The organism is Streptomyces sp. NPDC048734, assembly GCF_043198675.1.
Classification (GTDB): Bacteria; Actinomycetota; Actinomycetes; order Streptomycetales; family Streptomycetaceae; genus Streptomyces.
Map to the genome: position 1 here is coordinate 1 of NZ_JBICUZ010000001.1, position 227932 is coordinate 227932.

Annotated in this window: 197 protein-coding genes, 6 tRNA genes, 1 other RNA gene, 4 pseudogenes and 1 riboswitch (1 of these 209 cut by a window edge); of the genes and pseudogenes, 99 read left to right on the forward strand and 109 right to left on the reverse strand. The window is 72.0% G+C overall.

Annotated features, from left to right (window positions below):
• Positions 1-186: 186 nt before the first annotated feature.
• On the reverse strand, positions 187-1053 hold the full coding sequence (locus tag ACGFQC_RS00005) for an ABC transporter ATP-binding protein (RefSeq protein ID WP_393287367.1): 867 nt from the start codon (positions 1051-1053) through the stop codon (positions 187-189).
• Complete coding sequence (locus ACGFQC_RS00010; protein ID WP_363088591.1) at positions 1046-1963, reverse strand: ABC transporter permease; 918 nt, start codon at positions 1961-1963, stop codon at positions 1046-1048. The genes ACGFQC_RS00005 and ACGFQC_RS00010 overlap by 8 nt, the downstream gene beginning before the upstream one ends.
• 493 nt (positions 1964-2456) lie before the next feature.
• Here ACGFQC_RS00010 and ACGFQC_RS00015 point away from each other — a divergent pair, with 493 nt between their 5' ends.
• Positions 2457-3083, forward strand: a complete 627-nt coding sequence (locus tag ACGFQC_RS00015) for a TetR/AcrR family transcriptional regulator (RefSeq protein WP_363088590.1) — start codon at positions 2457-2459, stop codon at positions 3081-3083.
• Positions 3084-3136: 53 nt separating this feature from the next.
• On the opposite strand, the gene galE is transcribed toward ACGFQC_RS00015, so the two are convergent.
• Positions 3137-4117: a UDP-glucose 4-epimerase GalE gene (galE, locus tag ACGFQC_RS00020; protein ID WP_363088589.1), complete on the reverse strand. Its 981-nt coding sequence runs from the start codon at positions 4115-4117 to the stop codon at positions 3137-3139.
• A gap of 347 nt (positions 4118-4464) precedes the next feature.
• A pseudogene (locus ACGFQC_RS00025) lies at positions 4465-4974 on the reverse strand (MarR family winged helix-turn-helix transcriptional regulator); the annotation flags it as partial.
• Between the two features lie 141 nt (positions 4975-5115).
• Here ACGFQC_RS00025 and ACGFQC_RS00030 point away from each other — a divergent pair.
• Positions 5116-5529 carry an organic hydroperoxide resistance protein gene (locus ACGFQC_RS00030; RefSeq protein WP_363088587.1) on the forward strand — a complete coding sequence of 138 codons (414 nt, stop codon included), beginning with the start codon at positions 5116-5118 and terminating at the stop codon, positions 5527-5529.
• 6 nt (positions 5530-5535) lie between these two features.
• Here ACGFQC_RS00030 and ACGFQC_RS00035 read toward each other — a convergent pair whose 3' ends face one another.
• The 9 genes from ACGFQC_RS00035 to ACGFQC_RS00075 form a co-directional block, all read right to left on the reverse strand.
• Positions 5536-7095 (reverse strand): hypothetical protein, encoded by a 1560-nt coding sequence (locus ACGFQC_RS00035; RefSeq protein WP_363088586.1) that lies wholly within the window; start codon positions 7093-7095, stop codon positions 5536-5538.
• Between the two features lie 63 nt (positions 7096-7158).
• Entirely contained in the window at positions 7159-8436 is a 1278-nt protein-coding gene (locus tag ACGFQC_RS00040; RefSeq protein ID WP_363088627.1) for a hypothetical protein, read from the reverse strand.
• A 2-nt stretch (positions 8437-8438) separates the two neighbouring features.
• Positions 8439-10655 (reverse strand): bifunctional glycosyltransferase family 2 protein/CDP-glycerol:glycerophosphate glycerophosphotransferase, encoded by a 2217-nt coding sequence (locus ACGFQC_RS00045; protein WP_363088585.1) that lies wholly within the window; start codon positions 10653-10655, stop codon positions 8439-8441.
• 16 nt (positions 10656-10671) lie between these two features.
• The gene (locus tag ACGFQC_RS00050) at positions 10672-12864 is read right to left on the reverse strand and encodes a bifunctional glycosyltransferase family 2 protein/CDP-glycerol:glycerophosphate glycerophosphotransferase (RefSeq protein ID WP_363088584.1); all 2193 of its coding nucleotides are present in this window, start codon (positions 12862-12864) and stop codon (positions 10672-10674) included.
• Between the two features lie 73 nt (positions 12865-12937).
• The gene (locus ACGFQC_RS00055; protein ID WP_363088583.1) at positions 12938-15190 is read right to left on the reverse strand and encodes a bifunctional glycosyltransferase family 2 protein/CDP-glycerol:glycerophosphate glycerophosphotransferase; all 2253 of its coding nucleotides are present in this window, start codon (positions 15188-15190) and stop codon (positions 12938-12940) included.
• A gap of 149 nt (positions 15191-15339) precedes the next feature.
• On the reverse strand, positions 15340-16242 hold the full coding sequence (locus tag ACGFQC_RS00060; protein WP_363088582.1) for a carbohydrate ABC transporter permease: 903 nt from the start codon (positions 16240-16242) through the stop codon (positions 15340-15342).
• A gap of 88 nt (positions 16243-16330) precedes the next feature.
• Entirely contained in the window at positions 16331-17614 is a 1284-nt protein-coding gene (locus tag ACGFQC_RS00065; protein WP_363088581.1) for a sugar ABC transporter permease, read from the reverse strand.
• A gap of 70 nt (positions 17615-17684) precedes the next feature.
• On the reverse strand, positions 17685-19064 hold the full coding sequence (locus ACGFQC_RS00070) for an ABC transporter substrate-binding protein (RefSeq protein WP_363088580.1): 1380 nt from the start codon (positions 19062-19064) through the stop codon (positions 17685-17687).
• Between the two features lie 334 nt (positions 19065-19398).
• Entirely contained in the window at positions 19399-22734 is a 3336-nt protein-coding gene (locus ACGFQC_RS00075; RefSeq protein ID WP_363088626.1) for an FHA domain-containing protein, read from the reverse strand.
• Positions 22735-23130: 396 nt separating this feature from the next.
• Between ACGFQC_RS00075 and ACGFQC_RS00080 the strand changes: the two genes are divergently transcribed.
• From ACGFQC_RS00080 to ACGFQC_RS00095, 4 genes are all read left to right on the forward strand, one after another.
• Positions 23131-24822 carry a serine/threonine-protein kinase gene (locus tag ACGFQC_RS00080; RefSeq protein ID WP_363088579.1) on the forward strand — a complete coding sequence of 564 codons (1692 nt, stop codon included), beginning with the start codon at positions 23131-23133 and terminating at the stop codon, positions 24820-24822.
• A gap of 201 nt (positions 24823-25023) precedes the next feature.
• Complete coding sequence (locus ACGFQC_RS00085; protein ID WP_363088578.1) at positions 25024-26292, forward strand: serine/threonine-protein kinase; 1269 nt, start codon at positions 25024-25026, stop codon at positions 26290-26292.
• 181 nt (positions 26293-26473) lie between these two features.
• Positions 26474-27580, forward strand: a complete 1107-nt coding sequence (gene prfB / locus ACGFQC_RS00090; RefSeq protein WP_363088577.1) for a peptide chain release factor 2 — start codon at positions 26474-26476, stop codon at positions 27578-27580.
• A gap of 303 nt (positions 27581-27883) precedes the next feature.
• Positions 27884-28828 (forward strand): hypothetical protein, encoded by a 945-nt coding sequence (locus tag ACGFQC_RS00095; protein ID WP_363088576.1) that lies wholly within the window; start codon positions 27884-27886, stop codon positions 28826-28828.
• 82 nt (positions 28829-28910) lie between these two features.
• On the opposite strand, the gene ACGFQC_RS00100 is transcribed toward ACGFQC_RS00095, so the two are convergent.
• Entirely contained in the window at positions 28911-29102 is a 192-nt protein-coding gene (locus tag ACGFQC_RS00100) for a hypothetical protein (protein WP_363088575.1), read from the reverse strand.
• A 237-nt stretch (positions 29103-29339) separates the two neighbouring features.
• Here ACGFQC_RS00100 and ftsE point away from each other — a divergent pair, with 237 nt between their 5' ends.
• The 5 genes from ftsE to ssrA all read left to right on the forward strand — a co-directional run bounded on the left by ftsE (position 29340) and on the right by ssrA (position 33395).
• The gene (ftsE, locus tag ACGFQC_RS00105; RefSeq protein WP_067235911.1) at positions 29340-30029 is read left to right on the forward strand and encodes a cell division ATP-binding protein FtsE; all 690 of its coding nucleotides are present in this window, start codon (positions 29340-29342) and stop codon (positions 30027-30029) included.
• 36 nt (positions 30030-30065) lie between these two features.
• On the forward strand, positions 30066-30983 hold the full coding sequence (ftsX, locus tag ACGFQC_RS00110; protein WP_363088574.1) for a permease-like cell division protein FtsX: 918 nt from the start codon (positions 30066-30068) through the stop codon (positions 30981-30983).
• A gap of 68 nt (positions 30984-31051) precedes the next feature.
• Positions 31052-32230, forward strand: coding sequence for a S41 family peptidase (locus tag ACGFQC_RS00115; protein ID WP_363088573.1), 1179 nt, complete (start codon positions 31052-31054; stop codon positions 32228-32230).
• 80 nt (positions 32231-32310) lie between these two features.
• A complete protein-coding gene (gene smpB / locus ACGFQC_RS00120; protein ID WP_363088572.1) occupies positions 32311-32841 on the forward strand; it encodes an SsrA-binding protein SmpB in 531 nt (176 codons plus the stop codon).
• Between the two features lie 165 nt (positions 32842-33006).
• Positions 33007-33395, forward strand: a transfer-messenger RNA (tmRNA) gene (gene ssrA / locus ACGFQC_RS00125).
• A gap of 116 nt (positions 33396-33511) precedes the next feature.
• On the opposite strand, the pseudogene ACGFQC_RS00130 reads toward ssrA, so the two are convergent.
• The 6 genes and pseudogenes from ACGFQC_RS00130 to ACGFQC_RS00155 all read right to left on the reverse strand — a co-directional run.
• Positions 33512-33710 (reverse strand): annotated as a pseudogene (locus ACGFQC_RS00130) (LacI family DNA-binding transcriptional regulator); the annotation flags it as partial.
• Between the two features lie 2 nt (positions 33711-33712).
• Positions 33713-35971: an alpha-xylosidase gene (yicI, locus tag ACGFQC_RS00135; RefSeq protein ID WP_363088571.1), complete on the reverse strand. Its 2259-nt coding sequence runs from the start codon at positions 35969-35971 to the stop codon at positions 33713-33715.
• A gap of 12 nt (positions 35972-35983) precedes the next feature.
• Positions 35984-36808 (reverse strand): carbohydrate ABC transporter permease, encoded by an 825-nt coding sequence (locus tag ACGFQC_RS00140; RefSeq protein ID WP_363088570.1) that lies wholly within the window; start codon positions 36806-36808, stop codon positions 35984-35986.
• Positions 36805-37773, reverse strand: coding sequence for a sugar ABC transporter permease (locus ACGFQC_RS00145; protein WP_363088569.1), 969 nt, complete (start codon positions 37771-37773; stop codon positions 36805-36807). The genes ACGFQC_RS00140 and ACGFQC_RS00145 overlap by 4 nt, the downstream gene beginning before the upstream one ends.
• Positions 37770-39062 (reverse strand): extracellular solute-binding protein, encoded by a 1293-nt coding sequence (locus ACGFQC_RS00150; protein ID WP_363088568.1) that lies wholly within the window; start codon positions 39060-39062, stop codon positions 37770-37772. Before ACGFQC_RS00150 ends, ACGFQC_RS00145 begins: the two co-directional genes overlap by 4 nt.
• 119 nt (positions 39063-39181) lie before the next feature.
• The gene (locus tag ACGFQC_RS00155; protein ID WP_363088567.1) at positions 39182-40408 is read right to left on the reverse strand and encodes an MFS transporter; all 1227 of its coding nucleotides are present in this window, start codon (positions 40406-40408) and stop codon (positions 39182-39184) included.
• Between the two features lie 83 nt (positions 40409-40491).
• On the opposite strand from ACGFQC_RS00155, the gene ACGFQC_RS00160 reads away from it, so the two are divergent.
• The 9 genes from ACGFQC_RS00160 to ACGFQC_RS00200 all read left to right on the forward strand — a co-directional run bounded on the left by ACGFQC_RS00160 (position 40492) and on the right by ACGFQC_RS00200 (position 52269).
• Positions 40492-41505: a LysR family transcriptional regulator gene (locus ACGFQC_RS00160; protein WP_363088566.1), complete on the forward strand. Its 1014-nt coding sequence runs from the start codon at positions 40492-40494 to the stop codon at positions 41503-41505.
• 561 nt (positions 41506-42066) lie between these two features.
• Positions 42067-43482 (forward strand): nitrate/nitrite transporter, encoded by a 1416-nt coding sequence (locus tag ACGFQC_RS00165; RefSeq protein ID WP_363088565.1) that lies wholly within the window; start codon positions 42067-42069, stop codon positions 43480-43482.
• A gap of 100 nt (positions 43483-43582) precedes the next feature.
• On the forward strand, positions 43583-44767 hold the full coding sequence (locus tag ACGFQC_RS00170; protein WP_363088564.1) for a uroporphyrinogen-III synthase: 1185 nt from the start codon (positions 43583-43585) through the stop codon (positions 44765-44767).
• A gap of 414 nt (positions 44768-45181) precedes the next feature.
• The gene (locus tag ACGFQC_RS00175; protein ID WP_363088563.1) at positions 45182-45778 is read left to right on the forward strand and encodes a CGNR zinc finger domain-containing protein; all 597 of its coding nucleotides are present in this window, start codon (positions 45182-45184) and stop codon (positions 45776-45778) included.
• 353 nt (positions 45779-46131) lie between these two features.
• Entirely contained in the window at positions 46132-46653 is a 522-nt protein-coding gene (locus ACGFQC_RS00180) for a sigma-70 family RNA polymerase sigma factor (RefSeq protein WP_010039908.1), read from the forward strand.
• A 50-nt stretch (positions 46654-46703) separates the two neighbouring features.
• Positions 46704-47483 (forward strand): zf-HC2 domain-containing protein, encoded by a 780-nt coding sequence (locus ACGFQC_RS00185; RefSeq protein WP_363088562.1) that lies wholly within the window; start codon positions 46704-46706, stop codon positions 47481-47483.
• A 60-nt stretch (positions 47484-47543) separates the two neighbouring features.
• A complete protein-coding gene (locus ACGFQC_RS00190) occupies positions 47544-49934 on the forward strand; it encodes a UvrD-helicase domain-containing protein (RefSeq protein ID WP_363088561.1) in 2391 nt (796 codons plus the stop codon).
• A gap of 300 nt (positions 49935-50234) precedes the next feature.
• Positions 50235-51650, forward strand: a complete 1416-nt coding sequence (locus tag ACGFQC_RS00195; RefSeq protein WP_363088560.1) for an NAD-dependent malic enzyme — start codon at positions 50235-50237, stop codon at positions 51648-51650.
• 337 nt (positions 51651-51987) lie between these two features.
• A complete protein-coding gene (locus ACGFQC_RS00200; protein WP_363088559.1) occupies positions 51988-52269 on the forward strand; it encodes an HU family DNA-binding protein in 282 nt (93 codons plus the stop codon).
• Between the two features lie 146 nt (positions 52270-52415).
• Here ACGFQC_RS00200 and murA read toward each other — a convergent pair whose 3' ends face one another.
• Positions 52416-53762: a UDP-N-acetylglucosamine 1-carboxyvinyltransferase gene (gene murA, locus ACGFQC_RS00205; RefSeq protein ID WP_363088558.1), complete on the reverse strand. Its 1347-nt coding sequence runs from the start codon at positions 53760-53762 to the stop codon at positions 52416-52418.
• 261 nt (positions 53763-54023) lie between these two features.
• Here murA and ACGFQC_RS00210 point away from each other — a divergent pair, with 261 nt between their 5' ends.
• The 7 genes from ACGFQC_RS00210 (at position 54024) to ACGFQC_RS00240 (ending at position 64205) form a co-directional block, all read left to right on the forward strand.
• On the forward strand, positions 54024-54596 hold the full coding sequence (locus ACGFQC_RS00210; RefSeq protein WP_363088557.1) for a YqgE/AlgH family protein: 573 nt from the start codon (positions 54024-54026) through the stop codon (positions 54594-54596).
• 29 nt (positions 54597-54625) lie between these two features.
• Positions 54626-54910, forward strand: coding sequence for a DUF3039 domain-containing protein (locus ACGFQC_RS00215; protein ID WP_073492201.1), 285 nt, complete (start codon positions 54626-54628; stop codon positions 54908-54910).
• A 783-nt stretch (positions 54911-55693) separates the two neighbouring features.
• Entirely contained in the window at positions 55694-57325 is a 1632-nt protein-coding gene (locus ACGFQC_RS00220) for a beta-N-acetylhexosaminidase (protein ID WP_363088556.1), read from the forward strand.
• 274 nt (positions 57326-57599) lie between these two features.
• Positions 57600-58493, forward strand: coding sequence for an FAD binding domain-containing protein (locus tag ACGFQC_RS00225; protein WP_363088555.1), 894 nt, complete (start codon positions 57600-57602; stop codon positions 58491-58493).
• Complete coding sequence (locus ACGFQC_RS00230; RefSeq protein ID WP_363088554.1) at positions 58490-60223, forward strand: 2Fe-2S iron-sulfur cluster-binding protein; 1734 nt, start codon at positions 58490-58492, stop codon at positions 60221-60223. Before ACGFQC_RS00225 ends, ACGFQC_RS00230 begins: the two co-directional genes overlap by 4 nt.
• Positions 60220-62529, forward strand: coding sequence for a molybdopterin cofactor-binding domain-containing protein (locus ACGFQC_RS00235; protein WP_363088553.1), 2310 nt, complete (start codon positions 60220-60222; stop codon positions 62527-62529). The genes ACGFQC_RS00230 and ACGFQC_RS00235 overlap by 4 nt, the downstream gene beginning before the upstream one ends.
• A 494-nt stretch (positions 62530-63023) precedes the next feature.
• Entirely contained in the window at positions 63024-64205 is a 1182-nt protein-coding gene (locus ACGFQC_RS00240; protein ID WP_363088552.1) for an SUKH-4 family immunity protein, read from the forward strand.
• A gap of 545 nt (positions 64206-64750) precedes the next feature.
• Here ACGFQC_RS00240 and ACGFQC_RS00245 read toward each other — a convergent pair.
• Positions 64751-64851: transfer RNA gene (locus ACGFQC_RS00245), tRNA-OTHER, on the reverse strand.
• A gap of 244 nt (positions 64852-65095) precedes the next feature.
• On the opposite strand from ACGFQC_RS00245, the gene ACGFQC_RS00250 reads away from it, so the two are divergent.
• The 7 genes from ACGFQC_RS00250 (at position 65096) to ACGFQC_RS00280 (ending at position 72810) form a co-directional block, all read left to right on the forward strand.
• Positions 65096-66559 (forward strand): MFS transporter, encoded by a 1464-nt coding sequence (locus ACGFQC_RS00250; protein WP_363088551.1) that lies wholly within the window; start codon positions 65096-65098, stop codon positions 66557-66559.
• A gap of 32 nt (positions 66560-66591) precedes the next feature.
• Positions 66592-66789: a hypothetical protein gene (locus ACGFQC_RS00255; RefSeq protein ID WP_363088550.1), complete on the forward strand. Its 198-nt coding sequence runs from the start codon at positions 66592-66594 to the stop codon at positions 66787-66789.
• A complete protein-coding gene (locus tag ACGFQC_RS00260) occupies positions 66786-67157 on the forward strand; it encodes a Fic family protein (RefSeq protein ID WP_363088549.1) in 372 nt (123 codons plus the stop codon). Before ACGFQC_RS00255 ends, ACGFQC_RS00260 begins: the two co-directional genes overlap by 4 nt.
• A 150-nt stretch (positions 67158-67307) precedes the next feature.
• Complete coding sequence (locus tag ACGFQC_RS00265) at positions 67308-69104, forward strand: DEAD/DEAH box helicase (RefSeq protein WP_363088548.1); 1797 nt, start codon at positions 67308-67310, stop codon at positions 69102-69104.
• A 399-nt stretch (positions 69105-69503) separates the two neighbouring features.
• On the forward strand, positions 69504-70148 hold the full coding sequence (locus ACGFQC_RS00270; protein WP_363088547.1) for a helix-turn-helix domain-containing protein: 645 nt from the start codon (positions 69504-69506) through the stop codon (positions 70146-70148).
• A 283-nt stretch (positions 70149-70431) separates the two neighbouring features.
• A complete protein-coding gene (locus tag ACGFQC_RS00275; protein ID WP_363088546.1) occupies positions 70432-71223 on the forward strand; it encodes a S16 family serine protease in 792 nt (263 codons plus the stop codon).
• A gap of 360 nt (positions 71224-71583) precedes the next feature.
• Positions 71584-72810: a cytochrome P450 gene (locus ACGFQC_RS00280; RefSeq protein ID WP_363088545.1), complete on the forward strand. Its 1227-nt coding sequence runs from the start codon at positions 71584-71586 to the stop codon at positions 72808-72810.
• A 251-nt stretch (positions 72811-73061) separates the two neighbouring features.
• Here the strand turns inward: ACGFQC_RS00280 and ACGFQC_RS00285 are convergent, their stop codons facing one another.
• The 10 genes from ACGFQC_RS00285 to ACGFQC_RS00330 all read right to left on the reverse strand — a co-directional run bounded on the left by ACGFQC_RS00285 (position 73062) and on the right by ACGFQC_RS00330 (position 82373).
• Positions 73062-74324, reverse strand: a complete 1263-nt coding sequence (locus ACGFQC_RS00285) for a cytochrome P450 (RefSeq protein WP_363088544.1) — start codon at positions 74322-74324, stop codon at positions 73062-73064.
• The gene (locus ACGFQC_RS00290; RefSeq protein WP_363088543.1) at positions 74321-74938 is read right to left on the reverse strand and encodes an ATP/GTP-binding protein; all 618 of its coding nucleotides are present in this window, start codon (positions 74936-74938) and stop codon (positions 74321-74323) included. Before ACGFQC_RS00290 ends, ACGFQC_RS00285 begins: the two co-directional genes overlap by 4 nt.
• On the reverse strand, positions 74919-75275 hold the full coding sequence (locus ACGFQC_RS00295; protein WP_363088542.1) for a DUF742 domain-containing protein: 357 nt from the start codon (positions 75273-75275) through the stop codon (positions 74919-74921). The genes ACGFQC_RS00290 and ACGFQC_RS00295 overlap by 20 nt, the downstream gene beginning before the upstream one ends.
• On the reverse strand, positions 75272-75691 hold the full coding sequence (locus ACGFQC_RS00300; protein WP_363088541.1) for a roadblock/LC7 domain-containing protein: 420 nt from the start codon (positions 75689-75691) through the stop codon (positions 75272-75274). Before ACGFQC_RS00300 ends, ACGFQC_RS00295 begins: the two co-directional genes overlap by 4 nt.
• 120 nt (positions 75692-75811) lie before the next feature.
• Positions 75812-77764 carry an ATP-binding protein gene (locus tag ACGFQC_RS00305; protein WP_363088540.1) on the reverse strand — a complete coding sequence of 651 codons (1953 nt, stop codon included), beginning with the start codon at positions 77762-77764 and terminating at the stop codon, positions 75812-75814.
• Between the two features lie 422 nt (positions 77765-78186).
• The gene (locus ACGFQC_RS00310) at positions 78187-79068 is read right to left on the reverse strand and encodes a glycine betaine ABC transporter substrate-binding protein (RefSeq protein ID WP_363088625.1); all 882 of its coding nucleotides are present in this window, start codon (positions 79066-79068) and stop codon (positions 78187-78189) included.
• 71 nt (positions 79069-79139) lie between these two features.
• Positions 79140-79976 (reverse strand): ABC transporter permease, encoded by an 837-nt coding sequence (locus ACGFQC_RS00315; protein ID WP_363088624.1) that lies wholly within the window; start codon positions 79974-79976, stop codon positions 79140-79142.
• 23 nt (positions 79977-79999) lie between these two features.
• The gene (locus ACGFQC_RS00320; RefSeq protein WP_363088539.1) at positions 80000-81232 is read right to left on the reverse strand and encodes a betaine/proline/choline family ABC transporter ATP-binding protein; all 1233 of its coding nucleotides are present in this window, start codon (positions 81230-81232) and stop codon (positions 80000-80002) included.
• On the reverse strand, positions 81225-81872 hold the full coding sequence (locus ACGFQC_RS00325) for an ABC transporter permease (RefSeq protein WP_363088538.1): 648 nt from the start codon (positions 81870-81872) through the stop codon (positions 81225-81227). Before ACGFQC_RS00325 ends, ACGFQC_RS00320 begins: the two co-directional genes overlap by 8 nt.
• Before the next feature lie 6 nt (positions 81873-81878).
• Complete coding sequence (locus ACGFQC_RS00330) at positions 81879-82373, reverse strand: Lrp/AsnC family transcriptional regulator (RefSeq protein ID WP_363088623.1); 495 nt, start codon at positions 82371-82373, stop codon at positions 81879-81881.
• A gap of 122 nt (positions 82374-82495) precedes the next feature.
• Between ACGFQC_RS00330 and hppD the strand changes: the two genes are divergently transcribed.
• The gene (gene hppD, locus ACGFQC_RS00335) at positions 82496-83641 is read left to right on the forward strand and encodes a 4-hydroxyphenylpyruvate dioxygenase (RefSeq protein WP_363088537.1); all 1146 of its coding nucleotides are present in this window, start codon (positions 82496-82498) and stop codon (positions 83639-83641) included.
• Positions 83642-83682: 41 nt separating this feature from the next.
• Here the strand turns inward: hppD and ACGFQC_RS00340 are convergent, their stop codons facing one another.
• A complete protein-coding gene (locus tag ACGFQC_RS00340; protein ID WP_363088536.1) occupies positions 83683-85158 on the reverse strand; it encodes a tetratricopeptide repeat protein in 1476 nt (491 codons plus the stop codon).
• A gap of 92 nt (positions 85159-85250) precedes the next feature.
• Here ACGFQC_RS00340 and ACGFQC_RS00345 point away from each other — a divergent pair, with 92 nt between their 5' ends.
• Positions 85251-86657: an FAD-linked oxidase C-terminal domain-containing protein gene (locus tag ACGFQC_RS00345; RefSeq protein WP_363088535.1), complete on the forward strand. Its 1407-nt coding sequence runs from the start codon at positions 85251-85253 to the stop codon at positions 86655-86657.
• 11 nt (positions 86658-86668) lie between these two features.
• On the opposite strand, the gene ACGFQC_RS00350 is transcribed toward ACGFQC_RS00345, so the two are convergent.
• Positions 86669-87157, reverse strand: a complete 489-nt coding sequence (locus ACGFQC_RS00350; RefSeq protein WP_363088534.1) for an SsgA family sporulation/cell division regulator — start codon at positions 87155-87157, stop codon at positions 86669-86671.
• 226 nt (positions 87158-87383) lie between these two features.
• Between ACGFQC_RS00350 and ACGFQC_RS00355 the strand changes: the two genes are divergently transcribed.
• On the forward strand, positions 87384-89024 hold the full coding sequence (locus ACGFQC_RS00355) for an RDD family protein (RefSeq protein WP_363088533.1): 1641 nt from the start codon (positions 87384-87386) through the stop codon (positions 89022-89024).
• A 67-nt stretch (positions 89025-89091) separates the two neighbouring features.
• Positions 89092-89799, forward strand: coding sequence for an RDD family protein (locus ACGFQC_RS00360; RefSeq protein WP_363088532.1), 708 nt, complete (start codon positions 89092-89094; stop codon positions 89797-89799).
• Positions 89800-89865: 66 nt separating this feature from the next.
• Here ACGFQC_RS00360 and ACGFQC_RS00365 read toward each other — a convergent pair whose 3' ends face one another.
• Complete coding sequence (locus ACGFQC_RS00365) at positions 89866-90138, reverse strand: hypothetical protein (RefSeq protein ID WP_363088531.1); 273 nt, start codon at positions 90136-90138, stop codon at positions 89866-89868.
• A 352-nt stretch (positions 90139-90490) separates the two neighbouring features.
• On the opposite strand from ACGFQC_RS00365, the gene ACGFQC_RS00370 reads away from it, so the two are divergent.
• Entirely contained in the window at positions 90491-92836 is a 2346-nt protein-coding gene (locus ACGFQC_RS00370; RefSeq protein ID WP_363088530.1) for an immune inhibitor A domain-containing protein, read from the forward strand.
• A gap of 144 nt (positions 92837-92980) precedes the next feature.
• Positions 92981-93325, forward strand: coding sequence for a hypothetical protein (locus ACGFQC_RS00375; protein ID WP_363088529.1), 345 nt, complete (start codon positions 92981-92983; stop codon positions 93323-93325).
• Positions 93326-93530: 205 nt separating this feature from the next.
• Here the strand turns inward: ACGFQC_RS00375 and ACGFQC_RS00380 are convergent, their stop codons facing one another.
• Together ACGFQC_RS00380 and ACGFQC_RS00385 are read right to left on the reverse strand one after the other, a co-directional pair.
• Entirely contained in the window at positions 93531-94118 is a 588-nt protein-coding gene (locus tag ACGFQC_RS00380) for a nicotinamidase (protein WP_363088528.1), read from the reverse strand.
• A 335-nt stretch (positions 94119-94453) separates the two neighbouring features.
• Positions 94454-95800: a nicotinate phosphoribosyltransferase gene (locus tag ACGFQC_RS00385; protein ID WP_363088527.1), complete on the reverse strand. Its 1347-nt coding sequence runs from the start codon at positions 95798-95800 to the stop codon at positions 94454-94456.
• Between the two features lie 137 nt (positions 95801-95937).
• Between ACGFQC_RS00385 and clpS the strand changes: the two genes are divergently transcribed.
• The 7 genes from clpS (at position 95938) to ACGFQC_RS00420 (ending at position 100845) form a co-directional block, all read left to right on the forward strand.
• Positions 95938-96255 (forward strand): ATP-dependent Clp protease adapter ClpS, encoded by a 318-nt coding sequence (clpS, locus tag ACGFQC_RS00390; protein ID WP_055623360.1) that lies wholly within the window; start codon positions 95938-95940, stop codon positions 96253-96255.
• 11 nt (positions 96256-96266) lie between these two features.
• On the forward strand, positions 96267-96869 hold the full coding sequence (locus ACGFQC_RS00395; protein ID WP_363088526.1) for a DUF2017 domain-containing protein: 603 nt from the start codon (positions 96267-96269) through the stop codon (positions 96867-96869).
• Positions 96870-97325: 456 nt separating this feature from the next.
• Positions 97326-98777, forward strand: coding sequence for an amino acid permease (locus tag ACGFQC_RS00400; protein WP_363088525.1), 1452 nt, complete (start codon positions 97326-97328; stop codon positions 98775-98777).
• 130 nt (positions 98778-98907) lie between these two features.
• Positions 98908-99330 carry a M67 family metallopeptidase gene (locus tag ACGFQC_RS00405; RefSeq protein ID WP_363088524.1) on the forward strand — a complete coding sequence of 141 codons (423 nt, stop codon included), beginning with the start codon at positions 98908-98910 and terminating at the stop codon, positions 99328-99330.
• A 79-nt stretch (positions 99331-99409) separates the two neighbouring features.
• Complete coding sequence (locus ACGFQC_RS00410; protein WP_363088523.1) at positions 99410-99505, forward strand: putative leader peptide; 96 nt, start codon at positions 99410-99412, stop codon at positions 99503-99505.
• A gap of 100 nt (positions 99506-99605) precedes the next feature.
• Positions 99606-99884, forward strand: a complete 279-nt coding sequence (locus tag ACGFQC_RS00415; protein ID WP_363088522.1) for a MoaD/ThiS family protein — start codon at positions 99606-99608, stop codon at positions 99882-99884.
• 10 nt (positions 99885-99894) lie between these two features.
• A complete protein-coding gene (locus ACGFQC_RS00420) occupies positions 99895-100845 on the forward strand; it encodes a cysteine synthase (protein WP_363088521.1) in 951 nt (316 codons plus the stop codon).
• Between the two features lie 40 nt (positions 100846-100885).
• Here ACGFQC_RS00420 and ACGFQC_RS00425 read toward each other — a convergent pair whose 3' ends face one another.
• Positions 100886-101353 carry a type II toxin-antitoxin system PemK/MazF family toxin gene (locus tag ACGFQC_RS00425; RefSeq protein ID WP_363088520.1) on the reverse strand — a complete coding sequence of 156 codons (468 nt, stop codon included), beginning with the start codon at positions 101351-101353 and terminating at the stop codon, positions 100886-100888.
• A 249-nt stretch (positions 101354-101602) separates the two neighbouring features.
• On the opposite strand from ACGFQC_RS00425, the gene ACGFQC_RS00430 reads away from it, so the two are divergent.
• Positions 101603-102355, forward strand: a complete 753-nt coding sequence (locus ACGFQC_RS00430) for an MBL fold metallo-hydrolase (RefSeq protein WP_363088519.1) — start codon at positions 101603-101605, stop codon at positions 102353-102355.
• Between the two features lie 84 nt (positions 102356-102439).
• On the opposite strand, the gene ACGFQC_RS00435 is transcribed toward ACGFQC_RS00430, so the two are convergent.
• Both ACGFQC_RS00435 and ACGFQC_RS00440 read right to left on the reverse strand, forming a co-directional pair.
• Positions 102440-103693, reverse strand: coding sequence for a PTS transporter subunit EIIC (locus tag ACGFQC_RS00435; protein ID WP_363088518.1), 1254 nt, complete (start codon positions 103691-103693; stop codon positions 102440-102442).
• A gap of 203 nt (positions 103694-103896) precedes the next feature.
• On the reverse strand, positions 103897-105198 hold the full coding sequence (locus ACGFQC_RS00440; protein ID WP_363088517.1) for a PTS transporter subunit EIIC: 1302 nt from the start codon (positions 105196-105198) through the stop codon (positions 103897-103899).
• A gap of 98 nt (positions 105199-105296) precedes the next feature.
• Between ACGFQC_RS00440 and ACGFQC_RS00445 the strand changes: the two genes are divergently transcribed.
• The 4 genes from ACGFQC_RS00445 (at position 105297) to rdgB (ending at position 107728) form a co-directional block, all read left to right on the forward strand.
• The gene (locus tag ACGFQC_RS00445) at positions 105297-105647 is read left to right on the forward strand and encodes a PTS glucose/sucrose transporter subunit IIB (protein ID WP_363088516.1); all 351 of its coding nucleotides are present in this window, start codon (positions 105297-105299) and stop codon (positions 105645-105647) included.
• A 90-nt stretch (positions 105648-105737) separates the two neighbouring features.
• Positions 105738-106475, forward strand: a complete 738-nt coding sequence (rph, locus tag ACGFQC_RS00450) for a ribonuclease PH (RefSeq protein ID WP_363088515.1) — start codon at positions 105738-105740, stop codon at positions 106473-106475.
• Positions 106476-106683: 208 nt separating this feature from the next.
• Positions 106684-107094, forward strand: coding sequence for a hypothetical protein (locus ACGFQC_RS00455; RefSeq protein ID WP_363088514.1), 411 nt, complete (start codon positions 106684-106686; stop codon positions 107092-107094).
• 31 nt (positions 107095-107125) lie between these two features.
• Entirely contained in the window at positions 107126-107728 is a 603-nt protein-coding gene (rdgB, locus tag ACGFQC_RS00460) for an RdgB/HAM1 family non-canonical purine NTP pyrophosphatase (RefSeq protein ID WP_363088513.1), read from the forward strand.
• A gap of 44 nt (positions 107729-107772) precedes the next feature.
• Here rdgB and ACGFQC_RS00465 read toward each other — a convergent pair.
• The 5 genes from ACGFQC_RS00465 to bcp form a co-directional block, all read right to left on the reverse strand.
• Positions 107773-107857: transfer RNA gene (locus ACGFQC_RS00465), tRNA-Leu, on the reverse strand.
• 54 nt (positions 107858-107911) lie between these two features.
• Entirely contained in the window at positions 107912-108178 is a 267-nt protein-coding gene (locus ACGFQC_RS00470) for an HNH endonuclease (protein ID WP_393287405.1), read from the reverse strand.
• A gap of 48 nt (positions 108179-108226) precedes the next feature.
• Positions 108227-109429, reverse strand: a complete 1203-nt coding sequence (locus ACGFQC_RS00475) for an IS110 family transposase (RefSeq protein WP_363088512.1) — start codon at positions 109427-109429, stop codon at positions 108227-108229.
• A gap of 131 nt (positions 109430-109560) precedes the next feature.
• On the reverse strand, positions 109561-110283 hold the full coding sequence (locus ACGFQC_RS00480) for a hypothetical protein (RefSeq protein WP_363088511.1): 723 nt from the start codon (positions 110281-110283) through the stop codon (positions 109561-109563).
• Between the two features lie 247 nt (positions 110284-110530).
• A complete protein-coding gene (bcp, locus tag ACGFQC_RS00485; RefSeq protein WP_363088510.1) occupies positions 110531-110998 on the reverse strand; it encodes a thioredoxin-dependent thiol peroxidase in 468 nt (155 codons plus the stop codon).
• 100 nt (positions 110999-111098) lie between these two features.
• Here bcp and ACGFQC_RS00490 point away from each other — a divergent pair, with 100 nt between their 5' ends.
• From ACGFQC_RS00490 to sugE, 3 genes are all read left to right on the forward strand, one after another.
• Positions 111099-111428 (forward strand): DUF3618 domain-containing protein, encoded by a 330-nt coding sequence (locus ACGFQC_RS00490; RefSeq protein ID WP_363088509.1) that lies wholly within the window; start codon positions 111099-111101, stop codon positions 111426-111428.
• Positions 111429-111526: 98 nt separating this feature from the next.
• Positions 111527-111829 carry a co-chaperone GroES gene (locus ACGFQC_RS00495; protein ID WP_363088621.1) on the forward strand — a complete coding sequence of 101 codons (303 nt, stop codon included), beginning with the start codon at positions 111527-111529 and terminating at the stop codon, positions 111827-111829.
• 100 nt (positions 111830-111929) lie between these two features.
• A riboswitch (guanidine-III (ykkC-III) riboswitch) is annotated at positions 111930-112003 on the forward strand.
• A 35-nt stretch (positions 112004-112038) separates the two neighbouring features.
• On the forward strand, positions 112039-112359 hold the full coding sequence (gene sugE, locus ACGFQC_RS00500) for a quaternary ammonium compound efflux SMR transporter SugE (RefSeq protein ID WP_363088508.1): 321 nt from the start codon (positions 112039-112041) through the stop codon (positions 112357-112359).
• Between the two features lie 6 nt (positions 112360-112365).
• Here sugE and ACGFQC_RS00505 read toward each other — a convergent pair whose 3' ends face one another.
• The gene (locus ACGFQC_RS00505) at positions 112366-115173 is read right to left on the reverse strand and encodes a transglycosylase domain-containing protein (RefSeq protein WP_363088507.1); all 2808 of its coding nucleotides are present in this window, start codon (positions 115171-115173) and stop codon (positions 112366-112368) included.
• 513 nt (positions 115174-115686) lie between these two features.
• Between ACGFQC_RS00505 and ACGFQC_RS00510 the strand changes: the two genes are divergently transcribed.
• From ACGFQC_RS00510 to ACGFQC_RS00525, 4 genes are all read left to right on the forward strand, one after another.
• Positions 115687-116487, forward strand: a complete 801-nt coding sequence (locus tag ACGFQC_RS00510; protein WP_363088506.1) for an ABC-2 family transporter protein — start codon at positions 115687-115689, stop codon at positions 116485-116487.
• Between the two features lie 121 nt (positions 116488-116608).
• A complete protein-coding gene (locus ACGFQC_RS00515) occupies positions 116609-117373 on the forward strand; it encodes an ABC transporter permease (RefSeq protein WP_363088620.1) in 765 nt (254 codons plus the stop codon).
• Complete coding sequence (locus ACGFQC_RS00520; RefSeq protein ID WP_393287804.1) at positions 117331-118371, forward strand: ATP-binding cassette domain-containing protein; 1041 nt, start codon at positions 117331-117333, stop codon at positions 118369-118371. The genes ACGFQC_RS00515 and ACGFQC_RS00520 overlap by 43 nt, the downstream gene beginning before the upstream one ends.
• A gap of 10 nt (positions 118372-118381) precedes the next feature.
• Positions 118382-119068: a DUF1707 domain-containing protein gene (locus ACGFQC_RS00525; RefSeq protein WP_363088504.1), complete on the forward strand. Its 687-nt coding sequence runs from the start codon at positions 118382-118384 to the stop codon at positions 119066-119068.
• Between the two features lie 143 nt (positions 119069-119211).
• Here ACGFQC_RS00525 and ACGFQC_RS00530 read toward each other — a convergent pair whose 3' ends face one another.
• Positions 119212-120591, reverse strand: coding sequence for an SGNH/GDSL hydrolase family protein (locus tag ACGFQC_RS00530; RefSeq protein ID WP_363088503.1), 1380 nt, complete (start codon positions 120589-120591; stop codon positions 119212-119214).
• A 177-nt stretch (positions 120592-120768) separates the two neighbouring features.
• Here ACGFQC_RS00530 and ACGFQC_RS00535 point away from each other — a divergent pair, with 177 nt between their 5' ends.
• Positions 120769-122082, forward strand: coding sequence for a DUF445 domain-containing protein (locus ACGFQC_RS00535; protein WP_363088502.1), 1314 nt, complete (start codon positions 120769-120771; stop codon positions 122080-122082).
• Between the two features lie 95 nt (positions 122083-122177).
• Positions 122178-123743: an MFS transporter gene (locus ACGFQC_RS00540; protein WP_363088501.1), complete on the forward strand. Its 1566-nt coding sequence runs from the start codon at positions 122178-122180 to the stop codon at positions 123741-123743.
• A gap of 93 nt (positions 123744-123836) precedes the next feature.
• On the opposite strand, the gene ACGFQC_RS00545 is transcribed toward ACGFQC_RS00540, so the two are convergent.
• Positions 123837-124352, reverse strand: coding sequence for a hypothetical protein (locus tag ACGFQC_RS00545; RefSeq protein WP_363088500.1), 516 nt, complete (start codon positions 124350-124352; stop codon positions 123837-123839).
• A gap of 173 nt (positions 124353-124525) precedes the next feature.
• On the opposite strand from ACGFQC_RS00545, the gene ACGFQC_RS00550 reads away from it, so the two are divergent.
• Complete coding sequence (locus ACGFQC_RS00550) at positions 124526-125512, forward strand: helix-turn-helix domain-containing protein (protein WP_363088499.1); 987 nt, start codon at positions 124526-124528, stop codon at positions 125510-125512.
• Positions 125513-125600: 88 nt separating this feature from the next.
• Here the strand turns inward: ACGFQC_RS00550 and ACGFQC_RS00555 are convergent, their stop codons facing one another.
• Complete coding sequence (locus tag ACGFQC_RS00555; RefSeq protein WP_363088498.1) at positions 125601-125903, reverse strand: hypothetical protein; 303 nt, start codon at positions 125901-125903, stop codon at positions 125601-125603.
• Between the two features lie 173 nt (positions 125904-126076).
• Here ACGFQC_RS00555 and ACGFQC_RS00560 point away from each other — a divergent pair, with 173 nt between their 5' ends.
• The 4 genes and pseudogenes from ACGFQC_RS00560 to ACGFQC_RS00575 form a co-directional block, all read left to right on the forward strand.
• Positions 126077-126559 (forward strand): Hsp20/alpha crystallin family protein, encoded by a 483-nt coding sequence (locus tag ACGFQC_RS00560; RefSeq protein ID WP_393287414.1) that lies wholly within the window; start codon positions 126077-126079, stop codon positions 126557-126559.
• A gap of 106 nt (positions 126560-126665) precedes the next feature.
• Positions 126666-127175 carry a DUF2267 domain-containing protein gene (locus tag ACGFQC_RS00565; protein WP_363088496.1) on the forward strand — a complete coding sequence of 170 codons (510 nt, stop codon included), beginning with the start codon at positions 126666-126668 and terminating at the stop codon, positions 127173-127175.
• 718 nt (positions 127176-127893) lie between these two features.
• Positions 127894-128235, forward strand: coding sequence for a beta/gamma crystallin domain-containing protein (locus ACGFQC_RS00570; protein WP_266079233.1), 342 nt, complete (start codon positions 127894-127896; stop codon positions 128233-128235).
• A 270-nt stretch (positions 128236-128505) separates the two neighbouring features.
• Positions 128506-128700 (forward strand): annotated as a pseudogene (locus ACGFQC_RS00575) (IS5/IS1182 family transposase); the annotation flags it as partial.
• 103 nt (positions 128701-128803) lie between these two features.
• Here the strand turns inward: ACGFQC_RS00575 and ACGFQC_RS00580 are convergent.
• Positions 128804-129304: pseudogene (locus ACGFQC_RS00580) on the reverse strand (Scr1 family TA system antitoxin-like transcriptional regulator); the annotation flags it as partial.
• Here ACGFQC_RS00580 and ACGFQC_RS00585 point away from each other — a divergent pair.
• Positions 129303-130160, forward strand: a complete 858-nt coding sequence (locus ACGFQC_RS00585) for a hypothetical protein (protein ID WP_363088495.1) — start codon at positions 129303-129305, stop codon at positions 130158-130160. The pseudogene ACGFQC_RS00580 and the gene ACGFQC_RS00585 sit on opposite strands and share 2 nt — an antisense overlap.
• A 16-nt stretch (positions 130161-130176) precedes the next feature.
• On the opposite strand, the gene ACGFQC_RS00590 is transcribed toward ACGFQC_RS00585, so the two are convergent.
• Together ACGFQC_RS00590 and ACGFQC_RS00595 are read right to left on the reverse strand one after the other, a co-directional pair.
• Positions 130177-130557: a hypothetical protein gene (locus ACGFQC_RS00590; protein WP_363088494.1), complete on the reverse strand. Its 381-nt coding sequence runs from the start codon at positions 130555-130557 to the stop codon at positions 130177-130179.
• Positions 130558-130636: 79 nt separating this feature from the next.
• The gene (locus tag ACGFQC_RS00595) at positions 130637-131077 is read right to left on the reverse strand and encodes a hypothetical protein (RefSeq protein ID WP_363088493.1); all 441 of its coding nucleotides are present in this window, start codon (positions 131075-131077) and stop codon (positions 130637-130639) included.
• Positions 131078-131307: 230 nt separating this feature from the next.
• Here ACGFQC_RS00595 and ACGFQC_RS00600 point away from each other — a divergent pair, with 230 nt between their 5' ends.
• The 3 genes from ACGFQC_RS00600 to ACGFQC_RS00610 are packed head-to-tail and all read left to right on the forward strand — an operon-like array spanning position 131308 to position 132948.
• Entirely contained in the window at positions 131308-131565 is a 258-nt protein-coding gene (locus ACGFQC_RS00600; protein ID WP_363088492.1) for a hypothetical protein, read from the forward strand.
• Entirely contained in the window at positions 131540-132073 is a 534-nt protein-coding gene (locus ACGFQC_RS00605) for a DUF6879 family protein (protein WP_363088491.1), read from the forward strand. Before ACGFQC_RS00600 ends, ACGFQC_RS00605 begins: the two co-directional genes overlap by 26 nt.
• Positions 132074-132096: 23 nt before the next feature.
• Positions 132097-132948: a helix-turn-helix transcriptional regulator gene (locus tag ACGFQC_RS00610; RefSeq protein ID WP_363088490.1), complete on the forward strand. Its 852-nt coding sequence runs from the start codon at positions 132097-132099 to the stop codon at positions 132946-132948.
• A 17-nt stretch (positions 132949-132965) separates the two neighbouring features.
• Here ACGFQC_RS00610 and ACGFQC_RS00615 read toward each other — a convergent pair whose 3' ends face one another.
• The 3 genes from ACGFQC_RS00615 to ACGFQC_RS00625 all read right to left on the reverse strand — a co-directional run bounded on the left by ACGFQC_RS00615 (position 132966) and on the right by ACGFQC_RS00625 (position 134935).
• On the reverse strand, positions 132966-133706 hold the full coding sequence (locus tag ACGFQC_RS00615; protein WP_363088489.1) for a DUF6879 family protein: 741 nt from the start codon (positions 133704-133706) through the stop codon (positions 132966-132968).
• A gap of 171 nt (positions 133707-133877) precedes the next feature.
• Positions 133878-134090: a DUF397 domain-containing protein gene (locus ACGFQC_RS00620; RefSeq protein WP_363088488.1), complete on the reverse strand. Its 213-nt coding sequence runs from the start codon at positions 134088-134090 to the stop codon at positions 133878-133880.
• A complete protein-coding gene (locus ACGFQC_RS00625; protein ID WP_363088487.1) occupies positions 134087-134935 on the reverse strand; it encodes a helix-turn-helix transcriptional regulator in 849 nt (282 codons plus the stop codon). Before ACGFQC_RS00625 ends, ACGFQC_RS00620 begins: the two co-directional genes overlap by 4 nt.
• A 216-nt stretch (positions 134936-135151) precedes the next feature.
• Between ACGFQC_RS00625 and ACGFQC_RS00630 the strand changes: the two genes are divergently transcribed.
• Entirely contained in the window at positions 135152-135814 is a 663-nt protein-coding gene (locus ACGFQC_RS00630) for an ATP-binding protein (protein ID WP_393287421.1), read from the forward strand.
• 384 nt (positions 135815-136198) lie between these two features.
• On the opposite strand, the gene ACGFQC_RS00635 is transcribed toward ACGFQC_RS00630, so the two are convergent.
• The 9 genes from ACGFQC_RS00635 to ACGFQC_RS00675 all read right to left on the reverse strand — a co-directional run bounded on the left by ACGFQC_RS00635 (position 136199) and on the right by ACGFQC_RS00675 (position 149464).
• Positions 136199-137551 (reverse strand): DNA cytosine methyltransferase, encoded by a 1353-nt coding sequence (locus ACGFQC_RS00635; protein ID WP_363088485.1) that lies wholly within the window; start codon positions 137549-137551, stop codon positions 136199-136201.
• Between the two features lie 9 nt (positions 137552-137560).
• Positions 137561-139405: a DUF6339 family protein gene (locus ACGFQC_RS00640; RefSeq protein WP_363088484.1), complete on the reverse strand. Its 1845-nt coding sequence runs from the start codon at positions 139403-139405 to the stop codon at positions 137561-137563.
• Entirely contained in the window at positions 139402-140301 is a 900-nt protein-coding gene (locus ACGFQC_RS00645; RefSeq protein WP_363088483.1) for a hypothetical protein, read from the reverse strand. Before ACGFQC_RS00645 ends, ACGFQC_RS00640 begins: the two co-directional genes overlap by 4 nt.
• Positions 140298-142256: a hypothetical protein gene (locus ACGFQC_RS00650; protein ID WP_363088482.1), complete on the reverse strand. Its 1959-nt coding sequence runs from the start codon at positions 142254-142256 to the stop codon at positions 140298-140300. The genes ACGFQC_RS00645 and ACGFQC_RS00650 overlap by 4 nt, the downstream gene beginning before the upstream one ends.
• Positions 142253-143278, reverse strand: coding sequence for a PD-(D/E)XK motif protein (locus ACGFQC_RS00655; protein ID WP_363088481.1), 1026 nt, complete (start codon positions 143276-143278; stop codon positions 142253-142255). The genes ACGFQC_RS00650 and ACGFQC_RS00655 overlap by 4 nt, the downstream gene beginning before the upstream one ends.
• Entirely contained in the window at positions 143275-145824 is a 2550-nt protein-coding gene (locus tag ACGFQC_RS00660; protein WP_363088480.1) for a Z1 domain-containing protein, read from the reverse strand. The genes ACGFQC_RS00655 and ACGFQC_RS00660 overlap by 4 nt, the downstream gene beginning before the upstream one ends.
• A 266-nt stretch (positions 145825-146090) precedes the next feature.
• Positions 146091-146525: a very short patch repair endonuclease gene (locus tag ACGFQC_RS00665; RefSeq protein WP_393287426.1), complete on the reverse strand. Its 435-nt coding sequence runs from the start codon at positions 146523-146525 to the stop codon at positions 146091-146093.
• Between the two features lie 320 nt (positions 146526-146845).
• A complete protein-coding gene (locus ACGFQC_RS00670; protein ID WP_363088479.1) occupies positions 146846-147862 on the reverse strand; it encodes an SEC-C domain-containing protein in 1017 nt (338 codons plus the stop codon).
• A 126-nt stretch (positions 147863-147988) separates the two neighbouring features.
• Positions 147989-149464 (reverse strand): beta-1,6-galactanase, encoded by a 1476-nt coding sequence (locus ACGFQC_RS00675; protein WP_363088478.1) that lies wholly within the window; start codon positions 149462-149464, stop codon positions 147989-147991.
• Positions 149465-149848: 384 nt separating this feature from the next.
• Here ACGFQC_RS00675 and ACGFQC_RS00680 point away from each other — a divergent pair, with 384 nt between their 5' ends.
• The 3 genes from ACGFQC_RS00680 (at position 149849) to ACGFQC_RS00690 (ending at position 152074) form a co-directional block, all read left to right on the forward strand.
• On the forward strand, positions 149849-150163 hold the full coding sequence (locus ACGFQC_RS00680; protein ID WP_363088618.1) for a DUF6412 domain-containing protein: 315 nt from the start codon (positions 149849-149851) through the stop codon (positions 150161-150163).
• 141 nt (positions 150164-150304) lie between these two features.
• Positions 150305-151072: a membrane protein insertase YidC gene (locus ACGFQC_RS00685; protein ID WP_363088477.1), complete on the forward strand. Its 768-nt coding sequence runs from the start codon at positions 150305-150307 to the stop codon at positions 151070-151072.
• A gap of 144 nt (positions 151073-151216) precedes the next feature.
• Complete coding sequence (locus tag ACGFQC_RS00690; protein WP_363088476.1) at positions 151217-152074, forward strand: fumarylacetoacetate hydrolase family protein; 858 nt, start codon at positions 151217-151219, stop codon at positions 152072-152074.
• A 200-nt stretch (positions 152075-152274) separates the two neighbouring features.
• Here ACGFQC_RS00690 and ACGFQC_RS00695 read toward each other — a convergent pair whose 3' ends face one another.
• Positions 152275-152781, reverse strand: coding sequence for a heme-degrading domain-containing protein (locus tag ACGFQC_RS00695; protein WP_363088475.1), 507 nt, complete (start codon positions 152779-152781; stop codon positions 152275-152277).
• The gene (locus ACGFQC_RS00700; protein WP_363088474.1) at positions 152778-153845 is read right to left on the reverse strand and encodes a Gfo/Idh/MocA family oxidoreductase; all 1068 of its coding nucleotides are present in this window, start codon (positions 153843-153845) and stop codon (positions 152778-152780) included. Before ACGFQC_RS00700 ends, ACGFQC_RS00695 begins: the two co-directional genes overlap by 4 nt.
• Before the next feature lie 56 nt (positions 153846-153901).
• Between ACGFQC_RS00700 and ACGFQC_RS00705 the strand changes: the two genes are divergently transcribed.
• The 5 genes from ACGFQC_RS00705 to ACGFQC_RS00725 all read left to right on the forward strand — a co-directional run bounded on the left by ACGFQC_RS00705 (position 153902) and on the right by ACGFQC_RS00725 (position 158549).
• The gene (locus ACGFQC_RS00705) at positions 153902-155248 is read left to right on the forward strand and encodes an ROK family protein (RefSeq protein ID WP_393287431.1); all 1347 of its coding nucleotides are present in this window, start codon (positions 153902-153904) and stop codon (positions 155246-155248) included.
• A gap of 107 nt (positions 155249-155355) precedes the next feature.
• Positions 155356-156258: a hypothetical protein gene (locus ACGFQC_RS00710; RefSeq protein ID WP_363088473.1), complete on the forward strand. Its 903-nt coding sequence runs from the start codon at positions 155356-155358 to the stop codon at positions 156256-156258.
• A gap of 197 nt (positions 156259-156455) precedes the next feature.
• Positions 156456-157235: an HAD-IIA family hydrolase gene (locus tag ACGFQC_RS00715; protein WP_363088472.1), complete on the forward strand. Its 780-nt coding sequence runs from the start codon at positions 156456-156458 to the stop codon at positions 157233-157235.
• Between the two features lie 103 nt (positions 157236-157338).
• Positions 157339-157890: a hypothetical protein gene (locus ACGFQC_RS00720; RefSeq protein WP_363088471.1), complete on the forward strand. Its 552-nt coding sequence runs from the start codon at positions 157339-157341 to the stop codon at positions 157888-157890.
• Positions 157891-157892: 2 nt separating this feature from the next.
• Entirely contained in the window at positions 157893-158549 is a 657-nt protein-coding gene (locus ACGFQC_RS00725; RefSeq protein ID WP_363088470.1) for a class F sortase, read from the forward strand.
• Between the two features lie 81 nt (positions 158550-158630).
• Here the strand turns inward: ACGFQC_RS00725 and ACGFQC_RS00730 are convergent.
• A tRNA-Lys gene (locus ACGFQC_RS00730) sits at positions 158631-158704 on the reverse strand.
• Between the two features lie 199 nt (positions 158705-158903).
• Here ACGFQC_RS00730 and ACGFQC_RS00735 point away from each other — a divergent pair.
• The 3 genes from ACGFQC_RS00735 (at position 158904) to ACGFQC_RS00745 (ending at position 162449) form a co-directional block, all read left to right on the forward strand.
• Positions 158904-160250: a peptidoglycan-binding protein gene (locus ACGFQC_RS00735; protein WP_363088469.1), complete on the forward strand. Its 1347-nt coding sequence runs from the start codon at positions 158904-158906 to the stop codon at positions 160248-160250.
• A gap of 363 nt (positions 160251-160613) precedes the next feature.
• Positions 160614-161723 carry an SPFH domain-containing protein gene (locus ACGFQC_RS00740; RefSeq protein ID WP_363088468.1) on the forward strand — a complete coding sequence of 370 codons (1110 nt, stop codon included), beginning with the start codon at positions 160614-160616 and terminating at the stop codon, positions 161721-161723.
• Positions 161724-161843: 120 nt separating this feature from the next.
• On the forward strand, positions 161844-162449 hold the full coding sequence (locus ACGFQC_RS00745; protein WP_363088467.1) for a lytic polysaccharide monooxygenase: 606 nt from the start codon (positions 161844-161846) through the stop codon (positions 162447-162449).
• 89 nt (positions 162450-162538) lie between these two features.
• Here ACGFQC_RS00745 and ACGFQC_RS00750 read toward each other — a convergent pair.
• From ACGFQC_RS00750 to ehuB, 6 genes are all read right to left on the reverse strand, one after another.
• A tRNA-Lys gene (locus ACGFQC_RS00750) sits at positions 162539-162612 on the reverse strand.
• A gap of 126 nt (positions 162613-162738) precedes the next feature.
• Entirely contained in the window at positions 162739-163497 is a 759-nt protein-coding gene (locus tag ACGFQC_RS00755; protein WP_363088466.1) for an IclR family transcriptional regulator C-terminal domain-containing protein, read from the reverse strand.
• 186 nt (positions 163498-163683) lie between these two features.
• Positions 163684-164454, reverse strand: coding sequence for an ectoine/hydroxyectoine ABC transporter ATP-binding protein EhuA (gene ehuA, locus ACGFQC_RS00760; RefSeq protein ID WP_363088616.1), 771 nt, complete (start codon positions 164452-164454; stop codon positions 163684-163686).
• A gap of 73 nt (positions 164455-164527) precedes the next feature.
• Complete coding sequence (gene ehuD, locus ACGFQC_RS00765) at positions 164528-165175, reverse strand: ectoine/hydroxyectoine ABC transporter permease subunit EhuD (protein ID WP_363088465.1); 648 nt, start codon at positions 165173-165175, stop codon at positions 164528-164530.
• Positions 165172-165912, reverse strand: a complete 741-nt coding sequence (gene ehuC, locus ACGFQC_RS00770; protein ID WP_363088464.1) for an ectoine/hydroxyectoine ABC transporter permease subunit EhuC — start codon at positions 165910-165912, stop codon at positions 165172-165174. The genes ehuD and ehuC overlap by 4 nt, the downstream gene beginning before the upstream one ends.
• Positions 165912-166838 (reverse strand): ectoine/hydroxyectoine ABC transporter substrate-binding protein EhuB, encoded by a 927-nt coding sequence (ehuB, locus tag ACGFQC_RS00775; RefSeq protein WP_363088463.1) that lies wholly within the window; start codon positions 166836-166838, stop codon positions 165912-165914. The genes ehuC and ehuB overlap by 1 nt, the downstream gene beginning before the upstream one ends.
• Before the next feature lie 392 nt (positions 166839-167230).
• Between ehuB and ACGFQC_RS00780 the strand changes: the two genes are divergently transcribed.
• Together ACGFQC_RS00780 and ACGFQC_RS00785 are read left to right on the forward strand one after the other, a co-directional pair.
• Positions 167231-167962 (forward strand): decarboxylase, encoded by a 732-nt coding sequence (locus ACGFQC_RS00780; RefSeq protein WP_363088462.1) that lies wholly within the window; start codon positions 167231-167233, stop codon positions 167960-167962.
• Between the two features lie 575 nt (positions 167963-168537).
• A complete protein-coding gene (locus ACGFQC_RS00785) occupies positions 168538-169626 on the forward strand; it encodes an LLM class flavin-dependent oxidoreductase (protein WP_363088615.1) in 1089 nt (362 codons plus the stop codon).
• Here ACGFQC_RS00785 and ACGFQC_RS00790 read toward each other — a convergent pair.
• Complete coding sequence (locus ACGFQC_RS00790) at positions 169605-171452, reverse strand: EAL domain-containing protein (RefSeq protein ID WP_363088461.1); 1848 nt, start codon at positions 171450-171452, stop codon at positions 169605-169607. The two genes, ACGFQC_RS00785 and ACGFQC_RS00790, sit on opposite strands and share 22 nt — an antisense overlap.
• 360 nt (positions 171453-171812) lie before the next feature.
• Between ACGFQC_RS00790 and ACGFQC_RS00795 the strand changes: the two genes are divergently transcribed.
• Positions 171813-173024 (forward strand): M6 family metalloprotease domain-containing protein, encoded by a 1212-nt coding sequence (locus ACGFQC_RS00795; RefSeq protein WP_363088460.1) that lies wholly within the window; start codon positions 171813-171815, stop codon positions 173022-173024.
• Between the two features lie 86 nt (positions 173025-173110).
• Here ACGFQC_RS00795 and ACGFQC_RS00800 read toward each other — a convergent pair.
• The 7 genes from ACGFQC_RS00800 to ACGFQC_RS00830 all read right to left on the reverse strand — a co-directional run bounded on the left by ACGFQC_RS00800 (position 173111) and on the right by ACGFQC_RS00830 (position 179513).
• A tRNA-Lys gene (locus tag ACGFQC_RS00800) sits at positions 173111-173184 on the reverse strand.
• Complete coding sequence (locus tag ACGFQC_RS00805) at positions 173175-173786, reverse strand: bifunctional DNA primase/polymerase (RefSeq protein WP_363088459.1); 612 nt, start codon at positions 173784-173786, stop codon at positions 173175-173177. Before ACGFQC_RS00805 ends, ACGFQC_RS00800 begins: the two co-directional genes overlap by 10 nt.
• Before the next feature lie 150 nt (positions 173787-173936).
• Positions 173937-174305 carry a hypothetical protein gene (locus ACGFQC_RS00810; protein WP_363088458.1) on the reverse strand — a complete coding sequence of 123 codons (369 nt, stop codon included), beginning with the start codon at positions 174303-174305 and terminating at the stop codon, positions 173937-173939.
• A 220-nt stretch (positions 174306-174525) separates the two neighbouring features.
• Complete coding sequence (locus ACGFQC_RS00815) at positions 174526-175866, reverse strand: AAA domain-containing protein (RefSeq protein ID WP_363088457.1); 1341 nt, start codon at positions 175864-175866, stop codon at positions 174526-174528.
• Positions 175863-177497 carry a hypothetical protein gene (locus ACGFQC_RS00820; protein ID WP_363088456.1) on the reverse strand — a complete coding sequence of 545 codons (1635 nt, stop codon included), beginning with the start codon at positions 177495-177497 and terminating at the stop codon, positions 175863-175865. The genes ACGFQC_RS00815 and ACGFQC_RS00820 overlap by 4 nt, the downstream gene beginning before the upstream one ends.
• Complete coding sequence (locus ACGFQC_RS00825; protein ID WP_363088455.1) at positions 177488-178609, reverse strand: hypothetical protein; 1122 nt, start codon at positions 178607-178609, stop codon at positions 177488-177490. Before ACGFQC_RS00825 ends, ACGFQC_RS00820 begins: the two co-directional genes overlap by 10 nt.
• A complete protein-coding gene (locus ACGFQC_RS00830) occupies positions 178560-179513 on the reverse strand; it encodes a phosphatase PAP2 family protein (protein ID WP_363088454.1) in 954 nt (317 codons plus the stop codon). Before ACGFQC_RS00830 ends, ACGFQC_RS00825 begins: the two co-directional genes overlap by 50 nt.
• A gap of 189 nt (positions 179514-179702) precedes the next feature.
• On the opposite strand from ACGFQC_RS00830, the gene ACGFQC_RS00835 reads away from it, so the two are divergent.
• Complete coding sequence (locus ACGFQC_RS00835) at positions 179703-180299, forward strand: histidine phosphatase family protein (RefSeq protein WP_363088453.1); 597 nt, start codon at positions 179703-179705, stop codon at positions 180297-180299.
• A 275-nt stretch (positions 180300-180574) separates the two neighbouring features.
• On the opposite strand, the gene ACGFQC_RS00840 is transcribed toward ACGFQC_RS00835, so the two are convergent.
• Complete coding sequence (locus tag ACGFQC_RS00840; RefSeq protein WP_363088452.1) at positions 180575-181990, reverse strand: hypothetical protein; 1416 nt, start codon at positions 181988-181990, stop codon at positions 180575-180577.
• Between the two features lie 230 nt (positions 181991-182220).
• On the opposite strand from ACGFQC_RS00840, the gene ACGFQC_RS00845 reads away from it, so the two are divergent.
• Positions 182221-182643: a hypothetical protein gene (locus tag ACGFQC_RS00845; RefSeq protein WP_363088451.1), complete on the forward strand. Its 423-nt coding sequence runs from the start codon at positions 182221-182223 to the stop codon at positions 182641-182643.
• Between the two features lie 133 nt (positions 182644-182776).
• Positions 182777-183646, forward strand: a complete 870-nt coding sequence (locus ACGFQC_RS00850; RefSeq protein WP_363088450.1) for a fused MFS/spermidine synthase — start codon at positions 182777-182779, stop codon at positions 183644-183646.
• Between the two features lie 14 nt (positions 183647-183660).
• Here the strand turns inward: ACGFQC_RS00850 and ACGFQC_RS00855 are convergent, their stop codons facing one another.
• Positions 183661-184191 carry a hypothetical protein gene (locus tag ACGFQC_RS00855; RefSeq protein ID WP_363088449.1) on the reverse strand — a complete coding sequence of 177 codons (531 nt, stop codon included), beginning with the start codon at positions 184189-184191 and terminating at the stop codon, positions 183661-183663.
• A 163-nt stretch (positions 184192-184354) separates the two neighbouring features.
• On the opposite strand from ACGFQC_RS00855, the gene ACGFQC_RS00860 reads away from it, so the two are divergent.
• From ACGFQC_RS00860 to ACGFQC_RS00870, 3 genes are all read left to right on the forward strand, one after another.
• Positions 184355-185068 carry a response regulator transcription factor gene (locus ACGFQC_RS00860; RefSeq protein ID WP_363088448.1) on the forward strand — a complete coding sequence of 238 codons (714 nt, stop codon included), beginning with the start codon at positions 184355-184357 and terminating at the stop codon, positions 185066-185068.
• Positions 185065-186465 carry a HAMP domain-containing sensor histidine kinase gene (locus ACGFQC_RS00865; RefSeq protein ID WP_363088447.1) on the forward strand — a complete coding sequence of 467 codons (1401 nt, stop codon included), beginning with the start codon at positions 185065-185067 and terminating at the stop codon, positions 186463-186465. Before ACGFQC_RS00860 ends, ACGFQC_RS00865 begins: the two co-directional genes overlap by 4 nt.
• 171 nt (positions 186466-186636) lie before the next feature.
• Positions 186637-187056 (forward strand): PIN domain nuclease, encoded by a 420-nt coding sequence (locus ACGFQC_RS00870; protein WP_363088446.1) that lies wholly within the window; start codon positions 186637-186639, stop codon positions 187054-187056.
• A gap of 143 nt (positions 187057-187199) precedes the next feature.
• On the opposite strand, the gene ACGFQC_RS00875 is transcribed toward ACGFQC_RS00870, so the two are convergent.
• The 4 genes from ACGFQC_RS00875 to ACGFQC_RS00890 form a co-directional block, all read right to left on the reverse strand.
• On the reverse strand, positions 187200-188636 hold the full coding sequence (locus ACGFQC_RS00875) for a GH1 family beta-glucosidase (RefSeq protein WP_363088445.1): 1437 nt from the start codon (positions 188634-188636) through the stop codon (positions 187200-187202).
• Between the two features lie 749 nt (positions 188637-189385).
• Positions 189386-190306 carry a carbohydrate ABC transporter permease gene (locus tag ACGFQC_RS00880; RefSeq protein ID WP_393287445.1) on the reverse strand — a complete coding sequence of 307 codons (921 nt, stop codon included), beginning with the start codon at positions 190304-190306 and terminating at the stop codon, positions 189386-189388.
• Positions 190307-190316: 10 nt separating this feature from the next.
• Positions 190317-191324: a sugar ABC transporter permease gene (locus tag ACGFQC_RS00885; RefSeq protein WP_363088613.1), complete on the reverse strand. Its 1008-nt coding sequence runs from the start codon at positions 191322-191324 to the stop codon at positions 190317-190319.
• Between the two features lie 5 nt (positions 191325-191329).
• Positions 191330-192655 carry an extracellular solute-binding protein gene (locus ACGFQC_RS00890; protein ID WP_363088444.1) on the reverse strand — a complete coding sequence of 442 codons (1326 nt, stop codon included), beginning with the start codon at positions 192653-192655 and terminating at the stop codon, positions 191330-191332.
• Positions 192656-192994: 339 nt separating this feature from the next.
• Here ACGFQC_RS00890 and ACGFQC_RS00895 point away from each other — a divergent pair, with 339 nt between their 5' ends.
• Positions 192995-194050 carry a LacI family DNA-binding transcriptional regulator gene (locus tag ACGFQC_RS00895; RefSeq protein ID WP_363088443.1) on the forward strand — a complete coding sequence of 352 codons (1056 nt, stop codon included), beginning with the start codon at positions 192995-192997 and terminating at the stop codon, positions 194048-194050.
• A 395-nt stretch (positions 194051-194445) separates the two neighbouring features.
• Here the strand turns inward: ACGFQC_RS00895 and ACGFQC_RS00900 are convergent.
• The 4 genes from ACGFQC_RS00900 to ACGFQC_RS00915 all read right to left on the reverse strand — a co-directional run bounded on the left by ACGFQC_RS00900 (position 194446) and on the right by ACGFQC_RS00915 (position 197294).
• Positions 194446-194518 (reverse strand) — tRNA-His (locus ACGFQC_RS00900).
• A gap of 82 nt (positions 194519-194600) precedes the next feature.
• On the reverse strand, positions 194601-195203 hold the full coding sequence (orn, locus tag ACGFQC_RS00905) for an oligoribonuclease (protein WP_363088442.1): 603 nt from the start codon (positions 195201-195203) through the stop codon (positions 194601-194603).
• 135 nt (positions 195204-195338) lie between these two features.
• Positions 195339-196586: a helix-turn-helix domain-containing protein gene (locus tag ACGFQC_RS00910; protein ID WP_363088441.1), complete on the reverse strand. Its 1248-nt coding sequence runs from the start codon at positions 196584-196586 to the stop codon at positions 195339-195341.
• 378 nt (positions 196587-196964) lie between these two features.
• Entirely contained in the window at positions 196965-197294 is a 330-nt protein-coding gene (locus ACGFQC_RS00915) for a hypothetical protein (RefSeq protein ID WP_363088440.1), read from the reverse strand.
• 305 nt (positions 197295-197599) lie between these two features.
• Between ACGFQC_RS00915 and ACGFQC_RS00920 the strand changes: the two genes are divergently transcribed.
• Entirely contained in the window at positions 197600-198127 is a 528-nt protein-coding gene (locus ACGFQC_RS00920; RefSeq protein WP_363088439.1) for a universal stress protein, read from the forward strand.
• 378 nt (positions 198128-198505) lie between these two features.
• Here ACGFQC_RS00920 and glmS read toward each other — a convergent pair whose 3' ends face one another.
• From glmS to ACGFQC_RS00985, 13 genes are all read right to left on the reverse strand, one after another.
• Positions 198506-200323, reverse strand: a complete 1818-nt coding sequence (glmS, locus tag ACGFQC_RS00925) for a glutamine--fructose-6-phosphate transaminase (isomerizing) (RefSeq protein ID WP_363088438.1) — start codon at positions 200321-200323, stop codon at positions 198506-198508.
• A 47-nt stretch (positions 200324-200370) separates the two neighbouring features.
• Entirely contained in the window at positions 200371-200628 is a 258-nt protein-coding gene (locus tag ACGFQC_RS00930; RefSeq protein WP_363088612.1) for a hypothetical protein, read from the reverse strand.
• 469 nt (positions 200629-201097) lie between these two features.
• A complete protein-coding gene (locus tag ACGFQC_RS00935) occupies positions 201098-201973 on the reverse strand; it encodes a DUF4429 domain-containing protein (RefSeq protein WP_363088437.1) in 876 nt (291 codons plus the stop codon).
• Between the two features lie 201 nt (positions 201974-202174).
• Positions 202175-203986: an IucA/IucC family siderophore biosynthesis protein gene (locus ACGFQC_RS00940; RefSeq protein WP_363088436.1), complete on the reverse strand. Its 1812-nt coding sequence runs from the start codon at positions 203984-203986 to the stop codon at positions 202175-202177.
• Positions 203983-204534, reverse strand: a complete 552-nt coding sequence (locus tag ACGFQC_RS00945; RefSeq protein WP_363088435.1) for a GNAT family N-acetyltransferase — start codon at positions 204532-204534, stop codon at positions 203983-203985. Before ACGFQC_RS00945 ends, ACGFQC_RS00940 begins: the two co-directional genes overlap by 4 nt.
• Positions 204531-205823: a lysine N(6)-hydroxylase/L-ornithine N(5)-oxygenase family protein gene (locus ACGFQC_RS00950; protein WP_363088434.1), complete on the reverse strand. Its 1293-nt coding sequence runs from the start codon at positions 205821-205823 to the stop codon at positions 204531-204533. Before ACGFQC_RS00950 ends, ACGFQC_RS00945 begins: the two co-directional genes overlap by 4 nt.
• Entirely contained in the window at positions 205807-207249 is a 1443-nt protein-coding gene (gene desA / locus ACGFQC_RS00955; RefSeq protein ID WP_363088433.1) for a lysine decarboxylase DesA, read from the reverse strand. The genes ACGFQC_RS00950 and desA overlap by 17 nt, the downstream gene beginning before the upstream one ends.
• A gap of 167 nt (positions 207250-207416) precedes the next feature.
• Positions 207417-208226: a siderophore-interacting protein gene (locus ACGFQC_RS00960; protein WP_363088432.1), complete on the reverse strand. Its 810-nt coding sequence runs from the start codon at positions 208224-208226 to the stop codon at positions 207417-207419.
• Between the two features lie 99 nt (positions 208227-208325).
• Positions 208326-209372, reverse strand: coding sequence for an ABC transporter substrate-binding protein (locus tag ACGFQC_RS00965; protein ID WP_363088431.1), 1047 nt, complete (start codon positions 209370-209372; stop codon positions 208326-208328).
• Between the two features lie 192 nt (positions 209373-209564).
• On the reverse strand, positions 209565-210725 hold the full coding sequence (locus ACGFQC_RS00970) for an acyl-CoA dehydrogenase family protein (protein ID WP_363088430.1): 1161 nt from the start codon (positions 210723-210725) through the stop codon (positions 209565-209567).
• Positions 210726-210730: 5 nt separating this feature from the next.
• Positions 210731-211708: a hydroxymethylglutaryl-CoA lyase gene (locus ACGFQC_RS00975; protein ID WP_363088429.1), complete on the reverse strand. Its 978-nt coding sequence runs from the start codon at positions 211706-211708 to the stop codon at positions 210731-210733.
• Positions 211705-213648 carry a biotin carboxylase N-terminal domain-containing protein gene (locus tag ACGFQC_RS00980; RefSeq protein ID WP_363088428.1) on the reverse strand — a complete coding sequence of 648 codons (1944 nt, stop codon included), beginning with the start codon at positions 213646-213648 and terminating at the stop codon, positions 211705-211707. Before ACGFQC_RS00980 ends, ACGFQC_RS00975 begins: the two co-directional genes overlap by 4 nt.
• A 14-nt stretch (positions 213649-213662) precedes the next feature.
• A complete protein-coding gene (locus tag ACGFQC_RS00985) occupies positions 213663-215279 on the reverse strand; it encodes a carboxyl transferase domain-containing protein (protein WP_363088427.1) in 1617 nt (538 codons plus the stop codon).
• A gap of 98 nt (positions 215280-215377) precedes the next feature.
• Here ACGFQC_RS00985 and ACGFQC_RS00990 point away from each other — a divergent pair, with 98 nt between their 5' ends.
• Positions 215378-215977: a TetR/AcrR family transcriptional regulator gene (locus ACGFQC_RS00990; RefSeq protein WP_363088426.1), complete on the forward strand. Its 600-nt coding sequence runs from the start codon at positions 215378-215380 to the stop codon at positions 215975-215977.
• Between the two features lie 158 nt (positions 215978-216135).
• Here ACGFQC_RS00990 and ACGFQC_RS00995 read toward each other — a convergent pair whose 3' ends face one another.
• Complete coding sequence (locus ACGFQC_RS00995) at positions 216136-216774, reverse strand: TetR/AcrR family transcriptional regulator (protein WP_363088425.1); 639 nt, start codon at positions 216772-216774, stop codon at positions 216136-216138.
• 186 nt (positions 216775-216960) lie between these two features.
• Here ACGFQC_RS00995 and ACGFQC_RS01000 point away from each other — a divergent pair, with 186 nt between their 5' ends.
• Positions 216961-218118, forward strand: a complete 1158-nt coding sequence (locus tag ACGFQC_RS01000; RefSeq protein WP_363088424.1) for an acyl-CoA dehydrogenase family protein — start codon at positions 216961-216963, stop codon at positions 218116-218118.
• A gap of 35 nt (positions 218119-218153) precedes the next feature.
• Complete coding sequence (locus ACGFQC_RS01005) at positions 218154-219026, forward strand: acyl-CoA thioesterase II (protein WP_363088423.1); 873 nt, start codon at positions 218154-218156, stop codon at positions 219024-219026.
• Positions 219027-219111: 85 nt separating this feature from the next.
• On the opposite strand, the gene ACGFQC_RS01010 is transcribed toward ACGFQC_RS01005, so the two are convergent.
• Both ACGFQC_RS01010 and ACGFQC_RS01015 read right to left on the reverse strand, forming a co-directional pair.
• On the reverse strand, positions 219112-219900 hold the full coding sequence (locus ACGFQC_RS01010) for a phosphatase (RefSeq protein WP_363088422.1): 789 nt from the start codon (positions 219898-219900) through the stop codon (positions 219112-219114).
• A gap of 101 nt (positions 219901-220001) precedes the next feature.
• On the reverse strand, positions 220002-221543 hold the full coding sequence (locus tag ACGFQC_RS01015) for a helix-turn-helix domain-containing protein (RefSeq protein ID WP_363088421.1): 1542 nt from the start codon (positions 221541-221543) through the stop codon (positions 220002-220004).
• A 229-nt stretch (positions 221544-221772) separates the two neighbouring features.
• Between ACGFQC_RS01015 and speB the strand changes: the two genes are divergently transcribed.
• The 3 genes from speB (at position 221773) to ACGFQC_RS01030 (ending at position 226056) form a co-directional block, all read left to right on the forward strand.
• Positions 221773-222741, forward strand: coding sequence for an agmatinase (gene speB, locus ACGFQC_RS01020; RefSeq protein WP_363088420.1), 969 nt, complete (start codon positions 221773-221775; stop codon positions 222739-222741).
• Positions 222738-224438 carry a thiamine pyrophosphate-binding protein gene (locus tag ACGFQC_RS01025; protein WP_363088419.1) on the forward strand — a complete coding sequence of 567 codons (1701 nt, stop codon included), beginning with the start codon at positions 222738-222740 and terminating at the stop codon, positions 224436-224438. The genes speB and ACGFQC_RS01025 overlap by 4 nt, the downstream gene beginning before the upstream one ends.
• A 175-nt stretch (positions 224439-224613) precedes the next feature.
• Complete coding sequence (locus ACGFQC_RS01030) at positions 224614-226056, forward strand: hydrolase (RefSeq protein ID WP_363088418.1); 1443 nt, start codon at positions 224614-224616, stop codon at positions 226054-226056.
• Between the two features lie 216 nt (positions 226057-226272).
• Here ACGFQC_RS01030 and ACGFQC_RS01035 read toward each other — a convergent pair whose 3' ends face one another.
• Positions 226273-227076: an endonuclease gene (locus ACGFQC_RS01035; RefSeq protein ID WP_363088417.1), complete on the reverse strand. Its 804-nt coding sequence runs from the start codon at positions 227074-227076 to the stop codon at positions 226273-226275.
• A 215-nt stretch (positions 227077-227291) separates the two neighbouring features.
• Positions 227292-227932 carry the final stretch of a glycosyltransferase family 39 protein gene (locus ACGFQC_RS01040; RefSeq protein ID WP_363088416.1) on the reverse strand. It continues 1624 nt past the right edge of the window, so 641 of the gene's 2265 nt are visible here — the last part of the coding sequence; its start codon lies off the right edge, out of view — the gene reads right to left on this strand; the stop codon is at positions 227292-227294.

Consider the following 227932-nt stretch of genomic DNA (forward strand, 5'->3'; position numbering starts at 1 on the left):
CGCGCCGACACCTCCCCCCCCCCCACCGGGGGGGGGGGTGGGCGCCCCCGGGGGCCGGGGCGCCGCCCCCCCCCCCCGCCCCGGCCCCCCCGGGGGGGGCCCCCCGCCCCCCCCGCGGGGGGGGGCCACCCCCCTTTTTTTCCGGAGCGGTGTGGGCGGGCTTTGCGGACCGGTGCGGTCGGCGCGTCAGGACTTCGCCGCGGCCGGGCGCTTCTTCTTCGGCTCGGTGAAGGCCTCGTACTCCTTGAGGACCTCCTCGGTCGGGCCGTCCATGCGCAGCTCGCCGCGCTCCAGCCACAGCACCCGCTCGCAGGTCTCGCGGATCGAGCTGTTGCTGTGGCTGACCAGGAAGACCGTGCCGGCGTGCTCACGCATCGCGCGGATGCGGTCCGCCGACCGCCGCCGGAACTTCGCGTCACCGGTGGCCAGCGCCTCGTCGATGAGGAGGACGTCGTGGTCCTTGGCGGCGGCGATGGAGAACCGCAGCCGGGAGCCCATGCCGGAGGAGTACGTGCGCATCGGCAGGGAGATGAAGTCGCCCTTCTCGTTGATGCCCGAGAAGTCGACGATCTCCTGGTAGCGCTCCTTGATCTGCTCCCGGGTCATGCCCATGGCCAGGCCGCCCAGGTGGACGTTGCGCTCGCCGGTCAGATCGCTCATCAGGGCCGCGTTGACGCCGAGGAGGGACGGCTGCCCGTCGGTGTAGATCCTGCCGTTCTCCACCGGCAGCAGGCCCGCGACCGCTTTGAGCAGCGTCGACTTGCCCGAGCCGTTGGTGCCGATCAGGCCGATCGCCTCGCCCTTGTACGCCACGAAGGAGACGTTCCTGACGGCGTGCACCGTGCGGACGCCCGCCGCCTTCTCGGCCTTCTTGCGGCGCACGATGCGGTTCAGGGCGGCGGTGGCGGAACCGCGGCCCCCGGCGGTGCCGTTGACGCGGTAGACGATGTCGACACCGTCGGCGATGACGGTGGGGACGCGTTCGCCGGCGGTGCCGGTACCGGTGTTGCCGGCGTCGTTCGCGTCGTCGGTGAGTGTGGTGTTGTCAGCCACGGCCGTACGTCTCCTCAGCCTTCCAGAAGTAGATGAAGCCGCCGACGCCCGCCAGCAGGGCCCAGCCGACCGCGGTCGCCCACACGTGCGGCGGGAGGCTGTCGGCGTGGAAACTGTCGATCAGCGCGAACCGCATCAGGTCGATGTAGACGGCCGTCGGGTTGGCCCGCAGCACGTCGGCGACCCAGGACGGCAGGTCGCTGTGCCGGCTGAGCAGGATGTCGATGCTCCACATCACGCCCGAGACGTACATCCAGGTGCGCAGCACGAACGGCATCAGCTGGGCGATGTCCGGGGTCTTCGCGCCCAGGCGCGCCAGGACCAGCGAGACGCCCGCGTTGAAGGTGAACTGGAGCGCGAGGGCGGGGATCGCGAGAAGCCAGGAGAGGGCCGGCGGCACTCCCACGACGAGCAGGATCAGCACCAGGGCGGCCATCGAGAACATCAGCTGCTGCAACTGCTGGAGGCAGAACGAGATCGGCAGCGCGGCCCGGGGGAAGTGCAGCGCCCGCACCAGGCCGATGTTGCCCGAGATCGCCTTGGTGCCCGCCATGATCGAAGTCTGCGTGAACGTCCAGATGAACACCCCCGTGACCAGGAAGGGGATGTAGTCCGGGACGTCCTCCTTGGTCTGGAGCAGGACGCCGAATATGAAGTAGTACACGGCCGCGTTCAGCAGCGGGGTCATCACCTGCCAGACCTGGCCCAGTTTCGCCTGGCTGTACTGCGAGGTGAGCTTGGCCGTGGCGAACGCGGTGATGAAGTGCCGGCGCGCCCACAGCTGGCGGATGTACCCGGGCAGGGAGGGGCGGGCGCCGCTGACCGAGAGGCCGTGCCGGGCCGCGAGGGCCGCGAGGTCTTCACGGGCCTCGGCCCGCGCCTGGGGCGGTGTGTGGAGGACCTGACTCACATCCGCTGCTTTCACTCGGGGGTGGGGGTGCGTGCGTCCGGCTGTCCCGCCGTCGGCCGGCGTTTTCTCACGCTTCTCATCACGTTTTCTTACGTCGGGACGGCACCGTATCGTCGCAACGCGAGCGTAGGCCGAGTGGGCGTCGGAACGCAACCGTTTCGTCGTCACGAGGCGGCGGGTTCGTTGCGGCGGTGAGACCGTTCCGACGCGACAACGAGACCGGGGTGACGCCAGGACGAGACGGATCCGTCGCCGGGACGAGACCGTCGCGCGGCGACGATGGGGCCAGTGCGCAGCGACGATGGTGCGGGTGCGGGTGCGGGTGCGGGTGCGGGTGCGGGTGCGGGTGCGGGTGCGCGGCGACGATGGCGCCGGTGCGTCACGACCGGAGTGCGGCGGGGCCTCTCGCGGCGACGGCACCGTTCCGTCGTGACGCCACGACACTTTGCGTAGGGACGGACCCGTATCGTCGTAACGCCCTATGCTGGTTCGCATGACGACGAACGCCGACGGGCCCCAGACGCGTCCTCGCCGCCGGGCCCCCGCGGGGGCGGCCGTGCTCCGCGAGGACGTGACGGAGGCCATCCGGGCGGCCGTGTTCGAGGAGCTCGCGACCGTCGGCTACGCGCGGATGTCCATCGAGGGCATCGCCCGCCGCGCCGGGGTGGGCAAGACGGCCGTTTACCGGCGCTGGCGCTCCAAGCTGCACCTCGTCCTGGACATCGTCTCGGCGATCGCCGTGCAGGGTCTGCCGGCACCGGAGACGGGCAGCCTCGAGGGCGATCTGCGGGTGCTGTACGAGGTGACGTCACGGGCGCTGCGGCACCCCGTGGCCTCGCAGATCATCCCGGACCTCCAGGCCGAGGCGGCCCGCAACCCGGAGATCGCCGAGGCCATGCAGAAGGCTCTGCGAGACGGGCAGGAGGGCGTCGCCCTGAAGATCGTGGCGGCGGCGACCCGACGCGGTGAGGTGCGCGGGGACCTGGACGACGAGCTGGCGCTCGACCTCATCTCCGGCCCGCTCTACTGGCGCTCCGTGGTGATCCGCAGCCCGAAGCTCCCCAAGGGTTATCTGGGCGCCCTGGCGCGGGCCACCGCGGCGGCGATCAAGGCGCTCTGAGCCGACCCCCGCCGTACCCGGACGAGCCGTGGACGCGCCCCCCGGCGGAGCCGCTACGCCCGCGCCGCCCCGGGGTGCAGCCGTACCCAGCCCTCCCAGGCCGAGACGATCATGTCCTGGACGTCGAGCTTGGCCTTCCAGCCCAGTTCCGCGGCGACGCGCTCGGCCGAGGCGACCACGCGGGCCGGGTCGCCGGGGCGGCGCGGAGTGACCGTCGGGGGCCGGTCGTAGCCGGTGACGGCGTTGACGCGGTCGATCATCTCGCGGACGGAGACGCCTTCCCCACGGCCGATGTTGAAGGTGAGGTCCTGGCCGGAGGAGGCCTGGAGGGCGCGTGCGGCGGCGACGTGCGCCTCCGCCAGGTCGACCACGTGGATGTAGTCCCGCACGCAGGTGCCGTCCGGCGTGGGGTAGTCGTCGCCGAAGATGCGGGGCGCCGCGTCCCGGGTGAGGCGCTCGAAGACCATGGGGACCAGGTTGGACACGCCGGTGTCGGCCAGCTCGGGGCGCGCCGCGCCGGCCACGTTGAAGTAGCGCAGCGACGCCGTCGACAGGCCTGCGGCCCGGCCGGCGGCGCGGACCAGCCACTCCCCGGCCAGCTTCGTCTCGCCGTAGGGGGAGATCGGCGCGCACGGGGTCTCCTCCGTGACCAGGTCGACGTCCGGCATGCCGTAGACGGCCGCCGAGGAGGAGAACACGAACGACGGGACCCCGGCCGCGGTGACCGCCTCCAGGAGGACGCGCAGCCCCTCCACGTTCTCCCGGTAGTAGTGCAGGGGCCGGTGCACCGACTCGCCGACCTGCTTCTTCCCCGCCAGGTGCACGACGCCCGTGACGGCGTGCCCGGCGAGGGTGCGGGAGACCAGCGGACCGTCCAGCGTGGAGCCCACCACGAGCGGCACCCCGGCCGGCACGCGCCCGGCGATACCGGTGGACAGGTCGTCGTACACCACCGCACGCTCGCCCGCCTCGGTCATCGCCCGTACGACGTGCGCCCCGATGTAGCCGGCGCCGCCCGTGATCAGCCAGGTCATGTCCTGGTCTCCCCCTCGTCGGTGAGTGGTGCGCCCCGGCTCGTGAGCGGTGGGGCGCACGGGAAGGCACCCGCGGTGGACCCGCAGGGCGGCCGTCTCACAGTGAAGCAGGCGCCGGGCGCTCCCGCAGGGCCTGTGGACGGCCCCCGGACACCGGCGGCCCCTCGCGTCCCACGGGTGCCCCGGTCGCCACCGGTCACCAGTCGTTACCTTTCGTCACCGGCGTCACCGGCGTCACCGGCGTCACCGGCGTCACCGGCGTCACCGGCGTCACCGGCGTCACCGGCGTCACCGGCGTCACCGGCGTCCCCGGTCGGCTCCGCCCGCCGCGCGTCGGCGAGTTCCTCCTGCCGGGCGGCCCCGTCCAGGGCGGTGGTGAGCTGGTCGAGGCGTTCGCGCAGCTCGGCGATCTCCCGCAGTTCCAGGCCCGTCGCGGCGGCGATCCGGGCCGGCACCCGCACCGCCCGTGCGCGCAGGGCGGTGCCCTCCTCGGTCAGCCGGACCTCCACCGAGCGCTCGTCGCGGGCGCTGCGCTCGCGACGCACCAGGCCGGCCGCCTCCAGCCGCTTCAGCAGCGGCGAGAGCGTGCCGGAGTCCAGGCGCAGGTGCTCGCCCAGCCTCTTGACGGGTAGTTCGCCGTGCTCCCAGAGCACGAGCAGGACCAGGTACTGCGGGTAGGTCAGCCCGAGGTCCTTCAGGATCACGCGGTAGACGCCGTTGAAGGCGCGCGAGGCGGCCTGGAGGGAGAAGCAGATCTGGCTGTCCAGGCGGAGCCAGTTCTCCGGCGAGCCGGCGGCGTCGGCGTCGGTAGCGGCAGCGGCAGTGGCGGCGGCGTCGGGAGTCGACATCGGGGTCATGCCCCCAGAGTAGCTCTTGCGGGCTATTTAGTTGTGTCCAATTGAATTGTGTGCTCTACTTGTCGTCGTGAGGCCGCCCGGACGCGAACGGCGCGAGGGCGGGCACCTCCGACCACGACTTCCGAGAGGGATGGTTCATCCATGGACGCGCTCTACACCGCAGTCGCCACCGCCACCCACGGCCGCGAGGGCCGCACCGTCTCCTCCGACGGCAGGATCGACCTCGGCCTGGCCATGCCGGTGGAGCTGGGCGGCGACGGTCAGGGCACCAACCCCGAGCAGCTCTTCGCCGCCGGTTACGCGGCCTGCTTCGGCAGCGCCCTCGGTCTGGTCGGCCGGCAGGCCAAGGTCGACCTGGCCGACGCCGCCGTGACCGCCGAGGTCGGCATAGGCAAGCAGGGCGAGGGCTTCGGCCTCAAGGTCGCCCTCCGCGTCGAGCTGCCGGACAGCGTGGACGAGGCGACCGGCCGCAAGCTGGTCGAGCAGGCCCACCAGGTCTGCCCGTACTCCAACGCCACCCGCGGCAACATCGAGGTCGACCTCGTCATCGAGTAAGCGCCGTCACGGAGCGACCCGCGCCAGCACCTCGCCCGTCTCCCGGCTCCACGCCACCACCACGGCCTCCTCGGGCACCCGGTGCCAGCGCGTGAGCAGCAGCCAGCGGACGCGGTGGCGGCGGACGATCGCCGACCGTTCGGCGCGGGTCGTCTCCGGGGCGAGGTAGGCGCGCACGTCCGCGAGCCGCCGCTGCCGCTCCCGCTCGTCCAGGGCCGCGTCCGGCCAGGCGGGGGCGGCGAGGTTCGGCCCGTACCCGGCGATCATGTGGACGGCGTAGTAGCCGTCCGCGATGACCACCTCGCCGGGCGCCATGTGCCGGGCGGCCCAGTCGTACGACGGCCAGCGCGGCGGCTGGGCGAAGCCGACCGGGTCCACCGCGCGCGGGATCACCGCCCCGGCCTGCACGGTGAGGAAACCGACGCAGGCCGCGGCCGCCGCGACCGCCCCCAGCACCCGCCGCCCCGCGCCCCACGGCCGGGGCGCCGCCAGTTCCACCGCGAGCGCGAACTGCAACGGCACGAGCGTGAGCCCGAGGACCCGCCCGTAGGTGTAGTGGCCGCTGACCCAGCCGTACGCCACCACCGCGGCGTCCAGCGCGAACATCAGCACCAGCGGATCGCGGACGCCGTTCCTGCGGCCCCGCAGCCACAGCGCCGGCACGCCCGCCAGCGCCAGCCAGAAATGCCCGGCGAGCCCCTCGTACAGCCGCCGGTGCATCGCGTCGACGCTGGAGTCGCCGGCCAGCGCGAACACGTCGAAGTACGGCCACGCGGCGGCGGTCAGCAGCGCCGTCGCGCCCGTGAGGACCCAGCGCAGCACCACCGCCGGGCGCCGGCCGTGCTGCCGGCCCGCCACGAAGGCCACGCCCCCGGTCACCGCCGCCACCGCCGTGATCGGGTGCACCAGCAGGATCACCCCGTACAGGCCGCCCAGCGCCGCGTACCCGGCGAAGCCGCGCAGCCCGCTCGGGCCCACGAACCGCACGGCCCGCGCGTCACGCGCGCGCGTGGCGGTCCACGCCCAGGCCCAGAACGCCAGCCCGATGGCGAAGGCCGACGGATAGCCGAGGTTGCCGGTCATCGACATCAGGCCGAGATAACCGCTCCACCAGGCCCGTTCGGTGCCCCACAGCAGGGTCATCGCCGCCACCGCCAGCACCGGCGCCCACGGCCGCGGCGTGAGCGCGCGCGTGAAGCGGCCGACGCCGGTCAGCAGCACCGCCAGGTTGACCGGCCCGGCCACCCGCAGCACGTCCCGGCCCGACAGCCCGGTCAGCCGCGCGAACACCCCCTGCGCCACCGCGTACGGCGAGTAGTACGGGCTGCCCGCGCCCGGCAGGTCGCCCGTCGGATGGCGCGGGGCGAACAGGTCGGCCCGCAGCCGTTCGACCACCGCCGCGTGCTGCCCGGCGTCGCAGCACAGCGGCACCCGCCAGTACGCCAGCGACATCACCAGCCAGAACAGGAACCCGAAGACCTGGTACGGCGTCGGACGAGGGCGGCGCCCGCCGCACAGCGCCGTCGCGCCGCGCACGGGACGCCGGGCCAGGACGCCGACGCTCATCGGACCGGAACAAAGAGGGGCATTGGCGGTATCTTCCCGCCCACGTCAATGGCCTCGCGTTCGTCACCTCATCGAGTGAGTCCGGTCGGGCCGTTCCTGCGCCGGCAGCGCCACCCGGCCCCGCACCAGCGGCTCCAGCAGCAGCGGCAGCCCCAGCACCGGCAGCAGCCAGGCCAGCACGATCAGCCGCCCGCCCCAGATGGCGATGTCGGGGTGCCCGGCCTGGGTGAGGAACCCGGTGGCCGCGGCCGCGACCACGAGCACCCCGAACGCCCGCCGCTGCCCGCGCAGCGCCCCCCACGCCCCGCCCGCCAGCGCCGCCGCGAACAGCGGCTCCCACAGCTGCCGGCGCAGCCACTCCGGCCAGAACCGCTGCTGCAACTGCCAGAACTCCGGCCAGGGCCGCTCCCGGTCCGGCCGCGCGAAGTGCCCGGTCAGCAGGTCCTGGAGGCTCTCCGACTCCGACGGATACCCCAGCAGCGCGGCGAGCAGCAGCGTCACCGCCGCCCCGCCCGCGCCCGCCGCGGCCACCGCCACGGCCCCGCGCCCCGCCGGCCGCCCCCGCCGCCGGCGCCGTACGGCGATCAGCGTGCCCGCGGCCGCCAGGGCCAGCCCGAGGAACAGGGCCTGCGAGTGCTTGACCGCGAACAGGGCCGCCAGCGCGCCGGCCGTCGTCCACACCCCCGCCCGCACCCGCCCGTCCAGGGCCAGCGCGCCGCCCCACACCGCCACCAGGGTCAGCGCCAGCATCAGGCCCTCGGCCATCGGGCGCATCGCGGTCGTGCCGACCGGCAGGACGTAGTACAGGACCTGCCCGGTCAGACAGACCCCGGCCGGAGCCCGCAGGGTGCGCAGGACCAGGAAGACCAGCACCCCGCCCGCCACCGCCGCCGTGACCCCCGCCGCCCACATCCCCCAGGTCACGCCGAACAGGGTGAGGAACGGCACGAGGAACAGCGGGTAGCCCGGCCGCGCCTCGAAGATCCGCATGAAGCGGTCCGGCATGAACGGCACCGTGTGTCCACCGGTCCGCCCCGCCGCCAGCCGCGCCCCGACGGCGCGCCACTCCCGCTCCCGGCACGCGGCGAGCACCTCGGCCCCCGGGTCGGCCCGGTGGAACCGCACCACGTCCACGCTCTGCCGCCGGGCCGCGATCGAGGCCTCGCCCTCGCACGCCCAGTCGATCGTCGCCGCGGCCGCCTCGTGCTTGCTCTCCCCGCGCAGACTCAGCGCGTACGACAGGTAGTTCTTGCTGTCCGGGGTGTCCCGGCCGGTGACGTTCGCGAGCTGCAGCAGCGCGTACCCCACGGCCAGGACGAGCACCCAGGAGCGCGGGCGCAGCCTCACCTGGACGCCAGCACGTCACCCGCGACGGCCGGGGCGGGCACCCGGGCCGTGGCGGGGCCGGTCATCTCCTCGCCCAGCAGCAGCGTCCGCACGACCCGCTCGGCGGCCAGCCCGTCGTCGTACACGCAGAACCGCTCCCGGAAACCGGCCCGCAGCCGCGCCGACTCCTCGTCGCGCCAGCTCCCCGAGGCCATCAGGGAGGCCAGCTCCCGGTAGCCGCGCGAGACGTGGCCCGGCGCCTCGGCGGTGATGTCGAAGTAGGTGCCCCGGCTCGCCGCGTACGCGGCCCAGTCGTCGGCGTGCACCACGATCGGCCGGTCCAGGTGGGCGTAGTCGAACATCAGGGCCGAGTAGTCGGTGACCAGGACGTCGGAGGCGAGCATCACCTCCTCGACGTCGGGCACGTCCGTCGCGTCGACGACGACGCCGCGCCGGTGCAGGTCGGACAGGCCCGCCCCGCGCGCGTGCCCGGCCGCCAGGGACGGGTGCAGCCGCACCACCAGGGTGTGGCCCTCGCCGAGGTCGGCGGCGAACCGGGCCAGGTCGATCCGGTCCACGTGGCCGCCGCGGACGTACTCCCGGCGGGTCGGCGCGTACAGCACCACCGTGTGGTCCGCGGGGATGCCGAGCCGGGCGCGGGCCCGCGGCCCGGCCTGCGCGCCGGCGCCCACCAGCACGTCGTTGCGCGGGCTGCCGGTGCGCGCGGAGGCGAAGTGGCAGGGGTAGGCCCGCTCCCACACCAGCTCCGAGTGCGGGTTGGCGACCAGGCTGTGGTCCCAGCGGTCGGCGCGGCGCAGCATCTGCGGCACGTCCACGCCGAACCGGGCGCCGGGCCGGTCCAGCAGGTCGGCCCCCATGTACTTCAGCGGGGTGCCCTGGTGGGTGTGGATGTGGACGCTGCCGGGGCGCTTGACGAGGCCGCCGGGCCAGTTCACGTTGTTGACGAAGAAGCCGGCCCGCGCGGTCACCCGGCGGTAGGCGGGGGAGTCCAGCAGCACGTGCTCGACCCCCTCCGGGAGCCGGGCAGCCGTCTCCTCGTCCCGCACCACCCACACCCCGCGCAGCTGCGGGGCGATCTCGCGCGCCTTGCGGTACACGGCACCCGGGTCGCCGAGGACGCCCCGGTGCGAGAACGCCGAGTACACCACCAGCCGCGGATCGAGCGGGCGCCGGGCCTGCACGGCGTCCACGCCCCGGCGGCCGCGCCGTGCGGCCGCCCCGCGCGCCCGCGCTGCCTGCCGGGCGAGTTCGCGCCCGGCGCGCTCGCCCTGCCGCCGGGCCGCGTAGGCGGCGTACGGCCCCCGCAGCACGCGCAGCCCGGCGGGCACCGGCTCGCCGGCCGGGCGGTGCCGGGCGAACAGCTCGGCCGTCCGGCGGAAGAACTCGCGCCGGTCGGAGGGGGGCAGCCGGTCCGGCTTGGCGAGGATGTCCAGACAGTGCTCGCCCATCTTGCGGTGCAGGTAGGGCCGCCAGCCCGCCAGCTCGGGGCGGGAGTCCACGAAGGCGAAGACCCGCTCGTACTGGTCGTGGACGTCGAAGTGCTTGCGGCTGGTGGTGGACAGGATGTTGCCCTGGCGGCGCTGGCGGTAGTTCAGGCAGATCCGGTCGAGCGTGGCGATCCGCCGCGCGCTGAGCATGACCGGGAAGGTCCAGGGGGTGTCCTCGTAGTAGCCGGGCGGGAAGCGGAACCCGCCCGCCTCGACGAAGTCCCGCCGGTACACCTTGTTCCACACGACCATCAGCAGGTCGAGGATCTCCGGGTGCTCGGCGGCGGTGAACGGGGCGTCCCCGCACGCGGCGAGGACGTGCGCGAGGGCGTTGCGGCGGGTGCCGCCCCACCAGTAGGTGCGGGCGTAGTCGAAGACCAGCACCTCCGGTCCTCCGGCCTCCTCGATGCGGTCGGCCATGGCGCGCAGGGCACCCGGGGTGAGGGTGTCGTCGCTGTCCAGGAAGAACAGGTAGTCGCCGCTCGCGTGCGGCAGGCCCGCGTTGCGGGCGCGACCGAGGCCCACGTTCTCCGGCAGGTGCAGGACCCGCACCCGGTCGTCGCGGGCCGCGTACTCGTCGAGGATCGCGCCGCAGCCGTCGGGGGAGCGGTCGTCGACGGCGATCACCTCGAGATCCCGGTACGACTGCTCCAGGACCGAGTCGAGGCACTCGCGCAGGAAGCCCTGCACCTTGAAGCAGGGGACGATGATGCTGAAGCGGGGCACTGCGGGAGTCAGCTCCTTACGAGATCACGAGGGGGGAGGCGGCGGGGGCCGGGACGCGCTCGGCGAGCGGCCGCACGGGTGGGAGTGCCTCCGCCGGCTCGCCGAGCAGCACCCGGCGCACCACGCGCTCGGCGGCCCGGCCGTCGTCGAACTGGCAGAAGCGGGCCCGGAAGGCGTTCCTGAGCGACCGGGACGCCTCCGAGGCGTAGGAGCCGTCGGCGAAGACGCGGGCCAGCTCCCCGGGCGTGCGGGCGACCGGGCCCGGCGGCGCCGCGAGCAGGTCGAAGTACACGCCCCGGGTCTCGGTGTAGACGTCCCAGTCGTCGGCGTACACCACGATCGGGCGGTCCAGGTTGGCGTAGTCGAACATGATCGACGAGTAGTCGGTGACCAGCGCGTCGGCGGCCAGGCACACGTCCTCGGAGGAGCGGTGCGCGGTCACGTCGATGATCCGGCCGGAGCCCCGGCGCGTCCCCCGGTCGTAGAAGTAGTGCGCCCGCAGCAGGACGACGACGTCGTCGCCGGCCGCCTCGCAGAACTCCTCCAGGTCCAGGCCGGGGTCGAAGCCGGTCCGGTGGTCGCGGTGGGTGGGCGCGTACAGCACGGCCGTCTTCCCCTCCGGCACGCCCAGCTCGCGCCGGACGCGGGCGACGTCCTCGGCGGTCGCCGTGCAGAAGACGTCGTTGCGCGGATAGCCGTACTCCAGCTGCTCGTACGAGCCGGGGAAGGCGCGTTCCCACATCTGGGTGGAGTGGGTGTTGGAGGACAGGTTGTAGTCCCAGCGGTCGACGCGGCCCAGCAGCTTGGTGAAGCTGCCGGTCGTCGCCGCCACCACCGGGTACGTCGACTGGTCGACGCCCATCTTCTTCAGCGGGGTGCCGTGCTGCGTCTGCAGGTGCACGCTGCCCTCGCGCTTGACCACGCCCTCCGCGAAGTTGGCGTTGTTGACGAGGTACGTGGCGCGCGCCAGGAGCCGCCAGGCGCGACGGCTGCCGAGCACGGCGTGGTCGACGCCCGGCGGCACGGTGTGCTCCTGGCCGGGCTCGACGAGGAACACCGAGCGGATGTGCGGCGCGAGTTCGGCGGCCTTGGCGTGGATCGCGGCGGGGCTGCACGCGTAACCCCGGCCCCAGTACGCGCAGTACACCGCCAGGTGGGGATCGAGGGGGCGGCGCAGCTGGAGCCGGTAGTACAGCCGGGTGCGCAGTCCGCGGGGGCGCGGGACGCGCTGAACGGCCGCCGACACCTGCCGGTTGGCGCCCCTCAGCGCGCGGAACGCCGTGTACGCTCCCGCCGCCAGCAGCCGGTGCTGCACGCCGAGGCTCCCGCCCGGCACGCGGAACCCGGCCGGCCGGTGCCGCCGGTGGAGCGCGCTCGCCCGGCGGAAGAACGCCCGGCGACCGGAGGCGGGCAGCCGGGCCGGGTGGGCGGCCGTCTTCAGGACGGCGGCGAAGAGCTGGCCGAACAGGGCGCCGTGAGAACCGCGTCCGGCGGCCCTGGTGAGCACCAGGTCCGTCTGTTCCAGCAGGTCGGCGTGGTGCCCGCCCGGCAGGTCGAGCCGGCTGCCCTGCCGCCGCAGCAGATGTCGTACGACGACGCGGCGCAGCACCGCGACCCGCTCGGCGTGCACGGTGACCAGGCCGCCGAAGCCGAGGTCCGTGAAGGGCCCTTCGGGGAAGACGAGCCGGTGCGCGGTGAGGAAGCCGCGCCGGTGGACGGCGCTGCACACGGGCAGCCGCACACCGGTCACCTCGGGGGCCTCGCCGGGACCGAAGGCGCCCCGGGGCGCCCCGGCGAACAGCGGGGCCGCCGGGTTGGCCGGCTCGCCCTCCCACCACGGGACGCGTTCGTGCTCGGCGTACAGGACGTCGACCTCGCCCGTCTCGGTCAGCCGGGCGTCCAGCACGTCCAGCGCGCCCGGCGCGAGCGTGTCGTCACCGTCCAGGAACAGCAGGTACGCGCCGCCGGCCGCCCGCAGACCGGTGTTGCGCGCCCCCGCGAGCCCCGCCTCCGGCGGCGAGAACACCGGTGTCACCCGGCCGTCCTGCCCGGCGTACCCGGCGGCGACGGCCGCGGCCGGGGCGTCGGGCGCGTCGCAGACCGGGACCAGCTCGAAGTCGCCGAACGACTGGCCGAGGACGGAGTCCAGCGCCAGGGACAGCCGGCCGGCCGTCCCGTGGGACGCGACGATGATGCTGAAGCGGGGCATGCTGCTCTTCCTGTGTCTGGCTCGTCCGTGTCGGGTGACCGCCGGTGGGGGTTCCCGCACGGTCGCGCGGCTGCTAGTGGCTGGTGACGCGGGGGCTCGACGGCTGCGGCACTGTGGCCAGGGCGGGGCGCGTGCGCGTCGACGCCGCCGACGGCACGGGACGGCGCTCGGCGAGCGGCACGACGGGCGGCAGGTCCGTCTCGCCCAGCACGATCCGCCGTACGACGCGCTCGGCGGCGCGTCCGTCGCCGTACGGGCAGAACCGCTCGCGGAACGCGGCGCGCGACCGGGCCGCGCGGGAGCCGCGCCACTGGCCGGTCGTGAAGACGTCGGCCAGTTCGTCCTCGGTGCGGGCGACCGCGCCCGGCGGGAAGGCGCGCACGTCGAAGTAGGTGCCGCGGGCCGCCTCGTAGGCCTCCCAGTCGCCCGCGTGGATGACGATCGGGCGGTCCAGGTCGGCGTAGTCGAACATGATCGACGAGTAGTCGGTGAGCAGGACGTCCGAGGCCAGGCAGAGGGACTCCACGCTCGGGTGGCCGCTGACGTCGATGACCCGGCCGTCCGCGGGCAGGGCGACGGGCTGCCCGTAGTGGGGGCGGGCCAGGATCACGAAGCGCGGGTCCAGCCGGTCCAGGAGCCGTTCCAGGTCGAGTCCGGCCCGCTGGGTGCGGCGGTAGTCGCGGTGGGTGGGGGCGTACAGGATCGCCACCGTGTCGCGGGGGACACCGAGCTCCTCGCGCAGCCGGGCCACGTCCGCGGCGGTGGCCCGCTGGAAGACGTCGTTGCGGGGGTAGCCGTACTCCAGCGTGGTGTAGCCACCTGGGTAGACGCGCTCCCAGGTGAGGGTGGTGTGGCGGTTGGCGGACAGGACGTAGTCCCACTTGTCGACGCCCCTCAGCAACTCCGCGAAGTCCGTGTCGCGGGCCGCCGCGGGCCGTTCCTGCAGGTCGAGGCCCATGTGCTTGAGCGGGGTGCCGTGCTGGGTCTGCACGAAGACCTGGCCGGGGCGCTTGACCAGCCGGCGGTCGAAGTTGACGTTGTTCACCAGGTACGTGGAGCGCGCCAGCGCCGTCCAGTAGGCGGCCGTGCCGGGACGCAGCGCTCGCGTGCCCGGCGGGACGGTGTGCCGGTGCTCGGGGCGGGCGATCCACGCCGTGCGCACCTGCGGGGCGAAGGCCCGGAACGCGCTCTCCAGGGCGCCCGGGTTGCAGCCGTGACCGCGGCCCCAGTAGGCGGCGAAGACGGCCCGGTCGGCGCGCAGCGGCAGGCGCAGCTGGATCCGGTAGTGCGCCTGGAGGCAGGCCGCCCGCAGCACGCGGGCCAGTCGCGCGGCGAGGGCGCGGGTACGGCGGCGCAGGACCATGGCCGCCTGGAGGGTGCGGTAGGTGCGGTGCAGGCCCAGGTGGACCAGGCCGTGGCGCAGCCGGGAGCGCAGCGGGACGGGCGCGCCGGGGGTGCGGTAGCGGCGGTAGTGGGCGCGGGCCCGGCGCAGGAACTCGCCGCGGGAACCGCGCGGCAGCCGGTCCGGCCTGGTGAACACGGTCGTCAGGTGGTCGACCATGCGGCGGAACAGCACCGGCCGCCAGTGCGCGAGTTCGGGCCGCGGATCGATGAACGCGAACACCCGGTCGTACTGGTCGAAGACGTCGAAGTGCCGGCGGCTGGTGGTGGAGAGGATGTTGCCGCCGCGGCGCCGCCGGTAGTGGACGCACACCCGGTCCAGCGTCGCGATCGACCCCGCCGTCATCAGCGCCGGGTACGTCCAGGGGGTGTCCTCGTAGTAGCCGGGCGGGAAGGTCAGGCCGGTCCGCTCGACGAACTCCCGCCGGTAGGCCTTGTTCCAGGCGACCATCAGCACCCGGAGCAGCCCCGGCCGGTCCTCCAGCCGGAAGGGCGCCGGGCCCCGCTCGGTGAGGTGCTCGGCGAACCTGTTGCGCTCGGTCTCACCCGTCCAGAACGCGGTGGCGTAGTCGTACACCAGCACGTCCGGCTCGCCGGTGTCCTTCAGCCGGTCGGCGATCGCGCGCAGCGCGCCCGGGGCGAGCGTGTCGTCGGAGTCGAGGAACAGCAGGTAGTCGCCGCCGGCCCGGGCGATGCCCGCGTTGCGCGCGCCGCCCAGGCCGGCGTTCTCCGGCAGGTGCAGGGCACGCACGCGCGGGTCGCGGGCCGCGAACTCGTCGATGATCTCGCCGCACGCGTCCGGCGAACGGTCGTCGACGGCGATCAGTTCGAGATCGGTGTACGACTGGGACAGTACGGATTCGAGGCACTCGTGCAGGTACGCCTGAACCTCGTACGCGGGGACGATGACACTGAACCTGGGCAAGGGACATCCATGGGTCGGCGCGGACGAGGGGGCCTGGTCCGGGCAACGGCCGATGGAGTGACTTGGTTACGTATCCCTACGGCATCCGGGGGACGCCGGGTGAACGGGGAGGGGCGGGCCGGTGACGCCCACCCCCCTTGCCGCAGTGCCTATTTGACCGCGCCGGCCATCACGCCGGACACGAACTGCCGCTGGAAGGCGAAGAACACGGCCAGCGGGATCACCATCGAGATGAACGCGCCGGGTGCCAGCACGTCGATGTTGTTGCCGAACTGCCGCACCTGGGTCTGGAGGGCGACCGTGACCGGCTGGCTGTCGGCGTCGGTGAACACCAGTGCCACCAGCATGTCGTTCCACACCCACAGGAACTGGAAGATGCCGAGGCTCGCGATCGCCGGTCCGCCCAGCGGCATCACGACCCGTGTGAACAGGCGCAGTTCACCGGCACCGTCCAGGCGGGCCGCCTCCAGCAGCTCACGGGGGATCTCCGCGAAGAAGTTCCGCAGCAGGAACACCGCGAACGGCAGACCGAAACCCACGTGGAAGAGGACCACTCCGAGGACGGAGCCGAACAGGCCCACCTTGCCGAACAGTTCGGCGATCGGGATCAGCGCCACCTGCACGGGCACCACCAGCAGACCGACCACCGCCAGGAACCACCAGTCCCGGCCCGGGAACTCCATCCACGCGAACGCGTATCCGGCGAGCGAGCCGATGACCACGACCAGGACCGTCGCCGGAACGGTGATCAGCACCGTGTTGAGGAGGGAGTTGGTGATGTCGCCGTTCTCCAGCAGCTTTCGGTAGCTGTCCACGGTGAGCTGGGACGGCTCGGCGAACACCTTCCACCAGCCGCTCGCGCTCATGTCCTCGGGGGCGCGCAGCGAGGAGATCAGCAGACCGATCGTCGGCACCAGCCAGAACAGGCCGACCAGGATCAGGCAGACCCGGACGACACCGCCGCCCAGCTTCTCCACGATCCGCGCGGCCGGCGAACGCTTCGCCTTCACGGTCTCCACGGGCGCCTCGACCGTCTTGACGGGGGCCTTCATCGCCGCACCTTTCGCCGCAGCCGACGCACGTTACTGCGTTCTCCCGGGGGGCGACCCCCGGACCCCCGGCAGAACGACGGGTACACGCTCATCGCCGCACCTCCCGCCGCAGCCTGCGCACGTTGAACCACATCACCGGGATCACCAGCAGCAGCAGGAACACCGCGATGGCGCTGGCGATGCCCGGCTGGTCCTCGGAGAAGCCCTTGCGGTACAGCTCCAGGGCGAGCACGTTCGCGTCGTCCTGGGAGGATCCGGGGGCGATGATGAAGACCAGGTCGAACACCTTCAGGACGTTGATCATCAGGGTCACCGTGACCACCGCGAGGACCGGCGCGAGCAGCGGCACGGTGACCCTGCGGAACACCTGCCACTCGTTCGCCCCGTCCACCCGCGCCGCCTCCATCAGCTCCCGCGGCACGCTCGCCAGCCCGGCCGCGATCAGCACCATCGCGAAGCCCGCCCACATCCAGATGTACGAGCCGATGATGGCCGGGGTGACCAGGGACGGGCCGAGCCAGTCCAGGCCGTTGTAGGCCTCCGCGAAGTTGCTCGCGGGCAGCCGCAGCCGTGCCCCGTCGGCCGCCGCGGGCAGGGTGAAGGTGCCGTCGTCGGCCGCGGTGGCCGACGCCACGACCTTGCCGTCCTTGACGGCCTCGATCCGCATCCCGGCGTAGCCCAGTTCGGAGGGATCGGGGGCGCCGAGCGTGCCGACGCCCTTGCCGCGGGTGAAGTCCTGCCAGGTCGTGCCGGTGACCTTGCCCGGTTCGGGCTCGGCCGGCGCGGCCTTCTCCGCGCTGCCGGGCATCTGGTCCGGGGCCACGCCGACCAGCGGCAGGAAGACCGGCTCGCCCGCCCGGACCGGTTCCGCGGTGAGGAACGCGCCCCCCTTCGCGGGCTCCAGCGGCGACCGGCGGCCCGGGTGGGCCTTGGGGAACGCCGACGACTGCGCGAACGTGTCGTGCACGCCGACCCACACCGCGTTCGCCACGCCCTTGTCCGGGTCCTGGTCGTACACCAGCCGGAAGATGATGCCGGCGGCGAGCATCGAGATCGCCATCGGCATGAAGACGACGAGCTTGAACGCCGTTCCCCAGCGGATGCGTTCGGTCAGCACCGCGAAGACCAGCCCGAGGGCGGTCGCCACGGTCGGCGCGAACACCACCCACAGGACGTTGTTCTTCAGCGCCGTGCGGATGCCGTCGTCGGTGAAGAGGGCCCGGTAGTTGTCGATGCCGGCGAATCCGTCGCCGGACTGGTCGTAGAAACTGCGCACGACCGAGTACCCGATCGGGTAGACCACGAGCGCGCCCAGCAGCACCAGGGCGGGCAGCAGGAACAGGGCTGCCACCGTCCTGCGGGTGCCGGTCACGCTTTTGCGCGAGCGGGGAGGGGCGGGGGCTCCGGGAGCCCCCGCCGCACCGACCGATGCCATGACCGGCTCAGTTCCCGTACGCCGCTGCCGCGTCCGACTCCAGCTTCGCCTGGATGCCGGCCACGTCCGTCGGGTTCTTCAGGAAGTCCTGGAGGTCCTTCCACTCGCCCTTGCCGGGCGTACCGCCGAACGCCTGCGGGGCCTGGTCGGACATGTCGAACCGGAAGTCGTCGCCCGCCGCGACCAGCGCCTCGGCGATCTTGCGCTGCACGTCGTTCGGGTACGCCGCCGGGTCGACGTTCTTGTTCGGCGAGAGGTAGCCGCCCAGCTTCGCCTGGATCTCCGCCGCGTCCGGCGATGCCAGGAAGGTCGCCAGCGCCTGCGCACCCTTGGAGTCCTTCAGGATGACCGCCGCGTCACCACCGGAGACCACCGGCACGGTGTCGCCGACCTTCGGGAACGGGAACACCTTCGCGTCCGTGCCGATCTTCGCGTCCGTCTGCGCGATGTTGACCTGCACGAAGTCGCCCTCGTAGACCATCGCGGCCTTGGGCTGGTCACCGCCGGTGAAGGTCTGGGTGACGGAGTTCGGGAACTGCGTCTGGAGGGCACCGTCGGCACCGCCCGCCACGTAGTCCTTCTTGCCCCAGATCTGCGCGAGCGTGGTCAGCGCCTCCTTCACGGAGGGGTCCGTCCACTTGATCTCGTGCTTGGCCAGCTGGTCGTACTTCTCCGGGCCCGCCTGGGAGAGGTACACGTTCTCGAACCAGTCGGTCAGCGGCCAGCCGTCCGCGCCGGGGATCGAGAACGGGGTGACGCCGGAGTCGTAGACGGTCTGAGCGGTCGTCAGCAACTCGTCCCAGGTCTTGGGTTCGCTCGCGCCCGCGTTCTCGAAGACCTTGGCGTTGTACCAGACCAGGGACTTGTTGGCGGCCTTGTAGTAGACGCCGTACTGCTCCGTGCCGACCTTGCCGATGTCCTGCCAGCCCTGCGAGTAGTTCTTCCGGAGTTCCTCGAGGGCCTCGGCGCCCAGCGGCTTGGCCCACTTCTTCTCCACGGCCTGCTTGATGGCGCCCGGCTGCGGCAGCATCGCCACGTCCGGGGGCTGACCGCCCGCGATCTTCGACCCGAGGAAGTTGATGATCGGGTCCTGCGCCGGTACGAAGGTGACCTTCGCGCCGGTGCGCTTCTCGAACTCGGCCAGCACCTTCTTGAAGTTGGCCTGCTCCGGGCCCGTCCAGACGGCCGCGACCTCCAGTGTCGTGCCGTCCAGCTTCGGGAGGGTGAGGGTGCTGCCGGACGCCTTGGTGCCGGTGCCCTCGCCGCCGTCGCTCTTGTCGTCGTCGCTGCCGCACGCGGTGAGCGAGAGCGCGAGTGCTCCCGCGAGGACGCCGGCGGCCGCCTTCATGGTCCTGCGTGTGCGGATGGTGTTGCTCGTGCTGCGCATCACTGCCCCGTTCTTCGTTCCTCGTCGAACGTTGAGCGCTGTCCCGGTGCACTGGTCTACGCCGGGCGCCCGTGGGTCGGCAAGTACGCATGCCGTGTCAAGTGGGCGATCGTGACCGCCTCGTGACTACGTCCCGCTCCGGGGGGACGCGGGGACGCGGCGGGCGTGGGCGGTGCCGCCTGGCGGGTTCCGCCCCCGCCGCCCCTTCCCGTCCCGAGCCCGAGGGCCGCGCCCCCGGACTCCCCCTTCGGCCCTGCACGGGCCTTGTCCTCGAGCGCCGGACGGGCCGAGTCCGCGGGGACGGTGCTCCAAGGTGCCCCCGTTCGACGCAGCCTCACAGCAGCGAGGGCACCTCCGCCGCCGAGACCTCGCGGGCCGCCCGCTCCAGGGCGCTGGCCAGGAGGGCGAGGTCGGTGGGACCGTTGCCCAGTTCACGGACGGGTCTGCGGGCCGGCGGATCGCCCATGCGCTGCCACTCCAGGGGGACGACCGTGGGGCGCAGCGTCGCGGTGCGCGGGATGCGGCCGGTGACCCGGCCGCCCTGGAAGGGCGTCAGCCGGCCGTCCGCGCCCCTGAGCCGGCCGCGGCCGGGGGCCGGTTCGTCGGGGCCCGATCCCGGTGCGTCGAGGACGATCCGCACGGTGGCCTGCCGGGCGGGCTCGGACTCCGCCGTACGGCCGCCCGGACCGGTGGCGGCCACCAGGTGCACGCCGAGCCGCTCGCCCTCGCGGGCCACCGCCTCCAGCGCGCGCATCACCGACCCGGCGGCGGGACGGCCCGGGGAGCCGAGCGCGGGCGAGACCAGGGCGTCCAGGTCGTCCACCACGACGACCAGGCGGGGCAGCGGCGGGGCCGCCTCCGCCCGCCGACGGGCCGCCGCGCCGGGGCGCAGCCGCAGGGTGGAGCTGGGCGGGGTGTCGAGGTCCGCGGCGCCGGTCCCCCCGCCGGCCGGCTGGCGTTGCGGGACGATCCGGCCGGACACCGCGCGGTGCGTGTGCCACTCGGCGAAGTCGGACCGCCCGAGCAGCTCCGCCCGCCGCTTCAGCTCGGCGGCCAGCGACTGCGCGAACTCCCGCATGCGGACCGGGTCGTTGGCGGTGAGATGCGTGGTGACGTGCGGTACGTCCGTGCAGACCCGCAGGCCCTCGCCGTGGCCGGCGCCCGCCTTGCCGACGGTGTCCCGGCCGTCCAGCAGGACGATGCCCAGCCGGTCGGGGCGCTCGGCGGCGGCCAGCGAGGCGACGACCGCCCGCAGCAGCTCCGTACGGCCGCTGCCGGGCGGGCCTTCTATCAGCAGGTGCGGGCCCTCGGCGGACAGGTCCACGCAGACCGGGCCGCGCGGGCCCGCGCCCAGCACGACCGAGGTCCGGCCGCCGAGCGCCTCGGTGTCGTCGGCCGCGTCGGCCCAGCGGGCCATCAGGGAGGCCGGGGTCGCCCGGGCCAGGCCCAGCTCGTCGAGGAGGCGGGCCGACGGGGGCAGCGGTGCGGACACGCGCGCGGGGCGGCCACCGCCGGCGGCGGCGGTCTCCGGGCGCAGGGGCGCCAGGGCCCGCGCGAACCGCTCCGCCCAGGCGGCGGAGACCGCGTCGACGGCACCGACCGTGCCGTGGCCCATGGGGCCCGGCCGCTCGGACTCCGACCCGGCGGGGGCGACCCGCAGCAGCCGCAGCGCGGTCGCCACATCGCCGCTGAGCAGCGCCACCGCCCCGCACGCGCGGAAGGCGGAAGCCGCCGCGCAGGCCGCCTCGTACACGTCGGTGACCGGCGCGGCGGGGGAGGCGGCGGCCGTCTCGGCCAGGCACAGGACGTGGATCCCGACCCGTGGGCCGGCCGTCGCCAGCCGGGCCGTCGCCTCGCGCAGCGCGGCGGTGCCGGGGTCGCCGTCCACGACGAGGACCGTGTACGGGCCGGGGAAGCCGTCCCCGGCGTGGTCGGTCACCGCCCACGAGGGACGGCGGGTCGTGCCGGGCGGGGCGGGCACGGGCGCGGGCGCCGTGACGCCGTCCGTCAGGCGGTCGTCCAGGCGGCGCAGCAGTTCGTCGACGCGGGCGGCGGCCTGGTCGACGTCGTGGGCGAGGAGGAGACGGCAGTCCTGGCCGTGCCCCGGGCGCAGGTGCGGCAGCCAGCCCAGCCAGGACCACTCGGCGACCCGCTCCTCCTCGGAGCGCGCGCGGTCGGTGCTGACCAGGACGATCTCCAGCAGGTCCGGGGAGTGCAGCGCGGCGAGCTGCGCCAGCACCGCGCGGGCCAGCCCGGCCAGCCTCGGGCGCGGCCCGGCCAGCCCCAGGGCGCCGGCCTCGCGCAGGCCCGCCGTCACCGGTACGGCGGGCAGCAGCGACCCGTCGGGCGCCACCCGGTCGGCCGTGCCCAGCCGGACGGCGAGCGTCTCGGAGTGACCCGGCCCGCGCTCCCACAGGCGCGGGCCAGGGCCGAGCGCGGTCAGCAGCAGGGCGGCCGGGTCCGGCCAGGTGTCCGGGGCGGACGGCGGCCCGGCGGGCGGTTCCGGCTCCGTCACGGCCGGCCGGCCGTCGTACGCCTGCGGACCGTCCGTCTCCTGCGGTCCGCCCCGGCCGCCGGCCAGCCGGCGGGCCCAGGCGGACAGGCCGCCGCGCCTGCGCAGCCCCTGCGGCACCTCGGTGCCGCGCAGAGGAGTGCCCTTGCGGGAGGTGCTGTCGCCGTCCTCGTCCGGCGAGGGCCGGTACGGGCCGTCCGCCCCGGAGGGGCCGGAGAAGGAGCCGAGGCCCGAGCGGCCGCCGTGGGTGGCGTCGTGGTTCTCGACGGGCGGTGCGCCGCCCTGGCCCGGCACGAGGGACCTCGGCGCCCGCTCGCCGTGGGCGGGCGCGGAGCCGTGCCAGTCGACCGTGCCGTAGGCATGGCCGGTGGGCGCGGCGGGGGTGCCGGGGCCGGTGGGGGGGCCGTCGTCGCTCCCGCGCGCGTGACGGGGCTCCGCGGCGCCGGGACCCCCGCGCGCGGGGGCGGCCGCGGGCTGCGGGCTCGCGCACGGCACCCGGACGTGGCCCTCCCCGTCGGGGGTCGTGGCGACCCGGGCGCCCGGACCGCCGGGCGGCGCCAGCCGCAGGGCCGACTCGCCGACGCGCAGCAGGGCGCCCGGGGCGAACCGGAGCGGACGGCCCTGCACGCGCGTGCCGTCCAGGGTGGTGCCGTTGGTGGAGCCGAGGTCGGCGACGGTGACCCGGCCGTCGGCCGAGAGCGTCACCGTGCAGTGCAGGCGGGAGACGTCGGGGTCGTCGAGCGGCACGTCGGCCTCGGCGGAGCGGCCGACGCGGATCCGGCCGCCGTGCAGCAGGTGGACCCCGCCCGCGTCCGGGCCCGCCACCACGTGCAGCCGGGCCGGGGCGTCGTCGACCTCCGGATGCGGCTCGGGATCGGCCGGGGCGCCGAGACAGAGCACGGCGCCGTCGATCAGGGGCGGTTCGCCGAGGGTGCAGCGCTGGGCGTCGAGCCGCTGCGCTCCCGCGTAGAGCACGGGCTGCGCTCCCCCGGACGGAACGGTGCCCCCCTCCCCGGAGACCGCCGCGGCCAGGGCGGACGCCACCGCGGCCAGAGCCGTGCCGGCGGGCGCCGTGACCAGCACGTCGCAGTTCGCGGCACGGCCCCGTGTCTCCCCGGGCGGGCCCTGCGGGTCTACGACGGTCAGCCGGATCTGCATCGCCGTCAGCGGTCCCTTCTGCCCGGGCGCGGACTTTCCCCCACCCCACACGAGCACGTCGGCCAGTACTCCAGGCATCCTCGCACCTGTCACCGACAATGCGCCCGCCACCGAGGGACAAGTGATCTTGATTGGTCGGCTCTGCCCGCAAAAGTGCCTGACCGATGACCCGCGGATGACCGCTTGGGACCGGTCGTCTCCGCCTCCGGCAACCAACGGACCGGGGCGAGCGTCTTTCCGTCGAACACGTACGGGACGCGTGACCGTGCGCGAGGGAGTGGGCAAGGGTGCGAGGAACGCAGGAGGGGGAGCACAGGAAGACGACAGCCCTCTGCCGGGAGCGCGGCACTACAGTGGGTCGGAACACAGGCAAGCAAGCAGCAGGGAGCGCGTGACGTGCGGCCAGTCGGCAGCAAGTACCTGCTCGAGGAGCCGCTCGGACGCGGCGCCACGGGCACCGTCTGGCGAGCCCGCCAGCGCGAGACCGCGGGCGCCGAGGCGGCCGTGGCCGGCCAGCCCGGCGAGACCGTGGCCATCAAGGTCCTCAAGGAAGAACTCGCGAGCGACCCCGACATCGTGATGCGTTTCCTGCGGGAGCGCTCCGTGCTGCTCAGGCTGACCCACCCCAACATCGTCCGGGTCCGCGACCTGGTCGTCGAGGGCGATCTGCTGGCCCTGGTCATGGACCTCGTCGAAGGCCCCGACCTGCACCGCCACCTGCGCGAGAACGGCCCCTTCACGCCCGTCGCCGCCGCTCTGCTCACCGCGCAGATCGCCGACGCCCTCGCCGCGAGCCACGCCGACGGCGTGGTCCACCGCGACCTGAAGCCGGCCAACGTCCTGCTCCTGCAGAACGACGGGCAGATGCACCCGCTGCTCACCGACTTCGGCATCGCGCGCCTCGCCGACTCCCCGGGCCTCACCCGCACCAGCGAGTTCGTCGGCACGCCCGCGTACGTCGCGCCGGAGTCCGCCGAGGGCCGCCCGCAGACCTCCGCCGTCGACATCTACGGCGCCGGCATCCTGCTGTACGAGCTGGTCACCGGCCGCCCGCCGTTCTCCGGCAGCTCGGCCCTGGAGGTCCTCCACCAGCACCTGAGCGCCGAACCGCGCCGTCCCTCCACGGTGCCCGAACCACTGTGGACGGTCATAGAGCGCTGCCTGCGCAAGAACCCCCACGAACGCCCCAGCGCCGAGAACCTCGCGCGCGGACTGCGCGTCGTCGCCGAGGGCGTCGGCGTGCACGCCAACTCGATGCAGATCGCCGCCGCCGAGGGCGTGGGCCACCTCCTCGCACCCGACCCGGCGCCCGCGCCCGTGCCCGGCGCGCCCGCCGGCGGGTACGACCCGAACGCCGCGACCAGCGTGCTGCCGCACACCGCCGGGCCCGGCAACCCGCCCGGCGCCGCGGACGCCACCGCCGTCCTGCCGCACACCGGCGGCCCGGCGGGCGCCGCCGACCCGACGGCCGTCCTGCCGCCGGTACCGCCGCACCAGAGCGGCGGACCCGGTCCGCAGGGACAGCGGCCGGAGGAGCCGCACCCCTGGCAGAACCAGCTGCGCGCCGCCCGCGACCGCAACGAACAGACCCAGGTCCAGTACCTCGACCCGGACGAGGACCCGCTGCGCCGCCGCCCCCAGCGGCAGGTCGCCCGCCCGCAGCAGCAGCCCCGCCCGCAGCAGCAGCCCCAGCAGGGCTACGGCCGGCCCCAGCAGCAGCCGCAGCACCAGCAGCCGCAGCACCAGCAGCAGTACGCCCCGCAGCAGCAGCCCCAGCCGCGGCGGTACACCCAGCAGCCCCAGCAGCCGCCGCAGCGGCCCGCGCCGGAGCCACGCCCGCCGCGGGAGCCGCGCGCACCGAGGCAGCGCAGCGCCAACCCGATGAAGATCCCCGGACTCGGCTGCCTGAAGGGCTGCCTGTTCACGATCGTCATCCTCTTCGTGGCCGGCTGGCTGATCTGGGAACTGACCCCGCTCCAGGACTGGATCGGCACCGGCAAGGGCTACTGGGCGCAGCTCGCCGACTGGTTCGGCACCGTGAGCGACTGGATCGGCGACCTCGGCGCGAAGACCGGCGGCGGAGCCTGACGGACGGACCCGCCCGGGGAAACCGAGGGCGGGTCTGGTGATTTGTCGAATCCTGGCGGGTGATTTCCGTCTCCGAGGTGAGGATCGCCCCGCGGGGCGCGTAGGTTGGTCGGCCGGAGGGCCGGGGGCCCGCGGCCCGGCCGCCGGCGTCAGCGCCCCCGGACGGCGCAGCGTCGGCACCACGCGTCTGTAGGAGCAGCCTTGGCACGGAAGATCGGCAGCCGGTACACCGCCCACCAGATCCTGGGGCGGGGCAGTGCCGGCACGGTGTGGCTGGGCGAGGGGCCGGACGGTCCCGTCGCCGTCAAGCTGCTGCGCGAGGACCTCGCCTCCGACGAGGAGCTGGTGGGCCGCTTCGTGCAGGAGCGCACCGCCCTGCTCGGTCTGGAACACCCCCACGTCGTCTCCGTACGGGACCTGGTGGTCGACGGCAACGACCTGGCGCTCGTCATGGACCTGGTCCGCGGCACGGATCTGCGGACCCGCCTCGACCGGGACCGCCGGCTCGCGCCCGAGGCCGCGGTGGCGATCGTCGCGGACGTCGCCGAAGGACTCGCCGCCGCGCACGCGGCCGGGATCGTCCACCGGGACGTCAAACCGGAGAACATCCTCCTCGACATGCAGGGCCCGCTCGGCCCCGGAGGATCGCACCGTGCCCTGCTCACCGACTTCGGCGTCGCGAAACTGATCGACACCCCCAAGCGCACCCGCGCCACGAAGATCATCGGCACGCCGGACTACCTCGCCCCCGAGATCGTCGAGGGCCTCCCGCCGCGGGCCTCGGTGGACATCTACGCGCTGGCCACCGTGCTCTACGAGCTGCTCGCGGGCTTCACGCCGTTCGGCGGCGGGCATCCGGGCGCGGTGCTGCGCCGACACGTCACCGAGTCCGTCGCCCCGCTGCCCGGCATCCCCGACGAGCTGTGGCAGCTGATCGTGCAGTGCCTGGCCAAGGCACCGGCCTCCCGGCTGCGGGCCTCCGAGCTGGCCGCCCGGCTGCGCGAGCAGCTGCCGTCGCTGGCGGGGATGCCGCCGCTGGACGTGGACGAGCCGGACGCCGAGGCGGCGGAGGACGGCGCGCCGGGCGCGCCGGGGGCGGGGCGGGGCGAGGCCGCGGAGGCGGTGGTCGCCTCCGACGCTGACCGGCGGGGGCGGCGGGGATCCGTGTCGCTGGTGCCCGGGGCCCAGCCGGACTCCAACCGGGACACGCACACCTCGATGCGGGTGCCGGCGCCGGACGAGCTGGCGGGCGGGGCGCACGGGACGGCACGCGTGCCCCGCGCGGCGGGGACGCCGCGGCCGGGGTCGGCGCGCAACCGCGCGGCCACCCGGCGGCGGCGGATCGTCGTGGGGGTGGCCGCGGCGGTGCTGGTCGCCGCGGCGGGCGTGGGGACGTGGGCCGCCACGTCCGGGGACGGCGACGCGGGCGGGCCCGGGGAGCCGGGGAACTCGGCGCCCGCGTCGCCCTGAGCGGGGAGTTTCGCCCCGTCGCTCCTTCCTCCCCCCACCTGGGGCCGCGCCCCCGGACCCCCTGTCGGCCCGGACCGCCTCGTCCTCGGACGCCGGACGGGCCGGACACGCCGGCCGGTGTTCACCGGGGTCTCCGCGGCCGTCGGCGCTCGCCGCTTGGCGGAGCCGTTACGCTGGAGGGGTGGCAGTCGTCGATGTATCCGAAGAGCTCAAGTCCCTCTCCTCGACCATGGAGTCGATCGAGGCCGTTCTGGACCTCGACAAGCTGAGGGCAGACATCGCCGTGCTCGAGGAGCAGGCGGCCGCGCCGTCCCTGTGGGACAACCCGGACGAGGCGCAGAAGATCACCAGCAAGCTGTCCCACCTCCAGGCCGAGGTCAGGAAGGCCGACGCGCTGCGCGGCCGGATCGACGATCTCTCCGTCATGTTCGAGATGGCCGAGGAGGAGGACGACCCGGACGCCCGTGCCGAGGCCGAGTCCGAGCTGGTCGCCGTCAAGAAGGCGCTGGACGAGTTGGAGGTCCGGACGTTGCTCAGCGGGGAGTACGACTCCCGTGAGGCGCTGGTCAACATCCGTGCCGAGGCCGGTGGCGTCGACGCCGCCGACTTCGCCGAGAAGCTCCAGCGGATGTACCTGCGGTGGGCGGAGCAGAAGGGCTACAAGACCGAGGTCTACGAGACGTCGTACGCCGAGGAGGCCGGCATCAAGTCGACCACCTTCGCCGTGCAGATCCCGTACGCCTACGGCACCCTCTCCGTCGAGCAGGGCACGCACCGGCTGGTGCGCATCTCGCCCTTCGACAACCAGGGGCGCCGCCAGACCTCCTTCGCGGGCGTCGAGGTCCTCCCCGTGGTCGAGAAGACCGACCACATCGAGATCGACGAGTCCGAGCTGCGCGTGGACGTCTACCGCTCCTCCGGCCCCGGCGGCCAGGGCGTGAACACCACCGACTCCGCGGTGCGCCTCACCCACCTGCCCACCGGCATCGTCGTCTCCTGCCAGAACGAGCGGTCGCAGATCCAGAACAAGGCGACCGCGATGAACGTCCTCCAGGCCAAGCTGCTCGAGCGGCGCCGCCAGGAGGAGCAGGAGAAGATGAACGCCCTCAAGGGCGACGGCGGCAACTCCTGGGGCAACCAGATGCGTTCGTACGTCCTGCACCCGTACCAGATGGTCAAGGACCTGCGCACCGACTTCGAGGTCGGCAACCCCGAGGCCGTTTTCAACGGTGAGATCGACGGGTTCCTGGAGGCCGGCATTCGCTGGCGCAAGCAGCAGGAGAAGTAACTTTGTCGACAAGGCAACTGCCCTCGCGATGGGGGTAGTTGCCTTTTCTCTTGCTTGCGTTTCCCGGGATGTCTGGGTTTTACGTCACACTCACACCTTCAACGTCCGGCAAAGCGTGCCGAGTTGGACATTGCGTGCGCAACGGCCTTGACGATGCTGTCGAAAATCGTAAGGGTGAACGGTGGCATGCGTATCTCTGGGGCGCATGTGAACCGGGGGGCCTCGCCAGTTCCGGCTACCCCCGTCGATCACCGCCCCGGCGCGGCCTCATCGACGATTTCGGCTACTGGGGGTAGCAACCTTATGACCAAGAAGACGCGCGTCCGCATCGCGCGCATCGCCGCGGGCGCAGTGATCGCCGCGGGCGCCTCGCTGACGGTGGCGGGTGTGGCTTCGGCCACCGGCAACGAGGACGGCCTCAGCGGCCTGGTCTCGACGGAGGACAACACCGAGGTCACCACGCAGGACGGCGAAGAGCCCTGCCCGATCGGGATCTGCCCCGGTACGACGGGTGAGACCTCCACCACGGGTGAGACGTCCACGACCGGCGAGACCTCGACCACGGGTGAGACCTCGACGACCGGCGAGACGTCCACCACGGGTGAGACGTCCACGACCGGCGAGACCTCGACCACGGGCGAGACCTCGACGACCGGTGAGACCTCGACGACCGGCGAGACGTCCACCACGGGTGAGACGTCCACGACCGGCGAGACCTCGACCACGGGCGAGACGTCCACCACCGGCGAGACCTCGAACTCCGGCGGCAGCTCCAGCAACGGGACCTCCGGCAACGGCGGTTCCAACGGCAACTCCAGCAACGGGACCTCCGGCAACGGCGGTTCCAACGGCAACTCCAGCAACGGGACCTCCGGCAACGGCGGTTCCAACGGCAACTCCGGCGGCAACGGCGGCTCGAGCGGCACCGGCGGCGGCTCCGCCACCGGCGGCTCCACCGACGGCGGTTCCACCACGGGCGGCGGCTCGACGGCCGGCGGTTCCACCACCGGCGGTAACGGCACCACCCCCGACGGCACCGCCGCTCAGGCGGTCGGCAGCTCCGCGCTGACCGACACCTCGGACGTCACCTCCGACAACGTCGCCCAGGGCGGTGGCAAGGAGCTGGCCGAGACCGGTGCCGGGCAGACCACCTTCCTGATCATCGGTGCCGCCACGATGATCGTCGGTGGCGTCGGCTTCCGGGTGCTCCCGCGCCTCGTGGAGGGCCGCGGCGCAGCCGCTGCCTGACGCCGGGTAGCCGTACCCGCACGTGACGTACGCGCGAAGGGCCCGGAGCCGACCGGCTCCGGGCCCTTCGGTGTCGTACGGGCTAAGCGGTCTGGTGGGCGAGCAGCGCGAGCGCGGCCACCAGCACGGCCAGCAGCGCGATCAGCGCCATCGGGTTCAGTCCCGCGAAGAAGTTCTCCTGCTGCAGCCGCTCGCGGTTCGCGCGGCACACCGAGCACCGGCCCTCGCTCACGGGCGCGGCGCAGTTGGCGCACACCAGCCGGTCGTACGTCATGCGCTCGCCCTCCTTGCACCGGTTCCACGTGGACAACGCCCGACGTGACGCGAACGTTCCCCTCCACTCTGCCAGGTTCCGCGGAATTCAGCGCGGGGTCCCGGCAGGAGCTGCCTCACACCGCGGTGGGCGTACAAAAACGCACAAGCCGCACGCAACCGTGACCGCTGCCTGCGCACGCGTCCCCGGTTCGCGTATGGTCACGCTCATCTACCCCCGGCGACGCGTGGTGCATCCGTGATCCGATTCGACAATGTCTCCAAGGTCTACCCCAAGCAGACCCGCCCCGCACTCAGGGATGTGTCCCTGGAAGTGGAGAAGGGCGAGTTCGTGTTCCTCGTGGGGTCCTCCGGCTCCGGAAAGTCGACCTTCCTGCGGCTGGTCCTCCGCGAGGAGCGGTGCAGCCACGGTCAGGTGCACGTCCTGGGCAAGGACCTCGCGCGCCTGTCCAACTGGAAGGTGCCGCAGATGCGCCGCCAGCTGGGCACCGTCTTCCAGGACTTCCGGCTGCTCCCCAACAAGACGGTCGCCGAGAACGTCGCCTTCGCGCAGGAGGTGATCGGCAAGTCCCGCGGTGAGATCCGCAAGTCCGTGCCGCAGGTGCTCGACCTCGTCGGGCTCGGCGGCAAGGAGGACCGGATGCCCGGTGAGCTGTCCGGCGGTGAGCAGCAGCGCGTCGCCATCGCCCGGGCCTTCGTGAACCGTCCCAAGCTGCTGATCGCCGACGAGCCCACCGGCAACCTCGACCCGCAGACCTCCGTCGGCATCATGAAGCTGCTCGACCGGATCAACCGGACGGGCACGACCGTGGTGATGGCGACGCACGACCAGAACATCGTGGACCAGATGCGCAAGCGCGTCATCGAGCTGGAGAAGGGCCGCCTCGTCCGCGACCAGGCCCGCGGCGTCTACGGCTACCAGCACTGACCGCGACCGTCCACGGAAAGGCTTGAACAACCCGCCATGCGCGCCCAGTTCGTACTGTCCGAGATCGGTGTCGGTCTCCGCCGCAATCTGACGATGACCTTCGCCGTCATCGTCTCCGTCGCCCTGTCGCTCGCCCTGTTCGGCGGATCGCTCCTGATGAGCGACCAAGTCGGCGCCATGAAGGGCTACTGGTACGACAAGGTCAACGTCTCGATCTTCCTCTGCAACAAGAGCGACGCCGAGTCGGACCCCAACTGCGCCAAGGGCGCGGTGACCGACGACCAGAAGAAGCAGATCAAGTCCGACCTCGGCAAGATGTCGGTCGTCGACTCGGTGACCTACGAGTCGCAGGACGAGGCCTACAAGCACTACAAGGAGCAGTTCGGGGACTCCCCGCTGGCCAGCTCCCTCACGCCGGACCAGATGCAGGAGTCGTACCGCATCAAGTTGAAGGACCCGGAGAAGTACCAGGTCATCGCGACCGCCTTCAACGGGCGGGAGGGCGTGCAGTCCGTACAGGACCAGAAGGGCATCCTGGACAACCTCTTCGGTCTGCTGAACCTGATGAACAGGGCGGCGCTCGGAGTGATGGCGCTCATGCTGGTCGTCGCCCTGCTGCTGATCGTCAACACCGTGCGCGTCTCGGCGTTCAGCCGGCGGCGGGAGACCGGGATCATGCGCCTGGTCGGCGCCTCGGGCTTCTACATCCAGGCGCCGTTCATCGCGGAGGCCGCCGTCGCGGGCCTCATCGGCGGCAGCCTCGCGTGCGTCTTCCTGGTCGTCGGCCGCTACTTCACCATCGACCACGGCATGGCCCTGTCCTCGAAGCTCAACCTCATCAACTTCGTCGGCTGGGACGCCGTACTGACCAAGCTTCCGCTCATCCTCGCCACCAGCCTGCTGATGCCCGCGCTGGCGGCGTTCTTCGCGCTGCGCAAGTACCTGAAGGTGTGACGCATGCCAAGGGGGGCGTACGGCCAAGGGGCCGTACGCCCCCTTCGCATTCCCCTAGACTCACCGCCATGTCAGGCCGCGACCCGCTCTGTTCGCCCCGCCGCTTCGTCCGTGGGGCCGCCCTGACCTTCGTGTTCGCCGGCGTGCTCGTGGCGGGCGCGGCGACCGGCTCGCTGCCGGGGAACGACGGCCGGGCCGCCGCCGACGCGGTCCGCGCCACCGGCCCCACCGGCCCCGTCACCCCTCCCGAGGCCGTGACCAGGGCCGCCGAGGAGGCGATGGCCGACGGAAAATCGCCCCTGGAGGCCGCCGAGCGTGCCGTCAGCCGCAGCGGGGACCGCTGGGCTGCGGTGTACTCCGAGAGCGAGTACGAGGAGTTCGCGGAGTCCCTCGAGGGCCAGTACACCGGTGTCGGCCTGGAGGCGCGGCGAGAGCGGGACGGCCGGATCGAGGTCACGAAGGTGCAGGCCGGGTCGCCGGCGGCCGCCGCAGGGATCCGGGCGGGCGACCGGCTGCGGGCCGTCGACGGCCGTGTCGTCGACGGCCGTCCGGTCACCGACGTCGTCTCCTTACTGCGCGGTGACACCACGGACGCGCCCGCCGGCACCACCGTCCGACTCGGACTGGAGCGCGGCACGCGCGTGTGGACCGAGACGCTGCGCCGGGCCCGCCTGTCCACCGAATCGGTCACCGTGCGCACCCTCGCCGGGGGCGTCACCGTCATCAGGGTCACCGCGTTCACCAAGGGGTCCGGCGACGCCGTCCGCACCGCCGTCGACGCGGCCCCGGCCGGCTCCGGCATCGTCCTGGACCTGCGCGGCAACTCCGGCGGGCTGGTCACCGAGGCCGTCTCCACCGCCTCGGCCTTCCTCGACGGCGGCCTCGTCGCCACCTACGACGTCGACGGCGAGCAGCGCGCCCTGCACGCCGACTCCGGCGGCGACACCACGCGCCCCCTGGTGGCGCTCGTCGACGGCGGCACCATGAGCGCGGCCGAGCTGCTCACCGGCGCCCTGCGGGACCGCGGCCGGGCGGTCGTCGTCGGCTCGCGCACCTTCGGCAAGGGCTCGGTCCAGATGCCGAGCCGGCTGCCCGACGGCTCGGTCGCCGAACTGACCGTCGGCCACTACCGCACCCCGTCCGGCCGTACCGTCGACGGCACCGGCGTCACTCCGGACCTGGAGGCGGACGACGGGGCGCTGGAGCGGGCGGAGACCGTGCTGGGCGGGCTGGGGGACGCTTCGTGAGCCTCCGCCCGCGCTCTTGGTAATCGGCTTTCCCCCACGGCCCCCTCAGGTGCGAAAATGGCCGCACTATGAACAAGGCAATGTACGTACCCAAGGAGTCCCAGCCGAAGCAGGGCAAGCCGGCCGCGGACAAGACCAAGGGCCAGCGCAAGATCGTCGCCCAGAACAAGAAGGCCCGGCACGACTACGCGATCGTCGACGTCTACGAGGCCGGTCTGGTGCTCACCGGCACCGAGGTGAAGTCGCTGCGCCAGGGCAGGGCCTCGCTGACCGACGGCTTCGTGCAGATCGACGGCAACGAGGCGTGGCTGCACAACGCGCACATCCCGGAGTACAGCCAGGGCAGCTGGACCAACCACTCCGCGCGCCGCAAGCGCAAGCTGCTGCTGCACCGCGAGGAGATCGACAAGCTGGCGTCGAAGTCGGAGGAGACGGGGCACACGATCGTGCCGCTCGTCCTGTACTTCAAGGACGGCCGGGCGAAGGCCGAGATCGCGCTGGCGCGGGGCAAGAAGGAGTACGACAAGCGGCAGACCCTGCGGGAGAAGCAGGACCGCCGGGAGTCGGACCGCGCGATCGCGGCGGCCAAGCGGAGGCAGCGGGCCCAGTAGCGGCCCGGCGGCGACCGGTGACGACCCGCGGCGACCGGTGGCGGACCCGGTGACCGGCCGGCCGGCGGGAATGGGCTGGCATCGCGGCGCGTTGGTCACGTACGATGGCGACAGTCCCTCACAGCGGGACGAGCCGCCCCCTCGGGGGCATTGAAAAATCAACATGGGGATGATCGGTTTCGACAGCGGCTGTTGAAGCAGGGGAAGCGTGTCGAGGAAGCGGCAATGATCTCGTTAACCATATGTCGCAAAAAATAATCGCCAATTCTAAGCGCGATTCCCAGTCCTTCGCCCTCGCTGCCTGATAAGCAGTGAGTGAAGGACCCTTAATGGGTGTCAGCCCGGGAGTGTTCCCGGCCCGGATCCTGGCATAATCTAGGGGACTAAACCATCGAGCCCGGTCACGGGGTTCGGTGGGAAATCAAACAGTGACTGGGCCCGTCGGCGACTTGTTCGCGTGATCGCCGGGGCCGAGAAAATCGCAGCGAACTGCACACGGAGAAGCCCTGATTTAGCACCGTTGGACGCGGGTTCGATTCCCGCCATCTCCACCACCCCATGTGAACAGAGAACCCCGCCTCCTCAGGGAGGCGGGGTTCTCTGCTGTCCTCCTCGCCCGTCGGGGTCAGGACGGAGCGCGCGGTCCCGTGCTCGCCCGCGTCGTCAGGCGGGGCGGCACCAGCGCCAGTACGTCGGAGCGGCTGCCGGCCAGGGCGCGGGAGCCCGCGCCCTGGCCGGCAGCCCGGCTCGGCGACGGCCCGCCCCGACCCGCCGCCGGGTCTCCTCGGAGATCGGACGCCTGCCGCTCAGGGCGTACGAGACGGTGCTCGGGAGACCCCGGCGTGCCGGGCCACATCGGTGATCCTCACCGTCACCCGGCCGCCGGCTCCAGCGTGAGGAACCCGGTTCCGGCCGCCGCCCGCGCCACCCGCTCCCCGGCCGCCAGCGCCCACGGCGTCGAAGGATCACTGGACGAGGCCCGCAGCGTGTCGCCCTCCCGTACGACGGTGAAGGTCACGTCCCCGGCCCGCACCGTCACCCGAGCGCCCCGCTCGAGCCGGTACGCCCGCAGGGTCACCCCGTCCGCGTGGGCGTAGTCCGGCCGGTCGTCCACCGCCCCCACCGGGATCACCGCTCCCGGCCTGACCAGCAGCGGCACGCTCGAGAACCCGTGGCGTTCGCGCACCCAGCGCGGCCCGGTGACCGTCCGGCCGCTCAGGAACTGCGTCCAGGTGCCCTCCGGCACGTAGTACGTCACGTCCCCCTCGTCGCTGAACACCGGCGCCACCAGCAGGTCCGGACCGAGCATGTACTGCCGCTCCAGGTGCGCGCACCCGGGGTCGTCCGGGAACTCCAGCACCATCGCCCGCATCATCGGCAGGCCCTCGGCATGGGCGGTGCGGGCCGCCTCGTACAGGTAGGGCATCAGGGCGAGCTTCAGCCGGGTGAACAGCCGCAGCACGTCGACCGACTCCTCGTCGAACAGCCACGGCACGCGGTACGTCGAGGACCCGTGCAGCCGGCTGTGCGAGGACAGCAGCCCGAAGGCCAGCCACCGCTTGAACAGCGCGGGCGTCGGCGTGCCCTCGAAGCCGCCGATGTCGTGGCTCCAGTACCCGAACCCGGACAGGCCGAGCGACAGTCCGCCGCGCAGCGACTCGGCCATCGACTCGTACGTCGCCTCGCAGTCACCGCCCCAGTGCACGGGGAACTGCTGGCCGCCGGCCGTGGCCGAGCGGGCGAAGAGCACCGCCTCGCCCTCGCCCCGGTGCTTGCGGAGCACCTCGAAGACGGTGCGGTTGTAGAGGTGGGTGTAGTAGTTGTGCATCCGTTCCGGATCGGAGCCGTCCGCCCAGGCCACGTCGACCGGGACGCGCTCGCCGAAGTCGGTCTTGAAGCAGTCGACGCCCTGCGCGAGCAGGGCTTCCAGCTTCGCCGCGTACCAGTCGCGGGCGGCCGGGCTGGTGAAGTCGACCAGGGCCATGCCCGGCTGCCACAGGTCCCACTGCCACACGCCGCCGTCGGGGCGTCTGAGCAGGTGCCCGAGCGCCTTGCCCTCGGCGAACAGCGGGGAGCGCTGGGCGATGTAGGGGTTGATCCACACGCAGATGCGCAGCCCCTTCTCCTTCAGCCGAGCCAGCATCCCCTCCGGGTCGGGGAACACCCGGGGGTCCCACCGGAAGTCGCACCAGTGGAACTCGCGCATCCAGAAGCAGTCGAAGTGGAAGACGGAGAGCGGGAGTTCGCGCTCCCGCATGCCGTCGATGAACGAGGTCACCGTCTCCTCGTCGTAGGAGGTGGTGAACGACGTCGACAGCCACAGCCCGAAGGACCAGGCGGGCGGGAGGGCCGGACGCCCGGTGAGGGCGGTGTACTTGCGCAGGATCTCCTTCGGGGACGGCCCGTGGACGACGTAGTACGTCAGCTGCTGCGACTCGACGCTGAACTGGACCCTGGACACCGTCTCCGAGCCGACCTCGAAGGACACCTTGCCCGGATGGTCGACGAAGACGCCGTAACCGGCGTCGGTGAGGTAGAAGGGCACGTTCTTGTAGGCCTGCTCGGTCGCCGTGCCTCCGTCGGCGTTCCAGATGTCGACGACCTGCCCGTTCTTCACCAGTGGCCCGAACCGCTCGCCGAGCCCGTACACGCTGGTGCCCACGCCGAGGCCCAGCTGCTCACGCAGGTAGTGGGCGCCGGTCCCGTCCCGCATGATGCCCATGCCCTTGGTGCCGCTGGAGGTCAGGACCCGGCCGTCGGCCAGGAAGTCGACGTGCCACGGCCCGGTCCGGGCCACCCTGACCGACAGCGACCCGGAGGTGAGGGTCGCGTGCTCGTCGTCGTACTCGGTGCGGGCGGCGGTCTCCCGCCCGGTGAGCTCGAACTCCGGCCCGAGCGGCTGCCCGCCCTCGAAGTGGGTGAGGGTCACCCCGATGACGTCCGGCATCGGGGTGTGCGCGGTGATCGTCACGACCGGCCCTTTCAGCAGGTCGCCGCGGTGGCGGATGGGCCGGGTCGGCGCGTGGATCTCCAGCGTGCCTCCCCCGGGCGTGTCGACGTCGAGGACCTCCACCGGGTGCGCCGAGGTGACGCCTTCGCGCAGCAACCAGTAGCCGTCGGTGAACTTCACGCGCGCACCCCTTTACTTGACCGCGCCCACGGCGATGCCGCGGGTCAGCGTCCGCTGGAAGACGAGGAAGAAGACGATCGCGGGCAGCACGCCCAGCAGGGCGGCCGCGTTGGTCATCGTGGCGTCCATGAGGCGCTGGCCCTGCAGGACGCCGAGCGCCACCGACACGGTCTGGTTGTCGTTGGAGATCAGCATGACCAGTGGGAGCAGGAACTCGTTCCAGGTCCAGACGAAGAAGAACACCAGGAGGACCCCGAGGGTGGGGCGGCTGACCGGGACCACGATCCGCCACAGCACCTGCCACTTGTCCGCGCCGTCGATGCGCGCGGCCTCGATGATCTCGCGGGGGAACTGCCCGAGCACCGAGGACAGGAGATAGGTGCCGAAGGCCGCCTGGACCACCGTGAACACGATGATCACGCTCAGCCGGGTGTCGTAGAGGCCCACCTGCTTGCTCAAGTAGTAGACCGGGTAGACCAGCGCCTCCTGCGGCAGCATGTTGGCCAGCACGAAGAAGGCGAGCACCCAGGTGCGGCCCCTGATCCGGCCGATGCCGATCGCGTACGCGTTGAGCACCGACAGGGCCGCGGCGAGCACCGCCACCGAGCCGCTGATCAGCACCGAGTTGAACAGCTTCTGTCCGTAGTCGACCCGCTGCCAGAAGTCCTTCAGGCCGTCCAGGTAGAGGCCGTCGGGCAGGCTGAGCGGGCCGTGCGCGGAGTACTCGGCCGGTGACTTGACCGCGTTCACGGCCACGATCGCGAACGGCACCACCATGAACAGGGCGGCCAGGCACAGGGCTGCCAGGACCGGGTAGCGGCGCAGGGCGGCGGTCATCCGCGGATCCCCTCCTCGGCGTCCTCGGCGCGGGTCTGGAGTCTCAGGCCGATCAGGGAGACGGCCAGGATGATCACCGTCAGGACGGTGGAGATCGCGGCGCCGTAGCCGACCTGCGTCTTCTCGAAGAAGGTGGCGAAGGAGAAGTACGACGGCACGTTCGTCGCGCCGCCCGGCCCGCCCTTGGTCAGCACGTACACCGCGCCGAACACCTTGAGCGCGGCGATCGTGCACCAGGTCAGCACGACGTAGGTCTCCGGGCGGATCTGCGGCAGCGTGATGTGCCAAAAGCGCCGCCACCAGCCGGCGCCGTCCAGCTCGGCCGCCTCGTACAGCTGCGGGTCGACGCGCTGCAGGCCCGCCATGAAGACGACCAGCGGGAAGCCGATCTGCACCCACACCATCACGCCCATCACGCTGTACAGCGCGATGTCCGGGTCGCCGAGCCAGTCCTGCTGCCAGGAGCCCAGCCCCACCGCCCTCAGCAGTTCGTTGAGGGAGCCGTTGTCGGGGGCGAGGATCCAGCTCCAGACGATGCCGGCCACCGCGATCGGGAGCACCTGCGGGAGGTAGAAGCAGGCACGCAGCACCGCGGCCCATCGCGGCCCGAAGTGCTTGCCGACGAAGTCGAACAGCGCGGCGGCCAGCACGAGACCGATCAGCGTCGGTACGGCCGCCATGGCGACGACCATGAACAGGCTGTGCCGGAAGGACGCCCAGAACTCCGAGTCGTCCGTCAGCTCCCGGTAGTTGGCGAGCCCCGACCACGTGGGAGCGCCGACGCCCTGCCAGCCGGTGAAGCTCACGCCCGTGTTCATCAGGAACGGCACCCCGATGACCGCCAGGAAGGCCAGGATCCCGGGGAGCAGGAAGAGCGCGTAGGACTCGCGGGTACGGGGGCGGCGCGGGCCGGCCGGCAGGTGCTTGCCGACGGCCCGCGTGCCCCGCTCGACGGTGGCCGTCATCGCTTCGGCGCGCCCTTGTCGTAGGCCCGCTGCAGGGCGCTGAGATAGTCGTCCGGCTCCTGTGCGCCCGTCATCAGTTTCTGCGTCTCGGAGACCAGGACGTCGTAGAAGCCGTTCACCGGCCAGTCAGGGTAGAAGGCCAGGCCGTCCCGCCCGCTCAGCGTGTTGAAGTCGGAGATGAGCTTCTTGGCCTTCGGGTCCGTGATGGCGCTCGCGTCGGCCGCGACCGGGACGCCGCCCTTGTTGCCGAGCAGGTTCTGGATCTTCTTCGACATGGTGATGTCGATGAAGTCGTAGGCGAGCTCCTTGTTCCCGGCGTTCTTCGGGACCACCCAGAGGTTGCCGCCGGAGCCGAGGGTCAGGTCGGAGCCGGGCCACAGGGTGGTGTCCCAGTCGAAGGTGGCCTCCGCCTGGAAGCGGCCGTACCACCAGCTGCCGGAGAACAGGATCGGCGCCTTGCCCCGGATGAAGGAGACGCCCGCGTCCTCGGCCTTGGCGCTGGTCGACTTCTTGCCGATGTAGCCCTTCTCCACCCAGTCCGCGAAGGTCTCCGCCGCGTACGTCCAGGCCGCGTCGTGGAAGTCGGTCTTCCCCTTGTACAGCTCGTAGGAGTCGACCCAGGAGCGGTCGGCCTTGGAGAGGGCGAGCTGGTAGAGGTACTGCTGGGCGACGTACTCGGCGCCGCCGTTGGCCAGCGGGGTGACGCCCTTCTCGGCGAAGGCGTCCATGGCCGCCGTGAGCTGGTCGAACGTCTTCGGCTCGGCGATCTCGTACTTCGCGAAGAGGTCCTTGTTGTAGTAGACCATCGTGTACTCGGCGTAGTTCGGCACGCCGTACCACTTGCCGGAGCCCATGACGCCGTCGGTGTCGTACCTGCTGGTCGTGCTCACGCCGGCGCTGAGCTTCCTGTCCCAGCCGCGCTTCGCCGTCTCGGTCGTCAGATCGGTCAGCAGTCCCTGTCTCGACAGCAGGCCCGCGGTCGCGTTGCCCTTGTTGTACTCCATGAGGTCCGGAGCGTCCGAGGAGTTGAGGACCATGGACGCCGTCTTCTGGATCTGCTCGAAGCCCTTCTCCTCGACCTTCACCGTCACGCCCGGGTGCGTGGCCTCGAACTCCTCGACGGCCTCCTTCCAGGCCTGGCCCATCGCGCTGTCGGGTCCCTCGTAGTGCCAGAGCCGGAGCGTCCTGCCGTCGGACGCACCGCTGTCCGAGTCGCCGCAGGAGGTCAGGAGGAGCGATCCGGAAAGGATCACCGCCGCGGCCGCCACACGCCTTCGTGTCGTCAACATCGAGTGCCTCCAGGGGACTCGGACGGTTCGGGGAGATGCCACGCAGCGCTCCTGGGATCGACGCGACGCGTGGTGTCGAAGCGCTTCGACGTGGAAGGTATGCGGGAGCCACCGGAGCGTCAATGGGTGCGGTCGGAGTTGGTGCAAGCGTTTCGACGACGCGAGCGGACACCCTGGGTCAGGGTGTGGATCAGCAGCGCGGTGCCGGCCGCCGCGACCGGCACCGCGAAGGCGGCCGCGGCCGAGCCGTTCTCCACCGCCCAGCCGCCGGACACCGAGCCGCAGGCCAGGCCGGCGAGCAGGGCGGTGACGACCAGGCTCATGCCCTCGTTGAGGCGGTCCCCCGGGGTACGGTCCTGGACCAGGGCCATCGCGGTCACCATCGTCGGCGCGGTCGCCATGCCCGCCACCAGCAGGGCCGCCGCCAGCACGGGAAGCGTTCCGGCGGCACGGGCGGCGAGCAGCGGCAGGGACATCAGCGCCGCCATCGCCAGCAGGCACCACGCCAGCCGGCGGTCCGCCGGGCCGTTCGGCCTGCGCGCCCCGTACACCAGGCCCGCCGCGCACGACCCCGCCGCCTGGAGCGCCAGCACCACCCCGGCCGCCGAGCGGTGGCCCGCCGCGTCCGCGTAGGCGATCGTGACGACCTCCATCGAGCCGAACACCGCACCGGTGGCGACGAAGCACGCGAGCAGCGGCGGTATCCCGGGGGTGCGCAGCGGTGACGCGGAGGCCGTGCGTGCCACGGGTGGCGGCTCGGTCGCCCGCTGGGAGGTGAACAGCAGCACCCCGGTCACCAGCAGCGCCACGCCGGCCAGCGTGCCCGCCTCCGGGAAGAACGTGCCGCACAGGAAGGCCGCGAGCACCGGGCCCAGCATGAAGCACAGTTCGTCGGCGGCCTGTTCGAAGGAGTTCGCCGTGTGCAGGCCTGCCGGGTCGTCCCGGAGCAGATGGCTCCAGCGGGCGCGGGACATGCCGCCGGTGTTGGGCGTGGTCGCGGTGGCGGCGTACGCGGCGAACAGCGTCCAGTCGGGGGCGCCCCCGCGCACGCACAGCACCAGCGCGAGACTGCCGAGCGCCGCGAACAGCGTGGCCGGTACGGCGATCCGGGCCTGCCCGTGCCGGTCGACGAGCCGCGCCGTCCAGGGCGCGACCAGCGCGGTCGCGGCCAGTCCGGTCGCGGTGACGGCCCCGGCGAGGGCGTACGAGCCACGGGTGCCGGCGATCATCACGACCGCGCTCACACTGAACATGCCCATGGGCAGGCGGGCCATGAGGTTCCCGGCGGTGAAGGCGCGGGCGCCGGGAACGGCGAAGAGACGGCGGTAGGGATTGGGCTGCGGCATGCGCCCACCGTCACCCGCGGCCGGCCACGGGGTCCAACACCTGTTCGGAGCGGATTCACGCACCTCCGTTGTAAATTCGCCGGATGCCCGCTCATGTCGACCCCCGCCTGCTGCGCGCCTTCCTGGCCGTCGCCGAGGAACTCCACTTCACGCGCGCCGCGGCCCGCCTCCACGTCGCCCAGCAGGCCCTCAGCCGGGACGTGCGGCGGCTGGAGCGCGAGCTGGGCGCCGAACTCCTCCTGCGGACCACCCGGCAGGTGACGCTCACCGCCGAGGGCGAGCGGCTGGTGCCCCACGCGCGCGCGGTCCTGCGCGCGCTGGAGGACCTGCGAGCCGCGTTCGGCCCGGCCCGGCCGCTGCTGGTCGACCTGAACTCCCCGGGGCTGGCCACCGGCCGCCGGGTGCTGCACCGGGCCCGTGAACTGGCCCCCGAGCACGAGCTGATGGCCCGCTTCGAGAGCGGCCTGACCGGTGCGGCCGTGGAGATCGCCGCGGGCCGGCTGGACGCGTCGTTCGGCCGGTACGCGGGCCTGAGCCCGGTGCTGCGCGCCCAGTTGGACCACCAGCTCGTGCGCTACGAGCCGATGGCGGTCCTGCTGCCCGAGGGGCACCCGTTGGCGTCGGCGGCCCGGGTGCCGCTGTCCGCGCTGGCGGGGGAGCGGGTGTACGCGGGCGCGGGGAACCCGCGGACCCCGGAGTGGACCGACCTCGCCCGACTCCTGTTCGAGGGGCGCGGCATCGAGATCGCGCCGCCCCTCCCGCTCGCCGTGGGGGAGGAGGAGTTCCGCCGGATCATGGCCAAGGAGCCGTCGCCGATCCTCGTGGTAGTGGGTTTTCCGGCCATGCCCGGAGCGGTGCTGCGGCCCCTCGTCGACCCGGTCCCGCTGTCCCCCGTGTCGCTGGTGTGGCGAAAGGGGCTGGTCCATCCGGCGCTCGAGGCACTGCGCCGGGCGGCGGTCGAACTCGGGTTCGCGCAGGGGTGGTTGGAGCGTCCCGCCGGTGGATGGATTCCAGCCATGGACATGAACATGGCGTGTGCCCATAAAAGAGACATCGCACACATCGACCCCGCGCCCGCGCTGGATTCGTCGCCCTGAGCACGCTGGGGTCACAGGGGTGCGCCGACCGGGTGGGGGCCCGGTTTCATCGGCATGTGCTCGCCGTCTCAGGCGCATCCAGGAACTGGCCCGTGGTGTCCCGTGGGGGGAGACGCACACGTGAAGAATTGGCGGGAAGACGCCCGACCGGAGTGGCCGGGAGCGGCGTCGCCGACCGGAGAAGTACCGGCCGCGAAGGGAGACGCCCAGGAGTTCCCGGGCGGTGTCTGTAAGCACTTCTTTGGGCTCCACCGCACGGAACTGAAGTGGTCCCAGCTGCCGGCCGTCTGGCTGCCCACCGTGAGCTGCGTCGTCTGTTTCGGCTGGATGGAGGACCTGGCGGCAGGGAGGCGCCCGAGGACCTGGCCGGACGGACGCCCGGGGGCCCACCGGGCCTGACCCGTCGTGCCGCACCTCTCATGACGCCTTCGCGCAAGGTGAGAGCAACGTTCCCTTCCGGTCACCCACAGCCACAGACCGGAAACGCGCCCTCCCTACCTTCGGGACTCATCACCGCTCATCCCCGCGAACCACCCGAGCCCCGGAGCACGTGGAGGCGTCATGACAGCCCCTGGTACAGCCCCCGCACCCCCGACCGACCCGAGCGCCGCCTCGGCCTCCGCCAAGAAGGGGAGCCGCTGGATCGAGGAGTGGGACCCGGAGAACGAGGCCTTCTGGAACGCCAAGGGCGAGAGGATCGCCCGGCGCAACCTCGTCTTCTCCGTCCTCTCCGAGCACATCGGGTTCTCGATCTGGACCCTGTGGTCGGTGCTGGTGCTCTTCATGGGCCCGGAGTACGGCCTCACCCCCGCCGACAAGTTCCTGCTCACCTCGATGGTGACCCTCGTCGGCGCCGTCGTCCGCGTGCCGTACACCTTCGCCGTCGCGGTGTTCGGCGGGCGGAACTGGACGATCATCTCCGCCGCCATGCTGCTCGTCCCCGCCACCGCGGCGTTCGCGGTGATGGAGCCGGGCACCTCGTTCAACACCTTCCTCCTCGTGGGCCTGCTGGCCGGCGTCGGCGGCGGCAACTTCGCCTCCTCGATGACCAACATCAACGCCTTCTTCCCGCTCCGCAAGAAGGGCTGGGCGCTCGGCCTCAACGCGGGCGGCGGCAACATCGGCGTGCCGGTGATCCAGCTGGTCGCCCTCGCCGTCATCGGCGCGAGCGGCGGACCCCGCGTGCTGCTCGGGATCTACATCCCGCTGATCCTCGTCGCCGCGACCCTCGCCGCCCTGTACATGGACAACCTGGCGTCCGTGAAGAACGACACCGGCGCCGCGATCGACGCCGCGAAGGACCGCCACACCTGGATCATGTCCTTCCTCTACATCGGGACGTTCGGGTCGTTCATCGGGTACTCCTTCGCCTTCGGGCAGGTGCTCACCAACCAGTTCGGCCGCACGCCCCTCCAGGCCGCCTACCTCACCTTCATCGGCCCGCTCCTCGGCTCACTGATCCGACCCGTCGGCGGCTGGCTCGCCGACCGCTACGGCGGGGCCCGCATCACCCTCTACAACTACGTCGGCATGGCCGCCGCCACCGCCGTCCTGGTCTTCGCCAGCATGCAGAAGTCGCTGCCGCTGTTCGTCTGCGTCTTCGTCGTCCTGTTCGTCCTCACCGGCCTCGGCAACGGGTCGACGTACAAGATGATCCCCGGCATCTTCCAGGCGAAGGCCGTCGCGAAGGGGCTCGTGGGCGAGGAGGCGGCCGCCCACGGACGCCGGCTCTCCGGCGCCTCCATGGGGCTCATCGGAGCCGTCGGCGCGCTGGGCGGCGTCGCCATCAACCTCGCCTTCCGGCAGTCCTTCCTCTCCTACGGCACCGGAACCGGCGCCTTCGTCGCCTTCCTCGCCTTCTACGGCGTGTGCTTCGTGGTCACCTGGGCCGTATACCTTCGCCGTCCGGCAGGCCGGATCACCGCCACCGGGACCGCATCTGAGGCGAAGCCGCAGCTCAGCTACGCCGAGGTGTGACGTAACACCGGCGACACGAAGCCGAACCGAGCCTGTCACGCACCATTGGCAGGCTCGCTCGGCATGTAGGTCCATACGACTCCACCGCGGGACGAGAGTGATGTACGAGCACCAACAGCAGCGACCGGACCACGACCCGGGCGGCCAGGACGCCGAGCAGCACGGGCCCCTCGCCGGCTTCACGGTGGGGGTGACCGCCGCGCGCCGCGCCGACGAGCTCGGGGCGCTGCTCCGGCGGCGCGGGGCGGCGGTGCTGCACGCGCCCGCCCTGCGGATCGTGCCGCTCTCCGACGACGGCGAACTCCTCGCCGCCACCAAGGACCTCCTCGACCAGGCACCCGACGTCGTGGTCGCCACCACCGCCATCGGCTTCCGGGGCTGGGTGGAGGCCGCCGACGGCTGGGGACTCGGCGAACAGCTGGTCGCCCGCCTCGGCGGCGTCGAACTCCTCGCCCGCGGACCCAAGGTCAAGGGCGCGATCCGCGCCGCCGGGCTCACCGAGGAGTGGTCGCCGTCCAGCGAGTCGATGGCCGAGGTCCTCGACCGGCTGCTGGAGGAGGGCGTCGAAGGCCGCCGCGTCGCCGTCCAGCTGCACGGCGAACCGCTGCCCGGCTTCGTGGAGGCGCTGCGGGCCGGGGGAGCGGAGGTCGTGGGCGTGCCCGTGTACCGGTGGATGCCGCCGGAGGACATCTCGCCCCTCGACCGGTTGCTGGACGCCACCGTCTCGCGCGGCCTGGACGCGGTGACCTTCACCAGCGCGCCCGCCGCCGCCTCCCTGCTGTCCCGCGCCGAGGAACGCGGGCTGCTCCCCGAACTGCTGGCCGCCCTGCACCACGACGTCCTGCCGGCCTGCGTCGGCCCGGTCACCGCGCTGCCCCTGCAGGCGCACGGGGTGGACACCGTCTCACCCGAGCGGTTCCGGCTCGGCCCCCTCGTGCAGCTGCTGTGCACCGAACTGCCGGGCCGGGCCCGCACGCTGCCCGTCGCCGGCCACCGGATGGAGATCCGGGGGCACGCCGTGCTGGTCGACGGCCGCCTGCGGCCCGTACCGCCCGCCGGGATGTCCCTGCTGCGGGCACTGGCCCGGCGTCCGGGCTGGGTCGTCCCGCGCGCCGACCTGCTGCGGGCGCTGCCCGGGACGGGGAAGGACGAGCACGCCGTGGAGACGGCGATGGCCCGGCTCCGGACCGCCCTCGGGACGCCGAAGCTGATCCAGACGGTGGTCAAGCGGGGGTACCGGCTGGCGCTGGACCCCGCTGCCGATGCGAAGTATGCGGACGGGTGAGAAGCATGCGGACGGGTGAGAGGTGAACCGGGGTTCGGGTGGCCCTCGCGGGGGCTGCGCCCCCGGGCCCCCGTCGCGGGGGCTGCCGCCCCCGGGCCCCCGCTTCGGCCTGAACGGCCTCGTCCTCAATCGCCGGACGGGCTGACAGACCTGAGCGGTGTCGGCAGGGGGCCGTCGGACGGGCTGACAGGTCTGAGCGGTGTCGGCAGGGGGCCGTCGGACGGGCTGACAGGTCTGAGCGGTGTCGGCAGGGGGCCGTCGGGCGAGCTGAGGTGTCCGGGTCGGTATCGGCAAGGAGCCGTCGGGCCGAAAGACGTCCCTGTCCGGTCCGGGGTCTTCCGGGGACCCGTTCCCACCCCGCACTGTGAAAGGTGACGCTTCCTCCGGCAGCCTCTCCTCGGTGGTGACAGGCACATGGCACTGGGTACGGGCACGTCCCCCTACGACCTCCGCTTCGACGCCGGGCGGATCTGCCTGGACCTGCTCGCCACCACCCATCCCCTCGAACGGCTCGACTCCCTGCCGCCGTTGTGCGCCTGGATCGGCGCGTCCGGTCTCGTGCCGCCCGGCACGCCGCTGACCCACGCCGGTCCCTCCTGGCCGCCCGCCTTCCGGGAACTGCGCTCAGGCGTCGGCCACTTGGTGTCCGGGTGGCTCACCGGCGAGACGCGGTCGGCGTACGGCGCCGCCCTCGCGCACGTCAACGCCGTCGCCCGCGCCGCGCCCCCGGTCCCCCGTGCCGTACGCGCGCAGGACGGTGGGCTGGTGCGGGAGTTGGAGGGGGAGCCGGAGTGCGCGGCGCTGCTCGCGGTGGTCGCCCGCGACGCGGTGTCGCTGCTGACCGATCCCGCCGCGCGGGCGGCCCTGCGGCAGTGCGCGGGGGACAACTGCCCGATCGTGTACGTCGACACGTCCCGCGGGCGGCGCAGGCGCTGGTGTTCCAGTGAGGTCTGCGGGAACCGCGAGCGGGTCGCCCGGCACCGCCGGCGCGCGGCGCTCGCGCGCGCCTGACCGTCGTCGAGCGGCAAGTGAGCCGTCCGGTATGGGGTGTTCGTGACCTTACCGGCGAAGTGTCGTCGAAGTGATTTCGATTACACGCCGTTTACCTTCACGCGTCGCCGGGCAGTCCGCCGCCGCGTCGTTCGTGTGGGGGAAATGTAAAGAAAGAGGGGCGGGAATGTGCCTCCATGTTCCTCTTGTCATGTCACCTCGTAGAAATCTGTCACTCCGGTTTGAACACCCGCCGGACCGCGTCCGTACCGGTGGGGGAGCGACCGACTCGGGGGAACCCCCGGACACCGGAGGTGGGCGTGCGCAAGGATGCGGCCGTGGCCAATGAACGTGGATCGAGGGCCCGACATCGCATGTCCCAGCCCTCGGAACCTGATGAGGAGCTGATGCGTGCTCTGTATCGGGAGCATGCCGGACCCCTTCTCGCGTACGTCCTGCGACTGGTTGCCGGTGACCGGCAGCGCGCCGAGGACGTCGTGCAGGAGACACTCATCCGTGCCTGGAAGAACGCCGGTCAGCTCAACCGGGCGACCGGATCGGTACGCCCCTGGCTGGTGACGGTCGCACGTCGCATCGTCATCGACGGCCACCGCAGCCGGCAGGCCCGGCCGCAGGAGGTCGACCCGTCGCCGCTGGAGGTCATCCCCGCGGAGGACGAGATCGACAAGGCGCTGTGGCTGATGACGCTGTCGGACGCTCTCGACGACCTGACCCCGGCCCACCGGGAGGTGCTCGTCGAGACGTATTTCAAGGGGCGTACCGTCAATGAGGCGGCCGAGACGCTGGGCATACCCAGCGGCACCGTGCGCTCACGGGTCTTCTACGCCCTGCGGTCGATGAAGCTGGCTCTCGAGGAGCGGGGGGTGACGGCGTGATGAGTGTTTACGGGGGATTCGGAGCGGGTGGTTCGGGTATGTCTGGCCCCATGCAGGGATCTATGCAGGGATCTCCGAGCCCGAGCGAACACGAGACCGTGGGCGCCTACGCCCTCGGGATTCTCGACGACGCCGAGGCAACCGCTTTCGAGGCGCATCTCGCCGGGTGCGAGTGGTGCGGTCAGCAGCTCGACGAACTCGCCGGGATGGAACCGATGCTGGCCGCGCTCGCGGACCTGCCGGGCGCCGGGACCCCCGCGATCGGCGAGTCCCTGTCCGCGAAGCCGGACCCGCGACTGGCCGAGAAGCTCGTCGTCGAGGTCTCCGACCGTCGCGCCCGGAAGCGTCGGCGCAGCATGTACATGATCGCGGCCGGCGTCGCGCTGATCATCGGCGGCCCGCTCGTGGCGGTGGCGGCCGGCGGCGGCGACGACAGCGGCGGCACCGGCATCGAGGCGGGCGCGAGCCCCGCGAAGTCGGTCTTCGGGACGCTCTCCGACAAGGTCACGGGCACCGACCCGGGCACCAAGGTCACCGCGACCGTCGCCATGGGCGAGAAGGCGTGGGGCACCGAGGCCGTCGTCGAACTGAAGAACGTGGCGGGACCCGACAAGTGCTCGCTCATCGCCGTCGGCAAGAACGGCGAACGGGAGACCGTCGCGTCCTGGTCCGTCCCGGAATGGGGCTACGGCCTGCCCGACGCCAAGACCGAGCAGGCCAAGAACCCGCTCTACGTCCAGGGCGGTGCCGCGCTCACCCCGAACGAGATCGACCACTTCGAGGTCATGACCTTCGACGGGAAGAAGCTCGTCGAGGTCGACGCGCCGTAGCCCGCAGTGGCCCCCTTCGCGTACGGTTGACGGCTGCCCAGCACGTCAGAAGGGGGCCCGGTGGCCGTTCAGGCTCAGCAGGAAACCGCGGTCGACTCGGTTCAGGACTCAGTTCGTGACCGTGAGATCAGCGTCGAACAGGAACACCTGGACCGGGTGTACCGGCGCCTCGAGGAGAAGATCCACGAGGCCGAGTTCCTGATGCACGACGCGGCCCGCCGCGGCCAGGTCGGCACGCCCGGCGCCCTGGCCGAGCGGGACGCCCAGGTGTTCCGGGCGGGGGTCCACCTCAACCGCCTCAACAACGAGTTCGAGGACTTCCTCTTCGGCCGGATCGACCTGCTCCCCGGCAAGGACGGGAAGAAGGGCCCCGACGGCGCCTACACCGCCCTCGAACCCGCCGACGGCGCGATCCGCGACGACAACACCGCCGACATCGCCGAGACCCTGCACATCGGGCGCATCGGGGTCCTCGACGAGGACTACGCCCCGCTGGTCATCGACTGGCGAGCCCCGGCCGCCGCCCCGTTCTACCGGTCCACGCCGGTCGACCCCGGCCGGGTCGTACGCCGCCGGGTCATCCGGTCCAAGGGCCGCCGCGTCCTCGGCGTCGAGGACGACCTGATGCGCCCGCAGCTCACGGCCCGCCTCGACGGCCGGGAACTGCCCGTCATCGGCGACGGCGCCCTCATGGCCGCCCTCGGCCAGGCCCGCAGCCACACCATGCGCGACATCGTCGCCTCCATCCAGGCCGAGCAGGACATGGTCATCCGTGCCCCCGCCGCCTCCGTCACCTACGTCGAGGGCGGCCCCGGCACCGGGAAGACGGCCGTCGCCCTGCACCGGGCCGCCTACCTCCTCTACCAGGACCGGCGCCGCTACGCGGGCGGCATCCTGATCGTCTCCCCGACCCCGCTGCTCGTCGCGTACACCGAGGGCGTCCTGCCCTCCCTCGGCGAGGAGGGCCAGGTCGCGATCCGCGCCATCGGCTCCCTCGTCGACGGCCTGGAGGCCACCCTGTACGACTCCCCGGCGGTGGCCCGCGCCAAGGGGTCGTACCGAATGCTCAAGGTGCTGCGCAAGGCCGCGCGCGGGGCGCTCGAAGGGGGGCGCCCGGCCTGCGGACCGCCGGCCGGGCAGCTCGCGTTCGGGGAGTCCACCGGCGACACCGACACCGACGGTGCCCGTCCGCAGGGCCCCGCCGGCACGCCCGACCGGCTGCGCGTGGTCGCCTTCGGGCGGCGTCTGGAGCTGGAGGCCGGCGACCTCGACCGGATCCGGCAGAGCGCCCTCGGCGGCACCGCGCCGGTCAACCTGCTGCGCCCGCGCGCCCGCAAGCTCCTGCTGGACGCCCTGTGGGAGCGCTCCGGCGCGTCCGGCCGGCACAGCGATCCCGAACTGGCCGCCGAGCTGCGCTCCTCCTTCGACGAGGACGTCACCGGCGAGGACTCCTTCATCGCGTTCCTCGACGCCTGGTGGCCCGAGCTGACCCCGAAGTCCGTCCTCGCCGCCATGGCCGACGAACGCCGCCTCGGCCGTTGGGCCCGCCGCATCCTCAACCCCGGAGAGGTCCGCAAGGTCGCCCGCTCGCTGAAGCGCGAGGGCCACTCGGTGCACGACATCGCAATGCTCGACGAGCTCCAGGCGATCCTCGGCGCCCCGGCCCGCCCCCGCAGGAGACGCGAACTCGACCCGCTGGACCAGCTCACCGGCCTGGAGGAGCTGATGCCGGTGCGCGAGGAGTCGCAGCGCGAGCGGGCCGAGCGCCTCGCCCAGGAGCGCACCGAGTACGCGCACGTCATCGTCGACGAGGCCCAGGACCTCACGCCGATGCAGTGGCGCATGGTCGGCCGCCGTGGCCGGCACGCCACCTGGACGGTCGTCGGCGACCCGGCCCAGTCCTCCTGGTCCGACCCCGACGAGGCCGCCCAGGCCCGCGACGAGGCCCTCGGCAGCCGCCCGCGCCGCCGCTTCCGGCTCACCGTGAACTACCGCAACCCGGCGGAGATCGCCGAACTGGCCGCGAAGGTGCTGGCCCTGGCGATGCCCGGCGCCGAGTCCCCGGCGGCGGTGCGCTCGACCGGAGTGGTCCCGCGCTTCAGCGCGGTGACGGACACCCTGGGCACGACCGTCCGCGCCGAGGCCGAACGCCTCCTGGAACGGGTCGACGGCACCGTCGGCGTCGTCGTGGCGATGAACCGTCGCGAGGAGGCCCGCCGCTGGCTCGCCGGACTCGGCGACCGCGTGGTGGCCCTCGGCAGCCTGGAGGCCAAGGGCCTGGAGTACGACGCGACGGTGGTCGTCTCCCCGGCCGAGATCGCCGACGAGTCCCCGGCCGGCCTGCGGGTGCTGTACGTGGCGCTGACCAGGGCGACCCAGCAGCTGACGGTCGTCTCCGCCGACCGCGACGAACCCGACGGGGACGGGGTGCCCGATCTGCTGAGGGACTGATTCCTGTGAAGTCCCCGCACGGGAATGGCGTTCCGGGATCCGTTTGTTAGCCTGGACGTGACACCGGCCCGATCCAAGCCCCCGGGCCCAACCTTCGTCGCCACGAGCGACCACTTGCCGCGAGGCGAGCATGGCGGGCCGGTGTCACAGACAGACGAAAGAGGCCCACGTCCATGTGACGTGGGCCTCTTTCGCTGTGAACTCAACGTTCGCAACCCGGGGCGGCTAACGCCTACCCGACAGTAGGTGCGACGATCGAACGGCATCCAGCGTCACAGGTGAAAGCAGAGGAAGTCGGCCATGGCAACGGCGCCCAGCGTCTCCTACTCGATGACGGTCCGGCTGGAGGTGCCCGCGAGCGGAACCGCGGTCTCCCAGCTCACCGGGGCCGTCGAGTCCCACGGAGGCTCGGTGACCGGCCTCGACGTCACGGCTTCCGGCCATGAGAAGCTCCGCATCGACGTGACGATCGCGGCCACGTCCACGGCGCACGCCGACGAGATCGTCGAACAGCTCCGCGGCATCGAGGGCGTCACCCTGGGCAAGGTCTCGGACCGTACCTTCCTGATGCACCTCGGCGGCAAGATCGAGATGGCGTCGAAGCACCCGATCCGCAACCGCGACGACCTCTCCATGATCTACACGCCGGGCGTGGCCCGCGTCTGCATGGCGATCGCCGAGAATCCCGAGGACGCCCGCCGCCTGACCATCAAGCGCAACTCCGTTGCGGTCGTGACGGACGGCTCGGCCGTGCTGGGCCTGGGCAACATCGGCCCCATGGCCGCGCTGCCGGTGATGGAGGGCAAGGCGGCCCTGTTCAAGCGGTTCGCCGGCATCGACGCCTGGCCGATCTGCCTGGACACCCAGGACACCGACGCGATCGTCGAGATCGTCAAGGCCATCGCGCCGGGCTTCGCGGGCATCAACCTCGAGGACATCTCCGCCCCCCGCTGCTTCGAGATCGAGGCCCGGCTGCGCGAGGCCCTCGACATCCCCGTCTTCCACGACGACCAGCACGGCACCGCGATCGTGGTCCTGGCCGCCCTGACGAACGCCCTGCGTGTCGCGGGGAAGGCCGTCGAGAACATCCGCGTCGTCATGTCCGGCGCGGGCGCGGCCGGCACGGCCATCCTCAAGCTGCTGCTCGCGGCCGGCGTGAAGAACGCCGTCGTCGCCGACATCCACGGCGTGGTGCACGCCGGCCGCGCCGACCTCGTCGACGCGGCCCCCGGCTCGGCGCTGCGCTGGATCGCCGACAACACCAACCCCGAGGGCCTCACCGGCACGCTGAAGGAGGCCGTGCACGGCGCGGACGTCTTCATCGGCGTCTCGGCCCCCAACGTCATCGACGGCGACGACGTGGCCGCCATGGCCGACGACGCGATCGTGTTCGCGCTCGCGAATCCGGACCCCGAGGTCGACCCGGCGGTCGCCCGCCGCACGGCCGCCGTGGTGGCCACCGGCCGCTCCGACTTCCCGAACCAGATCAACAACGTGCTGGTCTTCCCGGGTGTGTTCCGCGGCCTGCTGGACGCCCAGTCCCGCACCGTCAACACCGAGATGATGCTCGCCGCCGCGAAGGCCCTCGCCGACGTCGTCACCGAGGACGAGCTGAACGCCAACTACATCATCCCGTCCGTCTTCAACGACAAGGTCGCCGGCGCGGTGGCCGGGGCCGTGCGGGAGGCCGCGAAGGCCGCCGGGGCCACCGCCTGAGACCCCGTGGCGTGCGGGGGCTGTGAGGATCGCCACGACGTGTCATGAAACCGGCGCGTCGTGGAACCCGGTCCACTTGACCGCCATCTAGGGTGGGCGGCCAGTCAGCGGGCCTTTCCGTGTGACTCCCAAGGGTGTTCTCACGACTCCTACGGGTGCCGGATTGGCTTTCCCGCCGCAGGTGGGGGCAGGATGCGTCTCTGGGCGCGAGGGTCCCACAGGGGACCCGGGTCCGGGGACTGTCCGAAGACCCTGGCAGCATCGGCTTCGCTGTGCCCAACATGCGGCTCCGCCGCGTGGCACGCCGCAACGGCAAGAAGAACACGGGAGTAAGAACATGAACCGCAGTGAGCTGGTGGCCGCGCTGGCCGACCGCGCCGAGGTGACCCGCAAGGACGCCGACGCCGTGCTGGCCGCGTTCGCCGAGGTCGTCGGCGAGATCGTCTCCAAGGGCGACGAGAAGGTCACCATCCCCGGCTTCCTGACCTTCGAGCGCACCCACCGTGCCGCTCGCACCGCGCGCAACCCGCAGACCGGCGACCCGATCCAGATCCCGGCCGGCTACAGCGTCAAGGTCTCCGCGGGCAGCAAGCTCAAGGAAGCGGCCAAGGGCAAGTGACGCTCCGCTGAGAGCGCCGTGGGGCGACCGCGTGCCGTCTGTTGCCGGTCACGCGGTGCCCCGCGCTCCTTCGGGCGCGTCGACACACGCCGATGGGGCGGCACCCGGTCCGGGTGCCGCCCCATCGGCGTGTGTGCGGGACTGGGCTATCCGAGTGCCTTGCCCGGCAGTTCCACCTTCGCGCCGAGCTCCATCAGCTTGTCCATGAAGTTCTCGTAGCCGCGGTTGATCAGGTCGATGCCGTGGACCCGGGACGTGCCCTGGGCCGCGAGGGCGGCGATCAGGTAGGAGAAGCCGCCGCGCAGGTCGGGGATGACCAGGTCCGCGCCCTGGAGCTTGGTCGGGCCGGACACGACCGCCGAGTGCAGGAAGTTGCGCTGGCCGAAGCGGCAGTCCGAACCGCCCAGGCACTCGCGGTACAGCTGGATGTGGGCGCCCATCTGGTTGAGCGCGGACGTGAAGCCCAGCCGCGACTCGTAGACCGTCTCGTGGACGATGGACAGGCCCGTGGCCTGGGTGAGGGCGACGACGAGCGGCTGCTGCCAGTCCGTCTGGAAGCCCGGGTGGACGTCCGTCTCCAGCGCGATCGACTTCAGCTGCCCGCCGGGGTGCCAGAAGCGGATGCCCTCGTCGTCGATCCGGAAGGCGCCGCCCACCTTGCGGTAGGTGTTCAGGAACGTCATCATCGAGCGCTGCTGGGCGCCGCGGACGTAGATGTCGCCCTCGGTCGCCAGCGCCGCGGACGCCCAGGAGGCGGCCTCCAGACGGTCCGACAGGGCGCGGTGGTCGTAGCCGCCGAGCTTGTCCACGCCGGTGATGCGGATCGTGCGGTCGGTGTCCATCGCGATGATGGCGCCCATTTTCTGCAGGACGCAGATCAGGTCCTCGATCTCCGGCTCGACGGCCGCGTTCGCGAGTTCCGTGACGCCCTCGGCGAGGACGGCCGTCAGCAGCACCTGCTCGGTCGCGCCGACGGACGGGTACGGCAGCACGATCTTCGTGCCGCGCAGCCGCTGCGGGGCCTCCAGGTACTGGCCGTCCGCCCGCTTCTCGATCTTCGCGCCGAACTGCCGCAGCACGTCGAAGTGGAAGTCGATGGGCCGGCCGCCGATGTCGCAGCCGCCCAGGCCCGGGATGAAGGCGTGGCCGAGGCGGTGCAGCAGCGGGCCGCAGAACAGGATCGGGATACGGCTGGAACCCGCGTGGGCGTCGATGTCGGCGACGTTGGCGCTCTCGACGTAGGTCGGGTCGAGCACCAGCTCGCCCGGCTCCTCGCCCGGACGGACCGTGACCCCGTGCAGTTGCAGCAGGCCGCGTACGACCCGCACGTCACGGATGTCCGGAACGTTGCGCAGGCGGCTCGGCTCACTGCCCAGCAGGGCGGCGACCATGGCCTTGGGTACGAGGTTCTTCGCACCGCGGACCCGGATCTCGCCCTGAAGCGGGGTTCCGCCGTGGACAAGCAGGACGTCGTCTGAGCCGTTGACGGTCATGTATCTCGCGTTCCGTGGAGTGGGGCAGGGCCGAGAGGACAGAGTAATCGCCGTGGGCCCCGGTCCCGTAAGCCCGAGGAGCACTCAGGGGGGTCATGGCTGTGTCACAACACGAACCGTTTCCCGTCGGGCACGCGGGGTCACCGCGGGCCGGGCCGCGGTGACCGTGCGCCCGGACCGCACGTGTGCGCCCGGCCCGCACCCCTCCTCGCGCCCCGGTTGCCTCCCCACGCGCGGGAAAGATGGGGGATCATGTCTGGCATGACCGAGGTGTCCTCGCTCACAGGGCGGCTGCTCGTGGCAACCCCCGCCCTGGCGGACCCGAACTTCGACCGCGCGGTGGTGCTCCTCCTCGACCACGACGAGGAGGGCTCGCTCGGCGTCGTCCTCAACCGCCCGACACCGGTGGGCGTCGGGGACATCCTCGAGGACTGGGCGGACCTCACCGGTGAACCGGGTGTCGTCTTCCAGGGCGGTCCGGTCTCCCTCGACTCGGCGCTCGGCGTCGCCGTGATCCCCGGCGGCGCCGCCGTCGACGGCGCGCCGCTGGGCTGGCGGCGGGTGCACGGCGCGATCGGCCTCGTCGACCTGGAGGCCCCGCCGGAGCTGCTCGCCTCGGCCCTCGGCTCCCTGCGGATCTTCGCCGGGTACGCCGGGTGGGGCCCCGGCCAGCTGGAGGACGAACTGGTGGAGGGCGCCTGGTACGTGGTGGAGTCCGAGCCCGGTGACGTGTCCTCGCCCTCTCCGGAGACCCTCTGGCGCGAGGTCCTGCGCCGGCAGCGCAACGAGCTGGCGATGGTGGCGACGTACCCGGACGACCCTTCGCTCAACTGACGCGTGTGACCTTCAGTACCCTTGGCCGTATGAGCACTCTTGAGCCCGAGCGCGGCACCGGAACGGGGACCCTCGTAGAGCCGACGCCGCAGGTGTCGCACGGCGACGGTGACCACGAGCGCTTCGCGCACTACGTCCAGAAGGACAAGATCATGGCGAGCGCGCTCGACGGGACTCCCGTCGTGGCGCTCTGCGGCAAGGTGTGGGTGCCCGGCCGCGACCCGAAGAAGTACCCCGTGTGCCCCATGTGCAAGGAGATCTACGAGTCCATGGGTTCCGGTGGCGACGACGGCAAGGGCAAGGGCGACAAGTGACGTGCTCCCCGGGCTGAGGCCCGGGGACTGCGGACCCCTCTGCCGGGCCGTGCAGCTGCGCGGCACGGCACCGGTCGGGGGCGGTGGCTTCCGGTTCCGCCGTGCCGTGCCGGAACCGGGGGAGTCGGTCCTCCCGCCGGTGGGGAGGACCGCGAAGCGGGCCGGGCCGAGGCCGATGCCGGTCCCCCGGCCGGTCCCGGGCATCGTGGCGGCGCCGGGCTCAGGGGTGGTGTCCGTGCGGGCCCTGGGCCCTGGCCCTTGTTCCCCGCCCCAGTCCCCGCCCCTGTGCCTGTCCCCGGATTCCTTCCGGCGCGTCTTCGGGTGGCGGGAATTCGGCCGTCACTTCCTCGACGGTGTGGCCGTCGCGGTCACCGCGGTGCTCGTCTCCGACGCCGTCGCGTCTCTCGCCGCGACCGCCGTCACGCGATTCCGGTTCCGCTTCCGGACCACCCTGCCGGTTGTGTTCCCGGTTCCCGGTGGCCTTCGCGACCCGGATGCCGAAGGGCCTCGTGAAAGGCGTTCCGGAGGCGCCGGAGGGGGGCGCGCACCTCGACGGGGTGAGCCGTGCGCGATCACCGCGGCAGGTCCTTCTCCCCTCGTGCTGCCCGGTTCCGTGGCCGCGCGCGTGTTTTCCCTCTCCCCGCCCGGACGGCCTCCTCCTCGCCAAGTCGTCCATCATCGAGGACACTTCGCAGCCGGCCCTGCCGACGGTGCTGCCGGTGTTCTCCGCACCCGTACAACGACGACTCGTCTCCGGGCCCGGTGGAGCGGTGAGGGACCGACGTGACTTCTGGCAACGAGATCATTCCGGCGCCGCGCGCCGTCGAGGGCCCCACGCGGGGCGGGGTACTGCTGGACGACCGCACCACCCTGTGGGCCGCGCCCGGCACGGAGACCACCGAACGCTGGCTGCGGGCCACCCTCGGTGCCGCGCTCGGTCTGCCCCTGCGGACCGGCCCCGAGCGGGCCCGCGACGGTGTACGGCTGCTGGTCGACGACACGATGGAGCCGGAGGCGTACCGGCTGGACGTCGGCGGCCGGCAGGGCGTCGAGATCCGCGGCGGCGACCCGGCCGGCGTCTTCTGGGGCGCTCAGACCCTGCGTCAGCTCCTCGGCCCGGAGGCTTTCCGACGTGCTCCGGTGCGGCCCGGAACGCGTCACGACATCCCGCACCAGATCATCGAGGACGGCCCCCGTTTCCGCTGGCGCGGTCTCCTCCTCGACGTGGCACGGCACTTCATGCCCAAGGAAGGCGTCCTGCGCCAGCTGGACCTGATGGCCGCGCACAAACTCAACGTCCTCCACTTCCACCTGACCGACGACCAGGGCTGGCGCGTCGAGATCGAACGCCACCCGCGGCTGACCGAGGTCGGCTCCTGGCGCTCCCGCACGAAATTCGGCCACCGCGCCTCACCACTGTGGGACGACAGGCCGCACGGCGGCTTCTACACCCGGGACGACATCCGGGAGATCGTGGCCTACGCCGCCGACCGGCATGTCACCGTCGTCCCCGAAATCGACGTACCCGGACACTCGCAGGCGGCCATCGCCGCCTATCCGGAACTCGGCAACACCGACGTCGTCGACACCGGGGCGCTCGCCGTCTGGGACACCTGGGGGATCAACCCGAACGTACTCGCCCCCACCGACGACACCCTGCGTTTCTACGAGGGGGTCTTCGAGGAGGTCCTCGAACTCTTCCCGTCGGAGTTCGTTCACGTCGGCGGCGACGAATGCCCCAAGGACCAGTGGCGCGCCTCGCCCACCGCGCAGGCCCGCATCGAGGAACTCGGCCTCGCCGGCGAGGACGGACTGCAGGCCTGGTTCATCGGCCACTTCGACACCTGGCTCGCCGCGCGCGGGCGGCGGCTCATCGGCTGGGACGAGATCCTCGAGGGCGGTCTCGCCGAGGGCGCCGCCGTGTCGTCCTGGCGGGGTCGCGCGGGCGGGATCGCCGCCGCGCGCGCGGGGCACGACGTCGTCATGTGCCCCGAGCAGCAGGTGTACCTGGACCACCGGCAGGACGGCGGCGCCGACGAGCCCGTGCCGATCGGCTACGTGCGCGGCCTGGAGGACGTCTACCGGTTCGAGCCGGTGCCGCCCGAGTTGACGCCCGACGAGGCGCGGCACGTGCTGGGCGCGCAGGCCAACGTGTGGACCGAGGCGATGGAGGACGCCGCGCGCGTGGACTACCAGGTCTTCCCCCGGCTCGCGGCCTTCGCCGAGGTCGCCTGGAGCCCGCTGCCCGCCCCGGAGCGGCGTGACTTCGCCGACTTCGAGCGGCGGATGGCGGCCCACTACGAGCGCCTGGACGCCCTGGGTGTCGCCTACCGGCCACCGGGCGGCCCGAAGCCCTGGCAGAAGCGGCCCGGCGTGCTCGGCCGCCCGATCGAGGGGCCGCCCCCGGACCGCTGAGCCCGGACCGCCGGGCCCGGACCACGGCTCCGGACCACGGCTCCGGTCAGGGAAATACCCCGGCAGGGTCACCGAAGGACGGCAATTCGCGCACACCGGTGATGCCGTACGAAAAGGGGCCATCACCCTGATGAGGTGGGCGAATGCCTCCTGGCGGACCCCCGCGTCCGGGCCTTGCGAAGATGTGCCAGAGTTGCCACGTCCGCCCTGTCAGCACGTACCGTACGGCAGCACAGGTGGGACCAGGTGGGGCAGCGGGAAGGGGCAGCCGGTTTTGACCACGCACGCACCGCAGGCGGGGCAGGCCGTCACGCTGCCCGCGACACTGGACGAAGCCGTGGCGGCACTCGCCGTCACGCCGGCCGCCGTGCCCGTGGCGGGCGGCACCGACCTGATGGCCGCCGTCAACTCCGGCCAGCTCAGGCCCGCGGCCCTGGTCGGCCTCGGCCGCATCAGCGAGATCCGCGGCTGGCAGTACCAGGACGGGCACGCCCTGCTCGGCGCCGGACTCACCCACGCGCGCATGGGCCGCCCCGACTTCGCCGCCCTCATCCCGGCGCTCGCCGCCGCCGCGCGCGCCGCGGGCCCGCCGCACATCCGCAACGCGGGCACCCTGGGCGGCAACGTCGCCTCCGCCTCCCCCACCGGTGACGCGCTGCCCGTGCTGGCCGCGCTGGAGGCGACCCTGATCATCGCGGGCCCGGGCGGCGCCCGCCGCGAGATCCCGGTGTCGCACCTCCTGGCAGGCATGGACATGCTGCGCGGCGGCGAACTCATCGGGTACGTGCGCGTGCCGCTGCTGCACGCGCCCCAGGTCTTCCTGAAGGCCACCGGCCGCACCGGCCCCGGACGGGCCGTCGCCTCCGTCGCCCTCGTCCTGGACCCCGCCCGGCGCGGAGTCCGGTGCGCAGTCGGCGCCATAGCGCCGATGCCGCTGCGGCCCCTGGAGGCCGAGCAGTGGGTCGCCCGGCTCATCGACTGGGACAACAACCGCGCGCTCGTCCCGGAGGCGCTCAACGCCTTCGGCGAGTACGTCGCCGCCGCCTGCATCCCGGACCCGGTCCCCGCCGAGGACGGCTCCGTGCAACCGCTACCGCCCGCCGTACTGCACCTGCGGCGCACCGTCGCCGCACTGGCCCGACGAGCACTGGGGAGGGCACTGTCATGACCGACGACCAGCACGGACAGGGCACACCGCCGGGCGGCGGCCGCTGGGACCCGCTGCCCCAGGGCGACTACGACGACGGCGCCACCGCCTTCGTGAAGCTCCCCGAGGGCGGCATCGACGCGCTCCTGGCCGCCCGCGGCGACGGCAGCCCGCTCGCGGCGCCCGGCCACGGCTACGTGCCCCCGCAGATCGGGGCGACGCACGAGGGAACCGACCCCGCGACCGGCGACGGCACCTGGGCGGACCCCGCCGCCGGCGCCGACTGGCCCGCGCCGGCGGACGGGACGGCGGGCGGCGACCGGTTCACGTACCACCCCGGCGCCACCGGCCAGTGGACCTTCGACGACGCGGGCGGGCCCGCCGAGCCCGCCCCGGCGCCCGGCCACGACGTGACCGGCCAGTGGTCGATCCCCGTCGCGGGCGGCGATCTGCCCGACGAGTCGGGCGAGTTCACCACCTCGGCACTGGTCGAACAGTGGGGCGGCGGCACACCCCCGGCCACCCTGCCGGGCGGCGCCTCCGCGCCCTGGGCGCCGGAACCCGCGCCGGACGAGCGGTCCTGGGGCGACGGGACCGACGGGGCCGGCGTCCCGCTCGCCGAGGCCGTCGGAGCCCTGCCGGACGCCGCCGCCTTCGGACACCCCCCGCGGCACGACACCGACCCCGCGTCCCACGAGCACCCCGTGCCCGGACAGCCGTACGAGGCCGAGCCCGGCCCCGTGGCGGCCCGTCAGGCGCCCTCCGAGGCTCCCGGGGACCTCGGTGACCCGGAAGGCGCTCACGAGCCCGCAGAGGCCGCCGAGCCCGCCCGGCCGGATGCCGCACCGGACCCGGACGCCCGCCCGGACGGGCACGGCGAACACCGCGAGTACGGCAGCGAGTACGGCGAGGGCCGCGAACGCGGCGAGTACGGTGAGGACCGCGAAGGGTACGAGCACGGCGAAAGCGGCGAACAGGCCGGACCCGCCGGACAGGCCCAGGCCGCCGAACCCTTCGAACCCGCCGAACCTGCCGAACCCGCCGACCCCGGCGCCGCGTCCACGCGCGTGGACGACGGCACGGAGGCCGGGCCCGTGCCGGGGGCGGCCCACCACGACGACCACCCCCTCGCCTCCTACGCCCTGCGCGTCAACGGCTCGGACCGGCCCGTCACCGACGCCTGGATCGGCGAGTCGCTGCTCTACGTCCTGCGGGAGCGGCTCGGGCTCGCCGGCGCCAAGGACGGCTGCTCCCAGGGCGAGTGCGGCGCCTGCAACGTCCAGGTGGACGGACGCCTCGTCGCCTCCTGCCTGGTCCCCGCCGTCACCACCGCCGGCAGCGAGATCCGTACCGTCGAAGGCCTCGCCGTCGACGGGCAGCCCTCCGACGTGCAGCGGGCGCTCGCCCGGTGCGGGGCCGTGCAGTGCGGTTTCTGCGTGCCCGGCATGGCGATGACCGTGCACGACCTGCTGGAGGGCAACCCCGCGCCCACCGAGCTGGAGGCCCGCCAGGCGCTCTGCGGCAACCTGTGCCGCTGCTCCGGCTACCGGGGCGTCCTCCAGGCCGTCAAGGACGTCGTCGCCGAACGGGAGGCGCACTCCTCGGCGGACACCGAGCCGGACGGCGACGAGGCACGTATTCCGCACCAGGCGGGCCCCGGCGGCGGAGGCATCCACGCGTCGGCGTTCGAGAACCCCGCGCAGCCCCACCCGCACGACCCGGCGTACGGCCAGGACGGAGGCCAGGCGTGACCGACGAAGCAGCCACCGCGACAAGCCCCGCGGAGGCCGCCCCGGCCCCCGAGCCGATCCCGCACGGCCTCGGCGCCTCCCTGCCGGCAGCCGACGCCCGTGCCAAGACCGAGGGCACCTTCCCGTACGCGGCCGACCTGTGGGCCGAGGGCCTGCTCTGGGCGGCCGTGCTGCGCTCCCCGCACGCCCACGCGCGCATCGTCTCCATCGACACCACCCACGCGCGGGAGATGCCCGGGGTACGGGCCGTCGTCACGCACGAGGACGTGCCCGGCGGACCGCTGCACGGACGCGGCCGGGCCGACCGCCCGGTGTTCGCCTCCGACGTCGTGCGCCACCACGGCGAGCCCATCGCGGCCGTCGCCGCGGACCACCCCGACACCGCGCGGATGGCCGCCGCGGCCGTCATCGTCGAGTACGAGGTGCTCGACCCGGTCACCGACCCCGAACTCGCCTTCGAGGCCGAGCCGCTGCACCCCGACGGCAACCTGATCCGGCACATCCCGCTGCACCACGGCGACCCGGCCGCGGCCGGCGAGATCGTCGTCGAGGGCCAGTACCGCATCGGCCGCGCCGATCCCGCACCCATCGGCGCCGAGGCCGGCCTCGCCGTCCCCAGGCCGGACGGCGGCGTCGAGCTGTACCTGGCATCCACCGACCCGCACAGCGACCGGGACACCGCCGCGGCCTGCTTCGGCCTGTCATCCGATCAGGTGAAGATCGTCGTCACCGGTGTACCCGGTGCCACCGCCGACCGCGAGGACCAGGGCTTCCAGCTCCCGCTCGGCCTGCTCGCGCTGCGGACCGGCTGCCCGGTCAAGCTCACCGCCACCCGCGAGGAGTCGTTCCTCGGCCACGCCCACCGCCACCCCACCCTGCTGCGGTACCGCCACCACGCGGACGCCGAGGGCAGGCTGGTCAAGGTCGAGGCGCAGATCCTCCTCGACGCCGGCGCCTACGCCGACACCTCCGCCGAGGCCCTCGCCGCCGCCGTCTCCTTCGCCTGCGGCCCCTACGTCGTCCCCAACGCCTTCATCGAGGGCTGGGCCGTCCGCACCAACAACCCGCCCTCCGGCCACGTCCGCGGCGAGGGCGCGATGCAGGTCTGCGCCGCCTACGAGGCGCAGATGGACAAACTGGCCAAGAGGCTCGGCGTGGACCCGGCGGAACTGCGGCTGCGCAACGCCATGGCCACCGGCGACGTCCTGCCGACCGGCCAGACGGTGACCTGCCCGGCGCCCGTCGCCGAACTCCTCCAGGCCGTCCGGGACTTCCCGCTGCCCGCCCTGCCGAAGGACACCCCCGAGGAGGACTGGCTGCTGCCCGGCGGCCCCGAGGGCGCGGGAGAGCCGGGCGCGGTGCGCCGGGGCGTCGGCTACGGCCTCGGCATGGTCCACATGCTCGGCGCGGAGGGCACGGACGAGGTCTCCACGGCCACCGTCAAGGTCCAGGACGGCGTCGCGACCGTCCTGTGCGCGGCCGTCGAGAGCGGCCAGGGCTTCACCACCCTCGCCCGCCAGATCGTCCAGGAGACCCTCGGCGTCGACGAGGTGCACGTCGCGCCCGTCGACACCGACCAGCCCCCGGCCGGCCCCGGCTGCCGCGGCCGGCACACCTGGGTCTCCGGCGGCGCGGTGGAACGCGCCGCCAAGATGGTCCGCACCCAGCTCCTCCAGCCCCTGGCCCACAAGTTCGGCATGTCCCACGAACTCCTCCAGATCACCGACGGCAAGATCACCTCGTACGACGGCGTCCTGTCGACGACCGTCGCCGAGGAACTGCACGGCAAGGAGCTGTGGGCCACCGCGCAGTGCCGCCCGCACCCCACCGAGCCGCTGGACGGGGCCGGCCAGGGCGACGCGTTCGTCGGCCTCGCCTTCTGCGCGATCCGCGCGGTCGTCGACGTCGACGTAGAGCTGGGCTCGGTGCGGGTCGTCGAACTGGCGGTCGCCCAGGACGTCGGCCGGGTGCTCAACCCGGCACAGCTCGCCGCCCGGATCGAGGCCGGCGTCACCCAGGGCGTCGGCATCGCCCTCACCGAGAACCTGCGTACCCCGCGCGGCCTGGTCCGCCACCCCGACCTCACCGGCTACGCCCTGCCCACGGCCCTGGACGTGCCGGACATCCGGATCGTCAAACTGGTCGAGGAGCGGGACGTGGTCGCGCCGTTCGGCGCGAAGGCGGCCAGCGCGGTCCCGGTCGTGACCTCCCCGGCGGCGATCGCCTCCGCCGTGCGGGCCGCGACCGGCCGCCCGGTGAACCGGCTGCCGATAAGGCCGCAGGCGGCCGTCGTCACGAGCCAGTGAGCACCGCCCCCGCGGGACGGAGTGCGAACGGGGGCGCGAGGAGTACGCCCCCGGCGCCGACGGGGAGGCCCTGACTGTGGCTGCGGCACAGGCTTCGGGGGCGGCTGTGGCTCCGGGGCTGCACCGGTTGTCGGCGCGGGCCGCCGCGGACATGGACGCGTGCGGGGGGAGCGGCCGACCACGGGAGGGCCCTGAGCGGGGCTTTCGCGACATGGACGCGTGCGGGGGAGCGGCGGCCGACGGCCGTCGGGCGGGACGCGGCGCTCGGCACCCGTTCGGCGACGGCGTTCACCGGACCGGTCCGCACGCGCACGTCACGCACCGGACTCCGGCCGGACACCGCGGAGTTGTCCGCGGGGGAGACGGCCGGTGCGATCCTCGCGGGGAGGCAACGCGCGCGCGTCCCCCGACGTCCTTCCTGTCGAGGGCCGTTGTCAGTGGTGCCGCGTAGGGTGCGGAGCAGTGGGACGGCGAACTTCACGCACGGGGGACCGATGAGCACGACCAGCACCACCACCGGCACGCCGGTGATCACCCTCTCCGAGGCCGAGCTGGATCCGTACGTCACTCACGCGCCGAGCCGCCGCTGGCTGACCGGCCCCGGACTGCCCGACGTCGGCGCGCTGGTGACGTTCGAGGCACTGCGCGCGGACGGCCTGCGCCCGGTCGCCGACTCCACCGCCGACCCCGACCGCCGGCTCCCCGACGACCTGCGCGGCCAGTTGGTCATCGGCGGACTCCTCGGCCTGACGGGCCACGAGACCGAGTCCGTGCTCCTCGACGGCACGACCGGCGAGATCACCACGACGTACTTCCTCCACGACCGTCCCGACCTGATGGACCGCCGGCCGCTCGCGCCCTCCCTGGAGAAGCTCGTGCGGTTCGCCACGGCCGCCGACGAACTCGCGGCGCTCAGAGGCCAGTTCGCGGCCTACGCCGGGCGTTTCGGGCCCGACGCGGTGGCCGAGGCGTCCGGACAGCTGCTCGCGCTGTACGAGTCGGGGACGGACGGCGAGGTGCCCCCGTTCTGGCGGCTGGCCGCCGTGATCCGTCCCCTGGCGCTGGTCGCGGGCCCCGGCACCCGCTCCGGGCTCGCCCTGGACCTGCCGCCCCGGCTGCTGGACGAGGAGTTCGACACCGGCGCGATCGTCCGCTTCGAGGAGGTCGACTTCCCGGCCGCCCTCTCCCACGAGCCGACCCGCCGCTTCCTGCGGGAGACGGGACTGCCCGAGGAGTGCGTCTGGTTCTCCCTCGACCTGGACGTCCCGCTGCCCACCCTCGCCGAGCACTGGGCCGACGAGCCGTACACCGAACTCCCCGAGGGAGCCGACCGGCTGATCCGCCTCGGCCACCTCGTGGAGGACACCAGCCTCGTCCTCGACGGCGCCACCGGCGCGGTGCTGGCCTGGGGCGAGACGGATGCCAGACTCCGCCCGCTGAACGCCGACATCTCGACGCTGGCGTTCACCCTCTGGCTGGTCCACCGCGAGCACACCCTCGACGCGGAACACGAACTGACCGAGGCCTACGACCAGTTGGCCGCCACCATGACCCGCACCCTGGCCGCCCTCGACCCGGTCGCCTGCGACCCGACCCCGAGGACGCCCACCGACGACGGCTGGCGCTACTGGCCGGACATGTTCGAGGACGAGGCGGGCGGCGGACTCTACGCGTAGCCCCGGTCCGCGCCGTGAGGTTCCCGCATGGACTGGCCGGCTCCCGTGAACACCCTGACCGGCGCGGCGATCGGCATCGGATCGACCCTGCTCGCCGACCGTCTCCGCTGGCGCCGCGACCGCGAGTCCCTCGACCGGGACACCCGCCGACAGGCGTACGCGGCGTTCGTGGCGGCCTGTCCGACGCCTGCTCCCGCCTGCACGAGACCGCCCGCGAGCCCCTTCCCCCGATGGGGGCCCGTACCGCCGCGCACGAGGTGTTCACCTCCGGCAACCTGTACCCGCTGCGCTACGGAATCGCCCTGATCGCCCCGTGGGACGTCATGGCCCCGGTCAACGAGGCCTTCTGGAAGGTCCGCGCCCTGCGCGACCTGGTGGCGACGGGCACCGCCACGGACGCCCCGGAGTTCCGGACCCACGTGGCGCGACTACCGACGGCCACGGAAGCGGCCCAGACGGCGATGCGCAAGGACCTCGGCACGTCGTGGCCGCAGGGGGCGGGGCGAGAGGCGTCGACCGGCTACGCCCCTGGTGAGAAGCGGTGTTGGAGGCCGTGGCGGGAATCGAACCCGCGTAAGTCCCCGCGAGCGGAGCTCGCTGATGAGTGCAGCGCAGGCGACTCCCTGAACCACTCGGGCACACGGCCGTTCGGCGGGTTCTCCGGGGGGTGCCCCCCTTCGAACCGCTTGGTCATGACCGTAGGTCCCGGGAACCGCCGGGCTCAAGGGAGCCGTGGGGGCTGCAACGCGACTGCCATGTGCCGTTCATGAACCGGGGGTCCGGCGGCGGACGGGCCGGCGGTGGGTGGACCGGCGTAGGACCAATGGACGAGGGCCGGTCCCGCCTCCCGACAGGGGTCATTGTCGGTTGCGGGCCTTACTCTGGCCGTCATGGCCGTCCATGAACCTCGCGACACCGGTGTCGCGGACACAGCAGACATACCCGGGAAGTCCAGCCCACGCCGGTCGGAGGGGACCGTGCTCGGGCGGGACCACCGGGCCCTGAGCATCGGCATCGTGTCCGTCGTGCTGCTGATCGCCTTCGAGGCGACCGCCGTGGGGACGGCCATGCCGGTGGCCGCGCGGGAGCTGGACGGACTGTCCCTGTACGCCTTCGCCTTCTCGGGATACTTCACGACCAGCCTGTTCGGCATGGTGCTGGCCGGTCAGTGGTCCGACCGGCGGGGCCCGCTCGGTGCGCTGACCTGCGGGATAGCCGCCTTCGCCGCGGGCCTTCTGCTGTCGGGGACCGCCGGGTTCATGTGGCTGTTCATCCTCGGGCGGGCCGTGCAGGGGTTCGGCGGCGGGCTGGTGATCGTCGCGCTGTACGTCGTCGTGGGGCGGGCCTACCCGGAGCGGCTGCGGCCCGCGATCATGGCGGCGTTCGCGGCGAGCTGGGTCGTGCCGTCGGTCGTGGGTCCGCTGGCGTCCGGCGCGGTGACCGAGCACCTCGGCTGGCGGTGGGTGTTCCTCGGCATCCCCGCGCTGGTCCTCCTGCCGCTGGCCCTCGCGCTCCCGCAGATACGGCGCCGGGCCGCGGGCCCGGTCGACGGTGCCGCGGGCGCCTCCTCCGACCGGCGCCGCATCCGCCTCGCCCTCGGCATCTCCCTCGGCGCGGGCCTGCTCCAGTACGCCGCCCAAGACCTGCGCCCGCTCTCCCTCCTGCCCGCCGCCGCGGGCGTCGCCCTGCTGGTGCCGGCCGTCCTCGGACTGCTCCCGCACGGCACCTGGCGGGCGGCCCGCGGCCTGCCCTCGGTGGTGCTGCTGCGCGGGGTGGCCGCCGGGTCGTTCATCGCCGCCGAGTCCTTCGTGCCGCTGATGCTGGTCACGCAGCGCGGCCTCAGCCCGACCCTCGCGGGGTTCTCCCTCGCGGCCGGCGGGGCGACCTGGGCGCTGGGCTCCTGGGTGCAGTCCCGGCCGCGCGTGGAGCCGTACCGGGACCGGCTGACGACCGGCGGGATGGTGCTCGTGGCCGCCGCCATCGCCGCCGCGCCGAGCGTCCTGATCGACGCGGTGCCCGCCTGGACGGTGGCCGTCGCCTGGGGCTTCGGCTGCTTCGGGATGGGCCTGGTGATCTCCTCGACCAGCGTGCTCCTGCTCCAGCTGTCCGCCCCCGAGGAGGCCGGCACCAACTCGGCCGCCCTCCAGATCTCCGACGGCCTGTCCAACGTGCTGCTGCTGTCCGCGGGCGGTGCCGCCTTCGCGGCGCTCGGCGGCGGAACCGTGTCGCACACCGCCGCCGAGGCCTCCGGCGCCTCCCACCCGGCCGCCTTCGCCGCCGTCTTCCTGCCGATGGCGGCGGTGGCGCTGGTGGGGGCGTGGGTGACGACGAGGCTGCGGGACGTATCCAACTGATACCGCGTGGTGCCACGCGGTACCATCGCGGCATGGCCGCACTGAACCTGCGTTTCACGGACGAGGAACTCGACGCCCTGCGTGAGCGTGCGGCGGCGGAGGGCCGCAGCATGCAGGCCTTCGCGCACGACGCCGTGATCGCGGCCATAGACGAGCACGCGCGGCTGTTCGAGGAGGCGGCGGAGCACGTTCTGAACGCCAGTGCCGAGCTGAACCGGAGGCTCGCTTGACGCACTACCTCACGCTGCCCCAACTGCTGAGTCTGGCGAGCCGGCTCGGGGCGGACGAGGTCCGCGACTACGGACTCCTCGACTCGGCGCTGGCGCGTCCCCGGTCGAGCGTGTTCGGCCAGGACGCCTACCCGGACGTCTGGCAGAAAGCGGCGGCGCTGATGGAGTCCCTCGCCCGCAACCACGCGCTCGTCGACGGGAACAAGCGCATCGCCTGGTACGCCACCTGGGTCTTCCTGCACGTGAACGGGCATCCCCTCGATGCGCAGTTCGATGTCGACGAGGCCGAGGCGTTCGTCCTTGATGTCTGTCAGGGCGCTCTGGACGTTCCGAAGATCGCCGCCCGGCTGCCGGGCTTCGCGCGCTGAGCGGCGGACGCCATGTGAAGTGAGTCGCATCCGTCGGTGACATGGCGCCGTCCGCGGTGACGCCATCCGGCCGCCGGTAGGGTGGCCCGGTTGTCATACACAGCCGTGTGTCATACGTAGCCGTGCCGAACGACCCACGAACCGGAGACCGTGACTACTACCGCCGCCTCCACCTCGCACCACCTCTCCCCCGCCTTCCCCGGCCGGGCCCCCTGGGGTACCGCCAGCAAGCTGCGTGCCTGGCAGCAGGGGGCGATGGAGAAGTACCTCCAGGAGCAGCCGCGCGACTTCCTCGCCGTCGCCACCCCCGGCGCCGGCAAGACGACCTTCGCGCTGACCCTCGCCTCCTGGCTGCTGCACCACCACGTCGTGCAGCAGGTGACCGTGGTGGCACCCACCGAGCACCTGAAGAAGCAGTGGGCGGAGGCGGCCGCGCGGATCGGGATCCGGCTGGACCCCGAGTACAGCGCCGGGCCGCTCAGCAAGGACTACCACGGCGTCGCCGTGACCTACGCGGGCGTCGGCGTACGGCCGATGCTGCACCGCAACCGCGCCGAGCAGCGCAAGACCCTCGTCATCCTCGACGAGATCCACCACGCCGGTGACTCCAAGTCCTGGGGCGAGGCCTGCCTGGAGGCGTTCGAGCCGGCCACGCGGCGGCTCGCGCTCACCGGTACGCCGTTCCGCTCCGACACCAACCCGATCCCCTTCGTGACGTACGAGGAGGGCAACGACGGCATCCGGCGCTCGTCCGCCGACTACACGTACGGCTACGGCTCCGCCCTCGCGGACCACGTCGTGCGGCCCGTCATCTTCCTCTCCTACAGCGGCAACATGCGCTGGCGCACGAAGGCCGGCGACGAGATCGCCGCACGGCTCGGCGAGCCGATGACGAAGGACGCGATCAGCCAGGCCTGGCGCACGGCGCTCGACCCGCGCGGCGAGTGGATGCCGAGCGTGCTGCGCGCCGCCGACCAGCGGCTCACCGAGGTCCGCAAGGCCATACCGGACGCGGGCGCGCTGGTCATCGCCTCCGACCAGGAATCGGCCCGCGCCTACGCCAAGCTGATCCGGGAGATCACCGGGTCGAAGGCGACCCTCGTCCTGTCCGACGACGCCGGGGCGTCCGGCCGGATCGACGAGTTCAGCCACAGCACCGACCGGTGGATGGTCGCGGTGCGGATGGTGTCGGAAGGCGTCGACGTGCCGCGCCTCGCGGTCGGCGTGTACGCCACCACCATCTCCACGCCGCTGTTCTTCGCCCAGGCCGTCGGCCGTTTCGTACGGTCGCGGCGGCGCGGCGAGACCGCCTCCGTGTTCCTGCCGACCGTGCCCGACCTCCTCGGCTTCGCCAACGAGATGGAACGCGAGCGCGACCACGTCCTCGACAAGCCGAAGAAGGACGGGGACGAGGAGGACCCGTACGCCGAGTCCGAGAAGGAGATGGACGAGGCGAACCGGGAGCAGGACGAGGACACCGGCGAGCAGGACATGCTGCCCTTCGAGGCGCTGGAGTCCGACGCCGTCTTCGACCGGGTCATGTACAACGGCGCCGAGTTCGGCATGCAGGCCCACCCCGGGAGCGAGGAGGAGCAGGACTACCTCGGCATCCCCGGACTGCTGGAGCCCGAGCAGGTGCAACTGCTCCTCCAGAAGCGGCAGGCCAAGCAGATCGCGCACAGCCGCAGGAAGCCGGACACCGAGGCCGACCTGCTGGAGCTGCCGGCCGAACGGCGGCCGGTGGTCTCCCACAAGGAGCTGATGGAGCTGCGCAAGCAGCTCAACACGATGGTCGGCGCGTACGTCCACCAGAGCGGCAAGCCGCACGGGGTCATCCACACCGAGCTGCGGCGGGTGTGCGGCGGGCCGCCGAGCGCGGAGGCGACGGCGGGGCAGCTGCGGCAGCGCATCGCCAAGGTGCAGGAGTGGGCCACCCGCATGAAGTGACACCCGCGGGCGGAAGCGGTGCCGCCGGGCGTCCACCGTGCCCTCGGCGTCCACCGCGTACCCCCGGCGTCCACCGTGCCCCCGGCGTCCACCGTGTGCCCGGGGGGCGCTCGACGCCGGGCGCGCACCGTACGTATGGGGACAAACGCAGGTAGTCCCCGCCGGCCACTGCCCGGATTCTGGACGGAGCCTTCCGCTGAGCGAACCCGCTTCGCTACTGTCCCGCTACGCACACGCCCCGTGGCAGCGCCGCCGCGGAGCGCAGCCGTGAAGCGACCGGGTCCGGGCCCGCCGGACCCCTCTGCCGACCGGCGGCCTCTGACGCGCGTCGCTGACGGGACTCGGCGACGCATCCGCCGCTGTGGGGGCCGCCGACCTCACCACTAAGGAGTGGGCGTCGTGACCGCGGAGACCTCTCAGACGCTCGACAGGGGACTACGGGTCCTCAAGCTGCTGGCCGACACGGACCACGGGCTGACCGTCACCGAGCTTTCGCACAAACTGGGCGTGAACCGCACCGTCGTGTACCGGCTGCTCGCCACGCTGGAGCAGCACGCCCTCGTACGACGTGACCTGGGCGGCCGGGCCCGGGTCGGACTCGGGGTGCTGAGGCTGGGCCGGCAGGTGCACCCGCTGGTGCGGGAAGCCGCGCTGCCCGCGCTGCGGTCGCTGGCCGAGGACATCGGGGCCACCGCGCACCTGACGCTCGTCGACGGGGCCGAGGCGCTGGCCGTCGCCGTGGTCGAACCGACGTGGACCGACTACCACGTGGCCTACCGGGCCGGCTTCCGGCATCCCCTGGAGCGCGGCGCGGCGGGCAAGGCGATCCTGTCCGCCCGGCAGCGGACGGCTTCCGGGGACCCGGGGTACACCCTGACCCACGGCGAGCTGGAGGCCGGCGCGAGCGGGGCCGCGGCGCCGCTGCTGGGGGTGACGGGCGTGGAGGGCAGCGTAGGGGTCGTGATGCTGGCCGACGCGGTGCCGGAGCGGGTCGGCCAGCGGGTGATGGAAGCGGCCCGCGAGGTGGCGGAGGCGTTGCGCTGAACCTTCCCGGGGCGTTGCTCCCTCCGGGGCGTTGCCCCAGGGACCTGCCCCTCGGACCGCTGACCCACTGGTCGCTGACCTCCTTGTCGCCGTCCAACCGATCGGCGTCCGATTGATCGGCCGCCGCTGGGCCGGGCGCGAGGGCGTGCGGTGAGCGGGGCGCGAGGCGTGGGCCGGGCCGGGTGCCGGGGCGGGCGGAACGCGTGCCCGCGGGCGGTGGCGGGGGGCCGCGGGCCGGGCACCGGCGCGTGGCCGGGGTCGGGGCTCGCGTTAGATTGGGCGCGTGCTCTCACGCCTCACACGTCCCCAGGCCCTCGCCGTCTGCGCCCTTCCGCTCGTGGCGCTGTTCGCCACCGTGGGGTTCGCGCCGCTGCCGTTCTCGGTGGCGCAGCCGGGAATGACGGCGAACGTCCTCGGCGACAACAAGGGCACCCCCGTCATCACGATCTCCGGCGCGCCCACCCGTGACACGACCGGGCAGCTGCGGATGACGACCATCGAGGCGACCGGCCCCGACGCGCACGTCACCCTGGGCGAGGTGGTCGACGGCTGGTTCCGCACCGACCAGGCCGTCATGCCGCGCGACTCGGTCTACCCCGCGGGGGACAGCACGAAGGAGATCGAGCGGTACAACACCGAGCAGATGGAGAAGTCCCAGGACACCGCGACCGAGGCCGCGCTGAGGTACCTCGACCGCACCGACGACGGCATCGAGGTCACGCTGAGGCTCGCCGACGTCGGCGGCCCCAGCGCGGGCCTGCTGTTCTCCCTGGGGATCGTCGACCGGCTCGACGGCGACGGCAGCGGCGGCGACCTCACGGGCGGCCGCACGATCGCCGGCACCGGGACCATCGACGCGGACGGCAAGGTCGGCGCGGTCGGCGGAGTGGCGCTGAAGACGCAGGCCGCCCGCCGGGACGGCGCGACCGTGTTCCTGGTGCCCAGGGCGGAGTGCTCCGACGCCAAGTCCGAACTGCCCGCGGGGCTGCGCCTGATCCCGGTGACCACCCTCGAGGGCGCCGTCGACTCCCTCGTCAAGCTGGAGAAGGACCAGGGCTCGGTGCCGAGCTGCTAGTGCGGCGACGGGCGACGTTCGCCCCGTCGTGACGCCCGGCACGCTCCCCCGGAAGGGGGATCCCACTCGCCGCACCGGCCGAAGACCCGAGTACGTCCGGTACGAGGGCCTCCGGCCGGCACTCCCCCCAGCCTCCGGCCGGCACTCCCCCCAGCCTCCGGCGGGGGTACCCCCGGAGCACGCACCGGCCGCCGCTCCTTCACGGGCGAACGTCGCCCGCCACGGCACCGGCTTCCGGACGGGGGCGCTTTTCGGCCAAGGATCGTCCATCGTTGAACAGCTGGCCGGGACGGGCTGTCCCGGCCGTCGGATGATCAATAACCTTGTGCGGTAAGCCTGTTACCGGTCCCAGGGAGATCCATGTCCACCGCTCAGCAGGTCCCCGACATCCTCTCGCCCGAGTTCGCCGCGGATCCCTACCGGGCCTATCGCGTGATGCGTGAGAGTGCCCCCCTCTTCTGGCACGAACCCACGCAGAGCTACGTCATCTCCCGTTACGAGGACGTGGAGCGCGTCTTCAAGGACAAGAGCGGCGAGTTCACCACCGACAACTACACCTGGCAGATCGAACCCGTGCACGGCAAGACGATCCTCCAGCTCAGCGGGCGCGAGCACGCGGTGCGCCGGGCCCTGGTCGCCCCCGCCTTCCGCGGCAGCGACCTGCAGGAGAAGTTCCTGCCGGTGATCGAACGCAACTCCCGTGAGCTGATCGACGCCTTCCGGTCCACCGGCTCCGCCGACCTGGTGGCCGACTACGCGACCCGCTTCCCCGTCAACGTGATCGCGGACATGCTGGGCCTGGACAAGGCCGACCACGCCCGGTTCCACCGCTGGTACACGTCGGTCATCGCCTTCCTCGGCAACCTCTCGGGCGACCCCGAGGTGGCGGCGGCGGGGGAGCGCACCCGGGTGGAGTTCGCCGAGTACATGGTGCCGATCATCCGGGAGCGCCGCGACAACCTCGGCGACGACCTGCTGTCGACGCTGTGCGCCGCCGAGGTCGACGGCGTGCGGATGAGCGACGAGGACATCAAGGCCTTCTGCAGCCTGCTGCTCGCCGCGGGCGGCGAGACCACCGACAAGGCGATCGCGGGCATCTTCGCCAACCTGCTGCAGCACCCCGAGCAGTTGGCGGCCGTCCGGGAGGACCGCGGCCTCATCGCCCGCGCCTTCGCCGAGACGCTGCGCTACACGCCCCCGGTGCACATGATCATGCGGCAGTCGGCCGCCGAGGTCACGCTCAGCTGCGGCGTCGTACCGGCCGGCGCCACGGTCACCTGTCTGATCGGCGCCGCCAACCGGGACGAGAACCGCTACCGGGATCCGGACCGGTTCGACATCTTCCGCGACGACCTGACCACCACCACCGCCTTCTCGGCCGCCGCCGACCACCTCTCCTTCGCGCTCGGCCGCCACTTCTGCGTCGGCGCCCTGCTCGCGAAGGCCGAGGTCGAGATCGGTGTCGGCCAGCTCCTCGACGCCATGCCGGACCTCCGCCTCGCCGACGGCGCCGAACTCGTGGAACAGGGCGTCTTCACACGGGGACCGCAGAGGCTGCCCGTGCGCTTCACCCCCGTCGCCGGCTGACCCCGGACCCGAGCCGCGCGCGGGCGGCCGCCGCCCCGAACCGCGAGTGCCCGCGCCGCGTCGGCTGCGGCGGGCGGGGCGCGGACACGGGCGAGGCAAGGCGGCGGGCGGGGCGGCCGACCGCGGGCCGGGACGGCGGGGGACCTGCCGCCGCACGTCCTCGCGGTCGGCCGCCCCGCCCGCCGCCGCACGTCTCCGCCGTCGGCGGGCGCTTGCCGACCGCACACGCCTGCCGGTCCCGGCCCGCCCCGCTACCGCACCACCGGGGTGAACTCCACCGGCAACGCGTGCAGACCGCGCATCCAGATGGACGGGCGCCAGGTGAGCTGCTCCGGCTCCACCGTGAGGACCAGGTCGGGCAGCCGTTCCAGGAGGGTCTCCACCGCGGTGCGGGCGATGACGTCGGCCAGCAGCGGAGCCGGGTAGGGGCACCGGTGCTCCCCGCTGCTGAACGACAGGTGCGCGGAGCTCTCCGCCCCGACGTGCGACTCGGGCCAGATCTGCGGGTCGGTGTTGGCCGCGGCGAGTCCCAGCACCAGGCAGTCGCCCGCCCGGATCAGCCGTCCGCCGAGCTGGGTGTCGCGCACGGCCCAGCGGCCGATGAAGTTCTGCGTCGGGGTGTCGAGCCAGAGGACCTCGTTGAGCGCCTCGCCCACGCTGAGCCTGCCCCCCGACACGCTCACGGCGAACCGCTCGTCGGTGAGCAGCAGCCGCAGCGTGTTGCAGATCCAGTTGGCGGTCGGCTGCTGCGCCGCGGCGATGACGGAGATCAGGTCCTGCACGACCTCCTCGTCGGTCAGTCCGGCCGGATGCCGCAGCATGCGCGAGGTGACGTCCGGCCCCGGACGCTCCCGCTTCTCCTTGACCAGTTGCTGGATCCGCTCACCCACGCGCGTGTACGCGGCCACCGGGTCGTCGCCCTCCGCGGCGTCGAGGGAGATCCGCAGGTCCTCGACGAGCTGCTGGGTGGCCTCACCCGTGTGCGGCATCCCGCACATCTGGACCGCGGCACGCATCGGCAGCGCGTGCGCGTACATGCTCATCAGCTCGGCCTGGCCGCTGCCGGCGAACGACGCGATGAGCCGGTCGGCGAGCTGCCGGCAGTCGCGCGACAGCTGGAACTGGTCGACGCCCTCCAGCGCCTCGGTGATGACCCCGGCCCGCCGCCGGTGCTCCTCGCCCTCGGTGAACAGCACCGAGGGCTGGTACCCGACGAACGGCAGCAGCGGCCAGTCCGCGGGGATGTTCTCCCACTGGTTCCAGCGCCGCGAGTCGCGGGCGAACAGCTCGTCGTGACCGGTCACGTAGCTGACCTCGGCGTAACCGAGGACCAGCCAGGCGGGGATGTCCCCGTCGAGCAGCACGGGCGCCACCGCGCCGTGCTCCCGGCGCAGGGTCCGGTACAGCTGCGCCGGTGTCTGCTGGTACTCCAGACCGCCCAGCCGCACGGCGCCCGCGTGCGCGGGGCACCCCGGGCCGGGCGCGTGCGGGGGACGGGATCCGGTGTCGGTCACGGTGTCATCTCCTGGGCCATGGCCAGTTCGTAGAGGTGGTCCACGAGGGTGATCAGTACGTCTTTGCCCGACGACCGGACCCGCGCGTCGCAGTCGACGAGCGGCACGTGCGCGGGCAGGGCGAGCGCCTGGCGGATCTCGTCGAGGGAGTACCGGTTGGGTTCGTCGTCGAACCGGTTGACGGCCACCACGAACGGCGTCTTGTGGTGTTCCAGCCGGTCTATCGCGTACCAGGACTCGTCCATCCGGCGCGTGTCGACCAGGACGACCGCGCCGAGGGTGCCGGAGAAGAGCCGGTCCCACAGGAACCAGAACCGCTCCTGGCCCGGTGCGCCGAACAGGTACAGCACCATGCGCTTGTTGAGGCTGATCCGGCCGAAGTCGAAGGCGACCGTCGTGGTGGTCTTCGTGGCCACCTGCAGCGTCTCGTCGACACCGACCCCCGCCTGCGTCATCACCTCCTCGGTGTTGAGCGGACGGATCTCGCTGACCGAGCGGACCAGGGTGGTCTTGCCGACCCCGAAGCCGCCCACGACGACGATCTTCAGGCCCGTCTCGGCGGCATCGGACAGGGGCGTACGCAGGGAGGGCAGGTCAGAGGTTGCGGAGCCCATGCAGCACCTCCATGAGTAGGGCGGAGTCGGGGAGCGCGGCGAGCGACCGCGGCGCGGGTGGGTGACGGGCGGTGATACGGCCCATGGCGAGCAGGTCGCCGAGGAGGATGCGCACCACCGTGATCGGCAGCTTCATCTCCGCGGCGACCTCGACGAGGGCCGTCGGATGCCGGCACAGATCCAGGATCCGTGCGTGCTCCGACTGCATCCCGGCGGTGGGTGCGCTCTCACTGACGATCAGGGTGACCAGGTCGAATGCGTCGTCCGCACGGCTGCGCCCGCCCGTGATCGTGTAGAGGCGGTCGGGGTCGCCGGTGTCCACGGGCCGACGCGTCACGACGATGCGCTCCCCTGCGCGCTCCCGCGGGGCTCGGCCCGCAGGTGCTCGCCGATCTGCTCGACCAGCTCGGTCATCTGGTGACCCACCACTCCGGGGTCGGCGCTCTCCGCGCAGAGGAGCGCCAGGTGCGCGCCGTCACCCGCCTGCACGATGAAGAGCTGACCGCCGTGGAACTCGGTCATGGAGTGGCGGACACCACCGCTCCCGTCGCCGAACTCGACGGACGCGCCCTGGGCGAGGGCCTGCATGCCCGAACAGATGGCTGCCAGCTGGTCGGCCTGGTCGAGCGCCAGGTGTTCGGTCCAGCACAGCTTCAGGCCGTCCCGGGACAGGACCAGGGCGTGCCGGGCGCCGGGAACGCGCTCCAGAAGGCCCTGCAGAAGCCAGGTGAGGCTGTTGTCGGTGGTCTGCATGGTAGGTGTGGGGACGGTGGGGCCCGGGAGCCCCGTCACCGGCCCGTTCCTCCAATCTCACGAGCTGAAGCGGGGGAAGAGGGCGCCATGGCTCCGGCGCCGGAGGGGAAGGACGTGGGGTTACCGGGCCGCCGGCGGCTCGGGTGGGGTGCCGGTGCCGGACGGGCCGGTTTCGCCGGCGGAGGTGCGCCCGCTGTGGAAGGCCCCGAAGCGGGAGCCCGCGTCGCGTGCGACGGGAGCGGTCGGCCCCGGTGCGCCGCCCGGCGCGGAGGAGTCGGCCGCCGTCCTGCGCTGCTGCCGTTCCTGCTCGGCCTCGGCCATCGTGCGGCCGGGGGCGCGGACGGGCAGGCCGTTCGGCGTGGCCGCCGCCGGACGGCGGGACGCGTCACGACCGCGGACCTCCGACGAAGCCGAAGCCGGGGTCGAAGCCGGAGTCGAAGGCGAAACCGGGGTCGGAGCCGGAGCCGGAGCCGGGGTCGAAGTCGCGGCCGGGGCCGGAGCGGAAGCCGCGGGAGGGGCGGCGGCAGCCGGTCGCCCGGCGGGAGCGGGCAGGCCGCCGGTCCCCGAGACTCCGCCGGTCCCCGAGACTCCGCCCGGCACTGACTCTTCACCCGGCATGGACACTCCGCCCGTCGTCGACTGTGCGGTGCTCGTCGTGGCCCGCGCGGACCCCGGCGCGGGCGTCGCCGCGGCGGGCCGGTGTGCCGTCTCCTGCGGTGCGGCGTCCCGCCGCTGGGCGAGCAGCTGCCGGGGCAGCAGGACGACGACGCCGGTGCCGCCGCGGGACGAGGGCCGGTAGTTGACGCTGATGCCGTACTTGACGGCCAGCCCGCCGACCACGGCCAGGCCGAGCCGGGTGCCGGGCAGTGAGGCGAGGTCGGTCATGTGGCCCGCCACGGCCTCCTCGGCGTGCCGCATCGCCGCGTCCGCCATCTTCAGGCCGCTGTCCTCGATCGTGACGACGAGTCCGGCGCTGTGCTCGTCGACGTACACGTGGACCTCGTCGATGGGCGGCGAGAAGTTGGCCGCGTTGTCCATGAGTTCGGCGATCAGGTGCATCACGCCTTCCGCGGCGAAACCGGAGATCGCGGCGTTCGTGGAACAGTGCAGCCGCACGCGCTGGTACGCCGCGATCCGGCCGGCCGCGCCGCGCAGGATGCTCTCCATCACGATCGGCTTGTTCCAGGCGCGGCTGGACCGGCCGCCCATGAGGAGGGCCAGCCGGTCGGTCATCAGGCCCAGCTGGGAGGTGCTGTGATCCAGTTTCAGCAGGTCGCCGAAGATCTCCTCGCCGTGCCGCTCCTGCATCTCGCGCAGATCGGCGAGCATGCTCACGGTCTTGGCCTGGACCCGGCTCAGGGCCTTCGCGGAGGCGGCCTGTGCGGCGGCGGCCCGCCGCTCGCTGCGGGCGAGTTCCCGCACGAACGCCTCGACGGGTGCCCGCAGCAGGGAGGAGGGCGGCCACTCCCACCCGGCCAGCACGGTGTCGGCCGAGTTGCCCTCCCGCAGCTGCTCGACCATGTCGGGCAGGACCGACCGCGTCACCTGCGCGACCTCTTCGGTGACCTGCGCCAGTTCCTCGCGGGCGCGCAGCCGTTCGGTGTCCGTGGCCGCCGCGTACTGCACGACCTGCTCCACCGCGGAGCTGAAGGTCTCCACGGTGCGGCGCAGTTGTGCGTCGGCGGGCAGCGTCACCTGGTCCAGGGCGTCCTTCGCCCGCGCGCCGTCCCGGAGCCGGCTCACGAGGGCGGGCACGGTGACGTTCACCAGGTGCGCCGACTCGGCCGACTGCTGCGCCGACAGCGCTGTCAGCCGGGTGAGTTCGGCGTTTGCCGCGGCGGTGGCCCGGCGGGCCCGCCGCAGCAGCAGGCCGCAGAAGAGGACGGCGGCCGCCACGCAGCACCAAGCGGCCACAGCCGTGACCACCGTCCAGGTGCGGGCCGCGGCGGGGGCCGTCGCGACGGCCGTACCCGCGGCTGCGGCACCCAGCAGCAGCACGGTCACGGGTACGGCCGACGAGGTGGGGGGGAGTTCAGCTGACCGACGCTGACGGGGTGGTGCAGGCAGAGGCATTCCGCGGTTCCTCGGTCCTCGAGAGCAGGAAGAACGGATCGACCGACACGACGGCCGCAGGCCCGGAAGCGAGAAAGATGTGATTTTCCGATCCGGGTACCGGCTCATGCTAGTCATTGCGCGGGGAGTGGTGATCTCACCGCTTGCCCAGCCTGCCGGTGAGCGGATTTCGTCGCAAAGCCGCTGCTGGAAACGGGCACCGTGGTAGCCGCGAGATGGTGTTTTTCTCCCGATGTCCTTCCCGCGCAACAGGCGATCACGGGCGTCAACTGCTTTGAGATCACTGCCCGGAGGACGTGGCGGCCGGAGCGGAGCGTCGGTTTCCGGTCAATTCTGAAAGTTCCGCGCGCAGTGTGAGTCGAAAGTCGTGCAGGCCGATCACAGGTTCCCCACGAAATCCGCCACAGGAACGGAAGAGGCCCCTACTTCACGAATCCCTCCGCCTTCATCCAGTCCAGCGCGACCTGATGCGGGTCCTCCCCGTCCACGTCCACCTTCGCGTTCAGTTCCTGTGCCACCGCGTTGTCCAGCCTGGCGGTCACCGGGTCGACGACCTCGGCGATGGCCGGCCACTTCTCGAAGGTCTCGGTGTTGATCACGGGCGCCGCGTTGTAGTTGGGGAAGAACTTCTTGTCGTCGGCCATCACCACCAGGTCCATGGACCTGATGCGGCCGTCGGTGGTGAACACCTCCCCGTAGGTGCAACTCCCCTTCGCCGTCTGCGTGTAGATGATCCCGGTGTCCATCTGCGTGATCCGGTCCGTCGGCACGTCCATGCCGTACGCCCTCTGCATGCCCGGCAGCCCGTCCGCGCGGTTGGCGAACTCGCCCTCCACGCACAGCGTGACGGCCTTCGGGTCGGACCGGGACAGCGCGGCCACCTCCGACAGCGTCTTCGTGCCGTACTTCTCGTAGTTGGCCCGGTTCATCGCCAGCGCGTAGGTGTTGTTCAGCCGGGACTGCGGCAGCCAGGTCACCCCGTTGCGCACGTCGGCGTCCCGCACCGCCTCCCACTGCCGCCGCGGGTCGGTGATGGGCTCGCTGTTGCCCTGGTACGTGATCCAGGCGGTGCCTGTGTACTCGTACATGGCGTCGGCGTCGCCCTTGCGGATCGCCTCGCGGCCGCCGATGGACCCCTGGATGCCGGTGCGGTCCAGGACGTCCGCGCCCGCTGCCTCGAAGGCGATGCCCAGCATCGCGCCGAGGATGAGGCTCTCGGTGAACGACTTCGACGTCACGGTGAGATCGGCGCCCCTGAGCGGCTCCCCCTTGCCGATCGAGCCGGGGGAGACGTCGTCGACCATGGGAGAACCGCTGGTCAGCCCGCAGCCGGAGGCCAGCACCAGCAGCACAGCGAGAGCGCACGGCACCCTTCTCACCGCCCCACCTCCAGGCCGCGCGGCCGCAGCAGCACCTCGGCCAGGGAGGCCAGCCAGTCGACCAGCAGGGCCAGCGCCACGGTCAGGACGGAGCCCAGCACCAGCACCGGCATGCGCTGGTTGGTGATGCCGGCGGTGATCAGCACGCCCAGTCCGCCGCCCCCGCCGAAGGTCGCCAGGGTGGCCGTGCCGACGTTCAGGACGAGCGCCGTACGGACACCGGCGAGGATGAGCGGCACCGCCAGCGGCAGTTCCACGCGGGCGAGCGCCCCGAGCGGGGACATGCCGATGCCGCGGGCGGCCTCCAGCAGCGTCGGGTCGTTCGCCTTCAGACCGGCGATGGTGTTGGAGAGCACCGGCAGGACGGCGTAGGCGATGATCCCGATCAGGGCCGCCCGGCGGCCGATGCCCAGCCAGATCACCAGCAGGGCGAGCAGGCCGATCGCGGGGGTGGCCTGGCCCATGTTGGCGACCGCCATCGCGACCGGGGTGGCCCTGCGGAAGGCCGGCCGGGTCAGCACGATGCCCAGCGGGATCGCGATGATCAGGACGAAGAAGGTCGAGATCACCGTCAGCTCGATGTGCTGCCACAGCGCCTTGGACACCTGCCGGCCGGCCAGCGCGTTCTCGGAGACGGTGTCCAGGTCCGCCTGCGCGAACCACAGCCAGGTGGCGAGCAGCATCGCGACCACGAACGCGGGCACCAGGGTCAGCTTCGGCCAGCCGATGCGGCGGCGCGCGGGAGCGGGCGGCGCAGCCGGGGGCTCCTCCCGGTCCGGCCGGTCGTCCAGCCCGGAGGTGCTCGTGCCGTCGTCCAGCCCGGAGGTGTTCATGCCGTCGTCCAGCCCCGAGGTGCTCATGCCGTAGCCTTCCCGCCGGGGCCCTCCTGCTCCGCGTGCGTCTGCGCGGCCCGGGCCTCCTCCAGTTCGTGCTGGGCCTCCAGCGCCTCCAGCCGGTCGGCCTCCAGCAGTTCGTGCACCGAGTTCATCAGCGTCTCCATGTCGACGACCCCGGTGTACTCACCGCGCCGCCCGGTCACCGCGACCCGCCCGGTGTTGTCGGTGAGGACCGCCTCCAGGGCGTCCCGCAGTGTCGCGTCCCGGGTCACCGTGTCGGTCACCAGCGTGCCGGCGCGGGCCAGCGAGCCCTTGGCCCGCATCAGGTCGCCGCGCCGCAGCCACTTGTAGGGCCGGCCGCGCTTGTCCAGCAGCAGGATCTCGTTCGTCCCGCTGGAGCGGATCCGGTTGAAGACGGTCTGGAGCGGGTCGTCGACGGTCACCGTCGGACACCCGGTGATCTCCACGTCCCGCACGCGCGTGAGGTTGAGCCGCTTCAGCGCCGCGCCGGCACCCACGAACCCGGACACGAAGTCGTCCGCCGGGTTGGTGAGGATCGCCTCCGGGGTGTCGAACTGGGCGATGTGCGAGCGCTCGCGCAGCACCGCGATCCGGTCGCCCAGCTTGATCGCCTCGTCGAAGTCGTGGGTGACGAAAACGATCGTCTTGTGCAGCTCGTGCTGGAGCCGGATCAGCTCGTCCTGGAGGTGGTCGCGGGTGATGGGGTCCACGGCGCCGAACGGCTCGTCCATCAGCAGCACCGGCGGATCGGCCGCCAGCGCCCGTGCCACGCCGACCCGCTGCTGCTGACCGCCGGACAGCTGGCGCGGGTAGCGGTGGCGGAACTCCCCGGGGTCCAGCCCGACCAGGTCGAGCATCTCCTCCACCCGGTCCCTGATCCGCCCCTTCGGCCAGCCGATCATCCCCGGCACCAGCGCGACGTTCTGCGCGACCGTCATGTGCGGGAACAGCCCCGAAGCCTGGATGGCGTAACCGACCTTGCGGCGCAGCTTCACCGGGTCGATGTCGGTGACGTCCTCGCCGCCGATGCGGATCCGGCCGCCGCTCGGCTCGATCAACCGGTTGATCATCTTCAGGGTCGTCGACTTCCCGCAGCCGGACGGCCCGACGAAGATGACGATCTCGCCCGCCTTGATCTCCATGTTCACGTTGTCCACGGCGGGACCCGCACTGCCCGGGTAGCGCTTGGTGAGGTTCTCCAGCTCGATCGCGGCGCCGTGGGACTCAGACACGGATCCCCCTCGGAATCGTCAGCCGGCCGACGACGACGTAGGCGGCGTCGAACAGCAGGGCCAGCACGATGATGCCGAGCGTGCCCGCGAGAACCTGGTTGAGCGCGTTCTTGCTGCCCAGGGAGGCCAGGCCGCGGAAGATCTCGTTGCCGAGGCCGGGCCCGGAGGCGTAGGCGGCGATGGCGGCGATGCCCATCAGCATCTGGGTGGAGACCCGGATGCCGGTCAGGATCGGCGGCCAGGCCAGCGGCAGCTCGACCCGCGCCAGCCGCATCACGCCGGACATCCCGATGCCCCTGGCCGCGTCCACCAGGGAGGGGTCGACACCCCGCAGCCCCACGACGCAGTTCCGCACGATCGGCAGCAGCCCGTACAGCGTCAGCGCGATCACCGTCGGCGGCACGCCCAGGCCCACCACCGGGATCAGCAGACCGATCATGGCCAGGGACGGGACGGTGAGGATGGTGGAGGTGGCCGTGGTGGCGAGGGCGCCGGCCCAGTCGCTGCGGTACGTGGCGACCCCGATCAGCACGCCGATCAGGGTGGCCAGGACCATGCACTGGAAGACGACGCTGGCGTGCTGGTAGGCGTCGGTGAGCAGCTGCTGGTGCCGGTTGCCCAGGTACTCCCAGAAACTCACACGCCCTCACCCCGTCGTCCGGCCCGGCCCTTCCCGATCGTCCGCGGCCTGCTCCACCAGCGGGATGATCCGCAGGGGCACGGGGTTCTCCATCACGATCGCGGTGGAGGCCCGGACAATGCCATCAAAGCCGACAACCCGGTCGATGACCCGTTGGAGATCGGCGTTGGAGCGGGCCACCAGACGGCACAGCATGTCCCCGGTGCCGGTGGTGGTGTGCAGCTCCAGCACCTCCGGCACGGACGCCAAGTGGGCCCGCACGTCGGCGCCTTGACCCTGCCGGATCTGCAGCGTGGCGAACGCGGTGACCGGGTAGCCGAGCGCCGCCGGGTCCACCTCGGGGCCGAATCCGCGGATGACTCCGTTCGACTGAAGGCGGTCCAGCCGCGCCTGCGCCGTCCCCCGGGCGACACCCAGCCGCCGCGACATTTCCAGCACGCCGATCCGCGGCTCCCGCGCCAGCAGCACGATGATCCGCCCGTCCAGATGATCGATCGCCACGCCCGCCTCCGAGATGGTCACCCTGTACAGAAAAGCCGCCGGGACCGCCGTACCACTGAGCAGAACGACCAGTGGTGCGACGAACTATTGCGCACCTTGCGGGGTGGCGCGACGCTTCGGCCATGACGCAGACCACACACCACACCCCCGACACCGCCCGGCAGGCCGACCCCTTCCCGGTGAAGGGAATGGACGCGGTCGTCTTCGCCGTGGGCAACGCCAAACAGGCCGCGCACTACTACTCCACCGCCTTCGGCATGCAGCTGGTCGCCTACTCCGGACCGGAGAACGGCAGCCGCGAGACCGCCTCCTACGTCCTGGAGAACGGCTCCGCCCGCTTCGTCCTGACCTCGGTGATCAAGCCCGCCACCGACCGGGGCCACTTCCTCGCCCGGCACGTGGCCGAGCACGGCGACGGCGTCGTCGACCTCGCCATCGAGGTCCCGGACGCCCGCGCCGCCTACGCCTACGCCCTGGAGCACGGCGCCCGCTCGGTCGCCGAGCCGTACGAGCTGAAGGACGAGCACGGCACCGTGGTGCTGGCCGCGATCGCCACCTACGGCGAGACCCGCCACACCCTCGTCGAGCGCGGCGGCTACGACGGCCCCTACCTGCCCGGCTACGTGGCCGCGAGCCCGATCGTCGAGCCGCCCGCCCAGCGCACCTTCCAGGCGATCGACCACTGCGTCGGCAACGTCGAACTCGGCCGGATGAACGAGTGGGTGGAGTTCTACAACGACGTCATGGGCTTCACCAACATGAAGGAGTTCGTGGGCGACGACATCGCCACCGAGTACAGCGCCCTCATGTCGAAGGTCGTCGCCGACGGCACGCTCAAGGTCAAGTTCCCGATCAACGAGCCCGCGATCGCGAAGAAGAAGTCGCAGATCGACGAGTACCTGGAGTTCTACGGCGGCGCGGGCGTCCAGCACATCGCCCTCAACACCGGCGACATCGTCCAGACGGTCCGCACCATGCGCGCCGCCGGCGTCCAGTTCCTCGACACCCCCGACTCGTACTACGACACCCTCGGCGAGTGGGTCGGCGACACCCGCGTCCCCGTCGAGACCCTGCGCGAGCTGAAGATCCTCGCCGACCGCGACGAGGACGGCTACCTGCTCCAGATCTTCACCAAGCCGGTCCAGGACAAGCCGACCGTCTTCTTCGAGATCATCGAGCGCCACGGCTCGATGGGCTTCGGCAAGGGCAACTTCAAGGCCCTCTTCGAGGCGATCGAACGCGAGCAGGCCAAGCGCGGCAACCTCTAGAGGCCACCGGCCACCGGCCACCGGTCACCACCGGTAGCCGGTCACGAGAAGTCCGGCACCCGCGCCACCGACGGCTCGCCCAGCGCCACCAGCGCCGTGCGGGCCGTCCGCGCGTGCAGCGGGGAGAAGTACGGGTTGATCCGCAGCGCCTCCTCCAGATGCCGCCGCGCCGCCCCCTCCCGTCCCAACCGCCACTCGATCACGCCCCGGTGATAGAGGTACGGCGCGCTGCGCACCGTGCCCTGGTGCGCCCGGTCGGTGGCGATCACGGCGTACCGCAGGCCCTCCTCGGGCCGCCCGGCCCGGTGCAGGGCCCAGCCCAGCGCGTCGGCGACCTCGATCCCCGGCTGGCGCCGCCACTGGGCGCGCAGCCGCCGCACGGCCGCCGCCGGATCGCCGTGGTCGGCCTCGAACAGGCCCAGCACCGGCGCCCCGTCCACCCCGCCCGCCGCCTCCCGCCGGACCCGCTCGCGCAGCAGGTCGTACCGCACGCGCGCCGCCCGTGCCATCCCCAGCGACTCGTACAGCTCGCCCAGCTCCAGCGCGTACTGCGGCAGCGGCTGCCCGGCCAGGGCCTCCTGGTACGCGGCCAGCGCCTGCGAGGTCCGGCCCAGCGCCGCCAGCGCCCGCCCCCGCCCGGCCTGCGCGGCCCGCTGGTCGGGGTCGAGCCGCACCGCCTCCCGGAAGTACCGCAGCGCCGCCTCCCGGTCACCGCGCTCGAAGGCGAGCTGCCCGGCCCGCTCCAGCCAGGCCGCCCGCTCGGCGGGAACGGCCGCCCCGGCCGCCGCGTCCGACAGCGCGGCCGCCGCGTCCTCGCGCCGGCCCTCGTCCCGGTAGACGGCCGCCGCCCGCCCCAGCGCCGCCGGTCCCGAGCGCAGCTCCAGCAGCCGCTCCAGCGCGGCCTTCGCCTTCTTGTGGTCGCCGAGCCCGGTGTAGGCGTCGATCAGCTGCGGATACACCGTCCAGCGCTTCGGAGCCCGCTCGCGCGCGGCCTCGCCCCAGGACCGCGCGGCCGGGAAGTCCCGGCGGGCGTTGGCGAGGGCGGCCAGCCCCACCAGGGCCTCGGTGTTCCCCGCGGGACGCACCGACAGGGAGGTCCGCAGCGCCCGTTCGGCCTTGGGGTAGAGGGCGGCGTCGGCGGTGCGCCGACCGCGCTCGACGTAGGCCGCGCCCAGGACCGCCCAGGAACGGGCGTCCTCCGGACGGGCGCGCACCCGCGCCTCGCGCTCGCCGATCAGCGCCGCCAGATCGGGCAGCGAGGCCGCCGCCCCGGTCCGGACGGCCGCCTGCGCCCGCGCCCCCGGAGCGGGCCCCGGCGCCGGCCGGCCCGCCTCCTCGCCGGGCAGGCACAGCAGGACCCCGCCCAGCACGAGGCCGCCGGCCACCGCGCCGGCCAGCACCCGCCGGCGCGGCCGGGAGCGGGCCCTCCCCGCCCCGGACCGCCTCTCGGCGGCTGCGGCGTCGGCGTCGGCAGGGGCCTGGGCAGCGGCGTCGGCGGTCTCGGTAGCGCTCTCCATGGCGCCCACTGTGCGCCAGGGCGACGACCGCGTGCCGGTATCGGCCGGGTGCCGCAGACGGGGTTCACACCGATGGCGGCGGGTGCGACGCTGTGATCATGAGCCGCATCGAAGCCCCTCGCGACGAGGTGACCGGCAACCTCCTCGACCGACTGCTCGACGGCCTGCCCGCCGAGGCGGTCCTCACCGACCCCGACGTCACGGCCGCCTACGCCCACGACATGGCGAGCTTCTGCCCGGCCGGCACCCCGGCCGCCGTCGTGCTGCCGCGCACGGTCGAACAGGTCCAGCACGTCCTGCGCACCGCCACCGAGCTGCGCGTCCCGGTCGTCCCGCAGGGCGCCCGCACCGGCCTGTCGGGCGCCGCCAACGCCTCCGACGGCTGCCTGGTCCTCTCCCTGACGAAGATGGACCGCATCCTGGAGATCAGCCCCGTCGACCGCGTCGCCGTCGTCGAACCGGGAGTCGTCAACGCCGTGCTCTCCCGCGCGGTGGGCGAACACGGCCTCTACTACCCGCCGGACCCCTCCAGCTGGGAGACGTGCACGATCGGCGGCAACATCGGCACCGCCTCCGGCGGCCTGTGCTGCGTGAAGTACGGCGTCACCGCCGAGTACGTCCTCGGCCTGGACGTCGTCCTCGCCGACGGACGACTGATGTCCACCGGCCGCCGCACCGCGAAGGGCGTCGCCGGGTACGACCTCACCCGCCTGTTCGTCGGCTCCGAGGGCTCCCTCGGCGTCGTCGTCCGCGCCACCCTGGCGCTGAGGCCGCGGCCGCCGCGGCAGCTGGTCCTGGCCGCCGAGTTCGCCTCCGCCGGCGCCGCCTGCGACGCCGTCTGCCGCATCATGGCCGGCGGCCACGTCCCCTCCCTCCTCGAACTGATGGACCGTACGACGGTCGGGGCGGTCAACGAGCTGACCCGCATGGGCCTGCCGGAGACCACCGAGGCCCTCCTCCTCGCCGCCTTCGACACCCCGGACCCGGCCGCCGACCTCGCCGCCGTCGGCGCGCTGTGCGAGGCCGCCGGCGCCACCCGGGTCGTCCCCGCCGAGGACGCCGCCGAGTCCGAACTCCTCCTCCAGGCCCGGCGGTCCGCGCTGGTGGCCCTCGAGGCGGTCAAGGGCACGACGATGATCGACGACGTGTGCGTGCCCCGCTCCCGCCTCGGTGACATGCTCGAAGGCGTCGAGCGCATCGCCGGGAAGCACCGCCTCACCATCGGCGTCTGCGCCCACGCGGGCGACGGCAACACCCACCCCACCGTCTGCTTCGACGCGGCCGACCCCGACGAGGCACGGCGCGCCCGCGAGTCCTTCGACGAGATCATGGCGCTCGGCCTGGAACTGGGCGGCACCATCACCGGCGAGCACGGCGTGGGCGTGCTGAAGAAGGAGTGGCTGGCGCGCGAACTGGGCCCCGTCGGCGTGGAGATGCAGCAGCGGATCAAGCAGGTCTTCGACCCGCTGGGCATCCTCAACCCCGGCAAGCTGTTCTGAGCCGCGCGCCGTCATTCACCGTCCTTCGCCTTGTCCTTCGACCCGTCCGACGGCCACGGGTCGCACGGCCACAGGTCGTCCGCCGGAAGGGGAGCGAGCAGCTCGGCCAGCACCTCGTCGACGCCGAGCCGCCCGCCCTCGGTCCCCGGGGGCACCGCCTCCAGCGTCCGCTCCAGCCAGGCCGACACCTGGGCCGCGGGCGCCTCCAGCAGGGCGTCGCCGTCGGGTGAGCTGAGCGCCATCAGGACGACGCCGTGCCCGTCCGCCTTCGCCGGCCACACCTGCACGTCCCCGTACCCGCACGGCCGGAACACGCCCTCCACGAGGAGTTCGCGGGCGAACGTCCAGTGGACGGGGCACTCCGAGTCGATGTGGAAGCTGACGTGGACGGCGAAGGGGTCGTCGCTGCGGTAGCCGAGCCGCGCCGGGACCGCGACACTGCGCTCCGGCGACAGGACCAGCCGCAACTCCAGCTCTCGTTCCACCACGGTGTGGTGCATGTCCGTTCTCCTCTCGCTGCTGATGCGTACGTGCGGGAGAGCGACTTCGGATTCGACCGTTACGCGGGTACGGGGAACTTTTTCGCGGACGGTCCGAACATGTGCGGCGCGTGCACGACGTTGCCCGGAAAGGAGTGGGTCCGGCCGGACCGGCGATGGGAGTTGCGCCCGTCTGATAGATGTGGAGGCCCCCATCCCACCCCCGAGCAGATACGGGACGACGGACATGAGCGCCCCAACCCCGGCACCAGGTGACGACAGCCCCCGCGAGGGGTACTACCCGGACCCGTCCATCCCCGGCTACGTCCGGTACTGGAACGGCGCCTCCTGGGTGCCCGGCACCAGCCGGCCGGCGCCGTCCGGCGGCGAACCGCTCGCCGCCCCGGGAGCGTCCCCGGCCCCGGCATCGTCCCCCGCCCCGGCATCGGCCCCGCCCTCCGTCGAGGAGACCGGCCCGCACTTCTTCGACGAGGACCCGCGGCAGTACGGCAGCCGGCCCGAACCGGCCTCCGCGTGGGGCGCCGACCGCTCCCACCAGTCCGGCTTCGGCGGCGACCAGGACCGCCGCGTCTCCTGGGGCAACCCCCTGACCCCGGACCCCCGCACGGCACCACCGCCCGACGCCGCGCCGGACGCCACCTTCATGTCCCGCCGCCCGACCGTGGGCCCCGCGGCCACGGACGAGGGCACGATGACCTTCCGTACGCCGTCCCCGCGCCCCCCGGACCAGGCGGGCGCCGGCCCCCAGGGGCCCGTGGGCGTGGGCGGCGCGAGCGGCTCCGCCGGTGCCACCGGTGAGCCCGGGGCGGGGGCCGGTGCCGGGGTCTTCGGCCCGCCGGGTTCCGGGGGGCCGGGCGGTGCCGGTGCCGGTTTCGGCGCGGCGGGTCCGGCCGCGGGCGGCGCGGCCGGTGCGCCCGCCGCGGCCGGTGTGCCCGGCACGCCCGGATTCGGCGCGGGCAAGGCCGCAGCCGACCGTGCCGCGGCGGCCCAGGCCGTGCCCGCGCAGAGCGCCCCCGCCGCGCAGGCAGTCCCCGCCGCGCCCGTCCCGCAGGCCGCCCCCGCCCCGCAGGCCGCCCCCGCACAAGGCGCCCAGCCCCTCTCCGGCCCCCAGGGAGCCACCCCCGGTGTCTCCGCGCCGCCTGCCCCCGGTGCTCCGCACCCGGCCGGGGCCCCGGGTGCCCCCGGCCTCCCCCAGCAGGCCGACGGGGTCCGGACGCCCGGACCGGGCGGTGGCGCCGCGCCCATGGCCACGGGGCCCGGAGGCGGACAGCAGTCCTGGGCGCAGCAGGTGCACCAACTGGCGGGCTCCGGGGACGACCAGCCCGTGACGCCGTGGAAGCCGCCGGTGGACGACGTGTTCCAGGCCGCCGCCCGCCGGCAGGCGGCGGCACGTCCCGCCGGGCTCGGCAGGAGGCTGGGCGCGCGGCTCGTCGACACGCTCGTCCTCGCGGCCGTCACCGGCGCGGCGGCGGTCCCGCTCGGCCTGAAGGCGGTCGAGCACGTCAACGACAAGATCGAAGCGGCCGAACTCACCGGCGAGACCGTCACGGTCTGGCTGCTGGACGGCACCACGTCGGCGTACCTCGGCGTGGTCCTGGCCGTCCTGCTCTGCTTCGGCGTCCTGTACGAGGCGCTGCCGACCGCCAGGTGGGGCCGGACCCTGGGCAAGAAGCTGTTCGGTCTGGAGGTGCGGGACATCGAGGGCCACCAGCCCCCGTCGTTCGGCCTCGCCCTGCGCCGCTGGCTCGTCTACAGCGTCCCGGGTCTCCTCGCCGTCGGGATCGTCGGCATCGTGTGGGGCCTGTTCGACAGGCCGTGGCGCCAGTGCTGGCACGACAAGGCGGCGCACACGTTCGTGGCGGGCTAGGGCTGCCGTACCCCCGGACGGCCGCTCGCCGGATGCGGGGGCGGGCGGTTCGCGTTCGACTCGGGCCATGACGACCGAACCGCCCCCCGGTTCCGGCGGCGAGCCGCCGGAGGACGATCCGTTCAGGAAGCAGCCCCCGCAGCAGCCGCACGGGCCGGGGCAGGGCCCGCAGGGTTCGCCGTACGACAGTCCGTACGGCGGTGCGGGCGGGCAGCCACCGCCGTACGGGGGTGGGCAGCAGCCGCCGTACGGAGGCGGGCAGCAACCGCCTTTCGGCGGCGGGCCGTACGGCGGTGACCCCTACGGCGGTTACCCCGCGGACCCGCTCTCCGGGATGCCCCCGCTCGCCGACAGCGGCAGGCGCACGCTGGCGCGGATCATCGACATGATCCTGGTGGCGGTCGTCGTGTGGTTGCTGACGTGGGGCTTCGGGGTCAACGAGTACGACGCGGGCGACGTCCAGGTCGGCAAGTCCCTCGCCCAGTCCGTCGTGGCCGCCGTGCTGTACATCGCCTACGACACCTTCATGACCGCCAGGTCCGGCCGCACGCTGGGCAAGAAGTGGCTGGGCCTGCGCGTGGCCAACCTCGACGACGGCTCCACGCCCTCCACGCAGACCTCGCTGGTGCGCGCCCTCGTGCTGTGGGTGCCGTTCGCGTTCTGCTGCGCCTGTCTGTGGACGGCGATCTGCGGGGGCTGGAGCTTCTTCGACAAGCCCTACAAACAGGGTCTGCACGACAAGGCCGCCAAGACGGTGGTGGTCAGCACCGGCTGACGGTGTGTCGGTACGGCGGTAGGGGCCCCGCACCCATGAGGTGCGGGGCCCCTACCGCCGTACCGTTCAGCGTGTCGACGGCTCCCGGACCGGCTCGCGTGCCGCGGCGACCGAGGCGGGTACGGGCTCGTCCACGGTGGAGCGTGCCACGGTGACGGTGGCCCGGCGGTGCGGCGCCGGGAGCGTCATGGCGACGAGTACGCCGAGGGCGAGCGAGGTGACGGCGACGACCACGACGAGCGAGCCCGAACTCGCCTGTGACAGAAGCAGCATGGCGAGCGTCGAGAGGATGACGGTGCAGGAACCGTACGTGAGCTGTGCGACGGTCGGACGAGGCATGGCAATCGTGTCCTCGGAAGCGGGGGCGGTCTCGACTCTATTCGGCTGCATGCCCGACGGGAACGAGCGGTAAGCGTGAGCTGACACACGGTGCCGGTGCACAGGGGGCGCACGGAGTCATGGCGTCCATCTGCCGGACGGGACCACGCGCCTGTCACATGACCGTCACCTGTCCGCAATGCGAACGCGGGCTTCCAATAATGCGTTGACCTGTTCAAGTCAAGGTCTGTCTTTTCCGGTGAAGCAGTAGTCAAATGGCGTCACTTGACTACACGCGTATAACCGCGCGCGGACTTCCCTTGACATGGATCCCCCTTCCGCGCGTCCGGCACGCGTTAGGGGAGGCAATCAAGTGACCAGCAGATCCTGGACGTTCAGGACGGCCGCCACGGTCGTCGCCCTCGCGGCGGCCTCGGCGACGTTCTCGACGTTCGCCGTGGCACAGGCGGCCGACAACGCGCCGGCCGACACCCCGGCGGTGGACCGGCACGACCCGCAGCCGGCCAGCACCCGCGAACACGACTTCGACGGGCCGCTCAGCAAGACGCAGGAGGCCCAGCGCGAGGAAGCCCTCGAGCAGGTCATCTCCGGCGAAGCCACGGTCAAGAACCGGGACGGCTCCAAGGTCGTCCAGCTCGACAGCCGCAAGGGCGAGAGCAAGTACGTCGAACTCGGCCGCGAGAAGACCGACAAGATCTTCACGATCCTCGTCGAGTTCGGCGATCAGATAGACAGCCGCTACGGCGGCACCCCCGGCCCGCTGCACAACCAGATCGCGCAGCCGGACCGCACCAAGGACAACAGCACCGCCTGGCAGGCGGACTACGACCGGCAGCACTTCCAGGACCTGTACTTCGGCACCGCCGCGGGCACCGAGTCGCTGAAGAAGTACTACGAGAAGCAGTCCTCGGGCCGCTACTCGGTCGACGGCGAGGTCACCGACTGGGTCAAGGTCCCCTACAACGAGGCCCGTTACGGCTCCAACGACGCCTCCACCGGCGCCTGGTACGCCGTGCAGGACGGCGTCAACGCCTGGGTCGCCGAGCGCGAGGCCGCCGGTGACACCGCCGCCGAGATCAAGGCCGAACTGGCCGAGTACGACCAGTGGGACCGCTACGACTTCGACGGCGACGGCGACTTCAACGAGTCCGACGGCTACATCGACCACTTCCAGATCGTGCACGCCGGCGAGGACGAGTCCGCGGGCGGCGGCGCCCAGGGCGCGGACGCCATCTGGGCCCACCGCTGGTACGCCTTCGGCACCGACGCCGGCTCCACCGGCCCGGACACCAACAAGCTCGGCGGCACCCAGATCGGCGACACCGGCATCTGGGTCGGCGACTACACCATCCAGCCGGAGAACGGCGGCCTGGGCGTCTTCGCCCACGAGTACGGCCACGACCTCGGCCTGCCCGACGAGTACGACACGGCGGGCGGCGAGAACTCCACCGGCTTCTGGACGCTGATGTCCTCCGGTTCCTGGCTCGGCACCGGCAAGGACTCCATCGGCGACCTGCCCGGCGACATGAACTCCTGGGACAAGCTCCAGCTCGGCTGGCTGGACTACGAGGTCGCCAAGGCGGGCGTGAAGTCCAGGCACACGCTGGGCGTCGCGGAGTACAACACCAAGAACCCGCAGGCCCTCATCGTCTCCCTGCCGGAGAAGACGGTCACCACCGAGGTCGTCGCACCGGCCCAGGGCGCCACGCAGTGGTGGAGCGGCAGCGGTGACGACCTGCGCAACACCCTGACCCGCTCGGTCGACCTGACCGGCAAGTCGACGGCGGCGCTGTCGCTGGACGGCTGGTGGGACATCGAGGCCGACTACGACTACCTCTACACCGAGGTGTCCACGGACGGCTCCAACTGGACGCCGATCGACGGCAAGCTCGCCGACGGCTCGGCCATCCCGCGGGACGGCAGCGACAAGCCCGCCCTCACCGGCACGGTCGACGCCTACCAGAAGCTGACGTACTCCCTGGACGCCTACGCGGGCCAGAAGGTCGACGTCCGCTTCCGCTACGCCACCGACGGCGGCGTGGCCCAGAAGGGCTTCGCGGCCGACGGGATCACGGTGACCGCGGACGGCGCCACCCTGTTCTCCGACGACGCGGAGAGCGCGGACGCCGCGTGGACGGCCAACGGCTTCAGCCGCATCGGCGCGGCCATCACGGACGACTACGCGCAGTACTACATCGCCGAGAACCGTCAGTACGTCTCGTACGACAAGGTCCTCAAGGTCGGCCCGTACAACTACGGCTTCTCGACGACCCGTCCGGACTGGGTGGAGCACTACCCTTACCAGAACGGCCTGTTGATCTGGAAGTGGGACACCTCCCAGGCCGACGACAACACCAGCCAGCACCCGGGTGAGGGCCTGATCCTCCCGGTCGACTCGCACCCGACCCCGCTGAAGTGGTCCGACGGCACCCTGATGCGCAACCGCGTCCAGGCCTTCGACTCCACCTTCAGCTGGTACCCGACCGACGCGATCACGCTGCACAAGGCCGACGTCGCCACGAAGATCAAGGCCCGTCCGGGCGTCCCGGTCTTCGACGACGGCAGGTCGACCTACTACGACGCGTCGAACCCGCTGGCCGGCGTCAAGATCACTGACACCAACACCTCCATCAAGATCGTCAGTGAGCCCCTGAGTGGCTCGACGATCACCGTGAAGGTGGGTCCGTCGACCAAGTAGTCGACGTTTTAGCAGGTCAAAAGCGTATCGGCGGCAACCCCTGGCGGGTTGCCGCCGATCGTGTTTAGGTGCCTCCTGTGCCCTCCTTATTGACAGTCCCAGGGACGACCGCCTCGACACCGACACGCACGGGGGTGTGACCGCATGGCCGCAGGAGGTTTCTGCAAGCTGCCGAACGGCTCGGTGGTGGTGGCGCTCAACCTGCCCAGCCCCGCCACCGACGGTGCCGCCGTCGTCCGCGTCCTCGTCCTCGCCCGCAACCGCGCCCGAGCCCTGACCAGGCTCCGCAACCTGGGCCTGCGCGCCGTCTACCTGCGGGGCAACGCGGCCCCGCCCAGCCCGGACGAGATCACCGCGGTCCTGCACCATCCCGACGGCCTGATATGGCGCACGGCCCCTGACAACGCTGTCACCGCGCTGATCGGCGTCCCGGAACCGTGGCGCCCGATCCGCGCGCTGCTGCGCCGCCCGGCGGCCACCGGGACGTAGTGCCTCTCGTCCGGATCATGCCGGGCTCGCGTGGCCCGGCCTGATCCGGACGAGAGAGCCTGTCGTCTCCGCTCCGGACCGGCCCCCGCCGCTCCTCCGCCGCTCCTGCGCTCCCCGGCCGGGACCGGCCAGGCCGGAAGGCCGGGAAGGCCGGGAAGACCCGGAAGGCCGGGAAGACCCGGGAGCCGCCAGGAAGCGGCCGGGATCACTGCACGACCGGCTTGCCCGACAGCTCCACGCCCGCCCCGCGCAGCTCCTCGAGCGCCCGCTCGGTGGTCTCCGGGGCGACCCCGGCGGTCAGGTCGAGCAGGACCTGGGTGCGGAAGCCCTCCCGGGCCGCGTCCAGTGCCGTGGCCCGCACGCAGTGGTCGGTGGCGATGCCGACCACGTCCACCTCGTCGATCCCGCGGGCGCGCAGCCAGTCGCCCAGCGTGACGCCGTTCTCGTCGGCGCCCTCGAACCCGCTGTACGCGGCGGCGTAGGCGCCCTTGTCGAAGACCGCGTCGACGGCGCCGGAGGCGACCGCCGGGGCGAAGTTCGGGTGGAAGCCGACGCCCTCGGTGCCCGCGACGCAGTGCGCGGGCCAGGAGTGCACGTAGTCGGGGTTGTCGGCGAAGTGGCCGCCGGGGGCGATGTGGTGGTCGCGGGTGGCCACCACGTGGCGGTATCCGGCGGGGGCCTGCCCGATCAGCTCGGTGATGGCGGCGGCGACGTCGGCACCGCCGGACACCGCGAGGCTGCCCCCCTCGCAGAAGTCGTTCTGCACGTCTACGACGATCAAGGCGCGGCGCATGGTGGGTGTCCTTCGATGGGGGTCCCCGGTTCTCTCGAGACCGGGAGAGGGTGAAGTAATCGAGCCTAGGGACTTCGGCGGCGGTAGGGGAGGGGCGCGGTGCGCCCCGTCCCACGGACATGGGCCCAGGGCGTGTCTGACGATTCCCGTCGGGCGCGCGACGCCTGGCACGGCACTCCCCCGGCCTTCGGCCGGGGGCACCCCCACGCCGCGTTGTCGGATCACCCGAGTACATCCGGTACACGGGCGATCCTCCGCCACTGCCCGAACGGTGTGGGAGGTGCCCCCAGCACCAGGCGCCGCGCGCTGATCCGACGCGAATCGTCAGACACGCCCTAGCTACCCGAGCGGCCCTGGACGTACTCCGTCGCCAGGACGGGTTCCCCGCGCGAGAGCTGGGTGGCGGACAGCGGCAGACCGGCGCGGGCGGCCGCGTGCCGGTCGCGGACCACGTCCAGGGGCTCGCGGGCGACGACCTCGCCGCCCTTGACCAGCTCGACCTGCAGCTGGTGGTCGGCCAGCTCGGCGGGGACCTGGCCGGTGCCGACGACCTCGGCCTCGGCGACGCCGTCCGCGTCCGGGCGGCGCGCGGCCCACTTGCGGCCGCCGATCGACGTCTTGCCGCCGGACGACTTCTTCGCCACCGGCACCAGGGGGGCCCTCGGGTCGGCGGACTCGGCGCGGGCGACCAGCTTGTAGACCATCGAGCAGGTGGGGTGCCCGGACCCGGTCACCAGCTGCGTCCCGACGCCGTAGGCGTCCACGGGCGCCGCGGCCAGGGAGGCGATGGCGTACTCGTCGAGGTCCGAGGTCACGATGATCTTCGTGCCGGTCGCGCCCAGCTCGTCCAGCTGCTGGCGCACCCGGTGCGCGACGAGCAGCAGGTCGCCGGAGTCGATGCGCACCGCGCCCAGCTCGGGCCCGGCGACCTCCACGGCCGCCCGGACGGCCTCGGTGACGTCGTAGGTGTCCACCAGGAGGGTGGTGCCGCGGCCCAGCGACTCCACCTGGGCGCGGAAGGCGTCGCGCTCGGTGTCGTGCAGGAGGGTGAAGGCGTGCGCGCTGGTGCCCACCGTGGGGATGCCGTAGCGGAAACCTGCCGCCAGGTCGGAGGTGGTGGCGAAGCCGCCGACGTACGCGGCGCGGGACGCGGCCACCGCGGCCAGTTCGTGGGTGCGGCGGGCGCCCATCTCGATCAGCGGGCGCCGCCCGGCCGCCGAGGACATCCGGGAGGCGGCGGCCGCGATCGCGGAGTCGTGGTTGAGGACGGACAGGATCACGGTCTCCAGCAGCACGCACTCGGCGAAGGAGCCCTCGACCCGCATGACGGGCGAGCCGGGGAAGTACACCTCGCCCTCCGGGTAGCCCCAGACGTCACCCGAGAAGCGGTAGGAGGCCAGCCACTCCAGGGTGGCCTCGTCGACGATCTTCCGCTCGCGCAGGAAGCCGAGGACACCCGCGTCGAAGCGGAAGTTCTCGACGGCGTCCAGGACGCGTCCGGTGCCGGCCACCACGCCGTAGCGCCGGCCCTCGGGCAGCCGCCGGGTGAAGACCTCGAAGACGCTGCGCCGCTCGGCGGTGCCCGCCTCCAGCGCGGCCTGCAGCATCGTCAGCTCGTACTGGTCCGTGAAGAGCGCCGTCGAGGGAACATCCACCGGCAGCCCGAGATCCGCTACGTCCACTTGCCTCACCTAGTCCGTACTCTCCGGGTGCCCCGGCCGGGCCGGGGCTCCGGGGGTCCTCCCCCCGGAACGCTTCGCATGGCAGGGGATCGTACCCCCTTTTCGTCGGTGTGACGATTTCCGGGGCGCATGGCAGCATGGGCACTGTGACGTCACCCGCTCCCCTTGAGATCGAACGCACCGAGTCGGCGGAGGAGGTCTTCGCCGTACCGGAGCCGGACGTCCCCTGGGTCACGATCGTCCACAACGACCCGGTCAACCTCATGAGCTACGTGACGTACGTCTTCCAGACGTACTTCGGCTACTCCAAGGACAAGGCCACCAAGCTCATGCTCGACGTCCACCACAAGGGCCGGGCGGTCGTCTCCAGCGGAAGCCGCGAGGAGATGGAACGCGACGTGCAGGCGATGCACGGTTACGGACTGTGGGCCACCCTCCAGCAGGACCGGAAGTAGTCACCTCACCGATGCCAGGACACTTCGAACCGATCCCCGGCGGCGGCGCGGCCGTCGCCCTCGACGACGTCGAGATCTCCATCATCCGGTCGCTGGCCGTCCAGCTCCTGGAGCTGATCGGCCCCGGCCCCGCCGAGGACGCCTCCGCCGACCCGCTCGCGGAACTGTTCGCCGAGGGTCCGAGCGAACCGCCCTCCGACCCCGTCCTCCAGCGCCTCTTCCCCGACGCCTACGTCGACCCCGAGGCCGCTCCCGGGCCCCGGGAGGAGGAGGAACGGCGCTCCCGCTCCGCCGAGTTCCGCCGCTTCACCGAGAACGACCTCAGGGCCGGCAAGCGCGAGAACGCGCTCGCCGTCGTGCGCTCCCTGGACGCACTGGCCGCCGGGGACGACGGCGTGGCGGTCCTGGAGCTGTCGCCCGAGCAGTCCCGGCGGTGGCTCGGCGCGCTCAACGACCTCCGTCTGGCGATCGGCTCCCGGCTGGACATCACCGCCGAGGACGACACCGACCTCCTCTACCGGCTGCCGGACGAGGACCCGCGCAAGCCGATGGTGATGGCGTACCTGTGGCTGGGCGGCCTCCAGGAGACGCTCGTGACCACCCTCATGGGCTGAGACCCGCCGAGACCCGCCGAGGCCCGCCGGAGCTCCCCGGGACCGGAGCTCCCCGGAACCCGAGCTCCCCGGAGTGCGCGCCGAGGAGCGGGGGGACGCGCCCCGCGGGCTGCGGAACACACCGTTATGACGTGATGCGCGACGGTTGCGCGTTCGCTCAGAGGACGCTCAAATCCGGATAACGATCACATCACCGGTGCGGCCGACTGTGCCCCTTTTGTGTCCAGTTTGGCCGCTTCTCCTTGTGGGATGCGCCACACGCCGCCCGGACGATCAGGATGACGGGCGTGATAAATCTTCACGACCGCCCGACGGACACCATCCGTATGTCCGCCGGGTGCGCCACCGAGCCGGCGGATCGCCGGCCAGGCACAACGCTCCATCAGTCCGGGGGGATCGAGAACCGATCCGCGGCCGACGAAGGCCCGGTTCGGCATGGAGAAAGGCGCACCACACATGACCTCCGCTCAGGTCGACACGGAGAAGGCCCCAGAGGGCTCGGAGGGCTCGGAGGAGGGCTACGAGCGCGGACTCGGCAGCCGCCAGGTCCAGATGATCGCGATCGGCGGCGCCATCGGCGTCGGCCTCTTCCTGGGAGCCGGGGCGAACATCGCCAAGGCCGGTCCCAGCCTCATCCTCATGTACGCCCTCGCGGGCGTGATCATCTTCTTCATCATGCGGGCGCTCGGCGAGCTGCTCCTCTACCGCCCGGTCTCCGGGTCCTTCGCGGAGTACTCCCGCGAGTTCCTCGGCCCGTTCTTCGGCTACTTCACCGGCTGGACGTACTGGCTGATGTGGGTCGTGACCGGCATGGCCGAACTGACGGCCGCCGCGATCTACGTCAACTACTGGTTCCCGTCCATCCCCCAGTGGGTGACGGCCCTGGTCTTCCTGGTGGTCCTCTTCGGGGTCAACCTGATCTCCGTGAAGCTCTTCGGTGAGCTGGAGTTCTGGTTCTCGATGGTCAAGGTCACCGCGCTCATCGGCATGATCGTCATCGGCCTCGGCGTCCTCACCTTCGGCTTCAGCTCGGCCGGCGACACCGCCGCCGTCTCCAACCTGTGGGCCTTCGACGGCTTCTTCCCCAAGGGTGTCGGCTCCTCCCTCATGACCCTCCAGGGCGTCATGTTCGCCTACCTCGCCGTCGAGCTGGTCGGCGTCACCGCGGGCGAGTCCGAGGACCCGGAGAAGACCCTCCCCAAGGCCATCAACACGCTTCCGTGGCGCATCGCGCTCTTCTACGTCGGCGCCCTCACCGTCATCCTCTGCGTCGTCAAGTGGACCGAGTTCGCGCCCGGCGTGAGCCCCTTCGTCGCCGCCTTCGCCAAGATCGGCATCCCGGCCGGCGCCGCCATCGTCAACTTCGTCGTGCTCACCGCCGCCCTGTCCTCCTGCAACTCCGGCATGTACTCCACCGGCCGCATGCTGCGCAACCTCGCCGACAGCGGCGAGGCCCCCGCCGCCTTCCGCAAGCTGTCCGCGACCAGGACGCCCGCCCTCGGTATCGCCGTCTCCGTCGCCTTCATGGGCATCGGCGTCGTCCTCAACTACGTCGTCCCCGAGAAGGCCTTCGGCTACGTCACCTCCGTCGCCACCGCGGCCGGCATCTGGACCTGGCTGATGATCCTGATCAGCCACGTCCTCTACCGCCGCGCGGTCGACGCGGGCCGCCTGCCCGCCTCGTCCTTCCCGGCACCCGGCGGCGCGAAGTGCAGCTACGTCGCCATCGCCTTCCTCCTCTTCGTCACCGGCCTCATCGCCTACGACGCCGACTCCCGCGTCTGCCTCTACGTGATGGCCGGCTGGGCCGCCGCCCTCGGCGTCGGCTGGGCCGTGCTGAAGACCCGCAGCCCGCAGACCACCCGGGGCAGCCGGCCGGAATCCGAGGAATTCGACAAGGTGGGCTGACCTCCGAGGACGTCCGGCCGCAGGGAGCACTCGTGGCGCCCCCTGCGGCCGCCGCTCAGGACGTCCGGCATACGGGCCGCGCCGTACCGCCCTTCGGTACGGCGCGGCCCCTCTGCTTATCCTGGCGACCATGCTGACCCTCACCCAGGCCCTGTTCGACCAGATCGTCGCCCACGCGCGCGAGGACCACCCCGACGAGGCGTGCGGCGTGGTCGCGGGCCCCGCAGGCTCGGGCCGCCCCGAGCGGTTCATCCCCATGCTCAACGCGGCCCGCTCGCCCACCTTCTACGAGTTCGACTCGCAGGACCTGCTCAAGCTCTACCGCGAGATGGACGACCGCGACGAGGAGCCGGTGATCATCTACCACTCCCACACGGCCACCGAGGCCTACCCCTCCCGCACCGACCTCTCCTACGCCAACGAGCCCGGCGCCCACTACGTCCTCGTCTCCACCGCCGACACCGACGACGCCGGCCCCTTCCAGTTCCGCTCCTACCGGATCGTGGACGGCCAGGTCACGGAGGAGGAGGTCAAGGTCGTCGAGGCGTACTGATCCCGGCATCCGGTCGGGAACCATCCACCATGTGGGATCACACTCCAGGGCCCGGACCGGGAATCGATACGATGAGCCCATGGTTTTCCCTGACGTGAGCGAGAAGACGCCGGGCGCACTGCTCGTGGCGCGGCTGCACGTCGACCTGTGCAGGCTCGCCAGCGCCATCTGTTGACGCCGGCCCTGCCGCCGTACGGCCGTGCGCCGCGGCGCCCTCGCACGCATGTATCCGCTGAAACCGCGCTGCCCACACCTTCCGACAGGAGCCCTGAGCCATGGCCATCGAGGTCCGCATCCCCACCATCCTCCGCCAGTACACCGACGGTCAGAAGGCGGTGGAGGGCAGTGGTGAGACCCTCGCCGACCTGTTCGCCGACCTCGAGGCCCGGCACACGGGCATCCAGGCCCGCATCGTGGACAACGGCCAGCTGCGCCGCTTCGTCAACGTGTACCTGAACGACGAGGACGTCCGGTTCGTCGACGGCATCGACACCAAGCTGACCGACGGCGACACCGTGACGATCCTGCCGGCCGTGGCCGGCGGCATGGCCTGAGCCGATCCCGATGCGCTACGACTCCCCCCTCGCCGCGGTGGGCAACACCCCTCTGGTGCGCCTGCCGCGGCTCTCGCCGTCCGCTGACGTCCGCATCTGGGCCAAGCTGGAGGACCGCAACCCCACCGGCTCCGTCAAGGACCGCCCCGCCCTGCACATGATCGAGCAGGCGGAGAAGGACGGCCGGCTCACCCCCGGCTGCACCATCCTGGAGCCGACCTCCGGCAACACCGGCATCTCCCTCGCCATGGCCGCCAAGCTCAAGGGCTACCGCATGGTGTGCGTGATGCCCGAGAACACCTCGCAGGAGCGCCGCGACCTGCTGGGCATGTGGGGCGCCGAGATCATCCCGTCCCCGGCCGCGGGCGGCTCCAACACCGCCGTGCGCGTCGCCAAGGAGCTGTCCGCCGAGCACCCCGACTGGGTGATGCTCTACCAGTACGGCAACGCGGACAACGCCGGCGCCCACTACGCCACGACCGGCCCGGAGATCCTCGCCGACCTGCCCTCCGTCACCCACTTCGTCGCCGGACTCGGCACCACCGGCACCCTCATGGGCGTCGGCCGCTACCTGCGCGAACACAAGCCCGACGTCAAGATCGTCGCTGCCGAGCCGCGCTACGACGACCTGGTGTACGGCCTGCGCAACCTCGACGAGGGCTTCGTCCCCGAGCTGTACGACGCCTCCGTCCTCACCACCCGCTTCTCCGTCGGCTCCGCCGACGCCGTCACCCGCACCCGCGAGCTGCTCCAGCAGGAGGGCATCTTCGCGGGCGTCTCCACGGGCGCCGCCCTGCACGCCGCGATCGGCGTCGGCAGGAAGGCCCTCAACGCGGGCGAGAGTGCCGACATCGTGTTCGTCGTCGCCGACGGCGGCTGGAAGTACCTCTCCACCGGCGTCTACACGGCCGCCACCACCGAAGAGGCCATCGAGACGCTCCAGGGCCAGCTCTGGGCGTGAGCGCCCGGCTCCGGGCGTGAACGGCCTCGCCCGCCGATCGCTATGTCGTCAGGTGACGGACCTGGTCCCACAGGGCCGGGTCCACCACACCCACCCGGCGCCGGAAGTCGCCCAGCGGCACCTGGCGCAGCTCGTCCGTCTCCAGGAAACTCGCCCGGCCCCGCGCGTCCCCGACCGAGCCCGGCGGCAGCGGGATCACCCCGGCCCGCCCGTCGTGGCGCCTGCTGGTGATCTTCGCGACGGTCACCCGGTTCCCCCGCACCGTCAGCACCAGGCACGGCCGGTCCTTGGCGCCCGGCCCGTCCTCGAACGGCACGTTCGCCCACCAGATCTCCGCCGGCCGCGGCCGCCCGGCACCCCGCCCGCGCTCCCGGTCCCGCTCCGGCCGCCCCGGCGGCCGGGACCTGCGCCCCGCCGGACGCCGGCCGCGCCCCCAGCCGTCGACGAGCGTGGCGACCAGTGCGAGCAGCACCACCACCACGAGAGCCAGCCACCAGGACGTGTCCATACGCACGACCGTACCCGGGGCACGTTCCGTCACGCGCGCCCTTCCGCACGCCCCTGCGCTCCGGGTCCAGCCGAACCGGTGACAGCACAGGTGAGTTCCCCCACAACAGCCCCTGGCGGAGGAGCGACCGAAGGTTTCGCGCCTTACGCTCGACGGACCGCACGACCTCTGTCGCCCCCTTGTCACGACCGTCCGTCTTCCGACCTTTCCCGGTACTTCCCGGTCACCGCCACCGGAGGTTTCTGCTCTATGAAGCTCACCGTCGTCGGCTGCTCGGGGTCGTTCCCGTCCGCGGAATCGGCCTGCTCGAGCTACCTCGTCGAGGCCGACGGCTTCCGGCTGCTTCTCGACATGGGCAACGGCGCCCTGGGCGAGCTGCAGCGCCACTGCGGTCTCTACGACCTCGACGCGATCTTCCTGAGCCATCTGCACGCCGACCACTGCATCGACATGTGCGCGTACTTCGTGGCCCGCTACTACCGCCACGACGGCGGCCGCTGCGCCCCCCTCCCGGTCTATGGCCCCGAGGGCACCGAACACCGCCTCACCACGGCCTACGCCGACACCCCCTCGGCCTCCTCCATGAGCGAGGTCTTCGACTTCCACACCGTCAAGCCCTCCACCTTCGACATCGGCCCGTTCACGGTCCACACCGAACGCGTGGCCCACCCGGTGGAGGCGTACGGCATCCGCATCGAGCACGGCGGGCGGACGCTCACCTACTCCGGCGACACCGGAGTCAGCCCGGCCCTCGACGAACTCGCGCGCGACAGCGACCTGTTCCTGTGCGAGGCCGCGTTCACGTACGGCAAGGAAGACATCCCCGACCTGCACCTCAACGGCCGCGAGGCGGGACAGACGGCGGCCCGGGCGGGCGCCCGCCGCCTCGTCCTCACCCACATCCCCCCGTGGACCGACCCGCGGGTCAACCTCGCGGACGCCCGCGCGGTGTTCGACGGGCCGGTGGAAGTGGCGGCGCCGAGAGCGACGTACGAGATCTGACGTTCTCGCCGCGCGAGCAGGCACGGCGAAGGCCCCCGGAGCGGTTCAGGGCTCCGGGGGCCTTCGCCGTGTGTCGGGCGGGGCTCACGCCTTCGTGAGGTCCTCGACCTCCTCCTCGGGCTCGCGGCCGGGGGTGGTGAGGTTGAACTTGGTGATGGCGAAGCGGAAGACGACGTAGTAGATCACCGCGAAGACCAGGCCGATCGGGATGATCAGCCACGGCTTGGTCGCCAGGTTCCAGTTGAGGAAGTAGTCGATCGCACCGGCCGAGAAACTGAACCCGTGGTGGACGCCCAGGCCCCACGTGACGGCCATCGACACGGCCGTCAGCACCGCGTGGATGACGTACAGCAGCGGCGCGATGAACATGAAGGCGAACTCGATCGGTTCGGTGATGCCGGTGACGAACGAGGTCAGCGCCAGGGACACCATCATGCCGCCGACCGCCTTGCGGCGCTCCGGGCGCGCGGTGTGGGTGATGGCGAGAGCGGCGGCGGGCAGCGCGAACATCATGATCGGGAAGAAGCCGGTCATGAACTGGCCCGCGGTCGGGTCACCGTGGAAGAAGCGCGGCAGGTCACCGTGCCAGACGGCACCGGAGGCGTCCTTGAAGGAGCCGATCTCCTGCCAGGCCACCGTGTTGACGAACTGGTGCATGCCCACCGGGAGCAGCGCGCGGTTGATCGCGCCGAAGATGCCCGCGCCGACCGCGCCGAGACCGGTCATCCACTCGCCGAAGTCGGTGATGAGGCCACCGACCGGCTCCCACACCAGCCCGAAGAAGACGCCCACGGCGGTGCCGATGAAGGCCATCAGGATCGGGACCAGGCGGCGGCCGTTGAAGAAGCCCAGCCAGTCGGGGAGCTTGGTGCGGTGGAAGCGCTGCCAGGTGACCGCGGCTATCAGGCCCATGATGATGCCGCCGAAGACCTTGGGGTCGTTGTAGGTGGCGGCCACGTCCGCGCCCTTGGTCACCTTCGCGTCGGTGATCGGGAACGCGGTCAGGACGTTCTTGTAGACGAGGAAGCCCACGAGCGCCGCGAGGGCGGTCGAGCCGTCGGCCTTCTTGGCGAAGCCGATGGCGATACCGACGCAGAACAGCAGCGGCAGGTTCGCGAAGACGGCGTCACCGGCGGTGGCGAAGACGTCCGCGACCTTGCCCCAGCCCAGGCCGTCCTTGCCGAAGACGTCGGGCTGGCCGAGCCGCAGCAGGATGCCGGCCGCCGGCAGTACGGCGATGGGCAGCTGGAGGCTGCGGCCGACCTTCTGAAGGCCCTGGAACAGGCCTGATCCCCACTTCTTCGGGGGGGCCGCCGCTGGCGAGGTGGCGGTGCTCATAGACTTCCTCCATCGGTGGTGGTCTACACCACTCAGTGGTGTAGACCTGTTTCTAGCACGATGAAGGCGATATAAGGAACCCGTCAAAGCTGCAACCGGAGCGCTACGCACCGCACCCGCCGAAGCCACCTTCGCGCGGCACGGCGAAGGGCCCCCGGACCGGCGGTCCGAAGGCCCACACCCCTTGCCCCGCAGGGCCCTTGTCAGGCCTTGGTGATGTCCTCCCGCTCCTCCTCCGGCTCCCGCCCCGGCGTCTTCAGGTCGAACCGGGTGATCGCGAAGCGGAAGACCACGTAGTAGACGAGGGCGAAGCCCAGGCCGATCGGGATGATCGCCCACGGCCGTGTCGCCAGACCCCAGTTGATGACGTAGTCGATGAGACCCGCCGAGAAGCTGAAACCGTCGTGCACCCCCAGCCCCCACGTCACCGCCATCGACACACCCGTCAGCACCGCGTGGACCGCGTACAGCACCGGCGCCACGAACAGGAATGAGTACTCGATAGGCTCCGTGATGCCCGTCACGAACGACGTCAGCGCCACCGACAGCATCAGCCCCCCGACCTCCTTGCGGCGGTCCGGCCGCGCGCAGTGCGTGATCGCCAGGGCCGCCGCCGGCAGCGCGAACATCATGATCGGGAAGAAACCCGAGGTGAACTGCCCCGCGTCCGGGTCGCCCGCCAGGAACATGTTGATGTCACCGTGCACCGTCGTCCCGTCCGGCTTGGTGTACGAGCCGAACTGGAACCAGATGGGCACGTTCAGGAACTGGTGCAGACCGATCACCAGCAACGCCCGGTTCGCCACCCCGAAGATGCCCGCACCCCAGGCGTCCAGACCGTCCAGCCAGTCGCTGAAGCTCTCCAGCGCGTCACCGATCGGCGGCCAGACCCACAGGCACAACGCCGCGAAGGCGATCGCCACGAACGCCATGACGATCGGGACGAGACGGCGGCCGTTGAAGAAGCCCAGCCAGTCCACCAGCTTCGTACGGTGGAGACGCTGCCAGGAGTAGGCCGCCAGCAGACCGATCACGATGCCGCCGAAGACACCCGGATTCTGGTACGTGAACGCCACCACCGTGCCGTCCTCCGCCCCCTGGCAGCCGATGCCCGGCACGGCCTCGAACCCCTCGCCGCAGTCCTCCGGGAACTGCCGCAGCACGTTGTAGTAGACGAGGAAACCCGCCACCGCCGCCAACGCCGTCGAGCCGTCGGACTTCTTCGCCATCCCGATGGCCACGCCGACGCAGAACAGCAGCGGCAGACCCAGCTGACCGTCGAGCAGGGCACCACCCGCGCCCGTCATCACCTTCGAGACGTCCGTCCAGCCCAGCCCGTCGGCCCCGAACACATCGGGCTGGCCGAGCCTGTTGAGGATGCCCGCGGCCGGCAGCACCGCGATCGGCAGCTGAAGGCTGCGCCCCATCTTCTGCAGCGCCTGGAACAGGTTGTTCCAGCGGGCCCGCCCGGGACCGACCGTGGTGTCGGCGCTCTCGGCACTCATGGTTTGGCGACCGCCTGTCAGGTGGTGTAGACCAGCTACGGACGATTTCGTGGCTGTGGCGTCATCCTTCGGCACATCCAGTGCAATCGCTCGCAAAGATGGGCCAACTGTGGGTTACTGCGACAAGGCGCTCCCGACCGGATCGCACCACGTCGACCGGGCAACCCGGGCAACCCAGGCACTCCAACGGCTTCAGGGACTCCAGGGAGAAGGACATGGCCAGCAAGGCTGAGAAGATCGTCGCCGGGCTCGGCGGCATCGACAACATCGAAGAAGTCGAAGGCTGCATCACCCGCCTGCGCACCGAGGTCATCGACGCGAGCAAGGTCGACGAAGCCGCCCTGAAGGCCGCCGGCGCCCACGGCGTCGTCAAGATGGGCACCGCCATCCAGGTCGTCATCGGCACCGACGCCGACCCCATCGCCGGGGAGATCGAAGACATGATGTGAGTCGTGGTGTGAGCCCCACCGCTCACCCGAAGGGGCCCCTCCGCACCCGCGGCAGGGGCCCCTTCCGCGCCTGCCGCTAGGCTCGACGCCATGTCTCGCATCGACGGCCGCACCCCCGAACAGCTCCGCCCCGTCACCATCGAACGCGGCTGGAGCAAGCACGCCGAAGGCTCCGTCCTCGTCTCCTTCGGCGACACCAAGGTCTTCTGCACCGCCTCCGTCACCGAAGGCGTCCCCCGCTGGCGCAAGGGCAGCGGCGAAGGCTGGGTCACCGCGGAGTACTCCATGCTCCCCCGCGCCACCAACACCCGCGGCGACCGCGAATCCGTCCGCGGCAGGATCGGCGGCCGCACCCACGAGATCTCCCGCCTCATCGGCCGCTCCCTGCGCGCCGTCATCGACTACAAGGCGCTCGGCGAGAACACCATCGTCCTCGACTGCGACGTCCTCCAGGCCGACGGCGGCACCCGCACCGCGGCCATCACCGGCGCCTACGTCGCCCTCGCCGACGCCGTCAGCTGGGCCCAGGGCCGCAAGCTGATCAAGGCCGGCCGCCAGCCCCTCACCGGCACCGTCTCCGCCGTCTCCGTCGGCATCGTCGGCGGCGTCCCCCTCCTCGACCTCTGCTACGAGGAGGACGTCCGCGCCGAAACCGACATGAACGTCGTCTGCACCGGCGACGGCCGCTTCGTCGAGGTCCAGGGCACCGCCGAGGCCCAGCCGTTCGCCCGCGACGAACTCAACTCCCTTCTGGACCTGGCCGTTTCGGGTTGCGCAGAATTGACCACCGCGCAGCGCACGGCACTTGATACCGTCCTCCGAAAGTAAAGAGCGCACCAAACAGGGCCGGACGCGCGGGCAACCCCGCCGTCCGCCCCTGCGTCTTGCGCAGTACGACGGCCCGCGCACGGCCGTACCCGCGGCGGCCCGGACGACGGCCGCCCGTACGGCCCCCACCAGGGCCGTACAGGCGGCCCCCACCAGGGCCGTACACAACGGGGGCCCCCGGGGCCTGCACAAGGGGAGGAACACCGTCATGTCCCAGTCCGCCGGCCGTCACCGACACCGCCGCGTCACCATCGCCGCCGCCACCGCGGCCGTCGCGCTCACCCTCGGACTCACGACCACCGGCTGCGACGCCGTGAACAAGGCACTCGACTGCGTCCAGACCGCCGACTCCATCGCCGACAGCGTCACCGACCTCCAGCAGGCCGTGGAGAACGCCGCCAACGACCCGACGCAGACCCAGGAGTCCCTCACCTCCATCGAGAAAAACCTCGACAAAATAGGTGACAAGACCGACAACGCCGACGTCGACAAGGCGGTCGACGACCTCCGCGAGGCCGTCACCAACGTCCGCACCGCCATCGAGAACGGCGACAACACCCCCGACCTCGGCCCCGTCACCGACGCGGCGGGCGAACTGACCAAGGTCTGCACCCCGTAACACCCCGCGCGCGAGCCGGGATACTGGGCGCATGACCCGCCTGATCCTCGCCACCCGCAACGCCGGAAAGATCACCGAACTCAGGTCGATCCTCGCCGACGCAGGCCTGCCCCACGACCTCGTCGGCGCGGACGCCTACCCCGACGTCCCCGACGTCAGGGAAACCGGCGTCACCTTCGCGGAGAACGCCCTCCTCAAGGCCCACGCCCTCGCCCGGGCCACCGGCCACCCCGCGATCGCCGACGACTCCGGCCTCTGCGTCGACGTCCTGGGCGGCGCCCCCGGCATCTTCTCGGCCCGCTGGGCCGGCACCCACGGCGACGACAAGGCCAACCTCGACCTGCTCCTCGCCCAGCTCTCCGACATCGCCGACGCCCACCGGGGCGCCCACTTCGCCTGCGCGGCGGCCCTCGCCCTCCCCGACGGCACGGAACGCGTGGTCGAGGGCCGGCTCAGGGGCGTCCTCCGCCACACCCCGGCCGGCACGAACGGCTTCGGCTACGACCCGATCCTCCAGCCGGACGGCGAGACCCGCACCTGCGCGGAACTGACGGCGGAGGAGAAGAACGCGATCAGCCACCGGGGGGAGGCGTTCCGGGGCCTGGTGCCGGTGGTGCGGGAGCTGCTGGGCTGACTGAGGCAGAAGGGCCGCCCGACCGGGCGGCCCTTCTGCCAGTGTGCGGCCGGTGGGACTCGAACCCACACGGGTGTGAACCCACTGGGACCTAAACCCAGCATGACTGCCAAATTCCATCACGGCCGCTCAAAAACGGTCATCATCATTGACCGGCGGCACTCAGTGTACGGGGATGTCCGGTCACTCGACGAGTGCGCCTCTGCCTTTCCGGCGGCACCACGTCTCCGTCAGCGAATGGCAGTTGGGGCACAGGTATCGCAGGTTTTCCCGGCGCTTGTCCCGCCAGTTCCCGTTGACGTGGTCGATCTGCAAGGTGATCGGGCGCCCCCGCCACTCACCGGGGTTGCCGCACTCCGCACACACGTACGACACCCCGACTTCCGTCAGGGCCTGGTGAAGTCGGTCCCTGTTCGTCCGTCCGGCATGCTCTGGCAGGACGACCAGCACCCGTTGTGCGATCGGCGGGGCTGCGGGGGGGGGCCTCTATGTCTTTCGTCAAGCGGTGCGGGGGCTTCTCGGTTCGTAGAAGGTTCCGTCGCGGAGCATGGCGAACAGGACGCTGATGCGGTGGCGGGCGAGGCGGAGGAGGGCCTGGGTGTGGGTTTTGCCTCTGGCTCGGCAGCGGTCGTAGTAGGTGCGGGAGGCGGGATCGTGCAGGGCGGCGAACGCGGAGAGGAACATCGCTCGTTTCAGCTGCCGGTTGCCGCCTCGGGGGGCGTGTTCGCCGTGGATGGAGGTTCCCGACCGGCGGGTCGCCGGGGCGAGGCCGGCGTAGGAGGCCAGGTGGCCGGCGCTCGGGAACGAGCTGGCGTCGCCGACGGTGGCCAGGAGGACTGCGGCGGTCCTGACGCCGATGCCGGGTATCGAGGTCAGGACCTGGGAAAGAGGGTGGGCCTCCAGCAGTGCCTCGATCCGGGTTTCCAGGGCCCGGCGTTGTTCGTGGACGGCGGCCAGCGACTTCGCCAGCGACGGGACGATCACGTCGAGGGTGCCGGTGCCCGGGACGGTGACGGTCTGCTCGTCGAGTGCGGTGAAGATGTCGTCGACCAGCCGCTGGGCCATGCGCGGTGCTCTCGGGCGGACGACCTCGACCAGCTTGCGGCGGCCCGCCTTGCGGAGTGCTTGCGGGGATCCGTAGCGCTCGAGGAGCCAGGTGATGGCGGGGTGGTCCAGGCGCGGGCCCAGGACGCGTTCCAGGCTGGGGTGGAACTGGGTGAGCAGGCCGCGGATGCGGTTGGAGGTGCGGTTGGCCTCGCCGGCGAGGTCCTGGTCGAAGCCGACCAGCATGGTCAGTTCCGCGGTGACCTCGTCGGTGAGGTCGAGGGTGCGCAGGGTGTGGGGCATGGTGCGGGCGGCGTCCGCGATGACGGCGGCGTCCTTGGCGTCGGTCTTGGCCTCGCCGGGGTAGAGGTCGGCGATCCGGCGCATCGCGAGCCCAGGCAGGTAGGCGACCTGACAGCCGGCATGGCGGGCGACGGTCAGCGGGAGGGCGCCGATGGAGGCGGGCTGGTCCACAACCAGCAGAACGGTGCCGAACTTGGCGCGGAGTTTGTCGAAGGCGGCCCGCAGCTTCGGCTCGCTGTTCGGCAGAGCCTTGTCGAAGACCGTCTTCCCGGCCGGGGTCAGGCCGTGGCCGTGATGCGTGCTCTTGCCGACGTCCAGGCCGAGGAAGACCCCCACGCCGATGGTGTCGATCACCGTGCCCCCACTTGCTCGATACCGGTGCTGACCTGGGCGTCGGGGCCGTGCGCGCGCATCCACGTTATGCAGACCTGCCGCCCGCGAGCGGCCGGGCATTGCGCCCGGCCGGGCGGCGGTCGGACCTCTGATCAGCGTCTCCGACGGCACCCTTCGGACCCGGTGACACCACCCCCCAGGTCATCCCATCGACAGGGGGCAACAGTCATACCGGGTCCGGAGGCCAGCGGCCCTCTTGCAGGACCGCGAAAAAGATAACGGGGCTCGGGCCGCCCCCAGGACCGGCGCTTGAAGTGGCTGGTGTCCGGACCGAGACGCGAGACCGCGCGCCGCACGCGCCGGTGATTGGTGTCGCCGACCTCCATACCGAGCCCGCGCATGACGTCGGCATAGCTGGTGGACGTCCGTACCAGATTCCGCAGCTCGTCCTCCGGGATCACGGTACGCCGGTGAGTGAAGTGGCTGACGTCGATGCGCTCGGCGGTCAGCATGCGCCGCAGCGCCGCCCGGGACCGGCCGTCATCGGGAACGCCCAACGCTCGTGCCATGCCCCGTACGCTCGTCGCCGCCTCGGCGGCCGCTCGGAGTTCTTCCGGTGTGAAGGGGAGGTCCACCTGGGGACGGTCGACGCCGGGGAAGTGGCTGATGTCGACACCTGCCGCGTCGAGCCGGCGTCGGATGTGGGAGAGGGTTCCCGTGGCCGGTGTCGCACCCAGCTTCAGCGCCACTTCACGCAGCGAGGACGAGGCGGCGGCGGCTTCCGCGATGGCGGCGTCGGGGTACTTGCGCCACGGGCTGCGCTTCACGAAGTGACCGGTGTCGAGCCCGTGGTGTGCCACGTGCTCCTGCAACATCCGACGCCGGCCACCACTCGGCTTGAGACCGAGCCGCCGCATCAGGTCGGCCCAGTTCCGCGCCTCGGCGACCTCCGGGGCGAGCCGCTCCCGCGTGTACATGTCGGTTCCCACCGAACCCCCTCCGTCCCCGACCATTTGTTCGTGGTCTCGTACGGAGTAACGAACCGTTTATCGGACAGTCGCGGCCGGGAACGGGAGGCGGCCCGCGCCGGGGTTCGGTGCGGGCCGCTCGGCGGGCGGGGACTCAGATGCCCAGGTCCTTGATGATCTTGGCTACGTGGCCGGTCGCCCGGACGTTGTAGAGGGCGTGCTCGACCTTGCCGTCCTCGTCGACGACGATCGTCGAGCGGATGACGCCCAGGTACGTCTTGCCGTAGTTCTTCTTCTCGCCGAAGGCGCCGTAGGCGTCGAGGGCCTTCTTGTCGGGGTCGGCCAGGAGGGTGACCCTGAGGGACTCCTTCTCGCGGAACTTCCCCAGCTTCTCGGGGGTGTCGGGGGAGATGCCGATGACGTCGTACCCGGCGCCGGCGAGGAGGTCGAGGTTGTCGGTGAAGTCGCAGGCCTGCTTCGTGCAGCCGGGGGTCAGGGCGGCCGGGTAGAAGTAGACGATGACCTTGCGGCCCTTGTGGTCCGACAGGGACACCTCGTTGCCGTCGGCGTCGGGGAGGGTGAAGGCGGGGGCCACGTCGCCGGGCTGGAGTCGCTCGCTCATCGGGCCAGCGTAACCGGGGGTCCCGGCGGTGCGGGCGGGCGGGGAACTGACAGACTGTCCAGAACAGGCAGGAAACGTCGGCTCACTTCGGAGGCCCACCGTGGCGGACACGTCGGACACCAGAACCCCGGCGCAGATCGAGGCGGACATCAGGCGCCGTCGAGACATGCTGGCTGAGACGCTCGACGAGATCGGGGTGCGGGTGCACCCGAAGACGATCGTCGGCGATGCCAAGGCGAAGGTGGCGGCCAATGTCGATCACACCCTCGGGAGGGCCTATGTGCAGGTCAACCGGGTGGTGAGCGAGGTGCGGGCGCAGTTCGTGGACGAGGAGGGCGCGCCGCGCCTGGAGCGGGTGGTGCCGGTGGCCCTCGTGGTGGTCGGGGTCGTGGGGCTGCTCGCGTTCGGTACGCGGCGCCGCAAGGGCTGACCCGGAGGCGTCGCCGTCGGGCGCGGGCAGGTAGGTTCGTCGGCGTGAGCGGTAACAGAAGCGAGCACAGCGGCCACGACGACAAGCTCCCCATCCGGATGCTGCACGACCGGGTCCTGGTGCGTCAGGACACCAGTGAGGGCGAGCGGCGTTCCGGTGGCGGGATCCTGATCCCGGCGACGGCGGCCGTGGGCCGTCGGCTGGCGTGGGCGAAGGTCGTGGCGGTGGGCCAGAACGTGCGGACCGTGGAGCCGGGTGACCGGGTGCTGTACGACCCGGAGGACCGGGCCGAGGTGGAGGTGCGGGGCGTCGCGTACGTGCTGATGCGCGAGCGCGACCTGCACGCGGTGGCCGCGGACCGGTTCGAGGGGTCGGAGGACTCGACGGGCCTGTACCTCTGACACCTCCGATACCTCTGGCGATATCCCTGGCGACACCTCTGGAACAGTGGGCGAGAAGGGCTGGTGACCATGGTCACCAGCCCTTTCTCTCTGCTTTTCCGTGTGCTTTGCTGGCGTGAGGAAGCCCGACGAGACGCGCCGTACCGGGATGGACGCAGGCAAAGACGACGCACCGTTGTGTCGATTGCTCGTTCCTCGGAGGTGCTGTCATGGCCTGGGTCCTGCTGGTCGTCGCCGGTCTGCTGGAGGTGGGCTGGTCGGTCGGGATGAAGTACACCGACGGGTTCACGCGACTGGTGCCGAGCCTTCTCACCGGCGCGGGGATCGTCGCCAGCATGCTGCTGCTGTCGTACGCCGCACGCTCGCTGCCGATCGGGACCGCGTACGGCGTGTGGGTGGGGATCGGCGCGGCGGGGGCGGCGGTGTTCGGCATGGTGGTGCTGGGGGAGCCGGCGACCGCCGCCCGGATCTTCTTCGTGTGTCTGCTGCTGGTCGCCGTGGTGGGGCTGAAGGCGACCTCGGGACACTAGGTCAGGTCACCCCTCGATCGGCCGGCGGTTCGTGAGCTGGGGGAAGGTGCCGCCCAGGGTGCCGGTGCTGCCGCCGTCCGAGGTGCTTCCGTCGGTGGTCGAGCCGGTGGAGGTCTCCCCGCCGGTGCCGCCGTCGGTGGTGCCGCCCGTGGTGGGGGTGCCGCCGGTGGAGGTCTCCCCGGTGGTGCCGCCGTCGGTGGTGCCGCCGGTGGTGGGGGTGCCGCCGGTCGTCGTGCCGCCGGTCGTCGTGCCGCCGTCGGTCCCGCCCTGGCTCGTTCCGGGGGTCTGGCTGTTCTGGCCGCCGGTGGAGCCGTCCGCCTCGCTGCTCGCGCTCGGCTCGCCCGCGGAGGGCTCGGAGGAGGGGCGGGCGGTTTCCTCGGAGCCTTCCTGGAGCCGGAGGGTGAAGTCCTTGACGGGGGTGCCCTTGAGGGCGTTCCTGGTGAACTGGGCCCAGATCTGGGTGGGTGCGCCGCCGCCGTTGATGCGGGGCAGGCCCAGCGCGCCGTAGAGCGGCTTGTGGGCGGCGGTGACGGGGTCCTGACCCATGACGGCGACGACGGTGGCGAGGTCGGGGGTGTAGCCGGCGAACCAGGCGGCGGTGTCCTTCTCGGCGGTGCCGGTCTTGCCGGCGGCGGGGCGGCCGGCGGCGAGGGCCGCGGTGGCGGTGCCGTTCTGTACGACGCTGCGCAGTACCGAGGTGGTGGTGTCGGCGGCTTCGCGGCTGATGACCTGGGAGGTCTTGCGCTCGGGGAGGTCGACGACGTCGACGCCGTTCTTGGTGACCTTGTCGATGAGGGTGTAGGTGCCGTGCCGGCCGTGGTTGGCGAGGGTGGCGTAGGCCTCGGCCATGTCCAGGACGCTGGCGGTGGCCGTGCCGAGGGCGATCGACGGGTAGGGGTTGAGGTCGGGGGTGTCGCTGGGCAGGCCGAGTTCGATCGCGGTCTGCTTGACCTTCTCGGGGCCGACGTCGACGGCCATCTGCGCGTACACGGAGTTCACCGACTTGTCGGTGGCGGTGCGGACGTCGATGTCGCCGTAGTTGACGTAGTCCTCGTTCTCGGGGGCGTAGGTCTCGCCGCTCCAGCCCTGTACGGGGCGCTTGTTGGTGCCGTCGTAGATCGTGTTGGGGGTGATGGGGCGGCGGTCCTGGGTCTCGGAGTCGTTCTCGACGGCCGAGGTGAGGACGAAGGGCTTGAAGGTGGAGCCGACCTGGAAGTCCCGGCGGGTGGCGTTGTTGGTGTACTGCTTGACGTAGTCGATGCCGCCGTAGAGGGCGAGGACCTTGCCGGTCTTGGGCTCGACCGCGGCGCCGCCGGCGCGGACGTAGGTGTCGGTCTTGCGCTTCTCCGGGTCGAGCTTGGACATCAGCTGGTCGTCGACGGCCTTGACGAAGGCGTTCTGCTTCTTCTTGTCCAGGGTGGTGGTGATGCGGTAGCCGCCGGCTTCGAGTTCGTCGTCGGTGGCGAGCTTGTTGGTGCGCAGGTGGTCCTTGATGGCGGTGACGAGGTAGCCGCGCTGGCCGGACATGCCGTTGTCGGCGCCGGAGGTCTCCTTGGGGGTGGGGAAGGTCAGTCCGGTGCGGTCGGCCTTGCTGAGCCAGCCCTTGGTGACCATGCCGTCGAGCACGTAGTTCCAGCGGGCCTCGGCGGCCTTGCGGTTCTCGGGGTGGGCGATGACGTCGTACTCGCTGGGCGCGTTGACCAGGGCGGCGAGGTAGGCGCCCTGGGCGGCGGTGAGCTTGGTGGCGTCGACGCCGTAGTAGGCCTTGGCGGCGGCCTGCATGCCGTAGGCGTTGCGGCCGAAGTAGCTGGTGTTGAGGTAGCCCTCGAGGATGTCGTCCTTGGAGGTCTCGCGGTCCAGCTTGATGGCGATGAAGAACTCCTTCACCTTGCGGGTGACGGTCTGTTCCTGGGCGAGGTAGTAGTTCTTCACGTACTGCTGGGTGATCGTGGAGCCGGACTGCTTGCCCTTGCCGAGGGCGGTGTTCCAGCCGGCCCGGAGCATCGCCTTGGGGTCGATGGCGGACTCGGTGTAGAAGTCGCGGTCCTCGGCGGCCAGGACGGCGTGCTGGGCGGCCTTGGAGATCTGGGAGAGGTCGACCTTCTCGCGGTTGACCATGCCGTCGCGGGCGATCTCGGTGCCGTCGGCGTAGAGGTAGACGTTGCTCTGCTTGGTGGCGAGGGCGTTGGCCGAGGGGATCTTCACCATGGAGTAGCCGAGGAAGAACAGGCCGACGAGGACGAGTGCGCACAGGACGAAGGTGCCGAGGACCATGCGCCAGGTGGGGAAGAGGCGGCGCCAGCCGGTGCGCTTGGGCCGCTTCGGGCGCTTGGGTCCGACGGCGTCGGTGGCGCTCGCCGCCTGGGGCGCGCCGGGTGCCTCGGAGGCGCGGGCCGCCGTGGGTGCGCCGGCCGCGGGTGTGCCGACCGCCGCGGGTGTGCCGGCCGTTCCGGCGGCGCGGGCCGGGGTGGGGGTGTGTGCCGCCTTGGGCCGGTGGGCCGTGCCGGCGGTCCGGCGTGCCTCGGGGACACCGGCGGCCTCGGACGTACGGCCCGCCTCGGAGCCACCGGCCGCACCGGTGGCCCCGGTGGTGCGCGCTGCCTGGGCGGCTCGGGCGGCTCGGGCCGCTCGGGCCGCTCGGGCTGCCGCGGGGCCACCGGCTGCCCCGGCTGCCCCGGTGGCGCCGATCGCCCCGGTGGTGCGGGCCGCCGCGGGGCCTCGTACGGCCCGGAGTTCACGTGTCGCCTCGGTCTCCCGGTCGGCGCCGGTCTTCCGCACCGCCCGGAGTTCCCGGGTGTCCTCGGTCTCCCGCACGGCCCGGGGTTCTTGTCCGTCCCCGGTCTTCCGGGCCGCTGGGGGTTGCGGTGCGTCCCCGGGGTTCCGGGCCGCCCGGGGTTCTTGTCCGCCCCCGGCTTTCCGTGCCGCCGGGGGTCGCGGTGCGTTTCCGGCCTCGCGTCCGTCACCGGTCCCGCGCGCCGCCTTTGGTGGACCGGCAGCCTCGGGTGTGCCGGCCGCCTCGGGTGCGCCGGTCGCCCGGTCCTCGGTCGGCTGCTTCGGCTGCGGCTCGTCGCTCATGTGTTGCTCGGACTCCTGATTCGCCTCGTACGTGGCCGTACGTGTCGTACGCGTTCTGCGCCCCTTGTTGAAGACTCTCGCACCCCGCGTTCCGTTCCCGGCAATCGGCGCGTGTTGTGCCGCACGCGCCTCCTGCCGGAGGGGTGCCCGGAAATCGCGTGGCGCGCGAGGAAGCCCGCCCACTAGGCTCCTGCGCTTCGCCGCCGTGGCGGGACGGGCGCGGGGTCGCCGCGGGTGAGGAGGGCTGGTGCCGTGGGTTCGGTGCGCTTGTACGCGGCCGTGGCGGCGGGGGGTTTCAGAAGGTACGCGACCTATCGTGCGGCGACGGCGGCGGGGGTGTTCACCAACACGGTTTTCGGCCTGATCCTCGTCTACACATATCTGGCGTTGTGGGACGAGCGGCCGCAGTTGGGCGGCTACGACCAGGCGCAGGCGGTGACGTACGTGTGGCTGGGGCAGGCGCTGTTCGCGGCGCTCGCGATGCAGGGCGGCGGTTTCGAGGCGGAGTTGATGGAACGCGTCCGCACGGGTGCGGTGGCGATCGACCTGTACCGCCCGGCCGATCTCCAGCTGTGGTGGCTGGCGGCCGACCTGGGGCGTTCGCTGTTCCAGTTGCTGGGCCGGGGGGTGGTCCCGTTCGTGTTCGGGGCGCTGGTCTTTCCGACGGCGCTGCCCGGTGACCCCCTGTCGTGGCTGCGGTTCCTGGTGGCCCTGCTGCTGGCGATGGTGGTGAGTTTCGGCATCCGGTTCCTGGTGGCGCTGAGCGGTTTCTGGTTGCTGGACGGCACGGGGGCGCTCCAGATGCTGGTGGTGACGGGGATGTTCTGCACGGGCATGGCGCTGCCGCTGAACGCGTTCCCGGAGCCGTTGGGCCAGATCGTGCGGGCGCTGCCGTGGTCGGCGATGCTCCAGATGCCGGCGGACCTGCTGATGGGGGAGGCCGGGGCGTGGGGGACGTACGCCTTCCAGGCGGGGTGGGCGGTGGTGCTGCTGGCGCTGGGGCGGGTGCTGCAGGCGGCGGCGACGCGGCGGGTGGTGGTGCAGGGTGGGTGAGACACGACTGGCGGGTGAGGCGCGACCTTCGGGTGAGGCGTGGCCGGCGGGGGAGGCCGGATGGACGGGTCGGGCCGGGCGGGTGCGGGAGGGGCTGCGGGCGTACCGGCTGATCGCGGGGATGTGGATCCGTTCGACGACGGCCTACCCGCTGTCGTTCGCGCTGACGCTGCTGAGCGGGCTGCTGGTGACGGGTCTGGACTTTGTCGCGATCTTGCTGATGTTCTCGCGGATCGACGCGCTGGGCGGCTACTCGCTGCCGGAGGTGGCCTTCCTGTACGGCCTGTCCGCGACCTCCTTCGGGATCGCGGACCTGGTGATCGGCTCGGCGGGCCGGCTGGGCTCGCGGGTGCGGGACGGCACGCTCGACACGCTGCTGGTGCGTCCGGCGCCGGTGCTGGCGCAGGTGGCGGCGGACCGGTTCGCGCTGCGCCGGGTCTCCCGGATCACGCAGGGGGTGCTGGTGCTGGGGTACGCGCTGGCGGCGGTGGACGTCGACTGGACGGCGGCCAGGGTGCTGCTGGTGCCGGTGACGCTGGTCAGCGGTGCGGCGATCTTCGGCGCGGTGCTGGTGGCGGGGGCGGCGTTCCAGTTCGTCGCGCAGGACGCGGCGGAGGTGCAGAGCGCGTTCACGTACGGCGGTCAGACGCTGCTGCAGTATCCGCCGACCGTGTTCGGGAGGGAGCTGGTGCGCGCGGTGACGTTCGTGTTCCCGCTGGCCTTCGCGAACTGGGTGCCGGCGGCGTACGTGCTGGGACGGCCGTACCCGCTGGGCCTGCCGGGGTGGGCCGCGTACGCCCCGCCGCTGGTGGCGGCGGCCTGCTGCGCGGCGGCGGGGCTGGCCTGGCGGGCGGGGCTGAGGTCGTATCGGAGCACGGGAAGCTAGCGGGGGTCGTGGTGGACGCGTTCATCGAGCTCGACGGTGTGGAGAAGGTCTTCGACGTGCGCAGGCGCACCGGTTTCCTGCGGCGCGAGCGGCGGCGGGTGCGGGCGGTGGACGGGCTGTCGTTCACCGTGGCGCGCGGTGAGATCGTCGGGTACATCGGGCCGAACGGTGCCGGGAAGTCGACGACGATCAAGATGCTGACGGGCATCCTCACGCCGAGCGGCGGCCGGCTGCGGGTGGCGGGCATCGACCCGGCCCGGGAGCGGACCCGGCTCGCGCACCGCATCGGGGTGGTGTTCGGGCAGCGGACGTCGCTGTGGTGGGACCTCCCACTGATCGACTCCTACCGGCTCGCGCACCGCATGTACCGCATCCCGGACGCGCGTTACCGGGAGAACCTCGACCGGCTCGTCGAGCTCCTCGACCTGGAGGCGCTGTTGGAGGTGCCGGTGCGGCAGCTGTCGCTCGGCCAGCGGATGCGCGGCGACATCGCGGCGGCGCTGCTGCACGACCCCGAGGTCCTCTACCTCGACGAGCCGACGATCGGGCTCGACGTCGTGTCCAAGACGAGGGTGCGGGAGTTCCTGGGCGAGTTGAACACCGGGCGCGGCACGACGGTCCTGCTCACCACCCACGACCTCCAGGACATCGAGCGGCTCTGCTCCCGCGTGATGGTCATCGACCACGGGCGCATGGTGTACGACGGTCCGCTCGCGGGCCTGCACGAGGCGGGGGAGAGCGAACGGACCCTGGTCGTGGACCTGGAGCGGGAGCTCCCGCCCGTCGACGCGGGTCCCACGGCGCGGGTCGTGCGGGTGGAGGGGCCGCGCCAGTGGCTGGCCTTCCCGGCGTCGGGGTCGGCGGCCCCGCTGGTGGCGCGGATCGCGGCGGAGTACCCGCTGGTGGACCTGTCGGTGCGGGAGCCGGACATCGAGGCGGTGATCGGCCGCATGTACGCGGGCCGGAAGACCGTGGTGCCGGGTGCGGGGAGCTCGTAGGCTGCTGTGCATGACCGACGACGCAGTCCCGGACCTCCGCGCCTCCGACGCCGACCGTGAGCGCGTCGCCGAGGTCCTGCGGGACGCCCTCGCCGAGGGCCGGCTCGACATGGCCGAGTTCGAGGAGCGGCTGGACGCGGCGTACCGGGCGCGGACCTACGGTGAGCTGACACCGCTCACGCGTGACCTGCCGGCCGCGGGGGCCGCCGCGCCGCCCGCCGTGTCCCTGGACAAGCCCGCGGCGCGGGTGGACGGGGACGGGGCGTGGGCCGGGCGGATCACGGGCGGTGAGGGGTCGTCCTCGTGGGCCGTGGCCGTCATGTCCGGCTTCCAGCGCAAGGGGCGGTGGACGGTGCCCCGCCGGTTCACCGCCTTCGCCTTCTGGGGCGGCGGCGAGCTCGATCTGCGCGAGGCGGACTTCGCGGCCGGGGAGGTCGTGATCAACTGCGTCGCCGTCATGGGCGGGGTGAACGTCGTGGTGCCGCCCGGCGTCGAGGTCGTGGTGCGGGGGATCGGCGTCATGGGCGGCTTCGACCACCGGGAGCAGGGGGTGCCGGCCGCGCCGGGCGCCCCACGGGTGGTGGTCACCGGGTTCGCCTTCTGGGGCGGGGTCGGCGTCGAACGCAAGCGCAGGCGCGACCGCGAGGAGCGGGAGCTGTCCCGGGGCCGGGACCGGCGGCGCCACCTGGGGCACTGAGGCCGATGGCCGGCGGGCCGGCAGGCAGGCAGGCCGTGGCAAGCGGGCTGACTGCGGCAGGCGCGCCGCCCGTGACAGGCCGGCCGCCCGAGGCCGGCCGGCGGGCCGCGGCGGGTGCGCCGCCCGAGGCGGCCCCGGGCGGGCTACAACTCCGCCCGTCCCGGCCCCCTGAGCTGATCCCACCCGATCAGTTCGGCCATCTTGCGGTACCCCCGGTCGCTGGGGTGGAGGTGGTCGCCGGAGTCGTACTCCGCGCGCAGCCGCCGGGGGTCGTACGGGTCGTGCATCGCCCGGTCGACGTCCACGACCGTGTCGTAGACCGAGCCGGACCGGATCGCCGCGTTGATCTCCTGCCGCACCTCCTCGCGGGCGTCGGTGTAGCCGCGGAAGCCGCGGAAGGGGAGCAGGGTGGTGCCGACGGCCTTGACGCCGTGGGCGTGGGCGCGGCGGACCAGGGTGCGCAGGCCGTCGAGGACGGCGTCGGGGTCGGCGGTGGTGCGGGAGCGGAGGATGTCGTTGACGCCGAGGTCGATGACGACGGTCCTGACGTTCGGCCGGCCGAGGACGTCGCGGTCGAAGCGGTTCAGGCCGCTGGGGTTGGCGGCCGGCCGGCCCTGCCCGTCGGTGAGGACGCGGTTGCCGCTGATGCCGGCGTTGACGACACCGTGGCGCGGGGCGTGTCCGCCGTCGGTGCGGGAGGCGCGGAGCCGGTCGGAGAGCACGTCGGGCCAGCGGCGGTTGGCGCCGGGGGTGGAGGTGGAGCCGTCGGTGATGGAGTCGCCGAAGGCGACGACGGTGCCGTCGGCCTCGCCGCTGAGGACGTCCAGCGCGGTGACGTAGCGCCAGGAGGTGATCCGCCCGGTGTACGGGGCTCCGGTCACGTCGCCGGTGTGCTCGCCGTCGGCGACGTAACTCGTCTGCCGGGCCCGGTGGTGGAAGGTGACCGGGCCCGCGGAGTCCGGGGTGTGGAGGCTGATCAGGACGTCGGTGTCGCCGGGGACGGCGAGCGGGGCGGCGTCGCTGACGGCCTGTCCGCCCGCCGGGATCGTGATCGCCGGGCGGCCGCCGAAGGTGAGCCGGCGCAGGGTGGCGGGGTCGGCGGCCGGACCGTCGTCGTCGGCCGCGACGGCGAGGGTGGCGGCGCTCACGGTCAGCGGACCGGTGCCGTAGAGATTGGACAGCGTGACGCGGGCACTCGTCCCCGCGACGCTGGTGTGGACGACGTTGCGCACCGTGCGTCCCGCCGTGCCGTCGGCCCCGGTGAGCGGTTCGCCGCCGACGGGGGCGGCGGCCCAGCTGCCCACCCACACACCGGTGGAGGCGGCCGCGGCGGAGTGGGGGCCGGTGCGGGAGGCGGCGAGGAGGTCGTCGCGGCGGCGCCCGCCGTCCCCGGCGTCGACCCCGGCGTATATGGCGGCCGAGAGGCCCACGATCACGGCGAGGACCGCGGACAGGAGGGCGCGCTGGTGGGCGTGGTGGCGGGCACGGGGCACCCCGGGACCCCCGCCGTCATGCCTGGTCATGCGGGTGTGTGTCTCCTCGGACGAGGGAGCGGCGAGGCTCCGACGGAACATTCAGGAGATCACCGTTGAACTCCCCCACCTGACAGACGCCGGGAACTCCTGTTTCGTTCCAGGAGTCGGACAGGTGGGGACAATGGTGGCGTGCGGGTCACGGGGGACCGGGAACGGATGGAGCGGATGGAACGCAGGGCAACGAAAGACAGGGCGGCGCCGCCCGCGGCGCGCGCCATGAACGTCTTCAGCGCCGCCGACGAGGAGCGGCAGCGCGGCGTGCGGCGCATGAAGCTCACCGCGGCCGGGCTGCTGGTGTTCGTGGCGGTGGTGTACGTCCTCGCCGAGTGGGCCTCCCACCGGGGCGCCGGTGCCTGGGCGGGGTACGTGGCGGCGGCGGCCGAGGCGGGCATGGTGGGCGCGCTCGCCGACTGGTTCGCCGTCACCGCCCTGTTCCGCCGTCCGCTGGGCCTGCCCATCCCGCACACGGCGATCATCCCCACGAAGAAGGACCAGCTGGGCGCCTCCCTGGGCGAGTTCGTCGGCGAGAACTTCCTGTCCGGCGACGTCGTGCGGCAGCGGCTGCGCGCGGTCGGCATCGGCAGCCGGCTGGGGACCTGGCTGGCGCGGCCGGAGCACGCCGATCGGGTGACGGCGGAGCTGGCGACGGCGCTGCGGGGCGCGCTGACCGTGCTGCGGGACTCCGACGTGCAGGCGGTGGTCGGGGAGGCGATCACGCGGCGGGCGGACGCCCAGGAGATCGCGCCGGGCATGGGCAAGATGCTGGAGAAGGTCGTCGCGGACGGCGGTCACCGGCGGGCCGTCGACCTGGTGGTGGGCCGGGCGCACGACTGGCTGGTGCTGCACTCGGACTCGGTGATGGACGCGGTGCAGGGCGGCGCGCCCGGCTGGACGCCCCGGTTCGTCGACAAGCGGATCGGCGAGCGGGTCTACAAGGAGCTGCTGCGCTTCTGCGTGGAGATGCGGGACATGCCGTCCCACCCGGCCCGCGGCGCCCTGGACCGCTTCCTGCGCGACTTCGCCGCCGACCTCCAGTCCGACACCGACACCCGCGCGAAGGTGGAGCGGCTCAAGAGCGAGGTGCTGGGCCGCGGCGAGGTCCAGGACCTGATCGCGTCCGTCTGGACGGCCGTACGCGCGATGATCGTCTCCGCGGCCGAGGACGAGCGCAGCGAGCTGCGGCTTCGGGTGCGGGCCGCGCTGCTGTCGCTGGGGTCGCGGATGGCGACCGAGCAGAAGGTGCAGGGCAAGGTCGACACCTGGGTGGAGAGCGCGGTGGTGCACGTGGTGTCGACGTACCGCAAGGAGATCACCCTGCTGATCACCGACACCGTGGCCGGCTGGGACGCCGAGCACACCACCCGCAAGATCGAGGCGAACATCGGCCGTGACCTGCAGTTCATCCGCATCAACGGCACGGTGGTCGGCTCGCTGGCGGGCCTGCTGATCTACACGGTGGCGCGGGCGCTGGGGGCGTAGCGGCGGTTCGGCGGGCGACACGGTGGCGCGGGCGCCGGGGCGTAGCGGCGGTTCGGCGGGGAAGACGGTGGTTCCGCTCGACGAGGAGGGAGCCCATGGCCACCACCGCACAGGCCGAGACCGGCCGAACCATCACGACGAACATCCCCGCTCGTCTGGACCGCCTCCCGTGGTCGCGCTGGCACTGGACGATCGTGATCGGTCTCGGCACCGTGTGGATCCTCGACGGCCTCGAGGTCACGGTCGTCGGCAACATCGCCGGGCGGCTGTCGGAGCCCGGCAGCGGCCTGCCCATCACCTCCGGGCAGGTCACCGGCATCGCCGCCGCCGTGTACGTGGCGGGTGCCTGTCTCGGCGCGCTGATCTGGGGGCGCCTGACGGACCGCTGGGGGCGCAAAAAACTCTTCATGATCACGCTGGCGGTCTACCTGGCGGCGACCGCGCTGACCGCGATCTCCTTCGACACCTGGTGGTTCCTGCTCTTCCGCTTCCTCACCGGCTTCGGCATCGGCGGCGAGTACGCGGCGATCAACTCCGCGATCGACGAGCTGATCCCGGCGAAGTACCGGGGCCGCGTCGACCTGATGATCAACGGCAGCTTCTGGCTGGGCGCGGTCGGCGGTTCGCTGCTGTCGATCGTCGCGCTGAACACGGACCTGTTCGCGGCGAACGTGGGCTGGCGGCTGACGTTCGCGCTCGGCGCCGTCCTCGCCCTGGTCATCCTCCTCGTACGGCGCCACGTCCCGGAGAGCCCGCGGTGGCTGCTGATCCACGGCCGGGACCGGGAGGCGGAGGAGATCGTCTCCTCCATCGAGCGGCGGATCGAGGCCGAGCGGGGCGGGTCGCTGCCGGCGGCCGAGGGCGAACTCACCATCCACCAGCGCCGCAGCGTCTCCTTCCTCGAGATCGGCCGCACGGTCTTCTCCGACTACCGCCGGCGCGCGGTCCTCGGCTTCTCCCTCTTCATCGGGCAGGCCTTCCTCTACAACGCGATCACCTTCGGCTTCGGCGCGATCCTCACCACGTTCTTCGACGTGCCGACCGGCCACACCGGCTACTACTTCGCCGTGATCGCCCTCGGCAACTTCTTCGGCCCGCTGCTGCTGGGCAAGCTGTTCGACACGGTCGGCCGCCGGATCATGATCTCGTCGACGTACCTGCTCTCCGGCCTGCTGCTGTTCGGCACGGCCTGGCTGTTCGACCGCGGCGCGCTGAGCGCGGCCACCATGACGGCCTGCTGGTGCGCGGTGCTGTTCTTCGCCTCCGCGGGCGCCTCCAGCGCCTACCTCACGGTCTCCGAGATCTTCCCGATGGAGACCCGCGCGATGTCCATCGCCTTCTTCTACGCCCTCGGCACCGCGGCGGGCGGCATCAGCGGCCCCCTGCTGTTCGCCGACCTCACCGGCACGGGCAAGGTCGGCGACACGGTCCTCGCCTTCCAGATCGGCGCGGCCCTGATGTGCGCGGCGGGCCTGGTCGCCGCGTTCCTCGCGGTCAAGGCCGAGGGGCGCTCCCTGGAGGACATCGCCAAGCCGCTGACGGCGGTGGCGACGACGGCCCGTACGAAGGCGGGGGCCGGGGCGGCGGCCACCACGGCGGGGAAGCCCGAGGGCCCGAAGGGGCCGCAGCCGCCGCAGGGGCCGACGGCGGCCACGGCCTGACGGCGGCCATGGCCTGACGGCGGCCACCGACCGCTCCTGCCTCCGCCCCCGCTCCCGGTCCGCCGGGGGCGGGGGCGGAGGCGTCGTCCCCGGCTACGCCCCCGTCGTCGACCCCGGCCGGACGATCATCAGGACGGTGACCGTCGCCCACAGCAGGTTGAAGATCCCGGTGAACATGGCGAGCCGCACGGTCGCCTCACGGGTCACGGCGCCCTGGCCGGAACCGGAACCGGAACTGGTGCCGCCGGTGCCGGTGCGGGCGTCGGCGTCGGGGACGCCCTCCACGAGGACCTCCTGACCGGGCAGCACGAGCACCACGAGGACGATCGCGGCCACGACGGTCAGCGCGATCGACCCGATCAGCCAGGCGTCGCCGAGCACCCCCATGGCGCTCGCCGTGAAGAACCCGAAGGCGGGGACGGCGATCCCGACGGCCGCGTACACCCGGCAGATCCGGTGCAGCAGCCGTACGGTCTCGGCGGCCCGGACGTCGTCCGGGGCGGCCAGGGCCCGGCGCGCGGCGGGCGGGAACATGCTCGCGGCGACGGTGACGGGACCGATCGCGACGATCGCGGCGATGACGTGGACGGCGAGGAGGAACTTGGTCACGGGCCGACGGTAGGCGCCCTGCCGGTCCCGCAGAAGTGGCGGGAGTGCCAGGGGGCGACGGATTCTCGCCAGCCTGTTCACGACCGGTGACGGGGGAGAGGCGGCCGAGGGGGTCTTGTCGTTCCCGGTGGGACCGGCTTGGCGGTATCCCGTCGTACGCCTACGCTCTCGCCATGCACACCGTCGCCGTCCTGGCCCTGGACGGGGTCATCCCCTTCGACCTGTCCGCCCCGATCGACGCCTTCGGCTGGGCCCGGCTGCCCGACGGCCGGGAGGCGTACCGGGTGCGGGTCTGCTCGCCGTACCCGTCGGGCGAGGTGAGCGCGGGGGCGTTCACGGTGCGGGCGCCGTACGGCCTGGAGGCCCTCGCGGAGGCGGACACGATCATCCTGCCCGGCGTGCGCGAACCTCGGGACCCGCTGCCGGACGGCGTCGCGGAGGCGCTGCGCGCGGCGGCGGCGAACGGCACGCGCATCGCGTCGATCTGCGTCGGCGCGTTCCTGTTCGCCGCGACCGGCCTGCTGGACGGCCTGCGCGCGACGACCCACTGGATCGCCGCCCGCGACCTGGCCGAGCGCCACCCGGAGATCACGGTCGACGCGAACGTCCTCTACGTCGACAACGGCCAGTTCCTGACCTCGGCGGGCGCCGCCGCGGCCCTCGACATGTGCCTGCACATGATCCGCGGGGACCACGGTTCGGCCGTCGCCGCGCAGGCCGCCCGCATGTCGGTCATGCCCCTCGAACGCGAGGGCGGCCAGGCCCAGTTCATCGTGCACGACCTGCCGCCCGCCCCGTCCGGGGCCGCCCTGGAACCCGTCCTGCGCTGGATGGAGGAGCACTGCGCCCGCGACCTCACCCTGGACGAGATCGCGGCCCGGGCGGGCATGAGCACCCGCACCCTCAACCGCCGCTTCCGCGAACAGGCCGGCACGACGCCCCTGCAGTGGCTGCACCGGGCGCGGGTGCGGCGGGCGCAGTACCTGCTGGAGACGACCGCGCACCCCGTCGAACGGATCGCCGCGCAGACGGGCTTCGGCTCCCCGACGGCCTTCCGGGAACGCTTCCGCAAGGTGGTGGGGACGAGCCCGCAGGGATACCGGCGGGCGTTCCGGTCGGGAGCGGGTGCGGGCGCCGGGGCGGCGGCGCAGGCGGGGTAGAGGGGTTCTGCGGGGCAGGGGTCCTGCGGAGCAGCGGGCCGGAGTCGGCGGGGTCGGCCCGGCGAGCGGGGATCCGGAGCCGGCGGGGTCAGCCCCGACGGTCCGCGACCGCCCAGGAGGCCAGCGCGACGGCGCCCGCGACCCCGAACACCGACGGCCAGGCGCCCACCTTCTTGGCCAGCGGATGCGACCCGGCGAACGCGGCGACGTACGCCACGCCCAGCGCGCCCGCGGCCTTCCCGCCCGCCTGCTGCCGCCACTGCCGCGCCGCCGCGGCCCCCGCCACGGCGAGCACGGCCCCGCCGAGCGGCCGCTTCTTCGTCCACCGGGCCACGCCGTACCCGCCGACGAGACCACCCGCGGCGATCACCGAACTGGGAACCTTCGCCATCACTGCCTCCACGAGTCACGTCCCCCGAAGCCACCTGAAGTCACCTGAAGGCTAGTGCGCGCACCACGGATCACCCTCAACCTGAGTCGAGGCTTGTCAAGTTTCCTCCTTCGAGCTATATAAGAAGCCGTAGGGCATCGCACCGACAGATCTGACGAGAGGAGTGGACTGTGATGCTCATGCGTACCGACCCTTCCCCAGCTCTCGACTTCGCTCGAGCCGGGCGATACCCCTATCGCGAATTCGACCGACTCGCGCAGCAGGTTCTTGGTGCCAACGCCGCCACGGGGACCGGCAACCGCCCCGCCGCCATGCCGATGGACGCCTACCGTTCGGGGGACGACTTCCTCGTCCACTTCGACCTCCCCGGCATCGACCCCGAGACGATCGAGCTGGACGTCGAACGCAACGTCCTCAGCGTCCGCGCCGAGCGCCGCACCCCCGCCCCCGAAGGCGCGGAGCTGCTCGTCGCCGAGCGCCCGACGGGCACCTTCACCCGCCAGCTCTTCCTCGGCGACACCCTGGACACGGAGCGCATCGACGCCTCGTACGAGGCCGGCGTCCTGACCCTGCGCATCCCCGTGGCCGAGCAGGCCAAGCCGCGCCGCATCCAGATCTCCGGCGGCGACGGCGGCCGCAGGCAGATCAGCGGCTGACGTCCCGCCTCACGTCCCGTGGCCCCGGGCCCGCCCCCGGGGCCACGGGCCACGCCCGCCCCTCGCCGCACCACCCCGGCCCGGACCCAGAGGAGGAGCCCGAACGATGACGACGACCGCGACGACCACCGCGCAGCCGCCGAGGACGCTGATCCCGGCCCCGCAGAGGTCCGTACGCGCGACGGCCGTCGAACACGACGACCGCAACGACTGGAGCGACTGGAGCGAACTGATCGCGGCGGTGAGGGAGTCGGGCCGGTACCCGACCACCGCCGAGGCCGAACGCGTCACCCGCACGGTCCTCTCGGAACTGGGCAGCCGGCTGACCGGTGACGAACGGGCGGCCCTGGCCCGCGCACTCCCGGCGAAGGCGGCCGCGCTGATCGAGTCCCGAACCCCCGCCCCTCGCCCCCACTCGGCCCGCGAGTTCGTCGAAGCGGTGGCGACTCGCATCGAGGGTGCCACCCCCGCCACGGCCCGCTGGCACGCCGGCTCGGTCCTCGGCGCCCTGCCGCCCCTGATCGGCGACACCCTGACCGACCGCATCCTCACCCAACTCCCGCCGGGCTACGCGTTGCTGTTCGGCCGGGCGGAACTGGCGGCCCGCACGGCCTGACCGCGCCACCCGTTGCCGGGGGCTGTTGCCGTCGACGTATGGCAAACCGTCCCCGGCACCTCCACCTTCGGCGAGGCCGTTTTGGTTCGGCCTGCTCAGTGAAAGCGTAGGGAGCCTTTTCAGCGTTGTCTGTCCAGGGTCGGCGAACCTCGCTCAGTCGCGGTGTCAGGGCCACCGGGTACTGGTATGACGGCTCTCGCGCTGCACGCCGCGTGGGCTTGCGGGCCGGTTCCCCGGTCCGCCGCTCGTGATCGGTCTGCGGGGCACGGACGATGCCCGCTGACACCGGCCGGGCCGGTCTCCTGGTGTCGCCCTGCTGGCCGCGGGGCGCCCTGACGACGCCCGGGATGCTTTCGCTCGATGTCTTTCCCCGGGGGCGGTGGCCGGTCCTGCCTGCATGAACCGGGCGCGTGAACGGCTTGCCGAACTGGACCTCCGTGACGCTCCTGGCCCTCGGGGTGGAGTGGCCGGGCGGCATCCGGCCGGCGGGGCGCGACCGGTTGCGGCGCTCTGCCGGGAGCGTGGAGACGCGCCTTCGGGCGAGGGGCCGACAGACGTGGAGGGAGATCGCGACCGCGTCCGAAGAAAGGCGCTCAAGTGGTGAACGGGAGCGCCTTTTCCCACGTTGCGCTGATTGGACGCGCGCGCGTCCCTGCGATGCCGCCGTGCGCTGTGGCCCTCGGCGGCACCACACCACCGTGGAAGGAACAACTCACCAGTGAAGCGCTTCATCACACGCCTCGCGGTAGTCGCGGCGGCCGGAGCCATGGCCGTTGTGCTGCCTGCTTCGTCGGCGTCCGCCATCAACCGCACCGATTGCAACGGATTGGGTCTCCTGTCGCTTCACAACGCAGGCGGCTCCCTCTGCTTCGCCAACGCGGGCGTGCAGAGCGTGGCGATCTACGGCGTGGACCGGATCTGGACCGGAGACAACAAGGTCACGTTGGAGTACGTGCCGAGGCTGGGCGCGCCGGCGACCAGCGCGACCGTGGACAAGTGGCATTTCGGTAACATCCCCGGTGAGCCCATCCACAAGATCACGAAGATCAGGATCTGGTAGCGCCCGTCGCCGCGGATGAGGTGACAGCGGGCCCTCGTCAGCGAGGGCGCAGGCACTCGGTTCTGGAACCCACCGTGTCGCGGAGGTGGGGGCGCGGCCGGGCCGCAGCTGCAGTTGTCCACACGGCTGCATGACGTCGCTGCGATGGGCTCGTTGAGCGTTTTCAGAGCGGTCACCGATGGGGTGATGCCGTCGAGGGCGCAACGCGCGGGGCACCTGTGCCGTTGAGGGAGATGTTCGACGTCTCAACTCATCAGCTCAGGTGCCTCGTTGGTCCACAGTCCTGCCGCACTCGACCCGCCCCATGCGCTGGTGGAGGGGGTAACCATGCTCATCGTCACCCGCGAGGGTGACCGCCGCTGCAAGCTCCCGCCGCACCGACGCGCGCTCGTCGCTCCGGTGCACCCGCGCAAGCACGACCCCCTGGCCCAGATGGCCGCCGGCTTCGGGATCTGGGTCGGCACCGTGGATCGGTGATGTCCACACCTGGGGAGACGAGTTCGTAGTCGACACGGCGTCCTTCGCCCGTCTCGAAGATGCTGAACGCGGGCTTGAAGACCACCGCCATCGCAGCGGTGCGGGAAGGGATCCCGAGGTTGAGTGAAGGAAGGCCGAGGTCCCGAATGAGCCGCTCCATCTGCTCACGCATGACCGACGGCCCACCGATGTTCGTGTACAGCCCCTGCTCACCGATGACGACGTCGTATCGGTGCTCCCCGTCGTAGAGGACCTGCTGCCGCTCCATCCGCTTGGCGACCCCGGCCGGCACATCATCCGGAACCCCGAGGAACTCGACGACCTGTCGCAGGATCACGGTGGCGTACGCCTCGGTCTGCAGCGTGCCCCAGATCATGGTGGGCACGAACGCCTTCCCGTGCCGCGTCTGCCGGTACCAGCCGATCACCTCGTCCTGGATGTCTTCTGTGCCAGTGGACAGCCGCTGCTGCCAGGGGTCATGTGGATCATGGTTCTCTCCTTTTCTCATCAATAACGACGGATTCCAGACCATGGATGGTGATGCGGGATGGTCACCATCCAACCGTCGGACCGCTGCTACCGTCGCTGTCATGTCGCTCTTGGGCACCGCTGGTCGTGCTGTCGATCTACGAGTTCGGCCGGTGGATGAAATTCTTCATCGCGTCGAGCGGGCGCTCCAGGTTCGCTTGGCCGCGGACACCGTGGTGCGCAAGCGGCGCTCCATCGGCGCGAGGACGAACCGCGACACGTGGGTCCGGGTTGAGCGCCGCTCACTGGACAAGATCGGCGACCAGGGATGGAACGGCACCGAATGTGCCGCGCGCCTGGAAAACATCGCCCAGCCGGCCTGGCAGTCATGTGTGGTCTGGCGGGACCCTGACGAGCCCGCAATGTGGCGCGCCGACGAGACCGACTTGCTGCCCGGAGTGCCGGTGGGTACGGCAGTGCTGGGTGACGCCCCACAGCTGGCGGACAACTGGTGGCAGGACCTGAGCGCCTCGCTGGATGCCCTCGCCGCGCAGCACACGATGCGAGTCGCCACGCCGGACACCGTCACCATCACGCAGGCTCTCGTCACTGAGTCCGTCCGTGCTGCATTTCCCGGTGACTTCGATACGACCGTTGAGCAGTGGGTGCCGGCGCACGCGGATCTGAACTGGGCCAACATGACCGCGCCCACCTTCTGTCTCTTCGACTGGGAGGACTGGGGGACCGCACCGCGAGGCCTGGACTCCGCGACCCTGTGGGCAAGCTCGCTCGCCGTCCCGGCTCTGGCAGACCGCGTCAGGCACGAGCGGCGCCGCGACTTCGAGAGCCGGGACGGCAAACTGATGACCCTGTTCGCCTGCTCGAAGATCCTCGGCCCGTACGCCGACCCGGGTGATCCTCGACGGACGCCGGCCCGGGTCGAGGCTGAGCGACTCGTCGCGCAGCTCCAGGACGCCTGAGGCTGCAGTCGGTCATTCAGGCCATAGGTGAATCAGGCAGGATGATCCGCCCGGTCAACAGGACCTCGTGGTTTGCGAAGAGCGCGTCCAGGACGAAGCGCCGACGGATGTGGGCCGTCCACCGCGCACCGGGTAGGTCCACGTACGCCCGGACCGTCCTGGCACGGCTCGCCTGGGTCAGAATCCAACGGGCCTGGTCTCCTTCCTGATTGCGACCGCCCAGGTCCCGTGCGAGACGCCATAGTTCGTCGCCGTCGCCGTGTTCGTCGACGATCGTGACGAGCCCGATGTCGCCGAGACCACGCTCGTCGCCGGATTGGGTGGTGTAGGCGACAGTGAGGGTTTCGAGGGGGAACACCGTCACGCGACTGGTTGCTGCCAGCTCGGTCAGGGACACGTGGGCAGTCCGTTCTGGGAAGGCGGGTGTACGTGCCGGCCCGATGGAGGTCGGCCCGTCTGCGGTGCGCGGCGAAACGTCAGCAGCACGGCCCGTCACCGCAGCACGCGGGCGCGTTGCACTCGGCGGCCGTACCCCACAGCCGTTCGTCGACCTCGAAGCCCGCGGCGCGCAACCTGCCCACCACGTCGACCATCAGGCCGCGGGTGCGGACCTTGGAGTTGGGCTGGTGGTGCAGGAAGTACCCGAAGCTCCGCCGGCACCACTCGGCGTACCAGTCGGTGTGCAGGATGAGCGTGTGCCACCCGGGGTCCACCCGTTGCGAGGGAGCCATGCGCGCGCCTTCACCGCTGGTACCCATGACGAAGACCAGGGCGAGCGCCTGGTCGACGACCTGATCGGCGACACAGCGCTCCATGCCGTACTCGTCGGCACAGAAGGCGGCGAGCGTCTCGAACTCGTCGTCGCTGACGAGGGAGCGGCCGGTGCGCGTTTCGGCGGCTACGGCGGTGACGGTCATGGGGTGGCCTCCTTGATGTGGGCGCTGCCGAGGGGGCAGGTCACAGCCGGACTTCTTCCTGCTGCCTCCGGTGAAGCTACGAAAGGCACGTCTCTCACAGCCAGCGATGTGCATCGATGTGCAGACAGTTCAGGAGGCGCACGTGAAAAGCTTTCACGCCCTTGACTGACGGCTTGCCCACCGCGACTTTTGATGCACATCAGCGCATCATCGCGTCACGGGAGGCAGTCATGCGCTTACGGTTCATCGGCATCGACCCGGACACGGGCAAGAACGGGTCGCCCACGGCCTGGGTCGACCTGGAGACAGCGGACATCCTGATCCAGAGCTACACCGCGGACGAGGAGACGCGGGCCCACTGCGTGGAGAACCCCGCCCCGGGGCACGCGAAGGGCATTCCCCCTCACGAGACGGTGGTGCGTATCCCCGTACGCCTCGTGCCCGTCCTGAGGGAGGCCTGCGATGCCGCAGAACGCGCCCAGCTTTGACGAGTTGATGGAGGCTGCGCGGCACTCGGCCGTCCACCTCGAAATGCGTGATCAGTACGCGGTCGGCGACGAATCCGACGACTACGACTCCTGGCTACGGACGGGGCGACGGGACGTGGACCCCACCTCGGAGTACTGGGCGCCCTGGGTCGACATGATCTCCAGGGCCGTCGCCCGCGGGGTCGTCGTACGACGTGCGCGCATCGTGTCCGAGCCGGTCACCGAATACATTCGCTACGAGCATGCCGGTACCGTCGTCAACGTGCGGGCAGGTGAACAGGTCCGCTGGCTGTCCCGTCGACGAGCGGCCGACCTGATGCTCCCGGGCGCCGACCTGTGGATCTTCGACGGAACCCAGGTCCTCTTCAACCACTTCACGGGGGTGGGCGACTGGGGCGACCCGGCCATGGAACTGCGTACCGAACCGACTGTCGTCAAGCAGTGCGCGGACGCCTTTGAGACGATCTGGGAGCGCGCGGTCCCGCACGACGACTACGAGATCCACTGACAGGAAGCACCACAGGCCGGCTCATGTCCATATCCCCGTCCTCCTCGGCCCAGGCCGCACGCGAAAGCGTGGCGCGACGACTACGCGACCTGAGGAGGAACGCCGACCTCACGGTCACCGAGCTGGCCTCGCGGTGCCACTGGCACCACGCCAAGACGTCACGCATCGAAAACGCGAGAACGCCACCCTCGCCTGCCGACATCCGCGCGTGGTGCCGCGCGACGGGTGCCGATGACCAGGCAGAGGACTTGATAGCGGCCTCCCAGGACGCAGAATCGTTGTACCGCGAGTGGCGCCAACGGGTGCGGGCCGGCCTGCGGAAGCTCCAGGACAGTTACGTCGAGCTGTACAGGTCGACGGACGTGCTGCGCGTGTACTCCCCGCTCCTGGTCCCCGGGTTGTTGCAGACGGAGGGATACGCCCGTGCGCTCCTGAGCGCCAATGCCCGCCTGCTCGGCGTACCCGACGACGCGGCCGAAGCGGCGGCCGCCCGCCTGCGACGCTCCCAGATCATCCACGAGCCGGGGCATCGCTTCGTGATGGTCATCGAAGAAGCCGTTCTCTACTACCAGTTGGGCGACGCCGACGCCATGGCCGCACAACTCGGCTACCTGCTCACGGCTGGAGCGCTTCCAGCGGTGTCCTTCGGCATCATTCCGATGTCGACGCGCGAGCGCACGCTGTGGCCCCAGGAGACGTTCGACGTGCACGACGACACGCTCGTGTCCATCGAACTGATCTCCGCAGAGGTCAACATCACCCAGCCATCGGAGATCTCCTTGTACCTCAGGACCTTCGAGCAACTGCGCGGCATGGCCGTCTACGGAGCCGAGGCGCGAGCCCTCATCCTCCGGGCCATCGAGGCGCTGGGCTGAGCCGGGTCGGCCCGTGTTCACACGGTGGAACGTACCCGCCCGGCGAACTCCTCGGCACGCACCGCATGGTGCCAGGCGGCATCCCGCGCTTGGCATGCGGCGAGGACCTCGACAGGGTCCTCGGTGACGTACACACCCAGCGTCGTGTCCTCGTCGTCGAACGCGAAGCGGACGAGAATACTGGAGTCGAAGAGCCAGAAGTCGTGGTCCGGCAGCCTCAGTTCCCGAGCACGGTTGCGGCGCAGGATGCGAATGTCCTCGCCCGCGCCGATGTTGCTGGGGGCGCTGGCGAGGAGGAACTCCTGGCCTTGAGTGGCCGGTTCGTCGACCAGCCGCACACGTTCGAACCGTTTGCCGAGAGCCGTCTGCGCCCGGACGTTCTCACGCCAGGCGTTGTCCGGGTCGCGGGCGATGTCCTCGCCCGCGAGAAACCGGGCCCACTTGGGGCTGTTGCGGTCGGAGGCGTACCCCCGACGGGTCTCCAGGCGCCAAGCAGTGTGCCTGAAACCGTGGAACAGGTCCGCGATCGACGAGAACGGCTGGAGCTCGGGAGCATCGCTCCGTGGCGAGAACCGCGTCAGCAGGCTGCGCGGGACGCGGACGAAGGTCTCGGTCTCCTTCACGTCCCGCAACTGCGTCAGGTGCCCGGGGTCGGCCTCACGCTCACCCTGTACGAGGATCTCGTCGGTGCCTTCGATGCCGTACAGGGTGGGGCAGTCACCGTCGTCACCGGTCGTCCCGATGAGTCTGAGCGTCATGCCGTCCTCCATCTGTGCTTGTCGGAGACCCAGGATGTTCTTGCCGAGCCCGGCGGCGCTCAGCGATTGCGGCGGATTGCGCACGTGGTCCGGCCGAAGGGGATTGCGCGCAAGCGGGAGCGGCGAGCGCCGCGTGGATCTCGCCTGCAGCACGCCGGGGATCCCGCGCCCTCAGCTCTGCGTGCCCTCCTGCACAGCACGCACGAACGAGCGCCAGGCCGTGCTCCCCACGGTGACGACGAGTTCCCCCGCCCTCTTCGAGTCCCGCACGAGCACTCCGTGTCCGCTCAAAGCGCATTCGACGCACTCTCCCCCCGCCCCGTTGCTGTAGGAGGACGTGAACCACGTGGGACGGCCGTCGCCGCCGGGGATTGCAGTGCTCACCTTGCGAACTCCTTCGAAATCGATTCGATCAAGTGGGTCGAACGCTGAGGACTCAGCGCCGCGGCCCGTAGGCCGTCGAATGCCCTTGTGTACTCACGGACATGATGCTCGCCCTCCAGATAGATCGCGTCGGTGATGCCGTCCCGGTACACGATGTCCGGGTCCTCCGGTGCCGGAAAGCCCAGCATGGTGAACGATCCCGTGGTCGGATATGTGCCCGAATCGAAAGGGAGAACCTGGAGGGTCACGGCGGGCAGTCGGACGGTGTCCAGGACACGCTCCAACTGCTCCCGCATGAGCGCACGGTCCCCGATGACATTGCGGAGAGCGCCTTCGTTCACGACGAACCAGGCCTCGGGTGCGTCCGGTCGGCTGAGCATGTTCTGACGTTCCATACGCACGCGGACGGCTCTGTCGATGTCCGCGGTCGTCATGTGCGCGCCGGTCCGGTGAAGTTCGGAGGCGTAGGCGTGCGTCTGCATGAGGCCGGGCAATACCTCGCACTGGTACTGGCGGAAGGTGGAGGCGTCCTGCTCCAGGCCGATGTAGATGTTGAACCACTCCGGGACACCGGAACCGTGCACCTGCCACCAGCCCCGCACCTTGGCCTGCCGGGCGAGCGTCTTGAGGAACTCCCGCAGCTCGTCCCCGGTGCCGTAGAAGCGGCACAGGGCGTCGATGTCGGAGGGCTGGACCCGCCCGCTGCCCGTCTCCATGCGGTTGACCTTGGAACCGCTCCACTCCAGGGCCTCGCCGACCTGGGCACAGGTGAGCGCGCTCTGTTCGCGGAGCTTCTTCAGCTCGATCGACAGGCGGCGCCGGCGTGCCGTGGGTGATCCGGCCATGTGAACCCCGTTCTGTGTAGCGGGCGTTCAGTCTCGCGCCAAGAGGGGTGCTTGCCAATCACTCGGAAGTGGGAATCCCGCCGTGCACATTGCATGAAGGGATTCGCAACCTCCACCCTGGTCACGAGGCGGAAACTCAAAGTGATGCCTCGTGACCCTGCGTGGCTCGCGGGGCGTCGTCGCGACGAGAGGGTTTTCGTGAACCAGCAAGCGTGCGTGAAACGCAAGCCGTGGGACCTCGCCTTCACGGCCTCCCCGGCGGAGGTGGCCGGCCTGCGCCGGGTCATGCGGTCCCACCTCGGCATCTGGGGCCTGCACGGAGTGGTCGACGAGGCTCAGCTCTGTGTCAGCGAGCTGGTGTCCAACGTCATCACACACGTGGGACCCGGAACCCCGGCTGTCCTCGCGGTCTCGATGAACGGTGCCTACCTGCGCGTCGAGGTCCATGACCCCGACACCCGCGCTCTGCCCACCCTGCTCGATGCGAAGGCCGACTCCGAGGGAGGCCGAGGCATGGCGCTCGTCGACGCGGTGGCCGCACGATGGGGCGTCGAACTCGGCCCCGACCGCAAGGTCACGTGGTGCGAGCTGGCGACGGGACTGACCTCACCGGACGGTCACGTGGAGGACCCCGGCGTGCGGCGGGCCGAAACCCTGTTGGAGCTGAGCACGGACGCAGGACCGCCCTGCCTGCCCGGGACGGGGAGACTGGGCAGGACCATGGCCGAGGAGTCGGTGATCTCGCTCATCACAGACCTCCTCCACTGGCTCCGCGCCCACGGCTGCGACGTGGAGAACGCCCTGGACCGGGCACAGACCCGCTACGACGCAGAAATGGGCGTAGCCGGCGACGGGACGTTCCGAGAGACGGCCGTCTGACGCGGCGACCCTACGGACCTCCGTCGGCATCCGCGGCGAGCAGAAGTGCATCGTGCAGGCCACCCGGTACCCCTGCCCTGGGAGGGGTGGCCATGCATCAGGGCGACAGGCCACTGCTCGCACCACCGCGGTTCCACAACGTAATGCCGATAGAGAGCCGAATTACGTCCATGGTACGAGCCTGAGAGCCTTAAGTGCATGACGAGGAGTAGGCGGCCGCAGTGGCGCCGCTTCGCCTGATTGAAAGTCAGACGAATGCCATTTAATGTGATACTAGCCTTTATGGGTCGTTCACCCATATAGAATCACTGCTATGAAAATCTGCTCCAAGCTGGTCGATGTGAAGGCGTAGCGACCTTGCTGAGGAGCTTTATCCGGATCGCGTCATCCGCGGAGGAAAGAGTGAATTGAACTGGCGATTGCTTTCCCTAGAGGAATGGGGACTGCGTTGCCGATCTGTGTTGCGATTTCGGTTTTTGAGCCGCACCACCGGAACTCCGGCGGGAATCCTTGAATTCGCGCAGCCTCGAAGTGGGTGATTGGACGATGCTCCTCCGGGTGGAGGTATCGTCCCTTTTCGGGCTTGTAAAATTCGGTCCGAATAGTGACGGAAGGCTCCCCTCGGCGAAGTCTTCCCATGACGTCACCAGTGCCACTGTTGTGATTGTCCCAGCTGGTGGTGGAAAGATAGTTGACGGTTGTCTTTACGCCAGGCGGATTTCCCGTCTCGAAGATCTTTATTTCTCCGGACTCATCGACCGTGTACCATTTGTTGCGCAAATCTTTCCGATTTCCACCTTCGGGGATTGCGTGATACCGGGCGATTGAGAGAGGCTCCGGGTTGCGGCGGATATGTAGCTCCGTGGTCGTGAAAATCCCTGGTAGGTGGGCATCCACTTCCGGGACGAAGATCTTCCTGTCCGGGAGTTCCGTGCCGCCAATAACGATTCTCGCGGATTCGGCGAAAATTTCATCGACCGGATTCCAGTAATCCGAGCCAGTGTTCAAACCGTCCAGCGGTTGAGTGGGTAGTGTGCCATTCTTCCGAGGGGGGCGCATGTGTGTCATGGCCGGATAGTTCAAGGTGCGTCCGTTGTCGATATCGCGACGGACTCCCAGGATAATTGCTCTCCGGCGGGCCTGATTGGCGCCGTAATTCGCCGAGTTGAGAAGGTAGCGCTTGTTTTTTCCCTCGGTGCTGTCGGTGGGCTGAAAACCGGGCGGATCGACGAGCCGGTATTCGGCGAGGCGCCCTCCGGGCTTGACCTCGAGTAGCAGGTTTTGGAACTCGTCCGATTTCAGGAAGCGATCGACATTCTCAATGACGAATACCTTCGGACGGATATCGGCCACGATCCGCACGTAGTCTTCCCATAGTCGGTTGCGCTCGCTGCCCTTCTTGTGGCGATTTAGAGCGGAAAAGCCCTGGCAGGGTGGTCCTCCGACCACTACGTCTGCATTCAAGTCAGCCATCGTCGGCTGCCAGACCTCGATGTCACCGACATGGACTCGCGCTGGAGGGACCTGCTCGTCCTTGCGTAGACGCCCGAAGTTGGCGGCGTACGTTGCCGCAGCAGCCAGGTTGTGTTCCACCGCAGCGACGCTGTGGAACACAGCTCCACTCTCGTCCGCACCTTCCGGTCGGAACTCGTGAAAGCCCTGGGTGAAGCCCCCGCAGCCGCTGAAAAGATCGACGACAGTGATGGGTTCGGGGGCAACGGGGCCGGGCGTACGCATGTGGAGATCTTAACCGCGAAGGGCCGCGGCGAGGGCAAGTCCGACGGCGGTGGCCAGAGGTGGGGGCATCGCATGCCCCACCTGACGATACCTGGACGTCTTGCCGCCGGTGAACCGCCAGTCAAGTGGGAAGGCCTGGATGGTGGCGGCCTGTTCCACAGTGAGCTTCGGATGTCCGTCGATGGGGAGTTCCGGACCGGGCGGCTCGTCCCCCAGGCTGTTGCCGTTCACCCCGAGCGCTGCCCATGCGTTTTTACTGCCGGTGGGCCCCAGGTCGGCACCGCCGCGACGCTCGGAACCTCCGACCAGAGCCGGTGCCGGACGATCAGCGTTCCTTGTCCATCGTTCTGCGCCGGCCCAGCCCCGGGAAGACATCGAGGGACCGAGGACCTGCCCCACGGTGGGCGGGGCAGTCTGGCCGGGGCGAGGCCAGGAGAAGGCCTGGAAGTACGGTGCTTGCAGAGCCACGAGAAACCCGCTGCTACGGTTCTGCGGAACACCGAAGTGCGCCGCGTTGAGAACTTTCCAACTAGAGCGAAAACCTGCGTGGCTCAGTACACGCTCGATCCAGGCGCGATCTTCTGCGAACGCGGGGCTCTCGACGAGTTCGGGAACGTTCTCGAAGAGCAGCGCCTTCGGCGCGACCTCACAAGCCAGCTCGATTGCCGTCCGCAACACCATGCGCTCGACGGCGTCCTCGGGACGAGCCGCGGTTGCAGAAGATTTCACACGAGGCAGGCCGGCACTCACGAGATCCACCCCCACCACATCCGGACGCATGGCAACCCTGAATTCCCTGACATCGATGCAAATCACATCCCAATTGGGCCTGTTTCGATCGATGGTGAAGCAGGCGTCCGCTTTGCTGTCGATGAGGAGTACCGGATCGAAGCCGGCCCGTTCCAAACCCAGTGCCTGTCCTCCGGCGCCTGCGCAGATCTCCAGCGATGTGAAACGCCGAGCGGACTGCATGGTGTCCGCCGTCGTCCTTGACTCTTGGTATGTCACCTCGGGTGAGACGGAACCAGACGAGGCTTTTGGGTCACACGGTGGGTCAATGGGGGACTCGGATGTCGATCTGAGTGGCGCCACTGTCGAGGAGTCACCACGCTGCGCGTCGACGGATTCCTGTGCCACAGCACGCAACTCTTCGTCCAACTGCTGTTCTTCGATTCCGTCGAACAGTACGAACGGAGCAAGTCGCAGGAGTCGCTTGAGGAAGTCCTGCAACGTCTTGCGTTCGTTCAGTCCCTTCAGGTCAAGCCCGTCCCAGACACGCAAAATGGCGCGGACCAAGTGAGGGCTCCCGCCGAGCGCCGCACGGCGGGCATAGATCTGGTCGAATGCGGCCTCCCCGAGAATCTCGAGGGAATGGTAGGGATTCGAGTCCCCCGGGGCGCGGACAAGTTGGGCGCGCCACCACAACCTCCCAAATACATGACGAGTGAGGTCTGTTCCAAGAACGCGGTCCTTGGGCGGCTGTGGATAGCGCCAGAATGCGACATCCGGTAGCAGCATCAGTGCCAGAAATGCCCATATGTCCCGAGAGGCGGCCTCGGCGGGCACCACACCCATTTCCGAATGGAGCATGGCAGCCAGCTGAAGATCGAACTGAGCGTTGCGTCCGCGGTCGCCGTCGTCAGGGAAGCCGCTCTGCTTGGCCAGCTCGAGCACTCCTTCCCGGAGCTCCCGCAGTCGTGTGCTGGAAACCCTGTCGCCTCCTGTGGCCACATAGACCGACGACTCATGGGCCAGGGTGACTCGCTGGGACAACTCGGCGATGCTCAGGGTGCAGTACTCGTCGAAAAGTGGCTTGGCCTGCTCGGCGAGCAGCCTGGGATAGAGGAAGCTCATCGCGATACCTCGAAGATCTTGACGGCCGCCTGCAAGTCCGATGCGAACAGAGCAGGCGACTGCCTTTGGCGCAGCCGAACATCAGTGATCAACTGTCCGGGGAAGAGTTGCTCGAACAGGCTCAGCAAGGTGGAGCCCAGGGAGCCGTCGGGATAGTCGGTTTCCTCGCCGAAGTCTTCGTGGGACAGGGCATGTTCGATCATGATTCGGGCCGCGTCCGCGTAGACCGCGGAGAGGACGACTCGGTCGATCGGACGTGGTCTGGCCGCGTTCTGGAAGGCCATCGTTGTGACGGTGTTCCGCTCGTTGACCAGGAGCAGCAGTGCACCCATGGTCGCGCCCTCGAAGCCGCCGCTGATCTGGAGATGCCATGCGGCATCGTCGGGGAAGGACGTCCGGGTGAAGTCGATCACGGCCATGGGGAACTGGGGAGCGTCCCCCTGGAGGCGCAAAGTTTCTCTATCACTCCACAGCACGGACCCTGCCCGTCGAGGAGAGGAAGGAGGGGCATCGGGTCTGCGCTCGGCCAGCAGCAGGGCGGTGTCGAGTAGCAGCAGCCCGCCCAGATCCGCGCTCGACAGTCGGAAGTCGAATTCCACCGTGCTCGACTCGGTTTCGCACAGCCCGACACGCTGCGCCGGACCACTCAGGTTGGACCCGGTCGCCGTCCACACGGCCGACAACACCAACTTCGCGCCGTTGGTCAGTTTCGATTGTTGGCGAGCACGATCCACGGCCACATGGACTGTCCTGCGCACGTGTAGGTCCATGTGGTAGTCCCAGTCCGGCAAGGCCTCGGGCAGGGGCACCTCGCCCTCTTCGAGGACCAGTCGCCAGGGCTCAGGGGTGACGACGTCCTCTGCGGGCGCGCGATACGGCAGTACTCGGCGGGTCATTGGGCCTTCACCGCCTCCACCTTGATTCCGATCTCCGTCATCGTGTCAGGGGCCGGACGGACAAGCGCGCGCCAGACCGAATCACCGCCCTCTATGACGAGTCGGTCCGACGGGTGGAGACTGCCCGCATCGTCTTCCCAACCGACCAGGGTGGGCATGCTCGCTCCGATCGGCGGGTCCGTTTCGCGTCCACCGGCCCCCGGCAACGTGACGGCCAGGTCGATGTGAACCCGCTGTGGGCCGGGTGCCGGCAGCCGGAACTCTTGGACCAGCACAGAAGTGTTGCCACGGTCGTCGTAGTAGGGCTCACCGAGATACTGCACGCGCGGATGCCGACGCGGAGTTCCGGCGCTTCCACTGCTCGGACTGTTACCGGGGGCTTGGCCGGAGACAGCCTCGAATCCAGATGCAGTAGAGGCACGACCTTTAGCCGGAACGGGTTCGTGTACCGTCCTCGGACGGTCGTCCTCGTTTCCATTCGACCTGTGTGTGACTGTGCTACCTGGCTTCGCGTAGTTGGTGGCGCCACCGATTCCCCGGGCGCCGCCGACCAGACCGGAAAAGAGGGAACTGGCCGCACCGAGAGCTATGTTGCTCGCTCCGGGGCGTGCGCCGCCGTTCAACGACAGAAGGCCGTTCAGCGCCTCGTCGATGCGCCTGAATGTCGTGTGGACGAAGGTGCTCTCCGGCCGTTCAAGAGAATGTGGGTTCCAAGCATCGTGCGTGGGCGGTTCAGCCTTCGCGTAGACGTCGTCCATGGTCTCGTCGGCACGGAAGACGCCCGCATACCCCAGATTCGAGCTGGGCGGTTTCGGCCCTGGCCTGTAGCTGACGACAAGCTCTGCTGGGCGCATCAGGCAGACATGATGGATCAGGTCTTCGATGTTGAGCATGCGCTGCGCACTCGTCGGTGCGAATGGCGGCATGATCCGCTTCACGATCCCGAGGCGGCCCAAATATTTTTTGGGGTTTCGACACTCCAGAGCTCGACCCTTCGGACTCATCATGTCCTCGTAGGCCGCGACGAACATGTTGAGAGGCCTGGTTGCACGGGGATCAGGTACGGGGTGATCAACGCCGTCGCAAGTCACGGAGAACCGCATGGCGGGCAGCCCGGCATCCGTCGAGATCATCTTGGGCCACAGGTGCCATGCAATGGTTTCTGCCAGGTAGGTGGCCGCTTCCGATGGAGTCCGTTCGTCGAGGTTCGGGTCGATGACGACCACGGTCGTTCCGGTTTCCTCGGAGGCGAATGGCCGCAACCCAAGGCGTTGGGCGACGGCATCGGCCTCCGCGCCAATCAGCGGCTCCACTACGCCACCCGAGGTGTCACCCCACCAGTGACGGCCGGTGTAGCGGCCGCGCGCGCCTTTCTCGGTGGGCACATAGCTTTTCCACAGCGTGCAGCCGATGAGACGGGTCTCACGGCCTCCGCCCGGGGTATTGCAGCGTGAGTGCACGAGGACTGTTCCGGGCTTGGAGAGCAAGTAGAAGATTCCCTTGCCGAACCCGTAAGTGCCTCCGCCAAGCGCTCTGTCCCGCGGCTCTCCAATGTTGCGGACGAAGGAGACGAAATCCCGTTCGGGGCCGATGGCATCGTTGGCCCGCGTAGGGCCGCCGAGCCCGCGGGTCTCCCGGTCGGAAACCGCCAGGACCCGAATCCCGCTGCGCCGAAGTGTCTCGTGAAGTGGGAAGTTCGCGGGGCCGGGCGCACCCGACTGGAGGAGCGTGCGCCACGCACCGGCATGTGCGGGACTGACCGTCCACATGTCCAGTTGGTAGTCCACGGGACGCGAAGAATTCGGATCACGTGCGTCCCAGCTGTTTTGAGCGGACTCCCGAACCAGGATGGTGAGCAGATCCAGTTCGGGGCGTCCCAGTTGGTTCCGAATTCCCTCGGCGGCGCTGGCTCCTTCGGGCGGGTACGGCTGGGAGTACCAGCGGGGTTCCGTCACACGGACTCCTGAACGATGCGTTCGATCACATGGGACACCTCGTCGGCCTTCAGGACTCCCGGTACCTCGCCGGAGAGGTCGATGCTGTATTCGACGTCGAGTACCCGGACGGGGAGGCCTGCGGAGACGAGCGCGGTACTCGTCAAGCCGGGGAAGTCCGAGCCGACCTCGTACCATTTCTCCTCTACAACGGCGAAGCGAACGTCGCCATAGCGGTCGGCTTCGAACGTCCGGTACCCGGCTTCGGCCAACAGCCCGAGCAAGGCGGTCTCGTCGTCGCACCGGCGAAGTGTTTGCCCGATGAGATCCAGGAAGCCGATTCCTGTACCCGTGCTCGTGACGCGATGCAGACCGAGCCAGACCAGATGGAGACTGCCGTCGACAGGGGCTTCGAGTTGGTTGAGACCGTGTATACGGGGTTTTCGTCCGTTGACGTCAGTTCCGGCTTTGACCTCTATGGCCGCGTGACGTGCAGAGAAGTCGTGCCGGTACCGCTTCGGACCCAGCCAGAGCCGGTGGGCACTGGGGTCACATTGCAAGAGCTTATCGAGTACGAGCAGTTCCGCGAACAGGCCGGCCAACTGCTCGGGCCCCAGAGTTGGTCCCTGCGTTTGAAAGAGGGCCTTCCACCGGTCGAGGACGCGGTACAGGCCCTTGACGGGATTGTCCGGAAGCGCCTCGACGGTGCTCAGCACCTCTGCACACAGTCCTGTGAACAGGTCGTTGAGATCTCCACGCAGACAGGCCAGGTCCGCGTACATCTGGTACGTGTCTTCATCCTCGAGCGGCCGCTTGCGCAGTTGCAGGACGGGACCGTCCAGCCCGGCACGTATCCTGCGCTGCGTATTTATGGGCACGAGCAGGTGGTGGTGCCCTTCGTGGTCGACTGCTGCTGCCAAGGGCCCCTGGTCCGTCACGACCGGAAACGGTGCTACGCGCATGCGGTGTTCACCGGTACTCGGTCGGCTCTTCAGCGCGGTCCACTGTTCCTCGACCAAGCCTCGAAACGCTTCCTCGGTCACGTGTCCTCACCCTCCAGGAGGCTGAGGTCTTCGTCTTCGATCCGCACGTTGGAGAGGTCCGCGGAGATGTACTTCTCAACCGTGCTGTCACTGTCGTGGGGCTTGGGAAAGACGAGACCCACACCGATGACGTCCTCCTCACTGCTCAGCGGTGCACGGGTCTTCTTGTCCGGCCTCGGCTCCGAGTTCTTGTCGATGGGGTACAGGACCAGGAGACCGGTGTCGGGAAATTCCTCCTGCCGCCTCTTTCTGATGCCGTCCTCATCCAACTTCGTGCTGTCGCCCGGTAGATCGACCGCCGCGTCACGCGGGCTCATCAGTGTCTTGATGTCGACCGAACCGGGGGTTGCATTGGTCTTGAGACGTGAACGGACGTTGCAGCCGACAGTCACATTGGGCGCGAAGGAGAATGGTTCTCCGCTCGGAGTGCCTACGATGGCCACGTTCCAACGTCGCAGTGAATCGGCCGCCGATACACGCTTGCGTATGTACGCGCTGATGAGATCGGCGTCGTTCTCGGGGGACTTCTCGTGGAACTGGTACGACGCCAAGAATCGCGTCACGACGTCGAAGGGCACATCGCGGAAGATGTAGCGACCTTCGAGTGGACGTTCCTCCACCCTGACCGCGGTGGTGACGGAGTCCGAGACCAAGGATCGCGCGGCTGCCATGTTCCGGCGCAACCAGTCCGCGTCAGTGCGGAAGTAATGCGTTTGTACGCGCCTGCCTCCGTATGACGATGCCGCCGTCACGGCCGACCGCATTTTCGCGGCTGCTGTGACGCGCAGTGCCGGATGGGTGCGCAGGCGGACCGCGAACGTGAGCGGGGTCTCGGCCTCGGTCATGTAGATGTCGATGTCGCGCCGCATCTCGGTTTCGACCGTCGCCAGGTGCCTGAACCACTCGGCCAATTCGTCGGTCATCCAGATTCGTGGCAGGTCCGCGTAGCCATGTCGGAAGCCGAACCAGCGACCCATTTGTAGAAGGGTGTCGTAGGCCGAGACCGCTCTGACGAAGTAGCTGACTGAAAGACCCTCGAGCGTCAGTCCGCGTGACAGTGTGTTTCCACCCACGGCTATTGCGACGACGGGACCGTTTTCGTAGTCCAATCGATCTTCGCTGCTGGAATTGTCCATGATGACACGGCAGTTGTGCAGCACTCCGGGTAGTTCCGTCAGTAGACTGTCGAACGACACCTTCTTCTCGCTGAATTCTTCGGCTGCGACGCGGGTGGTCTCTTCGTCCCACAAGGCACGTAGTCGGGCGAGGAGAGTCCGGTCGGTGAGTGACTTCGCCGTCCTCTCCCGCAAATGCTCAAGTGGTTGCTTGAAGCTGTTGTGCACTGCGGTGTTGACGCTGGTGTGGATCAGCATGGTGCTGTGTGGATTGCCGGTGCCCCGGATGCGACGGGCAGCGGTGACCAGCCAGAAATACTCGATTGCGCTCCGAAGGGTGTCGGTGATGACAGGTTCGAAGCCCTCGATGTCGGCCTTCGTCTCGGGTCGGACGCACGGTACGTCCTCGATGGGAACCGTGCGGATCATGTCGTAGCCATCGTCGACGGTGTCCTCGTCCTCACCGTCGAGGGCGTAGCGCCCGAAGAGGACCTCGGTGCCGAAATGACCCGTGGGTTTGGGCAGGTTGACCACGAAGTCCCGTGGGTAGAGGTCTTCGACGCTCGGATCGATCAACAGGTTGGCGAACGGCGATGCCGTGTATCCCACGTATGCGGATCGAGGCAGGCTGCTCATGATGCTGAGGATGAGCGGATTGATGGACTTCGTGGCCACAGTTGCCTGGTCGGCCTCGTCATCGATGATCAGCGCCGGACAGTCCTTGAGATGGTCCGACGCCTTGTCCAGCCAGCGGGCGAGCTTGCGGAGAACGGTGGCGTTCTTCTTCACCACGCACAGCACGTGCGTTTTGTTGCTCTTGCCGAAGTATGCCGCGGGGTTCTCGTGCGGAGTGAAGTCCTTGTCGAGCCCAGTCAGCTGCGACCAGAGTGAGGGGTTCGGTTCCACGAGTTGTTGCACCAGGCGAGCCTGGGTCTGGCGTCGGAGCCCGTTGTGAATGCCGGCCAGGACGATGAAGAGTTTGTATCCACGGTCCGCGGCCTTGGCCATGACCGAGGTGAAGTTGGTCGTCTTGCCGGACTGAACGTATCCGACGACCAGTCCGCGAGCGGAGAAGGACTTCTCCTTTGGGTGGTTGAGCAGGGAGACGACTCGGGTGGAGGAGTGATCCAGGTCCCGGATGGCAGGCTCCTTGGGCCATCCGTCCTTGCTGAGCAGTTCCACGATGGCCGGCCAACATTTGTCCTTCGCCTGCGGACCCGTGTACCAGGTGTCCCGGTTGCCCATGACTACCGCGTGCGGCTCTTCGAGCTCCCTGATGTGGATCGTGTACTGCTCGTGGCGCTCGCGGATCTTCTCGATGACGTCGGGTTCGACTCCCAAGAGCTCCAGGCGCTTGACTGCCTCGGCGGGAGGGAACGTTTCCAGCAGCGCCTGGAAGGTCTCGTACATCGCATCGAAGTCTTCGGTCATGAGGTCGACCGCCCCCGCTTTCGTTCGTCCAGCCGACTGGTCGCGGGTTCCGACTGCTCGATGGGACGAGTGGCGCGCAGAAGCCCGAGACGCCCGTCGGCGCCCACTTTCACAACACCCACACATTATTGGGTGCGGCTCTCATTGATGAGTGAATCAATCTATTGCCCACTGTGACGGCGTGATTTTTTGCCTCAGTCTCGGTGGGAGGATGTTGAAATCCTGGCAAAAGGGATGCAAGTGGCTGCCAGTTGCCTCGTGTCGGCTCATGACTTGAGGTGTTTCTTCCGCTTCGACTCCACGACTTCGGTGATTCGACCGACTACGTCCGGGACCGTTTCGTGTTCCCAGAAGCGCAGAACCGTCCACCCCTCGGCAGCCAGATGCTCAGTCGTCTCGGCATCCCGTGCCATGTTCTTGTCGAGCTTGGTTCGCCACCACTCCGCGTTGGCCTTGGGATGAGTCGCGTGCTGTGGGCATCCGTGCCAGAAGCAGCCGTCGAGGAAGATCGCAATCTTGGTCTTGGGGAAGACGATGTCGATCGTGCGGCGAGGCATTCCCGGCACCGGAACGTTGACGCGGTAACGCAGGCCGGAGGCGTGAAGTAGCCGTCGTACCGCCACCTCGGGAGCTGTGTCGCGGGAGCCCTGGCGGCTCATGCGCGCGGAGACGGCGGGGGAGGAGGGAACGGCATGCGACACATAAGTATTCTGCCGGCGATCCCGTAGCGTTGGGTATGGCGTCTCGGCGGCCCGCCGTTAACAGGCGCCGTACGGCCGCCCACTTCCTCCGCAGCGTCGTGCTTCCGCGGCCCGCCTCAAGGGCGCTTCCACTCCGTCGTGTTCCGTGTTGGCTGTGCTGATGGTCTACGGACCACCTTTGACCCGGGCCGCTCCAGCAAGGGGAGGAAGCGAGCGAGCGGCCCGGAGAACCGCGGTCCCGAGTGGGTGGCCCCTGGGTTGCTGCGTAGCGGCCCGGGGTACGTCTCGCCTGCACGCCGGGTGGTTAGGCGGGTGGCAGGTCAGGCCTCGGCGCCGTGGCACTTCTCGTACGTCCTGCCCGACCCGCACCAACACTCCGCCCCCCGCCCCGGCGGCCAAGCCACCGCCCTTCCCCGCGCCGCCAGGATCGTCGCGTACTGGGGCAGCAGGTCGGCGTCCCCCGGGGAGGTGCCCTCCGAGGCGGCGAAGGCCTCGTACGACGGGACCGTGCCCGTCACGATGCCCAGGTTGCCCGTGCCGGAGGCGGCCAGTTCGCGCAGGGAGGCCTCTATCACCGCGAGGTGGGTCTCGTGGGACGGGTACTCGTCCGCCAGGGTGGGGTAGGCCGACACCAGCTCCGCCAGTTCGTCCGCCGGCCAGTGCAGGACCGCCACCGGGAAGGGGCGGGAGAGGGCCTCGCGGAAGGTGCCCAGTTCGGCGCGGAGGCGGGAGATCTCGGCCTCCAGCTCCAGTGGGTTGTCGGACCCGAGGGACCAGACCCGCTTGGGGTCGTGGAGTTCGTCCAGGGAGACGGGGGACGAGTTCACGGCGTCGGCGAGGGTGTCCCAGTCGTCGTGGGCCGCGCCCAGCATGCGGCGGACGCGGTGGCGGCCGAAGAGCAGGGGGTGCGTGGCGTACGGCGGCTCCGCCACGTCCGTCAGCAGCAGCCGTACGGCCTCGGTGAACGTCGCCTCCGCCGCCTCCAGCTCGTCGTGGGCCTCCAGGGACTCCGCGACGATCACCCAGGGGGCCGGGTCCCGCGGGGCGGCCGCGCGGATGCCGTCGATGATCGCGCGGGCCTCGGCCTCGTGGCCGTACTCCCACAGGTTCGAGGCCTTGAGGGCGCGGACCAGGTGCGGGGCGTCCAGGCCGGCCGGGGACGACAGCAGGCGGTCGTAGAGGGTGGTCGCGGCGGGGCGGTCGCCGGACAGTTCCAGGTGGGCCGCGGCCTGGACGAGCAGGGCCTCGGCGTCCTCGGGGTACAGGCCGGCGGTCCGCTCCAGGCGTGCCGCTTCGGTGGTGTGGTCGACGTTCTCGGCGGGCGTGTCGGGGCGCATGGGTGACACCGTACTGCCGACCGGTGACGAAGAGGAGACAGCCGCAGGCCGGGGCGGGGACGGGAACGGGGAGCCGGCCTGAGGCCCGGGGCGCCGGGGAGGGGCGCCCCGGGATCCCCAGGCCCCCTAGACCGTCACCCCGTCCACCTGGAGCGTCTGCACCGCGCCCGCCGCGAACGGCACGCTGACCGTCTTCCCGGACAGGTACGTGTCCGAGCGGGCCGTGTACAGGTCGCCGCCGCCCGAGGTCACCGTGTTCCAGCGGGGGACCAGGCCGCCCGAGCCGCCGGTCACGGTGGTGAAGCGGGAGAGGTCGAAGGTCAGGGTCTGGGCCGACGCGGAGGTGTTGGCGGCGACGATCACCAGGCGCCGCGCGGCCCTGTCCAGCGCGGCCACCGCGTAGCTGACGCCGGTGTCGAGGATCGTCATGCCGGGGCGGATGTGGCGGCTGAACTGGGCCATCACGTAGTACTTCGTGGTGACCGCGCCGGGCCGCAGGGTGGCCGCGTCGTACGCGATCATCGCCCAGTTCGTCGACGGGTCCATGACCTGCCAGTACACCCAGGCCGTCGGGTGCAGCCAGCGGAAGTCGTAGAGCAGGTTGCTCGCCATGGACAGGCCGGTGCCGTCGTTGTCGCCGGTCTCGGAGTTCCACAGGGCCTTGCCGGACGTGGTGACCACGTCCGTGTGGAGGAGGTCCCGGCGGCCGCCCGCGCCCTGGTAGCCGTGCACGTTGACCCGGTCCACCAGGGCCTTCGTGGACGCGCCGAAGGAGTTCCACGTCGTGCGGGCGAGGTCGTAACTCGTCTCGTCCGAGGCGGAGATACGGGTGCCGGTCAGGCCGCGCTTGTCCAACTCGCTGCGCAGGTGCGGCAGTACGGCCGCCTGGACGCCGGCGTCCATGTGGCAGCCCTCCTGGGTGCCGGTCGCCGTCCACCAGGACGAGGAGGGCTCGTTGAAGGGGTCGACCGTGGCGAAGTCCACCCCCCAGTTGTTCTTCGCGTACAGGGCGACGGCGGCCAGGTGGGAGGCGTGCCGGCGGTGGTTCCAGGACTGGAGGTTGTTGCCGCCCCCTGCCGCGCCCGAGGGGTTGTGGTTCAGGCACATCCACCACATGGGGGAGTTGGCGAACAGTTCGGTCGTCGCGCCCCGCGCGGTCGCCTTCGTCAGCATGGCCCGCTGCTTGGCGTCCGCCGACCAGTTCCACGCCGAGGAGGCGGGGTCCTCGTTGTTCCAGTCCTGCCAGAAGCCCTCGATCTGCTTGAACGCGGGGATGTTGGGGGAGACCGCCATCGACTCGCCGCCCACGCTGTTCCAGCTGCACGCGCCCAGGTTGTAGCGGGCGATGTTCATGCCGAGGCCGGGGAGCGTCCGGCCGCCGTAGGCCACCGACCTGGTCGTGAAGAAGATGTCGGCGAAGTCGTCGCGGGCGCCGAAGACGTTCGCCCACCAGGCGAGGGAGGTGCCCCAGCCCTCCCACGTGCCGTGGTTCGTCGACGGGTTGACGCCGACCGTCGCGTCGGCGCGGGCCGTGCCGGCCGCCAGGCCGGTGCCGAGGAGGGCGCCGCCGGTGGCCGCCAGCAGGGTTCTGCGTCGGATCATGACCTCTCCGCTTCACTCGACTGAGGACGTGCCGGTCGTCCCACCGGCGGCGTCCGTGAACCGAGGACGGGGACCGGCCGTCCAGACCGGGCACCGTCACTCGTGGCTCGTGGCTCGTTGCGGGAACGTGGGTGCGTGCGCGCGTCACGAAGCATCGGGGGCGGGGCGTGGTGTTGTCGAGGGTTCCGACAGCCCTTCCTCAAACCAGCGGAGGAAGGTTCGACGGGGCGAACAGAAGCCCGCTCGTGGGTGGTTGGCGACCGGGTACTGCCCCGCGCCCCGACCCGTTCGGGTATAACCGAACAAGGACAGCGACGTGAACGGCTACGTGAAGGGCGATATGAACGGCGACGCGAACAGGAGGGGGCCACGGTGATCCGCGCCATGCTCGACACCCCCCTGCTGCGGCGCCGGCCCGCGGTCGCCCTCCTCCTCACCGTTCTCGGGCTCGCCCTGATCGACGCGGGCAGCCTCTCCTCGACCGTCGCCCTCGCCGCGACCGCCGCCGCCGGGGCCGCCCTCGCGCTCTGCTCGCTCGTCGCCGCGCGCTGTGCTCCCGCCGTGCCGCGCACCCGGGTGCGGACGGCCGTCCGCGACCGCGACCGCCGTACCGCCTTCCTGCCGCAGCGCGATCCCGACGCCTCCGGACGGCCCCGGCCCAGGGCACCCGGACAGGCCCTCCCGACGGCCGTCGCTTAGGGCACCCAGGTCACCATCCGGGGCACCAGCCACATCACCCCACCCGGCTCACACCGCTGACCACGGCGTGCCCCCGCGCGGGCCGTCATGCCGCCGTATCCACGTCCCGGCACGACGAGACCCCCGGAGGGCTCCGTACCCATGTCCGTCTTCCCTGCCTTCTTCTCCCTCTTCGTTCATCTCGTCGAGCGGTTCGCCGAACTGCTCGAACCCCTCTTCCACGCCTCCGCGGCCGCCGCCGCGATCGTCCTGTTCACCGCGTTCGTACGGCTGCTCGTCCACCCCCTGTCACGGGCCGCCGCCCGCGGCCAGAAGGCTCGGGCCGCGCTCCAGCCGCGGATCGCCGAACTGCGCGCCAAGCACGCTCGCGACCCGGAGAAGCTCCAGCGGGCCGTGCTGGAACTGCACGCCCGGGAGCAGGTGTCCCCGCTGTCCGGCTGCCTGCCGAGCCTCCTCCAGGCACCCGCCTTCCTCCTCCTCTACTACGTCTTCTCGCACTCCACGATCGGCGGCGAGACCAACGGCCTGCTCACCCACCGGCTCCTCGACGCGCCCCTCGGCGACCGCTGGACCGACGCCCTCGCCGCCGGCGGGGTGTTCGGCGGGGCAGGACTCGTCTACCTGGCGCTGTTCGCCGTCGTCACGGCCGTCGCCACCGTCGGCTACCGCCTCGCCCGGCGCACGATGGCCGTGAACGCGATGGCCGTGAACGCGACGGCTGGGAACCCGGCGCCGGGCGCGGCGGCCGGCGGGGAGCAGGTGCCCGGCCTGGGCGCGGTCACCAGGGCGATGCCGTTCCTGTCCTTCTTCACCCTCGTCACCGTCGCCGTCGTACCGCTGGCCGCCGCGCTGTACGTCGTCACCAGCACGGCGTGGAGCGTGGCCGAGCGGGCGCTGCTCCACCGGTGACGGGCCCCGCCGTGACGAGCCCCACGGTGACGGTCCAGTACGTGAACCGGGTCTTGCGGAGTGGACAGACAGCTTGGACGATCGATCAGTCCTCCGACGGCCGCACCCGTCGGCGGGCGGCCGCGATCGAGGGAGACTGTGATCATGAAGCTGCTGCGAGTCGGTACGGCGGGCGCGGAGCGTCCCGCGCTGCTCGACGCCCGGGGGACCCTGAGGGACCTGTCGGGCCTCGTGGACGACATCGACGGCGCCCTGCTCGCCGACGCCGCGGCGCTCGGCCGGATCCGCGCAGCCGGTGAGTCCGGCGAGCTGCCCGCGCTGGACGCGACCGGGCTGCGGGTCGGCCCGCCGGTCGGCCGGATCGGCAAGGTCGTGTGCATCGGGCTGAACTACCACGACCACGCCCGCGAGACGGGGTCCGCGGCGCCTGCCGAGCCCGTCGTCTTCTTCAAGGCGGCGGACACGGTCGTCGGGCCGTACGACACCGTGCTCGTGCCGCGCGGGTCCACCAGGACCGACTGGGAGGTGGAGCTGGCGGTCGTCATCGGCCGTACCGCCCGCTACCTGGAGTCGGCGGCGGAGGGGCTCGCGCACGTCGCCGGGTACGCCGTCGCGCACGACGTCTCCGAGCGGGAGTTCCAGATGGACCGGGGCGGCACGTGGGACAAGGGGAAGAACTGCGAGACGTTCAACCCGCTCGGCCCGTGGCTCGTGACGGCCGACGAGGTGCCCGACCCCCAGGCGCTGGGGATGCGGCTGTGGGTCAACGGCGAGCTGAAGCAGGACGGCACGACCGCCGACCAGATCTTCCCCGTCGGCGAAGTCGTCCGCTACGTCAGCCAGTTCATGGTGCTGCACCCCGGTGACGTCATCAACACGGGGACACCGGCCGGGGTCGCCTTCGGCCGGCCCGAGCCGAAGCCGTACCTGCGGGCGGGCGACGTGGTCGAGCTGGAGATCGACGGCCTGGGGCGGCAGCGGCAGGAACTCGGAAAGGCCTGAGGCGCCGAGGGCGCGGGGGCACGGCGACCCCGCGCCGTCCGCGCCGGTACGGCGACCCCGCGCCGTCCGCGCCGGTACGGCGACCCCGCGCCGTCCGCCGGTACGGCGACCCCGCGCCGTCCGCGCCGACGCGGCACAGCCGCAGGCGGCACGGCACGGCCGCACGCCGGCACGCCCCCCCCGCGTCCTCGAACGGCGTCTCAGCCCAGGTCCTTCTCCAGGAACTGTTCCAGGGCCTCGACCACGAACCGGTGGTCCTCCAGCTGCGGCAGGCCCGAGACCGTCACCGCTCCGACCACCCCGACGCCCTCGACGGTGATCGGGAAGGAGCCGCCGTGGGCCGCGTACGTGTCGGGGTCCAGGCGCGAGGACTCCTCGAACGTCGTGCCCTTCGCGCGGTGGCGCGAGCCCACCAGGTAGGACGAGGCGCCGTAGCGCTCCACCACCCGGCGCTTGCGCGCGATCCAGGCGTCGTTGTCGGGGGCCGAGCCGGGCAGGGCCGCGTGGAAGAGCTGCTGGCCGGCGCGGTGGATGTCGACGGCGACCGGGGCCTGCCGTTCGCGGGCCAGCTCCACCAGCAGCGAGCCGAGCGCCCAGGCGTCGTCGAAGGTGAACTGCCGGAACACCAGACGCCGTTCCTGCGCCTGCAACTCCTCCAGGGTGGGAGCGATCTCCGGGGTGAACCTGGGGGTGATCTCGTGCGTCACAGCGACACCGCCACTCCGTCTCGTGCCGAACGGCGGGCCGCCTCCAGGACGTCGAGCGCGGCGGCCGCCTCCGCGGCGGTCACCGGGTTGGGACCGCCGTCGGTCAGTGCCTTCGCCACCGCAGCGTAGTAGGCCGGGTAGTCGCCGGGCAGGGTCCGCACGGCCCGTCCGCCGCCGGTCGCCGGGGACTCGCCCGAGCCGACGCGCCCCCACAGCTCCTCGGGCTCCTCGCCCCAGCCGGCGCCGGGCCGCCCGCCGTCGCGCAGCGCCGCCTCCTGCGGGTCCAGGCCGTACTTCACGTAGCCGGCCTTCGAGCCCAGCACCCGGAACCGCGGGCCGAGCTGGGCGGTCGTCGCGGAGACGTAGAGGTGGGAGCGGACGCCGTTCGCGTGGGTGAGCGCGAGGAACGTGTCGTCGTCGGTCTCCGCGCCGGCGCGGCGGACGACCGCCTCGGCGTAGACCCGCGTGACCGGGCCGAAGAGGACCAGCGCCTGGTCGACGACATGGCTGCCGAGGTCGTACAGCAGACCTCCGATCTCCGCCGGGTCGCCGGACTCCCGCCAGCCGCCCTTCGGCTGCGGCCGCCACCGCTCGAACCGGGACTCGAAGCGCCAGACGTCGCCCAGCGCGCCCTCGGCGAGGAGGGAGCGCAGGGTGAGGAAGTCGTTGTCCCAGCGGCGGTTCTGGAAGACGGAGAGGAACAGCCCGCGCTGCTCGGCCAGGCCGGCCAGCTCCCGCGCCCCGGCGGCGGTACCGGCGACCGGCTTGTCGACGACGACCGCGAGGTCCGCTTCGAGGGCGGTCCTGGCGAGCGGCACGTGCGTCTTGTTCGGGGACGCGACGACGATCAGGTCCAGGTCCCCGGAGCGGGCGAACAGCTCGTCGGGGGTGCCGGCGACGCGTACGTCCGGGAACCCGGCGCGGGCCTGCTCCCGCCGCTCGGGGTTCGAGGTGACCACCGTGTCGAGGACGAGGCCCTCGGTGGCGGCGATCAGCGGGGCGTGGAAGACGGAGCCGGCCAGGCCGTAGCCGATCAGGCCCACGCGGAGGGGAGTACCAGTCATGCGACCTACTTTCGCAACGCTGTTGCCAAAGTGCAAGCGCGGGGGAGAATGGGCGCGTGAACAGGACGAACGGCGGCACGGCAGGCGGCAGGAGCGGGACGGACGGCCCGAGCGGTCCTGGAGACATCCGCGGCGTGGGCGGCGTGACAGGGGCCGGCACGACAGGGGGTGCCGTCGGCGCGAACCTCCTCGCCGTGCGCAGTCACAACGCCGCGCTCGTGCTCGACCTGCTGCGCACGGCCGGACCGGACGGCATCAGCCGGCTCGAACTCGCCGAGCGCACCGGCCTCACCCCGCAGGCCGTCAGCAAGATCACCGCCCGGCTGCGGGAGGAGGGCCTCGCGGCGGAGGCCGGCCGCCGCGCCTCCACGGGCGGCAAGCCGCGCACCGTGCTGCGGCTGGTGCCGGCCGCCGCCCACGCGGTCGGCGTCCACCTCGACCGCGACGAACTGCGGATCGTCCTCACGGACCTCGACGGGAGCGTGGTCGGGGAGCGCCGGGGCCCGCTAGACCTGGGGGCCGGGGCGGAGGCGGTGCTGGGGGCGGTGGAACGGGGCGTCGGCGCGATGGTGAGGCAGGGGCAGGAGCGGCAACGAGAGCAGGAGCGGGAGCGGGAGCGGGAGCGGGAGCAGGAGCAGGGGCAGGGGCAGGGGCCGGTACGCGGGCGCGGGCACGGGCAGGAGCCGGTCCACGGGCACGGGCACGGGCAGGCGCAGGCATCCAGGCTGCTCGGTGTCGGCGTCGCCCTGCCCGGCCCGCTCGACCACACCCACGGCGTCCTGCACCGCGTCACCGGCTTCCCGGAGTGGGACGGCTTCCCCCTGCGGGACGCGCTGGCACGGCGGCTCGGTGTGCCGGTGGTCGTCGACAAGGACACCAACGCCGCCGCCCTCGGCCTCGCCGTCGCCGGTGAACGCGGCTCCTTCGCCTACCTCCACCTCGGTACGGGGCTGGGCGCCGGTCTGGTCATCGACGGCAGGGTGCACCGCGGGGCGCGCACCGGCGCCGGGGAGTTCGGCCACCAGGTCATCCAGCTGGACGGGCCGCCCTGCCCCTGCGGCGACCGCGGCTGCGTCGAGGCGCTGTGCCTGGCGGCCATCGACCGGGGTGACGTGGCGGAGGCGGCCCGGGTGCTGGGGGCCGCCGCCGCGAACCTCGCCGGTCTGCTCGACATCGACCAGGTCCTCCTCGGCGGTCGCGCGATCACCGCGACCCCGGACCCCTTCGTGGCCGGGGTCGCGGCGGTCCTCGCCGCGCGCGCCGCCCGGGAGGGCTCCCCGGACCTCGCCGTACCCGTACGACTCGCGCCCGGCGGGTCCGACGGCTCCGGCGGCCCGGCCGGGGTGGCGGAGGGCGCCGCCCACCTGCTCCTGGGGCCGGTGTTCGGGCGGACGGACGTATGAGACGGTCTGGCGCCTGAGGGGAACCGGTTCCCTCCGCCGAACGAATGCATTCGCACGGCCGTACGGTGCGGCAGCCCCCGGGCGGCACCCCCCTGCGGCAGGCTCACGTGTTCATGCGACCGTGCACGCCCGTCTTCCTCTGCCTCGCCGCAGCCGCCGTCCTGCTGCCCGGGCCCGCCCTCGCGGAAGCCGTGCCGAGCTGTGCCGGGGCGGACGCGGGGGACTTTCCGCTCACCACCCGGCTCCACGGCGGGCCCGACTCCTACCGTGCCGGGGGCGGCCACGGCACCTGGTTCCTCGACCTCACCAACACCACCCGCCGCACCTGCGCCGCCGTGCACCCGGTCGTCGTCCTCGTCGACTCCGCGCACGCCCTGAAGCCGGCCCAGGCCCACCTGGAGTTCTACGTCGGCGGCCACCCGCACCCCGTCCGCTTCGAGACGACCGACGAGGACGAACTCGTCGGAGCGCTCGCGGACGTCCCCGGCGCGACGGAGGAACCCGCCGGGCCCGCGGAGCGCCCGGCCCCCTTCCCCGGCTTCACGGTCCCCCCGGGCCGGACCCTCACCGTGAAGCTGCGCCTCTCGCTCACCTCGGACGCCGTGCCCAACCAGGTCACCGCCAACGCGGCGGTCGTCCAGCGCCAGGGCGACGACGGCGAGTGGGTCGGGCAGTCGAACGACTACCGATTCGCCATCGAGACGGAGACGGAGGCCGAGGAGGAGTCCGAGACGGAGAAGGAGAAGGAGAAGGAGAAGAAGGAGAACGAGGCTGAGTCCGAGTCCGAGCCCGACCGCGCTCCCCGCCCGACCTCCACCGCTTCCACTCCCGCCCCCACCTCCACCGCCACCCCCGCCCTCTCCTCCTCTCCCTCCGCCCCGTCCTCCCTCGCCGACGAGGCCCAGGAACTGGCCCTCACCGGTCTCTCCTCCCCAACCGGTGCCCTCGCCGTCACCGCCGGTCTCCTCGCCACGGGCGCCACCCTCGTCGTGCTCCGCAAGCGCCGCTGAGGGACCGCCGCCGGGAGACCGCCGAGGGGGCGCCGGGGTGCGGCCGGGCCTCGCCGGGGCCCCGCCGGAGCCTCGCCCGGTTCACCTGGTGATCGGCCGGGTCCGGATCAGGTGGTCCTGACTAGGCTGGGGTGCGTCGGTACGCCGTGGTTCCGGCGACCCCGCACCGCCCGTACGCACGCCAGGAGACGCACCACATGGCAGACCGCAAGCCCATCGAGTCGTGGCTCACCGACATGGACGGGGTGCTCATCCACGAGGGCGTCCCGATCCCCGGCGCAGACTCCTTCCTGAAGAAGCTCCGCGAGTCGGGCCGGCCCTTCCTCGTGCTGACGAACAACTCGATCTACACCCCGCGCGACCTGCACGCCCGGCTGCGCCGCATGGGCCTGGAGGTGCCGATCGAGAACATCTGGACCTCGGCCCTGGCCACCGCCCAGTTCCTGGACGACCAGCGGCCCGACGGTTCGGCGTACGTCATCGGCGAGGCCGGTCTGACCACGGCGCTGCACGACATCGGCTACATCCTCACCGACCACGAGCCGGACTACGTCGTCCTCGGCGAGACCCGCACCTACTCCTTCGAGGCCATGACGAAGGCGGTACGGCTGATCAACTCCGGCGCCCGCTTCATCTGCACCAACCCGGACGAGACCGGCCCCTCCACCGAGGGGCCGCTGCCCGCGACCGGCGCGGTGGCCGCGCTGATCACCAAGGCGACCGGCAAGCAGCCCTACTTCGCGGGCAAGCCCAACCCGCTGATGATGCGCACGGGACTGAACGCGATCGGCGCCCACTCCGAGAGCAGCGCGATGATCGGCGACCGCATGGACACCGACGTGCTGGCCGGCATGGAGGCCGGGATGCAGACGTTCCTGGTGCTCACCGGCCTGACCCGGCCCGAGGACGTGGAGGGCTTCCCGTACCGCCCGTCGCAGGTGGTCGACTCGATCGCGGACCTCGTCGACCGGATCTGAAACCTGTCACCGGGCGGAAATGACCCGGACGGAGCAGTGGTGCCCCGCTGGAGATGCGGGGCACCGGCGCGCGGGGGAGCCTCCAGGTACTGGGAGGTTCACGATGGGTCCACTCAAAGTCACACTCTGTGCGGGCGTCGCGGTCGTCGCCGCGACCCTCACTCCGACGGCGTACGCCACGAACCCGGCGGGCGGGGTCTCGGTGACCCCGTCGACCCCGGCCCCCGGCGCCGAGGTCGCCCTCGAGGTCACCGGGTGCTCGGGCAGGAAGGCCACCGCGGAGTCCGAGGCGTTCGTCTCCGACGCGCACCTGGTCGGCCCGGGCGGCCAGGGCGGCTCGCTGTCCGGCGAGACCCGGATCCGCACCTCGCTCGCCCCCGGTTCCTACCGCGTGACGGTCGTCTGCGCCGACTTCGAGGTCAAGGGCGCGATCAAGGTCGTGGCGGCCGGCGCCCGGCCGACCGCCCCCGCGTCCCCGGTCGCGCCGGTCCGGGCGGGCGGCGGAGGCGCGGCGCCCCTGGCCGTTGCCGATGACGACTCCCGCGTGGAGGGCCCCGGCCTCGCCCACGCCGTCACCGGTCTGCTCCTGGCCGGCGCCGCCGCCGTCGCCGTGGTGCTGCGCGGGACCCGGCGGCGCCGCCGGGGGACGGAATGACCATGTCCGAACGGGAACGTGGCTCCGGGCGGCTCCTCATCGGCCTGGCCTGGGCGCTGCTGCTGCTCGGCCTGTGGCTGTGGGGGCGCGAGGTGACCGACGTGCGGCCCGGCGCCGCCACCGCCACGGGTGACGTGGCCGCGGTGGGCCGGCCCGCCGACGCCGAGCTGCCGCCCGCCGCCCGGCCGCTGGCCGCCGCGCTGCCGCAGCGCGTGGACGTTCCGCAGCTGGGCGTGCAGGCCCCGGTCGTGGCCCGCGGCCTGGACGCGCAGGGCGCGATCGCCGCGCCGCCCTACGACCAGGCGGGCGTCGTCGGCTGGTACGCGGCCGGGGTCAAGCCCGGCGCCGCCGGTACCGCGCTGATGGTCGGCCACGTCGACACCGAGACCCGCCCCGCGGTCTTCTACAAGCTGAGCACGCTCGCGGCCGGCGAGACGATCCGGGTGGTCCGCGACGACGGCAAGGTCGCCGAGTTCACCGTCGACGACGTCGCCGTGGTCCAACGCGACCGCTTCGACGCCCGCCAGGCCTACGGCACCCGCGAGTCGGGCCGCGCCGAGCTGCGGCTGATCACCTGCGGCGGCACCTTCGACCGGGCGAGCCGCAGCTACACGGCCAACGTGATCGTGTCGGCGTACCTGACCGGCACGGCGCCCTGACGGGCGGCACGGGGGGCGCCCCGGGTCGGCGCCCCGAGACAGCAGAAAGCCCCTCGCTCGCGCGAGGGGCTTTCTGGTCTGTGCGCCGCCAGGGACTCGAACCCCGGACCCGCTGATTAAGAGTCAGCTGCTCTAACCAACTGAGCTAGCGGCGCCTGCTGACGACGTTAACTCTACATGACCTCCGGGGGTGCTCCTGACGCCCGGACGGCCCCCGACCTGCCCCGCACCCCTCCGGGAGGGGTGCGCGTACATCATTCGGACCGTCAGCATGCGCGTCGGCAAGGCAGTTGGTGAAGACTGGCGAACGTGCACAGTCGCGGACATTTCCATCTGCAATGTGAGGGGAATCGCATGCCGGCTCCGGTGTTCGAGGAATTCGAACCCGCGAGCGACTGCGAATGCCCCGGATGCGTCGACCGGAGGCGGGCCGCAGCGGCTTTCCCGGCCGCCGGAACCGGTGGCCGCCCGGCCGTCCACCGCACCGTCGTCGTCGCGGCCGCGGCCTCCGCGGTCCTCGGCACCGGTCACGCGGTCCCCGTCCTGGCCGCCCCGCAGCAGGCCGCCGACCGGCCGGGGGCCCCCGCGGGCGACGGACCCCAGACCCCGCAGGGCGCGAAGGCGCCCCTGCACGGGCCCGGCGGCAAGCCCGCCGGTGCGGTCCGGCTGCCGGCGACCACCCGGACGGAGATCATCGACCGCGCGGAGAAGTGGGTGGCGGCGAAGGTGCCGTACAGCATGAGCGCGTACTGGTCGGACGGCTACCGGCAGGACTGCTCCGGCTATGTGTCCATGGCCTGGAACCTGCCGGGGAACGAGTGGACGGGCAGCCTCCACACCTACGCGACCGAGATCACCAAGGAGGAGCTCCAGCCGGGCGACATGCTGCTGTTCCACAACCCGGCCGACCCGACGAACGGCTCCCACGTCGTCCTCTTCGGCGGCTGGACGGACTACACGCAGGGCTACTACACCGCCTACGAGCAGACCCGCCCGGCCACCCGCAGGATCGCCACCCCCTACGCGTACTGGACCAGCTCCGGCAAGTACGTCCCCTACCGCTACAAGGGCCTGACCGCCGACCCGGGGGTGCCGCAGGTCCCGGGAAAGGAGGGCGGCGGGGACGGCGCCAACCCCGGCTCCGGCGCCGTGCCGCCCGCGTACCCGGGGCGGGCGGCCTTCGGGCCCGGTGCCGACAACCAGCACGTCACCCGGCTCGGCCGGCTCCTCGTCGAGCGCGGCGCGAAGCGGTTCTACGCCTCGGGGCCCGGCCCGCGCTGGTCGGACGCCGACCGGCGGGCCACCCGGGCGTTCCAGCGGGCCCAGGGCTGGAGCGGTGCCGGCGCCGACGGGCTGCCCGGCCCGCTGACCTGGTCGCTGCTGACCACCGGCAGGGGCAAGGACATCGCCCCCGCCGGGTCCGGAGCGGTGGGGACGCCCGCCCCCGCCCCGGTCCCGAGCGTCCCCGCCTATCCCGGCCGGGGCGTGTTCCGGCCCGGCGCCGACAACGCGTACGTCACCCGGCTGGGGAGGCAGCTGGTGAAGAAAGGGTTCGGCAGGTACTACGCCAAGGGGCCCGGACCGCGCTGGGGCGAGGCGGACCGGCGGGGCGTAGAGGCCTTCCAGCGCGCCCAGGGCTGGCGCGGCGGGGCGGCCGACGGCTACCCGGGGCCGGAGACCTGGCGGCGGCTGTTCTCGTAGGCCCGCGGCCCGGTGACCGCCACCCGCCGCCCGGCGACCCCGGACGTCCGGACGAGCGCGCGGCGACCCCGGTCGCCCGGACCGATCCGGTCGCCGGGCCCGACCTGGTCACCCGGACCATCTGGACCACCCGGCGGCTCCGGACCACCCGGGCCACCCGGCGGCTCCGGACCACCCGGGCCACCCGGCGGCTCCGGACCACCCGGACCACCCGGCGGCCGTGGTCGTCGGACCGGCCCGGCCACCCCGGTTGCCGGGGTTGCCGGACCGCCCACGGCGACCCCGGCCGTCGGACCGCCCCGACGACCACGGTCGTCCCCATCCACTGTCATGGCGTATCTGGCGCGGAGGCTGGAGGCACGCATGAGTACGACCACTTCTCAGACGCCCGAATCGGAGGGGCCGGCACGGCCCGCCCGGCTGATCCAGAACGAGGCGACCACCGAGATCCCCGTCCATCTGCTGTTCCGCGACGAACCGGAGCCGAGGCCGGTGCCGCTCGGGCCCGTCGTCGTGGGCAGCCGGGCGGGCACCGGGGGGCAGCCGAGGCTGCGCCGGCCGGCTCCGGTGAAGGCGCGGCCGGTCGCGCAGGTCGACCCCGCGCTCGTCGAGCGGCCCGGCCGCGTGCTGCCCGGCGCGGTCGGGGTGGCCGCCGGGGCGTGCGGGGCGGCGGGCTGCGCGGCCACCTCGTGGTGGGCGGGTGTGCTGCCGCCGGTGGTGGCGGAGGCGCTCGCGCTGCCCGCGTCGGCCGGGGCCGGGCTCGGCCCCGCGCAGTGGGCGGCGTACGCGGGGGCGGGCGCCCTCGGCCTGTTCGGCTTCGGCGGGCTGGCGCGCGGCAGGACCGGGCGGGCCTGGGTGCTCGGCCTGTTCGGCCGCTACCGGGGGACGGTCCGGCGCACCGGCCTGCTCTGGGTGAACCCGCTGCTGCTGCGCCGCCGGGTCGACGTACGGCTGCGGCACTGGCGCAGCGAGGCGCTGCCCGCGGCCGACGGCAACGGGGTCGCGCTGCGGGTGGTGGCGCTCGTGGTGTGGCGGGTGCGGGACACCGCGCGGGCCACGCTCGGCGTGGAGGACCACGAGACGTACCTGCGCGAGTGCGTCGAGGCGGCGCTCGCCCGCGTCCCCGTGGAGACGCCGGGTGCCGGGCGGGGGGTGGTCGAGGCGTCCGGGGAGGCGCTGACCCGGCGGGTCGCGCGGGACGCGGGTGCGATCGGCCTGGAGGTGTACTCGGTGCAGCCGCTGCGCGTCGAGTACGCCCCCGAGGTGGCCGCCGCCATGAACCGGCGCCGGATCGCCGCGCTGGACGCCCAGCAGCGGGCGTCGGTGCTGGGCTCGGTGGTGGACTCGGTGGAGGACACGGTGACCCGGCTGACCATGCGCGGGCTGGTGGAACTCGACGACTACGAGCGCAAGGCGCTGGTGAAGGACCTGACGGTGGCCTTCTGCTCGGGACGGGGGGAGCAGTCGCCCTGACGACCCGTCGAACAAGTCCCCCCATTGGTATGGACATGCTCAACGGTCGGCAATAATCTCGAACTTGGTCTAGACCTGCACGCCTCACGGAACCTCCCCACGTTCTCCAGGAGCGGCAGCATGAGCAAAAAGACCAAGTGGTACGCCGCCGCGCTCGGCCTCACCACGGCGGGAGCCTTCGTGCTCACCGCCGGAGGCGCGAGCGGCCACGGCTACACCGACCTCCCCGTCAGCAGGCAGAAGCTCTGCCAGAACGGCACCGTCGCCAACTGCGGCAACATCCAGTGGGAGCCGCAGAGCGTCGAGGGCCCCAAGGGCTTTCCGGCCGCCGGACCGGCCGACGGCCGGATCTGCTCGGCGAACAATGCCCCGTTCGCCCAGCTCGACAGCCCGAGGACCCCGTCGGGCGCGGCCTGGCCGACCACCCGGGTGAGCGGCGGCCGGTCCTACACGTTCCGCTGGCAGTTCACCGCCATGCACGCCACGACCGACTTCAGGTACTACGTCACCAGGCCGGGCTGGAACCAGAACCACGACCTGGCCCGCTCCGACCTCAACCTGACGCCGTTCCTCACGGTGCCCTACGGCGGTCAGCGTCCGCCCCAGACCCTCTCCCACAGCGGCACCCTGCCGTCCGGGCTGAGCGGGCACCACGTCGTCGTCGCCGTCTGGACGATCGCCGACACGGCCAACGCGTTCTACGCCTGCTCCGACGTCACCTTCTGACCCCCGGGGCCGCGGGAGGGGCCGCCGCTCCGGGCGGGGCCACGCACGCCGAAGGGCCCCCCGTGTCTCCACGAGGGGCCCTTCTCCGGTGCGCCGCCAGGGACTCGAACCCCGGACCCGCTGATTAAGAGTCAGCTGCTCTAACCAACTGAGCTAGCGGCGCATGACTCTCGCCCTCCGCCTTCGGCGGCCTGCGACGAAGAAAATACTACCCGGTCCGCGGGGGTGCTCCGGACCAGGTGCCGCCGGTCGTCCGGGGCCGTCCCGGACGACCGGCGGGGCGGCCCGTTCAGATGGCCAGCGAGAGCAGCACCCGGGCCGCGTTCCGGTTCAGGGTGTCGGCGGCCCGGCGCAGGCGGTGGGCGTGTTCGACGGGCAGGGACAGGGCCAGGCAGCCCGCGGTGGAGCCGGCCGTGATCGGGACGGCCGCGCAGACCGTGCCCACGGCGTACTCCTGGAGGTCCAGCACCGGCACCGTGGGCGGCTGCGACGCCAGGCGGGAGAACAGCAGCTTGTCGCTGGTGATGGTGCGCGAGGTGAGGCGGGCCATCTTGTGCCGGGACAGGTGGTCGCGCCGGCCGTCGTGGTCGAGCTGGCCGAGAATGCTCTTGCCGAGCGCGGTGGCGTGGGCGCAGGAACGGAAGTCGACCCACTCGTTGACCGCGGGCGTGGCCGGGCCGTCGGCGTACTGGGTGACGGTGACCTCCCCGTCGACGTAGCGGCTGATGTAGACGGCGGCGCCGACGCAGTCGCGCAGCCGGTCCAGGGTCTGCTGGAGCTGGTCCCTGAGGGCCTCCTCGTGGTGGTGGGCGGACGCCAGGCGGGTCAGGGCGGCGCCGGTGACGTACGCCCCGTCCGTGACCTGCTCGACGTATCCCTCGCGGCGCAGCATCCGCAGGAGCGGGGTCAGTCGCTCCGTGCCGAGGCCGGTCTCGCGGGTCAGTTCGGCGTCGGTGACGCCTGTGGTGTGCCGGGCCACCGTCTCCAGGACGCGCAGGGCGTCCTGGGTCGAGTCGTACGGCGCGGTCGGCTCGTGTCTCAGCGCCACGGTTCCCCCTGCGCTCGCTGTGTCGGCTGCGCTTGCTGTCTGGGCCGTAATCCGGTCGGTGAACCGGTTCCACGATATCCGGCGACGGTCCCGTGGGAAGGTGCGTCGAGCGGATTACGGCCCTCTCAACAGGGGGATTGTTCCGCCGTCATATGCCGACGGCGTGGCGCGAGCGCCGCCCCCGGCTCAGAGCACGGCGCCGAGGAACTCCCGCGTCCGCTCCTGCTCCGGCTCGCTGAAGATCTTCTCCGGCGGGCCCGACTCGATGACGCGACCCGAGTCGAACATCAGTACCTGGTCGGAGATGTCCCGGGCGAAGCTCATCTCGTGGGTCACGCAGAGCATCGTGATGTCGGTGCTGCGGGCGATGTCCCGCAGCACGTCCAGGACGCCGGCCACCAGCTCCGGGTCCAGCGCGGAGGTCACCTCGTCCAGGAGCAGGACCTGCGGCCGCATCGCCAGCGCCCGCGCGATCGCCACCCGCTGCTGCTGGCCGCCGGACAGCTGGGTCGGGTACTTGTCGACGTGCTCGCTCAGGCCCACCAGGTCGAGCAGCTCGCGGGCCCGCTGGTCGGCCTCGTCCCTGGACAGGCCGAGGACGGTGACCGGGGCCTCGGTGATGTTGCGCAGCACCTTCATGTTCGGGAACAGGTTGAACTGCTGGAAGACCATCCCGATGTTCTTGCGGACCTCGCGGACGTGTTTCTCGCCGGCCCGCACGAGCCTGCCGCCCCGCTCCTCGTGGGTCAGGTACTCGCCGCCCACCCTGATCGTGCCCTCGTCGGGCCTGTCCAGGGTCATCAGCAGCCGCAGGATCGTCGTCTTGCCGGAGCCCGACGGGCCGATCAGCGTGACGTGCTTGCCGGAGTCGACGCGGAAGTCGAGCCGGTCGAGGACGGTGTGGTCGCCGAAGCGTTTGGTGACCTTGTCGAAGCGGATCAGCTCGCGGCCGTCCACGGGCGGATTGGCGGGGGTGCCGGGGTTCCGCACGGCATCGGTGCCGGCGGAATTGGTCTCAGCGGCATTGGTCTCAGCGGACAAGGCGTCGCTCCAGGGCTCGGATCAGGAGGGAGGCGGGGTAGGCGACGGCGATGAAGGCCACGCCCACGACGGTGAGCGCCTCGGTGGTGAAGGTCTCGTTGCTGAAGGACTGGGCCTCGCCGAGCATGTCGAAGGCGCCGATGGTGGCGATCATCGGCGAGTCCTTGAGCATGGCGACGACGTAGTTGCCCAGTGGCGGGACGACGCGGCGGATCGCCTGCGGGAGGATCACCGCCCGCCAGGTGCGGGCCCTGGACAGGCTCAGCGCCGTGGCCGCCTCCCACTGGCCGGCGGGGACGCCGTCGATGCCCGCGCGGTAGACCTCGGCGGTGTAGGTGGAGTAGTGCAGTCCGAGGCCGATGATGCCGGTGGTGAGCGGCGACATCGACGGGCCGAAGCCGGGCACCACGTAGAACAGGAAGAACAGCTGCACCAGCAGCGGGGTGTTGCGGACGAACTCCGTGACGGCGACGACCGGCCGGCGCACCCACACCCGCGCGGACCGCTGGGCCAGCGCCCACACCAGGCCCAGCACGAACGCGATCAGGGCGCCGGCGGCCAGGGCCTGCAGGGTGACGAGCACGCCGTCCCAGAACCGCGGCATGAAGTCCTCCACGACGTTCCAGTCCCAGTTCATCGCGCACCTCCCGCGGACCGCGCACCGGCGCGGAGGCCCTCGCCCCGGGCGCCGGGCTTCCCGGTGGTGCCGGCGGACTTCTCCGGCGGCTGACCGATGCCGGCCTTCGCCCTGCGCTCCAGCAGCCGCATGCCGCGGGTGAGGAGGAAGGCGAGGACGAAGTAGAGGACCAGCAGCAGGGTGTAGACCGGGGTGGTCTCGTTGGTGCCCAGCCGGAGCAGGTTGCCGGCGAACGTCATGTCGGCCACCGTGATGACCGAGACCAGGGCGGTCCCCTTCAGCAGCTCGATCAGCAGGTTGTTGAACGGCGGCACCATCGCGGGCCACGCCTGGGGCAGTTCGATCAGGCGCAGCCGCTGCCCGCGGGTGAAGTTGAGCGCGATGCCCGCCTCCTTCTGCGCCGGGGCGACGGCCGCCAGGGAACCGCGGACGATCTCCGAGCCGTAGGCGCCGTAGGTCAGGCCGAGCGCGCTGACGCCGGCCCACATGGGCACCAGCTGCCAGCCGAAGAGGGGCAGGGCGAAGAACATCCAGAACATCAGCACCAGCGCCGACATGCCGCGGAAGACCTCGAAGTAGGTCCCGGCGACGAAGCGGACGATCCAGTGCCGCGAACCGCGGGCCAGGCCGATCCCGAACGAGACGGCCGCGGCGAGGGCCGCCGCGTACACGGTGACCTGGACGGTGACCCAGACGCCCGGCAGGAACCAGGTGGTGAGGAACTGCGAACTCATCATCAGCCGCACAGCTCCTTCGCCGTGAGGTCCGTCATGTCGTCCCTGCCGAAACCGAAGGGGCCGACGATCTCCAGCAGTTCCCGGTAGTCCTGCTGCTTGAGCTTCAGCAGTTCCTCGTTGAAGGCGTCCCGGAGGTTCTTCTCGGACAGCCGGAAGGCGAACCCGCCCGCGCCGTAGGCGGGCTTGCCGTCCACCACGGGCTGGAACGGCTCGGTCGCCGACACGCGCCCGGAACCCGCCACCGCCGACTTGACCGTGATGCGGGTGCCGGCGAAGGCGTCCACCCGGCCCTGGGCCACCGCGTCCAGGCCGGCCACCTGGTCCGGGAGCACGAGGACGTCGCGGATGCCCGCGGCCCTGGCGTAGTCGATCTGGGCGTAGGCCTTGCCGGAGGCCAGGGTGAGCCCCTTCTTCTTGACGTCCGCGTACGTTCTGATGCCGTGCGGGTTGCCCTTGCCGACGATGAAGGAGTCCAGCATCAGGTAGTCCGGGTCGGCGAACAGGACCTGCTCGCACCGGACCGGATTGATGTACATGCCGGCGGACACCACGTCGAACTGCCGCGCCTTCAGCCCGGGTATGAGGGCACCGAAGTCCACCGGCACCGGCTTGACCTCGTCGACGCCGAGCCGCTTGAAGACCACCTCCGCGATCGCGGGCGCCTCCCCGGTGGCCCGTCCGTCGTCCCCGACGTAACCGAAGGGCGGCTCGCTGGCGATGCCGATCTTCACGGACCCCTGATCGCGCAGGGTGTCCAGAAGACTGCCTCCCAGGACCTTCCCGTCGTCCGGCACGCGGCTGCAGCCGGTCGTCCCGAGGCTCCCCGCCGCGCCCAGCGACACCGCTCCGACGAGCAGTGATCGGCGGCCGATCCCCGAGCGGGATCTGTCCGGGGTTCCTGATCGATGTGCGTGTGGTCGAGCCATGGGCGCGCGGCTACCCCGACCTCATGCCGGTCATGCGGATCACTTTCGGCCCGGCGCCGGCGCCGAGGCCTCCTCGGCCGCCGGGGGAGGGACCGCGGGACGCGCGGCGCGGCAGGTGGCGGTCCGGGGCGGCGGCGGAGGCGTCCGGCCTCGGCCGGACGCACGCTCCCGCCCGGAGTCACCGTCGTCAACGCGGCCTTCCGTACGGTCCGTTGCGCCGTCCTGCGCCAGGCGGGGGCGGTGCCCCCGCGTCATCTCGGCCAACCAGGTGAGGAAGTGCGCGGCGCTGCGCCGATTGGGTACCCGAGCCATGGGGCCGTACCGGGCTCCGCCGGCCGCGGGGGCGCGGAACCGGCCCCCGCACTGCCGGAAGAACAGCAGGAAGGCTGGACATGACCGCACTCGGATTCCTCTACCCGGGCCACTCCGCCGAGGACGACTACCCGCGCATCGAGCAGCTCCTGGGCAGCGACATCCGGCTGGACCTGGCCCACACGGATGTCGGTGAGGACGCCCACCGCGTCGACGCCCTGCGGCAGCTGGGCGCGCCCGAACGCCTGGCGGTCGGCGTCGAGCAGCTGCGCCTGTCCGGCGCCGAGGCGGTCGTGTGGGCCTGCACCAGCGCCGGCTTCGTGTACGGCTGGGAGGGTGCCCACGAACAGGTGCGCGCACTGGCCCGCGCCGCCGGGATGCCGGCCTCCTCCACGTCTTTCGGCTTCGTCCACGCGGTACGGGAGATCGGTGCCGCGCGGGTCGCGATCGGGGCGACCTACCCCGACGACGTGGCCGGGCTCTTCGCCGGGTTCCTGCGGGCGGGTGGCGTCGAGGTGACGGCACTGCGCGGCTCCGGCCCCGGCACCGCCGCCGAGGTCGGCACCTGGGGGGAGGCGGAGGTGCTCGCCCTGGCCCGCGCGGCCGACACCCCCGACGCGGACGCGGTCCTCCTCCCCGACACCGCCCTGCACACGGCCGCCCACCTCCCCGCCCTGGAGAAGGAGCTCGGCAAGCCGGTCCTCACCGCCGTCCAGGTGACCGTCTGGGAGGCCCTGCGCCTGACCGACCGCCGGGTCAACGCACCCGGCCTGGGAGCACTGTTCACCCGGGAGCCGATCGTGCAGGCGTGAGCGCCGGAGCACCGACGCCCGCGGCCCACCGACCGTGTGCCGGCACCGGCACCGGCACCGGCCGGGCGCCCGCGCCCCCGCTTGTCGAGGGGAGAAGGGCTCATGGACCAAGGGCCGCGCGCCGGACCTGGGGATCCTCGCTCACCAGCGGCAACCGGGTGCGCGAGGCCTGCCACCCGTCGGCCTGCCTTAGAGGGACCGGGGCCCCGCGCCCAGCAGCCGCCTCCTGGGCCCGAGGTCCCGCCACCGGCGTCGGCCGGGTGCCCGGGACCCGCCTGCCAGGACCCGGTGCCCTTCGCCCGATCGTCGCCCCCTGGGCCCCCGACATTCCGGACCACCACCCCCCTGGGCCCCGCCCATCAGCCCCGACAGGGATCGGCGCTCCTCGCACCACCCCCCTCGCCACCGGCCGGGAATAAGCGGGGACAGCCTCCTGTTAGCGTCCGACGGACGACAGTGCACGCCGAGATGCAGGAGGAACCCCCGTGGCGGCAGACGAGACGGCGGCAGGCGAGAACAGGGCCGGCGCGGCGCAGGCCGGCGAGTCGGCGGCCGGCGCGGCGGCCGCCGGTGACGTGTCGGCCGACGGGATCCGCGGCGCGGTGCACGGCAGCGCCCCCGTCCCCCTCTCCGTGCTGGACCTGGTCACCGTCGGTTCCGGGCACACCGCCACCGACGCCCTGCGCACCAGCGTCGACCTCGCCCGGCTCGCCGAGGCCCGCGGCTTCCACCGGTACTGGGTCGCCGAGCACCACTCGATGCCGGGCGTCGCCTCCTCCTCGCCCGCGGTGATCCTGGCCCACCTCGCCGCCCACACCGGCCGCATCCGGCTCGGCTCGGGCGGCGTCATGCTGCCCAACCACGCCCCGCTGGTGATCGCCGAGCAGTTCGGCACCCTGGAGGCCCTCGCCCCCGGACGCGTCGACCTCGGTCTCGGCCGCGCCCCCGGCACCGACGGCGCCACCGCCGCCGCCCTGCGCCGCACCGAACGGCTGCACGAGGGCGCCGACGACTTCCCCGAGCAGCTCGCCGAGCTGACCCGGTTCCTCGACGACGACTTCCCCGACGGGCACCCCTACCGCCGTATCCACGCCGTCCCCGGCCCCGTCCAGGCCACCTCCCCCGGCGGCGTCCAGTCCCGGCACCGCCCGCCGGTGTGGCTGCTCGGCTCCTCCGGGTTCAGCGCCCGGCTGGCCGGCCTGCTCGGCCTGCCGTTCGCCTTCGCGCACCACTTCTCCGCCCAGAACACCGTCCCGGCCCTCGACCTCTACCGGGAGTCCTTCCGGCCGTCCGCGGTCCTCGACGAGCCGTACGCCCTCATCGGCGTCTCGGTGCTCGCCGCCGACGACGAGCGCGAGGCGCGCCGCCAGGTCCTGGCCACCGGCCTGAACATGGTCCGGCTGCGCGGCGGCCGGCCCGGCCTGTTCCCCTCCCCGCAGGAGGCGGAGGCCCACGCATTCACCCCGATGGAGCGGGAGTTCGTCGACTCCTGGACGGCGAACATCATCCACGGCACGGCCGACGAGGTCCGCTCGGGTCTCGACGACCTGCACAAGCGCACCGGTGCCGACGAGTTGATGCTCACCAGCCACGCCCACCGCGGCGACCTGCGCCTGCGCTCCTACGAACTCGTCGCGGACGCCTACGGGTTGCCGACGGCGTAGGACGCGCCGGCCATCAGTTCGGAGATGCGGTCCGGCGGCACCGGGCGGGAGTAGAGCCACCCCTGTCCGGTGTCGCAGCCGATCCGGCGCAGCCGGCCGGCCTGCGCGGGGGTCTCCACGCACTCCGCGGTCACGGTCAGCCCGAGCCGGTGCGCGAGGGCGATCATCGCCTCGACGACGACCTCGTCCGCCGGATTGGGCGGCGCACCCGTGCCCTCGTACTGGAAGCCGCGTACGAACGACCCGTCCAGTTTGAGGACCGACACCGGGAGCCGGCTCAGGTAGGCCAGGTTGGAGTAGCCGGTGCCGAAGTCGTCGATGGCGATGTTCACGCCCATGTCGCTGAGTGCCTGGAGGGCCTGCAGCGGGCGCCCGGCCGAGCCCATCACCGCGGACTCCGTCAGCTCCAGCTGAAGCAGCGACGGGTCCAGCCGGGTCTCGGCGAGGATCTCCGCCACGTCCGCCACCAGGTCGGAGTCCCACACCTGACGGACCGCCACGTTGACGCTCACGAACAGCGGCGGGTCGTCCGGACGGGCCAACTGCCAGGCCCGCGCCTGCCGGCAGGCGGTGGCCAGCACCCAGCGCCCCAGCGGCACGATGGAGCCGTCCTCCTCGGCGAGCGCGACGAACCGGTTCGGCGGCAGCAGGCCGAACCGGGGGTGGTCCCAGCGCACCAGTGCCTCCACCCCGCGCAGCCGCCCGTCCGACATTCCCACCAGCGGCTGGTAGTCGAGCCGGAACTCGCCCCGTTCGATGGCCGGCCGCAGGGTGGAGGCCAGTGCCTGACGGGTCGTCAGGTGCGCGTTGCGCTCCGGGTCGAACAGCGTCCAGCGGTCCTTGCCGTCCACCTTCGCCCAGTGCAGGGTCGTGTCGGCCGCCTGCATCAGCCCGGTGGCCGTGGTGCCGGCCGCGTGCCGCTCGACGACCCCGATCGACGCGGAGACGTTCAGCCGCTGCCCCGAGAGGTCGAACGGCGCCTGGAGCGCCTTCAGTACGGACTCGGCGAGGTCCGCGAGCTGTTCGGTGCCCGTGGAGTCCTCCACCAGCAGGGCGAACTCGTCCCCGCCGAGCCGCGCCACCAGCGGCACGCCCGGCCGGGTCCGCCCGGCCTCCTGCGCGCACGCGGTCAGCCGCTCCGCGACAGCGGCCAGCAGTTGGTCGCCGACCCGGTGGCCGAGCGTGTCGTTGACCGCCTTGAACCCGTCCAGGTCGAGGTAGCACAGCCCGATCCGGCCGGTTCCGCTCTGCTCGAACGACTCCGCCTCCAGTGCTCCCGTCACCCGCTCGAAGAACAGGGTGCGGTTGGGCAGCCGGGTCACCGGATCGTGCATCTGGAGGTGGCGCAGCCGGGCCTGCAACTCCCGGTGACCGCTGACGTCGGTGACCGACAGCAGGACGCCGCCCGCACCGCCGTCCAGCGGCGCCACCGTGACCTGGGCCCACAGCGAGCGTCCGTCGGGTCGTTTCAGCCGCCGTGTGCAGCGCAGTTTCGCCTGGCGGCCGCGGAGCACCTCCCGGTAGGCGTGCCAGGTGCGCGCGTCGGAGGCCAGGTCCAGCAGCTCGGCGGCGGACCGCCCGACCAGCCCCGCGGGCCCGCCGGCCAACAGCCCGCCGAGCGCTTCGTTGGCGTCGGTGACCAGGCCCTCCCGGTCCACGACCGCCATGGCCAGGGGGGCGGCCGCGAAGACGGAACGGTAGGCCGGTGGCCCGCCGCCGGTGTCCTCGGCGGCACCCCTACGAGTAGATGCCTTGATGTCACTCACCGTGACGGCTGACCGGTCGAGGTCTGCCGCGGGCGTCGGCCCTTCGGACGTTCCGCTCACCGCTCGCTCCCGCAGTGCACTCGATCTCTGTCCGCGCAGGAAAGTCTGCCGATCATAGAGGCTGCCCCCGGACGTCCGCAGCCACTGCCCAGTGTCCCGGAACGACCGACGTTTCTGACAGATCGTTTCTGCCCCCGGGTGGACCGGTTCTGCTGGCGGACGACCGCTTGTGACGTTCCGTGAGTGTTCCGGGGGTGTCGGCATGATGCCCCGTTTCCGCGTCCTCACTCGTCCGGGGTAGACAAACAGGGCGTATTGCATCGAATTCCCACAGGCTGGGGGGCGGTGTCCCGTGAACCGCTCCCGGAGGTCCCTGTGCCGCGACAGCTCCCGCGCCCCCGACTGCGCAGCACCGCGGCCATGTTCACCACCCTCTCGGCACTCGCCGCGACCTGTCTCATCAGCGCCCCCGCGGCGGAACCCTTCTCGGCCACCCCCTGTGCGCTCAAGCGCACGGACGCCCACCACTCCGAGGGCCTGGACACCTGGAACGCCGCCTATCCGCGGCCCGCTCGCGCCCTCGACGCGGTGATGATCTTCCTGTCGTTCCCGGACTGGGCCCCGACGGTCCCCCCGGCCGAACTCGCCGCCGACCACTTCCCGACCACCAGCCGCTACTTCCAGCAGGCCTCCTACGGCAGGTTCACCCTGCGCGCGCATCCCCTGAAGCGCTGGATCCGGATGCCGCGGCCGTCCACCGCGTACGCCATACAGCGGGACTGGAACGCCGCGCACCGCGGCGCCTACCTGCGCGACGCCCTCGCCGCGGCCGACGGGCAGGTCGACTTCTCCCGCTACGACGTCGTCTACCTCGTCGCCGACCCGGACGCCCCCGGCGTGGACTCCGACGCCACCAAGGTCGTCAACATGGACCACCCGCTGCGCGCGGACGGCACCGACATCCGGCGGATCGTCACCGTCTTCGAGCAGCATCCGCCGGACCGGCTCGTCCTGGCCCACGAGACCGGGCACGTGTTCGACCTGCCCGACCTCTACCACCGTCCCACGGACGGCAAGGGCGACTGGGACACGCACGTCGGCGACTGGGACCTGATGGGCAGCCAGTTCGGCCTCGCCCCCGACCTGTTCGCCTGGCACAAGTGGAAGCTGGGCTGGCTGGAACCGCGCCAGGTGGTGTGCGTGCCCCGCGGGACACCGACCCGCCTGACCCTGGAGCCGCTGGGTGCCGGGCCGGACGTGCCGGTGAGCCGGGCCGCCGGCTCACCGGCCTTCGGACTCGGCAACGGCACCAAACTCGCGGTCGTCCGCACCGGTGCCGACAGCGTGCTCGCCTTCGAGGCCCGCGGCCGCGTCGGCAACGACCGCGCGTCCTGCCGCTCGGGCGTGCTCGTCTACCGCGTCCACAGCGGCGCGGCATCCGGCCGCGGCCCGGTCGAGGTGGTCGACGCCCACCCCGCCACCGACGCCTGCTGGGGCGACTCGGTCTACCCGCCCCTCGCCGACGCCCCGGTCGGCGCCGGCGAGAGCTTCACCGTGCCGGGGGAGGGCGTACGGGTGGACGTGGAGGGGCGCACCGCGGCGGGGGCGTGGACGGTCCGGATCACGGCATAGGGCCTCTCCGGCACGATCCGCTGGAGAGGCCCCGCCCGACGGGCACGCGAAAGGCCCCCCGCTCGCGCGAGGGGCCTTGCTGTCTGTGCGCCGCCAGGGACTCGAACCCCGGACCCGCTGATTAAGAGTCAGCTGCTCTAACCAACTGAGCTAGCGGCGCCTGCTGACGTCGTAGACCTTAGCATCCGGATCCGAGGCGTGAGAAATCGATATCCGCACGGCGGCACGGGCGGCCCGGACGGCCGCCCAGAGCAGGATCTCCGGGCCCGGCAGCCAGGGGTGGCAGGCGTCCGGGGCGGTGACCCAGCGGGTGGTGGTGCCGCTCGCCCCCGGGGCGAGCGGGGCCGGCACGGTGACCGCGTCCCCGTTGCCGTGGCACAGCAGCGGCGGCACCGCCCCCGTACGCCCGTCCAGGCGACCGCCGGCGCTCCACTCCTCCCACTCCAGGAGCGAGGGGAGCCGCTGGGCGGTGCCGGGCGCGGCGAACAGCAGCATCCGCCCGCGGAACGCGGCCACCGGCCCGGAGCCCGGCCCCTCGTCCCACAGCCGGTCCAGCATCAGCCGCCCGAACATCGCGGGGGCGCTGACGACGTCGAAGACGGAACCGCAGGGCAGCACGACCGGGGCGTGCGGGCGCTCCTCCCACAGGGCCAGGGTGCTGCGGGGGAACGGCGCCGCGGACGCCAGCCAGGCGACGCCGGCCGCGGTGACCCCGCAGGCGTCGCGACGGTCGGTGTCCGGGACGTTCCATGTGCTGCTCATGCCGAAAAGGTCTACCCGGGGTGAGCGGGTGATCTCGCAGGGTTCCGGGAAACCGGGACGAGAGGGAAGAGGAGGGGGTATCTTGCCCGCCTGGCATATGCCCGGGGCCGACGCGGGGTGACCGGCGCGGGTTCCGCGGCCCTGCGGGCGTCACACGGGGCCGGCGTGCCCGTGTCCCTCGGCGTCCCCGCTCAGCAGGTCCCGTCCGAACTCGACCATCTTCTTCGCGTAGTCCTCGGTCCACTCGGCCCGGTCGGCGATGTCCGCCGCCGTCAGCCGGTCGAAGCGGCGCGGGTCGGCGAGCTGGGCCGCGGCCACGGCCTGGAACTCCATCGCCCGGTCGGCCGCCGCGCGGAAGGCCTGCGTCAGCTCCGTGGCCCGTGTCAGCAGCGCGCCGGGATCGTCTATCGACTCCAGATCGAAGAAGTGCTCCGGATCACCGGCCGCCTCGGCGGGCTCGAAGAGCAGGGGCGCGGGGCGTAGCCGCGGTTCGTTCCGACCCGGCGTGGGCTCCGCCATGTCTTCTCCTCCTCGTACGGTCGGGATGGCACCACTGGTGAGCGGGCCACCCTCCATTGTCCCCCGGCGACGCAAGGGGGCCGGGGACCCGGCCTTCTCAAGCGATCCGCCCCCGGCGATGTTCCCCAGCCACCGGCACTTCCAAGCCACCTGGCGCCCGGCTGTCTTCCCCGGCCGCCCCCGGCGGCGTGCCGGACCGCGTCCGGGAGGGGTGGGGTGGTCATGGCGTCCAGGGGATCCGGTGGCGGGCGAGGTGTGCCAGTACGGCGTGGTTGGCCTCCCAACCGTCCGGGAACTTCACGGTGGTTCCCAGCTGGACCGGTTCCGTGGACGGGTAGGCGTCCAGGAGGTCGGTGACCCCCGCTCGGCAGACGACGACGCAGGCGTGGCGGTGGCGGGAGGCCAGGACGCACAGGCGGCCCGTCTCCAAGTGGAAGGCGGTGGCGTCGGGGCGGCCGGACAGGGGGTGCAGGACGATCGTGACGTCGTACTCGCGGCCCTGGAGCCGGTTCGCCGTGTCGACGGTGACGTCCGTGACACCCAGCTCGGCCAGCGCCGCGCGGACCGCCGCCGCCTGGTCGCGGTGGGCGGTGCCGACGGCGATCCGGTCGGCGGTGAGGGGGGTGGGGGCGGGGGAGCGCTCGGAGACGGCCGCGCCGCCCCGGTCCAGGAGGCGCCGGACGACCGCGGCGACCGCCCGTACCGCCTCCGGGTCGGTGCGGGGCGTGTGCCGGGCGGGCAGCTCCAGCAGGCCCCAGCCGGACTGAGCCGCCTCGTCGATCACCCGGTCGGGCGCCGAGCCGTCGGAGGGGACGCCGAAGGACAGCTTCCGGTCGCCGTGGCCGGTGCCGCTGCGGAACGGCGTGAACGGGTAGAAGGCGTCCGAGACCAGCGGCGCCGCCGACGCCGGCAGCCGCCAGGACACCGGCAGCCGGTGCTGCGGCAGACCGGGATTGTGCGCCAGCAGCGTCGACACCGCCGAGGCCGACGGGTCGTACGACAGGCCGGCCCACTGCTCGCTGCCCACGATCGCGAACGGGTCCAGCTGCCCCGGGTCACCCACGAACAGCGCCCGCTCGAACAGCCCGGCCACGGCCAGCAGCCCGTCCGAGCGCATCTGGTAGGCCTCGTCCACGATCGCGTGCGGCCACGGCTCGTCGGTCTTCACGTGCGCCCACTTGGCGGCCGTGGAGATGACGACCGGCAGTCCGGCCAGGTCACCGGCCTTCGCCGACTTCCGTACGTGCGGCAGGTCGTCCAGCGCCTTGTCGTAGGCGTCGGCGTCGCTGCTGTGCAGGCGGCCCACCGGCAGCGCGGGGTTCTTCTCGGCGAGCCGCAGCACCAGGTCGTCGACCTGCGCGTTGGTCTGCGCGACGACCATCAGCGGCCGTCCCGCGTCCGCCAGTTCCAGCGCCGCGCGGACGACGAGCGTCGACTTGCCGGCACCGGGCGGGGAGTCCACGACGACCCCGCGCGCGGTGCCGTGCAGCGTGTCGCGCAGGATCGCGTCGGTGGCGCGGGTGGCGGCGGTACCGGGGTCGTGGACGGCCTCGGTGGTCACAGGACGTCCTCCTCGGTGACGGCGTCGGCGGCTTCGGGCACCGGCTCCCCGGGCGGGCCGCCGTGCGTCCACGGCGTGTCCTCCGGGTCGGGCAGCTTGGCGCCGCCGCGCTGCTCGTGCTCGAACAGGGTGAAGCACACCCGGTCGCCCTTCTCGGGCACGGACCCTTCCTCCGGCTCCTTGCCGCGGCCCATCTTGTCGACGATCCGCAGCACCAGCAGACCCTCGTCCTCCGGGCCGCCCGGGCCGTCCGAACCATCCGCACCGTCCGGGCCGGCCCGCCGCACGAACTCCGCCGCCTGCGGCTTCCCGCCCAGCGACCGGTACACCCTGACCCGCTCCCCGAGATGCGGCCGGTCGTCCGTGCGGACGGTGACCAGCGGGCGCGGGCTGGGCCGCCTGCCCTCGCCGTACGCCATCACCACGTCGACGACCTCGCCCGCGAACGCCTCCCCGGCCAGCCGCCGCCCCGCCATCACCAGCGGGTCGTCGAGGGCCTCCTGCGCTTCCAGCCGGGCCTGTTCGCGCTCGCGCGTGGCCAGCTTGTTGGCGGCGGTGACCGCGTCGTCGCGACGCGGCTGCGGCGGCTCGCCCGCCACGACCCGGTCGCGGTGGCCGGTGAACGACCAGCGGTCACGGGTCCACCGCTCCTCGACGTGCGCCCCCTCGGGCAGCTCCCGCAGCAGGTCGATGCCCTTCCACACCTTCTCCCAGGTGGGCAGGGTCCGGCTCAGCACGAGGTCCCGGACCGCCCGCTCGGCGGCGGTCAGCTCCCCCAGCCGGTCGTCGGCCTGCAGGCCGTCCTCGGCGGCGGCCAGGGCGGTCCGCGCGCGGTCGTAGCGCTCGATGGCGGGGGCGAGCAGCTTGTTGTCGAACGCCGGGTCGGTCGCCGGACCGGCCGGCGGGCACAGCAGCTGGCCCTTGCCGTCACGGGCCAGCTCGGCCCGCAGCGCGGCCTCGGCGCCGCTCTCACCCCCGGGAGGGGCGATCCAGGCGAGCAGCGCCCCCAGGTGCTGGTCCTCCAGGCTGGACTGCCCGGTCGCCCAGTGCCGCCCCAGCACCTCCGTGAGCGCCAGCAGCAGCGAGGAGCCGGGCACCCGGGACCGCTCCCCGAAGTGCGTCAGCCACCGCCCGAGCAGCGGCACGCGCGGCGGCGCGGGATACGGCGTCTGCGGGTCCTGCTCCGCCGTACGCCTGAAGCGCGTGGAGCGGCCCAGGAGGCGGACGTACTCGACGCCCGCGCGGCTCGGGACGATCAGCTGGGGCGCGTCGGAGCACAGCTCGACCTCGACCTTGACGCGTTTCCCGGTCCCGGGATCGGTCTCGCTGCGCTCGGCGGCCTCGACGGCGCCCGCGTGGGAGTCGATGTACGGCAGGAGGATGTCGGCCAGCTCGGCGAGGAACGCGAACCGCAGGTCGCGGTCGCGCGGCTGCGGTACGACCAGCAGCCGGGGCGCGTCCCGGTCGGTGCCGACGAGGGCGCCGAGCGGGGCGCCCGCCTCACCGGCGGTGGTCAGGGGCACGAACACCAGCGGCCGCTTCGACAGGTGCCGGTGGCGGACGGTGGCGGCGGGCCGGGCACGGCCGGCGGCGACGGCCTCCAGGCGGGCCAGGGTGGCGATCAGCGACACCTCGCCCCCAGGGCCTCGTCGCGCAGCAGGGCGGCGCGGCGCAGGGCCGCCACGGCCGGGTCGTCCGGATCGCCGGCCTCCCCGCGCGCGGCGGCCAGCACGTCCTCGACCGTCGTCAGGCCGCCGAGTTCGGCGCGGACGGGGCGGCCGAGGGCGGTGACCGCGCCGGCCGCGCGGGAGCGGCCGCGGCAGTGGAACGCCAGCTCGCAGGCGGCCAGGCACTCGGGCGCGTACGCCGCCGGGACGGACTCGACGGCCGCCGTGAGCCGGTCGGGCGGCAGCTCCGGCGAGAAGCAGGTGCCCTCGGGGAGCGCCTCGGCGATCTCCTCGATACGGGTCAGCCGGGCCAGTTGGCGGTGGGTGACCGCGCGCTGCTTGCGGATGTCCACGGCGGACGCGGCGGGCAGGTTGGAGAAGTCCTTGGGGCAGACCAGCAGGACGCGGTGGCGCACCCGCGGCGCGGGGTCGAGGCGGGCGGCGACCGCCTCCAGCGCCAGCACGTACACCGCTGCCTGCCGGGCGGCCGCGCCGACCTTCGCGGGGTCGGCGGAGCCGTCCAGCAGGGGGAACGACTTGATCTCCACGACCGTCCAGCTGCCGTCGGGGTGCACCACGACCGCGTCCGGCTCCAGGAACGCCGGGGAGCCCGCGACGTCCAGCGCGAGCATCGGGTGGTCGAGGAGGGTCCAGGTGCCGGACGCCAGGCCTGCCTCGCGCAGCGCCAGCGCCGTGCGCGCCGTACGGCCCTCGGGGCCGACCGCCGACAGGTCGGGGACGCTCGCCCCGGTGGGCGGTTCCGCGCGCGGGTCCAGCTTCTCGTGCACCAGGCGCAGCAGGTCGGCGCCGCCGTCGGCCTTCACCTTCGCCTCGAAGGCGTTGCCGCGCGTGAGGGCGAACTGGGACTGGCCGAACGCCGAGGGCGAGCCGAGGGCTTCGGCCAGCGCCGCCTTGTCGACCCCGGCGCCGTCGAGGATCGCGCGCCGGCTGCATCCCGGGTTGGCGGCGAGCGCCGCCAGGGCGCGGGCGTCCAGCGCCTTGGCGGGTACGTCGGGTCCGCGCAGGTCAGCGAGCCGCTGCCGGAGCGCCGTCCCCCGCGTCCGAGGGGGTGGCACCCGGCTCGGCTCCGGGCCCGAACCGTGACTCGCGCTGCCGTGGAATTCGCTCACCCGGGGAAGTCTGGCATCCGCCACTGACAATCGTGGTCTCCGCACCCCGAGTTGCCACCGGGGCGGACGGGAACCGCACCGCAGCCCAGCCCGCGACCCGGTCCGCCCGGCGCATCACCAGCGGCGCCAGCAGCAGTCCCGCGCCCATCACGGCCGCGCCCGCGGCCGCGTCGAGGAAGTAGTGGTTCGCGGTGCCCATGACCACGATCGTCGTCACCAGCGGATAGACCACGCCCGCGGTCTTCGCCGCGCGGGTGCCGCCGTGCCGCCACAGCATCACCCCGCACCACAGCGCCCAGCCGACGTGCAGGCTCGGCATGGCCGCGTACTGGTTGGTCATGCCGCCCAGGCCGCGCGGGGCGCTCGCCTCGCCGCCCCACCAGCCGTACGAGCTGTACTGGGCCATCGTGTCCACGAAGCCGTGGTCCGCGGAGAGCAGGCGCGGCGGGCAGGTGGGCAGCAGGGTGAAGCCGATCAGACCGATGAAGGTCGACGTCATCAGCCAGGTGCGGGCCGCCCGGTAGTGCACCGTGCGGGACCGGAACAGCCACACCAGGACCACCGGGGTGACCAGGTAGTGCAGCGACGCGTACCAGAAGTCGGCCGGGACCCCGATCCACGCCTCGGTCCGGAACAGCCGGTTCAGCGGGTGCTCGGCGTTGATGTGCAGGACCTTCTCGATCCGCAGGATCGCCAGGCCGTGGTCGACGGCGGTGCCGACGTCGCCCCGCGCGAGCAGCCGGCCCGCGGAGTAGCAGGCGTACACCAGCACGAGCAGGGGCAGTTCCGTCCACCACCGCAGCCTGGTCGGCGAGACCACCTCGGTGCCTGGTGTCTCGGTCTGCGGCATCCGATCGCCTCCCCCTTCGTGTCGCTGCGTCGCCCATGGCACGGAGGTGCCACTTTACGGCCTGGGAAAGTGCCCCCGCAGGGACGCCCCCGGCCCTCAAAGACGCTGAGATCGCCCACCGGGTTGCCCCTGTTCAGGGTGCGCGATGATGGAAGGGTCCCGCCCCTGATTTCCCCGGAAGGGTTCTCCATGGCACCGCGCATCCTGCTGGCCCGGCACGGACAGACCGAGTGGTCGCTGTCCGGCAAGCACACCGGCAGGACCGACGTGCCCCTGCTGGAGGAGGGCCGGCGCGGCGCCAAGCTGCTCGGGGAGCGGCTGCACCGGGCGCCGTTCGACGGTCTCGCCGACGCCGAGGTCCGCACCAGCCCGCTGACGCGCGCGCGTGAGACGTGCGAACTCGCCGGCTTCGGCGAGCGGGCCACCGCGTGGGACACGCTCATGGAGTTCCACTACGGCGCCTACGAGGGCATGACCCCCGCCGAGATCCAGGCGGTCCGGCCGGGCTGGCTCATCTGGCGCGACGGCGTGCCGGAGGGCGAGACCCTGGCCGAGGTCACCGCCCGCGCGGACGAGGTCGTCGCATGGGCGCGGTCCGCCGACCGGGACGTGCTGGTCTTCGCCCACGGGCACATCCTGCGTTCGATCGGCGCCCGGTGGCTGGGCCTCCCGCTGGACTTCGCGGCCCGCATACGCCTCAACCCGACGTCGCTGTCCGTGCTCGGCTGGGCCTACGGCGAACCGGCGGTCGAGAGCTGGAACGACCTGGGGCACCTGGCCGGGTAGGGCCTGTCCGGCGGATCATGCCGCGGACGCGGGGTCCGGCACGCCCTCCCCCGGAAGGGGGTGCCACCGGCGTCGTCGTCGGTTGCCGACGTCCCCCGGCCTCCGGCCGGGAGGCGCCCCCACCGCGTCGACGCCCTCCTCCGCCCTGCGGCCGGACGCACCGGACCCCACTCACCTCGGCTGCAAGGCACCGCCGGTTTCCTCCGACTTGACCCGCGGGACAGACATCCCGGGTGCCGTCCCGGGACGTCGGTGGCACGGCTGGCCGGTGGCGGTCACGCCTTGCGCGGGGCCGTGGCGTGCCGCTCCAGGAACTCCGACACGTCCGGGATCCGCCGGTGGGGCAGCAGCACCCGCGCCGTCCCCGCGAGCATCGTCCGGATCCGCGACGACTGCACCTCGTCCAGCAGGTCCAGCACCCGCATCCCGGCCGCGGCCGCCTCGTCGGGCAGCCCCCCGCGCGCGAGGTCGTCCGCCAGCTCGGCGGTGTACAGCGCGATGTTCCGCGTGAAGTGGGGGTCCTGGAGCCGTGCCGCCCGCCGCGCGTGCCGGGCCGCCCGCGGCCACGCCCCGAGCGTCGACCAGCACTGCGCCTCCAACCCCTCCAGTTCGGCCTCGCCGTAGAAGCTCATCCACTCGGGATCGGCGTCCGAGAGGCCGCGCGCGTACAGGGCGTGGGCACGCGCGAGTGCCTGCTCGCAGCCGGTGCGGTCGGCGAGTCCGGCCCAGCCCCCCGCCTCGCGCAGCGCGAGCAGCGACATCAGCCGGGCGGAGCCCAGCGGGCGGGCGGCGCGCTGCGCGGCCTGCGCCGCCCGGACCGCCTCGCGCGGACGGCCCGCGTCGCGCGCGAGGAACGCCGTGTTGCAGAAGGCGTGCGCCTCCAGAGCCTCGTCGCCGGTCGTCCGGGCGGTCGCGAGGGCCTCCGCGTAGTGCGAGCGGGCGTCGTCGAACCGGCCCGAGTCGTGCGCCAGCCAGCCCACGGAGATGGCCAGTTCGCCCGCGCCCGAGTGGAGCCGGTCGGCGGTCGCCTGCCGTACCGCTCCGGCGTCCAGCAGCGCGTAGGCGGTGCGCAGCGGTGCCGCCGCGCGCCGGTAGAGCCCGTCGGCGCCGTGCCGGTCGTCCAGCAGCCGGATCCTGCGCACCGCTTCTTCCAGGGCGGTCGCCTCGCCCGCCCCGGGGCGCCGCACGGGGCGTTCGGCCGCCGACGCGTCCGGGGCGAGCCCCAGAGGGCCCATCGAGACGGCGGCCACCGTGGCGCCCCCGCCGGTCATGAATGCGCGACGCAGCACGTCGCTCTCCTCGTCGTTGTGGTGCGTGTCGTACGGGTCCTGCGTGTCATACGGCTCGTGCGCCCCGCGCGTCTCACCGGTGCCCGCCGCGTCCTCGAGGAGGTGCGCCCCCCGCCCGCGGACGGACGAACGGGGCGCGAACCCCAGATCGGTGAGCGTGCGGCCGGGAAACATGTGCAGGAACACCCGCTCGTACGCGTAGTTGGGGCAGCGGATCTCGCCCGCCTCGACGCGGCCGACGTAGCGCGCGTCGCAGCTCACCCGCTCCCCGATCTCGCGCGCGGCCCGCCGCACCAACGCGGCGAACTCGGCCGGCGAGCGCTGTCCGCGCAGCCGCCGGAAGGTGGGATTGGGCTGTGCCGGCCGGTCGGGCCGAGGTGGGGTCACCGGTGACGACGCCATGGCCGGGTCCTCTCGTGCGAACCGTCGAACCATGCCGGGAGCAGGACGGGGCGACCGATCCGTCGGTGTGGTCCCCCTGTTTCCGGCGGGCATGAACGTACCTTCTGTGACCAGACCGCCACACGGTGTTTGGCCACAAAACCGGATATCTCATCCGCGATCCGCCATGAACTGCCATCCTTTGCGGCGCATTTCCGCGTAGCCGTTGACGGTCCGTCGCGTTGGACCCGATGGACGCGCACAGTGACCGCAGAGGGAGGCCGGGAGTGGGGACCAGTCGAAGGAACGATCCTCTCGTGTCGTCGGGGACGGCATGCGATCTCGTGACGGTGCCGACCCGGCAGGGGCTGGAGGCGGCCGACATCCTGCGCCGGGGAGCCGGCGACGCGATGGGGCCCGTGCTCCACTACGACGGACACGGCACCCTCGCCTTCCTGGTGCCGCCGGGCACCGCCGCCGCCTGGGACGTCCCGGGCAGCACCTGTACGGAGACCGGCGGACGGGGACCGGGACTCGCCCCCGAACCACCCGTCGAGGGCTCGGACTGGCTGCTCCCGCCCGGCGAGGCCGACCTCGCGACCGACCCGGCCGTGCTCCAGCGGGCGCTGGGGGAAGCGGCCCGGCTCATCGAGGCGGCGGACAGCTGCCGGTAGCCGGCCCCGCTCCCCGAGCCGGACGCCGTACCCGGCCAGGCTCCCCGACGCGGACGCCGGTGAGCGGCGCGTCCCACCCGGCGGTGGACGACCGGGGAGCGCGGCGCACCCCGGCCCCTGCGAAAATGCCCGCATGGCAAGGTCCAGGAACTCCCGGCGCGAACGCGACAGCGACGCGACCGTCAGCGAGACCGTCGACGGCGGGCTCGCCCAGCTGCGCCCGGACCGCGACCGGGCGCGGGCCTGGACGCTGCTGATCGACGGGGCGCCCCAGTCGCACGTGGACCTCGACGACCCCGGGTACCTCTCCTTCGAGTACCAGCGGCGGCTCGGCCACGTCATCGACCTCGCCGCCCCGCCCGGCAGACCGATGCACGTCGTCCACCTCGGCGGCGGTGCCTTCACCCTCGCCCGGTACGTCGCCGCCACCCGACCCCGCTCCACCCAGCAGGTCGTCGAACGGGACGCGGCCCTCGTCCGACTGGTCCGCCGGGAGTTGCCCCTGGACCCCGGCGCCCGGATCCGGGTGCGGTCCGCCGACGCGCGCGACGGGCTCGGCAAGGTGCCGGACGGATGGGCCGACCTCGTCATCGCCGATGTGTTCAGCGGCGCCCGCACCCCCGCGCACCTGACCTCGACCGAGTTCCTCGACGAGGTCCGCAGGGCCCTGAAGCCCGGTGGTCTCTACGCCGCCAACCTGGCCGACGGCCCGCCGCTCGCGCACCTGCGCGCCCAGATCGCCACCGCCGCCGCACGCTTCCCGGAACTCGCCCTGGTCGCCGACCCCGCCGTGCTGCGCGGCAAGCGGTTCGGCAACGCCGTCCTCGTCGCCTCCGACCGGCCGCTGCCGACCGCCGAACTGACCCGCAGGGCCGCCTCCGACCCGCACCCCGGCCGCGTCGAGCACGGCAGGGACCTCACCGACTTCACCGGCGGGGCCCTGCCGGTCGTCGACGCCTCGGCGGTGGCGTCACCGGCCCCGCCGCCGTCCGTCTTCCGCTGAACGCCCCCGCCCGCTCAGTAGGTGCCGATCTCCACGCGCGGCGGTCCGTCGTGCCAGGTGCAGAAGACCGACACGCGGTCCGCGCCCGAGGCGAACTCCACCCGGATCCAGGACTGCGTCTTCCACACCTGCATCGACCAGCCCGCGCCCGGCGTGGCCGAGACGAGCGAGGCCGAGGTCCTCCCCAGGTCGAAGACCACCAGTCCGCCGTCGGTGTCGTAGCTCTTGACCCGGCCGGACGGGCTGGGCGGGGCCGCCGGCCGGGTGGGGGACGCGGCCGCCGGACTCCCGGGGGGCCGGGACGGGGAGGGCGTGGTGGTCGGCGTCGCCGCCGGCCGGGACGGGGACGGCGCGGGGCGGCCGGTGGCCGAGGCCGTCGGCGGGTCCGGAGCCTCGGAGGGCACGTCGCCGGCCGTCAGCGGCAGGGCGCGCGGCGGGTCGTACGCCGTGCCCGCCAGGACCGTGTGGACACCCCACCACGACAGCGTGACCGCCGCGCCCGTGGCGAGCGTCCAGGCCAGTACGTGTACGAGTCCTCTGCGCATCGCGGGCCATCCTGCCCCACCCGCCACAGCCGTGTCGCACGGATGCCCCACCGCATCCCCCGGCACGCCCCCGCGGATCCCCCCGTCCCCACCGGTTGTCCACAGGCGCGGAGTTGTGCACAGGCCCGAAGGAGCTCCGGCCGCATGGCGTAGGTTGCGGCGCATGGCAAGTGTGCTCGTGGTCGAGGACGACCAGTTCGTCCGCTCGGCGCTCATCCGGCACCTCACCGACGCCGCGCACACCGTGCGCAGTGTCGGCACGGCACTGGAGGCGCTGCGCGAGGTCGCCCATTTCCGCTTCGACGTGGTCGTGCTGGACCTCGGACTGCCGGACCTGGACGGCTCCGAGGCCCTGAAGATGCTGCGCGGCATCACGGACGTGCCCGTCATCATCGCCACCGCCCGCGACGACGAGACGGAGATCGTCCGGCTGCTCAACGCGGGCGCGGACGACTATCTGACGAAGCCGTTCTCGGTGGAGCACCTCTCCGCGCGCATGGCGGCCGTCCTGCGCCGCTCCCGCTCCGGCGCCGGTGAGGCACCGCCGTCCAGCGTGCTGCGCGTCGGCGGGCTGACCGTCGACCCGTTGCGCCGCCAGGCCGAACTGGACGGCGTCCGACTCGACCTGACCCGCCGCGAGTTCGACCTGCTCGCCTTCCTCGCCGGCCGCCCCGGTGTCGTCGTCCCGCGCCGCGACCTGCTCGCCGAGGTCTGGCAGCAGTCCTACGGCGACGACCAGACCATCGACGTCCATCTGTCCTGGCTGCGCCGCAAACTGGGCGAGACGGCGGCCCGCCCGCGCTATCTGCACACCCTGCGGGGCGTCGGCGTGAAGCTGGAGCCGCCCGCCGCGCCACCCGCCGGGGAGCCGCGATGAGGTGGGCCCTCGTCAAGGTCTGCCTGGCGGTCACCACGATGGTCGTGGTCGCCTTCGCCGTGCCGCTCGGGCTGGTGGTCAAGGAGCTGGCCCGCGACCGCGCCTTCTCCAACGCCGAGCGGGAGGCCGCCGTCGTGGTCCCCGCGCTGTCCATCACCACCGACCGCGACCAGCTGGAGCGGGTCGTCGCCGCCGCGGGCTCCGACGACGGCATGGCCGTGCACATTCCCGCCGGTGACGGCCGGCAGGCCCTCGACCTCGGCCGGCGGCGCGCCACCGCCGCCGACATCGCGGCCGTCCGCGAGCTGGGCCGCGCCTCCACCGCCGAGGTGCCCGGCGGCTCCGCGCTCCTGCAGCCCGTCGCGCTGGGCTTCGGCACGGTCGTCGTCGAGGTCCACGTCCCCGAGTCCGAGGTCAGCAACGGGGTCGCCACCGCCTGGGCGGTGCTGGCCGCGGTCGGTGCCGCACTGGTCGTCGGCTCGGTGGCCGTCGCCGACCGGCTGGGCGTGCGCATGGTGCGGCCCGCCCGGCGGCTGGTCGAGGGCGCGCGCGAACTGGGGGAGGGGAGACTGGGCGCGCGCGTGCCGGAGGAGGGGCCGGACGAACTGCGGCTCGCGGCGGTCGCGTTCAACTCCATGGCCGACCAGGTCGTCCAACTCCTCGCCAACGAGCGGGAGCTGGCCGCCGACCTCTCCCACCGGCTGCGCACACCGCTGACCGTGCTGCGGCTCAACGCGGCCTCCCTCGGCGACTCCCCGGCCGCCGAGCAGACCCGCGCCGCGGTCGCCCAGCTGGAGCGGGAGGTCGACACCATCATCCGTACCGCCCGCGAGGCCAAGCCGCAGACCGCGGCCCCCGGGCCGGGCGCCGGATGCGACGCCGCCGAGGTCGTCCGGGAGCGGATGGCTTTCTGGTCGGCGCTCGCGGAGGACGAGGGCCGCAAGGTGCGGGTGGCCGGCGCCGACCGGCCGGTGCGCGCACCGGTGGCCCGCGCCGACCTCGTCGCCGCCCTCGACGCCCTGCTCGGCAACGTCTTCCGGCACACCCCCGAGGGCACGGCCTTCGCGGTCGACCTGCACAACGGCGAGGACGCGGTGATCGTCCTCGTCTCGGACGCGGGCCCCGGCATACCCGACCCGCAGGCGGCGATGGCCCGGGGCCGGGGTTCCGGCACCGCCGGGTCGACCGGGCTCGGGCTGGACATCGTGCGCCGGCTCGCGGAGTCGACCGGCGGGGACGTGCGCATCGGCTCGTCCGTGCTGGGCGGCACCGAGGTGCGGATCTGGATCCAGCTCGACGGGCGGGAGCCGGAGCGCAGAGGGCACCGGGGCGCGGTGCGACGACGCCGGCCGGGCGGACGGACCCTCACCTTCAACCGCTCCCGATCCCTTCCTTGAGCGAGCCCCAGGATCCCCGGCCTCCGCCCCGATCAGGCTTAAGGACACGGTCGACGCCGCACTCAGGGAAGGGGTCGAACGCAAGAAGCGTGCGCTCGCCCTGGCCCGGCGCGCGGCGCGGGCGGACGCGGGTGACTTCGACATGCTGCTGGACGAGGAGAACTACCGTCGATGAGCACGGCCGCCTACCTCATCGATACCAGCGCACTGGTCCGCGTCCTGAAGCAGCCGGCCCGCGCCCTCTGGGAGAAGCCTCTGGAGGAGGGGCTGATCGCCCGCTGCCCGCTGACCGAGATCGAGTTCCTCCACAGCGCCGAGAACGCCGAGGACCGGGCCGCGCTGGTCGAGGACCTGGACGCCCTGTTCGGCTGGGTCCCCGTGGACGACCGGGCCGTGACCCGCGCGTGGGACGTGCAACGCGAACTCACCGAGAAGGGGCGGCCCCGCTCGGCGGGCGCCGTGGACCTGCTCGTCGCCGCGACGGCCGAACTCCACGGGCTGACCGTGCTGCACCACGACAACGACTTCGAGACGATCGCCTCGGTCACGGGCCAGCCGGCCCAGTGGCTCGTGGCACCCGGCAGCCTCTGACCGGGGCCACCGTGGGCCACCGTGGGCCACCCCCCCCCATGGGAAGACAGCGGGGCGCGGCACACCCCCACGGTGTGCCGCGCCCCTTCCCCTGTTCCCCCGTTCCCCCGTTCTCCCGGGATCCCCGTCCCGGGGGTCTTCGGTCAGGCCGTCTCGAGCGCCGGCAGGGTTCCGGTGCGGGCCGCCCGGCCGTACCACAGGGCGCTCGACTTCGGCGTGCGGGCGAGGGTCGCGTAGTCCACGTAGACCGCGCCGAACCGCTTCTCGTAGCCGTACGCCCACTCGAAGTTGTCCATCAGCGACCACAGGTAGTAGCCGCGCACGTCCGCGCCCTCGGCGATGGCGCGGCGCACGGCCCGCAGGTGGCCGTGCAGGTAGGCGATCCGCTCCGGGTCGTGGACGCGGCCGTCGGAGTCGGGCTTGTCGTCGTAGGCCGCGCCGTTCTCCGTGATGTACAGCGGCAGGCCCGGGGCCTCCTTCGTGTACCGCATGATCAGGTCGTGCAGACCCGTCGGGTCGATCGTCCAGCCCATCTCGGTGCGGTCGCCCGGCGTCTGGTGGAAGGCGACGTCGTCCGCGGCCGGCCAGGGGGAGTGCTCGCCGGCGCCGTGGCCGTCCGCCCGCGGTGCCTTCGGGTCGGCGTCCGCCGCGGAGACGAGGGTGGGCGTGTAGTAGTTCAGGCCCAGCGCGTCCAACGGCTGGTTGATGGTGCGCAGATCGCCGTCGAGGACGTACGACCAGTCGGTCAGGGACGAGGTCGCGGCGAGGAGCGTCTCGGGGTACGCGCCGTGCAGGATCGGGCCGTGGAACACACCGTTCGCCAGGTCGTCGATCCGGCGGACCGCGGCCAGGTCGTCGGGGGTCCGCGAGAGCGGCCTGACGACCGAGGAGTTGAGGCTGATCGCCACCGAGTTGCGGGTCGGCATCACCGACCGCAGGGCCTTGGTGCCCAGACCGTGCGCCAGGTTGAGGTGGTGCGCGGCCTTCAGCGATGCCGCCGGGTCGGTGCGGCCGGGGGCGTGCACCCCGGCGGCGTACCCCAGGAAGGCGCTGCACCACGGCTCGTTGAGCGTGATCCACTGCTCCACCCGGTCGCCGAGCGCCTCCCCGACGATCTGCGCGTACTCGGCGAACCGGTGGGCGGTGTCCCGCTCCGGCCAGCCGCCCGAGTCCTCCAGTTCCTGCGGGAGGTCCCAGTGGTAGAGCGTGACGGCCGGCTTGATGCCCTTCGCCAGCAGCTCGTCCACCAGCCGGCGGTAGAAGTCCAGGCCCACCTGGACCGCCGGGCCGCGGCCGGTCGGCTGGACCCGCGACCACGAGATGGAGAAGCGGTACGAGGTCAGGCCCAGCTCGGCCATCAGCGCGACGTCGTCGCGGTAGCGGTGGTAGTGGTCGACGGCGATGTCACCGGTGTCGCCACCGGCGGTCTTGCCGGGCGTATGGCTGAAGGTGTCCCAGATGGAGGGCGTGCGGCCGTCCTCCCGCACCGCCCCCTCGATCTGGTACGCGGACGTCGCCGCGCCCCAGAGGAAGGCCGGGGGGAAGGTCACCGGGTTGGCCGACTGTGCGGACTCAGACATGGAAGCGCTCCCATGGGTGGTCGTCGAGGTCGTCGAGACCGACGAAGGATGGGGGGAAGAGGTGCGGAGGGCCGGGGCGACGGTGACCCGGCTCCGTCGGACGCGGCACCGGCGGGGCTGTCGGCCCCGCACGGACGCCGGACCGGCTGGTGTCGGACCGGCTGGGTGCCGGCCCGCACGGACATCGGCCCTGCGGGGTGCCGGCCCTGCGCGGACGCCTGCCGACGGGGTGCCGGCCCTGCACGGGTGCCGGGTCGGCGGGGTGTCCGTCCCGCGCCGGGCGCCGGGCCGGCGGGGGTGCCGGTCCCCGTGGACGCCGGACCGGCGGGGTGTCGGGCCGGCGGGGTGCCGGTCCCGCGGGGTGTCCGTCCCGCGCGGACCCGGGACCCCGCCGGCCCGACACCGTGCGGACGCGGGACCGCGGGAGGTCCCGGCCTTGCGGACGTCGTGATCGCCAGGGTGTCAGGCCCGCGCGGACGCCGGACCGGCGGGGTGCCGGTGCCGTGCGGACACCGCTCCGGCACGATGCCGGGCCGGCGCGGGCGTCCGGCCGGTGAGGGCGGTGGTCCCGCGGCGGTGCCGGACCCGTGCCCGAGCCGGATCCGCGGCGGTCCCGGTCCCGCCCGGACGCCGGGCCGGCACGGTGGCCAGTCCCGCGCGGTCGCGGTGACCGACGGCGCTGTCGGTCCCGTGCGGCTGCCGGACCGGTGGGGTTCCCGGCCCCGGCCCCGCCGAGGAGCGCCCCCGCATCAGCCCTTCACCGCGCCCTGCATGATGCCGCCCACGATCTGCTTGCCGAAGATCGCGAAGACCAGCAGCAGCGGCAGCGTGCCCAGCAGGGCACCCGCCATGATCAGGGACTGGTCGGGCGTGTACCCGCGGCCGAGGCCCGCGACCGCGACCTGCACGGTCGGGTTGCCGGTCTGGCTCAGCACCAGGAACGGCCACAGGAAGTCGTTCCAGGTCTGGACGAACATCAGCATGCCGAGCACCGCCATCGCGGGGCGCGCCGCGGGGAACACCACGTGCCACACCACGCGCCAGCTGCTCGCGCCGTCCATCCGGGCCGCCTCGATGATCTCGTCGGGCAGCGCCTGGATCAGGTACTGCCGCATGAAGAACACACCGAACGCGCTGACCAGCGACGGCAGGATCACCGCCTGGAGCTGGTCGGTCCACTCCAGCTTGGCGACCATCATGTACAGCGGGATCACGCTGAGCTGCGGCGGCACCATCATCGTGCCGATCACGATCAGCATCATCGCGCCGCGGCCCTTGAACCTCAGCTTGGCGAAGGCGAACCCGGCGATCGTGGACAGGAACACGATCGTCACGGCCGAGGTCCCCGCCACGATCGTCGTGTTGACGAACGCGGTGCCGAGGTTGGCGTCGTTCCAGGCGATGTCCAGGTTGTCGAAGAGGTTCGACCCGAACCAGAACGGCGGCGGTGTCTGCGCCAGCCGGTTGTTGTCGCGGGAGGCGGCGATCGCCGTCCACACCAGCGGGAACAGCGAGCCGACGGTGAACAGGGCCAGGATCACGTACGCGATCGGCCCCGCGTGCATCTGCCCGCCGGCCCGCGCCGACTTGGGCCGCCGCACGAGGCCGGGCTTCTTCACGGCCGTGTCCGGCGGAGAGGGGGGCGGTGTCGTGGAAGTCGTCGTCGTCACGGCCGTACTCCTAACTACTGGCGCGCAGCCGGCGCGAGATGACGTAGTTGACGATGCCGACCACGATCAGGATCAGGAACATGGTCCAGGCGATCGCGGAGGCACGGCCCAGGTGCTGGTTGACCCAGCCCTGCTCGTACAGGTACAGACCCAGGGTCTGGAACTGGTGCTCGGAACCGCCCGACGCCCCCTTGTTGGCGTCGAACAGCAGCGGCTCGCCGAACACCTGGGTGGCGCCGATCGTCGAGACGACGACCGTGAACAGGATCGTCGGGCGCAGCGACGGCAGGGTCACGTGGAGGAACTGCTTCCAGCGGCTCGCGCCGTCCAGCGCCGCCGACTCGTACAGGTCCTGCGGGATCGCCTGCATCGCGGCCAGGTAGATCAGCGCGTTGTAGCCGGTCCAGCGCCAGATGACGATCGTGGACACCGCGAACTGCGAGGGCCACTTGTCGCTCTGCCAGTCGATCGGGCCGACCCCGACCATGTCCAGCACCCAGTTGATCATGCCGTAGTCGCGCCCGAACAGCAGCACGAAGACGAGCGAGGCGGCCGCGATGGACGTCGCGTACGGGGCGAGCATCGTGACCCGGAAGAACGTCGAGCCGCGCAGCTTGTAGTTGAGGATGTGGGCGAGCCCCATCGCCATCAGCAGCTGCGGCACCGTCGAGATGACGCCGATCGTGAGCGTGTTCTCCGCCGCGTTCCAGAAGAACTCGTCGTCGAAGATCCGCGTGTAGTTGCGCAGCCCCACCCATTCCATGTCGGTGGGTGCCGTCATCTCCACCTGGTGCAGCGAGGCCCAGCCGGTGTAGATCAGCGGGAACAGACCGAACGCCAGGAACAGCAGGAAGAACGGCGAGACGAACGCGTACGGGCTCCAGCGCATGTCCCGCTGCCAGCGGCGGGAGAGCCGGGCCCGGTGCCGCTGCTCCGCCCCGGTGGGGCCGGCGGGCGGTCGGCCCGGGGCCGCGCCCCCCTCCTTGGCGGGGGGCGCGGCGGTGTCGTGGGTGGCCATACGGGTCACTTGTCCAGGTTGTTGTCGATGGTCTTCGTCGCCGTCTTCCAGGCCTCCTCCGGCGACTTGCCCTTCGTCACGAGGATGACGCCGTTGTCGGTCAGACCCTGCTGGATGATCTGGTCCTTCGGGCCGATCACCTGGACCGGGGCGGCCTTCGCGGCCTCGGCGAAGATGGTGCCGATGTTGAGGTCACCGGTCATCTCGTTCTTGGCGCCGGTCACCTCGGGCATGGTGTACGCGCTCGGCGTGCTGGGGAAGGAGCCCTGCACCTTGAACAGCTTCGCCTGCTGCTCGGGCGCGGTCAGCCAGGCGACCAGCTTCTCGGCCTCCTTCACGTTCTTGCCGCTGGAGGGCACGGACAGGAAGGAGCCGCCCCAGTTGCCGGACTTCGGAGCGACCGCGACGGCCCACTTGCCGAGGGACTCCGGCTTCGACTTGCCCTTGAGGGTGCCGAGCATCCACGGCGGGCAGGCTATGGTCGCGAACTTGCTGTTCGAGATCGTGGTGTCCCAGGCGGGCTGGAACTGCGTCTGCGCCTGCACCAGGCCCTGCTCGGCGGCCTTCGCGGTCAGGGTGAAGGCAGCCTTGACGGCCGGGTTCGACTTGTAGATGACCTCGCCGGAGGAGTCGTAGAACTTCTCCTCCTCACTGCTGAGGATGGCGTTGAGCAGGCCGCCGGGGGAGTCCATGAAGAAGGTGCCCGCCGGCGCCTTCTTCTTGTACTGCTCACCGACCGAGACGAACTTGTTCCAGTCGCCCGCCCACAGCTTGCCGACCTCCGCCGGGTCGGTCGGCAGACCGGCCTGCTTGAAGAGGTCCGTGCGGTAGCAGAGGGCCATCGGGCCGACGTCCGTGCCGAGACCGATGGTCTTGCCGTCCTTGGTGGTGGCCTGCGCCCACTTCCAGTCCAGCCACTTGCTCTTGTCGACGTCCGAAACCTTGGACATGTCCTGGAGCTTCGCGCTCTGGGTGGCCGTGACCTCGGCGATGTTGGCGACCTCGACCGCCTGGACGTCCTGGAGACCGCTGTTGGTGGTGAGGTGGTTGACGAGCGCGGGGTAGTAGTTCTCGTTGCGCTCGATCACGTTCTCGGCGATCTTGATGTTCGGGTTGAGCTTCTCGTACTCGGCGTAGAGACCGGCTTCCTTGAAGCCCATCGTGCCGAAGAGTCCCATGGTGATCGTGGTCTTGCCCTTGCCACCGCCGGACGAGTCGTCGGAGGCCTTGTCGCCGCCGTCGTCGGCACAGCCGGCCAGAAGCCCGGCGCTCATGGTGGCGACGGTCGCCAGGACTACCACCCGACGGGAGCTTCGGGTACGTGCTCGCATTGCGTCCTCCTGTTGCCCTGACGTGCCGACCCCCCGGCCAACTGCATTGTTGGGCCCGTTAGTTTCTCGCTGCGGCTCGGGCGGGGAACGTGCGGGTTGTGTATGTGTCAGGTACCGTGGGAGCGCTCCCACAGGTGATGTGTTGAAGAGTCGTCGGTCCGGGCGAGGGTGTCAAGGGCAGGGACGCGCGGAGACGCGTTCAGTTATCCGGCTGTTAGCTAACGCGCCGGGGCGATGCTTTTCGGCCGGGGGTGGAGACCCCCGGGGGCGGACGGGGTGGACGGCCGGGACTGTTAGATTCCAGGCCGGTGGGATGATGACGGCGGGAAGGCGGAGGCCATGGCAAGCCACGGTACGCGGGGACGGAGCGGTGGCCGGCCGACCCTCGAAGAGGTGGCGGCGCGTGCCGGTGTGGGCCGCGGCACGGTCTCCCGCGTGATCAACGGCTCGCCCCGGGTCAGCGACGCCACCCGTGCCGCCGTCGAGGCCGCGGTCGCCGAGCTGGGCTACGTCCCCAACACCGCGGCCCGCGCCCTCGCCGCCAACCGCACGAACGCGATCGCCCTCGTGGTGCCCGAGCCGGAGACCCGCTTCTTCGCCGAACCGTACTTCTCCGACATCCTGCGCGGAGTGGGCGCGGAGCTCGCCGACACGGAGATGCAGCTGCTGCTGATCTTCGCGGGCAGCGACCGGGAGCGGCAGCGCCTGGCCCAGTACCTGGCCGCCCACCGCGTGGACGGCGTCCTCCTCGTCTCCGTGCACGCCGACGACCCGCTGCCCGACCTCATCGCCCAGCTGGAGATCCCGGCCGTGATCAGCGGCCCCCGCTCCGCCGCCGAGACGCTGCCGTCCGTGGACTCCGACAACTACGGCGGCGCCCGTTCGGCCGTCGAGCACCTGCTGGCCCGCGGCTGCCGGCGCATCGGCCACATCACCGGCCGCCTCGACGTGTACGGCGCCCAGCGGCGCGTCGACGGCTACCGCGACGCCCTGCTCGAAGCGGGGTACGGGGTGGACGAACTCATCATCGTGCAGGGTGACTTCACCGAGGAGGGCGGCCAGCGGGCGATGCGTGAGCTGCTGGCCCGCGACCCCGCCCTCGACGCGGTGTTCGCCGGCTCCGACGTGATGGCGGCCGGCGCCCGTCAGGCCCTGCGCGAGGCGGGCCGCCGCATCCCGGACGACGTGGCCCTGATCGGCTACGACGACTCGGCGATCGCCCGCCACATGGACCCGCCGCTGACCAGCGTGCGCCAGCCCATAGAGGAGATGGGGCGCCGCATGCTCGACCTGCTGCTCACGGAGATCGCGGACGACCGCCCGGCGGTGTCGCGGGGCCTGGAGCGGCGCCAGGTGGTCCTGGCCACGGAACTGATGGTGCGCGCGTCGGCGTAGCGGTCACCGCCGCCACCGCACCTCGTCGTCCTGTCCCTCCCCGGCCGGCACCGGCACCGGCCCCGCCGCGGCCGCGGCCGCTGCCGAGGCAGGGAGGCGTGACGGTGCGCGTGGACGTGCGCGACATGGTGCGGGTGGATGTACGCGACGACCGTCCGGACGTCCCCGTCCCGCTCCCGCGGTCCGTCGGCCGCCGTCCGGGCCGCCCCGGTGACGAGGCCCCGCCCCTGCTGCGGCGTCCCCGCCGCCCGGGGGATCACCGCGGCGAGTCGCTCGTGGCAGGCGCACGGGACTTCGAGGAGGTTTTTTGGGGGGGCAGGTGAATCCGGGTGGAGTCCGGACGGAAAACACATCAGCCGGTGACCTTCCGAGAAGGTCACCGGCTGATGCACCAGGGTGAGTGACGGGACTTGAACCCGCGGCCACCTGGACCACAACCAGGTGCTCTACCAACTGAGCTACACCCACCATGCCCGGCAGTCGACTTTGTGGTCTCCCTACCGGCCGAGAAAAAGTGTACAGGGTCCCAAGGGGTGCTCGCGCACGGCTTTCATCCGGCGGGCAGGACGTGCTTCGCGGCGATCGCCTTCGCGGTGTCGGAGTCCGGTCCGGGCTGCGGCACGAACACGGCCTCGCGGTAGTAGCGCAGCTCCGCGATGGACTCGCGGATGTCGGCGAGGGCGCGGTGGTTGCCGTTCTTCTCCGGGCTGTTGAAGTACGCCCGCGGGTACCAGCGCCGGGCCAGTTCCTTGACGGAGGACACGTCGACGATCCGGTAGTGGAGGTAGCTCTCCAGCGTCGGCATGTCCCGCACCAGGAAGCCGCGGTCGGTGCCCACGGAGTTCCCGCACAGCGGGGCCTTGCCGGGCTCCTTCACGTGCTCGCGGATGTAGGCGAGGACCCGCTCCTCGGCGTCGGCCAGGGTGGTGCCGCCCGCCAGCTCGTCGAGCAGCCCGGACGCGGTGTGCATCTGACGCACCACCTCCGGCATCGTCTCCAGGGCCGCGTCCGGCGGCCGTACGACGATGTCCACACCGTCGCCGAGGATGTTCAGCTCGGAGTCGGTGACGAGGGCGGCAACCTCGATGAGCGCGTCGTCCGACAGCGAGAGGCCGGTCATCTCGCAGTCGATCCACACCATGCGATCGTTCATGCGTCCACCCTAAGGGTGACGTCCCCCGATCCGATGCCCCGCGTCACGGTGGACGTCCCCGGGGGCGCGGCCCCCGGAGGCGGGAACGGGAAGGGGCGGCGGGGGCGAGGAGACCCGCCCGCCACCGCCCGCCTCTCACATCCCGCTGCGCTGCCCCGGGACCCCGCCCCGGGACCCCGCGTACGCGTCCCGCGGATGCTGCTCCGCGGCCAGGGCGCCCGCGGTGGCCGGGGCCGTGCCCAGCGCCCCCGCGGTCCGCCGTACCTGCGGCGGCACCCCCGCGGTCTCGGGGTGCGGAGCGGCGGGCCCGCCCGCCGCGACGGCGGACGCCGCCTCACTCTCCGCCGGGGGCACCCGCTCGCTCTGTGGCCGCCGCGCCCGGTACGCCGCCCGGTAGGCCGCCGGCGAGGAGCCGAGCTGCCGCCGGAAGTGTCCGCGCAGGGCGACCGGGGAGCGGAAACCGCACCGTCCGGCGACCTCGTCGACGGAGTAGTCCGACGTCTCCAGCAGCCGCTGCGCCTGGAGCACCCGCTGGGTGATCAGCCATTGCAGCGGCGCGCTGCCGGTCAGCGACCGGAAGCGACGGTCGAACGTCCGCCGGCTCATGTAGGCACGCGCGGCCAGCGTCTCCACGTCGAACTGTTCGTGGAGGTGTTCCAGCGCCCAGGCGACGACCTCGGCGAGCGGGTCGGCGCCGATCTCCTCCGGTAAAGACCGGTCGAGGTAGCGCTCCTGGCCGCCCGTCCGGCGCGGCGGGACCACGAGCCGGCGGGCCAGCGCACCGGCCGCCTCGTTGCCGTGGTCCGTCCGCACGATGTGGAGACAGAGATCGATTCCGGCCGCCGTCCCCGCCGACGTCAGCACGTCGCCGTCGTCGACGAACAGCTCACGCGGATCGACGTGCACCGACGGATAGCGCTTGGCCAGCGTCGGTGCGTACATCCAGTGGGTCGTGGCCGGCCGGCCGTCCAGCAGGCCCGCCGCCGCCAGCACGAACGCGCCGGTGCACAGGCCCACGATGCGGGCGCCCTCCTCGTGTGCCCGGCGCAGTGCGTCGAGCGCGTCGGCCGGTGGTGGCGAGGTGATCGAGCGCCAGGCCGGCACGACGACCGTGCCCGCCCTCGATATCGCCTCCAGGCCGTGTGGCGCGGTGAGTTCCAGGCCCCCCGTGGTCCGCAGCGGGCCGTCCTCGCCCGCGCTCACGAGGAGGCGGTAGCGAGGCACGCCGGCGTCCTGGCGGTCAATCCCGAACACCGACAGCGGAATGGAACTCTCGAAGATGGGGCCGCCGCTGAACAGCAGCACCGCGACGATCTCCTTGCGGCGTCGCCCGGAAAGTTTCCGGGCCGCGGCTTCCGGTGCGGCAGTGGAGTCGTGGCTCATCCCTGCTAAGCCCCCCTCGGTGGTCGCGGCTCCTCGGTTGTGTCGCTCCTGCACGTTTCCCCTCGGTCCTGCACGAGTCCCCCGCCGTAGACAGTCAAGATCGAATCTACTGTGTCGCGTGATGCCGGAGTGGCCAGTTCGTCACCCGGCACATTGTCGACATGGCAACTTGGCGTGAAGCATTCGATCACGAAGCGTTGCACTCGTGGGGCGTGCAGGGAAGTGCGCCTCGTCGCAGTGGCCAATCCACGTAGGGTGCCAGGGCTCTCCGGGCACCCTTTCGTGCAGGTCGGACGGGGTGGGGAGGGTGGTCGCGGCACGGCATGCGCGGTATCCGGAAGTTGGCTGAAAAGATACGGGCGCGTGCGTGAAAACCGGTCAGCCGACCGGTGTGTTTCCGCTGCTGTGACGACCGCCACGGCGGGGCCCGGTTCGGGTGTGCCGACGGCCTTCCCGGTGCGGCGCGCGCGGCGGGTGTTCCCCGTGGGGGAGCCGGGCCGGGCACCGCTCGGAGCGGCGCAGCAGCAGCCGGCAGACGGCCGTGACGGCGGCCAGGCCGACGGCGGTTCCCGCGGTTCCGGCCAGGGAGGTGCCGTACCAGAGGAGAACCACCGGGACGAGGACGCAGCTGAAGGCCGCCCAGCGGATCAGCTCGGTCGTCCTGTGGTCGCCGGGGCGGGTCTCGGTGGCCGGGTGGGACGAGGGCATGGGGTGGACTCCTCCCTGGGGAGCGGTTCGGGTGGTTCAACGGCTGTTCGACCGGTCGGTCACTCGTCGGACGACCGGCGGGCAGGTGAATTCCGTGCGAACCGCCTGTACGGGGCAGCAACCATTGCGTTACGGGCGGCCCCTCGTGCATGCTCCCTGGAACCCCCGCGGACCGTGGGCGGGACTGGGTCGTGGAGGCGTGGCGCCGTACCCTTGGGGGTATGGGGTGGGGAAGAGGATTCCCGGACACGCTCCGCCGCTCACGTTCGTCCCACCCGTAAAAGGATCGATACGCCGAGACAGCCATGGCCGGTCACGAATTCTTCGAACCAGCGGACCGCAAGCGGTCGGTAGCCGATCACACGGCCTCCGAACCCCTGGCGGCGGAAGAGGCACGCCCCTCCTGTGATCCCGCTTTCCAGCACGGCGTCGTCGTCGGCTTCGACGGATCGACGTCCAGCGAGCGGGCCCTGGCGTACGCCGTCGGCATGGCGCATCGCTCCCGTGCGGGCCTGATCATCGTCCATGTGGCCAACAGGCTGCCCACCACGGTGTGGGCGGGCTGCGAGCCGCCGGTCTTCGTGGACGTGCCGGACCACCGCACCGAGGTGCTCGGCCTGGAACTGGCCTGCGCCGAGTACCTGTCCGAGGTGCCCTGGGTCCTGGTCGAGCGCGGCGGCGACATCTGCCACGAACTCGAGGAGGTGGGACGGGAGTACGCGGCGGACGCGATCGTCGTCGGCTCCACGCACGGCCTCGTCGGGCGGATCTTCGGGTCGGTCGCGGGGCGGCTCGCCAAGCGGGCGAAGCGGCCCGTCGTCGTCATTCCCTGAGTTCCGCGGGTTGCCCGCGTTTTCAGATTTCCCCGCGCCCTCCGCGTCCGCTGAGTTCCCCGGGGGCCCGGAACTCCCCGACGCTGCCGCCGACTCGCGTTCTTTCCGGGCGCGATGGGACCCGGTGCTCGTCAACTCCCATGGCGCGAGAGGAGACTACTCGCGCGTAGGGGTGGTTCGTGCCCTGGTGAAGGGCATGTACCGTGCATCGCGCGACCGCGGACACGTGTCGGCCCACGGCGGTCTCGCGACGGGCTGCCCGCCCCGGAGTGACGGCCACGGGCTGAACGGCAGCCGGTGCCGGGGAGTTGGCCCCCGGCGGATGGGCGGACCCCCCGTGCGCGCCGGCGGCACGGGGGGTCCGTCCTCCCGGTTCCCCTACTCGACCGTCACCGACTTCGCCAGGTTCCTCGGCTTGTCGATGTCACGGCCGAGGGCCTTGGCCGTGTAGTAGGCGAGGAGCTGGAGGGGGATGCCCATGAGGATGGGGTCGAGCTCGTCCTCGTTCTTGGGGACGATGATCGTCTGGTCGGCCTTCTCCTGCTCCTGGTGGGCCACCGCGAGGATCCGGCCGCTGCGGGCCTTGATCTCCTCCAGGGCGGCGCGGTTCTTCTCCAGCAGGTCGTCGTCGGGGACGATCGCGACCGTCGGCAGGGCGGGCTCGATCAGGGCGAGCGGGCCGTGCTTCAGCTCGGAGGCCGGGTAGGCCTCGGCGTGGATGTAGGAGACCTCCTTGAGCTTCAGGGAGGCCTCACGGGCCACCGGGTAGCCCCGGACGCGGCCGATGAAGAGCATCGAGCGGGCCTCGGCGAACTGCTCCGCCAGCTTCTTGATCTCCTCCTCGCCCTTCATGATCTCGGCGATCTGGGCGGGCAGCCGGCGCAGGCCCTCGATGATCCGCTTGCCGTCGCGCACCGACAGGTCACGGGTGCGGCCGAGGTGCAGCGCGAGCAGCGCGAAGGCGACGGTGGTGTTGGTGAAGCACTTGGTGGAGACGACGCAGACCTCCGGCCCGGCGTGCACGTAGACGCCGCCGTCGGCCTCGCGGGCGATGGCGGAGCCGACCACGTTCACCACGCCGAGCACCCGCGCGCCCTTGCGCTTGAGCTCCTGGACGGCGGCCAGCACGTCGTAGGTCTCACCGGACTGGGAGACGGCGATGTACAGGGTGTCGGGGTCGACGACCGCGTTGCGGTAGCGGAACTCGGAGGCGGGCTCGGCGTCCGCGGGGATGCGGGCCAGCTCCTCGATCATCTGGGCGCCGATCATGCCCGCGTGGTACGAGGTGCCGCAGCCGAGGATCTTCACGCGGCGGATCTGGCGCGCCTCGCGGGCGTCCAGGTTGAGGCCGCCCAGGTGCACGGTGGAGAAGCGGTCGTCGATGCGGCCGCGCAGCACGCGGTCCACGGCGTCGGCCTGCTCGTGGATCTCCTTGTGCATGTAGGTGTCGTGGCCGCCCATGTCGTAGGAGGCGGCCTCCCACTCCACGGTGGTGGGCTCGGCCGTGGTGCGGGTGCCCTCCGTGGTGTAGGTGCGGAAGTCGTCGGCCTTGAGGGTGGCCATCTCGCCGTCGTCGAGGGTGACGATCTGGCGGGTGTGGGCGACCAGGGCGGCGATGTCCGAGGCGACGAACATCTCCTTCTCGCCGATGCCGAGGACGACCGGGGAGCCGTTGCGGGCGACGACGATGCGGTCGTTGAAGTCGGCGTGCATGACGGCGATGCCGTAGGTGCCCTCGACCACGCGCAGCGCCTCGCGGACCTTGTCCTCGAGCTTCTCGGCCTGGGAGCGGGCGATGAGGTGGACGAGCACCTCGGTGTCGGTCTCGGAGAGGAACTCGACGCCGTCCGCCTCCAGCTTGCGGCGCAGGTCGGAGGCGTTGTCGACGATGCCGTTGTGGACGACGGCGACCTTGAGGTCGGCCGACATGTGCGGGTGGGCGTTCACGTCGGAGGGGGCGCCGTGGGTGGCCCAGCGGGTGTGGGCGATGCCGGTGGTGCCCTTGAAGCGGGCCGGGACCTTGGCCTCCAGGTCGCGGACGCGACCCTTGGCCTTGACCATCTTCAGGCCGGCCGTCTTCGGGGAGGTGACGACGATGCCCGCCGAGTCGTAGCCGCGGTACTCCAGGCGCTGCAGGCCCTCCAGGAGCAGGGGCGCGACGTCACGCTTCCCGATGTATCCGACGATTCCGCACATGTGTAGGCAATCCCTCTGTAGTTCTCGGCTGGTCCGGGGCCGGTCGTTCAGCCGTAGACCATGCGGCGCAGCTGGCGGAGCGTGGGCTCCGGCGGTGCCACCGCCCGGTATTTCAGGTCCGCCGCGATCCGTTCGAAGATCTCCGCGTTGACCAGGCCCTGGGCCTGGAGCTCGCGGTGGCGGCGGCGTACGAACTCCTCGGTCGTCTCGTCGAAGTAGGCGAGAACGTCCTGGATCACCCGCAGGGCCTCACCCCGGTTCAGCGGGGTGGAGCGCGTCAGGTGATCAACGAGTTCGTCGTGCACCCGGTAGATCCTGGGGTACCGGCGAGACTTTCGCAAGATTCCTGCCCGATTCCGGGCAGACCCCTGGCGGGGAGCCGTGGGTGACCTGTGCGTGTGCTACGGCCTGTCCGGCGGATCGGGTCGGAGGAAGCCGGCGGCGCCTTGGCGCCCGGGTGGGCGGGGTCCGGTGCGTCCGGCTGCGAGGCGGAGGCGGGCGTGGACGTGGACGTGATGAGGGTGCTCTCGCGCGAGCGCGGCCGGGGGTGCAGCCGTGGTGGTCGGTGACCGCGCTCTCGCGCGAGCGCGGCCGGGCGTGGGGGAGTCGGCGACCGACGACAACGCCGTCGGGGGCGTTTCCTCCCGGGGAGGGCGTGCCGGACCCCGCGTCCGCGGCACGGTCCGCCGGACAGGGGCCCAGGGGTGTCTGAGGATTCCCGCCGGGGACGCGCCCAGCTCCCCGTCCCCCGTCCCCCGTCCGCGCCGCCCGGCCTCACATGCGGTGGAGGACCGCCTGTTTGGCCGTCGCGAACTCCTCGTCCGTCAGGATGCCGTCCCGGTGCAGTTCGCCCAGCTCGCGCAGGCGGCGCAGCAGCGTGTCGTGGTCGTCCCCCGCGGCCGGCCCAGGCAGCGGCACCGGCGCCGGGGGCGCGGCGTGTTCGGGGCCCGCGGCCGGGTGCGGCAGCCTGGCCTGCACGGCGGCCGCGACCAGCGCCATCAGCGGGTCCTTCTTGAAGCCCCACAGCTCCACGGCGTTCGGGTCGTACTTCGCCGGGGTCCTCGCCGGGGCGCCCCGGACGGTGAACCGCAGGTGACCGTTGTCCAGTCCGGCCGCCGGACGCCACTCCACGGCCGTGATCTCGCCGACGGGCAGGGTGCGGGCGCCGGCGGCGGCCTTGGCCTCCTCCGTCTTCCAGTTCCACTCCAGGCGCACCCGCTCGCCGTCGAAGCTCGCGGTGCCGTCCCCGGCGGCCACCGACAGGGGCACGGGCGGGCCCGGCAGCAGATGGGCGTCCACCGGACCGGTGGGGACCTGGTCGAGCAGCAGCGCGTCGCGCACCTCGTCGACGAGGTACTCGGCGACGCCGTAGCGGTTGGGCTCCACCACCAGCCGGTAGGGGTCGTGGGGTTCGGTGAGCCGGCCGCCGGTGGCGTGCAGCAGGGGGCAGGCGCCGTCGCGCAGCCGCAGCCTGAGCCGCCCCGACTTCCTGCCCTGCTCGAACGAGACGCCCGCCAACGCGCGCAGCGGCACGACGAGTTCACCCAGGGTGCCGCGGAGTGGACTGACGTTCCTGTCCCGGCCCGGCGTCAGCCGCAGGGCATCCCCGTCGAAGACCCAGGTGCCGTCCTTCTGGATGATTTCCGCCATGGGGCGATTGTTCCATCAGGTGTTCGCCCCGGACCGGGACGAGCCGGGACAGGGCGAGCAGGGAAGGGCGAGCAGGGACAGGACGAGCCGGGAAGGACGAGCCGGGACGTGACGGCACGACGACGCGCGCCCCCGAGGACCGTACTCGGGGGCGCGCGCCTGTCTGCGGGTCTCGGAGACCGGCGTGCGCCGGTCCGCGGGTCAGAGACCGGCGAGGGGGTTCTTCAGGGTGCCGATCAGCTGGAGGGCGCCCGAGGGGTCCGACAGGTCCACCATCTGCCGGTTGTTCCGCAGCTGGAGCCGGTTGAGGCAGGACAGCGCGAACTCGGGGGCGAACATGTCGTACTGCCGGAACCGGTCGTCGAGTTCGGGGTGCGCCTCCTGGTACTCGCGGGTGACCTCGGCGACCGTGCGCCAGAAGTCGTCCTCCGCCAGGACCCCCTCGGCGGCCAGGCCGGCGGCGAGGAAGCGGAAGAAGCAGTCGAAGACGTCCGTGAAGATCGACAGGAGTTTCACGTCCTCGGGGACCTCGACCCGGATGCGCCGCACCTCGGGCGGCAGCACCGCGTCCGGGTCCATGACGGCGATCTCCTCGGCGATGTCCTTGTAGACCGCCCGCCGCACGACACCGTCCTTCAGGACCAGGATGGTGTTCTCGCCGTGCGGCATGAAGACCAGGTCGTAGGCGTAGAAGGTGTGCAGGAGGGGGGTGTAGTACGCCCGCAGGTAGTGCCGCAGCCACTCGGCGGGGGCCAGGCCCGACCGTTCGACCAGCGCGCCGGCCACCGACCTGCCCTCGTGGTCCACGTGGACCAGGGCGGCCATCGTGGTGAGGGACTCGCCGTCGCGGAGGGAGGGGACGGGGCTCTCCCGCCACAGCGCGGCCAGCATCTTGCGGTACGGCGAGTAGCGGTCGGTCGCCGCCTCGTACTCCAGGTGCCGGTAGCCGACGGCCGCCCGCTCCCGGATGATCGACAGGCCCGCCGCCTTCAGCACCGGATCGTTGTCGATCAGCCGGTCCAGCCAGTCGTTGATCGCCGGGGTCGCCTCCATGTACGCCGCCGACAGGCCGCGCATGAAGCCCATGTTGAGGACGGACAGGGCCGTCTTCACATAGTGCTTCTCGGGGTGGGTCGCGTTGAAGAACGTCCGGATGGACTGCTGGGCCAGGTACTCGTCGTCGCCCTCGCCGAGGCACACCAGGTTCTGGCGGGCGACCTCGGCGGCGAAGGTGACGCTGAGCTTGTTCCACCACTGCCAGGGGTGGACGGGGATCAGGAGGTAGTCGTCCGGGTCGAGGCCCCGGCCGCGCAGCACCCCCTCGAAACGCTCGACGGTCTCCTCGCCCAGCTCCTGCCGGACGAACGACGCATAGTCGATGCCGGCGCCCGCCGTGAACGCCGCCCGCGACCGGTGCGCCGCCAGCCACACCAGGCGGACCGCACTCGCGGTCTCCGGCGCGTACGCCAGGTACTCGTGGACGCCGAAGCCGAGCCGCCCGTTGTTGGCGACGAAGCAGGGGTGGCCCTCGGTCATGCCGCTCTCGATGGCCTGGAAGCCGCCCTCCAGCAGCTCGGCGGCCGTGAGCTGCGGCTTGGCGAGTTTGTAGCAGGTGCCGGAGAGGGTGGAGGAGATCTCCTCCAGGTAGACCGGCAGGATCTCGTCGCTCAGTCCGAGCGCGCCCCGCAGCTCGATGAAGAAGTCCAGTGCGGCCAGCGGGAGCGCGGCGCCGTCCCGGGTGCGGGTGATCGAGTCGGCGTCGACCTGCCAGTGGTCCAGGGCGCGGCGCACGGCGGTGAAGCGGTAGGACGTCAGGCCGTCGTCGCTGCGGACGACGTACTGCCGGCTCCTCCCGTCCTGCTCGCCCGCGGCCCCGTCCGCGGCCCCGTCCGTGAACTCGGGCGTGATCAGGCGCTCGTGGGCGAACTCCGCGAGGGCCTTGCGGATCAGCAGGCGGTTGGCCTTCTCCCAGCGTTCGGGGGAGAGGTGGGCCACGGCGTCGGTGAGGCTCACGCGTCCACCCCCGTGGCGGCGGTGAACCGCTCCCGCGTGCAGAAGCTGAGCAGCGCCTTCTTCTCCGGCTTGTCGATCTCGCGCTCGGGGACGAAGCCGACGGCCTCGTTCAGCGCGTGCACGGCCTTGTTGGAGACGTCCGGCTCGACCACCACCCGTGCGGTGGCCGGGTCCTGGAAGAGGCGGGCCATGACGGCGGTGATGACCGCGCGGGTGAAGCCGTGCACGGGCCGGTCGGTGGGGGCGACCAGGAAGTGCATGCCGACGTCGCCGGGCCGCGGCTCGTACAGGCCGACCAGCTCGCGGTGGCGGGGGTCGTAGTGCTCCATCAGGAAGGCCGGTGTGCCGTCGTGCAGCCCGAGCAGGGCGTGGTGGTGCTCGTCGGCGGCTATCTCCGTGTAGGCGCGCTCGACGTCGACCAGTGTGGCGTCCTGCATCATCCAGAAGGCCGCTTTGGGGTGCGTCACCCAGGAGTGCAGCAGCCCGGCGTCCTTGAGGGGGTCGAGGGGGCGGAAGGTGAGACGGCCGACGGCCGCGGTCGTGTTCATGCGCCGAACTCCTGGAAGGCGATGGTCTTCTCGACCGGGTAGTACTCGCTGCCGAGCAGCTCGCGGATGATGTGGCTGTTGCGGTAGGGGCCCATGCCGAGGTCCGGGCTGGTGACGCTGTGCGTGTGCACGCCGGCGTTCTGCAGGAAGACGCCCCGGCCGGTGACGTCGATCGCGTAGTCACGCGTCACGTCGAAACGGCCGTGTGCGTCGAAGCGGAGCCGGTCGCGGACCGGGTCGAGGAAGGCCGGCGGCTCGTAGTGGTAGCCGGTGGCCAGCACCAGGCCCTCGGTGCGGATCTCGAAGTCCTTGTCCTGCTCGTCCTGGTGGAAGCCGAGCGTGTAGCCGCCGTCCTCGTGCCGTGCGGAGGTCAGCGAGGAGTTGGTGAGCAGCCGGGTGGGGACGCCGCGGCCGCCGCTCTCGACGTTCTTCTGGTAGAGCAGGTCGAAGATCGCGTCGATCAGCTCCGAGTTGATGCCCTTGAACAGGCCCTTCTGCTGCTTCTCCAGCCGGTAGCGGGTCTCCTCGGGCAGGGCGTGGAAGTAGTCGATGTAGTCCGGGGAGGTCATCTCCAGGGTCAGCTTGGTGTACTCCAGCGGGAAGAACCGCGGGGAGCGGGTGACCCAGTTGAGCTGGTAGCCGTGGACGTCGATCTCGGAGAGCAGCTCGTGGTAGATCTCGGCGGCGCTCTGCCCGCTGCCGACCACGGTGACCGACTTCTTCTCCCGCAGCTCCGCCTTGCGGTGCATGTACTGCGAGGTGTGCAGGACGCCGTCCCCCAGGCCGCGGCACGTCTCGGGGACGTACGGCACGGTGCCGGTGCCCAGGACCAGGTGCGGGGCGCGGTACTCCTCGCCGTCCGTGGTCCGCACGGCGTACAGCTCGGTGTCCTCGTCGTACGTCACCTCGGCGACCGTCGTCGAGAAGCGCACGCTGCTCAGCTTGCCGGCGGCCCAGCGGCAGTAGTCGTCGTACTCCACGCGCAGCGGGTAGAAGTTCTCGCGGATGTAGAACGAGTACAGCCGGCCCTTCTCCTTGAGGTAGTTGAGGAAGGAGTACGGCGAGGTCGGGTCGGCGAGGGTGACCAGGTCCGACATGAACGGCGTCTGCAGGTGAGCGCCGTCGAGGAACATGCCCGCGTGCCACTCGAAGTCGGGCTTGGACTCCAGGAAGACGCCGTTCAGTGCGTCGATGGGCTCGGTCAGGCAGGCGAGGCCGAGGTTGAAGGGGCCGAGTCCGATCCCGACGAAGTCGTGGGTGGCGGCGGGGTTTTCAGGACGCGCGGTCAAGGGGTTCTCCCAGGTACTGCTCGGCGTGGCCGGCGATCAGTTCGAGGACGGCGGCCATGTCGTCGACCGTCGTCTCGGGGTTCAGCAGGGTGAATTTCAGGTAGTGGCGGCCGTTCACCTTGGTGCCCGCCACCACCGCGTCGCCGGAGGCGAACAGGGCCTTGCGGGCGTGGAGGTTGGCGCGGTCGATCTCGGCCGGGTCGGTGACGGCCCGCGGGACGTAGCGGAAGACCAGGGTGGACAGCGACGGCTCGACGACGACGTCGAAGCGCGGGTCGGCGGCGAGCAGTTCCCAGCCCCGGGCCGCGAGGTCGCAGACCTCGTCGAACAGCTGGCCGATGCCGTCGGCGCCCATCGTGCGCAGCGTCATCCACAGTTTCAGCGCGTCGAAGCGGCGGGTGGTCTGGAGGGACTTGTCGACCTGGTTGGGGATGCGTTCCTGCACCATGCGGCGGGGGTTCAGGTACTCGGCGTGGTAGGTGGCGTGGCGCAGCGTGGACGCGTCCCGGACCAGGACGGCCGAGGAACTCACCGGCTGGAAGAAGGACTTGTGGTAGTCCACGGTGACGGAGTCGGCGCGTTCGATGCCGTCGATGCGGTCGCGGTACTTCACCGAGGCGAGCAGCCCGCAGCCGTAGGCGGCGTCGACGTGCATCCAGGCGCCGTACCGCTCGCACAGTTCGGCGATCTCGGGCAGCGGGTCGATGGAGCCGAAGTCGGTGGTGCCGGCGGTGGCGACGACGGCCATGGGAACGAGGCCGGCCTCCTCGCAGCGCTCCAGTTCGCGGGCGAGGGCGACGGTCTGCATGCGCTTGTCGTGGTCGACGGGAATGGAGACCACCGCGTCCTGGCCCAGGCCCAGCAGTTTCGCCGACTTCTTCACGCTGAAGTGGCTGACGTCGGAGGCGAAGATGCGCAGTTTCTCCAGGGAGCCGGTCTTGGCCTCCTCGCGGGCGAGGAGCAGCGCCTGGAGGTTGGACTGGCTGCCGCCGGAGGTGAACACACCGTCGGCGGCGGGGCCGAGGCCGATGCGGGCGGCCGTCCAGTCGACCAGTTTCCGCTCGATGAGGGTGCCGCCCGCCGACTGGTCCCAGGTGTCCAGGGAGGAGTTGACGGCGGACAGGACCGCCTCGCCGAGCACGGCCGGGATGACGACCGGGCAGTTGAGGTGGGCGAGGTAGCGGGGGTGGTGGAAGTAGACCGCGTCGCGGAGGTAGACCTCCTCCAGCTCGTCCAGTACCGCCGTGGTGTCGCCCAGCGGCCTGTCGAGGTCGATGTCCTCGATGCGGGGAGCGAGGGCGTCGACCGTGACGCCGGTGAACGGACGGTCGGTGGCGGCGAGTTTGGCGGCCACCCGCTCGACTCCTTCGGTCACGGAGCGGCGGTACCGCTCCGCGTTCGTGTCATTGAGCAGGTGCGAGCGCATCGTGGGGGTCCTCCGGGGTGGGGACGGGTCCGCCGCGGGCGGACGCGGGAGCGGAGCCTCGATTTTTACTTAGGTTAGCCTAACCTAAGTAACGCGAACGAAACGCCGTCCGGCGGTGACGGTCATCACGTTTGCCGGTCAACTTCCTTGCCCGGCACGGGGGTTGGTCACCCGGCCGCGCGCAGCTGTTCCTCCGTCATGCCCTGACGCCAGTATCCGACGAAGGTGACCCGGCGCCTGTCGACGCCGCGCTCCTGCACGAAGTGCCGGCGCAGCGCCTTCACCGAGCCCGACTCGCCCGCGATCCAGGCGTACGGCCGCTCGGCGGGCGGGAGCGCGGCCGCGCGCAGGGCGTCGAGACAGGTCCCGTCGGCCGACCAGGAGATCTCGGCGTCCGCCGCGGTCGCCAGGTGCCGCACGTTCCCGGCGTCGCGCACGTCCAGCCACGCCCGGACACGCTGTCCTGCGGGCAGCGACGCGAGAATGGACGCGATCGCCGGCAGGGCCGTCTCGTCGCCCCACAGCAGCACCAGGTCGGTGTCGTCCGGCGGCCGGAACCGGATCGCCCGGTTGTCGGCGACGGCGGGGCCGAGCAGCAGCACCCGGTCACCGGCGCGCGCCCGGCCGGCCCACGCGGAGGCGGGCCCGGCCGGGGTGTGCAGCACGAAGTCGACGTCGATCTCGTCGGGGTCCCGGCGCAGCTCCCGCAGCGTGTACGAACGCATCACCGCCCGTACGTCGTCCGGCAGTTCGCGCCATCCCTGCCACCAGCTGTCCCCGAGTTCGAGGGGCACGACCGGTGCGTCCTGCCCCGGATGCGGCAGGAACAGCGACAGGGACTGGTCCCAGCCGTCGGAGAGGAAGTGCCGCAGCTCCTCCCCGGCGAACGTCACCCGGACCAGGGACGGACCGAGCCGCCTCGTCCGTACGACGTGCAGCGCGAAGAAACGGAACGGGGCGGCGACGGCCGTGGTCATGCGGGCTCCTGGGTGGGGGAGGGGCGGCTGACCTTCTTCGGGGGCGGGCCCGTGCCCGAGCGGTTCGACCGCGTGGGCGCGGGCCCCGGAGCGGCCCTGTCAGGCGACCTTCTTCGCCTTCTCGAGCGCCTCGGCGAGGGTCTCCAGCAGCGGCACGCACTTGTCGTACGACAGGATCGGCTCGGGCGAGCGGGCGATGACCTGTCCGGCCTTCACCGCGGGGAGCTGCTTCCACGTCGGCTTGGTGATGTCGGCCGGCTGGATCGTCGAGGAACGGTCGTCCATCATGATGATGTCGGCCTGGTACTTGTCGACGTTCTCCCAGCTCAGCGACTCGTACCAGCCGCCGCCCTCGGCCTTGGCGCTCTCCGGCGGCTCGACGAAGTTCACGCCGAGGGCCTTGAAGTACTCCAGGTCGATGGAGAGGTTCGTGCCGGAGACGTAGAACAGCTGGTCGCTCGCGGAACCGGCCATGACCTTGATGTCGGGCTTGGCCTTGGCGGCGGCGCGCAGCCGGGTCGCGGCGGTCTCGAAGCGCTTCTTGGCGTCGGTGACCTCGGCCGCGGTCATGTCCGCGCCGAGGGACTCGGCCAGTTCCCACATGCGCTCCAGGGGAGCGGTGAGCTGCCGGTCGTAGACGGAGACGGCGACGCTCGGGGCCAGCTTGGCGACCTTGTCCTTGGAGGCCTCGGGGACGTACCAGAGGGTGCCGGCGTTGTCGAACATGGTGGAGACGAGCACGTCGGGCGCGAGGGCCGCGTACTTCTCGACGTTGAACTCGTCCCAGACGTTGCCCAGGATCTCGACCTTGCTGATGTCCATGTCGCCGGCCTGGACGTCGGCCTTGCCGTCGGTGGTCTTCGTCGGTCCGAAGACGCCCTTGACCTGGATGCCGTAGTCGTGGAGGGCGGCCGCGACGCCGGTGAACGCGACGATGTTCGCCGGGATCGCGTCGAGCTTCACGGTGGTCCCGCGGTCGTCCTTGAACGTCCAGGGACCGGACTTGGCGGCGTTCTCCGTCGACTTCGCGTCACCGCTCCCCGAGTCGTCGTCCCCGCAGGCTGCGAGCACGGCACCGAGACCGAGGGCGCCACCGGCGGCGAGGACGCCGCGACGGGTGAGGTGAGTGGCTCTGGCGTTGGACATGAGTGTGGCCGCTTTCGAACGGGGCGGATCACCGCCGGACAATTCGAAGGTAGGTTAGCCTAACCTCAGATCTTGTCCAGGGGGCGGGTCGGACGGAACCGCCCGACCCCGCCCCGGCGAAGGCATCCGTACCCGCCGGCCCAGGCCAAAACGCCTACCGGGCGAACGAGTTGTCGGGGGTCCGGGCGGGCCTCAGCCCACCAGTCCCAACTCCCGGGCGATCAGCATCCGCTGCACCTCGCTCGTGCCCTCGCCGATCTCCAGGATCTTGGAGTCGCGCCACATGCGGGCGACCGGGTACTCGTTCATGAAGCCGTAGCCGCCGTGGACCTGGGTGGCGTCGCGGGCGTTGTCGACGGCGATCGTCGAGGAGTACAGCTTCGCCAGGGCCGCCTCCTTCTTGAAGGGCTCCCCGGACACCAGGCGCGACGCCGCGTCGCGCCAGGTGAGGCGGGCCGTGTGCGCCTTCATCTCCATGTCGGCGATCTTGAACTGGATCGCCTGGTTGGCGCCGATCGGGCGGCCGAAGGCGTGGCGCTCCCTGGCGTACTTCACCGACTCGTCGACACACCCCTGGGCCAGTCCCGTCGCCAGGGCCGCGATGGCGACGCGGCCCTCGTCCAGGATGCGCAGGAACTGGGCGTAGCCGCGGCCCTCCTCGCCCAGCAGGTTCGCCGCCGGGACGCGGACGTCCGTGAAGGACAGCTCACGGGTGTCCGAGGCGTTCCAGCCGACCTTGGAGTAGGGCGCGGCGACCGTGAAACCGGGGGTGCCGGACGGCACGACGATCGCGGAGATCAGCGGCCTGCCGTCCGGCTTCCGGCCCGTCACCGCGGTGACCGTGACCAGGCCCGTGATGTCCGTGCCCGAGTTGGTGATGAAGCACTTCGTGCCGTTGATCACCCACTCGTCGGTGTCCGGGTCGAGCCGGGCCGTCGTCCGCGTCGCGCCCGCGTCGCTGCCGCCGTCCGGCTCGGTCAGGCCGAACGCGCCCAGGATCTCGCCGGAGCACAGCCGCGGCAGCCACTGCCGCTTCTGCTCGTCGGTGCCGAAGAGGTGGATCGGCATCGCGCCCAGCGACACGCCCGCCTCCAGAGTGATCGCCACCGACGAGTCGACGCGGGCCAGTTCCTCCAGCGCGATGCCCAGCGCCAGGTAGTCGCCGCCCATGCCGCCGTACTCCTCGGGGAAGGGCAGCCCGAACAGGCCCATGCGGCCCATCTCGCGGACGATCTCGTACGGGAACTCGTGCCGCTCGTAGAAGTCGCCGATCTTCGGCGCGACGACGTCGTGCGCGAACTGCTCGACGGTGCGCCGCAGTTCTTCCAGCTCGGGGGAGAGTCGGTGGTCCATGGCGGTCACTGCTCCTTGTGGGCCTCACGGCCCTCTCGGCCCTGCGCGTCCTCGTGGGACAGGGCGCGGACGGTGCGGGACGGGCTGGGCCGGCCCAGCCGGCCGGCCATCCAGACGCTGGTGGCGACGAGACGGCCGAGGTCGACCCCGGTGTCGATGCCGAGGCCGGTCAGCATCCACACGAGGTCCTCGGTGGCGAGGTTGCCGGTGGCGGACTTCGCGAACGGGCAGCCGCCCAGGCCGCCCGCCGAGGCGTCGACGGTGGTGACGCCGTGCCGGAGCGCGGCGAGGGTGTTGGCGAGGGCCTGGCCGTAGGTGTCGTGGAAGTGCACGCCCAGCGCGCCCACGGGGATGCCCTCCTCGTCGAGCGCGGTCAGCAGCTCCTCGACGTGACCGGGGGTGGCGACCCCGATGGTGTCGCCGAGGCTCAGCTCGTCGCAGCCCATGTCGACCAGGGCCCGGCACACCCGGACGACCCGGGGGACCGGGACCGCGCCCTCCCAGGGGTCGCCGAAGCACATGGAGAGATAGCCGCGCACGTGCACCCCGTCGGCCTTGGCCCGCTCCACCACCGGGTGGAACATGGCCAGCGACTCGTCCACCGTGCGGTTGAGGTTGGCCTTGGCGAAGGCCTCGGTGACGCTGGCGAACACCGCGACCCGCCTCGCCCCGAGCGCCAGCGCCCGGTCCAGCCCGCGTTCGTTCGGCACGAGCACCGGCAGCTCCACCGGCAGACCGGCGAGCATCGGGAACAGTTCCTCGGCGTCGGCGAGCTGGGGCACCCACCTGGGGTGGACGAAGCTGGTCGCCTCGATCGTGGTCAGCCCGGCGTCGGCGAGCCGGTGCACGAACTCGGCCTTCACGGCCGTCGGCACCGTCGCCCTCTCGTTCTGCAGGCCGTCGCGGGCACCGACCTCGTGGATCCTGACCCGCGTGGGCAGGCCCGGCGCGGGCACGGTCATCGGAAGTCCTCGCACGCTCATCCCTCCTCCCCGTGCGGCGCGATCACGGCCAGTACCTGGTCCATGGCGACGGCGGTGCCCGCGGTGACGTCGAGTTCGGCGACCGTGCCGGCGTGCGGGGCGGAGATGACGTGCTCCATCTTCATCGCCTCCACCACCAGCAGGCTCTGCCCGGCCGTCACCTCGTCGCCGACGGCGACCTTCACCACCGTCACCGTGCCCGGCATCGGCGCGGTCAGCGAGTCGGCGCCCGCGTGCGCGGCCCCGGTCAGGGACGCGGCCACCGGGTCGTGGTCACGCACCTGCCAGGCGTCGCCGTCGCGGCCCAGCCAGTCACCGGCCCGGTGGAAGGTGTGCCGGACGCCGTCGAGGGTGACGCCGACCGTCTCGTCGGTGACGGAGTGCGTGCCGCGCGGCGTGTGCTCCACGGGCTCGGCGACCCGCAGCGGGAACGCCGGCGGCCGGTGCTCCCCGCCCAGCCGCCACCCGCTCGGCACCGAGAAGGGGTCCGTCCACCCCGCCCCGGACGGCTTCAGCGCCTCCAGCCGGACGGCCGCGGCGGCCTCGTAGACCTCCTCCGGCACGTCGGTGGGGACCAGGTCGTCCATGACCCGCTCGACCAGGCCGGTGTCCAGCTCGCCCGCCACGACCGCCGGGTGGGCGAGCAGCCGGCGCAGGAACCCGGCGTTCGTCGGCACGCCCAGCGTGACCGTGTCCGCGAGGGCGGCCCGCAGCCTGCGCAGCGCCGTGGCCCGGTCGGGGCCGTACGCGATCACCTTGGAGAGCATCGGGTCGTACAGGCTGCCGACCTCGGTGCCCTCGCTCAGTCCCGAGTCGGTGCGCACCCCCTCGCCCTGGGGCTCGCGCAGCCGCAGGACGGTGCCGCCGGACGGCAGGAAGCCGCGGGCGCCCTCGCGGACGGACACCGTCTCGGCGCACACCCGGGCCTCGACGGCGTGCCCCGTGAGACGGATGTCGTCCTGCGCGTACGGCAGGTGCTCCCCGGCCGCCACCCGCAGCTGCCACTCCACCAGGTCCAGCCCGGTGACCAGTTCGGTGACGGGGTGCTCCACCTGGAGACGGGTGTTCATCTCCATGAAGTAGTACGCCTTCGGGTCCCCGCCGGGGACGATGAACTCCACCGTGCCCGCACCCCGGTAGCCGCACGACAGCGCCGCCTGCACCGCCGCCTCGCCCATCCCCGCGCGGGTGGTCTCGTCGAGGAGCACGCTGGGCGCCTCCTCGATCAGCTTCTGGTGCCGGCGCTGGAGGGAGCACTCGCGCTCGCCCAGGTGGATCACCCGGCCGTGGCCGTCCGCCAGGACCTGGATCTCGATGTGCCGGGGCCGGTCGATCCACCGCTCGACGAGCAGCGTGTCGTCGCCGAAGGAGGCGCGGGCCTCGCGGCGGGCGGCGGCGATCTCGTCCAGGAGGCCGCCCTCCTCCCGCACCAGCCGCATGCCCTTGCCGCCGCCGCCGGCCGACGGCTTGAGCAGCACCGGCATGCCGATCTCTAGCGCGGCGGCGGCCAGTTCGGCGTCGCCGAGGCCGCTCCCGCTCGACCCGGGGACCACCGGGACGCCCGCCGCCTGCACGGTCTCCTTGGCGCGGATCTTGTCGCCCATGAGGGAGATCGCCTCGGCCGGCGGCCCGATGAACACGAGCCCGGCGTCGGCGCAGGCGCGCGCGAAGCCGGCGTTCTCCGCGAGGAAGCCGTATCCGGGGTGGACGGCCCGGGCGCCGGTGCGGGCGGCGGCCTCCAGCAGCCGCTCCACCGACAGGTAGCTCTCGGCGGCCGGCGCCGGACCGATCCGGACGGCCGTGTCGGCCTCCCGGACGTGCCGCGCGTCGGCGTCGGCGTCGGAGAAGACGGCCACCGAGCGCACGCCCAGGGAGCGCAGGGTGCGGATCACCCGGACGGCGATCTCGCCCCGGTTGGCCACGAGCACTGTGTCGAACATCGTCTTGGAGCCCCTCACATCCGGAAGACGCCGAACTGGGGTTCGCCCAGCGGCGCGTTGGCACAGGCGGTCAGGGCCAGACCCAGCACCTGGCGGGTCTCCAGCGGGTCGATGACCCCGTCGTCCCAGAGCCGGGCGGTCGCGTAGTAGGCGCTGCCCTGACGCTCGTACTGCTCCCGGACCGGGGCCTTGAAGGCCTCTTCCTCCTGGGCGGGCCAGTCCTGGCCGCGCGCCTCCAACTGGTCGCGCTTGACGGTGGCGAGGACGGAGGCGGCCTGCTCGCCGCCCATCACGGAGATCTTGGCGTTCGGCCACATCCACAGGAAGCGGGGCGAGTAGGCCCGGCCGCACATCGAGTAGTTCCCCGCGCCGTACGACCCGCCGACCACGACCGTCAGCTTGGGCACGCGCGTGCAGGCCACCGCGGTGACCATCTTGGCGCCGTGCTTGGCGATGCCGCCGGCCTCGTAGTCCTTGCCGACCATGAAGCCGGAGATGTTCTGCAGGAACAGCAGGGGGATGCCGCGCTGGTCGCACAGCTCGACGAAGTGGGCGCCCTTCTGGGCGGACTCGGAGAACAGGATGCCGTTGTTGGCGACGATGCCGACCGGGTGCCCGTGGACGCGGGCGAAGCCGGTGACCAGGGTCTGCCCGAACTCGGACTTGAACTCCGCGAAACGGGAGCCGTCCGTGACGCGGGCGATGATCTCCCGTACGTCGTAGGGGGTACGGGAGTCGACCGGCACCGCGCCGTACAGCCCGTGGGGGTCGACCTTGGGCTCGACGGCGGGCCGCACCTCCCAGGGGAGCGGGCGGCGGGCCGGGAGGGTGGAGACGATGGTCCGCACGATGCGCAGGGCGTGCGCGTCGTCCTCGGCGAGGTGGTCGGTGACGCCCGACACCCGCGCGTGGACCTCGCCGCCGCCCAGCTCCTCCGCGGTGACGACCTCGCCGGTGGCGGCCTTCACCAGCGGCGGGCCGCCCAGGAAGATCGTGCCCTGGCCGCGCACGATGACGGCCTCGTCGCTCATCGCCGGGACGTACGCCCCGCCGGCCGTGCACGAGCCGAGCACGGCGGCGATCTGCGGGATGCCGGCCCCGGACATGCGGGCCTGGTTGTAGAAGATCCGCCCGAAGTGCTCGCGGTCGGGGAAGACCTCGTCCTGCATGGGCAGGAAGGCGCCGCCGGAGTCCACCAGGTACACGCACGGCAGGCGGTTCTCGAGGGCGACCTCCTGGGCCCGCAGGTGCTTCTTCACCGTCATCGGGTAGTACGTCCCGCCCTTGACGGTGGCGTCGTTGGCGACGATCACGCACTCCCGGCCGCTGACCCGGCCGATCCCGGCGATCACACCGGCCGCGGGGGCCTGCCCGTCGTACAGCCCGTCGGCGGCGAGGGGGGCCAGCTCCAGGAACGGGGAGCCGGGGTCGAGGAGGGTGTCCACCCGGTCCCTCGGCAGCAGCTTCCCGCGCGCGGTGTGCCGGGCCCGCGCCTTCTCCCCGCCGCCCAGCCGAGCCGCGGCGAGCTTGCCGCGCAGCTCCTCGACGAGCGCGAGGTGGGCCCTCTCGTTGGTCCGCCAGGCCTCCGACGCGGGATCGGCCGCGCTGGTCAGCTCCGGTGCCTGCTCCATACCTTGCGGTCCCCTCACCCAGTGGTCGACTGGTTAATGAGCGTTAACCATTTCCGTCAGGTTAACGAGCGCTAACGTGGTTGTCTAGAATTGTTTCCATGGCCACCAGAACCGACGCCCCCACCCGCCGTGAGCAGATCCTCAGGGAAGCCGCGCGGCTGTTCGCCGAACGCGGGTTCCACGGCGTCGGTGTGGACGAGATAGGGGCCGCGGTCGGCATCAGCGGCCCCGGCCTCTACCGGCACTTCCCCGGCAAGGACGCGATGCTCGCCGAGCTGCTGGTCGGGATCAGCGGCCGGCTGCTGACCGGTGCGCGGCGCCGGGTGCAGGAGGCCGACGGGGCCGGGGCGGGCACGGTCCTCGACTCGCTCGTCGAGGGGCACATCGACTTCGCGCTCGACGACCGTCCCCTGATCACCCTGCACGACCGGGAGCTGGACCGCCTCCGCGACAGCGACCGCAAGCTGGTGCGGCAGTTGCAGCGGCAGTACGTCGAGCTGTGGGTGGAGGTCGTCCGCGAGGTCTATCCGGCGCTGACGGAGCCGGCGGCCCGGTCCGCGGTGCACTCGGTGTTCGGACTGCTCAACTCCACCCCGCACCTGGGGAGGGCGGGTGGGCTTCCCGGCCGGGGGGACACGGCGGACCTGCTGCACCGGATGGCCCGGGGCGCCTTCGGCGCGGCGGCGGAGGGGGAGTAGGGGCGGTCGGCCGCCGGGGCCGTGGGCGGTCGGTCACCCGGGCCGTCCGGTTCGGTGGCGAAGGCGCGGAGGGCGGTCGGTCGCGCGCGCCGTCGGCCGGACGGCGACGGCGCGGCGGCGGAGGGCCGGCGGGGGAGCGGGAGCGGGAGAAGGGGTGGTCAGTCGCCCAGGCTGTCCAGCTCGGCGGCGTGGAGCAGGGCGGGATCGAAGCCCATTCCGCTGAAGTGGCCCGCCAGCTCCAGCGACAGCACGCCGTGCAGCCGGGTCCAGAAGGCCGGCGCCCGGCGCGGGGCAGGGGCGGGCGCGGGGTGGCCGTCGGCCCACTCCCGGTGCTCGTCGAGGTGCGTGTCCAGCGGCGTCCGCGCGCCGTCCGCGGGCAGCCCGGCGCAGGCGTCGAGCAGGCGCGCCATGATCTCGGACGCGATGTCGGTGATGTCGTCGGGCGCCTGGTAGCCCGGCACGGGCGTGCCGTAGACGAGGAAGCACCGGTGCGGATCGGCCAGTGCCCACGTGCGCGGGGCGCCCGCCAGCGAGGTGACGTCGCCGTCGGCGGCCCGGACGGCGTCGGCGAGGCTGCGGTACGCGTCCCTGACCAGTTCGGTGATCAGCTCGTCCCGGCCGGCGAAGTAGCGGTACAGCGCGGGCCCGCTCATCCCCAGCTGCTTGGCGATGGCGTTGAGCGACAGTGCGGACGCCCCGGCGGAGGCGATCTGCTCCCACGCCCGCTCCTTGACCTCGGCCCGCACCTGGGCGCGGTACCGCTCCCGGGGGGTCCCGGCGCCACCGGTCCCGGTCATCAGGTGCCCCTTCCGCAGGCTGGCGGCTGGAGCCGCAAGATTCCGTCAGAGGGCATCGCGCAGGGCGGGGAGGCCGGGAGGGCGTGACGAGCGTTACCCCGCACCCGCCCTGGACGCACCTCGTACTCGCCGGTACGGTGATATGAGCAAGCGCTTAGACAGGCCGAGGTACGTGGAGGTGGCGGCGTGCGCCGTACGGTGTTCAACGAGGATCACGAGGCGTTCCGGGAGACCCTTCGCGCCTTCATCGAGGCCGAGGTCGTACCCGTCTACGACGAGTGGTTCGCCGCCGGCCAGGCCCCGCGGGAGTTCTACTACAAGCTCGGCGAGCTGGGCATCTTCGGGATCAACGTCCCCGAGGAGTTCGGCGGCGCGGGCCTGGACAGCCACAAGTTCGAGGCCGTCCTGTACGAGGAGACCGCCCGCGCCGGCGTCCAGTTCGGCGGTTCCGGCGTGCACGTGCTGCTCGCCCTGCCGTACATCAAGATGCTGGCGACCGAGGAGCAGAAGAAGCGCTACCTGCCGAAGTTCGTCAGCGGCGAGGAGATGTGGGCCATCGCGATGACGGAGCCGGGCACCGGTTCCGACCTCGCGGGCATGAAGTCCACCGCCAAGCTGAGCGAGGACGGCACCCACTACGTCCTCAACGGCGCCAAGACCTTCATCACCGGCGGTGTCCACGCCGACAAGGTCATCGTCTGCGCCCGGACCGCCGCCCCGACCGCCGAGGACCGCCGTCACGGCATCTCCCTCTTCGCCGTCGACACCAAGTCCGAGGGCTACTCCGTCGGCCGCAAGCTGGACAAGCTGGGCCTGCGCACCTCCGACACGGCCGAGCTGGCCTTCGTCGACGTCAAGGTGCCCGTCGAGGACCTGCTCGGCGAGGAGAACAAGGGCTTCTACTACCTCGGCCACAACCTGGCCTCCGAGCGCTGGGGCATCGCCTTCGGCGCCTACGCCCAGGCCAAGGCGGCCGTCCGGTTCGCCAAGCAGTACGTGCAGGACCGCACCGTCTTCGGCAAGCCGGTCGCCCACTTCCAGAACACCAAGTTCGAGCTGGCCGCCTGCCAGGCCGAGGTGGACGCGGCCGAGGCCGTCGCCGACCGCGCCACGGAGGCCCTGGACGCCGGTGAGCTGACCCCCGCCGAGGCCGCCAGCGCCAAGCTGTTCTGCACCGAGGTCGCGCACCGCGTCATCGACCGCTGCCTCCAGCTGCACGGCGGCTACGGCTACATGAACGAGTACCCGATCGCCCGCCTGTACGCGGACAACCGCGTCAACCGCATCTACGGCGGCACCAGCGAGATCATGAAGACGATCATCGCCAAGGACATGGGTCTGTAAGCCGGCCGCAATTACCGCCGGATACAACAGTCCCCATGAGCCAGGCACTACAGGATCTCCTCGATCTGCTCGACCTCGAGCAGATCGAGGAGAACATCTTCCGCGGCCGGTCCCGCTCCGCCGTCGTCCCGCGCGTCTTCGGCGGGCAGGTCGCGGCCCAGGCGCTGGTCGCCGCCGGGCGCACGGTCCCCGCCGACCGGCACGCCCACTCCCTGCACGCGTACTTCCTGCGCATGGGGGACCCCGGCGCGCCCATCGTCTACAACGTCGAGCGCATCCGCGACGGCCGCTCCTTCACCACCCGCCGCGCGGTCGCCGTCCAGCACGGCCGGCCGATCTTCGCCCTGTCGGCGTCCTTCCAGACGTACGAGGAAGGGCTCGACCACCAGGCCCCGATGCCCGTCTCCCCGGACCCGGCGACCCTGCCGACCTCCGAGGAACGCCTGCGCGGCTACGGCCACCTCCCGCCGGACGTCGTCGAGCGGTTCCTGGAGGCGCGCCGGGCCATCGACCTGCGCTACGTCGACGAGCCGCCGTACGGGAGGTTCGGCGAGCCGCGGGAGCCGCACAGCCAGGTCTGGTTCCGCACCAACGGCAAGCTCGCGGACGACCCGCTGCTGCACGTCGTCCTCGCCACCTACGTCTCCGACATGACCCTCCTGGACTCGGTCCTCCTCGCGCACGGCCGCGGCGGCTGGGCGGTCGGCGACGTGGTGGGGGCGTCCCTGGACCACGCGATGTGGTTCCACCGCCCGTTCCGCGCCGACGAGTGGCTGCTCTACGACCAGGAGTCGCCGTCGGCGCACGGCGGCCGGGGCCTGGGTCAGGCCCGCATCTACACGCAGGACGGACGGCTCGCCGTCTCGGTGATCCAGGAAGGCGTGGTGCGCGTGCCCCGGGAGGACTGAGGGGCACGGTCACCACGGACGAACGGGGCGGCGGCGGGAGCACCTTCACGGTGATCACCGCCGTCTCGCCGGGGCGACGTGCGTGCTAGACCAGTCCCGCCTCCGCCAGCAGGTACGCCGTCATCGGGTCGTAGTGGCGCGGGCTCAGGACGTGGTCGTCGAGGGGGACCGTCACCTGGACGGTGCCCTCGGCCTCGGCGAGGAACAGCGCCGGGTCGTTGCAGTCGGCGTACCCGACGGCGTCCACGCCGTACTGTCCGGCACAGCCCGCCCAGCCGTGGTCGGCGACGACCAGGTCCGGCAGCGGGCGCCCCTCGCGCTCCAGGGCGGTGAGGATCGCCTTCATCGGTTCGCCCGAGTGGGTGTGCCACAGGGTGGCGCCGTGCTCCAGCACCGCCACGTCGGCGAACTGCATGACGTACCCCTCGTCCGTCCGCAGCCCGTCGGGGATGACGACGATCTCGCAGCCGGCCCGGCGCAGCGCGTCCGCAGTGGCCCGGTGCACGTCCAGCAGCCCGCCGGGGTGACCGGTGGCGAACAGCACCCGCTGCCGGTCCTCGGCCGCCTTGCGCAGCCGACCGGCGAGCCGCTCCAGACCGTCGACGGTGAGCTGGGGGTCGATGGTGTCCTGGCCGTAGCGGTACTCGGGGTCGTCGTTGACGCCGACCCGCTCCGCCATCACCGCGAGCACGTCCTGTTCGTCGGTCCAGCGGTCGCCGAGCTCCAGGCCGAGCCAGAAGTTGCGGACGCCGTTGGCCAACTGGCGGTAGTGGGAGAGGTTGTTCTCGCGCGGGGTGGCGACGTCACCCGCGATACGGGTCCTCACGAGGTGTTCGACGAGCTCGGCGCGGCTGGGTGTCCCGGGTATCGGCATGGTCTCCATTGTGGGGCAGCGGCCGGTGGGAGTCCGTGGTCTCCCGGCCGCTGGGACGCGGGTCACTCACCCCGGCCGTCGCTTCACCCGCGCCGGTGAACTCACCTCTGCCGCAGGGCGAACCACAGTTCCATCCGTACGTCCGGGTCGTCCAGGTCCGTCCCCAGCAGGGCCGCGCAGCGCGCGATGCGCTGCCGCACGGTGTTGCGGTGCACGCCCAGCGCCACCGCCGTGCGGTCCCAGCCGCCGTGCAGTGACAGCCAGGCGCGCAGGGTGGCCGCGAGGGTGTCGTCGAGCGGGGCGAGCAGCGCGCGGGCGTGCGCCTCGGCCTCGTCGGGCGGCACCAGGTCGGCGAGCGCGGGGCGCGCGCCGTGCCGGACCAGGGGCGCGCGGACGGCGCGGGCGCGCGCCAGGGCGCGGGCCGCCCGGACGTCGGCGGCCGGCCAGTCGGCGGGGGCCGCGGCGGCGCCGACCCCCAGCGTCCATCCCGGCTGCGCGAGCGGCTCCCGCTCACCCGGCACCAGCACCCGTACGACGTCCTCCCCGAGGTCGACCAGCGGCGACCCGAGCGCGGCGCCCAGCGCGGCGGCGGCCACGGCGTCCGGCGCCCGACCCTCGGGCCGGCCGTGCACGACCTGCCACCGGTCCCCGCCGAGGAGCGGGGCCACGGACTCCGGGGCGGCTCCGAGCAGCAGCCGTACGAGGGCCGAGGAACGGGCCGCCTCCGAGCCGCTCCGCTGCTCACCGGTGAGCAGCGAGAGCAGGACGGCGGCGACCGAGGCGATGGTGTGGTCACCGGTCCCCCGGTGCGGAGCGGCGGTCCCGAGCACGAAACCCCGGCCGGACCCGAGGGCGTAGGCGGCGAGACGGGTGCCGCCGGTGGTGTCGGTGGCGGAGGTGGGGGTGGGGGTGGGGGTGGAGGCCGGTACGGGGCCCGCCGCAGCCGTGACCGTGTCCGTCGGCGGCGGGCCGGGGGGCCGCACGACCCGCGCCAGCCGTGCCAGCGCCGGGCCCGTCCCGCTCCCCGGCTCCCGGCCCGCCGCCGCGATCTCCGTGCCCTCCGGGCCGTACAGCACCGCCCGGCCTCCGGTCCGCCGGGCCAGCTGCCGCAGCACCGCCGGCACCGGGTCCGGCCGGGACGCGGCGGCGGCGAGGCTCTGCTGGGCCTCGGTGACCCGGCGCAGCTCCGCGTGCCGGGCCTGCGCCATGAGCTGCCAGACCGCGCGGGCCACGCCGGAGAAGGTGGTCCGCGGCGGGACCTCCAGCAGGGGAAGCCCGCGGGTCTCGCAGGCGGCGGCCAGGGCGCGCGGCACGCTGTCGTGCACCGGCGCCAGGCCGAACCCGAGGGCCGCCCCGCCGGCGGCCACGATCCGCGCGACGTAGTCGTCGCAGTAGGCGTCCAGGCCGGAGGTCTCCCGGCCTGCCGCCGCCTCGGGGAGGTGCGCCCCGGCCGTCAGCAGCAGCTCGCCGCCCAGCAGGTACGGGTACGGGTCGGCCATCTCCGAGGCGTGCGCCCCGTGGACGACGGGATCCGGCTCGAGGGGCCCGGCGATCCGGCGCAGGGCGAGGTCCTCGCGGGCCAGCAGGGCGGCGAGGGGCACGGGGGGTGTCGGCGGCACGGGTACCGCCGCGGGCTCCGGCATGGTGTGCGTTTCCTCCATGGGGAACGGCTTCAGTGGAGGAAACGTACACTTCGCCGGCGCCTTCCGGCCGTCTAGGGTCGTCCCGGCCGGCTCCCCGGCCCGGCATCCCCACTCGTGCCCGAACTCGTGCCCGAACTCGTGTCCGAACGCCTTCCGGCTCGCCGGTAGAGTCGTACGCGGCAGGACAGAGCGGTACATACGCGACGAAGAGCAGGAAAGAAGGCAGTAGATGAGCAGCAGCGAGACGCCCCGCGGCCCGGTCGACTCCTCGCGGGTGCCGCGCTACGCCGGCCCCGCGACCTTCGCCCGGCTGCCCCGCCTCGACGAGGTCGGCCGCGCCGACGTCGCCGTGGTCGGCGTGCCGTTCGACTCCGGCGTCTCCTACCGGCCCGGCGCCCGCTTCGGCGGCAACGCGATCCGCGAGGCGTCCCGGCTGCTGCGCCCCTACAACCCGGCGCAGGACGCCTCCCCCTTCGCCCTCGCACAGGTCGCCGACGGCGGCGACATCGCCGTGAACCCGTTCGACATCAACGAGGCCGTCGAGACGATCGAGGCGGCCGCCGACGACCTGCTGGGCACCGGCGCCCGCCTGATGACCCTCGGCGGCGACCACACCATCGCCCTGCCGCTGCTCCGCTCGGTCGCGAAGAGGCACGGCCCGGTCGCCCTGCTCCACTTCGACGCCCACCTCGACACCTGGGACACCTACTTCGGCGCCGAGTACACGCACGGCACCCCGTTCCGCCGCGCCGTCGAGGAGGGCCTCCTCGACACCTCCGCCCTCTCCCACGTCGGCACCCGCGGCCCGCTCTACGGCAAGCAGGACCTCACCGACGACGAGAAGATGGGCTTCGGCATCGTCACCTCGGCGGACGTCTACCGGCGCGGCGCCGACGAGGTCGCCGACCAGCTCCGCCAGCGCGTCGGCGACCGCCCGCTGTACATCTCCATCGACATCGACTGCCTCGACCCGGCGCACGCGCCCGGCACCGGCACCCCCGAGGCCGGCGGCATGACCTCCCGCGAGCTGCTGGAGATCCTGCGCGGACTGGCCTCCTGCAACCTGGTCTCGGCGGACGTCGTCGAGGTGGCGCCCGCGTACGATCACGCCGAGATCACCTCGGTGGCCGCGTCCCACACGGCGTACGAGCTGACCACGATCATGTCCCGTCAGATTGCGGAGGCCCGCGCGAAGTGACCCACGACCACGACCTGGTGCTCCGCCCGACCGCCGCACAGACGGAGGCGGCACTGAACCCCCCTCCCGGCCGCACCGGCGGGGACCTCGTCGTGGAGACCCTGGCCGGTCTCGGCGCGACCACCGTCTTCGGACTGCCCGGTCAGCACGCGCTCGCCGTGTTCGACGCGCTGCGCCGCTCCGACCTGCGCTACGTCGGCCTGCGGGTGGAGAACAACGCGGGCTTCGCGGCGGACGCGTACGGCCGTGTCACCGGTGAGGCGGCTCCCCTGCTGCTGTCCACGGGGCCGGGCGCGCTGACCTCCCTGGCCGCGCTCCAGGAGGCGGCGGCGGCCTCGGCGCCCGTCCTGGCGATCGGCAGCCAGGTCCCCACGGCCGGCCTGGGCGGCGGACGTCACGGCCACCTGCACGAACTGCCCGATCAGGCGGCCTCGTTCCGGGGCGTGGTGAAGTCGGTCCACACGGTCCGCGCCCAGTCCCAGATCCCCTCCGCGCTGGAGGCGGCCTGGAAGTCGGCCCTGACCGCCCCGCACGGACCCGTCTGGGTGGAGATCCCGCAGGACGTGCTGGCGGCGGAGACCGCGCTCCCCGTGGTCACGGCCGGCGACGCCTTCCCCGAGGAACTGCCACCGCGCCCCGAACTGACCGCGGTCGCCGCCGACCTGCTGGCGAAGGCCGCCCGCCCGGTGATCGTCGCGGGCGGCGGGGTCGTCCGCGCGGACGCCTCGGGCAAGCTGCGCAAGCTCGCCGAACGGCTCGACGCCCCCGTGGTCACCACCTTCGGCGGCAAGGGCGCCTTCCCCTGGACGCACCCCCTCTCCCTGCGGTCCTGGCTGGAGGACCGCCACACCACCGACTTCCTGGAGGACGCCGACGTCCTGCTGGTGATCGGCTCGGGCCTCGGCGAACTCTCCTCGAACCACCACACGTTCGCCCCGCGCGGCCGCGTGATCCAGATCGAGGCCGACCTCGGCAAACTGGAGTCCAACCACCCGGCCCTCGGCATCCACGCGGACGCCCGCCTCGCGATCCAGGCCCTGCTGGAGACCGTCCCCGAACGCACCGACCCCACGGCGCCCGAGCGCGTCCGCACGCTCCTGTCCCGCGTGGCGGAACGCCTCGCCTCCCAGGAGCTGACCCTGGAGCAGCAGGTGCTGGCGTCCGTCCGCACGGCGCTCCCCGCCGGCTCCCCGTCCTTCTGGGACATGACGATCCTGGCGTACTGGGCGTGGTCGGCCTTCGACCCGAAGGGTCCGAACCGCATGCACTCCGCCCAGGGCGCGGGCGGCCTCGGCTACGCCTTCCCGGCGGCCCTCGGCGCGGCGGTCGCCGACCCCACCCGCCCGGTCCTCGCCGTGTCCGGCGACGGCGGCGCCCTCTACTCGATCGCGGAACTGGCCACGGCGAGGCAGCACGACCTGAACGTCACCTGGCTCGTCGTCGACGACGGCGGCTACGGCGTCCTGCGCGAGTACATGGCCGAGTCCTTCGGCGGGACCACGGCAGGCGGGACCACGGCGACGGAGCTGACCGGCCCGGACTTCGCGGCGCTGGCCGAGTCCTTCGGCGTCCCGGGCGTGCGGACGTCCCCGCAGGCCCTGGAGGCCGACCTGGCGAAGGCGCTGGCGTCCCCCGGCCCGTCGGTGGTGGTACTGCCGGCGCGGTTGCGGATGTTCGCCCCCACCCACCTGGGCTGACGACAGCGGCCGGCCGCGGGGACGGACCCCCGCGGCCGTCTCCCGCTCGCCGCCGCGGCGACGGTTCGGCCCGGGCCGTTTCCGAGAGCGGGGGCAGCCGGTCCCGCCTCTTCGGGCACTCATCGTGCCCCGTGGCTTCCTGACCCGGCGCCGTTGCCGCGTTTAACGTCCCGGAGTGAGCCTCTGGACTTCCCTCGAGCCCGCCTCCGTGACCGTGGACCCGGGCGGTAGCACGACGGTGCGGCTGCGTGTGCGCAACACCGGTGACGTGGTGGACGAGTACCGCTTCGAGGCGGTGGGCCCCCTCGCGCCCTGGACCGTCGTGGAGCCGCAGTCGCTGCGGTTGTATCCGGGGACGACGGGGTCGGTGGACCTGACGTTCGCTCCGCCGCGCACGCCGGACGCGACGGCGGGGCCGAATCCGTACGCGGTGCGGATCACGCCGACGGAGCATCCGGAGGCGACGACGGTTCCGGAGGGGAACCTCACCGTCACCCCGTTCACGGAAGTGCGGGCGGAGTTGGTTCCGCCGACGGTGAAGGGCCGTTTCCGCGGCCGTCCGAGACTGGCCGTGGACAACTTGGGCAACACGAGGCTGACGGCGTCGGTGAGCGGCAGCGACAACGGTGATCAGCTGTCGTACGACATACATCCGGGCAACGTGCAGATCGAGCCGGGTCGTGCGGCGTTCGTGGAGACGACGCTGAAGCCGCGGCGGATCATCTGGTTCGGGTCGGCGGAGCACCGGCCCTACACCCTGGCGGTACAGCGGTCGGGTGTGGCGCCGCTGGGCGTTGAGGGCACGTTCGTGCAGCGGGGCTTCCTGCCGCGCTGGCCGGCGGTCTTCCTCAGCGTCCTCATGGCGCTGGCGATCACGGCAGTGATGCTGTGGATCGCCTACAGGCCCCAGGTCCGCAGCGCCGCCACCGAAAGGCTCCAGCAAGACGCCATCAGCACGCTGCCGCCCCCTTCCTCACCGACCCCCGAGGCGCCGAAGGCCCCGTCCGCCGGCGTCGCGGTACCCCCGGCCGCGACCGGGACACCGCAGGCCGGCGGAGCCGGAGAGGGAGCCGGAACCGGGGCGGAGGGTGGTGGCTCCGAGGAGGAGACCGCGGCGCCGGAGAAGACCGCGGCGACCGCCGTCCAGAGACTGGCCGCGAAGGATCCGGGCGGACGGCACATCTGCTACCGGGTCTACGTGGCGGGCCGGGGCTGGACCGACGCCGTGTGCGACGGCGAGACGGCGGGCACACCGGGCTCGGGGACGCCGCTCAAGGCCGTCAACATCGCCGTGTCCGGAACCGGGGGCACATCCGGCGGCGCCTACGTCCACGACCCCGCGTCGACCAACGGCGAGGGGCACTTCCCCGAGCCGTGGTCGAATGCCGCCGACGGCATCGACAACCAGCTCGGCGGCACCGAGGAGGACGCCCCGAACATGCTGGGGTTCACCATCAACGTCGATGGTGGCGGCGGTACCGTCTGCCAGTCCGCCCACGTCCACGACGACGCCTGGCTCGACCTGGCGTGCGACGAGCCCGGAGCCGGGTACGACTTCACCTACGCCGGCACCCACGACAACGACTCGTGGATCGAAGCGGTCAGGCTCAGGGTGTGACCCGAAGCGCTGCCCACAGGCCCTGAGCGGTCATGCGGAGGCGTTGACCGACCATGCTCCGGTCCCCATGGACGAAGCAGAGCGGCGGGCCGCACCGAAGGACGCGGAACAGCACGTCGCGACAGCCGCTGTGGGCGGCCCCCCTGGGCTCGACGACAGCGGCCGGCCGCGGGGGAGACCCCTCGCGGCCGGCCGCGACGTTGCGGGACCGCTCGCCTACCAGATCGCCTCGACCCACTCCGGGTGGTCGATGAACGGGTTGCGGTTGTGCTGGTAGGTGTCGTAGATGACCTGGTTGCGGCGCTCCTCGAAGGCGTCCGGCGGGTCCTCGTCGTTCCACGTCTTCAGGACGGAGAGACGGCCGTGGTAGGGCACGCTGCCGTTGGTGACGAGGTCGTTGGGCTCCAGGTTGGGCCAGCCGTCGTCGCCCTCGTAGCGGACGGCCATGTACAGGATCATGCGGGCCACGTCGCCCTTGACGGCGTCACGGGGCTCGAAGGAGTTCGAGTCGGTGAGGCTGCCGCCGGAGTTGGTGAAGCTGCTGCCGCCGTTGTCGAAGTCCTTGTTGCCGCGGATGGCGTTGACCGTCACGTCCTCGGGGCGGATGTGGTGCAGGTCGGTGCCGGGGCCCGCCGAGGTGCCGAAGTCGCCGTGCGACTGGGCCCACACGTGCTCGCGGTTCCAGTTCCCGCTGTTGCCGCCGTTGAGCGTCTTGCTCCGGGAGATGCCGGAGTAGAGGAGCTTGACGTTGCTGCTGTTGTTCGGGTCCTGGTCGGTGACCTTCATCGCCTCCCAGAGGGCCGAGTACGACAGCTTCGTCTGGGGCGTGATGATCGTGTGCAGGGCCGACTTGAGACTCGTACCCGTCTTGCCGACCGCGTTCTTGTAGTACGTCGAGTCGTACGCCGTCGTGGTCGCCGCGGCGGGGGTCGCGGTGAGCGCGGGTGCGGTGAGGCCGACCAGGACGGCCGAGGTGACGAGGGCCACCGATTTCCATCGGCGTATGCGTGTCGCCAGCATGTGGGGAGTCCGATCTACGCGGGTTGATTGGAGGCGGCAATCGGGAGAGTGACATGCACATGCGGTCATGGCAATGAATCTGACATGTCGATCAGATGACGGGGACCGGCAAATTACCCCTTGTCCACGCGAGTCGATGGCGCGAAACGGCCCCTGACGGGAGGTCAGGGGCCGTTCCTTGTCGATGTGCGGGCCGATGTGCTGCCGGTGTGCGGTCAGTTCACGTCCGAGGGGTCCAGTCGGTAGACCGTCGACTGGTCGCTCCGCGACGAGGCCGAGGTGCCGGAGTCGGCTGTGCCGGATGAGTCGGAGGTGCCGGAGTCGGAGGTGCCGGAGGTGCCGGAGCCGGAAGCGGCCGCCGAGCTGTAGTCGCTCTCCTTCACCGCCGTCCCGTTCTTCTGCACCCAATCCGTCACCTCGGAGTTGGCCGTGGAGCCGCCGCCCATGCCGCCGCCTCCCATGCCGCCGCCGAGCTGGATGTAGTGCAGCTCGCCGTTCTTCACCAGCTCCTTCAGGCGGGCCAGCGTCATCGCGTTGTCGGAGCCGGACCAGCCCCACATCGAGATCACCGGCTCACCGCTGCTGAGGATGAGCTGTGCGGCCGACTGCGAACTCGAGACCGCCAGCAGCCACTTCGCGCCGTCCTGGTTCTTCTTCAGGTAGGAGAGCAGCTCGGTGCTCGCACCGCCGCCCATGCCGCCGCCCGAGCCGCCTCCCATGGCGCCGCCGCCGGGGCCGTCGCCCGCACCGGTGCCGCCTTCCGGGGCGGTGCCGCCCGGTGCCGTACCGCCGTCGGCCGCGGTCCCGCCGGGAGGCGTACCGCCCGGCTGCTCGCCGCCGGGGAAGCCGCCGGCCC

Excerpts from the sequence above, each read along its gene's own strand:
- ACGFQC_RS00015 (WP_363088590.1), top strand. The coding sequence starts at position 2,457 with ATGACGACGAACGCCGACGGGCCCCAGACGCGTCCTCGCCGCCGGGCC.
- galE (WP_363088589.1), bottom strand. The coding sequence starts at position 4,117 with ATGACCTGGCTGATCACGGGCGGCGCCGGCTACATCGGGGCGCACGTC.
- ACGFQC_RS00030 (WP_363088587.1), top strand. The coding sequence starts at position 5,116 with ATGGACGCGCTCTACACCGCAGTCGCCACCGCCACCCACGGCCGCGAG.
- ACGFQC_RS00035 (WP_363088586.1), bottom strand. The coding sequence starts at position 7,095 with ATGAGCGTCGGCGTCCTGGCCCGGCGTCCCGTGCGCGGCGCGACGGCG.
- ACGFQC_RS00050 (WP_363088584.1), bottom strand. The coding sequence starts at position 12,864 with ATGCCCCGCTTCAGCATCATCGTCGCGTCCCACGGGACGGCCGGCCGG.
- ACGFQC_RS00060 (WP_363088582.1), bottom strand. The coding sequence starts at position 16,242 with ATGAAGGCCCCCGTCAAGACGGTCGAGGCGCCCGTGGAGACCGTGAAG.
- ACGFQC_RS00070 (WP_363088580.1), bottom strand. The coding sequence starts at position 19,064 with ATGCGCAGCACGAGCAACACCATCCGCACACGCAGGACCATGAAGGCG.
- ACGFQC_RS00075 (WP_363088626.1), bottom strand. The coding sequence starts at position 22,734 with ATGCAGATCCGGCTGACCGTCGTAGACCCGCAGGGCCCGCCCGGGGAG.
- ACGFQC_RS00095 (WP_363088576.1), top strand. The coding sequence starts at position 27,884 with ATGACCAAGAAGACGCGCGTCCGCATCGCGCGCATCGCCGCGGGCGCA.
- ACGFQC_RS00100 (WP_363088575.1), bottom strand. The coding sequence starts at position 29,102 with ATGACGTACGACCGGCTGGTGTGCGCCAACTGCGCCGCGCCCGTGAGC.
- ftsX (WP_363088574.1), top strand. The coding sequence starts at position 30,066 with ATGCGCGCCCAGTTCGTACTGTCCGAGATCGGTGTCGGTCTCCGCCGC.
- ACGFQC_RS00115 (WP_363088573.1), top strand. The coding sequence starts at position 31,052 with ATGTCAGGCCGCGACCCGCTCTGTTCGCCCCGCCGCTTCGTCCGTGGG.
- smpB (WP_363088572.1), top strand. The coding sequence starts at position 32,311 with ATGTACGTACCCAAGGAGTCCCAGCCGAAGCAGGGCAAGCCGGCCGCG.
- ACGFQC_RS00140 (WP_363088570.1), bottom strand. The coding sequence starts at position 36,808 with ATGACCGCCGCCCTGCGCCGCTACCCGGTCCTGGCAGCCCTGTGCCTG.
- ACGFQC_RS00145 (WP_363088569.1), bottom strand. The coding sequence starts at position 37,773 with ATGACGGCCACCGTCGAGCGGGGCACGCGGGCCGTCGGCAAGCACCTG.
- ACGFQC_RS00150 (WP_363088568.1), bottom strand. The coding sequence starts at position 39,062 with ATGTTGACGACACGAAGGCGTGTGGCGGCCGCGGCGGTGATCCTTTCC.
- ACGFQC_RS00155 (WP_363088567.1), bottom strand. The coding sequence starts at position 40,408 with ATGCCGCAGCCCAATCCCTACCGCCGTCTCTTCGCCGTTCCCGGCGCC.
- ACGFQC_RS00160 (WP_363088566.1), top strand. The coding sequence starts at position 40,492 with ATGCCCGCTCATGTCGACCCCCGCCTGCTGCGCGCCTTCCTGGCCGTC.
- ACGFQC_RS00165 (WP_363088565.1), top strand. The coding sequence starts at position 42,067 with ATGACAGCCCCTGGTACAGCCCCCGCACCCCCGACCGACCCGAGCGCC.
- ACGFQC_RS00170 (WP_363088564.1), top strand. The coding sequence starts at position 43,583 with ATGTACGAGCACCAACAGCAGCGACCGGACCACGACCCGGGCGGCCAG.
- ACGFQC_RS00175 (WP_363088563.1), top strand. The coding sequence starts at position 45,182 with ATGGCACTGGGTACGGGCACGTCCCCCTACGACCTCCGCTTCGACGCC.
- ACGFQC_RS00180 (WP_010039908.1), top strand. The coding sequence starts at position 46,132 with ATGTCCCAGCCCTCGGAACCTGATGAGGAGCTGATGCGTGCTCTGTAT.
- ACGFQC_RS00185 (WP_363088562.1), top strand. The coding sequence starts at position 46,704 with ATGCAGGGATCTATGCAGGGATCTCCGAGCCCGAGCGAACACGAGACC.
- ACGFQC_RS00195 (WP_363088560.1), top strand. The coding sequence starts at position 50,235 with ATGGCAACGGCGCCCAGCGTCTCCTACTCGATGACGGTCCGGCTGGAG.
- ACGFQC_RS00200 (WP_363088559.1), top strand. The coding sequence starts at position 51,988 with ATGAACCGCAGTGAGCTGGTGGCCGCGCTGGCCGACCGCGCCGAGGTG.
- murA (WP_363088558.1), bottom strand. The coding sequence starts at position 53,762 with ATGACCGTCAACGGCTCAGACGACGTCCTGCTTGTCCACGGCGGAACC.
- ACGFQC_RS00210 (WP_363088557.1), top strand. The coding sequence starts at position 54,024 with ATGACCGAGGTGTCCTCGCTCACAGGGCGGCTGCTCGTGGCAACCCCC.
- ACGFQC_RS00215 (WP_073492201.1), top strand. The coding sequence starts at position 54,626 with ATGAGCACTCTTGAGCCCGAGCGCGGCACCGGAACGGGGACCCTCGTA.
- ACGFQC_RS00230 (WP_363088554.1), top strand. The coding sequence starts at position 58,490 with ATGACCGACGACCAGCACGGACAGGGCACACCGCCGGGCGGCGGCCGC.
- ACGFQC_RS00240 (WP_363088552.1), top strand. The coding sequence starts at position 63,024 with ATGAGCACGACCAGCACCACCACCGGCACGCCGGTGATCACCCTCTCC.
- ACGFQC_RS00250 (WP_363088551.1), top strand. The coding sequence starts at position 65,096 with ATGGCCGTCCATGAACCTCGCGACACCGGTGTCGCGGACACAGCAGAC.
- ACGFQC_RS00255 (WP_363088550.1), top strand. The coding sequence starts at position 66,592 with ATGGCCGCACTGAACCTGCGTTTCACGGACGAGGAACTCGACGCCCTG.
- ACGFQC_RS00280 (WP_363088545.1), top strand. The coding sequence starts at position 71,584 with ATGTCCACCGCTCAGCAGGTCCCCGACATCCTCTCGCCCGAGTTCGCC.
- ACGFQC_RS00290 (WP_363088543.1), bottom strand. The coding sequence starts at position 74,938 with ATGGGCTCCGCAACCTCTGACCTGCCCTCCCTGCGTACGCCCCTGTCC.
- ACGFQC_RS00300 (WP_363088541.1), bottom strand. The coding sequence starts at position 75,691 with ATGCAGACCACCGACAACAGCCTCACCTGGCTTCTGCAGGGCCTTCTG.
- ACGFQC_RS00305 (WP_363088540.1), bottom strand. The coding sequence starts at position 77,764 with ATGCCTCTGCCTGCACCACCCCGTCAGCGTCGGTCAGCTGAACTCCCC.
- ACGFQC_RS00310 (WP_363088625.1), bottom strand. The coding sequence starts at position 79,068 with ATGGTCGACGACGTCTCCCCCGGCTCGATCGGCAAGGGGGAGCCGCTC.
- ACGFQC_RS00315 (WP_363088624.1), bottom strand. The coding sequence starts at position 79,976 with ATGAACACCTCCGGGCTGGACGACGGCACGAGCACCTCCGGGCTGGAC.
- hppD (WP_363088537.1), top strand. The coding sequence starts at position 82,496 with ATGACGCAGACCACACACCACACCCCCGACACCGCCCGGCAGGCCGAC.
- ACGFQC_RS00340 (WP_363088536.1), bottom strand. The coding sequence starts at position 85,158 with ATGGAGAGCGCTACCGAGACCGCCGACGCCGCTGCCCAGGCCCCTGCC.
- ACGFQC_RS00350 (WP_363088534.1), bottom strand. The coding sequence starts at position 87,157 with ATGCACCACACCGTGGTGGAACGAGAGCTGGAGTTGCGGCTGGTCCTG.
- ACGFQC_RS00355 (WP_363088533.1), top strand. The coding sequence starts at position 87,384 with ATGAGCGCCCCAACCCCGGCACCAGGTGACGACAGCCCCCGCGAGGGG.
- ACGFQC_RS00360 (WP_363088532.1), top strand. The coding sequence starts at position 89,092 with ATGACGACCGAACCGCCCCCCGGTTCCGGCGGCGAGCCGCCGGAGGAC.
- ACGFQC_RS00365 (WP_363088531.1), bottom strand. The coding sequence starts at position 90,138 with ATGCCTCGTCCGACCGTCGCACAGCTCACGTACGGTTCCTGCACCGTC.
- ACGFQC_RS00375 (WP_363088529.1), top strand. The coding sequence starts at position 92,981 with ATGGCCGCAGGAGGTTTCTGCAAGCTGCCGAACGGCTCGGTGGTGGTG.
- ACGFQC_RS00380 (WP_363088528.1), bottom strand. The coding sequence starts at position 94,118 with ATGCGCCGCGCCTTGATCGTCGTAGACGTGCAGAACGACTTCTGCGAG.
- clpS (WP_055623360.1), top strand. The coding sequence starts at position 95,938 with ATGGGCACTGTGACGTCACCCGCTCCCCTTGAGATCGAACGCACCGAG.
- ACGFQC_RS00395 (WP_363088526.1), top strand. The coding sequence starts at position 96,267 with ATGCCAGGACACTTCGAACCGATCCCCGGCGGCGGCGCGGCCGTCGCC.
- ACGFQC_RS00400 (WP_363088525.1), top strand. The coding sequence starts at position 97,326 with ATGACCTCCGCTCAGGTCGACACGGAGAAGGCCCCAGAGGGCTCGGAG.
- ACGFQC_RS00405 (WP_363088524.1), top strand. The coding sequence starts at position 98,908 with ATGCTGACCCTCACCCAGGCCCTGTTCGACCAGATCGTCGCCCACGCG.
- ACGFQC_RS00410 (WP_363088523.1), top strand. The coding sequence starts at position 99,410 with ATGGTTTTCCCTGACGTGAGCGAGAAGACGCCGGGCGCACTGCTCGTG.
- ACGFQC_RS00415 (WP_363088522.1), top strand. The coding sequence starts at position 99,606 with ATGGCCATCGAGGTCCGCATCCCCACCATCCTCCGCCAGTACACCGAC.
- ACGFQC_RS00420 (WP_363088521.1), top strand. The coding sequence starts at position 99,895 with ATGCGCTACGACTCCCCCCTCGCCGCGGTGGGCAACACCCCTCTGGTG.
- ACGFQC_RS00425 (WP_363088520.1), bottom strand. The coding sequence starts at position 101,353 with ATGGACACGTCCTGGTGGCTGGCTCTCGTGGTGGTGGTGCTGCTCGCA.
- ACGFQC_RS00430 (WP_363088519.1), top strand. The coding sequence starts at position 101,603 with ATGAAGCTCACCGTCGTCGGCTGCTCGGGGTCGTTCCCGTCCGCGGAA.
- ACGFQC_RS00435 (WP_363088518.1), bottom strand. The coding sequence starts at position 103,693 with ATGAGCACCGCCACCTCGCCAGCGGCGGCCCCCCCGAAGAAGTGGGGA.
- ACGFQC_RS00440 (WP_363088517.1), bottom strand. The coding sequence starts at position 105,198 with ATGAGTGCCGAGAGCGCCGACACCACGGTCGGTCCCGGGCGGGCCCGC.
- ACGFQC_RS00445 (WP_363088516.1), top strand. The coding sequence starts at position 105,297 with ATGGGCCAACTGTGGGTTACTGCGACAAGGCGCTCCCGACCGGATCGC.
- rph (WP_363088515.1), top strand. The coding sequence starts at position 105,738 with ATGTCTCGCATCGACGGCCGCACCCCCGAACAGCTCCGCCCCGTCACC.
- ACGFQC_RS00455 (WP_363088514.1), top strand. The coding sequence starts at position 106,684 with ATGTCCCAGTCCGCCGGCCGTCACCGACACCGCCGCGTCACCATCGCC.
- rdgB (WP_363088513.1), top strand. The coding sequence starts at position 107,126 with ATGACCCGCCTGATCCTCGCCACCCGCAACGCCGGAAAGATCACCGAA.
- ACGFQC_RS00480 (WP_363088511.1), bottom strand. The coding sequence starts at position 110,283 with ATGTTGCAGGAGCACGTGGCACACCACGGGCTCGACACCGGTCACTTC.
- bcp (WP_363088510.1), bottom strand. The coding sequence starts at position 110,998 with ATGAGCGAGCGACTCCAGCCCGGCGACGTGGCCCCCGCCTTCACCCTC.
- ACGFQC_RS00495 (WP_363088621.1), top strand. The coding sequence starts at position 111,527 with ATGCTGCACGACCGGGTCCTGGTGCGTCAGGACACCAGTGAGGGCGAG.
- sugE (WP_363088508.1), top strand. The coding sequence starts at position 112,039 with ATGGCCTGGGTCCTGCTGGTCGTCGCCGGTCTGCTGGAGGTGGGCTGG.
- ACGFQC_RS00515 (WP_363088620.1), top strand. The coding sequence starts at position 116,609 with ATGTGGATCCGTTCGACGACGGCCTACCCGCTGTCGTTCGCGCTGACG.
- ACGFQC_RS00525 (WP_363088504.1), top strand. The coding sequence starts at position 118,382 with ATGACCGACGACGCAGTCCCGGACCTCCGCGCCTCCGACGCCGACCGT.
- ACGFQC_RS00530 (WP_363088503.1), bottom strand. The coding sequence starts at position 120,591 with ATGACCAGGCATGACGGCGGGGGTCCCGGGGTGCCCCGTGCCCGCCAC.
- ACGFQC_RS00535 (WP_363088502.1), top strand. The coding sequence starts at position 120,769 with ATGGAACGCAGGGCAACGAAAGACAGGGCGGCGCCGCCCGCGGCGCGC.
- ACGFQC_RS00540 (WP_363088501.1), top strand. The coding sequence starts at position 122,178 with ATGGCCACCACCGCACAGGCCGAGACCGGCCGAACCATCACGACGAAC.
- ACGFQC_RS00550 (WP_363088499.1), top strand. The coding sequence starts at position 124,526 with ATGCACACCGTCGCCGTCCTGGCCCTGGACGGGGTCATCCCCTTCGAC.
- ACGFQC_RS00555 (WP_363088498.1), bottom strand. The coding sequence starts at position 125,903 with ATGGCGAAGGTTCCCAGTTCGGTGATCGCCGCGGGTGGTCTCGTCGGC.
- ACGFQC_RS00560 (WP_393287414.1), top strand. The coding sequence starts at position 126,077 with ATGCTCATGCGTACCGACCCTTCCCCAGCTCTCGACTTCGCTCGAGCC.
- ACGFQC_RS00565 (WP_363088496.1), top strand. The coding sequence starts at position 126,666 with ATGACGACGACCGCGACGACCACCGCGCAGCCGCCGAGGACGCTGATC.
- ACGFQC_RS00585 (WP_363088495.1), top strand. The coding sequence starts at position 129,303 with ATGTCGCTCTTGGGCACCGCTGGTCGTGCTGTCGATCTACGAGTTCGG.
- ACGFQC_RS00595 (WP_363088493.1), bottom strand. The coding sequence starts at position 131,077 with ATGACCGTCACCGCCGTAGCCGCCGAAACGCGCACCGGCCGCTCCCTC.
- ACGFQC_RS00600 (WP_363088492.1), top strand. The coding sequence starts at position 131,308 with ATGCGCTTACGGTTCATCGGCATCGACCCGGACACGGGCAAGAACGGG.
- ACGFQC_RS00605 (WP_363088491.1), top strand. The coding sequence starts at position 131,540 with ATGCCGCAGAACGCGCCCAGCTTTGACGAGTTGATGGAGGCTGCGCGG.
- ACGFQC_RS00610 (WP_363088490.1), top strand. The coding sequence starts at position 132,097 with ATGTCCATATCCCCGTCCTCCTCGGCCCAGGCCGCACGCGAAAGCGTG.
- ACGFQC_RS00615 (WP_363088489.1), bottom strand. The coding sequence starts at position 133,706 with ATGACGCTCAGACTCATCGGGACGACCGGTGACGACGGTGACTGCCCC.
- ACGFQC_RS00625 (WP_363088487.1), bottom strand. The coding sequence starts at position 134,935 with ATGGCCGGATCACCCACGGCACGCCGGCGCCGCCTGTCGATCGAGCTG.
- ACGFQC_RS00635 (WP_363088485.1), bottom strand. The coding sequence starts at position 137,551 with ATGCGTACGCCCGGCCCCGTTGCCCCCGAACCCATCACTGTCGTCGAT.
- ACGFQC_RS00640 (WP_363088484.1), bottom strand. The coding sequence starts at position 139,405 with ATGAGCTTCCTCTATCCCAGGCTGCTCGCCGAGCAGGCCAAGCCACTT.
- ACGFQC_RS00645 (WP_363088483.1), bottom strand. The coding sequence starts at position 140,301 with ATGACCCGCCGAGTACTGCCGTATCGCGCGCCCGCAGAGGACGTCGTC.
- ACGFQC_RS00660 (WP_363088480.1), bottom strand. The coding sequence starts at position 145,824 with ATGACCGAAGACTTCGATGCGATGTACGAGACCTTCCAGGCGCTGCTG.
- ACGFQC_RS00670 (WP_363088479.1), bottom strand. The coding sequence starts at position 147,862 with ATGCGCCCCGACACGCCCGCCGAGAACGTCGACCACACCACCGAAGCG.
- ACGFQC_RS00675 (WP_363088478.1), bottom strand. The coding sequence starts at position 149,464 with ATGATCCGACGCAGAACCCTGCTGGCGGCCACCGGCGGCGCCCTCCTC.
- ACGFQC_RS00680 (WP_363088618.1), top strand. The coding sequence starts at position 149,849 with ATGCTCGACACCCCCCTGCTGCGGCGCCGGCCCGCGGTCGCCCTCCTC.
- ACGFQC_RS00685 (WP_363088477.1), top strand. The coding sequence starts at position 150,305 with ATGTCCGTCTTCCCTGCCTTCTTCTCCCTCTTCGTTCATCTCGTCGAG.
- ACGFQC_RS00690 (WP_363088476.1), top strand. The coding sequence starts at position 151,217 with ATGAAGCTGCTGCGAGTCGGTACGGCGGGCGCGGAGCGTCCCGCGCTG.
- ACGFQC_RS00700 (WP_363088474.1), bottom strand. The coding sequence starts at position 153,845 with ATGACTGGTACTCCCCTCCGCGTGGGCCTGATCGGCTACGGCCTGGCC.
- ACGFQC_RS00715 (WP_363088472.1), top strand. The coding sequence starts at position 156,456 with ATGGCAGACCGCAAGCCCATCGAGTCGTGGCTCACCGACATGGACGGG.
- ACGFQC_RS00720 (WP_363088471.1), top strand. The coding sequence starts at position 157,339 with ATGGGTCCACTCAAAGTCACACTCTGTGCGGGCGTCGCGGTCGTCGCC.
- ACGFQC_RS00725 (WP_363088470.1), top strand. The coding sequence starts at position 157,893 with ATGTCCGAACGGGAACGTGGCTCCGGGCGGCTCCTCATCGGCCTGGCC.
- ACGFQC_RS00735 (WP_363088469.1), top strand. The coding sequence starts at position 158,904 with ATGCCGGCTCCGGTGTTCGAGGAATTCGAACCCGCGAGCGACTGCGAA.
- ACGFQC_RS00740 (WP_363088468.1), top strand. The coding sequence starts at position 160,614 with ATGAGTACGACCACTTCTCAGACGCCCGAATCGGAGGGGCCGGCACGG.
- ACGFQC_RS00745 (WP_363088467.1), top strand. The coding sequence starts at position 161,844 with ATGAGCAAAAAGACCAAGTGGTACGCCGCCGCGCTCGGCCTCACCACG.
- ehuD (WP_363088465.1), bottom strand. The coding sequence starts at position 165,175 with ATGAACTGGGACTGGAACGTCGTGGAGGACTTCATGCCGCGGTTCTGG.
- ehuC (WP_363088464.1), bottom strand. The coding sequence starts at position 165,912 with ATGATGAGTTCGCAGTTCCTCACCACCTGGTTCCTGCCGGGCGTCTGG.
- ehuB (WP_363088463.1), bottom strand. The coding sequence starts at position 166,838 with ATGGCTCGACCACACGCACATCGATCAGGAACCCCGGACAGATCCCGC.
- ACGFQC_RS00780 (WP_363088462.1), top strand. The coding sequence starts at position 167,231 with ATGACCGCACTCGGATTCCTCTACCCGGGCCACTCCGCCGAGGACGAC.
- ACGFQC_RS00795 (WP_363088460.1), top strand. The coding sequence starts at position 171,813 with ATGTTCACCACCCTCTCGGCACTCGCCGCGACCTGTCTCATCAGCGCC.
- ACGFQC_RS00805 (WP_363088459.1), bottom strand. The coding sequence starts at position 173,786 with ATGAGCAGCACATGGAACGTCCCGGACACCGACCGTCGCGACGCCTGC.
- ACGFQC_RS00810 (WP_363088458.1), bottom strand. The coding sequence starts at position 174,305 with ATGGCGGAGCCCACGCCGGGTCGGAACGAACCGCGGCTACGCCCCGCG.
- ACGFQC_RS00830 (WP_363088454.1), bottom strand. The coding sequence starts at position 179,513 with ATGCCGCAGACCGAGACACCAGGCACCGAGGTGGTCTCGCCGACCAGG.
- ACGFQC_RS00835 (WP_363088453.1), top strand. The coding sequence starts at position 179,703 with ATGGCACCGCGCATCCTGCTGGCCCGGCACGGACAGACCGAGTGGTCG.
- ACGFQC_RS00840 (WP_363088452.1), bottom strand. The coding sequence starts at position 181,990 with ATGGCGTCGTCACCGGTGACCCCACCTCGGCCCGACCGGCCGGCACAG.
- ACGFQC_RS00845 (WP_363088451.1), top strand. The coding sequence starts at position 182,221 with ATGGACGCGCACAGTGACCGCAGAGGGAGGCCGGGAGTGGGGACCAGT.
- ACGFQC_RS00850 (WP_363088450.1), top strand. The coding sequence starts at position 182,777 with ATGGCAAGGTCCAGGAACTCCCGGCGCGAACGCGACAGCGACGCGACC.
- ACGFQC_RS00855 (WP_363088449.1), bottom strand. The coding sequence starts at position 184,191 with ATGCGCAGAGGACTCGTACACGTACTGGCCTGGACGCTCGCCACGGGC.
- ACGFQC_RS00860 (WP_363088448.1), top strand. The coding sequence starts at position 184,355 with ATGGCAAGTGTGCTCGTGGTCGAGGACGACCAGTTCGTCCGCTCGGCG.
- ACGFQC_RS00865 (WP_363088447.1), top strand. The coding sequence starts at position 185,065 with ATGAGGTGGGCCCTCGTCAAGGTCTGCCTGGCGGTCACCACGATGGTC.
- ACGFQC_RS00870 (WP_363088446.1), top strand. The coding sequence starts at position 186,637 with ATGAGCACGGCCGCCTACCTCATCGATACCAGCGCACTGGTCCGCGTC.
- ACGFQC_RS00875 (WP_363088445.1), bottom strand. The coding sequence starts at position 188,636 with ATGTCTGAGTCCGCACAGTCGGCCAACCCGGTGACCTTCCCCCCGGCC.
- ACGFQC_RS00885 (WP_363088613.1), bottom strand. The coding sequence starts at position 191,324 with ATGGCCACCCACGACACCGCCGCGCCCCCCGCCAAGGAGGGGGGCGCG.
- ACGFQC_RS00890 (WP_363088444.1), bottom strand. The coding sequence starts at position 192,655 with ATGCGAGCACGTACCCGAAGCTCCCGTCGGGTGGTAGTCCTGGCGACC.
- ACGFQC_RS00895 (WP_363088443.1), top strand. The coding sequence starts at position 192,995 with ATGGCAAGCCACGGTACGCGGGGACGGAGCGGTGGCCGGCCGACCCTC.
- orn (WP_363088442.1), bottom strand. The coding sequence starts at position 195,203 with ATGAACGATCGCATGGTGTGGATCGACTGCGAGATGACCGGCCTCTCG.
- ACGFQC_RS00910 (WP_363088441.1), bottom strand. The coding sequence starts at position 196,586 with ATGAGCCACGACTCCACTGCCGCACCGGAAGCCGCGGCCCGGAAACTT.
- ACGFQC_RS00915 (WP_363088440.1), bottom strand. The coding sequence starts at position 197,294 with ATGCCCTCGTCCCACCCGGCCACCGAGACCCGCCCCGGCGACCACAGG.
- ACGFQC_RS00920 (WP_363088439.1), top strand. The coding sequence starts at position 197,600 with ATGGCCGGTCACGAATTCTTCGAACCAGCGGACCGCAAGCGGTCGGTA.
- glmS (WP_363088438.1), bottom strand. The coding sequence starts at position 200,323 with ATGTGCGGAATCGTCGGATACATCGGGAAGCGTGACGTCGCGCCCCTG.
- ACGFQC_RS00935 (WP_363088437.1), bottom strand. The coding sequence starts at position 201,973 with ATGGCGGAAATCATCCAGAAGGACGGCACCTGGGTCTTCGACGGGGAT.
- ACGFQC_RS00945 (WP_363088435.1), bottom strand. The coding sequence starts at position 204,534 with ATGAACACGACCGCGGCCGTCGGCCGTCTCACCTTCCGCCCCCTCGAC.
- desA (WP_363088433.1), bottom strand. The coding sequence starts at position 207,249 with ATGCGCTCGCACCTGCTCAATGACACGAACGCGGAGCGGTACCGCCGC.
- ACGFQC_RS00960 (WP_363088432.1), bottom strand. The coding sequence starts at position 208,226 with ATGACCACGGCCGTCGCCGCCCCGTTCCGTTTCTTCGCGCTGCACGTC.
- ACGFQC_RS00965 (WP_363088431.1), bottom strand. The coding sequence starts at position 209,372 with ATGTCCAACGCCAGAGCCACTCACCTCACCCGTCGCGGCGTCCTCGCC.
- ACGFQC_RS00970 (WP_363088430.1), bottom strand. The coding sequence starts at position 210,725 with ATGGACCACCGACTCTCCCCCGAGCTGGAAGAACTGCGGCGCACCGTC.
- ACGFQC_RS00975 (WP_363088429.1), bottom strand. The coding sequence starts at position 211,708 with ATGAGCGTGCGAGGACTTCCGATGACCGTGCCCGCGCCGGGCCTGCCC.
- ACGFQC_RS00980 (WP_363088428.1), bottom strand. The coding sequence starts at position 213,648 with ATGTTCGACACAGTGCTCGTGGCCAACCGGGGCGAGATCGCCGTCCGG.
- ACGFQC_RS00985 (WP_363088427.1), bottom strand. The coding sequence starts at position 215,279 with ATGGAGCAGGCACCGGAGCTGACCAGCGCGGCCGATCCCGCGTCGGAG.
- ACGFQC_RS00990 (WP_363088426.1), top strand. The coding sequence starts at position 215,378 with ATGGCCACCAGAACCGACGCCCCCACCCGCCGTGAGCAGATCCTCAGG.
- ACGFQC_RS00995 (WP_363088425.1), bottom strand. The coding sequence starts at position 216,774 with ATGACCGGGACCGGTGGCGCCGGGACCCCCCGGGAGCGGTACCGCGCC.
- ACGFQC_RS01005 (WP_363088423.1), top strand. The coding sequence starts at position 218,154 with ATGAGCCAGGCACTACAGGATCTCCTCGATCTGCTCGACCTCGAGCAG.
- ACGFQC_RS01010 (WP_363088422.1), bottom strand. The coding sequence starts at position 219,900 with ATGCCGATACCCGGGACACCCAGCCGCGCCGAGCTCGTCGAACACCTC.
- ACGFQC_RS01015 (WP_363088421.1), bottom strand. The coding sequence starts at position 221,543 with ATGCCGGAGCCCGCGGCGGTACCCGTGCCGCCGACACCCCCCGTGCCC.
- speB (WP_363088420.1), top strand. The coding sequence starts at position 221,773 with ATGAGCAGCAGCGAGACGCCCCGCGGCCCGGTCGACTCCTCGCGGGTG.
- ACGFQC_RS01035 (WP_363088417.1), bottom strand. The coding sequence starts at position 227,076 with ATGCTGGCGACACGCATACGCCGATGGAAATCGGTGGCCCTCGTCACC.